Origin of the sequence: Pseudomonas sp. IT-P4 (assembly GCF_949767755.1) — a bacterium.
Classification (GTDB): Bacteria; Pseudomonadota; Gammaproteobacteria; order Pseudomonadales; family Pseudomonadaceae; genus Aquipseudomonas; species Aquipseudomonas monachiensis.
Genome location: NZ_CATKPX010000067.1, coordinates 112,291 through 327,855 on the forward strand (window position 1 = coordinate 112,291; position 215,565 = coordinate 327,855).

Below are 215,565 nucleotides of genomic sequence, written 5' to 3' on the forward strand. Positions count from 1 at the left end.
AATTTGATTTCCAGTGCCTGGGTGGCACTGCTGAGGGAGAAGGCTAATGGAAGTGCAGCGGCGAGCAAGGTGCGTTTGAAGTCCATGGGGGTGTCTCCAGTTTTATTGTTTTTTTTTATTCAAGGCACAGCGATGCAGCGGGAGCGCTTTTCTTTCGAGAAGGTCAGTCGTTGAACAGGGGTTCGGGTAAGCCTTTTACTCCGGGGGCTAGGGCGAACACGCCACCGGCCAGTGATTGCCGGTCATGGTCGTCGCCGGGGCGGATCGAGGTCACGAACAGTGTGTCCAGTCGAGGGCCACCGAAGGCGCACATGGTGGGTTTTTTCACCGGTACGGCGAGGGAACGGTCAAGTCGGCCATCGGGGGTAAAACGGTGGATCAAGCCAGCGTCGTTGGCGCAAATCCAGTAGCAGCCATCGGCGTCGACCGCTGCGCCGTCGGGGCGACCTTCATACTGGTTCATGTCCACGAACACGCGGCGATTCGAAGGCGTACCGGTGTCGATGTCATAGTCGAAGGCCCAGATCTGCTGGACCTGAGGGTGAGAGTCGGACAGGTACAGGGTGCGTCCGTCCGGGCTGAAGCCCAGGCCGTTGGGCACGATGAAACCGCTCAGTCGCGCGTCGAGTGGCCCGGGTTGCCCGGCGCTGTAGCGATACAACGCCCCCTCGGCAGCGTTGGCGCCCATGTTCAGCACCATGCTGCCGGCCCAAAAACGTCCCTGACGGTCACAGCGGCCGTCGTTCAAACGCATGTCGGTGCGGACATGCTCGATCTGGGCCAGCGGTTCACTGTCGAGGCTGCCGTCGTGGCGCGGATGCAGGCGGAAGAACCCGCTCTCCATGCCGGCGACCCAGCCGCCGTCCCGGTGACGGGCGATGCAAGCGAGCATCTGCGGGGTTTTCCAGGCATCCACTTGCCCGGTGTCGGCACTCCAGCGCTGTAAACCGCCAGCGGGAATATCGACCCAGTACAGCGCGTTTTCCTCAGGCACCCAGACCGGGCTTTCACCGACCGCGTTGCGGGCGTCGACAATCAGTTCAGCTTGCATGGCAACTCATTCCCTTGGTTTTTGTCGGGGGCAAGCAACGCGCGAAGGCTCAGTCACCGAAAGGCCCGGCTGCGCAGAAGGCGCCGCCCTGATAGAGCCGCGCCGGGTCATCGGCGGCGGGCATCGGCTGGGCTTCGACTTTTTCGCGGAACACTTCGGAGCTGTCCTGCGGGGCAAAACCCAGGGCCGTGGCATAACGGTTGTCCCACCAGATCTCCTTGTTGTCGGACATGCCATAGACCACGGTGTGGCCGACATTCGGGGTGTACAGGGCGCGCTCGAGCAGTTGGGTCAGGTCGCCGAAGCTCAGCCAGGTGCTCATCATCCGGCGGTTGTGCGGTTCCGGGAACGACGAGCCGATACGCACGCTGACGGTCTCGATGCCATAGCGGTCGAAGTAGAAGGTGGCCATGTCTTCGCCGTAGGACTTGGACAAGCCGTAGTAACTGTCCGGGCGGCGAGGGGAGTGGGCATCGATGACTTCGTCCTGGCTGTAGAAACCGATCACGTGGTTGGAGCTGGCGAAGATCACTCGTTTCACACCGTGGCGGCGCGCGGCTTCGTAAATGTGGAACACGCCGCAGATGTTGGCGCCGAGGATCTCTTCGAACGAGCGCTCGGTCGACACCCCGCCGAAGTGCAGGATCGCATCCACGCCTTCGACCAGTTGATGCACGGCTTGCTTGTCGGCCAGATCACACGGCACGACTTCTTCTCGGTCATCGATGGCTGGCGCAATGTCGGCGATGTCCGACAGGCGAATCACATTGGCGTAGGGGCGCAGGCTTTCGCGCAGGACTTTCCCTAGGCCACCGGCGGCGCCGGTCAGCAGCAGGCGATTGAAAGGGATGCGGGCGGTTGTGGTGGTCGTCATGGGAATCCTGGACAAACAGTTGTTGTTATTGGTTTGTTGTAGGTTGTCGTATGACTGTGCTGAGTATCATTAGGGTTTCCGGCTCTTGTCAACGCGACATTGGTTGAAAATGACGGAGGGTCGTTTCCTTTGGCTGAACCAAGCCGCACGCACTGAAATACCATCCACAGGGGGGGTTACAGCAGGCTGATCGGATAGCTGATGAAAATCCGGTTCTCATCGAATTCGTTGGTGCTGAAGCTCTTGCGAATCGTTGCGTTACGCCATTTCAAGTTGAGGTTTTTCAACGCACCACTCTGCACGGTGTAGGCCAGCTCCGATTCGCGGCCCCATTCCTCGCCGTCGGTAATTTTCCCGGTGTGCACGTTGTCACCGCTGATGTAGCGGTTCATCAGGGTCAGGCCGGGGACGCCGAGGGCTGCGAAGTTGTAGTCGTGGCGCACCTGCCAGGATTTCTCCCGGGCGTTGTCATAGCTGGAGTTGTAGCTGTCGTTGGCCAGGGTGCCGCCGCTGGTGCCGTTGACCCGCATCCAGACGTCATCGCCGGTGAGTTTTTGCAGGCCGACGTAGAAAGTGTTGCCGCCATATTTGGCCGAGAGCAGGGCGAACGCGGTCTTGTTGTCGAGGTCACCGGCCAGCGCGCTGCCGTCCTCCTTGCCGATGAAGTAGCCGAGGTTGGCGCCCAGGGTCCAGTCGCCCAGGGGCTGGCTGTGGGTCAGGTTGAAGTATTGCTGCTGGTAAATGTCACTGAGTTCCGAGTACCAGACACCGACCTGCGTGCGCTTTTCATTGAACGCATATTCACCGCCGCCGAAGTTGAAACGGTCCGAGGTGAACGCCGCTTTACCGTTCATGAACATGTCTTCCATGCTCGCGTCGTTACGCGGGCTGTTTTTCTGGAATTGACCGCCATAGAGCGTCAGGCCGCTGATTTCGCTGGAGGTCACCTGAGCGCCCTGGAAGGTCTGCGGCAGCGAGCGGCCATCGTCGGAACGCAGGATCGGCAGCACCGGCATCCATTCACCGACCTTCAATTCGGTTTTCGAGATCTTGCCTTTGAGCGCCACGCCGAGCCGGCCGAAATTGTCGGCGGGGCGGCCGTCGTCGTGGATCGGCAACAGTTGGGTGCCGCCGCTGCCTTTGCCGCCATCGAGCTTCTGCGAGTACAGGCCCAGCACATCGACACCGAAGCCCACAGGACCCTGGGTGAAACCGGAGCGGGCATCGAGAATGAAGTTCTGCGTCCACTCTTCAGCCTTGCCCTGGGGGTAGGCCGGGTTGGTGTAGTTGCGGTTGATGTAGGCGTTGCGCAGGTTCAACGTGGCCTTGGCGTCGTCGGTGAAACCTTCGGCCTGGCAGGTGATGGGCAGGACGAGGGCCAGGCCGCTGCAGCCGATCAGGCTGAGAGAATGGCGACGGGTGAGGGTAGGCCGTGAACTACGGATTGACGAATTGCGGGCGAGCTTGCTCACTGTGACGCTCCCTTTCTTTTTTGTTTTTATTGTTTGTCATACGTCGTCGTACAACATTGGCGGCGATTATTTACAGGCCGCTTCAGTGTTGTCAATCGGAAGTTATACGATGACCTGTCTGGCAGATGGGGAGTGAAATGTTTGGTTTGACTCTGTCGCCGCGAGCTAGAGCGGATGCTAGTCTTGCTCAACGTTGGGGTCGGGGATCCGCATGGGCAATCACAAGATCGAGATACGTCGCAGTAACGTCGAAAAAATCCTGCTGGGGGCGGAAAAAGTCTTCGCTGAAAAGGGCTTCGGCAGCACCGCCATGGCCGACATCGCCGCTGAAGTGCAACTGCCGCGTTCCAACCTGCACTACTACTTCAGCACCAAGACCGAGTTGTACAGCGCCGTGCTGTTCGACTTGCTGGAAGTCTGGAAGCAGGACGCGCTGTGCTTCGAGATGTTCGATGACCCGCGCGTGGTGCTCAGCAGCTACATCCGTGCCAAGATGAACCATTCCCGCAGCCGGCCGTACGGTTCGAAAGTCTGGGCCAACGAAATCATCCATGGCGCGCCGACCCTCGGCGAAGCGCTGGATGCGAGCCTGTACGACTGGGCCAAGATGAAGGAAGCGAAAATCCGCCAGTGGGTGGACGACAAACGCATCCTGCCGGTGGAGCCCTCGAGCCTGCTGTACATGATCTGGGCCTCGACCCAGCACTACGCCGACTTCGATCACCAGGTGAACATTCTCAACGATCATCAGCCACTGTCGGACATGCAGTTCGAAAAGGCGGTGCAGACGGTGACGAGCGTGATTTTGCGGGGGATCGGGTTGGAGCCTTGAGATCTTACAGGCAGAAAAGATCGCAGCCTTCGGCAGCTCCTACAAAGAAATGCGTCCCCTGTAGGAGCTGCCGAAGGCTGCGATCTTTTGATCTTATAATTCAAACCACGACGTGATACGGATTCCTCGGATCATGATTCCAGTCCAGGAACGGCTTGCCGGTCTCCACCGGCACCATCTCGATGCAGTCCTGCACCGGGCAGGTGATCTGGCACAGGTTGCAGCCCACGCACTCCTCATCGATCACTTGATACTTGTGAGTACCGTCCGCCTGCTTGAGGCTAGCCACGGCCTGGTGCGAAGTGTCTTCACACGCGATATGGCAACGACCGCAACCGATACAAGCCTCCTGATCGATTTTCGCGATCACCTGGTAGTTGATGTCCAGGTACTTCCAGTCCGTGGTGTTGCCCACCGCACGCCCGGAAAACTCCGAAATGCTGGCGTAGCCCTGACTGTCCATCCAGCGTGACAAGCCGTCCTTCATCTCCTCGACAATCCGGAAGCCATGCAACATCGCCGCCGTGCACACCTGCACCGAGCCGCTGCCCAGGGCGATGAATTCCGCGGCGTCGCGCCAGTTGCCGATGCCGCCGATGCCGCTGATCGGCAGCCCCTGGGTCTGCGGGTCGCGGGCGATTTCGGCGACCATGTTCAAGGCAATCGGCTTGACCGCCGAGCCGCAGTAACCGCCGTGGGTGCTTTGGCTGCCGACCATGGGGTTGGCGACCATGCGTTCGAGGTTGACGCTGGTGATCGAATTGATGGTGTTGATCAACGACACCGCATCGGCACCGCCTCGGTGGGCGGCACGGGCGGCGACGCGGATGTCGGTGATGTTCGGCGTGAGCTTGACGATCACCGGCAACGAGCAATACGTCTTGCACCAGCGGGTGACCTGTTCCACGTATTCCGGCACCTGGCCGACCGCTGCGCCCATGCCGCGCTCCGGCATGCCGTGGGGGCAACCGAAGTTCAGCTCGATGCCGTCGGCGCCGGTGGCTTCCACCAGTGGGAGGATGTGTTTCCAGGACTCTTCGACGCAAGGCACCATCAAGGACACAATCAGCGCGCGGTCCGGCCAGTCCTTTTTGACCTGGGTGATTTCCCGCAGGTTGATCTCCAGCGAGCGGTCAGTGATCAACTCGATGTTGTTAAAGCCCAGTACCTCCCGGTTAGCCCCGAAGTGCGCCGAGTAGCGCGACGACACGTTCACCGCCGCCGGGTCCTCACCCAGGGTTTTCCAGACCACGCCGCCCCAGCCGGCCTCGAAGGCGCGGACCACGTTGTAGGCCTTGTCGGTCGGCGGCGCGGAGGCCAGCCAGAATGGATTGGGTGCTTTGATGCCGGCGAAGACAATCGACAGATCGGCCATTTACGCAGCCTCCACGTTGAGCATCAGTTGAGCATTGATCGCCTCGGCGGCGCGCTTGCCATGCTGCACGGCTTGCACGGTGAGGTCTTGATCGAGGCTGGTGCAGTCACCGCCGGCATACACGCCGGGGATGCTGGTACGCAGGTTTTCATCGACTTCGATGCGCTCGCCCTGACGCTTGAGTTCCCGGGCCAGCGGATCGCTGAGGGCGCTGCCGTCGAAGGCCTGGCCGATGGCTTTGAAGATCGCGTTGGCGGCCAGTTCGAAGGTTTCACCGGTGGTTTGCAGGCGACCTTCCAGCAGATGAGTGCGGGCGAAACGCATGCCGCGCACGCGGCCCTGGTCATCGAGCAGCACTTCTTCGGGTTGTGCCCAGGTCATCAGCCGCACCTGATTGGCCTTGGCAATCTCCTGTTCGTGATGGGTGGCCCCCATGTCCTCGACGCCACGGCGATACACCAGATTCACATCGTGGGCACCGAGGCGGGCCATTTGCACCGCCATGTCGATGGCGGTGTTGCCCGCGCCTAGGACAATGCAGTGGTCGGCCAGGGGCAGTTGGCTCAGGTCATCGGCCTGGCGCAGTTCGCGAATGTAATCGGTGGCGGCGAGCAGGCCGGGCGCGTCTTCGTGGGCCAGGCCCAGCTGTTTGCTGGCATTGAGCCCGAGGCCGAGGAACACCGCGTCGAACTGTTGGTGCAGTTCGCTGAGGGTCAGGTTGTCCCCGAGTTTTTGCCCGTGGCGGATTTCGATCCCGCCAATCTGCAACAGGAACTCAAGTTCCTTTTGCGCGTAGTCATCCACCAGTTTGTATTTGGCGATCCCGTACTCGTTGAGGCCGCCAGCCTTTGCCCGCGCCTCGAAGATCACCACGTCATGCCCGTGCATGGCGCTGCGGTGGGCACAGGACAAACCGGCCGGACCGGCACCGACCACGGCGATGCGTTTGCCGGTGGCGGCAGCACGCTGGAACGGGTGCGTGCTGAAGTGGGCGTTGTCCACGGCGTAGCGTTGCAACAGGCCGATCATGACCGGCGCGCATTCGTGAGCGTTGTTGCGCACGCAGGCTTGCTGGCAAAGAATCTCCGTCGGACACACCCGGGCGCAACTGCCGCCGAGGATGTTGGCCGAGAGGATTTTCTGCGCGGCGCCTTGCACGTTGTCCTGCGCAATGTTGCGGATGAACGAGGGAATGTCGATCTCGCTCGGACAGGCATTCACGCAGGGCGCGTCGTAGCAATACAGGCAGCGCGAGGCTTCCAGGTGCGCCTGGCGCTCGTTGAGCGGCGGCGCCAGATCGGTGAAGTGGCCGGCGAGGGCGGCCGCATTCTCTTGGGGATGCGGGAGGTGGTCCAGGGTCTTGATCACGGTTTTGGCCTCACGGTTATTTGAGGTGCTGCCTCTGAATGGGCATTATTTGAATCTTGCTCAGTCCCCCCCGTAGGAGCTGCCGAAGGCTGCGATCTTTTGATTTTGCTTTTTTAGATCAAAGTCAAAAGATCGCAGCCTTCGGCAGCTCCTACAGAGGGATGGGTCGTTCTCAGCGTTTCACAGCAACCGGCTGATTCAACTCAGCCCGCTTGCTCAGCAAATCAAACACCGCCGGATACGCCGGCCGCTCGATATAGCGCCCGACGCCGCGTTCGGCCCGCAGGTCGCCGTCGGCCCAGACCACTCGGCCCTGGCTGATGGTGTGGCTGGGCACGCCGCGCACGGTCTTGCCTTCGAAGATGTTGAAGTCCACCTGCTGATGGTGGGTCTTGGCGGAAATGGTCCGCGTGCCTTGCGGGTCCCATAGCACCAGGTCGGCATCGGCACCCACGCGTATCGAGCCTTTGCGTGGGTAGAGGTTGAAGATCTTCGCTGTGTTGGTGGAGGTCAGCGCGACGAATTGCTGCATCGAAAAGCGTCCGCTGTTCACGCCTTCCTCCCACAACACGGCCATGCGGTCTTCGATGCCGGCGGTGCCGTTGGGGATCTTGCTGAAGTCGTCGCGGCCAGCGGCTTTTTGCTCGGCGCAGAAGCAGCAGTGATCGGTGGCGGTGGTGTGCAGGTTGCCCGACTGCAGGCCATGCCAGAGCGCCTCTTGATGGCCGCGAGGACGGAACGGCGGGCTCATCACGTAACCGGCGGCGGTTTGCCAGTCCGGATCGCGGTAGACGCTGTCGTCCAGCAGCAGGTGCCCGGCCAGCACTTCGCCGTAGACCGGCTGGCCCTTGCCCCGGGCGTAGGTGATTTCGTCCAGGGCTTCCTTGGTCGAGACGTGGACCAGGTACAGCGGCGTGCCCAGGGTTTCGGCGATGCGGATCGCCCGGCTCGCGGCTTCGCCTTCAACCTGGGAAGGACGCGACAGGGGATGCGCTTCCGGCCCGGTGATGCCCTGGGCCATCAGCTTGCGTTGCAGGTGATACACCAGTTCACCGTTTTCCGCGTGAACGGTCGGCACCGCGCCCAATTCCAGACAGCGTTCGAAACTCGCCACCAGGGTGTCATCGGCGGCCATGATCGCGTTCTTGTAGGCCATGAAATGCTTGAAGCTGTTGACGCCGTGCTGGCTGACCAGCTCGGCCATTTCCTCGCGGACCTGTTCGCTCCACCAGGTGATGGCGACGTGAAAGCCGTAGTCCGACGCCGACTTCTCGGCCCAGCCGCGCCACTGATGGAAGGCTTCGAGCAAGGATTGCTGCGGGTTGGGAATCACGAAGTCGATGATTGAGGTGGTACCGCCGGCCAGTCCCGCCGCCGTACCGCTGAAGAAGTCTTCGCTGGCCACTGTGCCCATGAAGGGCAGTTGCATGTGGGTGTGCGGGTCGATGCCGCCGGGCATCAGGTATTGGCCGCTGCCGTCGAGCACTTCGGCGCCTGCGGGTACATCGAGATTTTCGCCGATGGCCTTGATCACGCCGTCTGCGCAATACACATCGGCGCGATAACTTTCATCATGGGTAATAAGGGTGGCGCCACGGATCAACAGAGACATTCCGAGTTCCTCGCAGGCAATGACCGGCTTATGCCGGTTCTAGATGTTCTATTTTAAAAACAGCCCGGCCAGATTGATTCCTGTCAGTGCTGTCAGGATTAAACGCTAGCTGCAGTTTTCCGAATCGGCAAGAATATTTTTTATAAGCTTATTCTGTTACTAACTAATTGATATTTAATGATTAAATTTAAGAATCACCAAAATGGTGAGGCTGTTCACCATTTTGACGCACTTGACAGGATCGAAAAATAGTCAAGATTTCTTATGTGAAATCAGCTGTTTGAGTATGGTCTATGGTTGATGCGCAGCCATTGAAAAAAAGATCAATGCACCAGTTTGAGTCCTGACTGTTTCGACAACTTGCCTGGCATTCGGCCTGAGTGGCCTGACAAATAGTCGAGTCAGCGAATAAAACTGATAAACATCAGTGGGTTGCAATGTGTTTATGGAACTGCCCGATGCGTATTCGGGGTACACGGCACGTTTATTGATGTCGCCAGCCCCCGATGAGCAACAATAATCAAAAGAACAGTGGAGCGGCCATGCAACAGATCAGATCGCAAGTGACCGAGCGCGACGGCTTGTTCGAGCTCGAAGCCGGCAGCGATGTCCTCGACAGTCCCCGTTACAACCACGACATTGCACCGACCAAGGTGCGCGAACGCACCTGGAACAAATGGCACATCACCGCGCTGTGGGTCGGCATGGCGATCTGCGTGCCGACCTACACCCTCGGTGGCGTGCTGACCGCGTACTTCGGCCTGTCCGTCGGTGAAGCGCTGCTGGCGATTCTGTTTGCCAACATCATCGTGCTGATTCCCCTGACGCTTAACGCCTTTCCCGGCACCAAGTACGGCATTCCCTTTCCGGTGCTGCTGCGCTCGTCCTTCGGCGTGCTCGGTTCCAATATTCCGTGCCTGATTCGCGCCCTGGTGGCGTGCGGCTGGTTCGGCATCCAGACCATGTTCGGCGGGCTGGCGATTCACCTGTTCCTCGGCTCGGTGTTCGAGGGCTGGAAATCCCTGGGCGGCACCGGCGAGGTCATCGGCTTCATGGTGTTCTGGGCGCTGAACCTGTGGGTGGTGATTCGCGGCGCCGAGTCGATCAAATGGCTGGAAACCCTGTCGGCTCCGCTACTGGTGCTGGTGGGCGTAGGCCTGTTGGTCTGGGCCATGCCCAACGTGTCGATGACCGAATTGCTGGCAATTCCGGCCAAGCGTCCCGAAGGCGCCGGCGTGGCCAGCTACTTCGCCGCCGGGCTGACGGCGATGGTCGGCTTTTGGGCCACGCTGTCACTGAACATCCCGGACTTCAGTCGCTACGCGAAAAGCCAGAAGGACCAGATCGTCGGGCAGATCATCGGTTTGCCGCTGACCATGTTCCTGTTCGCGTCCCTCGGCGTGGTGATGACCGCCGCGTCGGTGAAACTGGTGGGGGTGACGGTGTCCGATCCGGTGACCTTGATCGGCCATATCCAGAGCCCCGTTTGGGTCGCACTGGCAATGGCGCTGATCATCATCGCCACGCTGTCGACCAATACCGCAGCCAACATCGTGTCGCCGACCAATGACTTCCAGAACATCGCGCCCAAGGCGATCAACCGCACCAAGGCAGTATTGCTCACCGGGTTTGTCGGGTTGGCATTGATGGCCCATGAGCTGCTGAAAAAACTGGGCCTGATTGTCTCGGACGTCAGTCTCGAAACCGTCTATTCCAACTGGTTGCTTGGCTATTCGAGCCTGCTGGGGCCGATCGCCGGGATCATGGTGGTGGACTATTTCCTGATCAAGAAACAGCAACTGGACCTTGCGGGCCTGTATCGCGATGACGTGTATCCGGCGTGGAACTGGAGCGGGTTCATCGCGTTTGGTGTGCCGGTGGTGCTGACGTTGTTGTCCCTGGGCAGCGATGCGTTCAGCTGGTTCTACAGCTATGGCTGGTTCACCGGCTCGGCGCTGGGTGGGGTTATTTATTACGGGTTGAGTGTGATGCGGCCCAGCCCATCCGTTGCGAAATCTGCGGTGTAGCTGATGGCCTCTTCGCGAGCAAGCCCGCTCCCACAGGGGAATGCATTCCAAATGTGGGAGCGGGCTTGCTCGCGAAGACGGCCGCACAAATACCAACAAATTGCCTGAAGAAACACACAAGAACAGCCTGAGGAGATCATCATGAACGCGGCCGTAGACGTTCTGCAGTCCAGCCATCAGCACATCAACCGCGACCGCCTGTGGCAATCGCTCATGGAACTGGCCAGGCTCGGCGCCACGGTCAAGGGCGGCGTGTGTCGCCTGGCCCTGACCGACCTCGACCGCCAGGCCCGGGACATCTTCGTCAAGTGGTGTGAGGAGGCCGGCTGCACCGTCAGCATCGACGCTGTCGGCAATATCTTCGCCCGTCGTCCCGGGCGCAATCCCGACCTGCCACCGGTGATGACCGGCAGCCACATCGACACCCAGCCCACCGGCGGCAAGTTCGATGGCTGCTTCGGGGTGCTGGCGGGCGTCGAAGTGCTGCGCACCCTCAATGATCTGAACATCGAAACCGAAGCGCCGCTGGAAGTGGTGGTCTGGACCAACGAGGAAGGCTCGCGCTTCGCCCCGTGCATGATGGGTTCCGGCGTGTTCGCGGAAAAATTCACCCTCGAGGAAACCCTGGCCAAGGTCGATGCCGAGGGCGTGACCGTGGGTGAGGCACTGAATGCCATTGGCTATGCCGGCCCACGCAACGTCAGCGGCCACAAAGTCGGTGCCTACTTTGAAGCTCACATCGAGCAAGGCCCGATCCTTGAAGACGAACACAAGACCATAGGCGTGGTCATGGGCGCCCTCGGGCAGAAATGGTTTGACCTCAAGTTGCGCGGTGTCGAAGCCCACGCCGGCCCGACCCCGATGCACCTGCGCAAGGACGCCCTGGTCGGCGCCGCGGTGATCGTCGGTGCGCTCAACCGCGCCGCCCTCAGCCACCAACCTCATGCCTGCGGCACCGTGGGTTGCCTGCAAGCTTATCCCGGCTCGCGCAACGTTATACCCGGCGAAGTGCGCATGACCCTGGACTTCCGGCACCTGGAACCGGCGCGCCTGGACTCGATGATCGCTGAAGTGCGCGAAGTCATCGAAACCACCTGCGAAGAACACGGCCTGACCTTCGAACTCACGCCAACGGCCGACTTCCCGCCGCTGTACTTCGACAAAGGCTGCGTCGAAGCCGTGCGCGGCGCCGCCCAAGGCCTGGGCCTGTCGCACATGGACATCGTCAGCGGCGCAGGCCACGACGCAATCTTCCTCGCCGAACTCGGCCCGGCCGGGATGATCTTCGTGCCCTGCGAAGGCGGCATCAGCCACAACGAAATCGAAAACGCCGCGCCGGATGACCTCGCGGCCGGTTGTGCGGTGTTGTTGCGGGCGATGCTGGCGGCTTCGGCGGCATTGGCTGCTTGATCAGCAAAAGATCGCAGCCTGCGGCAGCTCCTACAGGGGACGCATTCTCCGTAGGAGCTGCCGCAGGCTGCGATCTTTTGATCGTGATTCTTCTAACCCAAATGGCATCCCACAACGGATAATCCCCAATTCGCTTCACCAGCCCTGCGCGCAAGGGATTCATAACGATGTAGCGGGCAGCGTCTTTGATGTCTTCCTCTTTGCGCAGTGCCCGATCGTAGTAGCCGCGTTGCCACACTTGGCCTAAGTCTCCCAACATCAGATTGATCGACCGGCTGCTTCTGGATTTGATGCGACACATAAGCTCGGCCAATGTGCCTTGGTTCAGTTCGACCAACCAATGCAAATGGTCCGGCATCACTACCCAGGCCAAGGAATTTACGGTGGTGCTTTCATCGGCACTGCGCAGTTGACTGACAAGCTGACGTCCCAAATGAACGTCTGAGAACACTGGTCGACGTTGATGAGTGACTGCGGTCAGCAGATAGATACGCCCTGATTCGGAAACCCGAGCTTTACGCAGACGGCATCCTTTTGCAGCGATAGGCATTCCGTTGCCCTCTTTGAACGAGTGGATCATTGAACACTAGCCGAGAGTTTTCGCTCCATTTGCCCGAGGTTTTTCGGTTTGTTTCGAGTAACTTGAAAAGATCGCAGCCTGCGGCAGCTCCTACAGGGGATGCATTCTCCGTAGGAGCTGCCGCAGGCTGCGATCTTTTGATCTTCAACCCACCGCTACGACCTCAAGCTTTTCACTGACCGACAGATCCGCCAGGTGAATCGGTTTGCGCCGATGCCTGAGCATCCCGCCCTGGCGTTGATTCATCACCGCCGTTATCTCCGCGAGTATCGACAGCGCCACGTTTTCCGGTGCATCGCCACCCAGGTCGAGGCCCATCGGGTAATGCAGGGCGCACGTGCCCGGACCGATTTCAGCCAGCAAGCGCTCCGTGCGCTCCTTCGGACCGAGTTGGCCAAGGTAGGCGGGCGCGGCTTGCAACAGTTGTCCGAGCCAGTGCCGGTCCTGGCAATAGCTGTGGGTCATCACGGTCACGGCGGCGCCGTCGGTCAGGGGGCGCAGGTCGAACGGGTTGTCGAGGCTGGCGAAGATCACCGCATCGGCCTGGGGGAAGCGTTCGGGGCGAGCGAAGTGGCTGCGACTGTCGATCACCGAGACGTGCCAGTTCAGCAGTTTGGCCATGCGCACCAAGGGCTGCGCGTCGTGGCCGGCACCGAAGATCACCAAACGAGGTGGCGGGGCGATGTATTCGAAAAACACTTCGACTTCACCACGGGCGTCGGTGTAGAGGCGTATCGATGATTTTTTTTGCGCCAGTGTCTTGCGCAGGTCCTGGCGAATCGCGATTTTCAATGGCAGGTTGCGCAGGGTGCCATCGGTGTCGGACAGCAGACGGTCACCGACCCGCGCCGAGGCATTGCGAGACGTGGCGATCACCGTGGCCATGGCGGCCGGTTGTTGACTGTCACGTACACGGCGCAGCAGTTCGATTGCAGGTGAGGGCGACTTTGCGTGCAGGCGTTCAAGCATGACGAATACCGTGCCGTTGCAACCCAGGCCAAAGGTCAGGGCGCTTTGCTCATCGTCCTCATCCTCGGTGGCGCCGGTGCTGTAGCGGCGCACCACGGGTTCGCCGGAGTCGGTCAGCCACCAGGCTTTTTTCGCCAGGTCCTGCTCCAGGCAACCGCCGCTGACGGTGCCGACGGTGCGGCCGTGCAGGGGAATGAGCATTCGTGCGCCGGGGCGGCGATAGGCCGAGCCTTCGACCTTGACCACGGTGGCGAGGATGGTTTCTTCGCCGGCCTGGGCGCCGGTGTCGATGGCTTGTAGAAGATCATTGAGGCCGGACATGGCATCTCTTCCTGAAAATGAACGCGATCCTGTAGGAGCTGCCGAAGGCGGCGATCTTTTGACCTTGATCTTAAAAAAAGCAAAATCAAAAGATCGCAGCCTTCGGCAGCTCCTACAGGGGGATTTGTGTTGGTGGTGGGTCAGTCGTCCACGCTCATCAACTGCCGCACCCCATCCCACGCCTCGGCCCGCATCCGCTGCACATCCAGCCCCGGAATCACGCCGTTATCGACCACCACCCGGCCACCGACCAGGCTGTACTTCACCGCAATCGGTTCGCCCGCCACCACGGGCGCCACGGCAATGTCGTGGAAGCCGAAGAAGCGCGGATGGTCCAGACCGTAGATCACCAGGTCCGCCGCCTGACCGATTTCAAGGGTGCCGACCGCACCCAGCCCCAGCACCTGTGCACCACCCGCCGTGCCCCAGTGGATGACATCTTCGGCGGTGGTGGCCGAGGCGCCTTGCCCGGCCCGGTGAATCAGCCACGCGGTGTTCGCTTCACCGACCATGCTTCCGGATTCGTTGGACGCCACGCCATCCACGCCGAGGGAAATCGGCACCCCGGCTTCGAACATCTGCGGCACCGGTGCCACGCCGCTACCCAGGCGCGCATTGCTCACCGGGCAGTGGGAAATGCCGGTGCCGGTTTGCGCGAGCATGCGGATTTCACCGGGTTGCAGGTGCACCGCGTGGGCGAACCACACGTCCGGGCCGAGCCATTCGTGTTCGGCGACGAACTCCACCGGCAGGCAGTTATATTTCTCGCGGCAGAAATTCACGTAGTTCTGGGTTTCCGACAGGTGCGTGTGCAGGCGCAAGCCAAGGCCCCGGGCGGTGTGGGCCAGTTCCCGCAGCAGCGTCGGCGGCAGGGAAAAAGTCGGCGTGGTCGGTGCGACGACCACCCGGCGCAAGGCGTCCGGGGTGTCCTGGTGATAACGGGATTTCAGTCGTTCGATGTCACCGACCATCTGGTCCAGGGTTTCCGGTTGCAGCGCAGTCTTCGAGAAACCCGGATGGGCGCTGGACGACTCCAGCGCGCCGCCCCGGCACAGCACGAAACGCAGGCCGAATTCCCCGGCCATGTCGAACAGCAGGTCACCGGTCTCGGTGCTGCCGTTGGCATGGTAGAGGTAATGGTGATCGGCGCAGGTGGTCACCCCCGACAGTAGCAACTCGGCCATGCCCAGTTGTGCGGCGATCCGCGCCAATTGTGGGGTGAAGCGGTTGAGGCGCGGGTAGGGCACGCTGGCCAGCCAGCCTTGCAGGTCCTGGTTCAAGCCTTCGGGCACGGCTTTGAGCAGGTTCTGGAACAGGTGATGGTGGGTGTTGATCCAGCCCGGATACACCACCGAGTTGCGCGCATCGATCACCCGTTCACCGGGTTGCGCGTCAAGGCCGGCGGCCATTTCGGCGATGCGACCGTTGACGATGCGGATATCCACGGCGCCGGCCCGGGCCCGTGGGCCGCGCAGGCCGGTCATTACCGCCAGCGGGTTCTTGATCAGGATGTTTTGCAGTTCAGTCATGGTCGGCTCCGGTCAGAGGCTGTGGGTGGCGGATTTGCTGGCGGCGGCATCAGGCACGCTGACACCGTTGAGGGTGGCGTTGAGCAACACCGACACCAGGCAGGCGATGACCACGCTGCTGTGCAGGAACGGCTGCGACCACTCGGGCAGTTGCTTGAACAGGGCCGGGGCCAGCACCGGCACCAGGGCGGCGGCGATGGTGAAGCCGACGATCAGCACGTTGTAGCGATTGCGCTCGTAGTCGACCTTGGCCAGGGTCTGGATCCCCGCCGCCGCGACCACGCCGAACATGGCGATCCCGGCACCGCCGAGGGCTGCGGTCGGCATCGAGGCGATGATCGCGCCGGCCTTTGGCACCAGCGCCACCGAGCACATCAGCAGGCCGCTGACCGCGACGACCCAGCGACTGCGCACGCCGGTGAGGATCACCAGCCCGACGTTCTCCATGAAGGCAATGAACGGAAACGCCGCGAACATCCCGGCGATGGTGCTGGCCAGGCCATTGGCGCGCAGACCGTTGATCACCTGTTTTTCTTCCACCGGTTTGTCGACGATGTCGCCGATGGCCACGAACAGCCCCATGGACTCGACCATCTGCACGATCATCACCACCACCATGGTGGCGATGGGGATCAGGCTGAAGGTCGGCAAGCCGAAGTAGAAGGGGTACGGCACGGTGAGCCATGGCGACTCCTGCACACTGTGAAAACTGCCCATGCCCAGCCCGTAGGCCAGCGCCGCGCCCACCAGCATGCCCACCAGCACCGCCATATTGCGCAGCATCGGGCTGCCGTAGCGGTTGACCAGCAGGATGCTGAGCAATACCACTGCCGCAACAGCCAGGTACGCCGGTGCCCCGAAGTCGCTGGCATGCCGCCCGCCGCCGACCCACTCATAGGCAATCGGGAACAACTGCAAGCCGATCACGGTGACGATGCAACCGGTGACCACCGGTGGAAAGAAGCGCCGCAGTCGACCCACGAAGGGTGCCATCAGCATGGTGAAAATCCCCGCGCCGATCACCGCGCCGCAGACTCCGGCGAAACCGACTTGCGGGTTGGTGCCGATGGCGATCACCGGCCCCACGCTGCTGAACGCCACGCCCTGCAGGATCGGCAGGCGCACGCCGAATTTCCAGAAACCGACGGTTTGCAGCAGGGTGGCGATGCCCGAGCAGAACAGCGTGGTGCTGATCAGCACCACGGTATCGGCCTGGGACATCTTCAAGGCGCTGGCGACAATCAACGGCACGGCGATGGCGCCGATGTACGAGACGGCCATGTGTTGCAGGCCGAGGGTGAGCATTTGCCGTACCGGCAGAATCCGGTCGACGGGGTGGATGGTGGACGTTACAGGGGTATTGGCTGACGACATGGGGAATCACCTCTTGCTGTTTTTATGCTGTAGAGAGGGGTATTCGTTCTGATGCCGGAGAGTTCGGGTTCACAGTGATCCCGGTGGGAGCGGGCTCGCGAAAGCGGTGTGTCAGTCAACGAAGATGTTGAGTGTGACGACCTCTTCGCGAGCAAGCCCGCTCCCACAGGTTCTGTGTTGCCTTGACCGATTGGCATCAGTCATTCGTGTGCCCGGAACCGCCATCCACCGGCTCCGATGCCTTTTTTCAGCCTGCCAGGCAGGCGGCAAAGCCCTGGTTCAGGGCCGCGCGGTCCAGGTCGCGGCCGATGAACACAATCTTGCTGGAGCGCGGTTCGGTGCCCCATGAAGTGGAGGCCCGGAACTCGACGAGGCTGTGCACCCCTTGCAGCACATAGCGCTGGTCTTGATCGGCCACCGCCAGCACGCCCTTCATGCGGTACAGGTTGTCGGCCTGCTCGGTACGCAGTTTCGTGATCCAGCGATGGAAATCACCGAGGTTGACCGCGCCGTCCACGGCGATGCCCACCGACGACACGCTCGGGTCGTGCTCATGGTCGGGCTCGTCATGGTCGTGATGATGCTCATCGCCGTGGTGGTCGTGTTCGGCGCCGATTTCCATGAGTTTCTGCGTGGACTCGAAGGCACCGATACCAAGGATCTTCGACAGATCGATCTCGGCGTAGCTCGAGGTCACCAGGTCCGCCGTGGCATTCAGGCCCCGGATTTTGTCGCTCAGGGACGCCACTTCGGCGGCGCTGACCAGGTCGACCTTGTTGATGACGATGCGGTCGGCGCAGACGATCTGGTCCACCGCCTGGTTGTCCACGCCGTCGAGTTGCAGGTCTTCCAGGTGCTGGGCGATGTGCTTGGCATCGACCATGGTGACGATGGCGTCCAGTTCCACTTCATCGGCAATCGGGTCGTTGATGAAGAAGCTCTGGGCTACCGGGTAGGGGTCGGCCAGGCCACTGGTTTCGATCAGGATGTGGTCTAGCCGCACGGGCCGCGCCACCAGTTCGCGGACGATGCGCACCAGGTCCTCGCGGACCTCGGCGGTGCAGCACACGCAGCCGTTGACCATCTCGTAGATTTCTTCGGTTTCGGAGCTGAGCACCAGGTCGCCGTCGATGCCGACTTCGCCGAATTCGTTTTCGATCACGGCGATCTTGCGTCCGTGGTTTTCCTTGAGGATGTAGTTGAGCAGGGTGGTTTTGCCGGCGCCGAGGAAGCCTGTGAGGATGGTCACCGGGATTTTGGTGTTCGGGGTCGGGGCGTTGAATGGGGTGTTCATGTGATGCTCCTTGATAACGATCGGTCGGAGTGCTTTCAACTGTGGGAGCGAGCTTGCTCGCGATGAGGCCATATCAGCTGGCGTTGATGCGGACTGACCCACCGCTATCGCGAGCAAGCTCGCTCCCACAGGGGGTTGGGTGTTCTCTCCAGCGTCGCGCTGTCCCGGCGTCGAGGCCGAACAGGTCGAGGACACGGCCGAGGCTGTGGTCGACCATTTGCGCAAGGTCTTGCGGGCGGGCGTAAAAGGCCGGCACGGGCGGGGCGATGATCCCGCCCATCTCGGTGATTGCCGTCATGTTGCGCAGGTGGGCGAGGGTCAGCGGGGTTTCCCGGGCCATCAGCACCAGGGTGCGGCGTTCCTTGAGGGTGACGTCGGCGGCGCGGCCGATCAGGCCCGAAGAGGTGCCGGTGGCGATTTCCGCCAGGGTGCGCATGGAGCAGGGCGCCACCACCATGCCCAGGCAACGGAACGAACCGCTGGCGATCCCGGCGGCCACGTCGTCGGCACGGTGGTAATGGCTGGCCAGCGCGGTGACGTCGGCCAGTTTGTAGTCGGTTTCGTGGGCCATGGTCAGCAGTGCGGCGCGGCTGATGACCAGATGGGTTTCGATGTTCAACTCGGCGAGCAATTGCAGCAGGCGCACGCCGTAGATAAAGCCCGACGCACCGCTGATGCCGACCACCATGCGCTGGCGGTTCATGATTGCAGGCCTGCGAGCAGTTGGCGGGCACGCTCGACCACCTCCTGGTCCAGCTGCGCCTTGATCCCGTCGAAACCAGAGCCGCGAGTGGCGTCCAGGCCCATGCGCGAGGTGGTGCCGTTGACCGAGGACGACGGGTCCAGCGGGCTGCCGGGCAGGCCATCGATGACGAAGATGTCCTGATGCGGCTGGAAGTGCGTGGCCAGCGCCCACAGCACCTGGCTGTCGTCGCCGATGTCGATGTCGCTGTCCACCGCGATCACGGTCTTCAGGTACGGGTCCCAGCCGAGCAGGGCGAGCATGATCTGCCGCGCCTCGCCGTCGCGGCTCTGGTCCAGGGCGACGTAGCAGTGGAAATGGGTGCCGGAATTGGGGTAGTGCACGGCGGTGACGGCGGGGAAGCGAGCCTTGAGTTTCTCGCTCATTTCCGCTTCCCGGGGCAGCCGCGCCAGGGTCAGGTGTTCGGCGTAGCGCCCACCGACCACGTCCACCAGCCAGGCATCCTTGCGCCGCATCAGGGTGTCGATCCGCAGCACATTGTTGGTCGAACGATCCGAGGAATAGCCGCTGAACTCACCGAACGGGCCTTCTTCGGCATAGGCCGTCGGATCGATGGCGCCTTCCAGGACAAACTCCGCAAAGGCCGGCACGCCGATGCCGTAGCGCGGGGTTTTCACCAGCTCCAGCGGCGCGCCGAACAAGCCGCCGGCCACCGCGCGCTCATCGCTACCGAACGGCAAGCGTGCCGCCGCCGCCAGCATGAACAGCGGGTGCGCGCCGACCACCATGGCCACGCGCAATTCTTCGCCGCGCTCCCGGGCGGTTTGCAGCATGCGCCACAGGTGACCGCGTGAATGCAGGCTGGTGGCGAGGGTCTGCCGTGCATGGCGCATCGAGCGGTGATAGCTCATGTTGGCAATGCCGGTGACCGGGTCTTCGGCAATGATGATCGCGTTGGTGATATAGGGGCCGCGGTCACTGTCAAAGTGCTTGAGCATTGGCAGCAGCGCAAGGTCCACGGCTTCGCCTTCGAAGATTTCATCCAGCACCGGGCCGGTTTCCACGTAGCGCGGGGCGATGGGGTTGTTGGCGCGCTTCTGGAAAGTCTCGTGCAATTGCGCCGGGGCAACGCCGAACATCCGGGCGATGCGGGTGCGGGAGGCGAACAGGTTGGTGACCACCGGCGCGCCGAAGTTGCCGACTTTTTCGCAGATCAGCAGCGGATCGCGGCCCTGGGTGGCGAGGTTGTCGACCAGGGCGGTGACGTCCTGGTCGGCTGAAAGGGATTGCCGGACGGTGAGCACATCGTCCGGGTATTGCCGGCGATAGGCGTCTAGAAAATCGTGAAAATCCTGGGTATCGCCGAGCGTCGAGAGGGTCATGGTTTCACCTCGTGAAAAGCAATGCTGTGCGTTCAAGTAACTCTTGAAGCTAGCGAGAACCCTGTGGGAGCGAGCTTGCTCGCGATAGCGGAGGGTCAGTTGACGTCAGTGTTGAATGTGACGCCGTCATCGTCGGAACGCCGCCCGGAACAAGCTCGCTCCCACAGGTTCCGAGGCGCTAGAGGTAAGTCGTGGTCAGACGAATGTCCGCCTCGATCAGGTCCTTGGGCGGCGGTGTCGGTTCGATGCCGCACAACCGGGCGATGTTGTTGCCCAGGTAGTCCTCAAGGTGATCCTCATCGATGCCCAGGCCTTGCGGCGCAGGCGAGCACAACACTTCGAGTTCGCGTAGCCACATGCCCGGTTCATTCGGCGGCGAGTCAGTGCCGAACACGATCTTGTTACGCGGCAGGTCCTTGGCGAACTCGACGATCCGCGACTGGAAGCACCAACCGGATTCGCAATAGACGTTCGGCGTGTCCATCGCCATCCAGAACGCTTCGAACGAGTAGTTGCCGCCGGTCTGGATGCCGAAGTGGCCGATGATGAAATTGACCATCGGAAACTCGCGGATGATCGGGTAGAACATCGTCGGGATGGTGTACGGCCCGTCCCCGGTGTGGATCAGCACCACGATGTTGTACTTGGCGCAGACCTTCATCGCCGGACGCAACCAGTCCAGCGCCCGGTCCGGGCGATAGCCGTGCATGTTGGCGTGCAGCTTGAGCATCTTGAAGCCGTATTCCTTGATGTGGAATTCCAGCTCCGCCGCACCGTTTTCCGGTCCCCAGCGCGGGTTGAAGTTGAAGTTGCCGATGAAGCGGTCCGGGTATTTCACGCACAGTTCGGCGACGTAGGACATGTAGTCACGCACACCCTCACGACCCCGGCGGTTGCCGTCGCGATAACCAGTGTTGCCTGGTGGCGGCTGGATGAAGCCCATGTCGATGCGGCGCGGCTTGCCGTTGATCATGTACGGGCCGTCCATCAGCTTGAGCATGCGCTCGCCGGTGAAGGGTTCGCCGGTGTGGCGCCAGGCCTCGTCGACCAGGTTGGTAGGGTGCAGATGGGTATCGATAATCATCGGTTCAGCTCCTGGCCAGTTGCGTGGTGACGGGGCGCTTGAGCTGCGCCTCTGCTTCGCAAACGGAACGAGGTGGCGGGGTCGGTTCGAGGCCGATCATCCGTGCGGTGTTGTTGCCCAGGTACTCTTCGAGGGTGTCCTCGTCGAGGTTCAGGCCCTGCGGCGGTTCGTGGCACAACACTTCCAGCAGGCGCAGCCACATGCCGGGTTCGTTCGGCGGCGTATCGGTTCCGAACAGGATCTTGTGGGTCGGCAGGACCTTGGCGAACTCGACAATTCGCGACTGCAGGCACCAGCCCGATTCGCAGTAGACGTTGGGCAATTCCATCGCCCATTGCATCGGCTCGAACACGTAGACCCCGCCGGTCTGCACGCCGAAGTGGGCCATGATGAAATCGACGTTGGGGAATTCCTTGATCATCGGCACCCATTCCGACGGGATGCTGTAAGGCCCGTCGCCGGTGTGCAGCTTGACCGGGATGCCCAGCTCGGCGCATTTCTCGAAGGCCGGGCGCACCCAGTCCAGGGCGCGGTCCGGACGGTAGGCGTGCATGTTGGCCTGCATCTGGACCATCTTGAAGCCGTGTTCCTTGACATAGCGCTCGATGGCCTCGACGCCGTTCTCCACGCCGCAGCGCGGGTTGTAGACGAAGCAGCCGATGAAACGGTCCGGGTAGGTCTGGACCATTTTCAGCGTGTAGGCCATGTAGGCGTCGATGGACTCGCGGCCGGTCAGATCGCCGTCGGTCCAGGTGTAGATGGTGTTGCCCTGGGGTGGCTGGATGAAGGCTTTGTCGATGCGGCGAGGTTTGCCGTTGACCATGTACGGGCCATCCATCATCTCCAGCAGACGCTCGCCGGTGAACGGGTCACCGTCATGCCTCCAGGCGAGGTCCACCAGATCGGTGGGATAGCAGCTGATATCGATGATCATTGAAGTCGATCTCCTGATAGCGGGGAAGGGAACCTTGCGGTTCACAGCAGCCACGTCCCGGGTAATCGGCCATTTCTATGCGCAAAGCATCACGCATTCCCTCGCCTGGTCGCATCCGGCTCGGGACGCTGGCTGCTTGGGGGCAAGTATTGGAAGGGGGTGTCGGGTTCGTACAATATTAATTGGGCGAGGGGTTGATATGCGTTCGATATGGGGGAAGGAAAATCAAAGATCGCAGCCTTCGGCAGCTCCTACGGGAGACGAGTGCAGGAGCTGCCGAAGGCTGCGATCTTTTGACCCTAAAGCAATGTGTTTTCAGCCAACTGCTTGACCGCCTCAACCACCGGTGCCACCCGCTCGGCCTGCCCCGGCGGCCACACCGCATACAGGTTGTAATGCGCCGCAATCTGCGCCTCGTTCAGCACCACCAGCCGACCGCTGCGCAACGCATCCGCCGCCAGCAACCCACGCACCAATCCTGCACCGACGCCGGCCTCGGCAGCGGCAATCAGGTTCGCTGCGTTATCGAACACCACCCGCGCCGCAGGTTCGACGGGAGGCATGCCGGCCGCATCCAGCCACGGAATCCATGACCGTCGCGTATACCCCAGCAATGGCAGTTGAAGGATCTGCGCCGGACTCAACGGCAGCTCCAGACCATGACGTTTCAGCAGTTCCGGCGAAGCCACCGCCATCACCCGGTCCCCGCAAATCTGCGTCATCTCGCAGTCGTCCCAGTCGCCATAACCGTAGCGCAAGGCCAGGTCCACCCGTTCGAATGCACTGCGGTCCGAGCGTGGCATCGACAACAGCACCACCTCATGGTCGGGCAACAGGTCCAGCAGTTGCGGCAGGCGCGGATTGAGCCAGCTCTGGGCCAGTTCGCTGTCGATGTCGAGGGTCAGGCGCTGGGCCACGCTGCGGTTCTTCACCGAAGACAGCGCCCGGTCGATCTGCGCCAAGCCGTCGGACAACACACTGGCGAACAGTTGCCCGGCATCGGTCAGGTTGCTGCCGCCGCCTTCGCGCACGAACAGCGGCTGGCCGATGAAGTCTTCCAGCGAGCGGATCTGTTGGCTGATGGCGCTGTGGGTCAGGTCGAGTTTGCGCGCCGCGCTGGAGAAACTGCCGCTGCGCGCCGCCTGGATGAACGCGCTCATGGACTGCACCGACGGGTATCGCTTGTACATGCTGTTAGTCCTACTTACACAGGATGGCAGAAATCGTCGCTGGCCCGTTTTTCCCAAGGCTTCCAATAATCGATCACCAGGCCTGCACAAAGACGGGCCGCTCTCTTGGAGCCTGACAATGATCGAATTCACGGTAAACGGCGAACGACGCGAGCTGGCAGAGACATCGCCCTCCATGCCCTTGTTATGGGTGCTGCGTGACCACTTGAAACTCACCGGCACCAAGTTCGGTTGCGGCATGGGCCTGTGCGGTGCCTGCACCGTACACCTGGACGGCGTCGCGGTGCGCTCCTGCCAACTGCCGGTCGCCGCCGTGGCGGGGCACAGCATCACCACCATCGAAGGCTTGTCGCCGACTGAGCAGCATCCGCTGCAACTGGCCTGGGTTGCCGAAGATGTGCCGCAATGCGGTTACTGTCAATCGGGTCAGATCATGTCCGCCGCCGCGTTGCTCAACACTGGTGCCGTGGTGACCGACGATTCGATCCGCAATGCCATGTCCGGCAACCTGTGCCGCTGCGGCACTTACGGGCGGATCAACAAAGCGATCAAGCGCGCGGCCAACGCGCCGAAGGAGGCGTGATGACGATCTCCCCGATGGATGTTTCGCGACGGGTGTTTCTCAAGCAAACCGCGACTGTTGCTTCCGGCCTGGCCATTGCCTTTTACCTGCCTTCGAGCCTTGCCGCGACTGACCCGAAAGCCCCGGCACCTGCCGGTGAATTCGAACCCAACGCCTGGGTGCGTATCCTGCCCGACGGCACGGTAAAGCTGGTGGTGCATAAACACGATTCCGGCACTGGAACACACACGGCCCTGGCCGCCTGCGTGGCCGAGGAACTGGACGTCAATCCGATGACCGTGCAGGTGATCTCGCCGGAAGATCCGTTCTTCGAAACCTACATTCACCCGATCTGGAAAGTCTTCTCCACCGGCGGCAGCACCAGCGTCTCGCTGGAATACGACCGCCTGCGCATGGCCGGTGCCACGGCCCGGGCGTTGCTGGTCACGGCGGCTGCCAAACAGTGGAAAGTCAGCCCCGACAGTTGCATCACTGAAGAAGGCCGCGTGGTTCATGGGGCGAGCAAGCGCAGCCTCGGTTATGGCGAACTGGTGGGTGTCGCCGCGCATCTGCCGGCACCGGCCAAGGTCACACTCAAGGACCCGGCGCAGTTCAGGTACATCGGCAAGCTGCGGCACAAGCGCGATGCCCAGGCCAAGGTCTGCGGGCGCTTCAAATACAGCATTGACGTGGTGTTGCCGGAGATGCTGGTGGCGGTGATTCAACGCACTCCCGTGCTGGGGGCGACCGTTGTGTCGGTGGACAGCGCGGTTGCACTGCAGGTGCCGGGCGTGCGTAAGGTGATCAAGGTGCCGGGGCGTCCCGATGTCCTCGGCGGTAACGTCGAAGGCGTGGCGGTATTGGCGGATAGTTACTGGGCCGCGCATCAGGGGCGCGAATTGCTCAAGGTGCAGTGGAGCGACTCGCCGCTGGCGGGTTTCGACAGTGATGAACTGGCCAAGGCCCAGGTAGCGGCGCTGGCGGACAAAGGCGCGCAACGGGTGTCCGCGATGGCTGCGGGTGATGTGAACGCACAATGGCCGAATGCGGCAAAGCTGCTCGAAGCCGATTACCGCATGCCCTACAAGGTGCAGAACCCGCTTGAGCCAATCTGCATCACCGCGCAGGTCAAGGACAACGCCATCACCTATTGGGGCGGGGTGCAGGTGCCTTCGTCGGCGCTGGAAGCGGCGCAAGTCATATGCAAGTTCACCAAGGACAAAGTCACCATCAACGAACGGGTGTCCGGCGGCAGCTTCGGAGCGCGGGAGGCCAAGTATTGGTTGTTCGAAGTGGCCTACCTGGCGCAGCAAGCCAGGGTGCCGGTGAAACTGATGAACAGCCGCGAAGACGAAATGCGTTCATTGTTCATGCACCCGGCCACGCTGCACCGGGCCAAAGGTGCGCTGGATGCGCAGGGTCGCTTGACCGCGCTGCAGCTCGACGCGGTGTCGCCGGCCTCGCCGGAGCAGTGGGAGCCGGGCTATTTCGAGCGCCCCGACAAAATGGACTACAGCACCACCGAAGCCATCACCGCTTGGGATTTCGCCTATCGCCCGGCCAACCTCGACCTGACATGGGTCAGGCACGAGAGCCAGGTGCCCAGTGGCTGGTATCGCTCGGTGAGCTTCATCCCCAATGTGTTCGCCGTGGAAAGCTTCATGGATGAACTGGCCCATGGCGCCGGGCAAGACCCGTTGGCTTTTCGCCTGGCCAACATGCAGGACCGGCCACGGCATGTCGCTGTTTTGAAAAGCGCTGCCGAGCGTGCCGGCTGGGCGCAGCCGCTGCCCGAAGGCACGGCGCTGGGAATCGCCACGAATCAGGGTTACACCAGCTTCATTGCGGTGGTTGCGCGCCTGTCGAAAAAGGATGGCGTGATCAAGGTCGAGAAGCTCACCTGCGTGGTCGATTGCGGCCTGGCGGTGTCGCCCGGCGGCGTTGAAGAGCAGATCTACGGCGGCTTGATGTGGGGGCTCGGCCACGCGTTGTTCGATCGGATGGACATCAAGCAAGGCAGGGTGGTGCAGAGCAACTTCCATGATTACCGGGTGACGCGCATGTCGGACATGCCGGCGGTGGACATCCTGCTGGTCGACGGCGATCCGGCCAAGCCCGGTGGTGTCGGTGAGCTGGGCAGCCCGTCGGTGGCCCCGGCTATTGCCAATGCCCTGTTCAGCCTGACCGGCGTGCGCCAGCGCTCTACACCGCTGAACCTGGGATAACGGGCATGGACTTGCGCTTGCTGAGGTACTTCATGGCCCTGGCTGAAGAGCTGCATTTCGGCCGGGCCGCCACCCGCTTGCATATCTGCCAGCCACCCCTGAGCCAGCAGATCCGTCTGCTGGAGGAGGAATTGGGCACGCCATTGTTCGAGCGCAGCCATCACCGGGTCGAGTTGACCGCCGCCGGGCAGATGCTCAAGGAACAGGCGCCGCTGGTGTTCGAACAACTCAACCGCGCGCTGGACCTGACGCGCCAGACCGGCCGTGGCCAGTTGGGCGAACTGGAAATCGGCATGATCAGCTCAGTGATGGTCGGGGTGCTGCCACGGGCTTTGCACCTGTTTCGCGAGCGTTATCCGCAAGTAAACTGGCGCCTGCATGAGATGACTCCGGCGGCGCAGGTCAAGGCGCTCAAGGAAAAGCGCATCGACGCCTGTGTGTTCCGGGTCGGCTATGACGACCCGCAGTTGCGCAATGAACTGCTGATCTACGAGCCGATCCGGGTGGTTATGCCGGTCGATCATCCGTTGGCAAAGCGTGAAACCCTGGCGCCGTCGGATCTGGCTCAGGAGCCATTCGTCGCCCTGGAGTTGAAGCAATCGCGGTTCGCCGATTTTCTCTTCCAGTGCTGCATCCAGGCCGGGTTCACCCCGCAGATCCGCCAGCAGGTGATCGAGGTGCAAACCTTGCTCAGCCTGGTGCGGGCAGGTTTCGGCGTGGCGTTGCTGCCGGCATCCATCGAGCAATTGGCGCCGGCGGGCCTGGTGTTCCGGCGCCTGACCCCGGCGTTGCCGGAGGTGCCGCTGTACGCCACGTACCGCGCGGACGATGATTCGCCGGTGCTCAAGCTGTTTCTCGATACGTTGCGCGAACTGGTGTTGCAAAACTCCAACTGAACACTAATTCCTGTGGGAGCGGGCAAGCCCGCTCCCACAGGGTTCGTTGCACTAACCTTAAGCTCGAAGGTCGTACTCTTCACAGGGTCACCATACTTGTGGGGTCGCAATGAGCCAGGACGTCCTGACCACCGAAACCAATCGTCGCCAGTTGCAGCAGATCATCGCCGGGCTGTCCGACGGGGTGATCCTGCTCGATCCCGACCAGACCATTCGCTGGGCCAATGAGGCTGCCCTGGCCATGCACGGCGTCTCGCAGGTCAGCGATCTGGGGCCCGATGCCAAGGCCTACGCCAAGCGCTTCGTCCTGCGCTATCGCAACAATCACCTGGTGCCGGTCGACAGCTATCCAATCAACCGTGTGGCCCGTGGCGAGACGTTTAGTGACGTGCTGGTGGTGGTGGCATCGGCGGCCGATGAAGAAGAGCACAACTGGGTCCATCGCGTGCGCAGCCTGGTACTGGCCGACAGCCAGGGCGAACCAGAGTCGTTGGTGCTGATCATGGACGATGTCACCGAGTGGGCCAGCGCCGAGCAGCGCTTCGAGAAAACCTTCGCTGCCAACCCCGCGCCAGCGGTGATCTGTCGCCTCAGTGATCTGCGCTACATCAAGGTCAATCCCGGCTTCCTTGAAATGACCGGCTACTCCCGCGATCAGGTGATCGGCACATCCACCTACGAACTGGATGTACTGGAGCAAGCCGAAAACAAGGCATTGGCCAAGCAATGTTTGCGCGAAGGGGGGACCATCGCGCAGATGCAGGCCGAATTGCGGCTACCGGATGGCGGCAGCAAGCAGGTCATCGTCGCCGGCCAGCCGCTGGAACTCAACGATGAGGCCTGCATGCTGTTTTCCTTCGTCGACATGGAGCCTCGACACAAGGCCGAAGTGGCTCTGCGCCAAAGCGAAGAACGCTTTGCCAAGGCGTTTCGGCTGTCTCCGGTGCCAATACTGGTGTGTGGCGCGGGTGACCAGGTGGTGCTGGACGTCAACGAGGCGTTCCTCGATACGCTCGGTTATCCGGGTGAAGAGGTGCTGGGCGAGAACATCGCGCAGATCGATTTCATCGACGACAAGGGCGCACGCACTCGGTTGTTCGCCGCATTGGAGAAAACCGGCAGCCTGGATCGCATCGACGTGCGCCTGCGCAGGAAAGACGCCGGGCTGATCGATTGCGCGGTGTCGGCGGACACCGTGAACATTCAGGGCATCCCCTGTTATCTGCTGGTGCTGATGGACATCACCGAGCGCAAGCGCACCGAGCTGGAACTGGTGTCGGCCATCGAGGAGGTGATGAAGGACGCCTCATGGTTCAGCCGCACGCTGATTGAAAAACTGGCCAACGTGAAGCGCTTCAACTCACCGGAACTGCCCGGTGTGTCCTTCGCCGACCTGACCGCCCGGGAGCGCGATGTGCTGGGGCTGATCTGCGAAGGCCGGGCCGACAAGGAAATCGCCGCGCGCCTGAAGCTGGCGCCGAACACGGTGCGCAACCATGTGGCGACGGTGTATTCCAAGCTCGGTGTGCACAGCCGCAGCGAGGCGATTGTCTGGGCGAGGGAGCGGGGACTGTTCTCCAGTGAATGGCGACCCAGGGGGTAGCGTTAAGGTGCAAATGCACTAGAACGCAGGGTGCAAATTCATGTGTCGACCCGGTGTGGTGGTTTTTAGGCTGAGGAGGTGCGGCAGATGGCTTCAAGTCGTCGGCACCGCCTTGGTAAACCGCCAAAAGGAACAGCCTCATGAGCCAGTTACCCGATGCTTCAACCCGCCAGGCCTCGCTGCAATGATTACCCAGGCGCAACTGCGGATGCTGATCGAGCGCAGTTTTTCACCCCTGGCTTGCGAATGCAGTGTCACCGGCGACCATTCGCTGACCGTGAAGCTCTACCACCCGGTGTCGGGCCAGGTGGACCTGGTGGTCAGTGGCCTGCACATGAGCACGTTGCAGACGGCGCAGTCGGTCACTGTATTGATCGAAGAACTGCGTTACGAACTGGACAGTAATTCCTTGCAACGGCCTGATACGGCGATGTAAGAACTGTCAGCTTTTACGGGTGTTGGCCACGGGCTGCGCTATGAGTGATTCGCAGATATTTATTTTTTTTGACAGGTGTATGGACTTTGCGCGCCGGTTTTGTTGTCACAAAAAATGTGTCTATCACTTATCGCGGGTCAACCTATGAAAACTCTTGGGAAACGCGTTATCTCACCCTTGTCGCTGGCATTGTGCGTGGCGATCCTCGGCGGCTGCTCCAGTCCGCCACCCCCGCCTGTGGTCACTCCACCCCCTCCTGAACGCACCTGCCAGGCCATGGATAAAACCGATGTCCTGGGCGATGTACGGGCTGAAGACGGGCAGGTGACCCGAGTCACCACCACGACGCGTTGCGTCACGCAGTAAATCGGGTTTTTACGCTGTGGGAGCGAGCAGGCTCGCTCCCACAGGGATTTGTGCTGTTCAGACGATCAGGACAGGAAACCGCCATCCACATTCAGCGAAACGCCGGTGGTGTAGCTGGAAGCATCGCTGGCCAGGTACAACACTGCGCCGGCCATTTCGCTCGGGTCGGCCACGCGCTTGAGCGGGATCTGCTGCAGCGCGGTGTTCAGGATGGCTTCGTTTTTCACCAGTGCCGAGGCGAACTTGGTGTCGGTCAGGCCCGGCAGCAAGGCATTGCAGCGAATCCCGAACTGCGCGCATTCCTTGGCGAACACCTTGGTCATGTTGATCACCGCCGCCTTGGTCACCGAGTAGATGCCCTGGAAGATGCCCGGTGAAACGCCGTTGATCGAGGCCACGTTGATGATGCTGCCGCCGCCGTTTTCGCGCATCAACTTGCCGGCTTCGACGGACATGAAGAAGTAGCCGCGGATGTTCACGTCGACGGTTTTCTGGAAGGCGCCGAGGTCGGTGTCCAGCACGTTGCAGAACTGCGGGTTGGTCGCGGCGTTGTTGACCAGGATGTCCAGGCGGCCGAACTGTTCCTTGATGCCGGCGAAGACCTGGCTGATCTGTTCCATTTCGCCGATATGGCAGGCAACGGCGGTGGCCTTGCCGCCGGCGGCGATGATCGCGTCGGCGACGTGCTGGCAGCCTTCGAGCTTGCGGCTCGACACGATCACGTGGGCGCCTTGCTGGGCCAGCAGTTTGGCGATGGCTTCACCGATGCCACGGCTGGCGCCGGAGACGAAAGCGATCTTGCCATCGAGGTCGAACAACTGAGTCTTGGACATGGGATTCCCTTGTTATTAAGCCTTGTGATGAAGCTGATCAGAGGCTGGATTTCGAAATGACCTGCAAGCTCATCTGCTCCAGCAGCTTGTTCATGTGAATGAACTGCGCGAAGCGTTTGTCCTGGGTCTGGCCATGGTAGAAGCGGTAGTAGATCTGCTGCACGATGCCGGCCAGGCGGAACAGGCCGTAGGTGTAGTAGAAGTCGAAATTGTCGATGCGGATGCCCGAGCGCTCGGCATAGTAGTCGACGAATTCGCGGCGGGTCAGCATGCCCGGTGCATGGCTCGGCTGGCGGCGCATCATCTGCACCGGCGCCGGATCATCGGCTTCGATCCAGTAGGCGAGGGTATTGCCCAGGTCCATCAGTGGATCGCCCAGTGTGGTCAGTTCCCAATCGAGCACGCCGATGATCTGCATCGGGTTGTTCGGGTCGAGGATCACGTTGTCGAAGCGGTAGTCGTTGTGCACGATGCTGGAGGTCGGATGGTCGGCCGGCATCTTGTCGTTGAGCCAGGCCTTCACCGTGTCCCATTGTGGCGCATCGGGGGTCAGGGCCTTTTCGTAGCGATCGCTCCAGCCTTTGATTTGGCGCGCCACGTAACCTTCGGGTTTACCCAGGTCACCCAGGCCGTAGGCGTTGTAGTCGACGCGGTGCAGCTCTACGAACTTGTCGATGAAGCTCTTGCACAGGGCTTCGGTTTTCGCCGAGTCCAGGCCCAGTTCCGGCGGCAGGTCTGAGCGCAGGATGATGCCGTTGACCCGTTCCATGACATAGAACTCGGCACCGATCACCGATTCGTCGGTGCAGTGCACGTAGGCTTTCGGGCAGTACGGAAAACCGTCGCGCAGTTGATTGAGGATGCGGAATTCACGGCCCATGTCGTGGGCCGACTTGGCCTTGTGGCCGAAGGGCGGGCGACGCAGGACTAATTCCTGTTCGGGGTATTCCAGCAAGTAGGTGAGGTTTGAAGCGCCGCCCGGAAACTGGCTGATCCGTGGCAAGCCGCTGAGCCCCGGAATATGGGCCTTGAGATACGGATCGATCAGGCTGGCATCGAGCTCTTCGCCGGTGCGGATACGGGTGGACTGGTCGTTAAGCGCCATGCTTATCCCTTCTGCTTATTCTGGAGGCCTTGAACTATTGGCTAATCTAATGCGCACACTGCGCACCTACAACCGCGAACGGCTCTTATAGGTGAGCGTGTTGCCGGCCAATCATTGTTTTTGATACAGCTGTTTGACTCGCCCTCAATGGGCGAGCTGGCTCTCGGCCGACGGTAGTTCGATCGGTGTGAGCACCGGTTGGCCGGAGAAAAATGCCACGAGGTTCTTGCCCACCAGTTCGACTGTGCCCTGGGTGGCTTCCGGGGACAGCCCGGCGACATGGGGAGTGAGGATCACGTTGCTCAGGGTCTTGAGTGCATCCGGCACCTTCGGCTCGGCGTCGAACACATCCAGCGCGGCCCCGGCGATCCGGCGTTGCTCCAGGGCGGCGATCAGGTCGGCCGTGGCAATCACGCTGGCCCGGGCGATGTTGACGATAAACCCGTTGGGGCCCAACGCGTCCAGTACCTGGCGATTGATCAGTTGCCGGGTGCCCACGCCGCCGGGGGTGGCGACGATCAGGAAGTCCGAGGCCCGTGCCAGTTCGGTCGGGGTCGAGCAGAAGGTGTAGGACACATCGCTGCGACGCTGGCGATTGTGGTAGCAAATGTCCATGTCGAAACCGGCGCTGGCGCGTTTGGCAATCGCCATGCCGACCGCGCCGAGGCCGAGGATGCCCAGGCGTTTGCCGGCCAGGGAAGGGCGCATGATCTTCGGCCACTCACCGCGCCGTACGGCGGCGTCACAGCGAGGAATGTCGCGTACCAGCGACAGCAGCAGCGCCATGGCATGGTCGGCGACGGACGAGGCGTTGACCCCGGCGCCATTGGTGACGGTGATGCCCCGGTTCGCTGCGGCCTGCAGGTCGACGTGTTCATAGCCGGCGCCGATCACGCAGATGATCTTGAGGTTGGGCAGGGCGGCGATTTCATCGGCATATAGCCCCAGAGGGCCACGGGTGAGGACGGCGTCGATCTGCCCGGTGTGGCGGGCGATGGCTTCGGCGCGCTCGGTGGGCGTCGGGGCCAGGATCAGGTGAAAGCCCTGATGTTCAAGGATAGGCAGGTAATCATTGATGGTTTCAACCAGTACCAGAACGGTTACGGGCATGCTTGGCTCCCTGGGCATCGAAAAATCGGTTCGAACGTCACTTGAGATTGCTGATTTCAGGGTGGCTTGGCAACCACCAGCGATCGCGGCCCGTGGCAGCTCCTGCGCCGTTGAGGGCACTGCGCTGAGTGTAGGATCTGGCGAAGCCTGCGATCTTTTTATTGCGTGGGGGCGGGCGATTTACTTCGACGGCGTGAGGGCGGCCCGGGCAGCTTCGAGAATTTCATCCGACAGCGGATCGCCGCGGGTGGCCCGGGACAGCATCAGCGCGCCGAACATCAGCGAATACTGCACCAGCGCCTGCTGCCGTTTGCCGGCTTCGTCCTCTGCGTCCAGCAGCGAGCCGAGGGAATCAAGCAGGTTGTTCAGGCCTTGCAGATAGGTTTGGCGCAATCCGCTCTCGGCGGCCTCATGGCACATGTCCCCGGCAAACGCCACCACTGGGCAGCTGTCGCCCGGATTGTCCCGGCTTTCGTTGGACAGGTAGGTTTCGACCACGGCGCGGCGGGCGGCGTCCTTGCTGTCATGCTCGGCCACCCGTCCCAGCCAGCGTTGCGCGGCCTGATCGAAAGCCCGGCCACTGGCCTCTTGCGCCAGGGCTTCCCTGGATTCGAAGTGCCCGTAGAAACCGCCGTGGGTCAGGCCCGCGGCGGCCATCACATCGACCACACTGATCCCGTGCAAGCCGCGTTCACGAAACAGCCGTGTGGCGGCATTGACTATGGTCTCGCGGTTGAGGTCGGCTTGTTTGCGGGAAACTCGGGGCATGGGTCATTCTCGGTTTGCAGGTTGGACATCAGAGGGCGTATTGGGCAACTCCGTTGCCGAATGACCAATTCTCTTTTTTCACTTCCACCAGATTAATGAAAACGTCCTCCAGGCGCACCGCCAGCTCTGCGTTAAGGCTTTCGGCGATGGTTTTGTAGAGGTTTTTTTTCTGCTCCAGGGTTCGCCCTTCGTTGAGGGTGATCTGGATGACGACCAGGTTGTCGCTGCGGTTGATGCCCAGATACTCGGGATCAAAGATGAAATGCTGCTCGTCGTGTTCGGCCAGGATCTGGAAGTTGTCGTGTTCCGGTACGCCAATGGTCTGGCGCATGGCGGCATAGATCAGTTGCCCGATGCGTTTGGCGTGGGTGGGGTCCCGGTGTTTTTTGATGTCGACGCGAACCAGTGGCATGGGAAGACTCCGGAAGGAATGCTGGTCGGTTATAAATACATGATGGTAGACCTTTATCAAGCGCGCATTGCGTTTTGGCGATGACGCGCAGTTGCACCGCAGGTCCTTGTGGGAGCGAGCTTGCTCGCGATGGCTGCGGCACATGCAACCTATTCTCCGACTGATACACCGCTATCGTCGGAACGCCGCCCGGAGCAAGCTCGCTCCCACAGGGGATATCCCACAGAGGATTTTCGTCTATCTGGTACCACCGTTCCTCACCTAAGTCTTTGCTTCTGCTCACTAATCCCCCAGAATGCCGCCCCTGTTTCGGCCGGACGCCGCCTGTCGGGTATTCCGACGCGTCCTGGCCGGGTGGCAAGTGACCGGAATGTGGAGATCCCACCGGATGAATGATCAGGCCAATAGCGTTAACGAACGCTATGTAGAAGCGACACCCGCGACGCTTTCAAGCTGGAATCGCCAGGACACCACCTGGATGCTGGGCCTTTTTGGCACGGCGATTGGTGCCGGAACCCTGTTTTTGCCGATCAACGCAGGCCTGGGCGGCTTCTGGCCGCTGCTGATCCTGGCGTTGCTGGCGTTCCCGATGACGTTCTACGCGCACCGCGGGCTGACCCGGTTCGTGCTGTCCGGTCGCGAAGGCGCCGACATCACTGAGGTGGTGGAAGAGCATTTCGGCATCAAGGCCGGCGCGCTGATCACCTTGCTGTACTTCTTCGCGATTTTCCCGATCCTGCTGATCTATAGCGTGGCCCTGACCAACACGGTCGGCAGCTTCATGGAACATCAACTGCACATCATGCCGCCACCGCGCGCCGTGCTGTCGCTGGTGCTGATCCTCGGCCTGCTGGCGGTGGTGCGTTGTGGTGAGCAGTTGATCGTCAAGGCCATGAGCCTGATGGTCTATCCGTTCATCGTCGCGCTGCTGTTCCTGGCGGTGTACCTGGTTCCCCACTGGAACGGCGGCATACTCACCACCGCGAGCAGCGTGCCGGCGCCGTCGGCGCTGTTGCATACCCTGTGGCTGGCGATTCCGGTGATGGTGTTCTCGTTCAACCACTCGCCGATCATCTCGGCGTTCGCCGTGGACCAGAAGCGTCGCTACGGTGAACACGCCGAGGAGCGCAGCTCGCAGATCCTGTCCCGCGCCCATCTGCTGATGGTGGTGATGGTGCTGTTCTTCGTCTTCAGTTGCGTGCTGACCCTGTCGCCAGCGCAACTGGCTGAAGCCAAGGCGCAGAACCTGTCGATCCTGTCGTACCTGGCCAACCACTTCAGCAATCCGACCATCGCCTTCGCGGCGCCGTTGATTGCCTTCGTGGCCATTTCCAAGTCGTTCCTGGGGCATTACATCGGCGCCAGCGAAGGCCTCAAGGGCCTGATCGTCAAGAGCGGCAAGCGTCCGTCCGCCAAGGCCCTGGACCGTATGACTGCCGCGTTCATGCTGGTGGTGTGCTGGATCGTCGCTACGCTGAACCCGAGCATCCTCGGCATGATCGAAACCCTCGGCGGCCCGGTGATCGCGGCGATCCTGTTCCTGATGCCGATGTACGCCATCCGCAAGGTGCCGGCGATGGCACGCTATCGCGGTCAGGCATCCAACGTCTTCGTGACGGCGGTGGGCCTGGTGGCGATCACGGCGTTGATCTACTCGCTGACCGCATGATCGACCGGCCTGCTCGCGCAGTGCCGGATTGACAGCTACAGTGGCCGCTGCACGTGATACGTGCAGTGGTTTTTTTTCGCCTGGAGGCACTGGATTGTCGAACGCCCCAAAGGCTAATCCCACCGAGCAACCCAACCGCTGGCAGGACCTGTTGGCCGGTTTGTCGATTGCCGGCCTGTTGCTGCCCGAAGCGGTCGCCTATTCAAGCATCGCCGCACTGGCGCCTCAGGCCGGGGTGATCGCCTTGTTTGCCGGGCTGCTGTGTTATGGCCTGTTCGGCACCAGCCGCTTTGCGATTGTCTCGGCCACTTCATCCTCCGCCGCCGTACTGGCTGCGGCGACCGCCACCCTGGCCAATGGCGACCCCGGGCTTCGCTCGACCCTGGCCCTCGGCCTGGTGCTGGTGACCGGGGTGTTTTTTTTGCTGGCCGGGATGTTCAAGCTCGGCGGCGTGACCTCGTTCATTGCCAAGCCGGTACTGCGCGGCTTTGCCTTTGGCCTGGCGCTGACCATCATCCTCAAGCAGGTCGCCAGCGTGGTCGGCGTGCATTTGACCGATGCCAATCTGGTGGGGTTTCTGCCGCAGCTGCTGGAGCAATTGCCGCAATGGAACCGGACCGCAGCGGTGGTCGGTGCCGTGGCGTTGGCCCTGTTATGGCTGTTTGCGCGGTTTCGGCGTTTGCCGGGTGGTTTGTTGGTGGTGGTGATCGGCATTGCGGCAGGACAGTGGCTGGACCTGCCGGCCTATGGCGTGAAGCTGATCGGTGTGATCGACCTGAGCCTGGAGGTGCCGAAGCTGCCGGTGCTGCCGTTTGCCGACTGGCTGCGTCTGGGGGAATTGGCGTTCGCCATGGTGTTGATTCTGTATGCGGAATCCTATGGCTCGATCAGTGCTTATGCGCTCAAGCATGGCGACCGCGTCAACTCGAACCGCGACCTGCTGGCGCTGGGGGCTTCCAACCTGTTGTCCGGCCTGTTCCACGGCATGCCGGCGGGCGCGGGGTATTCGGCGACGTCGGCCAATGAGGCAGCCGGTGCCACTTCGCGCCTGGCCGGTATCGTGGCGGCGCTGGTGGTGCTGGTCATTGTCCTGACGGTGCTGCCTTACATCGCCCTGACCCCGGAACCGATCCTCGCCGCCATCGTCATTCATGCCCTGGGGCGGGGCTTGAGCCTGCAGCCGCTGGGACGCTATTTCATCTGGCGCCGAGACCGCTTGCTGGTGATCTGCGCCGTGGGGGCTGTGTTGCTGCTGGGGGTACTGGACGGTTTGCTGGTGGCGGTGGCGATCAGTGTGTTGCTGATGCTCAAGCAGATGTCGGCGGCGGATATCCAGATCCTGGGGCGCATCGATATCGGGCACGACTTTGTCGACCTGCAGCGCCATCCAACGGCGCAAACGGTGCCGGGCGTGTTGATTGTGCGGCCGGGTGAGGCGTTGTTTTTTGCCAACGTCGAGCGGATTCTTGGCGGTGCCTTGCACTTGATCCGGCATTCGCAAACGCCGGTTCATACGGTGATCCTCAGTCTTGAGGAATCGCCCGATCTGGATGGCACCAGCATTGAGGCGTTGCAGGAGTTTTTTGTGCGGGTGCATCAGGGGGGCAAACAGCTGATTCTGGCGCGCCTGAAAGACGACGCACAAGCGGCGTTGGCGGTGTTGCCGCAGGCGGAGGTTAGTGGGGTGGTGCTGAGTGGGTTGAGTGTGGATGGGGCGGTGCAACAGGCCCTCCAGTTGAATGCATGACCCTCTGTGTGGGCGGTGTTCAAATTGAAGGCATAAAAAAACGCCGCTCATCTCACGATGGGCGGCGTTTTTCATTGCGTTGCTACGTTAGGCTTGAACGACCGGGATGTTGGCGTTCGCAGCAGCTTCACGGAACTCGGCGATCTGGTCGAAGGACAGGTAGCGGTAGACATCGGCCGCCATGCTGTCGATCTTGCCGGCGTATTCCATGTACTCCTCGACGGTCGGCAGGCGACCCAGGATGGAAGCCACGGACGCCAGTTCAGCCGAAGCCAGGTAGACGTTCGCGCCGTCACCCAGACGGTTCGGGAAGTTACGGGTCGAAGTCGACACCACAGTCGAGTTCGGCTCTACACGTGCCTGGTTACCCATGCACAGTGAGCAGCCCGGCATTTCCATGCGCGCGCCAGCCTTGCCGTAGATGCCGTAGTAGCCTTCTTCGGTCAGTTGGTGAGCGTCCATCTTGGTCGGCGGCGACAGCCACAGACGGGTTGGCAGCTGACCCTTGACCTGTTCCAGCAGCTTACCGGCAGCGCGGAAGTGACCGATGTTGGTCATGCACGAACCGATGAACACTTCGTCGATCTTCTCGCCAGCAACGCTGGAGAGCAGGCGGGCGTCGTCCGGGTCGTTTGGCGCGCAGAGCACAGGCTCCTTGATGTCGGCCAGGTCGATCTCGATGATTTCAGCGTATTCGGCGTCTTTGTCCGCTTGCAGCAGCTCAGGGTTGGCCAGCCAGGCTTCCATCGCTTGAGCGCGACGTTCCAGAGTACGTGCATCGCCGTAGCCTTCGCCGATCATCCAGCGCAGCAGGGTGATGTTGGACTGCAGGTATTCGGCAATCGACTCTTTGGACAGCTGGATGGTGCAACCGGCAGCCGAACGTTCAGCCGAGGCGTCAGACAGTTCGAACGCTTGCTCGACGGTCAGCTTAGGCAGACCTTCGATCTCCAGGATGCGACCGGAGAACGCGTTCTTCTTGCCTTTCTTCTCTACGGTCAGCAGGCCAGCCTGGATCGCGTAGTAAGGAATGGCGTGAACCAGGTCACGCAGGGTGACGCCTGGTTGCAGTTCGCCTTTGAAGCGAACCAGGATCGACTCAGGCATGTCCAGCGGCATGACGCCGGTGGCAGCGGCGAACGCAACCAGGCCGGAACCGGCCGGGAACGAGATGCCGATCGGGAAACGGGTGTGGGAGTCACCACCGGTACCGACGGTGTCTGGCAGCAGCATGCGGTTCAGCCACGAGTGGATGATGCCGTCGCCCGGACGCAGGGAAACGCCGCCGCGGGTCATGATGAAGTCAGGCAGGGTGTGGTGGGTGGTCACGTCGATCGGCTTTGGATAAGCCGCGGTGTGGCAGAAGGACTGCATCACCAGGTCGGTCGAGAAGCCCAGGCACGCCAGGTCTTTGAGTTCGTCACGGGTCATTGGACCGGTGGTGTCCTGGGAACCGACGGTGGTCATCTTCGGTTCGCAGTAGGTGCCTGGACGCACACCAGCTACGCCGCACGCCTTGCCGACCATTTTCTGCGCCAGGGTGAAACCCTTGGTGCTTTCAGCCGGAGCTTCAGGCTTCTTGAACAGGGTCGAAGGTGGCAGACCCAGCTCGGTGCGAGCCTTCTCGGTCAGGCCACGGCCGATGATCAGCGGAATACGGCCGCCAGCACGAACTTCGTCCAACAGCACCGGAGTCTTCATTTCGAAGGTGGTCAGGACTTCGTCGGTGCCGTGCTTGCAGACTTTGCCAGCATGCGGGTACAGGTCGATCACGTCGCCCATGTGCATGTTGGAAACGTCGAATTCGATTGGCAGTGCGCCGGCATCTTCCATGGTGTTGTAGAAGATCGGAGCGATTTTGCTGCCGAAGCAGAAACCGCCGGCACGCTTGTTCGGTACGTAAGGAACGTCGTCGCCGAAGAACCACAGTACGGAGTTGGTCGCCGATTTACGCGAAGAACCGGTACCGACCACATCGCCGACGTAGGCGATAGGGAAGCCGGCGTTGCGCATTTCTTCGATCTGCTTCATCGGACCGGTGACGCCTTGTGCGTCAGGCACGATGCCGTCGCGAGCCATTTTCAGCATGGCCAGGGCGTGCAGCGGGATGTCTGGACGGGACCAGGCATCAGGCGCAGGGGACAGGTCGTCGGTGTTGGTTTCGCCGGTGACCTTGAACACGCGCAGGCTGATCTTGTCGGCCAGGGTCGGGCGCTTCACGAACCACTCGCCGTCAGCCCAGGATTGCAGCACGCCTTGGGCGTGAACGTTACCGTTCTTGGCTTTTTCAGCGACGTCGTGGAAGGCGTCGAACATCAGCAGGGTGTGCTTGAGTTCTTCGGCCGCTACTGGAGCCAGTTCGGCGTCGTCCAGCAGGTTAACCAGAGTCACGATGTTGTAGCCGCCCTGCATGGTGCCGAGCAGTTCAACAGCGCGCTTCTTGTCGATCAGGGGGGATTTGGCTTCGCCTTTGGCGATGGCGGACAGGAAGCCGGCCTTTACATAGGCAGCTTCGTCCACTCCAGGCGGAACGCGATTGGTGATCAGGTCAACGAGGAATGCTTCTTCGCCAGCCGGGGGATTTTTCAGCAGCTCGACCAGGCCTGCAGTTTGTTCGGCGTTTAGCGGCTGGGGAACGATACCCAGTGCTGCGCGCTCTTCGATATGTTTGCGGTAGGCTTCAAGCACAGTTATTACCCTCATCAGTGGTCCCAAATGGGTGTCCGGGACGCTCATCCCGAAATTGCCGTACTCATGCGCTGCATGGCGTTGTGAGCCACTTAGCCAGAATTACCGGCAATTCCTTACAGAAGCTGCTTTCAAAGTTTTACGCCTGCAGAACGGGAGCTGATGAGGGTTGGCGTTGGGCTTTTCCCCGCTGGAAAAACCCCTCGCCAACACCGCTCTGAAGGAACGACTGTGCTCGTGACGCTTTGAAAACAGCTTCTAACGGACATTGGCGCCTAAAAAGGCAGGCTGATTCTACGGCAAAAAAAAATTAAAGGTAAGTCAGTGTTTATTGGACTTTGGTGGAGGCGCTCAGCAGAGCCCGATTCTCCATGGGCCCTGAACTTTGAGGGGTGATCAATGGCCGACAAAGGGCTAACATGCGGGCCTGTTCTGCTTTCTCGCGTTTTTGCCTATCTATGCCCAATCAGACCATCAAGACCCCCTGCGTCGGCCTCTGCTCCACCGTTTACGGTGACCTGGTGTGCCGTGGCTGCAAGCGTTTCCACCACGAAGTGATCCACTGGAACGGTTACAACGAGGAAGAAAAGCGCGCGGTATGGCTGCGTCTTGAGCAGTTGCTGTCGCAGGTGATGGCCGCCAAGGTGGAAATTTTCGATCCGGCGCTGCTCAGAATGCAGCTGGAGCAACGCAAGATCCGCTTCGTGCCCCATCAGTCGGAATATTGCTGGGCCTATCAGTTGATTGCGCGAGGCGCGCGGGTGATCAATAACCTGGAAGCCTACGGGATGGTGCTGCTGCCGGAGTTTCGTGAGTGGAACCTGCCGGAATTGCGCGACGCCATTGATCGGGAATTTTTCCTGCTCTCCGAAGCCCATTACCAGCGCTACATTGCGCCGGGGTTCCTGAAAGATGCCTTTGGTGGGTAGCCCTTAAAAGCATCGCGAGCAAGCTCGCTCCCACAGGGGATCTGTATCGTTCACAAATCCTCTGTGGGAGCGAGCTTGCTCGCGATGGCGTCCGGCCAAACAGCAAAGATCTCAATGCTTGTCGGTAATCTCCTCAAGATGATCCGCCACTTCCATCGGCTTGAGCACCAGCACGTCGCTCTCGACCGAATCGAGCACCACTTCCGCCGTATTGCCGATCAGTGCCCCTGATAACCCGCTACGTGCCACGGTACCGATCACTGTCACCGCCGCCTGCAGCTTGTGCACCATGAACGGAATCAACACGTCCGCCGGGCCTTCCTCGATGTGCAGGTGATCATCGTCGATGTCGAATTCCGCCTGGAACGCCTTGCACTGTTCGCGATAGCGCGCCTGGATGGTTTCGCTGAGTTGAAACGTCGGGTCGGCCGCCGAAAGCATGGGCGACGGGTGGGCGCTGATCACGTGCAAGTGGGCCTTGGCCAGGGTGGCGATGTCATAGCCATGATCAATGATGGTGTCGTGCAAGTGGCGGTGTTCGAGGTCGGTGTTGCCGACGTCGACGGCTGCCAGAATCACTTTGTCTTTCCATGAACCGGCGGTTTTCACCAGCAGCACCGGAGTCGGGCAGGACCGCAACAGTTTCCAGTCCTCTGGGGTCAGCAGGGCTTTTTTCAACGGGCTGTCGGGGAAGTGCTGCTTGACCACCAGACCGCAGCCTTCGGCTTGCTGCACATCAATGATGGTTTCGTGCAGGCTCTCGTTCCAGGCCTGCTCGGTGGTGACGACGTAGCCGTCCTCCGTTAATGCGGCCTTGAGCACACCCAGCATGCCACTGTGATCATGCTTGCGGTCGCACACCAGCAGATGCAACTGTGCCTGGGTCACGCTGGCAATCAGTTTGGCCCGTTTGAGCGCCAGGCTTTCCGAGTGCTCGGGTTCGATGACCACCAGAATGCTGCGAATGGCTTGCATGTGCGGGATCTCCTGAAAATAAAAAAGCACGGCGTTGCACAACTATAGTTGCTGTCTGCGATTCGGGGACTTGATGCATATCAACGGTTGGCGACTGGTGGTCTGCGGGCAGGCCGGTATAATCGGCGCCCTTCGTTTTGAACCTATTTTTCCGTGAGCCCCATGATCCTTCCCGAAATTCACGAGTTCCTTGGCTGCCGCACCCCCGACGGCTGGATCCAGGCCGCGCTGGCCGATCAGGAAACCCTGCTGATCGACCACAAGAACTGCGAATTCAAGGCCGCCAGCACCGCGTTGAGCCTGATCGCCAAGTATCACTCCCACGTCGATCTGATCAACATGATGTCGCGCCTGGCCCGGGAAGAGCTGGTGCACCACGAACAGGTCATGCGCCTGATGAAACGGCGCAAGATCGAACTGCGCCAGTTGTCCGCGGGGCGCTATGCATCGGGGCTGCGCAAGGTGGTACGCAGTCACGAGCCGGTGAAACTGGTGGACACCCTGGTGGTGGGGGCGTTCATCGAGGCTCGCAGTTGCGAGCGTTTCGAAGCCCTGGTGCCGCATCTGGACGAAGAACTGGGCAAGTTCTACTTCGGTCTGCTCAAGAGCGAGGCCCGGCATTTCCAGGGTTACCTGAAACTGGCCTACCAGTACGGCGACGCCAAGGACATCGCCCAGGTGATCGACAAGGTTTGCGCCGCCGAGCAGGAACTGATCGAGTCGCCGGACGTGGAATTCCGTTTTCATAGTGGTGTGCCGGCGGCGGCCTGATTATTCGGTGTTGTTCTGGCGGACGCCTTCGCGAGCAAGTCGAAGGGGCCATCAGCAACGCAGACCCAAGCGTTCATGCCACTGCGCGATGGACTCTTCGGGGTACAGATCGAACTGTAGATCTCCAGGCTGCGCCTGGACCTCTACCCACGGCGCCTTCGAACCCAGCATCAGGTGCGTGTGTTCCGGCGGCACCGGCAACGGCGTATCGATGGCCGAGGCGAACGGGTGAATCAACTCCGGCCACTGCGGACTGAACAACCACAGGCCCGAGCCGCAGACCGAGCAGAAATGCCGCTCGGCGGTGCTGCTGTGGGCGCGCTTGTCGCCTTCTTCCTTGAGTCGCGCATGGTAAATCGCGATGTGTTTGCGTCCGCGAACCTTGAGGCTGGGGGCATCGCCACCGAGGTTGATCGCATAACCGCCGCCGCCCTGGGTCTTGCGGCAGATCGAGCAGTAGCAGCGCTGGTAAGGGTAGGGGTGGACGCTGGTCAAACTGAACGACACCGCGCCGCAATGGCAGGAACCTTCGAGTTGCATGGGAGCCTCCGGCTGTCTGGAACGTACCCCGGACAGCCTAGACCGTCAGGGCTACTCGACCGGCACCAGGATCGCGTCGCCGGTCGCCACCAGTTTCAGTTGATCACCGGTTTGCGCGAACACCTGCTTCTTGCCGGCCCAGCGGTTGAGGGTTCAACATGCGCCGGGTGCGGGTGGATGTCATGGTCCATAAGGGAAGGTGATGGGCAGGTGGGTTGGCGGTGAATGGGCTGGCCCTTTCGACTTGCTCGCGAAGAACAATAACGCGGTCCCGCTGGACAGCCACCGCCAGCCAATCCAGCATGTCCCCCTCGAAACCGGGACATGACCTGATGCGACGTTTACCTTCCCTGGCCGCCCTGCGAACCTTCGAATGCGCCGCCCGCCACGCCCATTTCGGTCGGGCGGCGGCTGAGTTGTGCGTCACCGACAGCGCGGTCAGCCACCAGATTCGCCAGCTCGAAGAGCAACTCGGCGTGCCGCTGTTCGTGCGCGAGGGTCGGCAGATTCGCCCGACCCTGGCTGCCGGGCGCCTGATGCAGAGCTTGCAGCAGGCTTTCGAACTGATCGGCGATGCCTGCGATGAACTGCGCGACCCTTCATCCCTGGCGGTATTGCGTCTGGCGGTCACCGCCGAGCTTGCGCAAAAGTGGCTGATGAGCCGGCTCACGGATTTCTACGCGCGCTACCCGCACATCACCTTGCATCTGTACGAACAGCCGATCGACGCCACGGCGCCCGGAGAAGATATCGACCTGGCGATCACCTACGGCACCGGCCCGGTGGACAGCTCCGCGTATTTCGTCCGGCCGCTGCCGGCGTTGCAGTTCTTCCCGGTGTGCAGTCCCGGCCTGTTCAACCAGGGCACGTTGAAAACCCCGAAGGACCTGGCTCGCCACTGTCTGCTGCACGACGACCAGGACGGCAAGACCTGGACCGCGTGGCTCACCAGCCATGCCGGTGATCAGCGCCCCGACCGGCAACTGTATTTCGCCCACGCCGGGCTGGCACTGGAGGCCGCGGCCCAAGGGCAGGGCGTGGCCATGGGCGACAACCTCACAGCCCAGGAAGATTTGCTCAGTGGGCGGCTGGTACGGCCGTTTACGTCGAGCATGACTGCGCTGGGGCAATACGCGCTGGTGTGCGAGCGGCTGCGGCTGGAGCGCCCGGCGGTGGCGCAGATGCTGGAGTGGTTCAACGATCAGTTGCTCGATTGATGAGTTAGATTCAAGTATTCCGAAATAATCATCGTTGGCGAGCCAGTCGCCAACGCCCTTAGCCTGTGGTCATTCCAATCCCCGTTGAAGAGGTTTGACCATGGCCCGCTTGCTCGACACCACTCCCAAACAGGACGGTTTCCGTCTGCCCGGCGAATTCGAAACCAAGTCCGGTTGCTGGCTCGGCTGGCCGGAGCGCACCGACGTCTGGCGCAACGGGGCCAAGCCTGCGCAGAAAGTCTGGGTGCAGATCGTCACCGCCATTTCCATGAGCGAACCGGTCACCGTGTGCGCCTCGGCGGCACAGTTCGCCACTGCGCGTCGCCAGCTGCCGTCGCAAGTGCGCGTGGTGGAAATGACCTGCAACGACACCTGGTTCCGCGACAGCGGCCCGTGCTTCGTGGTCAATGACCAGAGCGGCGAAGTGCGCGGCGTCGACTTCGAATTCAACGCCTATGGCGGCCTCGATGGCGGCCTGTACTACCCGTGGGACAAGGACGACCAGATCGCCGGCAAGATCCTCGAAATCGAACGCTTCGACCGCTACCGTGCGCCGTTGATCGCCGAACTTGGGGGTATCCAGAGCGACGGCCAGGGCAGCATCCTGACCACCGAACAATGCCTGCTCAACCGTAATCGCAACCAGCACCTGGGCAAGGACGAAGTCACCCGTCGCCTGACCGATTACCTCGGCGCCGAGCAGGTGATCTGGCTGCCACGGGGCTGCAAGTTCGACGAAACCGACGGCCATGTCGACGACCTCGCGTGCTTCGTGCGCCCCGGTGAAGTGGTGCTGCAATGGACCGACAACCGCGACGACCCGCAGTGGGAAATCTATCAGGAGGCCTACGACATCCTGCGCAGCACCCGCGACAGTCGCGGCCGCGAATTGATCGTGCACAAGCTGCCGCAGCCGGATGTGCTGGAGTGGACCGCCGAAGAAGCCGAAGGCCTGGACCAGCAGGACAGCACCCATACCCGCCAGGCCGGGACGAAGATCTGCGCGTCGTACATCAACTACTACGCCGGCAACAGTTCGATCGTGGTGCCGCTGTTCGGTGATCGCAACGACAAGGTGGCGCTGGCGACCCTGGCCGAGCTGTTCCCGAAACACAGCATCGTCGGCATCGAAAACTCCCGGGAAATCCTTCTCGGTGGCGGCAACGTCGCGTGCATCACCATGCCGCAGTACGCCGCCCCCCACTCCAACAAGAAAGGAGCGTGACCGTGGGCCTGCACAAACTGACTCAAGCAATACTGCTGGTGCTTGCACCCCTGTGTGTGCAGGCCGCCGACACCGCCAAACCGGTGGTCAACCTGTACATCTGGGGCGAGTACCTGGCCCCGGACACCTTGAAGAATTTTGAAGCGAAAACCGGCATCCATGTGGTGGTCGACCACTTCGACTCCCTGGAAACCGTCGAGACCAAGCTGCTGACCGGTCGTAGTGGCTACGACCTGGTGCTGACGGCGGGGCAGCATCTGTCCCGGGCCATCGAGAGTGGCGCGGTGCAGCCGGTCGACAAGCAGCAACTGCCGCATTTCGCCGGGGTCGGCGAGGAGTTCCGCCAGCACATGGCGGTGTTCGATCCGGGCAACCGCCATGCCGGGATCTACGCCTGGGGCACCACGGGCGTGGGTTATCAGGAGCAGGCGGTCAAACAGCGGCTGCCCGACGCGCCGACCGACAGTTGGGCGATGCTGTTCGACCCGGCCGTGGTATCGAAATTCGCCGATTGCGGGGTCAGCCTGCTCAACGACCCCAACGAAGTATTTGCGGCGGTCATGAAGTACATGGGCCTGGACATCAACCGCCAGAACCTCGATGACCTGAAGCTGGCCGAGCAGCAACTGGCGAAGATTCGGCCGTACATTCGCTATTTCGACAACGACCTGAACATCAGTGACCTGGCCAACGGCAACACCTGCGTGGCGATGTCGTGGAACGGCAACGTGGCCATCGCGGCGGGCCAGGCCGAGGCGGCGGGCAAGCCGTATTCGCTCAAGTACCGCATTCCGAAGGAGGGCACGTTGATCTGGTTCGATGCCATGGTCATTCCCAAGGATGCGCCGCACCCGAAGGCCGGCCTGGCATTGATGGACTACCTGATGACCCCGCAAGTGATCGCGCCGATCACCGACACTATCCATTACGCCAATGCGATCACGGCGGCGGACGCCCTGGTCGATCCGGCGATTCGCAACGATCCGGGGACGTATCCGCCGGCGGCGGTCAGGGCTTCGCTGTACAGCAAGAATGACAATGGCAAGGCGTTCAACCGGGCGTTGATCAGGGCGTTCAGTCGGTTGAAGTCGGGGTTGTGAGGTCAAGCCGACCCCTGTAGGAGCTGCCGAAGGCTGCGATCTTTTGATTTTGTTTTTCAGGATCAAGATCAAAAGATCGCAGCCTTCGGCAGCTCCTACAGGGACCGCGATGTGGTCTAACGGTTGGGCACCCGCCACAAATACCAGGAGGCCACCGTCCGGTAAGGGCTCCACGCCAACCCGATCTCGATCATCTGCTTGCGCGTCGGCTGCATCTCCAGGCCCTTGAGTCGTCGATAACCCTCGCGCACACCAAAATCATCGGCCGGCAGGATATCCGGCCGCTCCAGGCTGTAGATCAGCAGCATCTCGACGGTCCAGCGACCCACACCGCGCAGGGTGATCAAGCGCTCGATCAGCGCTTCATCGTCCATGGCCAGCGCCGTGGCGTAATCCGGCACCACGCCGTCCAGCGACGCCTGTGCGATGCCCTGGATAGTCGCGATCTTGCTCGCGGAAAACCCGCAACTGCGCAGTCGGTCGAAATCCGTGGCGACGATCTGTTCCGGCCTGGGAAACGAACCCGAACCGAACAGCGCCAGCAACCGGCCGACAATCGCATCCCCAGCCTTGGCATGCAGTTGCTGATAGGCAATCGCCCGCACCAGCGACTCATACGGATCATGTGCCGCATGCGGCTGGTGCAGGCACGGGCCGATGGCGTCGATGTGGCGGCGCCAGTCATCATCGATGGCCGCCAGGAACGCACTGGCCGCCTGATAGCCGTCGACCATGGGCTCAGGCTTTCCCGGACGGTTGCAGCAGGGCGTTCACTTCGCCGTAGGTCAAGGCCTTCAGGTCGTGGCTATCGAACTTGCCGGTTTGCAGAAAGCTTTTGGCGATACCGGCCATGGCACCGTAGAGGAATTCGGCAATGCCTGAACCCGCAGTCAGGCGGCGTACACCGAGTGCCTCAAGCGCTTCGGGGGACGGCAGGCCGGGGAACCCCAGCACATTCAGTGGCAGCGAGGTGCCTTGGCACAACGCCTTGATCTCGTACTCTGCAGTAACGCCGGCGGCAAACAGGCCATTGGCACCGGCGGCCTGATACAGCGCGGCGCGCCTGAGGGTTTCGGCGACGCGATCTTCGGCGGGCACCAGGCCCCGCAGGTAAACATCGGTGCGCGCATTGATAAACAGGTTCACGTTGCGCCGGTCGGCCACCTGGCGCGCGATTTCGATCTTGCGTACCAGCAACTCCGGCGGTGAGGAACCGTCTTCGATGTTGATCCCGACAGCGCCGGCGGCGATCACCGCATCAACCACCTGGGTCACCCGTTCCAGGTCATCGGAATAACCGGCCTCGATGTCCACGGTCAGCGGTACCGAAATGACCCGGGCAATCGACTCGACCGTCGAGACCAGGCGCTCAAGGGGCAGGGTGTTGCCGTCCGGATAACCATGCACCCAGGCCACTGCTGCGCTGCTGGTGGCTACGGCCTTGTTGCCCAGTTGTTCTACCAACCGAGCCCCGGCGGCATCCGCGACGTTGGTGAGGATCAGCAAACCCTCGTGATGCAGTTGGTGCAATTGATTGTCGAGCCTGTCCATCGGGTTTCCTTCCTTTTGAATAAGTCGTGGGGATCAGAACGCCAGTTGCTCCGTGAGCTGCACCGCCGCGTTCTCCAGCCTGAGCAGAAACGCCTTGCGCGGCTGGCCTCCAGCGTAGCCGGTCAACGAGCCGTCGGCGCCGATCACCCGGTGGCAGGGCACGACAATCGATAAGCGGTTGTGCCCGTTGGCCAGGCCCACCGCCCGGCTGGCACCTGGCTTGCCCAGGCTCGCCGCGATGGCGCCGTAGGTGGTGGTCCGGCCGTAGGGGATCTTCGCCAGTTCGGCCCAGACCCGGCGGGAGAACTCGCTGCCGGGCATGTGCAAGGCCACGCTGAACTCAGTGAGCGTGCCGGCGAAATACGCGGACAATTGTTCTTCGATCTGCTGCAAATGCGCGTTGTGCCCCGGTGCCACGGCATAACCGAAACGGTTTTGCAGCGCTTCGACCGCTGGGTTCAGCGAGGCCTGGCCGAGAAACTCCAGCAGCACCAGTCCACGCCGCTCGGCCATGGCGATCATCGGTCCCAGCGGCGTGGTCAGGCGCGTGAACAGCAGCGGCTCGCTGTTGGCCGCGCGGCCCGGGGTGATGTGAAACGATTTCTGGAAGGCATCGCGAAATCCGCTCAGGGACTCGTAGCCCGAATCGAACGCGACGTCGTCGATGGAGTCGCCCTGTCTGATCCCGCCCAACGCCATGCCCAGGCGTCGGGCGCGCAGCCAGGCGTGGAAGGTCATGCCGAAATGCTGCTTGAACCAACGGCGCAGTTTCAGCGGTTCGATGCCTTGGGCCAGTAGTTGGGCGTCGGTCCAGCGCTGCTCCGGGTCGGCGTCTAGCGATTTGAACAGTGTCTGCACCCAGTCCGGCGCGCTGGCGGCGGTGTCCAGCGGTTTGCAGCGCAGGCAGGCGCGATAGCCCGCCGCCAGGCATTGTTCGGCGTTGGCAAAGAACTCGACATTCTCAGGCTTCGGGCTGCGGGCGGTGCAGCCGGGGCGGCAGAAGATGCCTGTGGTCTTGACCGCCGTGAAGAACACCCCCTCGTAGGAGGTGTCTCGCTCGAGCATGGCGCGAACCATCTCGGCACGGGGTGGAAGCAGCGTTTTCTGTAGGTTCATGGGCGCAGCATAGATCGCGTCATGGGCGACCTCCACCGGAGAATCGACAGTGAATTTCGCTCCTTTGATCACTGCGAGTCAATGTGGGAGCGAGCAAGCTCGCTCCCACATGGGGAAAATATCGACTTCAGGCGCGTCTGGCCATCAGAAGCACCGAAGCCGCCGCCGACAGCAACCCCGCACAGCAACGGTTGAACATCCGCTTGCCCGACGGCCGGGCGAACCAACGGCGCATGTGCAGGCCCATGTAGGCGTAGGCGCCGATGGCGATCCATTCCAGCACCAGAAACAGCGCGCCCAACACCACGAATTGCGGCCCGATGGCGTGGGTCGAGTCGACGAATTGCGGCAGGAACGCGGTGAAGATCAGGATGGCCTTGGGGTTGCCGGCCGCCACCAGGAACTCCTGCCGGGCCAGCGCCAGCGTGCCCACGGGGGCTGAGGCCACGACGTTTTCCACGCCCGGATCGGCGCGCCACAATTGCCAGGCGAGGTAGAACAGGTAGGCCGCGCCGAGGATCTTGATCGCGTAGAACAGCAGCTCGGAGGTTTGCAATACCACCGCCAGCCCCGCCGAGGCCAGGGCAATCATCCCGGCGAACGCCAGTAGCCGGCCGATCCCCGCCACACACGCGGTGCGGTAGCCATAGCGGGTCGAATTACTGACCGACAGCAGGTTGTTGGGGCCGGGTGCCATGTTGAGGGCGAAGCAGGCCGGCAGGAACAGGGTGAGGGTGGCGAGGTCCATGGTGGGCTCCTGTAGCAAGAGCGCTATTTTTATCACGGCTCAGCGGTGGCCAGACCCATACAGTCATGGGCGCAAACCACCGTACACAGGGCTATCTGGCGAACTTTTTCGCCCCGGCGACGCAGAGGATCACGGCGACGGTGACACCCAGCATGCCGATGCTGACATGTTCATGCAGCAGGGTGGCGGCCAGCGTCAGCCCGAAAAACGGCTGGAGCAGCTGCAATTGCCCGACGGCGGCGATGCCCCCCTGGGCCAGGCCGCGATACCAGAACACGAAACCGATCAGCATGCTGAACAGCGAGACGTAAGCCAGGCTGAACCAGGCCGGCGTGCTGATGCCGCTGAACGAGGCCGGCATGCGCATCCAGCTGAGCACCGCCACGATCGGCAGCGACAGCACCAGCGCCCAGCTGATCACCTGCCAGCCACCGAGGGTGCGCGACAGCTTCGCGCCTTCGGCATAACCCAGGCCGCAGGCGAGGATGGCCAGCAGCATCAGGATGTCGCCCTGGGGGGAAGCGGTCAGCCCCTGGGACAGGGCAAACCCGACCACCAGCAGGCTGCCCAGCACCGAGAAAATCCAGAACGCCGCCCGTGGCCGCTCGCCGCCGCGCAGGACGCCGAACACCGCTGTCGCCAGGGGCAGCAGGCCGACGAAGACGATCGAGTGCGCGGACGTCACGTATTGCAGCGCCAGCGCGGTCAACAGGGGAAAGCCGATGACCACGCCCAGGGCAACGATGAGCAGCGGTATCAGTTGCTGGCGCGCCGGGCGTTTTTCCTTGAACAGCCACAGCAGGCACAGCGCCAGGACCGCTGCGATGGTCGCGCGTGCGACGGTCAGGAACACCGGGTCAAACTCCAGCACCGCCACCCGTGTCGCCGGCAGCGAGCCGCTGAAGATCACCACGCCGATCAGGCCGTTGATCCAGCCGCTGGTGCTGTTTTCCAGCGTCCGGTGTTGCAGGTTCGAAGTCCGTTCCATTTGGCTCACGCTCATTGTCTGATTGCACGAAACTCATCCTATGAGCGACTATCGATACAATCAAAAAATTGTCATGGATACATCTCGACATGCCTCGATCCCGCTACAAAACCCTGGTGGATGCCTTTGCCGCCGACATCCGCTCCGGGCGTCTGCCGCCCGGCACGCGCCTGCCGACTCACCGGCAACTGGCCACCGAGCACGGTCTGGCGCTGGTCACCGCCAGCCGGGTGTATGCCGAGCTGGATGGCATGGGCCTGGTCAGCGGCGAAACCGGGCGCGGTACCTTTGTCAGGGAAACCTCGCTGCCGCCGGGGCAGGGCATCTCGCAGCACGTGGTGGCGGCGGGGATGATCGACCTGAATTTCAACTACCCGTCATTGCCGGGCCAGGCCGACCTGTTGCGCACGGCCTTGCGTCAGCTGGCGTTGTCCGGGGACCTGGAATCGCTCCTGCGCTATCAGCCCCACGCGGGACGCCTGCATGAGCGGGCCTCGGTCGCGCGTCATCTGCTTGACCGCGGGCTGAGCGTGCCGGCCGAGCAGGTGTTGATCGTCAGCGGTGCCCAGCATGGCTTGGCGGTGGCGATGATGACGCTGCTCAAGCCCGGCGATGTAATTGCCGCCGATGCGTTGACCTATCCCGGTTTCAAGACCTTGGCCGAAACCCTGCATCTGGAAGTCTTGCCGATTCCGGTCACCGATACCGGGCCTGATTTGCCTGCCCTGGAAAAACTCTGCCGCAGCCGATCGGTACGGGCCGTGTACTCGATGCCGACCTTGCATAACCCGCTGGGCTGGGTGATGGATCTGGATCAGCGCGAGCAGTTGGTAGCGATTGCGCGTCGGCATGAGTTGACGATCATCGAGGACGCTGCCTACGCGTTCCTGGCCGAAGACGTACCGCCACCGCTGGCCGAGCTGGCACCGGAGAGAACGGTGTACGTGTCCGGCCTGTCGAAGAATGTCGCCACCGGGCTGCGCGTCGGTTTCATCGCCGCACCCGCGCAATGGGTCGCCGCCTTCGAGCGCACGATCATGGCGACCACCTGGAACACCCCGGGCGTGATGACCGCCATCGCCACGGCCTGGCTCGACGACGGCACCGTCAGCCAGTTGGAGGCGCAAAAACGCGCGGATGCCCGGGCCCGGCAAACCCTGGCCCGCGAGGTGCTGGCCGGGCTCAGGACCGTCAGCCACCCGAACTCTTATTTCATCTGGCTGCCGTTGGCGGAAGACGCCCGGGCCGACCAGATCGCCATGGCGCTGATGCGCGAGCAGGTGTCGGTGTCGCCGGCCGAGCCCTTTGCGATTTCGGCCTATGTACCGCACGCGATACGCCTGGCCCTGGGTTCGGTGGACATGGATTCGCTGCGTATTGCCTTGGGCAAGGTTGAAAAGATCGTTGGCTATTACTCATAGCGCTGCAGGGCAGTTTTCTTCAATACGCGAGCCGCTCGGCTCTTTACCTTGGGGGCCTTGTTCAATCCGATGGAAGAAGGTGTGCAATGAATCTGATGATGTCCATGGCGGCGTTTGCGCTGGTCGCTTCCATCACGCCGGGGCCGGTCAACATTGTGGCGTTGAGCTCCGGCGCACGCTTTGGTTTCCGGGCCAGCCAGCGTCACGTGGCCGGGGCGACGCTGGGGTTTGTCTTGCTGTTGGTGCTGATGGGGTTGGGCCTGCATGAGGTGTTGCAACGCTGGCCGGCACTGACCCAGGTGGTGCAATGGGCGGGGGTGGCCTTTCTGTTGTACATGGCCTACAAGCTGGCGGCCGACAATGGGCAGGTGCAGGCCAGTGAGTCGGCCCAGTCGCCATCGATGCTGTATGGCGCCATCATGCAATGGCTCAACCCGAAGGCCTGGCTGGCCTGCGTGGCCGGCATGGGCGCGTTCGTCGCCGATGGCGAGGCGCGCCTGGTCTGGCAGTTCGCCGCGATCTATCTGGTGATCTGTTATGTGTCGGTCGGTTGCTGGGCGTATGCCGGGACGTTTTTACGCGGCTTCCTGAACAACCCGGCGGGTATGCGCCTGTTCAATCGCGCCATGGCGTTGTTGCTGGTGGTGAGTGCGGTGTATCTGGTGTTGCCGTAACGGCAGTCACCACGGTTTTGTGGCGAAGTTACAGCTTTTGTGGCGAGGGAGCTTGCTCCCGCTGGGCTGCGAAGCGGCCCCGCTTTCCTTCAGACAAATCTTGCATGCCGGTTTTGCGACGGCTTTGCCGCCGAGCGGGAGCAAGCTCCCTCGCCGCAGGTTCAACCAAATCACAGGTTCTGTAAGGCCACAGACTCATACAACGCTTCACCCCCGATACTGCCCCGGCGTAGCCGCCAGATGCTGTTTGAAGGCCCGTTGAAAATGCGCCTGATCGGAGAACCCCGCTTCCAGCGCCACGTCCGCGATCAGTTTGCCGCTGCGCAATTGATCCTGGGCGTACTGGATGCGCCGGTTGACCAGGAACGCGTGGGGCGTCATGCCGTAATGCTGTTTGAAGGCGCGGATCAGGTAGGACGGTGACAGTTGCGCCGCCTCGCATATGTCTTCGAGCCTGAGGGTTTGCGTGCAGTGGTCGCGGATGTAATCGGCTGCGCGTTCCAGCTTGAAATTGGGTTCGCGCAGCGGCGGGTTGGCCGGGTTGAGTCGTAGCTGAACCTCGGTAAAGAACTCGACGGCCACGCTGTGTTTGCGCAGCACGTCCTGCTGGGGATCGACCAGCACCTCATGCAAGCCCGCGAGGCCGGCAAACAGTTGGGCGTCCCGGGTGTGGGTCAGCGAGAAGCGGCGAAACGCCGCGTCATCGCTGAAGCCGAGCTGATGCTGCAAATCGGTCAGCCATGGCGTATCGACGTACAGCATCAGGTACGACCAGGGTTGGTCTTCGATCGGGTTGCAGGCGTGGACGTCGCCGGGGTTTATCAGCACCACCGTGCCGACGCCGACCTCGAACGCCGACTGCTCATGCAGATAAGTACTGCGCCCGGCGGTGATCGCCCCGATGGAAAAGTGCTCGTGGGCGTGCCGGGTGTAGCAGACTTCGCGCCCGTCGGCGATGGAGCGGGCTTCGATGAAGGGCAGGGCATCATCACGCCAGAAGCGCGGGGCCTTGTCGGCGTTCTTGGCAACGGCGTGCTTCATGCTCACTCCTCGGCAGGTCAGCGCCCGAGTGTATTAGCTCTCGCCGTCAAAGGCTCGTTGCAGTGTGGCGATATCGAGTTTTTTCATCTGCATCATCGCCTGCATGGCCCGCTGGGATTTCTTCGTGTCGGGGTCCTTGATCATGTCCATCATCGCGACGGGGACGATCTGCCACGACAGCCCGAACTTGTCCTTGAGCCAACCGCATTGCTGGGCTTCGGGCGCGCCACCGGCCGACAGGTTGCCCCAGTAATGATCGACTTCATCCTGTGTCAGGCAATTGACCTGAAACGAAACCGCCTCGCTGAACTTGAACAAAGGCCCGCCGTTGAGGCCGGTGAAACTCTGCCCGTCGAGCTCGAAGCTGACGGTCATGACCGAACCCACGGGCCGGCCGTGGAACTCGAATCCGGCGTGGCCGTAATGGGTGATGGCAGTGATTTTCGAGTGGTCGAAGATCGAGCAATAGAATTTCGCCGCCTCTTCGGCCTGATCGTCGAACCACAGGCAGGGCGTGAGTTTTTGTACGCGTAGCATGGCGCCAGCTCCTCTGCAGGTAACGCATGTTCCGGACTTTCAGCGTAGTCAGCCTCTGGTCGTCTGGCCGTACCGTAGATCGAGAAAATTGCCGCAGGGTAGCGTGGCGGTAGTCAAAATGACTTTAAGTGGAGTCAAACAGACTATTTTTGCCGTGGGTCTTTATGACTCGTATATGCGCAAGTGCCTGGATTTAAAGGGGCAAAAAGCTGGCACGGGACTTGAAGAGGTAAAGGTGCAACTGAACGCCTTCAGGAGTACGCACAATGTTCAACTTCTTCAGCAACCCTCGGAACGTTCTTCAATGGTCGAGCCGTATGCTCGGCGCGTATCGCCTGAGCCAGTTCCCGGCTCGAGTGGTGGCTTGATGCGTCGGCTTGCCGTTGCACCAGTCTTCAGCCTGGGCTTTCGCCCCTTCTTTCTGGCGGGGGCCGGGTTCGCGGCCCTCGCCATCGCGATCTGGGCCTTGTGGCTGTACGGCCGCTTGCCCGCTGCGCAGCCGGTGGGCGGCATGCTCGCCTGGCATCGACATGAAATGCCTTTCGGATTTGCCACGGCCATCATTGCCGGGTTCCTGCTCACGGCGGTGCCCAACTGGACCGGCCGGCCAGGGCTCAAGGGTTGGCCGCTGATCGGCCTGGTGCTGGTGTGGCTGCTGGCACGGCTGGCCTGGTGCCTGCCGATACCTGCGCCCTGGCTGCTGGCCTTGCAGGTTCCGTTTCTGCCGTTGCTGGCGTGGGCGTTGGGGCGCGATCTGCTGGCGGCGGGCAAGCGCGAGAATTATCCGATTCTGTTGATGGTGACGCTGCTGGCCGGGTGTCAGGCGTTGACGTTGCTGGGGCTCGCCGTTGAAGACGCCAATCTGCAACGTCATGGCGTGCTGGCTGCCTTGTGGCTGGTGGGTGCGCTGATGAGCGTGATCGGCGGGCGGGTGATTCCGTTTTTTATCCAGCGCGGCTTGAACCGTCCCGCAACGCCTGCTGCCCATCCATTGCCGGGCAAGGTGTTGCTGATCAGCGCCATGCTGGCAGCGGTGTCCTTTGCCGTCGGTTTGAATGACGTCCCACGGGTGTGGCTGGCGCTGATGTTTGCGTTGATCAGCGGTTTGCATCTGCTGCGATTGTGGCGCTGGCATGATCGCGGCCTGTGGCGCGTACCGCTGCTGTGGTCGCTGTACCTGGCTTACGCCTGGCTAGCGGTGGCGACGCTGGCCATGGCGCTGTGGCACCTGGGTTGGATGCCGCAACAAAGCCTGGCCACCCATGCGCTGGCCGTCGGCGGCATCGGCGGGCTGGTTCTGGCGATGATCGCCCGGGTCAGCCTGGGGCATACCGGGCGCTTGTTGCAGCCGTCCAAAGCGATCGTCGCGGGGTTTTCCCTGTTGCTGCTGGCGGGTGTACTTCGGGTGTGGTTGGTGCCGTTTTCCAGTCATGGCCTGGCGCTGTCGGCGTTGCTGTGGTGTAGCGCTTTCGGTGTTTTTGTCTGGCGCTACACCGGCATTTTATTGGGGCCGAGGCTCTAGCCAAGACCTTCAGGGCCGCCTTTCGAGGCGGCTTTTTCATGACCGGTGGTCGATGCGCCACGGCCTGCCGGCAAATTTGCGCTTAGCTGAAGGGATAGCCTGAGGCGCGCGCAGGTTTTACAAGGCCGCAGCGACGCCCCTTCAGATCACCCTGAGTCTGAGGAACTGCGCCATGCTGACCCTGAACATCAATGGCCAGGATCAGGAGCTGGATGTCCCCGCCGACATGCCGCTGCTCTGGGTCTTGCGCGATGTTGCCCACCTCACCGGCACCAAGTTCGGCTGTGGCATTGCCCAATGCGGGGCTTGCACCGTACACGTCGATGGCGCGCCGCTGCGCTCGTGCATCACACCGGCCACGGCCGTGGCCCATGGGCAAAAAATTCTCACCATCGAAGGCCTTTCCGCGGACGGCTCGCACCCGGTGCAACAGGCCTGGGCGGAGCTTGACGTGGTTCAGTGTGGTTACTGCCAGTCCGGGCAGATCATGTCGGCGGCGGCATTGCTGGCGAAGATTCCGAAGCCAACCGACAACGACATCGATCAGGCGCTGTCCGGCAACATCTGCCGTTGCGGCACTTACCCGCGGATCCGCGCGGCGGTCAAACGCGCCGCCGAGCTGGGTTGAGGTGGCCATGAACATCATCAACGCATTATCCCGTCGTGGTTTTCTCAAGGGCAGTGCCGTGCTGGGCGGTGGACTGGTAGTCGCGTTTGCCATGCCCGGTGCGCACCGTTTCGCCATGGGCGCGGAGAACCAGGGCAACGTGTTTGCGCCCAACGCCTTCCTGCGCATTGGCAATGACAACAGTGTCACCGTGTTGCTCGGCCACTCGGAAATGGGCCAGGGCATCTGGACCGGTCTGACCATGCTGATCGCTGAAGAACTGGACGCCGACTGGACGAAAATCCGCGTCGAGCATTCCCCGGCCTCGGCCGCCGACTACGGCCTGCCAGGCTTTGGCGGGATGCAAATCACCGGCGGCTCGACGTCCACCTGGATGGAGTTCGACCGCTATCGCCAGGCCGGCGCGGCGGCGCGCTTGATGTTGATCGACGCGGCGGCCAAGCGTTTCAGCGTCGCGCCATCCGAGATTCATACCGAATCGGGGGTGGTTATTGCCGGTGAACACCGTGCCACCTATGGCGAATTGGCCGATGACGCCGGGCAGTTGCCACGGCCAGATCCGGCTTCGATCAAGCTCAAGGACGCGAAAGACTGGCGGCTGATCGGCAAGCCCACCAAGCGTCTGGACACACCGGAAAAAATCACTGGCCGTGCGAAATTCGGCATGGACGTGCAGTTTGACGGGCTGATGACTGCGATGGTCGCCCGCTCACCCACCTTCGGCGGCAGCGTCAAATCCTTTGAGGGCGCCGAAGCGCTGGCGATTCCGGGGGTGCACAAAGTGGTGCAAGTACCGACGGGTATTGCGGTGATTGCCGATCATTTCTGGGCGGCGAAGCTGGGGCGCGATGCGCTGAAAATCGAGTGGGATCCGGGACCGAACGCCGGGCTCAATAGCCAGGCGCTGCTGGAAAGCTTCCGCAAACTCGCCACCACCTCAGGCACCAACGCCGGTCAGGCGGGGGATACCCAGGCTGCGCTGGCGAAAGCGACCAGGAAGATTGACGTTGAATACAGTGTGCCGTATCTGGCCCACGCGCCGATGGAACCGCTGAACTGCACGGTGAGCATTACCCAGGACAAATGCGAAATCTGGACCGGCACCCAGTTCCAGACCCTGGACCAGATAGTCGCCGGGAAAATCACCGGTCTCAAACCGGAACAGGTGGTGATCCATACCGAGTTTCTCGGCGGCGGCTTCGGGCGCCGGGCCAATCCGACGTCGGACTTCGTCAGTGAAGCGGTGTATGTCGCCAAGGCCGCCGGTGCGCCGGTGAAAACCGTGTGGGCGCGGGAGGACGACATCCGGGGCGGCTATTACCGCTCGGCGTTCCTGCACCATGCGCTTATCGGGGTGGGCGCCGACGGTCTGCCACTGGCCTGGAAACATGTGATGGTCGGACAGTCGATCATGGCCGGGACCTCGCTTGAAGCGACCATGGTCAAGGACGGGATCGACAAGACCTCCGTCGAAGGCGTGGCCGACAGCCCTTACTTCGAAGGACTGGCCAATCACCAGATCGAACTGCACTCCCCGCAAACCGGCATCAGCGTGTTGTGGCTGCGTTCGGTGGGGCACACCCACACCGCGTTTGTCATGGAGTCGCTGATCGATGAGCTGGCCACGGCGGCCGGCAAGGATCCGGTGGAATATCGGCGCACCTTGCTCAAGGACCATCCGCGCCACCTCGGTGTGCTGAACCTTGCGGTGGAGAAGGCCAGCTGGACGGCGCCACTGCCGGACGGCCATGCCCTGGGTGTGGCGGTGCATGAGTCGTTCGGCAGCTACGTGGCCCAGGTGGCCGAGGTGTCCCAGGACAACCTCGCCATCCGCGTGCACCGGGTGGTCTGTGCGGTGGACTGCGGTATTGCAGTCAATCCGCAGAGCATCGCCGCGCAGATGGAGTCGTGCATTACCTTTGGCCTCAGCTTCGCCTTGCACAGCAAGCTGACGCTCAAGGACGGGCAGGTGGTGCAGTCCAACTATCACGACTATCAGGTGCTGCGGCTCAACGAAATGCCGGTGGTCGAAGTGCATATCGTGCCCAGCAGTGACAAACCCGGCGGTATCGGCGAGGCCGGTGTGCCACCCATGGCGCCGGCGGTGGCCAACGCGGTGTTTGCCTTGACCGGGCAGCGCCTGCGGGAGCTGCCCTTGCAGCTGTCGGGGGTGTGAAATGAAACGACATCACTGGTTGGTTGGGACGGTGATCCTGATCGTTCTCGTCGCCTACGCCTCCCACGTGTTCGCCGATGACCGCGAGGCCTTGCAGGCGTTCGATACTGTGCAGAAGGTCTTCCAGAGCCCCCGTTGCCAGAACTGCCACATTCCCGGGGAATCGCCGCTGCAATTCGATGCCGGCGTTCCCCATGCCATGAATGTCGTGCGGGGCATGGACGGCAAGGGCTCGGCCGGGTTGCCTTGTGCCACATGTCATGCCGAAAGCAATCCGCCGGCCAGTTACGGACCTCACGCGCCACCGGGTGCGCCGCACTGGAGTTTGCCTGCGGCCGCGCACCGCATGGCCTGGATCGGCCTGCCCGCCGACCGGCTGTGCGCGATGATCAAGGATCGCTCCAGCAACGGCGATCGGGATTTTGCCGCGCTGATCAAGCACGTCAGCGACGACAAGCTGGTGCTGTGGGGCTGGAACCCCGGCGGCAATCGCGCGCCGGTGCCGGTTCCTCACGATATTTTCGTCACCCGGTTCAAGCGCTGGGCCGATGCGGGAGGACCGTGTCCGGTGGCGGGTAGCTGACCAGCGGCACGCTTACAGGGAGTCAATGTGGGTATGGGCGACTCTAACGTACATACCCGCCAAGGGAGTGAACGATGTTGATCTCAGGCAAAACAGGCAAATCGGGCCGACCAGCCAACCCGCTGCTCACGCCACAGCAAGAGCGTGAACGCTTGCGCGAACTGGCTCGCCAGGCAGAACAAGAACTGGCAGGGGTGCAGATGGCGAGCATGGACGAGTTGACGCTGCTGTCCAATCGCCATGGTTTCATCGCTCTGGCCCAACTCGGGCTGGACGTCTGTCGACAGCTGGAGACCTCGGCGACGCTGCTGTACTTCAGCCTCGATGAATTCAAGCTCATCTGCTATCTGTATGGCCGGGACAAAGGTGACGACGCACTCAGGACGTTCGCCGATGTCCTGCGGATCGGCTTTCGTGAAAACGATGTGGTCGGCCGACTCGACGGCGACCGGTTCGTGGCGCTGCTGACCGGGTCCAGCGCCGTGGAGATTGCGGCGATCAAGCCACGGCTCGCTGAGATGCTCGATGAGCGCAACGCCACGGCGCATCGCAGCTATGACATTCGGTTCAGCGTTACCCAGGTCGAATATGACCCCATTGTTCATGACTCAATCGAGGAGCTGCTTGAGGAGGCCGAGCGGGTGATGAGCCGTTAGGGCGGTGTTGTATTAGCGGGCCTCTTCGCGAGCAGGCTCGCTCCCACACAGGCCAGTATTGTTCACTCAATCCCTGTGGGAGCGGGCTTGCCCGCGAAGAGGCCCGAACAGGCACCACAACTTTCACTTGGCAAACAACTGCCCAATGTCCTTGAACGCCTTGAACTCCAGCGCATTCCCGCAAGGATCAAACAGAAACATCGTCGCCTGTTCGCCCACCAGCCCCTGAAAACGAATCCCCGGTTCGATCACGAAGCGCGTCCCCTGTGACTTCAACCGCTCGGCCAGCACCTCCCACTCGGCCATCCCGAGCACCACGCCAAAATGCGGCACCGGTACATCGTGACCATCCACGGCATTGGTGTGCGCGGCTTCTTGCGCGGGGTTTTTCGGTGCCAGATGAATCACCAGTTGATGGCCGAAAAAATTGAAATCCACCCAATGCTCGCTTGAACGACCTTCTTCCAGGCCAAACACTGAACCATAGAATTGTCGGGCGGCCGCCAAGTCGTAGACCGGGATGGCCAAGTGAAAAGGGGACAGTTGCATCAGGCTTACCTCGGTGTGGCTGGGAATGTGTCGAGTTTAGTCCTGTGATTCTTGATTGAAAGACGATAATTTTTGCATCGAGCTCAAATTATTTCGATCAATCGAGGTCGCCATGCTGCGAGAACTGAAAACCTTTATCGCCGTGGCGCGTTACGGAACCTTCGCCGCCGCCGGCATGCACATCGGCCTGACACAGTCGGCGGTGAGCGCGCAGATTCGCAACCTGGAACAGGCTCTCGGCATCCATCTGTTCGACCGCACCGGCCGCCAGGCGCTGCTCAATGCGGCGGGGCAGCGAGCGTTGCCGATGGCCAGGGAAATGCTCGAGACCTTCAGCCGCATGGCCGTCAGTGACGATGTCAGCGAGTACCGTGGCGAACTGAAAATCGGCGCAGTGGCCACCGCCCAGACCGGGCTCCTGCCCCAGGCGCTGGTGCGCTTGCGCCAACAGGCGCCCTTGCTGGAGCCCAAGCTGGTGCCTGGCGTGTCACTGAACCTGCTGAGTCAGGTGGACACCGGAGAAGTGGACCTGGCGATCCTGATCAAGCCGCCGTTCGAGTTGCCCAAGGAGTTGTCCGCGCAGGTGATTCGCCGGGAGCCTTTCGTGCTGATCGTACCGGCGGGCCTGGACGGAGATGATCCGCTGCAACTGCTCGCCGAGCACCCTCATGTGCGCTACGACCGCAATTCATTCGGCGGGCGGCTGGTGACGCGGTTTCTGCGGGAGCGGCAGATCGAGGTAAAGGTGGCGCTGGAACTGGATGAACTGGAGGCCATCGTGAAAATGGTCGAGTGTGGCTTGGGGGTTTCCCTGTTGCCGGAGGCCGGGTTGTGGCTTGAGCATGGGGCGAAGGTCAGGGTGATCCGATTGGGCGAGCTGACCTTCTTTCGAGAGATTGTCTTGTTGCAGCGTTACAGCCAGCGTAATCAGCCGATTCAGCGGTTGTTTGCGAACTGCTTGCTCTGAAGGTCAAAAGATCGCAGCCTTCGGCAGCTCCTACAGAGATCTGTGTAGGAGCTGCCGAAGGCTGCGATCTTTTGATTGTGGTGCCCATAAAAAACCCGCCAAAACAGGCGGGTTTTTTATGGGCTGACCGAAGATTACTCTTCGATGCTGCCCATGGCCGTGGTGTTGAAACCACCGTCCACGTACATGATTTCACCGCTGATGCCGGACGCCAGGTCCGAGCACAGGAAGGCGCCGGCGTTGCCGACTTCTTCGATGGTGACGTTGCGGCGCAGTGGGGTTTGCGCTTCGTTGGCGGCCAGCATCTTGCGGAAGTTCTTGATGCCGGAAGCGGCGAGGGTGCGGATCGGACCTGCCGATACGCAGTTGACGCGAGTACCGTCCGGGCCCAGGGAGCCGGCCAGGTAGCGTACGCCAGCTTCCAGGGAAGCCTTGGCCATGCCCATGACGTTGTAGTTCGGCATGGTGCGCTCGGCGCCCAGGTACGACAGGGTCAGCAGGCTGCCGTTGCGGCCTTTCATCATTTCGCGGCCGGCCTTGGCCAGGGCCACGAAGCTGTAGGCGCTGATGTCGTGAGCGATGCGGAAACCTTCGCGGGTGGTGGCTTCGGTGAAGTCGCCGTCCAGTTGGTCGCCCGGGGCGAAGCCGACGGAGTGCACGATGCAGTCCAGGCCGTCCCACTTCTTGCTCAGTGCTTCGAAGACCTTGGCGATTTCTTCATCGCTGGCCACGTCGCACGGGAAGCACAGCTCAGGGTTCGAACCCCAGCCTTGTGCGAACTCTTCGACACGACCCTTGAGTTTGTCGTTCTGATAAGTGAAGGCAAGCTCAGCGCCCTCGCGATGCATGGCGGCAGCGATGCCGGATGCGATGGACAGCTTGCTGGCGACACCGACGATCAGTACGCGCTTACCGGCGAGAAAACCCATGTGTTGCTCCTCTTTCAGGTTATTGCGCAGTGGCCGGAGCCAAAAAAGCGGCTTCCAGCAACTGCTGTGTATACGGATGTTGGGGGGCGGCAAAAATGCTTTGCGCGTCTCCCTGTTCGACCACTTGGCCATGCTTGACCACCATCAACTGGTGGCTCAGCGCTTTCACCACAGCCAGGTCATGGCTGATAAACAGATACGTCAGGTTGTACTTGCTTTGCAGTGAACGCAAAAGCTCCACTACCTGGCGTTGTACCGTGCGGTCGAGGGCCGAAGTCGGCTCGTCCAGCAAAATCAACGCCGGTTTTAACACCAATGCCCGGGCAATGGCGATTCTCTGCCGTTGCCCGCCGGAAAATTCGTGGGGGTAGCGGTGCCGGGTTTCCGGATCCAGACCTACCTCCTTGAGTGCCGCAATAATCGCTTGTTCCTGTTGCGCCTCGGTGCCCATCTTGTGGATCCGCAGGCCCTCGCCAACGATCTGGCTCACGCACATCCGCGGGCTCAGGCTGCCGAACGGGTCCTGAAACACCACTTGCATCTCCCGCCGCAGCGGCCGTACCTGTTGCTGCGTCAGGCAGTCTAGCGGCTGGCCTTCAAAGCGGATGGCGCCTTTGCTGGCGATCAACCGCAAAATCGCCAGGCCCAGGGTCGATTTGCCGGAACCGCTTTCTCCCACGATCCCCAGGGTCTGCCCCTGGGGCAGGCTGAAATTGATGCCGTCGACCGCCTTGACGTAATCCACCGTGCGCTTGAACAGGCCTTTCTTGATCGGAAACCAGACTTTCAGGTCTTCGACCGCCAGCAAGGGCGGGCCGATCACGTTGCTTGCAGGCTTGCCGTCGGGCTCCGCTGCCAGCAGTTCCCGAGTGTACGGATGCTGCGGCGCGCGGAACAGTTCTTCGCACGATGCCTGTTCGACGATGCAACCTTGCTGCATGACACATACGCGATGCGCAATTCTTCGCACAAGGTTCAAATCATGGCTGATCAGTAGCAGCGCCATGCCCAAACGGGCCTGCAATTGCTTGAGCAATTCGAGGATTTTCAGCTGGACGGTCACGTCCAGCGCGGTGGTCGGCTCGTCGGCAATCAGCAGTTCCGGCTCGTTGGCCAGGGCCATGGCGATCATCACCCGTTGGCGCTGGCCGCCGGACAATTCGTGGGGCAGGGCCTTGAGGCGCTTGTGCGGCTCGGGGATGCCGACCATCTCCAGCAGTTCCAGGGTGCGCTTGGTCGCGACCTTGCCGGTCAGGCCCTTGTGGATGCCCAGCACCTCGTTGATCTGCTTCTCGATCGAGTGCAGCGGGTTGAGCGAGGTCATCGGCTCCTGGAAGATCATCGCAATCCGGTTGCCGCGAATGTGGCGGATGGTTTTTTCTTTCAGGTCCAGCAGGTTCTGCCCGGAATATTCGATGGTGCCGGACGGATGCCGGGCGAGCGGGTAGGGCAGCAGGCGCAGGATCGAGTGTGCGGTGACCGACTTGCCGGAACCGCTCTCGCCGACCAGGGCCAGGGTTTCGCCGCGCTTGATGTCGAAGCTGACGCCTTCGACCGCCCGTTGGCAGCGATTGCCGACGACGAATTCGACGGACAGGTCGCGCACTTCGATCAGATTGTCCTGATTCATTTCACTTCCTCGGGTCGAAGGCATCGCGAGCGGACTCGCCGATGAACACCAGCAGACTCAACATCAAGGCCAGCACAGCAAAGGCGCTGATACCCAGCCACGGCGCCTGCAGGTTGGATTTGCCCTGGGCCACCAGTTCACCCAAAGACGGGCTGCCCGCCGGCAAACCGAAGCCAAGGAAGTCCAGGGCGGTCAGTGTACCGATGGCGCCGGTGAGGATGAACGGCATGAAGGTCATGGTCGATACCATCGCGTTGGGCAAAATGTGGCGGAACATGATCGCGCCGTTTTGCATGCCCAGGGCGCGGGCGGCGCGCACGTATTCCAGGTTGCGCCCGCGCAGGAACTCGGCGCGCACCACGTCCACCAGGCTCATCCACGAGAACAGCAGCATGATCCCCAGCAACCACCAGAAGTTGGGCTGCACGAAACTGGCAAGGATGATCAGCAGGTACAGCACCGGTAGTCCGGACCAGATCTCCAGGAAGCGCTGTCCGGCCAGGTCCACCCAGCCCCCGTAGAAGCCCTGCAAGGCGCCGGCGATCACGCCGATGATCGAGCTGAACACGGTCAGGGTCAGGGCGAACAGCACCGAAATGCGGAAGCCGTAGATCACCCGGGCCAACACGTCGCGGCCCTGATCGTCGGTGCCCAGCAGATTGTCCGCCGAGGGCGGGGCCGGGGCCGGGACTTTCAGGTCGTAGTTGATGCTCTGGTAGCTGTAGGGGATCGGCGCCCACAGCACCCAGGCGTCCTTGGCCTTGAGCAGTTCGCGGATGTACGGGCTCTTGTAATTGGCCTCCAGCGGAAATTCGCCGCCGAAGGTGGTTTCCGGGTAGCGCTTGAGCGCCGGGAAGTACCAGTTGTTGTCGTAGTGCACCACCAGCGGCTTGTCGTTGGCGATCAACTCGGCGCCCAGGCTGGCGCCGAACAGGACCAGGAACAGCCACAGCGACCACCAGCCACGCTTGTTGGCCTTGAACAGTTCGAAGCGTCGGCGATTGAGAGGGGACAGGTTCATCTCAATGCTCCCGGCTTTCGAAGTCGATGCGCGGATCGACAAAGGTGTAGGTGAGGTCGCCGATCAGTTTTACCACCAGCCCGAGCAGGGTGAAGATGAACAGCGTGCCGAACACCACCGGGTAATCGCGGTTGATCGCTGCCTCGAAACTCATCAGGCCGAGGCCGTCGAGGGAGAAGATCACCTCCACCAGCAACGAACCGGTGAAAAATATGCCGATGAAGGCCGAGGGAAATCCGGCGATCACCAGCAGCATGGCATTGCGGAACACGTGGCCGTACAGCACGCGGTGGTTGGTCAGGCCTTTGGCCCGGGCGGTAATCACGTACTGCTTGTTGATTTCGTCGAGGAAGCTGTTCTTGGTCAGCAGGGTCATGGTCGCGAAGTTGCCGATCACCAGCGCGGTCACCGGCAGCGCCAGGTGCCAGAAGTAATCGAGGATCTTGCCGCCCATGCTCAGTTCATCGAAGTTGTTCGAGGTCAGCCCGCGCAAGGGGAACCAGTCCAGGTAACTGCCGCCGGCGAATACCACGATCAAAAGGATGGCGAACAGGAACGCCGGGATCGCGTAGCCGACGATGATCGCCGAACTGGTCCAGACGTCGAAGTGGCTGCCGTGTCGCGTGGCCTTGGCGATCCCCAGCGGGATCGACACCAGGTACATGATCAGCGTGCTCCACAGCCCGAGAGAGATCGACACCGGCATCTTTTCCTTGATCAGGTCGATGACCTTGGCGTCGCGGAAGAAGCTGTCGCCGAAATCCAGGGACGCATAGTTCTTGACCATGATCCACAAGCGTTCCGGCGCCGATTTGTCGAAGCCGTACATGTGCTCGATTTCCTTGATCAGCGCCGGGTCCAGGCCTTGGGCGCCGCGATAGGCCGAGCCTGCCACCGAGACTTCGGCACCCCCGCCGGCGATGCGGCTGGTGGCGCCTTCGAAGCCTTCGAGCTTGGCGATCATCTGCTCCACCGGCCCGCCCGGGGCGGCCTGAATGATCACGAAGTTGATCAGCAAAATGCCGAACAGGGTCGGAATGATCAGCAACAGTCGCCGAAAAATGTACGCCAGCATCTGATTACTCCGTGCCCGCAGGATCGGCCTGCAGTGTGGTTTCGACTTCTATTGCCGGCTTGATATCGGGCTTGACCCACCAGGTGGCCGTGCCGATGTCGTACTTGGGCGAGACCTTGGGATGGCCGATGTGGTTCCAGTACGCCACGCGCCAGGTCTTGATGTGCCAGTTGGGTATTACGTAATAGCCCCATTGCAGCACCCGGTCCAGCGCACGGGCGTGGGCCACCAGGCTGTTGCGCGAATCGGCGTTGATCAGTTGCTCGACCAGTTGATCGACCACCGGATCTTTCAGGCCCATGGAGTTGCGGCTGCCGGGCTTGTCGGCGGCGTCCGACATCCAGAATTCCCGCTGTTCGTTACCCGGCGAGTTGGACTGCGGGAAGCTGCCGACGATCATGTCGAAGTCCCGGGAGCGCACACGGTTGATGTATTGCGAGACGTCGACCCGGCGAATCACCAGGTCGATGCCCAGGTCGCTCAGGTTGCGCTTGAACGGCAGCAGCACCCGTTCGAATTCGGTCTGGGCCAACAGGAACTCGATGACCACGGGCTTGCCGGTGGCGTCGACCATCTTGTCATCGACGATGCGCCAGCCGGCCTCCTGCAACAGTTGATAGGCTTGCCGTTGCTGGGCGCGGATCATGCCGCTGCCGTCGGTGGTCGGGTTCTGGAACGCTTCGTTGAACACTTGCGGCGCCAGCTTGGCGCGCAACGGTTCGAGGATCGCCAGTTGATCGGCGTCAGGCAGTCCGGTGGCGGCCATTTCCGAGTTCTCGAAGTAACTGCGGGTGCGCGCGTAGGCACCGTTGAACAGTTGCTTGTTGGTCCATTCGAAATCCAGCAACAGTGACAGGGCCTGGCGCACACGCACATCCTGGAACACCGGGCGGCGCATGTTGAACACGAAGCCTTGCATGCCGGTGGGATTGCCGTTGGGAATCTGTTCCTTGACCAGTCGACCTTCGGTGACCGCCGCAACGTTGTAGGCATTGGCCCAGTTCTTCGCGGTCATTTCCAGCCAGTAGTCGAACTGTCCGGCCTTGAGTGCTTCCAGGGCCACGGTGTTGTCGCGGTAGTAATCGGTGGTCATCACGTCGAAGTTGTAGAAGCCCCGATTGACCGGCAGGTCCTTGCCCCAGTAGTCCTTGACCCGTTCGTAACGCACCGAGCGTCCGGCCTTCACTTCGCTGACCTTGTACGGGCCGCTGCCCAGCGGAATTTCCAGATTGCCCTTGTTGAAGTCGCGGTCGGCCCACCAGTGCTTGGGCAGCACCGGCAACTGGCCGAGGATCAGCGGCAGCTCGCGGTTGTTGGTGTGCTTGAACTTAAACAGTACGGTCAGCGGGTCTTCGGCGACCACTTCGGCCACGTCGTTGTAGTAGCCGCGGTACATCGGCGCGCCGTCCTTGGTCAGCATCTGGAAGCTGAACACCACGTCTTCGGCGCGAATCGGATGGCCGTCATGGAAGCGTGCCTCCGGGCGTAGGTAGAAGCGCACCCAGGCGTTGTCCGGAGCTTTCTCGATCAGGCGGGCGATCAAGCCGTACTCGGTGAACGGCTCGTCCAGGCCTTGTTTGGCCAGGGTGTCGTAGATGTTGCCGATATCGTCCGCGGGCACGCCTTTGCTGATGAAGGGGTTGAGACTGTCGAAGCCACCGAAACCGGCTTGACGGAAAATCCCGCCCTTGGGCGCGTCCGGATTCACGTAGTCGAAGTGTTTGAAATCGGCCGGGTATTTCGGCGGCTCGTTGTACAGGGTCACGGCATGTTGCGGGGCGGCGCAGGCCAGCCCGGCGAACAGCAGGCCGCTGGCCTGCAGGAGCAGGGCACGGATGGGTCTCATTGATCTTTCTCCGAAGATTTCAGCCACCACGCGTTCAGACCCAGGGTGTAGGGCGGCGTGGTGACGAAGGCGAGCCGGTTGCGGTACGCCAGACGGTGATAATTGAGGTACCAGTTGGGAACGATGTAGTGCTGCCACAGCAGCACGCGGTCGAGAGCCTTGCCGGCGGCGACTTGCTCATCGCGGGTCCGGGCGGCCAGCAACTGCTCGAGCAAGTGGTCGACCACCGGGTTGGATATGCCGGCGAAGTTCTTGCTGCCCTTGACCCCTGCCTGGCTGGAGTGAAAGTACTGCCATTGTTCCAGGCCGGGGCTGAGCGTCTGGTTGAGGGTCATCAGAATCATGTCGAAATCGAACTGGTCGAGGCGCTGCTTGTATTGCGCACGGTCGACTGTACGCAGCCGCGCATCGATACCGATACTGGCCAGGGTCTCGACGTAAGGCTGGAGGATGCGTTCCAGGTTCGGGTTGACCAGCAGCAGCTCCAGTCGCAACGGTTGTCCTGCGGCGTTTTGCAGGTGCTGGCCATTGAGCTTCCAGCCGGCTTCGGCGAGCAAGCCGAGGGCCTTGCGCAAGGTCTCCCGGGGGATGCTGCGGCCGTCGGTCTGCGGCAGGCTGAACGGTTCGGTAAAGAGCCTGGCCGGCAGTTGCTCGCGATAGGGCTTGAGTAACAGCCATTCATGCCCGACCGGCAAACCGCTGGCCGAGAACTCGCTATTGGGGTAGTAGCTCATGGCGCGTTGGTAGGCGCCGCCGAACAGGGTGCGGTTGGTCCACTCAAAGTTGAACATCAGCCCCAGGGCTTCGCGGACCTTGGCGTCCGAGAAAGCCGGACGGCGACTGTTCATGAACAAGCCTTGGGTCTGGGTCGGGATCTGATGGGGAATCTGTGCCTTGATCACCTCGCCGCGGCGTATGGCGGGGAAGTTGTAGCCGCTGCCCCAGTTCTTCGCCTGATGCTCGATATAGATATCGAATTCACCGGCCTTGAATGCCTCGAACGCGACGTCGCTGTCGCGGTAGAACTCGACCTCCATGCGGTCGAAGTTGTACTTGCCGCGATTGACCGGCAGGTCCTTGCCCCAGTAATCCTTCACCCGTTCAAAGACGATCTGCCGCCCTGGTATGACCGAGGTGATGCGATACGGCCCGCTGCCCAGCGGCGGCTCGAAGGTGGTGGCCTTGAAATCGCGGCCTTTCCAGTAATGCTGCGCCAGCACCGGCATTTCACCCAGGCGCAGGATCAGCAGCGGATTGCCGGCACGCTTGAACACGAAACGGATGCGCAGGGGGTTGAGGATGTCGACCCGCGACACTTCCTGAAGGCTGGTGCGGTACAGCGGATGGCCCTCCTTGAGCAGCACGCGATAGGAGAACGCGACGTCGTAGGCGGTGATCGGCGTGCCATCATGGAAGCGTGCTTCGGGACGCAGGTTGAACACCACCCAACTGCGGTTCTCGTTGTACTCCACCGACTGGGCGATCAGGCCATAGCTGGACGCGGGCTCGTCGCCCGACGGCGCGTATTGCCCGGTGCCGACCATCAGCGGTTCGTTGAGTTCGTTGATGCCGTATTGCAGGAAACTCGGTGTGGTGACCGGGCTGGTGCCCTTGAAGGTGTAGGGGTTGAGTGTATCGAAGGTGCCGAACGCCATGACCCGCAACGTACCGCCCTTGGGCGCTTGCGGGTTGACCCAGTCGAAGTGGGTAAATCGGGCCGGGTACTTGAGCGTGCCGAACTGCGCATAACCATGGCTTTCGCTGATCGTCGCGCTTGCGGTGGAGCTCAAGGCCAGGCTGATCAGGAAGAGGAGGGGACGCTTCAAATAGGGGGATCCGATCCAGGCGGCTTGGGCTTTGTGGACCGTACAGTAACAGCTTGTATGGACAGGAAAAAGACGGGGGCTTAATGCGCAGTATTGGCCAAGCAACAATCCCCACAGGTTTTTGTGCTGCCCACAAAACTGTGAAGGTATGAAAAAGCCCCTGGATTGAGGGGCTGTTTTTTTAATGCGGATTGGCCACCGTCAACATCTGACCAGGCTTGAGCGCCTGGCCGACACGCGGGTTCCAGCGCTTGAGGTGCTGCATCTCAACGTTGAAGCGCTTGGCCACGATGTACAACGAGTCGCCTTGCTGGACCTTGTACTTGGTCTGCTGCTTCTTGGTATTGGCTGCAACCACGGTGTTGACGCGCCCGGAGTTGCGCTTGCTGGTGTCCTGCATGACCAGGGTCTGGCCGGGCTTGAGGTTCTTGCCGGTCAGTTTGTTCCAGCGTTGCAGGTCCTTCACGTCGACGTTGTTGGCCTTGGCGATGGAGCCCAGGTTGTCACCCCGCTTGACCCGGTAGGAACGCTTGACGCTGGCGACCTGGGGGTCGTCGGCGCCTTCGAAGACCGGCTTGAGCGATTTCTTGCTGATCAGTTCTTCAGGGCGCATGGTCTGCAGGCTGCTGGTCAGCAGTTGCGCCTTGGAGGTCGGGACCAGCAGGTGTTGCGGGCCGTCGATGGTGGTGCGTTGCTTGAAGGCCGGGTTGAGCTGGAACAGTTCGTCTTCGTCGATGTTGGCAACTTCAGCAACCTTGGACAGGTCCATGCGCTGGTTGATTTCGACGACCTTGAAATAAGGTTCGTTGGCGATCGGGTTGAGGTTCACGCCATAGGCATCCGGCGCCATCACCACCTGCGACAGTGCCAGCAACTTGGGCACGTAGGCCTGGGTTTCGGCGGGCAGCGGCAGGTTCCAGTAGTCGGTTGGCAGGCCGAGGCGCTCGTTGCGCTCGATGGCCCGGCTGACGGTGCCTTCGCCGGCGTTGTAGGCCGCCAGGGCAAGCATCCAGTCGCCGTTGAACATGTCGTGCAGGCGGGTCAGGTAATCCAGCGCTGCGGTGGTCGACGCGGTGATATCGCGACGACCATCATAGAAACGGGTTTGACGCAGGTTGAAGTAACGCCCGGTGGATGGGATGAACTGCCAAAGACCCACCGCGTTGGCCCGGGAATAGGCCATCGGGTTGTAGGCACTTTCAATCACTGGCAGCAGGGCCAGTTCCAGCGGCATGTTGCGTTCTTCAAGGCGCTCGACGATGTAGTGAATGTAGAGGCTGCCACGCTCGCCAGCGTTTTCGAGGAAAGATGGATTGCTGGCGAACCACAGGCGCTGTTGCTCGATGCGCGGGTTGACGCCCAGTCCGTCCTGCAGCTGGAAGCCCTGGCGCATGCGCTCCCAGACGTCCTGGGGAATTTGCGGGCTGGGTTTTTCGCTGAGCCAGATCGGCTTCTGCTTGGCGCGCGCGGCGATGTTCTGCGCGTGCGCCGCATCGGTCTGCGGCGCATGGCTGGAACAGCCCGCCAGGGTGGCGGACACAGCCACCGCTATGGCTTGAGCCAAGCGGGTCAATGCGTCTGAACTGATGGCTTTGCGAATAGGTGACGACATTGGCTGGAAGTAAGTTCCGGGCAAAAATGTCGGGCGATTCTAGAAAGCGCACCCTGTGCGGTCAACCTTTCAGAATTGTTGCAATCTCGAGAAGCCCCTTTAGAACCTGTCTTTCCACGCTCGAAGCGCAGCAAAAACCATATCGGGCGCCGAGTTATCGGTGCCGGTCCGTTCGTCCGCTTTTTCTTTAACGGATGTTTCGCCAGAGCGCAAAAACGGGTTTGTGAGCTTTTCCAGTGCCAGTGTCGAGGGCAGCGTCATGATCCCGGATTCCCGTTGGCGGGTGACTTTGGCCAGGCGCTCGGCGGTGTCCGGGTTGTTCGGTTCGACGGCCGCTGCAAACTTCAGGTTGCCGAGGGTGTATTCGTGGGTGCAGTAGACCAGCGTGTCGTCAGGCAAGCCGGCAAGGCGTGTCAGCGAGCTGTACATTTGCTGTGGCGTGCCTTCGAACAAGCGTCCGCAGCCGGCGGCAAACAGTGTGTCGCCGCAGAACAGCAAGCCGTGATGGTAATAGGCGATGTGCCCCAGGGTGTGACCAGGGACCGCGAGGACGTCGAAGTCCCAGCCGAGCACGCTGACCTTGTCGTTGTCCTTGAGTGCAACGTCCCGCGCCGGGATCGTTTCGCTGGCCGGACCATAGACTTTCGCGTCCGTCGCTTTTTTCAGCTGTTCGACGCCGCCGACGTGGTCATGATGGTGATGAGTGGTCAAAATATCACTCAGTACCCAGCCCGGATTGGCCGCGAGCCAGGCTTGCACGGGGGCGGCATCACCCGGGTCGACGACCGCGCAGCGCTTGCTGCCGTGGTCTTGTAACAACCAGATGTAGTTGTCGGTGAAGGCGGGCAGGGCAGTGATCTGTATCATCGTCGGATTCGCCAAGCGGAAAACATTGGCGCATCTTAGAACTTCCTGGCGCGTTGGAGAATGCAATGACTGATAAAGCGTTCGCACAAGCCGATCCTGACTGGCTGGCGTTGATCAGCGCGGCCCGCGAGTGGCTGGCCGGTCCCCTCGGGCAATTTCTGCTGGACGAAGAGCGGCGGATGCTCGAAGACGAGCTCGGGCGGTTCTTTGGTGGCTATCTGGTGCATTACGGTCCCTCGGCCCAGACCCCGCCGTCGGCCCCGCAGGTGCAGCGCAATGTGCGCCTTGGCGCGCCGTTGCCGGGGGTCGAGATCGTTTGTGAGGAACAGGCCTGGCCATTGAGCGAGCATGCCGCCGATGTGGTGGTGCTGCAACATGGCCTGGATTTCTGCCTGTCGCCCCACGGCCTGCTGCGCGAGGCGGCCAGCAGCGTACGCCCTGGCGGGCATTTGCTGATCATTGGCATCAATCCCTGGAGCAGTTGGGGGCTGCGGCATGTGTTTGCCCAGGATGCGCTGCGCAAGGCGCGCTGCATTTCGCCGTCACGGGTCGCGGACTGGCTTAACCTGCTGGGCTTCGCACTGGAGAAACGTCGCTTCGGGTGCTATCGTCCGCCGCTTGCGTCGCCGGCGTGGCAGACCCGCCTGGCCGGTTGGGAGCGCAAGGCCGGTGACTGGCAACTGTCGGGCGGCGGCTTCTATTTATTGGTGGCGCGCAAGATCGTGGTGGGCCTGCGACCTGTCCGCCAGGAGCGGCGCGAACCGATGGGCAAGCTGATCCCGTTGCCGATGGCCAAGGTCAACCGGCGCAACATCGAACCGTAATACACACTTTTCATTTGCAGCCGGGCCTGTCCCGGCTTCGGGCGTCGTCGATCAGCGATCGGCGGGCCAGCGCATTTTCCTGGATAGATTGGCATGAGCGATAGCGTAGAACTGTTCACCGACGGCGCCTGCAAAGGCAACCCGGGCCCTGGCGGCTGGGGCGCACTGCTGGTGTGCAAGGGCGTCGAAAAGGAACTCTGGGGCGGCGAAGCCAACACCACCAACAACCGCATGGAACTGATGGGCGCGATTCGTGGCCTGGAAGAGCTCAAGCGTCCCTGCGAGGTGCTGCTGGTGACCGACTCCCAGTACGTGATGAAAGGCATCAACGAGTGGATGGACAACTGGAAGAAGCGCGGCTGGAAAACCGCGGCGAAGGAACCGGTGAAAAACGCTGACCTGTGGAAGCTGCTCGACGAGCAGGTCAACCGCCACAAGGTTACCTGGAAATGGGTGCGCGGACACATTGGCCATCACGGCAACGAACGGGCCGACCAGTTGGCCAACCGTGGCGTGGATGAAGTTCGTGGGTACAAGCAGGGCTGATCGCAATGTCTGCCGGAGCTGCCGTAGGAGCTGCCGAAGGCTGCGATCTTTTGACTTCGATTTTCAAGATCTAGAGCAAAAGATCGCAGCCTGCGGCAGCTCCTACAGGGACCGTGTTAATATCGCGGCTTTTGCCCGAATACCGATTGAGAGCTGAGCACTGATGGCCACCAGATCCGTTGTACTCGACACCGAAACCACCGGCATGCCGGTGACCGACGGCCACCGGATTATCGAAATCGGTTGTGTCGAGTTGATCGGCCGACGCCTGACGGGCCGGCACTTTCACGTGTACCTGCAACCGGATCGCGAAAGTGACGAAGGCGCCATCGGCGTCCACGGCATCACCAACGAGTTCCTCGTGGGCAAGCCGCGTTTTGCCGAGGTGGCCGAAGAGTTCTTCGAGTTCATCAAGGGCGCGCAGCTGATCATCCATAACGCGGCGTTCGACGTTGGCTTCATCAACAACGAATTCGCTCTGATGGGCCAGCAGGACCGCGCGGACATCACGCAGCACTGCTCGATCCTCGACACCCTGATGATGGCCCGGGAACGTCACCCGGGGCAGCGCAACAGCCTCGATGCCCTGTGCAAGCGCTATGGCGTCGACAACTCCGGCCGTGAACTGCACGGCGCCTTGCTCGACTCCGAGATTCTCGCCGACGTCTACCTGACCATGACCGGGGGGCAGACCAGTCTGTCCCTGGCCGGCAACGCCTCCGATGGCAATGGCTCCGGTGAAGGGGCGGACAACTCGGCTACCGAGATTCGCCGTTTGCCGGCGAACCGCCAGCCGACGCGCATCATCCGCGCCAGCGAAGACGACCTGGCCCGCCACGCGGCCCGCCTGGAAGTCATCGGCAAATCCGCGGGTGCCCCGGCGTTGTGGGTGCAACTGGCCGAGGCTGAAGCGCAGGCGTAATCCCACATTTTCAAACGCACACTCTTTGTGGCGAGGGAGCTTGCTCCCGCTCGGCGGCGAAGCCGACGTGAAACCTGCATGCAAAGTATGTCTGAAAGTACGCCGGGGGCCGCTTCGCGATCCAGCGGGAGCAAGCTCCCTCGCCACAGGGAAGCTCTCCGTTGCCACAGAATGGTGCGTGCGGTGACCGAACATGGGCATCACACTCGCCACATTCTCTGCAACACTCTACCCTGAGGTGATTGGCAGGCTCTGGTCTGCCGCCTCGGGACACAGAGCCTCATGTACAAAGACTTGAAATTCCCGGTGCTGATTGTCCATCGCGACATCAAGGCCGACAGCGTCGCCGGCGACCGCGTGCGGGGGATTGCCCGGGAGCTGGAGCAGGAAGGGTTCAGCGTCGTTTCGGCGGTGGACTACACCGAAGGACGTTTGGTGGCATCGACTTACCATGGCCTGTCCTGCATGTTGATTGCCTCCGAGGACGCCAGTACCCACTCCCATTTGTTACAAAACATGGCCGAACTGATCGGCCTGGCGCGGGTGCGTGCGCCGGATCTGCCGATCTTCGCCCTGGGCGAAAAGGTGACCCTGGAAAACGCGCCCGCCGATGCAATGGCCGAGCTCAATCAGTTGCGCGGCATTCTTTATCTGTTTGAGGACACCGTGCCCTTTCTCGCCCGGCAGGTGGCCCGCGCCGCGCGCAAATACCTCGATGGCTTGCTGCCGCCGTTTTTCAAGGCGCTGGTGCAACACACGGCCGATTCCAATTACTCCTGGCACACCCCCGGTCACGGCGGTGGCGTGGCGTATCACAAAAGTCCGGTCGGGCAGGCGTTTCACCAGTTTTTCGGGGAAAACACCCTGCGCTCGGATCTTTCGGTGTCCGTGCCGGAGCTCGGCTCCTTGCTCGATCACACGGGTCCCCTGGCTGAAGCCGAGGCCCGCGCGGCACGCAATTTTGGCGCCGATCACACCTTTTTCGTGATCAATGGCACCTCCACGGCCAACAAGATTGTCTGGCACTCGGTGGTCGCCCGCGATGACCTGGTGCTGGTGGATCGCAATTGCCACAAGTCGGTGCTGCACTCGATCATCATGACCGGCGCGATCCCGCTGTACCTGTGTCCGGAGCGTAATGAACTGGGGATCATCGGCCCGATTCCCCTGAGTGAGTTCAGTCGCGAATCGATCCAGGCCAAGATCGACGCCAGCCCGCTGACCAAGGGCCGTTCACCGAAGGTCAAGCTCGCGGTGGTGACCAATTCGACCTATGACGGCCTCTGCTACAACGCCGAGCTGATCAGGCAGCAACTGGGCAATAGCGTTGAGGTGTTGCACTTCGACGAGGCCTGGTACGCCTATGCGGCGTTTCATGAGTTCTTTGCCGGGCGCTACGGTATGGGCACCTCCCGTGATGAGGACAGCCCACTGGTGTTCACCACCCATTCGACCCACAAGTTGCTGGCGGCCTTCAGCCAGGCATCGATGATTCACGTGCGCGATGGCGGTGCGCGGCAACTGGACCGGGATCGCTTCAACGAAGCGTTCATGATGCACATCTCGACCTCGCCGCAGTACGGCATCATCGCCTCGCTGGATGTGGCGTCGGCGATGATGGAAGGGCCGGCCGGGCGTTCGCTGTTGCAGGAAATGTTCGACGAAGCCCTGAGTTTTCGCCGGGCGCTGGCCAATTTGCGCCAGCACATTGCCGCGGATGACTGGTGGTTCTCGATCTGGCAACCGCCGACGGCGCAAGGCATCGAGCGGGTCGTCACTGAGGACTGGTTGCTGCAACCCGATGCCGACTGGCACGGCTTTGGCGGCGTGACCGACGATTATGTGCTGCTCGACCCGATCAAGGTCACGCTGGTGATGCCGGGGTTGACCGCCGGTGGCGCCCTCAGCGAGCGCGGGATTCCGGCGGCGGTGGTCAGCAAGTTCCTTTGGGAGCGCGGCCTGGTGGTCGAGAAGACCGGGCTGTATTCGTTCCTGGTGTTGTTTTCGATGGGCATCACCAAGGGCAAGTGGAGTACGCTGCTCACCGAGCTGCTGGAGTTCAAGCGCAGCTACGACGCCAACGTCAGTCTGGCCAACTGCCTGCCCTGCGTGGCGCAAGAGAATGTCGCTCGCTATCAGGGCATGGGGCTGCGTGATCTGTGTGATCAGTTGCATGCCTGTTATCGCAGCAATGCCACCGCCAGGCACCTCAAGCGCATGTACACCGTACTGCCGGAAGTCGCGATGAAGCCGGCGGACGCCTATGATCAATTGGTGCGAGGTGAAGTCGAAGCCGTGTCGATCGATGCGCTGGACGGGCGGATCGCCGCGGTGATGCTGGTGCCGTACCCGCCCGGCATTCCGCTGATCATGCCGGGCGAGCGTTTTACCGAGTCGACCCGCTCGATCATCGATTACCTGGCGTTTGCCCGCACGTTTGATAGCAGTTTTCCGGGGTTCGTCGCTGATGTGCACGGATTGCAACATGAAGATCAGGGCAGTGGACGGTGCTATACCGTCGATTGCATCAAGGAATGAGGACCTTTCCCAGTATGCAACCGGTAATAAATCCGAATTATCCAGGGTTGTCGGTACGGGTTGCCGACGAAGGTTTTGCCGCCTATATCTGGGGCAGTGATTTCAGTTTTGAGGTCGCGGCCTACGGTGCGGCACAAATAGGAGCGCCGGTGGCCCAGTGGCAGGTCACCCCGATCACGCCTTATCGCAAGTGCTACGGCATCGATCCCGAGGAATTCAGCAGCTATCGCGATGCTGCCGATAGCGCGATTTTCATGGCGTATCTGGATGACCAGCCCGTGGGGCACCTGGTGGTCAGTACCAACTGGAACGGATTTGCCCATATCGACGAACTGGCGGTGCACGCACCGGCCCGGCGACATGGTGTGGCCAAGGCCCTGCTGGATGTGGCGCAATTCTGGAGCCGCAAGAAAAAACTCCCGGGCATCATGCTCGAAACCCAGAACAACAACCTGGGGGCCTGCAGGCTCTATGAGCGCTGCGGTTATGTGATCGGCGGGATCGACCACCTGCGCTATCGGGGCATCGATCCGAACACCGCCGAAGTGGCGCTGTTCTGGTATCGATTGTTCGAAAATCCGCTGGAAAACCCGTTCAGTTCGTCAGCATCGCCGCGGCTTGTTCCGTGACAATGGCCAACAGTGCCTGAACCGCCGGAGAGGGTTCGGCGTTTTTCAGGGTCAGGGCGTAGAGACTGACCGGGATCGCTGGTGCCAGCGGGCAGGCGTCCAGGCCCGAGGCTTTGGCGCCGAGGGCGGTGAAGGGGTCGACGATGGCCAGTCCTTCGCCGGCCTCGACCATACTGCGCATCATCTGATGCGTCTGGACCCGGGTCTGGATCACCGGGGCAGGCCGCAAGCCATGCAGTTTGTTTTCCAGCGCCGGGCTCAACGGGTCGTGCCCCTCCAGGCCAATCATCGATTGACCGGCCAGATCCTGCAGTGAAATGTATTTCTGTTTCGGTTGCAGCCAGCCATGGGGGGCGAGCAGCTGGAGTTTGCCCTGGGCAATCACCTGGCAATCGAGGTCGGCGTGATCGGGGTCATGCAGGCTCAGGCCCAGATCGCTTTCACGCAGCAGCAGGCTTCTGACGATGTCGCGGGTGGGCTGGCTCAGCAGAGTGCAAGGCGCGTCGGGCAGGCGTCGGCGCAGGGCTGCGATACTGTGTGGCAGCAATTGGTTGGCCAGGGGCGGGGTGCAGATGATGCGCAGCGGCGGCGCCAGGTATTGCCTGAGGCTGTTGGCCAGGCGCTGCACCGGTTCGAGCGCGTCGTAGACCCGGGCAATTTCCACCTGCAGTTCCCGTGCTTCGCGGGTGGCCTGCAATCGCCCGCGCACGCTGGCGAACAGCATGAAACCCAACTGATCCTCGGCGTCGCGCAGCAAGCGCTCGACTTCGGCCACTGGCAACTGCAGCCATTCGGCGGCGGTGCCCAGGTGACCGGTCTGCAAGAGCGCCTGGATCACTTCGATATGGCGTAAGCGCATGCGTGAAGTCCATGTTCAGCAGGTGGAGGAGTCAGTGGCTGAATCCTACCCCAAGTCCGCGCATATGACTTCTGCTCATAACGACGGGTTATGAAACGCTGACGGTTTGCGGTTCGCGGGTAATGGTCACGCCGGTTTGCACCAGCATGAATTCATTGTCGTCGACCTTGTTGACACGGTCGCCAATGGCCAGTTTGTAGGTGGTGACAGGGCCTGAACCATCTACCGCCGGGGTGGAGTCCTGGAACTCGTGCACCGAATAAATACGGCCTTGCGCGTCTCTTGCATGGAACTGACCGACGAGTACTGCTGCCATCTGCTTAGAACCTCTGGAGATAAATCACTCAATTTGCGGCACTGTAGACCGTGCTTGGGCGAGGTAAGTTTTCCTACGGGAAAAAAATAGTCAGGGACGGTATTTTCGCTCGCCCGCTGCTTGAATCGTCATCTATAACTACAAGCTCTTCCTATCGGACAGTCGAGAAACTCTTATGAGCAACGTCTATACGATCGCCGTCGTGGTCGGCAGCTTGAGAAAGGAATCGATCAACCGCAAGGTCGCACGGGCCCTGATAGAGCTGGCGCCGGCCAATCTCAAGCTCAACATCGTCGAAATTGGCGATCTGCCGCTCTATAACGAAGACATCGATGGCGCTTCACCGCCGGCAGCCTACAGCACTTTCCGACAACAGGTGAGCTCATCCGACGCGGTGTTGTTCGTGACCCCGGAATACAACCGTTCGGTGCCGGCGCCGCTGAAGAATGCGATTGACGTCGGTTCTCGCCCTTATGGCAAGAGTTCGTGGAGTGGCAAGCCCGGCGCCGTTATCAGTGTTTCGCCGGGGGCCGTCGGCGGGTTTGGTGCCAATCACAACCTGCGTCAATCCATGGTGTTTCTGAATGTGCCGATGATGCAGCAGCCGGAAGCCTATCTGGGTGGCGCCGGTTCGGCGTTCGATGAGGCGGGTAAGTTGTCCGAATCAGTCAAGCCGTTCTTGCAAAGTTTCATCAATGCCTATGGGCAATGGGTCGAGCAGCACAAGAAAGTCTGATGGTCATTGGCCGGCGCTTTGTCCTGCGAAGCGCCGGGTGGTTATCTCTTTAGGTCGGGTTGGGCCCTTCGCGAGCAAGCCCGCTCCCACAGGGATCTTCGGTGGATACAAGACTTGTGTTCGACTGGGGCCCAAATGTGGTCGCGGGCTTGCTCGCGAAGAGGCCGGATCAGGCAATGCAAGACTCAACCCTGTCCCGGCACATTCGGCCAAAGGTCCGCCACCAAAAACAGACGTTCAGCCTCTTCCCAGTCGCCGCTGGCATTCTCGGTCAGGCGCACCAGCAACTGTGCTGGCGCCAAGGGGTCCAGTTCATCCAGCCACGCCTGCATCTGTCCGGGGTTCCAGGTGTGCTCGGCCGAATAATGCGCTGGCGCCAGCCAGGCGTGGCGGGGCAGGGGTTGCCAGCGACCGGGCGGACTCTGGGCCAACAACGCCGGCCAATCCTTTTGATGCAACCAGCGACCGCGCAAATGCTGCGGATGGGCACCCGATGGCGGGGCGGCCTGACCGGGCCACGGATACAGCAAGTACCCGCCCAGCCACAAATGCGCACTGAAGGCCTGGATATCCAGCGCCGCCAGCACTTCACGGCTCTCGGGGCGCGCGGAAATCGGCAATTGATGCTGGCTCAGGTGGGCCAGTTTGCGGTCGAGCCGGTCGTGGCAGCCCGGGCCCAGCCATTGGGAGGTGTCGTGTCCGTCGCCGGATTGCGGGCCGAGGTAGAGCTTGATCGCAAGTTCCAGGTGGTGCACGCCGTCGCGGTCGCGCAGCAGCATGTCCAGTTCACCCAGGGTGTGCCCCTCGCGGCGAATCGGCAGGTTGGCGGCAATCAGTTCAATGCCTGGAGCATGCTCCACGGCGAATTGCCAGAGGCGTTCGTAGTACAGGCCCAGGCGTCGGGTTCGGGCCTGGGCGAGCCAGTGCAGCAGGCCATAACTGTCCCGGTCCAGCTGCCGCAGCCAATGTTCCAGCCGATCCGGAGCCTGCACCCAGTCGCTGCCGGCCAGCGGGTGGCGCTGCGGCCACGGGGTATCGTCCAGCATGGGCGGCGCGAGGATGACCCACGCCAGGTCACGCACTTCGGGATGGCGTAACTGATGGGGCAGGTGGAGCAAATCGGGAAATAGCATCATCTTGCGAGCATAGCCCGAAACCCGGGCACACCCTTGAAGCTGAAAGGATTTTGTCTACGGGCGGCTTTCGCCCATAATCGTGGTTTTCGCCGCCACGCAGATCCCCGCAGGAGCCCCATGGAGCAATTTCGCAATATCGGCATCATCGGTCGCCTGGGCAGTTCCCAGGTGCTGGATACCGTCCGCCGACTGAAACGGTTTCTGCTCGATCGTCATCTGCACGTGATCCTCGAAGACACCATCGCCGAAGTGCTGCCAGGGCACGGCTTGCAAACTTCGTCGCGCAAGATGCTCGGCGAAGTCTGCGACATGGTCATTGTGGTCGGTGGTGACGGCAGCCTGCTCGGTGCCGCCCGTGCGCTGGCCAAGCACAATATTCCGGTGCTCGGTATCAACCGCGGCAGCCTGGGCTTTCTCACCGACATCCGTCCCGATGAGCTGGAAACCAAGGTCGCCGAAGTGCTGGACGGCCACTATCTGGTGGAAAACCGCTTCCTGTTGCAGGCCGAAGTCCGGCGCCATGGCGAGGCCATCGGCCAGGGCGATGCACTCAATGATGTGGTGCTGCACCCCGGCAAATCCACGCGAATGATCGAGTTCGAGCTGTACATCGACGGACAGTTCGTCTGCAGCCAGAAGGCCGACGGCCTGATCGTTGCGACGCCGACCGGTTCCACCGCCTATGCGTTGTCCGCCGGCGGGCCGATCATGCATCCCAAGCTCGACGCTATTGTGATTGTGCCGATGTACCCCCATACCTTGTCGGGTAGACCGATCGTGGTCGATGGCAACAGTGAGCTGAAAATCGTCGTGTCCAAGGATATGCAGATTTACCCGCAAGTCTCGTGCGACGGGCAGAACCACTTCACCTGCGCGCCGGGCGACACCATCACCGTCAGCAAGAAAGCCCAGAAACTGCGGCTGATTCACCCGCTGGACCACAATTACTACGAAGTCTGCCGGACCAAGCTCGGCTGGGGCAGCAAGTTGGGGGGTGGAGGCGACTGATGCTCGATCCCGCGCGTAGCTACGACCTGATCGGTGACGTGCACGGTTGCGCCCTGACCCTGGAGCACTTGCTCGACCGACTCGGTTATCACAAACAGGGTGGCGTCTGGCGGCATGCCTCGCGCATGGCGGTGTTCGTCGGCGATATCATCGACCGCGGCCCGCGGATTCGCGAGGCACTGCACATCGTCCACGACATGGTCGAGGCCGGTCAGGCGCTGTGCATCATGGGCAACCACGAGTTCAATGCGCTGGGCTGGGCGACGCCGGCGTTGCCCGGCAGCGGCAAGCAGTTCGTGCGTGAGCACACGCCGCGCCATGCCCGCTTGCTGCACGAAACCCTGACCCAGTTCGAAAACCATCCGGGCGACTGGCACGACTTCCAGCAATGGTTCTACCAGTTGCCATTGTTCGTCGATGCCGGGCGTTTTCGCGTGGTCCACGCCTGCTGGGACGCCGGGTTGATCGAGCCGCTGCGGGCATTGTTCCCCAACGGTTGCGTCGACGAGCATTTTGTCCAGGCGTCGGCGGAGTCGGGCTCTTTTGCCTGCACCGTATTCGACCGGCTGTTGCGCGGTACGGACATGCGCTTGCCCCATGGCCTGACCATGACCAGCGGCGACGGCCTGGTGCGCTCGTTCTTCCGGACCAAGTTCTGGGAAGACGATCCGAAAACCTACGGCGATATCGTGTTCCAGCCGGATGCACTGCCCGAACCCGTGGCCCGGACGCCGTTGACGTCCACTGAAAAGAACAGTTTGCTGCGCTACGGCATCGATGAGCCGCTGTTGTTCGTCGGCCATTACTGGCGCAGCGGCAAGCCGGCACCGATCCGGCCGAACCTGGCCTGCCTGGATTACAGCGCGGTGCTGTACGGCAAACTGGTTGCCTACCGACTGGATCAGGAAACCCGCCTGGATCCGCAAAAATTCGTCTGGGTCGATGTCGAGCGGCCGGAGGTGCTGCAATGAGTGCTGTAGCGGTATTGCGTCTGCCCCTGGCGGTGGACTTGAGCGGGTTCGTCACCCTGCTCAAGCGCATGCAAGTGCCCCACCGGGTCAGCGAAGAAGCTGGCGAGCAGGTGCTGTGGGTGCCGGACAACATCAGCGAAGACGTGCGTGCGTTGTACGAACGTTTTCCGGCGGGCGATCCCGACCAGCAACTGGACATTCCGGTGGCGCAAACCGTCAAGCGCCCGGGCTTCGTCGAGCAGTTGAAATACGCCAGGGCCACCGCGCTGGTATTGCTGCTGAGCATGATCGTCGGCGCGGTGACCATGCTCGGCGACAACCTTGAAACGCTGCGCTGGCTGACCTTCCTCGAATTCCGCGTGGTCGGCGAGTACATCCATTTCACGCCACTGGCCGACAGCCTGGCGGCGGGGCAATGGTGGCGCCTGGTCACGCCGATGCTGATCCACTTCGGCATCCTGCACCTGGCGATGAACGGCATGTGGTACTGGGAACTGGGGCGGCGCATCGAGTCGCGCCAGGGCAGTATCAACCTGATCGGCCTGACCTTGTTGTTCAGCCTGGTGTCCAACTTCGCCCAGTATTTGTTCAGCGGCCCGACCCTGTTCGGCGGTTTGTCCGGCGTACTGTACGGCCTGCTCGGGCATTGCTGGATCTTCCAGCTGCTGGCGCCGAACCCGGCCTATCGCCTGCCGCGTGGCGTGCTGGTGATGATGCTGGTGTGGTTGCTGCTGTGCCTGTCCGGGCTGGTGTCGATGATCGGCTTCGGCGAAATCGCCAACGCGGCCCACGTCAGCGGGTTACTCATCGGATGCTTCACCGGTTTGTTGGGCGGTTTGTATAACCGCCGTAAACTGGCCGCCTAATTTAAGAACATGCAATAAAGAGACGGAGACCCAATGTCCTCTTTTAACGAAATGATCAACAACATCACTCCCGATATCTACGAGAGCCTGAAACTGGCCGTGGAAATCGGCAAATGGTCCGACGGTGGCAAGCTCACCGCCGAACAACGCGAGCTGTCGCTGCAGGCGATGATCGCCTGGGAAATCCAGAACCTGCCCGAGGACCAGCGCACCGGTTACATGGGCCCGCAGGAATGCAGCTCGAAGTCGATTCAAGTGCCCAATATCCTGTTCAAGTCGGATGCCATCCATTGATCGAGATTGGCCGCGGTGCAATCAGCAAAATGTCGGCGCGCCTGGACGGGCCGAACGTGCAATACGCTTTCCGTCTGGGCGAAACCGAGGTTCCGGTCAATCCGTTGATCGGCACCACGGTGCGCCTGGAATACCTGGGGGCGATCCACTGCACCCATTGCGGACGCAAGACCAAGACCAGTTTCAGCCAGGGTTACTGCTACCCGTGCATGACCAAGCTGGCCCAGTGCGACGTGTGCATCATGAGCCCGGAGCGCTGCCACTTCGAGGCCGGCACTTGCCGGGAACCTGAGTGGGGCGAGAAGTTCTGCATGACCGATCACGTGGTGTACCTGGCCAACTCGTCGGGGGTGAAAGTCGGGATTACCCGCGCCACCCAGTTGCCGACCCGCTGGCTCGACCAGGGTGCGAGCCAGGCCTTGCCGATCATGCGCGTCTCGACCCGCCAGCAGTCCGGCTTCGTCGAAGACCTGTTCCGCAGTCAGGTGGCCGACAAGACCAACTGGCGTGCTTTGCTCAAGGGCGATGCGGCGGCGGTGAACCTGGCCGAAGTCCGCGATCGACTGTTCGACAGCTGCGCTGAAGGCTTGCTCGGGTTGCAGCAGCGATTTGGCTTGCAGGCGATCCAGCCGGTGACCGACGTCGAACCGCTGGAAATCCGCTACCCGGTCGAGCAGTACCCGGCGAAGATCGTCAGCTTCAACCTGGACAAGAACCCGATTGCCGAAGGCACGCTGATGGGGGTCAAGGGCCAATACCTGATCTTCGATACCGGCGTGATCAACATTCGTAAATACACGGCTTACCAGCTCGCCGTGCATCAGTAAGGACTCCAGCATGCGCACCGAACAACCGAAGATGATCTACCTCAAGGACTATCAGGCGCCCGAGTACCTGATCGACGAAACACACCTGACCTTCGAGTTGTACGAGGACCACAGCCTGGTCCATGCGCAACTGGTGATGCGCCGCAACCCCGAGCGTGGTCCGGGCCTGCCGCCGCTGGTGCTGGACGGCCAGCAGCTGGAACTGCTGTCGGTCACCCTGGCCGACCAGGCGCTTTCAGAGGCGCAGTATCAGCTGACCGAGAATCACCTGACCCTGCACCCGACCAGCACCACTTTCACGGTCGACACCAGCGTCCGGATCCACCCGGAAACCAACACTGCGCTCGAAGGCCTGTACAAGTCCGGCACGATGTTCTGCACCCAGTGCGAGGCCGAAGGCTTTCGCAAGATCACCTATTACCTCGACCGCCCGGACGTGATGAGCACCTTCACCACCACGGTCGTCGCCGAACAACACAGCTATCCGGTGCTGCTGTCCAACGGCAACCCGATCGCTTCCGGTCCCGGTGAAGAAGGCCGGCACTGGGCAACCTGGGAAGACCCGTTCAAGAAGCCGGCGTACCTGTTCGCGCTGGTGGCCGGTGACCTGTGGTGCGTCGAAGACAGCTTCACCACCATGAGCGAGCGTAATGTGGCGCTGCGCATTTATGTCGAGCCGGAAAACATCGACAAGTGCCAGCACGCCATGAACAGCCTGAAGAAGTCCATGCGCTGGGACGAAGAGGTCTACGGTCGCGAGTACGACCTGGATATCTTCATGATCGTCGCCGTGAATGACTTCAACATGGGTGCCATGGAGAACAAGGGCCTCAACATCTTCAACTCCAGCGCCGTGCTGGCCAAGGCGGAAACCGCCACCGATGCCGCGCACCAGCGGGTCGAGGCGATCGTCGCCCACGAATACTTTCACAACTGGTCGGGCAACCGCGTGACCTGCCGCGACTGGTTCCAGTTGTCGCTCAAGGAAGGCTTCACGGTGTTCCGCGATGCCGGTTTCTCCTCGGACATGAACTCGGCCACGGTCAAGCGCATCCAGGACGTGGCGTACCTGCGCACCCACCAGTTCGCCGAAGACGCCGGCCCCATGGCCCACGCCGTGCGCCCGGACAGCTTTATCGAAATTTCCAACTTCTACACCCTGACCGTGTACGAAAAGGGCTCGGAAGTGGTCGGCATGATCCACACCTTGCTCGGCGCCGAAGGCTTTCGCAAAGGCAGCGACCTGTACTTCGAACGCCACGACGGCCAGGCCGTGACCTGCGATGACTTCATCAAGGCCATGGAAGATGCCAATAGCGTTGACCTGTCCCAGTTCAAGCGTTGGTACAGTCAGGCCGGTACACCGCGTCTGGCGGTAACCGAGTCCTACGACGCCGCCGCGAAAACCTACAGCCTGACGTTCCGCCAGAGCTGTCCGCAAACCCCGGACAAGGTTGAAAAACTGCCGTTCGTGATCCCGGTCGAACTGGGCCTGCTGGATTCCAAAGGCGCGGCTATTGCCCTGCGTCTGTCCGGTGAAGCTACCGCCCAAGGTACCTCGCGGGTCATTTCGGTGACTGAAGCCGAGCAGACCTTCACCTTCGTCGACATCGCCGGACAACCGCTACCGTCGTTGCTGCGCGGCTTCTCGGCACCGGTGAAGCTGAGCTTCCCGTACAACCGCGACCAGTTGATGTTCCTGATGCAGTACGACAGCGATGGCTTCAACCGCTGGGATGCTGGCCAGCAATTGTCGGTGCAGGTGCTGCAAGAGTTGATCGGCCAGCAGCAGAAGGGCGAAGCGCTGGTACTCGATCAGCGTCTGGTGTCGGCGCTGCGCACGGTGCTCTCGGACGAGTCGCTGGATCAGGCCATGGTCGCCGAAATGCTCTCGCTGCCAAGCGAAGCCTACTTGACCGAAATCAGCGAAGTGGCGGATGTCGAAGCGATTCACACCGCCCGCGAGTTTGCCCGCAAGCAATTGGCCGATGCGTTGTTCGAAGGCCTGTGGCTGCGTTACCAGGCCAACCGCGAGTTGTCGAAGCAGACGCCGTACGTGGCCGAAGCCGAGCACTTCGCTCGCCGCGCGTTGCAGAACATCGCATTGTCCTACCTGATGCTCAGCGGCAAGCCGGAAGTGCTGGCGGCAACCCTGGAGCAGTTCGATGCGTGCGACAACATGACCGAGCGCCTGACCGCGCTGGCCGTGCTGGTCAACTCACCCTTTGAAGCCGAGAAGGCCAAGGCGCTGGCCAGCTTCGCCGAGCACTTCAAGGACAACCCGCTGGTCATGGATCAGTGGTTCAGCGTGCAGGCCGGCAGTGTATTGCCGGGCGGTCTGGAGCGTGTGAAAGCGCTGATGCAGCACCCGGCGTTCAACATCAAGAACCCGAACAAGGTGCGGGCGCTGGTCGGTGCGTTTGCCGGGCAGAACCTGATCAACTTCCACGCGGCCGACGGTTCGGGGTATCGCTTCCTGGCGGATCTGGTGATCGAGTTGAATGGCTTTAATCCGCAGATTGCTTCTCGGCAGTTGGCGCCTTTGACTCGCTGGCGCAAGTACGACAGTGCTCGTCAGGCTTTGATGAAGGGGGAGCTGGAGCGGATTCGGGCTTCGGGGCAGTTGTCCAGTGATGTGTTTGAAGTGGTCAGCAAGAGTTTGGTCTGAGTCTGTTCGTGACCTTGGCGGCCTTCGGGCCGACCAGGGTCATGGGTTGATTGAGTACATATCCGTTTCTTCGGTAGCGGCGGCTGGCGGTTTCGCCCTTACGGCGAGTCCCTTTTGGCAAACGCCCCAAAAGGAACCAAAAGGTCTCGCCCCTTACGTACGGCCCCTCGCTGGGGCTCGGGGTTCCTTCGCTGCGGTATTCATCCGGGGGCATTGCCCTCCGGTCGGCTTCGCTTCGACCTACATGCAATGAGTTCGACTGCGTCGAACGGCGCTGTGCGCCAATCCCCGGATAAACACCTCCGCTCAGCCTTCCGAGGGGGCGGGTGGATCAAGATCAAAAGCTGCAGGCGAGCTAACGCTCGGCCTGATGAGTGGTGAAGAGCGGCGCGGTGTACGCGCTCTGCCTTTGCTCTTCTGTGGGAGCGAACCTGCTCGCGATGGCGGCCTGTCAGCCGACCAATTTCTTCCGAATGTACCCAGCCCAACTGCAGAAGCGAGCCTGCTCGCGAAGGCGGCCCGACAGTCGACCGAAACCTTGCAGATGTACTGAGTACCTGTGGGAGCGAGCTTGCTCGCGATGGCGGCCTGCCAGCCGACCGAGTCCCATCTGCTTGCACCGGGATTTTCAGAGATCCATAGCTGCTTTGGCTTTGGCTTTGGCTTTGGCTTTGGCTTTGGCTTTGGCTTTGGCTTTGGCTTTGGCTTTGGCTTTGGCTTTTGATCTTGATCTGGTTTTTGATCTTTTGCCCCTTCGGCAGGCCGAGCGTAGGTGTTCATCAGGGGGTAGGCGCGCAGCGCCGTTCGACGAAGTCGAACACATCGAGAGGAGGTCGTCGCGAAGCAGACCGGAGGCGATGCCCCCTGATGGACACCGTAGCGAGGGAACACCGAGCCTTGGCGAGGTGCCGTACGTCGGGGCAAAGCCTTTTGCTTACTTTTCGGCGTTTGGAAAAGTGAGTCGCTGTAAGAGCGAAACCGTCAGCAGCCGTTACCGCAGCAACGGATATGTACACCGATTGGATAAGTAGCCGTTACGACAGCAACGGATATGTACTCCGAACATCAAACACCAAACACCAAACACCAAAACCGCAATCACCCCACCTGATACCCAACCATTCAGAACAACCCCCCATCCCCCCCGGTTAACAAAACATAACGTGGCGTCGATTGTCAGACATGAAAAAACACCGATAGGATAAGCCAGCTTCCGAAGGGGCTCTGGATTGCGGGTTTCAGGACTATGCTCTGAAACAGCCGGTCCAGACACGCACCCTTGCGGCGCCCAGAAAGGTTGAACGACCTAACAATAATAATGGGAGAAGGTCTATGAGTGAGCCTGTCATGGGTGTGGGTATCTGCCGCCCGCCGGCACTACGCAAATTCGCGTTGCTGGCCACAGCGCTCTCGCTGTTGGGCTCTGCCATGCTGTCGGCGCCTGCGCTGGCCGCGGCGGCGCCAGCATCCGATGTTGTTTATTCCATTGAGTCCGCCAAGGCTGCCAAAAGCCTGATGCTCGATGTCGTCCACGCCGGCAAGCGCCTGGTGGCGGTCGGGGATCGTGGGCACATCCTGTATTCCGATGACCAGGGCGCTACCTGGACCCAGGCCAAGGTCCCGACCCGGGCCCTGCTGACGTCGGTGTTTTTCGTCGATGACAAGCACGGCTGGGCCGTCGGCCATGACGCGCAGATCCTCGCCAGCGAGGACGGCGGCGCGACCTGGACCAAGCAGTTCGAAGATCTGACACGCGAATCGCCGCTGCTCGATGTCTGGTTCAAGGACGTTGACAGTGGCTTTGCCGTGGGCGCCTACGGCTCTCTGATGGAAACCACCGACGGTGGCAAGCATTGGGAAGACGCCAGCGATCGCCTGGACAACGAAGACCAGTACCACCTGAATTCGATCGCTGCGGTCAAGGACGCCGGGCTGTTCATCGTCGGCGAGCAGGGCAGCATGTTCCGTTCCGCGGACTGGGGCCAGACCTGGGAGAAACTCGAAGGTCCGTACGAAGGCTCGCTGTTCGGCGTGATCGGCACGGCGCAGCCCAATACGCTGCTGGCCTACGGTCTGCGCGGTAACCTTTACCGTTCCACGGACTTTGGCAGCAACTGGGAGCAGGTCGAGCTCAAGGCTGAACGTGGCGACCTGGAGTTCGGGCTGTCCGGCGGTACGCTGCTCGACGACGGTTCCATCGTGATCGTCGGCAACGGCGGCTCGGTGATTCGCAGCAGCGACAATGGCGAAACCTTCAAGGTGGTCAACCGTCCGGACCGTATTTCGGTTTCGGCAGTGACGGCGGCAGGCAATGGCAATCTGGTTCTGGCCGGGCAGGGCGGCGTTCGCGTCACCTCGCCAAGCGGCACCGAGCTTGGCAAATAAAAAGCGGGCAAATGAGTCGAGCTAATAATAACAAGGCGGGCGTATGACCTCTTTAAGTACTCATCACCAGGACAAGGCGACGTTCCTCGAGCGCCTGATCTTCAACAACCGCCCGGCAGTGATCACGATCTGCCTGCTGGTCAGTATTTTCCTGTTCTGGCAGGCGACGCTGATCCGTCCGTCCACCAGCTTCGAAAAAATGATCCCGCTGGAGCATCCCTTCATCCAGAAGATGATGGAGCACCGCAACGATCTGGCGAACCTGGGCAACACCGTGCGGATCTCGGTGGAAGCCACCGATGGCGACATCTTCTCCAAGGAGTACATGGAGACCCTGCGTCAGATCAACGACGAAGTGTTCTACATCTCCGGTGTCGACCGTTCCGGCCTCAAGTCGCTGTGGAGCCCGAGCATTCGCTGGACCGAAGTGACTGAAGAGGGCTTCGCCGGCGGTGAAGTGATTCCGCAGAGCTACAACGGCTCCCAGGCCAGCCTCGACTTGCTGCGCAACAACGTGCTCAAGTCCGGTCAGGTCGGGCGGTTGGTGTCCAACGATTTCAAGTCGAGCATCGTCGACATTCCATTGCTGGAGTCCTACCCGGACCCGCAGGACCAGGGCAAGCTGCTGGCGCTGGACTATCGCCAGTTCTCCCACGAGCTTGAAGACAAGATCCGCACCAAGTTCGAAGCACAGAACCCGAACGTGAAGATCCACATTGTCGGTTTTGCCAAGAAAGTCGGTGACCTGATCGATGGCCTGGTGATGGTGGTGATGTTCTTCGGCATCGCCTTCGTCATCACCCTGATCCTCCTGCTGTGGTTCACCAACTGCCTGCGCAGTACCGTCGCCGTGTTGAGCACGACGCTGGTGGCAGTGGTCTGGCAACTGGGCTTGATGCACTTCTTCGGCTTCGGGCTCGACCCCTATTCGATGCTGGTGCCGTTCCTGATTTTCGCCATCGGTATTTCCCACGGCGTACAGAAGATCAACGGGATCGCCCTGCAATCGAGCGAGGCGGACAACGCCCTCACGGCGGCGCGCCGTACGTTCCGTCAATTGTTCCTGCCGGGGATGATCGCGATCCTCGCCGATGCCGTGGGTTTCATCACGCTGTTGATCATCGATATCGGTGTGATCCGTGAACTGGCCATCGGCGCATCCATCGGTGTGGCGGTGATCGTGTTCACCAACCTGATCCTGCTGCCGGTGGCGATTTCCTATGTCGGCATCAGCAAGCGTGCGGTCGAGCGCAGCAAGAAAGACGCGGTGCGCGAGCATCCGTTCTGGCGCCTGCTGTCGAACTTCGCCAGCGCCAAGGTTGCCCCGGTTTCCATTCTGCTGGCATTGATCGCCTTTGGCGGCGGCCTGTGGTACAGCCAGAACCTGAAAATCGGCGACCTCGACCAGGGTGCACCGGAACTGCGTCCGGACTCGCGCTACAACAAGGACAACAACTTCATCATCAACAACTACTCCACCAGCTCCGATGTGTTGGTGGTGATGGTCAAGACCAAGTCCGAAGGCTGCTCGCGCTATGAAGCCATGGCGCCGATCGACGAGCTGATGTGGAAGATGCAGAACACCGAGGGCGTGCAGTCGGCGATTTCCCTGGTGACCGTGTCCAAGCAAATGATCAAGGGCATGAACGAGGGCAACCTGAAATGGGAAACCCTGTCGCGCAATCCTGATGTGCTGAACAACTCCATTGCCCGCGCCGACGGCCTGTACAACAACAGCTGTTCCCTGGCGCCGGTGCTGGTGTTCCTCAACGATCACAAGGCCGAGACCCTGGATCGCGCGGTGCATGCGGTGCAGGAGTTCGCCAAGGAAAACAACAAGGAAGGCCTGGAGTTCATCCTCGCCGCCGGTAACGCCGGGATCGAGGCGGCCACCAACGAGGTGATCAAGAAGTCCGAGCTGACCATCCTGATCCTGGTGTACATCTGTGTGGCGGTCATGTGCATGATCACCTTCCGTTCGTGGGCGGCGACATTGTGCATCGTGCTGCCGCTGGTGCTGACCTCGGTACTCGGCAACGCCCTGATGGCCTTCATGGGCATCGGCGTGAAAGTCGCGACCCTGCCGGTCGTGGCGCTCGGGGTGGGGATTGGCGTGGACTACGGCATCTACATCTACAGTCGCCTGGAAAGCTTCCTGCGTGCCGGCCTGCCGCTGCAAGAGGCGTACTACCAGACGCTGAAGTCGACCGGTAAGGCGGTGCTGTTCACCGGCCTGTGCCTGGCCATCGGCGTGTGCACCTGGATCTTCTCGGCCATCAAGTTCCAGGCCGACATGGGCCTGATGCTGACCTTCATGCTGCTGTGGAACATGTTCGGTGCGTTGTGGCTGTTGCCGGCACTGGCGCGGTTCCTGATCAAGCCCGAGAAACTGGCGGGGCAGAAGGGCAATTCGTTGTTTGCCCACTGATCGATCGCTGAATCAAAAAAGCCGCAACCTCAGGTTGCGGCTTTTTTATTTGGGCGAAGATCAAAAGATCGCAGCCATTACGAAGGATCGCTACCCAAAACCACATTCAACGCACTGCGCGCATCATCGAGTTGCACCAGCGTCGCATGCCGCGCGCCTAGGGCATCACGATTCTCGATGGCGGTCAGGATCGCCTTGTGCCGGGGCAGCGCCAGTTCATGCAGGTTCGGTCGCTGGTTGGAATGCTTCAAGGCTTCGGCGATGGCCACCGAGAGCATGTTGCACAGGTTGGCCAGCAGGTCGTTGTGCGTGGCATCGGCGATGCGACTGTGGAAGTCCAGGTCCGGCTGCAACAGAGCCTCCGGCGTCGGCGCGGCTTCCATGCGCTGGTAGGCCTCACCGATGGAGGCAATGTCCGCTTCCGTGGCGAATTGTGCGGCGAGGGCGGCAGCGGCCGGTTCGATGATGCTGCGCACGCTGGTCAGCAGGTCGAAAAACTGATTCTGCGGACTGCTTTGCATCAACCAGTGCAGCACGTCCGGATCGAGCATGTGCCAGTCCTTGCGCGGCTTGACCACGGTGCCGACCCGCGGGCGGGAATACACCAGGCCCTTGGCGACCAGGACCCGGGTGGCCTCACGCAACACCGGTCGGCTGACCGCATATTCTTCGCACAACAGCGCTTCGGCGGGCAGCTTGTCGTCCGGCAGGAAACGTCCCGAGACGATCTGCATGCCCAGTTCCTGGACGATGCGCGAGTGCATGCTTTTGCGGTCGGAGGGTTTGCGGTAATCCATGGGAAACGGCGCGGTCCTGTGCGAATAGGTGTCGCGCATGATAGCAGGCGCGGACGGTAGGCGATCCAGCCCTTGAAAAGATCGCAGCCTTCGGCAGCTCCTACAGAGATCCGGTTCACCACAATGAATGTGTCTGACCTGAATCCCGTAGGAGCTGCCGGAGGCTGCGATCTTTTTTTTAGTGGGAATGACGCGGCACTTCAGCCCCGCGGCAACCGACCAGGAAGTCGAAGTCGCAGCCCTGGTCCGCTTGCAGCACGTGGTCGATGTAGAGCTGACGATAGCCACCGACGATCAGGTTCTGCGGCGGTTGCAGGTCAGCCATGCGCGCGGCCAGTTCGGCGTCCGGGATGTCCAGGTGCAAACGGCCGCTGGCGCAATCGAGTTCGATCCAGTCGCCTTCTTTCACGGCGGCCAGCGGTCCGCCGGCAGCGGCTTCCGGGGCGACGTGCAGGACAACAGTGCCGTACGCGGTGCCGCTCATGCGCGCGTCGGAAATACGTACCATGTCGGTCACGCCCTGGGCCAGCAGCTTGGCCGGCAGGCCCATGTTGCCGACCTCGGCCATGCCCGGATAACCCTTCGGCCCGCAGTTCTTCATCACCAGTATCGAGTTGGCATCCACGTCCAGTTCCGGATCGTTGATCCGCGCCTTGTACATGTCGAAGTTCTCGAATACCACTGCGCGGCCGCGATGCTGCATCAGTTCGGGCGTGGCGGCGGACGGCTTTAGCACGGCGCCCAGCGGTGCCAGGTTGCCGCGCAAGACACAGATGCCGCCGTCGGCGCGGATCGGGTTGTCGAGGGTGCGGATCACTTCGTCTTCGCCATAGATCGGCGCGTCCCTGGTGTTCTCGCCGATGGACTTGCCATTGACGGTCAAGGCATTCGGGTTCGGGATCAGGTTGGCTTCACCGAGGCGACGCAGCACGGCGGGCAAGCCACCGGCGTAATAGAATTCTTCCATCAGGAAACGCCCGGACGGTTGCAGGTCGGCGATGGTCGGCATGCCGCGACCGATACGGGTCCAGTCATCCAGATCCAGCTCCACGCCGATGCGCCCGGCAATGGCTTTCAGGTGGATCACTGCGTTGGTCGAACCGCCGATGGCGGCATTGACGCGAATGGCGTTTTCGAAGGCTTCCTTGGTGAGGATCTTCGATAGCTTCAAGTCTTCGCGCACCATCTCCACGGCACGCATGCCGGACATGTGCGCCAACACATAACGGCGCGCATCTACCGCTGGAATCGCCGCGTTGTGGGGCAGGGAGGTACCCAGTGCTTCGGCCATGCAGGCCATGGTCGAGGCCGTGCCCATGGTGTTGCAGGTGCCGGCCGAGCGGGACATGCCGCCCTCGGCCGCGAGGAAATCGTCGATGCTGATGGTGCCGGCCTTGACCTGTTCGCTGAGCTGCCAGACCACGGTGCCGGAGCCGATGTCCTTGCCCTTGTGCTTGCCGTTGAGCATTGGCCCGCCGGTGACAACGATGGCTGGCACGTCGCAACTGGCGGCGCCCATCAGCAAGGCCGGGGTGGTTTTGTCGCAGCCGGTCAGCAGCACCACGCCATCGATCGGGTTGCCGCGAATGGCTTCTTCGACATCCATGCTCGCCAGGTTGCGGGTGAGCATGGCGGTGGGGCGCAGGTTCGATTCGCCGTTGGAGAACACCGGAAACTCCACCGGGAAGCCGCCGGCCTCGATCACACCGCGTTTGACGTGCTCGGCAATCTGGCGGAAATGCGCGTTGCACGGGGTCAGTTCCGACCAGGTGTTGCAGATGCCGATGATCGGCTTGCCATGGAACTGATGGTCGGCGATGCCCTGATTCTTCATCCAGCTGCGGTACATGAAGCCGTTCTTGTCGGCGGTGCCAAACCATTGGGCGGAACGCAGGGTGGGTTTCTTATCAGACATGATCGGTTCTCTTATTGTATGACTATATTGTTCGAGCTGAGGTGTAACATAAGCGCAAATTCTGCGCTTTGGAAGTGTTGTTGCATAAATAGTATTACTATATAGTCCGCTCAAACGGAGGGATGGCCCTGGCGAATTGTTCGCGAGAGGCGTCCCCCGAGGTTCTATAACAACAACAATCGGAGACCGATCTCATGAGCCAGGAACTGCGGCTTATCCGTCGCATCACGCTGAAACTGATTCCTTTCCTGATCCTGCTGTACCTGATCGCCTATGTGGACCGCTCCGCGGTGGGCTTCGCCAAACTGCACATGGGCGCCGACATTGGCCTGGGTGATGCGGCCTACGGCCTTGGCGCAGGGTTGTTCTTCATTGGCTACTTCCTGCTGGAAATCCCCAGCAACCTGATGCTCGACCGCTTCGGCGCACGACGCTGGTTTGCGCGGATCATGGTCACCTGGGGCACCATCACCATCGGCATGGCCTTCGTCCAGGGGCCGAACAGCTTCTATGTGATGCGCTTTCTGCTCGGCGCCGCCGAGGCCGGGTTCTTCCCGGGCGTTCTGTACTACATCACCCAATGGTTCCCGGTTCGCCATCGCGGCAAGATCCTCGGGCTGTTCATCCTGTCGCAACCCATTGCCATGATGATCACCGGCCCCGTGTCTGGCGGCTTGCTGGGCATGGACGGCGTGCTCGGCCTGCACGGCTGGCAGTGGTTGTTCATCGTCATCGGCACCCCGGCGATCCTGCTGACCTGGCCGGTGTTGCGCTGGTTGCCCGACGGCCCGCAGCAAGTGAAGTGGATGGACCAGGCGGAAAAGGACTGGCTCACCGGCGAGCTGAAAAAGGACCTCGAAGCCTACGGCCAGACCCGCCACGGCAATCCCTTGCATGCGCTCAAGGACAAACGCGTCTTGCTGTTGGCGCTGTTCTACCTGCCGGTGACACTGAGCATTTACGGCCTCGGCTTGTGGCTGCCGACGTTGATCAAGCAGTTCGGCGGCAGCGATCTGGTGACCGGGTTCGTGTCTTCGGTGCCCTACATTTTCGGGATCGTCGGTCTGTTGATCATTCCGCGCAGCTCTGACCGTTTGAATGATCGTTACGGCCATCTGGCAGTGCTTTATGTATTGGGCGCCATCGGTTTGTTCCTGAGTGCCTGGCTGTCGGTGCCGGTGTTGCAGCTGGCCGCGCTGTGCCTGGTGGCGTTCGCACTGTTTTCCTGCACGGCGGTGTTCTGGACGTTGCCGGGCCGTTTCTTTGCCGGTGCCAGTGCGGCGGCGGGAATTGCGCTGATCAACTCGGTGGGCAACCTCGGCGGCTACATCGGTCCGTTCGTGATCGGCGCGCTCAAGGAATACACCGGCAACCTGGCGTCAGGCCTGTACTTCCTGTCGGGGGTGATGGTGTTCGGCCTGATTCTGACTGGCATCGTCTATCGCCTGCTGGAACGCAAGCACGTCCTGCCAGCCGATGAGTTTGCGGCCAGTGCACGTGGGGCTTCCCGAACCTGATTTTGAGGGTTCACACCGACCAAATGTGGGAGCGGGCTTGCTCGCGAAAGCGGAGTGTCAGTCACCGATGATGTCGGGTATGACGGCCTCTTCGCGAGCAAGCCCGCTCCCACATTGGTTCTGAGGTGTTTTGAAGAATTGTTAACAGGAGAAAAATTCATGCGTTTGGTTCAGTTCGAATTGAGTAACGGCGTACGCCGTGTCGGCGTGGTCGAGGCAGGCCTGGTCCGTGAAGTGCAGGACGCGCGCACCGTTCGCGATCTGGCATTGGCGGCGATCGAGGCGGGCGCAAGCCTTGAGCAACAGGTGCAAAGCCTGGGGCTGGGCATCAGCCACGACTATGCCGAACTGCTGACGCAACGGCGCATCCTGCCGCCGCTGGACCATGCGGACCCGGCGCACATGCTGGTCAGCGGTACGGGCCTGACCCATCTGGGCAGTGCGTCGGCCCGGGACAAGATGCATCAGCAGAGCGGCGACGAATCCGCGCTGACCGACACCATGCGCATCTTCAAGTGGGGCGTCGAGGGCGGTAAGCCAGCAGTGGATGAAGCCGGTGTGCAACCGGAGTGGTTCTACAAAGGCGATGGCAGCATCGTCGTCAGGCCCGGCCAGCCGTTTCCCTTGCCGCCGTTTGCCGAAGATGCCGGTGAAGAGCCGGAGATCGCCGGCCTGTACGTGATTGGTCAGGACGGCAAGCCGTATCGCCTGGGGTTTGCCGTGGGCAACGAGTTCTCCGATCACGTCATGGAGCGCAAGAACTACCTGTACCTGGCCCACTCGAAACTGCGCAGCTGCAGCTATGGCCCGGAACTGCGGGTCGGCGAACTGCCGCAGCATCTGGCGGGCACCAGCCGCATCCTGCGGGACGGCGAAGTGCTGTGGCAGAACGAGTTTCTCAGTGGCGAGGCGAACATGTGCCACAGCCTCGCCAACCTCGAATTCCATCATTTCAAATACAGCCAGTTCCTGCGACCGGGGGATGTGCACATTCACTTCTTCGGCACGGCGACCCTGTCCTTTGCCGACGGCGTTCGCACGCAACCGGGTGACGTGTTCGAGATCACCCAGGCCGAATTCGGCGCGCCATTGATCAATGGCATCGCTCCGGTCGCAGCGGCTTTTGAACCCGGCACCGTCGGCACACTTTGAGGAGTTACCCATGACCCGGATTCTTGGACACAACTACATCGGCGGCCAACGCAGCGCCGCCGGCAGCGTCAAATTGCAGAGTGTCGATGCCACCACCGGTGAGGCATTGCCCCATGATTTCTATCAGGCGACCCCGCAGGAAGTCGATGCGGCGGCCAGCGCGGCGGCGGCCGCGTATCCGGCGTATCGCAGCCTGAGCGCGGAGCGGCGGGCGCAGTTTCTCGAGGCCATCGCCGATGAACTGGATGCCCTCGGTGATGATTTTGTCGCAGTGGTCTGCCGCGAAACGGCGCTGCCGGCCGGCCGGATTCAAGGCGAGCGTGGACGCACCAGCGGGCAGATGCGTCTGTTTGCCAAAGTGCTGCGTCGCGGTGACTTCTACGGTGCACGGATCGACCGGGCATTGCCGGAGCGTCAACCGTTGCCGCGCCCGGACCTGCGTCAATACCGGATCGGTCTGGGACCTGTGGCCGTGTTCGGTGCCAGCAACTTTCCGCTGGCGTTCTCCACCGCCGGCGGCGATACCGCCTCGGCGCTGGCCGCCGGGTGCCCGGTGGTGTTCAAGGCCCACAGCGGTCACATGGCCACCGCTGAATGGGTGGCTGACGCGATCATCCGCGCCGCCGAGAAAACCGGGATGCCGGCCGGCGTGTTCAACATGATCCATGGCGGGGGCGTTGGCGCGGCACTGGTCAAGCATCCGGCGATTCAGGCGGTGGGCTTCACCGGTTCACTCAAGGGCGGTCGTGCCTTGTGCGACATGGCGGCGGCCCGTGCGCAACCGATACCGGTGTTCGCCGAAATGTCGAGCATCAACCCGGTGATCGTCTTGCCCCAGGCGTTGCAGGCGCGAGCCGATACCGTTGCTCGGGAACTCACGGCGTCGGTGGTCCAGGGCTGCGGCCAATTCTGCACCAATCCGGGCCTGGTGATCGGCATTCGCTCAGCGCCATTCAGTGCCTTTGTGCAGCAAGTGGCCGGGTTGATGGGTGACCAGCCGGCGCAAACCATGCTCAATGCCGGAACCCTGAGCAGCTATGACCAGGGCTTGCAAAAACTGCTCGCGCATCCGGGGATCGAGCACCTGGCCGGCAATCCGCAGCAGGGCAATCAGGCGCAACCGCAGCTGTTCAAGGCCGATGTCAGCCTGCTGCTCGATGGCGATGAAGTGTTGCAGGAGGAAGTGTTCGGCCCGACCACGGTGGTGGTTGAAGTGGCCGATCATACGCAGTTGATGGCGGCCTTGAACGGCCTGCACGGCCAGTTGACCGCTACCGTCATTGGCGAGCCGGAAGACTTCGAGCAGTTCGCCGGGCTGACGGCATTGCTGGAACAGAAGGTCGGACGCATCCTGCTCAATGGTTATCCGACGGGCGTGGAAGTCTGCGATTCGATGGTTCACGGCGGGCCTTACCCGGCAACGTCCGATGCGCGCGGTACGTCGGTGGGCACACTGGCCATCGATCGTTTCCTGCGCCCGGTGTGCTTCCAGAACTACCCGGACAGCTTGCTGCCGGATGCGCTGAAGAACGGCAATCCATTGCGCATCCAGCGACTGGTGGATGGGCAGTCGTCCCGCGAGGCACTTTAACTGCCAGTCACAATCCCTGTGGGAGCGAGCTCGCTCCTACAGGGGAGGTGGTGCATGAGCTATCATTGCGTCTTTCCCATTCAAAGACTGATTGCCATGACTCCCCCAACCGACACCTTGCTCAATGCCCTCGAACACTGCGGAATGGTGGAGATCGACGGGCTGCATGCCTTCGAATTCGCCCTCGACGAGGATGATAACCTACACATTGAATGCATGGATGGCCGTGCGGCCAAACACTGGGAGTTCACCCCGGCGCAGATCCAGGCCGCGACCTTCGATACCTCGCTGCAAAGCTGGTTGATCACCGGTGACTCGGGTGAACACCGTTTGGTGTGCCTGGGCGATGTCGTCAGCGGTGACAACGAAGATGACGACCAAGGCGATGCGTAACCTCTGGCCATTGTTGATGGCCGGCAGCATCGGCGCCATGGGCGTACAAACGGCGATGGCCGAGAGTGTCCAATTGCTGGTGGGTTCCTACACCGCCGGTCAAAGCCAGGGCATCTACCGCCTGGTGTTCGACAGCGGCACCGGGCAGATCGATGCCAGCCCACTGCAAGTGATCAAGAGCGAAAACCCGTCGTGGCTGACCCTGTCGAAGGATCGGCGACACCTGTTCGTGGTCAATGAAAACGGCCCGGGCCAGACCGATCCGGTAGGGCGCGTCAGCAGTTTTGCGATTGATCCCAAGACCCACGCGCTGAGCCTGATCAGCCAGGTGCAAAGCCTGGGCAGCGAGCCAACCCATTCCAGTCTCAGCATCGATGGCAGCCATCTGTTTGTCAGCAATTACTCGGTGGCCGAAGACCCGGGCGGCACCCTGGCGGTATTGCCAGTGACGGCCGACGGCAAGCTCAAACCGGTGGTGCAGATGAGCAGCCACCCGGCGAGCCGGGTCAATCCCGAGCGCCAGGCCTCGGCCCATGTGCATTCGACCATCCCGTCACCGGACGGCAAATACGTGTTCGCCAATGACCTGGGCGCCGACAAGGTGTTTGCCTACCGCTTCGACCCCAAGGCCAACCCGGAACTGCCGTTGACCCCGGCCACCCCGGCATTCGTGCAGCTGCCGCCGGGTAGCGGGCCGCGCCACCTGCTGTTCAGCGCCGATGGCAAACACGCCTGGCTGACCATGGAAATGAGCGCGCAAGTGGCGGTGTTCGACTACCACGACGGCCAACTCGAACAGACGCAAATGGTCGATCTGGCTGCCGGACAGCCAGTTTCAGACAAGGCTGCGGCGGCATTGCATGCCTCGGCTGATGGCAAGTTCCTCTACGTCAGCAACCGTGGTACCGCCAATCAACTGTTGGTGTTTGCCATCGATCCGGCGACCGGTCACCTCAGTGAACTGCAACGCCGGGCGGTGGAGGGCGATCATCCGCGGGAATTCAGCCTCGATCCGAGCGGCAAATTCCTGTTGATCGCCAATCAGAAGAGCAACCAGATTGTCGTCGTCGAACGCGACGCCAGGACCGGTCTGCTGGGCAAGACCGTGCAAAAACTGCCGATGGATGCCCCGAGTGACCTCAGGTTTCTACTGCGTCAATAAGCCGCAGGCCCCGGTTGATGGGGCCTGCCTGCTTTTATCAATGACGCTGATATCTGGTACTGCTACAAAGCATTTCAAGGCACGAACCCTCGAGGGTTAAGTTTGCTTCACGGCCCCACCGGGCAAGCAAGCCAACCGAATCCGAGGAATACCGCCATGAACTTCAACATCTTCTCTGTCATCGCCGCTTCCGCCATTTCCGCCACCGTTGCGTTGCCAGCCAGCGCCAACGTTGAAATCAGCGACAAAAAAGCCCACACCCAGAGCTACACCCAGAAATACCTGCAACAGAGCGCCAACTTCTACGCCGCGCTGGATCACAAAACCCAAGCCTGAACGTTCAGCCCTGCCTTTATGCAGGAGCGAAGTCACTGATGATCGAAGCGCCTGAAGTTGAATAGCAGGTGTTGAAAACGATCAGAGTGGTGTCGCTCCTGCATAACGCATGCTGCCCGCGAATCCCCTGATTAGTTCTATTGAAGGCTGAAATAGCCTGGCTTAATGATCAATGAAGCTGATGGTCACTATGGATAACCCTGAGTGGTTACCCAGGCTTTTTTGATCGATTCTGTAGGCATTGAAACATGCCTGCGGAGAACATCATGGCCAGCGCAATTCTCACTTCTGCCAAACACGGCGCCTATGTGGCGATCGGTCTTTACCTTGCCATGGTGCTGGTGGTCAGTCTTTCAGCGCAGTCGCAATCCACCTTCGAAACGCCGATCCAGGTCGCTCATCCCGGCATCCAGTTTGAACACCGTGGGCAAAACGCGAGCGTTGATCAGGCGGAACTCGCGGGAGTCGTCGGCGCATGAAAGGGCACAGACTCTGGGTCATCGCCTTCCTGGCGTTCATGACCAACGGATCCTCCCTGTTGGGGATCGGCCAGGGCTCGGCGGGCTCGGTGGCACGGGCCATCGAAGCCAATCACAACATTGCCCGCAACATCGAAAACGCCAGTGCCCAGGGCATGCTCGCCGGCAATCCACCGATCAGGAATGAAAGCGTGGTGTTCGGGCCGTTCCTGGTGGATTGCTCGGCGATCGGGATGTGTGAGGTGTTGGCCTGAAGCCTGCTGCGGATAAAGGGCTTTTGTGGCGAGGGAGCTTGCTCCCGCTCGGCTACGCAGTAGTCGCAAATCGCCTAACGCGGTCTGCCTGGAAAAACCAACCGTCTGACATTGGGGCCGCTTCGCAGCCCAGCGGGAGCAAGCTCCCTCGCCACAGTGTGCGGTGGCTTACTTGCGCATCACACCGGTAAACAAGTCTGACTCCAGAAACCGCTGCAACCAGTCCTGCAAACGCCGATAGGGCGTTTGCGCGAACCAGTCGCGGTCGACGTGGGCGAACTGGCGCACGAAGGGCATCAACGCCACATCGGCCAGGCTTGGATGGTTGGCGAGCAAGTAGTCGCGTTCCTCCAGCAACGTCTCCAGCCTTTGCAAAAACACCTCGCCCTCGCCGCGATAAACCTCCATCGGCTGCTCGGGATAACGCTCGGCGTACTTGTAACGATTCAAGTGCACCTTGAACACCTGATCGTTCTGTTCGATCAGGGGGGTGATTTGCGCCGCTGCGTCAGGATCGTCCTTGAGCAGCCAGTCCTGGGGATCGTTCTGTGCCAGGGCCCAGCGCATGATGTCGAGGCTTTCGTCGATCACCCGGCCATCGGCGCTCAGCACCGGCACCGTGCCTTTGCCCGACAGCGCGAGCATTTCGGCGGGCTTGGCCTTCAGGCTGACTTCGACGATGTCCACGGCCACGCCCGAGTAGCGCAGGGCCATGCGTGCGCGCATGGCGTACGGGCAGCGGCGGAAGGAATACAGGGTGTTCATTTCACCTCCAGGGTGCTCAGGCCGTTGCCCTGGCGCTGGACTTGAATCTGCACCGGAATCCGTTCATGCATTTCCTGTACGTGGGAAATCACCGCGACCTTGCGGCCCTGGGCCTGCAAGCCATCGAGGGCGTCCATGGCCAGTTGCAGGGATTCGGGATCGAGGCTGCCGAAGCCTTCGTCGATGAACAGCGACTCGATTTTCAGCGTGCTCGAGGCCATCGACGCCAGACCGAGGGCCAGTGCCAGCGAGACCAGGAAGGTCTCGCCACCGGACAGTGAATGCACCGAACGCAGTTCGTCGCCCATTTCGGTGTCCATCACCAGCAACCCGAGCATGCTGCCGCCGCGCTTGAGGCGGTAGCGGCGCACCAGTTGGCGCAATTGCACGTTGGCGTGGTGTACCAGCAGGTCAAGGTTGTAGGCCTGGGCGATCTTGCGGAAGGTGTCGCCGGTGGCGGAGCCGATCAACGCATTGAGGCGCGCCCAGCGTTGATACTCGTTGTAGGCGTCGGCAATCTGCTGCGCCAGGGCCTGATTGGCGTTCTGCCGGCGTTGGTCCTCGGCCTGCTCGGCGCGCAGTTCGGCGCAGTGTTGCTCGCTGGTGGCGGCGAGGTTTTGCAGGTCGATCAGCGCACTGGCCAACTGCTCGGCGTCGAGGTTGCCATTGTGTTGTGCCTGGTGATCGATCAAGCGCTTGTCGCGCTCCTGCACCAGGACGCGGGCCTGTTCGATGGCTTTTTCGCTGTGCTGCAAGCGCTGGCGCAGTTCGCTGACCTGAGTGTCGTCGACGCGCAGCAGGTCTTCGAGGCCGCCGTCATCCAGTTCGGGATGGCGGGCGCGCCAGTCACCGATCTTGCCGGCGAGCTCGCGTTCTTCGCCTTCCAGTGCGTGCAAGCGCTCCTGCTGGGCCTTGAGTTCGGCGGCGAGTTGCACTGATTGCGTGAGAACGCTTTGCAGCGTCTGCGCAGTGCTGGCTTCGGCGCTGCGGGCCTGTTCCACGGCCTGTTCCAGTTGCTGTTGCCAATGCTCGGCGCTGCTGTGTTCGCCGAGTAATTGCCCGAGCGTGTGCTGGCTCGCCTGTTGCTGCTCGGCCAGCCCGCTGAATTGCTGTTCGGCGGCCTGCAATTGCTGCATGCGGCTTTGCTGGCGATCCTGTTCCTTCTCCAGGTTTTGCTGGCGCTGTTGCTGCTCGGCCAGTTCTTCCTTTTGTTGCTCGAGTTGCGCCAGTCGCTCGGCGATCTGCCGGTCGAGCTGCATGAAGGTCGCGGCCGGTTCGTCGCGCAGCGCTTGCAGGGTCTCGGCCGGCAGCAGGCTGGCGAATGCCTTGAGTTCTTCGTCCAGGCGCTGGCGGTCGTTGTCCAGTTCGCGCTGTTGATTGCTCAGGTGCTGGGCCGCCTGCTGGTGCGCGGTTTCGGCGTGACGCAGTTGCTGGGTCAGGCGCGCGGCATCCTGTTGCAGGGTGAGCAGCGCGCTCTGCCGTTGCTCGTCCTGGCTGATGCTCTGGTTGAGCTGACTGTTTTGCTGAACGAGCCAGGCATCGCGTTTGGCGGCATCCTGGTTCAGCAGTTGGGTCGCCAACGGATGCGCTTCCAGGCTCGGGGCGAGGGCTTGCTGCTGGGTCGCCAGTTGCTCCTGCTGTTGCAGCAGTTCTTTTTGCTGGGCGATCAGCCCGCCGACTTCGGCGCGCAAGTCAGTGAGTTTTTCCTTGAGCAGGTCGACGGCCTTCTGCGCATTGGCCTGTTCGCTTTCATCAAAACGACCGAGGCTCTGCAGCAAGGCTTCCGGCTGATGATAGGGATGTTCGTTGCTGCCGCAGACCGGGCATGGCTGATCGTCCTGCAACTGCGCGCGCAGCTCTTCGACACTGGCACTGCGCGCCAGACGTTGGCGCTCCAGCAGCTCGCGCGTGACGTTGAGGGTCTGTTCGGCAACGCTCAGGTCAGCCTTGGCCTTGACCCCGTCCTGGGTCAGGCGTTCACGTTCCTGCTGTGCGCTGAGCTGGCGTTGTTGCAGCTCGGCACCGCGTTTGTCCAGGTCCTGCTGGCTGGCCCACAGGCGCGCAAGGTCTTCGACGGCGCGCAGTTGCTTGCGGTTGTCCTGCAACAGGCTGCCCAGAATGCCGATCTGCTCGGCGACGGCATCCGGTTCGGCGCCGGCCTCCTTGAACAGTACCTCCAGTTGTTGCTTCTGCGTGGTGAGCGCTTGTTCGGTGCTCGCGGCGTTTTGTTCGAGGCTGGCCAGTTCGGCATGGCCCTGATTCAACCGGTTGCCGATCAACATCAACTGTTGCAGGCGATCGCGGTAGGCATTCCAGGCATCGCTCAACGGAGCCAGATGGGTGCTTCGCTCCAGCTCGGTGGCGATGCGTTGCAAGTCCGCGGCGCCACGGGCTTGCTGATCGAGCAAGGTCTGAATCGTGCCCTGGCCCTGGGTGCAGGCCTGTTGCGCCTGTTGCCTGGCTTCGGCGCTGAGGGCGGTGTCCTTGGCCAGGCGGGCGAGGGTGCTTTGGGCTTCGAAGGCCTGACGCAGCAACGGTGTGCTGTCGGTTTGTCGTTGTTGGGTTTCGCTCAAGGCGATCCGCGCGCTGCCGAGCTGTTGCTCAAGCTGCGTCTGACGCTCGCCGAGTTCGCCATGCTGCTGCGTGTGCAAGGCAATTTGCGTCGCCAAGGGTGTCAGCAGCGCATCGACCTCGGCTTTACGGGCGAACTGGTGCCGTTGCGGGGCCAGCTGTTCGAGGCGGGTGAACCTCAAGCGCTCACTGGCCAAGGCCTCCCAGTGGGTCTGGGCCGATTGCAGTTGTTCGCTGGCGGCCAGATGTTCGTCCTGCAAGCGACGCAGGTCCTTGAGCCAGGTGTCCTGCAGTTCAAGTTGTTTGAGCTGCGCCTGTTGGGTCTTGAGTCGCTGCTGCGCTTCGTTGAAGCGCCCGTCCAGTTCCGCGCGTGCTTCGGGCGACAGTGGCGTCACACCGCTGGCCTGATCCTGCAGCAGCTTGTGCGCCTCGCGAGCCTCCTTGGCCTTGTCGAAGGCGCGACGGCCGAGACGGGTGTAGAGCGCCGTGTCGGTGAGTTTTTCCAGCAGTTCGCTGCGGTCGTTGTCGTCGGCCTTGAGGAAGGCGCTGAACTCGCTTTGCGCCAACATCACCGCGCGGGTGAACTGTTCGAAATTCAGGCCCAGCGCGGCTTCGAGCTGAGTCTTGTATTCGCCTTTCTGGCTGGCGAGCAATTGATCCTGATCGATGTCACGCAAGCTCTGGCGGCTGGCCTGCAGCTTGCCGGCGGCCTTGTCCCGGGCGCGATTGGCTTCCCAGCGGGCGCGGTAACGGCGGCCGTCGACACCGACGAAATCCACTTCCGCGTAGCCTTCGCCCGTGCCGCGACGCAGCAGGGTACGCGGATCGCCGGTAGCGATTTCGCCGTCGGCATCCGGCACCTTGGCGTCGCGGCCGGTGTTGTTCAGGCGCGGCACAGCGCCAAACAGCGCCAGGCACAGGGCATCGAGCAAGGTGCTTTTACCGGCGCCGGTGGGGCCGGTGATGGCGAATAGTCCAGCACTGGCCAGGGGTTCGGCGGTGAAGTCGATTTCAAACGGCCCGGCCAGGGAGGCAAGGTTTTTCAGGCGGATCGCGAGGATTTTCATGGCTGTTCGCTCTCCATCTGCACGTCCTGCAACAGCACGGCAAAGTCCTTGAGGGTCTGCTCGTCGACTTCGCTGCCGTAGTTGTCCTGCCAAGCGCGGCTGAACAGTTCCTGAGGCGTGAGCTGGTCCAGTTCGATCAGCGTGCTGCCTTCCTCGGCACCGTCACGGCCGCCGTTGCCGGCGTACTCGGCGGCGATGCGCACCAGGCGCACGGCCTTGCCTTGCAGGGCGGTTTCCACTTGATTGCGCAGGTCGGGCTGCGGCTCGTCGAGGCGCACCCGCACTTCCAGCCATGGCTGGCGCTGGATCTCGGCCAGCAGGTCGATGTTCGGCAGGTCCGCCAGTTGCAGCAGGATCTCGCTCAAAGGCGCCGGGCCGATGCGTTGCAGGTTGACCGCGCGGGGGATCAGTTTCGGCTCGACGCTGAGCAGGGTTTCGCCGTCGAGCTTGATGTCGAGAATCTGGTGCTGATAGCTGATCTCGGAGAACGACAGCGGAATCGGCGAGCCGCTATAGCGGATGCGCTCCTCGCCGTTGACTTTCTGCGGCTTGTGCAAGTGGCCGAGGGCCACGTAGCTGATGCTCGGCCCGAACAGGCTGGCGGGCAGGGCTTCGGCGTTGCCGATGATCAGGCTGCGCTCGGAGTCTTCCGACACCGAGCCGCCGGCCATGTGCGCGTGGCTGATGGCAATCAGTGCCTGGCCCGGCTGGCGCTTGGCGTTGGCCGCTTCGATCAGCCACTCGTGCACCTGGCCGATCCCGCGCAGGTAGTTGTCGCCCAAATGCGCGCCGGTGACTTCCGCCGGACGCAGGAATGGCAGCGCCAGGCACCAGCCGGCGACTTCACCACTGGCATCGGGCAACGGCAGCAACAGGCGCTCGGCGTCCAGTTGACCGTCGTCGAGCCACAGCACGCGGCCCAGCGCATGAGTGCGCAAGCGGCGCATCAAGGGGGCGGGCAGTTCAATCCGCGAGCCGGAATCGTGGTTGCCGGCAATCATCACGATGGTCAGCAACGGCTGCTGTTCGTGGGCGCTGACGATGAAGTCGTAGAGGCGTTCCTGGGCTTTGACCGGCGGATTGACCGTGTCGAAGATATCGCCGGCGATCAACAGCACATCCGGTTGATCCAGTTTCAGCTGGCGCAACAGCCACTCGAGAAAACAGCCGTGTTCGAAATCGCGATCCTGGCCGTGCAGGTTCTGCCCGAGGTGCCAGTCGGAGGTGTGAAACAAGCGCAAGGCGGACTCCGCTACAAAATAGGTAATGGCCGCGTGAAAAATGAAGGCGGCGAAAGGGGAGAGAGTTTACTGGTTTAAATGCCCGGTCGCGCGATGGAATGTTTTGTGGCGAGGGAGCTTGCTCCCGTTGGGGCGCGAAGCAGCCCCAAGTTTTTTCTGGCCCACCGAGTTGCCCGGATTTACGGCCGCTGCGCGACCGAGCGGGAGCAAGCTCCCTCGCCACAGGCAAGCCCCCTCGCCACGGGGGTCGGTGTTTATTTGGGATAAAGCGGCGGCAGCCCACTGTCACCAACCGGATCCTGCACCCGTTCAGCCATCGGGATCGCCTTGATCACCCGCCACAACTCGTCACCTTGCCAGTGTTGGCCGGTTTCGCTGTACAGCGCGCCGTTCAGGCCGTCGAGGGCGTCGGACAGTGGCACGAAGCGGGCGGCCATGTCGGCCAGGGTTTCCGGCTGTTGGCGGGCCCAGGCGTCGAGGGCCTGGCGGGTGGCGTGGGAATCGTTGGCCTGGCAGGCGCGCTTGAGGTCGTCTAGAACGGTGCGCGGGCTCGGGCCGGTTTGAGCGACACGCGCCACCGCCGGTTGCCAGCGGCCACGCCACCAGAGGCCGAAGCCGAGCAGGGTGGTGCAGGCCAGGATCAGGGTACTGAGCTTCCAGCGCCAGAGCGCTTCGCTGTCGGCGCCGGCATCGATCGGTGAGGCGTCGGCCGGGGTGTCGGCCATCAGACTCGGATTGGCCGCCACGTGCAGCGTGCGGGCGGGCAGGCTGCTGTGTTCCAGATGATCTTCGAAGGTGTTCCACCAGACCACGTCGACGGTGGGCAACTCGATGGCGCCGGTCCGTGTCGGCACCAGGGCCTCGCGGTCTTCACGGCTGCCGACCAGGCCACGTTCGCTGTTCTGGTTACCGAGCACCGGTTGATCCGGGTAGCGCCGCAGGCCGCCGACGTCGGTGCCGGGCAGCGGAGGCAGTTGGGTGCTGGACAAGCCTTCGGCCTTCACTGTCAGGCTGCGGGTCAGCGAATCGCCGACCTGGGTGTGATCCGGTTCCGGGCTCCAGCTTTCGCTCAGGGTCAGGCTACGCGCAGGCAGCCAGGGGGCATCGGCCGGATAGGTGATGGGTTTGGCCTTGACCGTCAACAGCAACTCGACCGAGGTGACGCGCATCAGCTTGCCGGCTTTGGGCCCTTGGGCTGCGTCCTGTACCGGTTGTGGGTCGACCAGCGCGGCGTTGAAGACCTGTGCCGGAATGATCAGTTCGCCACTGTGTTGCGGGTAGATCGCGTAGCGCATTTCGATCACGCCGTGGCGCAGGCCGTCGATGTCCTTTTCGTAGGTGCGCGATTCGCCCAGTTGTTCGATGCGTGCGTCAGGTATCTGCAAGGGCGGCAGGCTGCTGTCGTCGTACAGCGACACCGAATGGTAGATGCGCAGGGTCAGGACCGCCTGGGCCTGCACGTAGACGCTGGTTTGATCGAGGCTGGCGTCAATGAACACCGCGGCCCGCTTGTCCGGGTTGTCCTGTGTTTCGCTCTCGACCACCTGCAGGGTAATCGGCTGGCTCTGCAGTTCGCCCAGTTGCAGTGACGGAATCACTACGCTGCCGTTTTGCCGGGGCAGGAGGGTGACGATCCAGCGGGTGGTGGCCTGGTTTTCACCGCTCAGGGTGTTCAACTGGTTGACCTGGCGTGTGCCGCGCACTTCGAACAACGGCTCCAGCGCTGTCAGGTCAGGTTTGCCGAACTGGGTGACATCGCTGGATTCCAGGGTCAGTTCGACCGTCTCGCCCGAGCTCAGGCGACTGCGATCAACACTGGCGACCAGTTCTGCTGCCTGTGCCTGAGCCGTGCAGAACAACAGGCCATGCAGCAGCGCGAGCAATAAAACGGTGAAGCGGGTCATCGAGTTTCTTCCTGATCCTGATGTTGTTGCTGTTCGTACCAGAATTTGCGCCTGAGCAGTTCGCCGGGGTCATCCGGGATCTGCCGCAGCCACTGCTCCAGTGCCTGGCGCTGTTCACCTTCGATGCTGTCGGTGGCCGGGCGCAAGGGTGGTGTGGTGTGTTGTTCGTCACCCAGTTCGCTGCCCGGTACCTCGTTGGCCCCCGGCTTCGGCGGGGTGGTGGGCGGTTGTTCCTCACCCGGGCGGGGCGGTTGCCCCTCGGTTTTCGGTTCGTCGCTGCTCGAGGGCTGGGCAGCGGCACCGGGCGGTGGCTCCGTCGGTTCGGTTTCGGGCCGGGCGTTGCTGGCTGCGTCTGGCTCAGGAGGGGGTGGCGTGTTTTTCTCCTTGAGCAGACGTTCGACCAGCGCCTTGTTGGTCAGTGCCGGACGCAGATCCGGTTGACGCTCCAGTGCCTGTTCGTAAGCGTCCAGGGCTGCCTCCAGCTCACCGCTTTTGGCCAGGGCATTGCCTCGATTGTAGTGGGCATGGGCATCGTCGCCTTCGGCAAACCGCTCGGCGGCGCCCGCGTAGTCGCCGGCCTCATAGAGCGCCACGCCTTGCCACTGATGGTTTTCGAAGCGTCGGGAAGCCTGCGCAGGGCGCTTCTGCTTGAGTAAATGCAGGCCTTGTTGATCAGGGCGCAGCCAAAGGTCCGCGAGGTCGAAGGCGTAGCTCGGTTGAGGCAGCGCCAATAGCAGCGGCAGGCACAACAGCCAGCCCCGACGCCCCGCGCAGGCCGCGAGCAGCAACAGTGGCAGCAGCAACCAGTAACCCTGATCGGCCCAGGTGTCCAGGCGCAAGGTCTGACCGTCGTTGCGCAAGTGACGTGGACCGTCGAGCAGGCCAAGGGCGTGCAGGTCGCTATCGTCAAGACGCGCCTGGCGATAGCGGCCATCCAGGTCGTTGGTAAAGTTTTTCAAGCCGGGTTCGTCCAGGCGCGGCACGAGAATGGCGCCTTGTTCATCCTTGAGGAAGCTGCCGTCCTCCTGGGTGATCGGCGAGCCTTCGGCGGTGCCGATGCCGAGCATCAGCAATTGAGTCGATTTACCGCTCAGCGCGCGACGGATGCCCAGCCGCTCCTGGTCGGTCAGGGACGAGCCAATCAGCAGGATCCGCCCGTCGCCCAAAGCCGCCTGGTCGAGCAGCGCCAAGGCCTTGAGCACCGCCAGATCGGCGCGATGACCGGCCTCTGGCATCAACGACGGTTTCAGTGCATCCAGCAGATTGCGGCTGGTGGAAAGATCATCCGACAGCGGCACCAGGGTGTGGGCACTGCCGGCGTAGACGACGATGGCGGTTTGCGCGTCGCTGCGAATCTGCAGCAGATCAAGCAGCTTGCGTCGCGCCTGTTCCAGTCGGTTGGGCGTAACGTCGGTGGCGAGCATTTCCGGGGTCAGTTCGAGAATCACCACCAGCGGGTCGGCGGGCTTTTGACTGGTCTGCTCGACACGCTGCCAACTCGGTCCCAGCAGGGCGAGCACAGTCAACAGCCAGGCGAGACCGAGGGCGATCCAGGGCAGTTTACTGTCGCGACCACTGCCACCGCTGAGCAGCGCTGCGTGAAAGGCCGGCGGCAGGATCATCTGCCAGCGCCCGGCGCGCTTCTTGCGGTGCCAGAGTTGCCAGAGCAACCAGCCAAGCACCGGCAGCAACAACAGCCACCAGGGGCGGAACCAGTAGGGCCACAGCACGCTCATCGGCGCCTCCGCAGGCGCAGGCGTTTGAGCCGTTGGCGCCAGTCGGGCAGCAATTGGGTTTGCAAGAACAGATCCTTGGTAAACAGGCGTTGCAAGGGGTTGTCCGGCCAGAGTACGGGGGCCAGCAGCAGCATGCTCAACCAGAGCGCCAGGGCCAGTGGCCAGTGATACAAGGCTTGGGCCGGGCGGGCCTGGGTCGGTTGCTGGGCCACGGGCTCCAGTTGATCGAGGGTGTCCTTGATCGATTGCAATTCCTTGCCATCGTGGGCGCGGAAATACTGGCCGCCGGTGGCTTCGGCTATGGCTTTGAGGGACGGTTCGTCAAGGTCCAGGCTCGGATTGACGCCGAGAAAGCCGACTGTTCCACTTTGCTCCGGATTGGCACCGATGCCGATCGGGTAGATTTTCACCCCTTCCCTGGCCGCCAGTCGCGCAGCGGTAAGCGGGTCGATTTCACCGCCATTGTTGGCGCCGTCGGTGACCAGGATCAGCACGCGGCTAGTTGCCGGACGCGAGCGCAGGCGCTTGAGGGCCAGGCCGATGGCATCACCGATGGCGGTGTTTTTACCGGCAATGCCGATGCGCGCTTCGTCGAGCCAGACGCGTACGGTGTGGCGGTCGAAGGTCAGTGGGGCTTGAAGGTAGGCCTGGCTTGCGAACAGGATCAGGCCGACCCGGTCACCTTCGCGGCTTTCGAGAAAGTCGCCGAGCAGGTGCTGGACCAGCGCCAGTCGGCTCACTTCTTCGTCCTGCCACTGCATGTCAGGGAAGTCCATGGAGCCGGAAACGTCCACCGCCACCAGCAAGTCACGGCCACTGGCGGCAATCGGCAGGGGGTCGCCGAGCCATTGCGGGCGCGCCGCCGAGATCAGCAGCAACACCCACAGCAGTATGAAAGGTGCCTGCTGGCGCCATGCCGGCAGGTTGGCCCGGGCGCGACGCCCGGCAAGGCCTTCCAGGTCGCTGAGGTAGCTGACCTTGAGCGCCGGTTCGCCACTGTCGGCCACCGGCAATACGATGCGCATCAGCCACGGCAAGGGCAACAGGGCGAAGATCCACGGCCAGGCGAACTCAAACATGCTTGCGAATCCAGGTGTCGACAGCCTGGGTCAGGCCGGCGATGGCCTTGTCGTCGAGCTTGCACTCAGGTTTGTAGGCGCCTTCGACCAGCACCATCCAGCGGGTCAGCCCGGCTGCCGGGCAGCGGTTATCGAGGAACGCCAGCCACTTGCGGCCGTTGAGGGTGTGACTCTGGCTGTAGGGATAGTGGTTGCGGCACAGGCGCTTGAGCAAACCGTTGAGTTGCTGCAGCCAGGCGCCGGCCGGCGCACCGTCGTAGGGTTTGGGCATCATTGCCAATTCGGCCAGCGCGGCCAGGCGCACCGGATCCAGCGGCTGCTCGGCACGTACCACGGGACGTTTGCGTGGAATGAAGTGCCGCAGCTTCCACAGGCCTAAACCGATCAGTGGCACCAATAGAAGCAGTAACCACCAGCCCGGTGCCGGAGGCCAGAATTCCACCGGTGGCGGTGATATCAGTGGTTGCAGTTGATCAAGGCTGTTCATCGACCTTTCCCCGGTTTCTGTGGGTTCAGGTATTCGCGCAATTGCTCGACCATCTCGCTCTGGGTGCTCAAAGGCATCATCAGCACCCGCAGTTTTTGTGCGAGCAGTTCCCAGCGGGCGATGCGTGCTTCGGCCTGGGCCCGGTAAGCCTGGCGCAGGTCGAAATTCAGCGTATCGAGTTCCAATTGCGCGCCACGCTCGGCGAAACGTAAAAGGCCAGCGGCGGGCAGGGCATGATCCAGCGGATCGGACACCGGTAGCAGCAGCAGGTCGCAATGACGCGATAACAGGCTCAGCTGTTGCTCGGCGCTTTCCGATAGCGCGCGTTCATCGCAAATCACAATGACAAGGCTGCCAGGACGCGACACCTCCCGCGCCCGGCGCAAGGCAATGCCAAAGGCGTCACGGTCCGGCTCGCCTTCGGTGGTCAGCGACTGATTGACCCGCACCAGCCGGTTGAGCAACTGCAGCAGGCTTTGCTTGCTGCGCCGGGGCTTGATCTCGTAGTGCTCATTGTCGCCATACACCAGCCCGCCGACCCGGTCGTTGTGGCCCAGGGCCGCCCAGCCGATCAGGCTCGCGGCCTGGGCGGCGAGCACTGACTTGAACATCAGGCCCGAGCCGAAAAACAGCCGGCGGCTTTGTTCGACCATGATGAAAATCGGCCGCTCACGTTCTTCGTGGAACAGCTTGGTGTGCGGCTCCTGGGTGCGCGCAGTCACACGCCAGTCAATGGTGCGCACATCGTCACCGGCCTGATAGACCCGCACCTGATCGAAGTCGACGCCACGCCCGCGCAATTTGGAGTGGTGCAGGCCGATCAGCGGGCTGCGTTGGCTCGGCGTGGAAAACAGCTGCACTTCGCGCACGCGATGGCGCATCTCGATCAGGTCGGCGAGGCTGACACGGATGCCCGGCTCGGGCGGCAGGCTGGCGTTCATCGAGGTCAAGCGACGGCTACGACGTCGAGAATCCGCTGGACCACCCGGTCCTGATCGATGCCAGCGGCTTCGGCTTCAAAGGACAGAATGATGCGATGGCGCAGCACGTCGAACAGCACGGCCTGGATGTCTTCCGGGCTGACGAAGTCACGCCCGGCCAGCCAGGCGTGGGCGCGGGCGCAGCGGTCCAGGGCAATCGAACCGCGGGGGCTGGCGCCGTAGGCGATCCACTCGGCCATTTCCGGATCGAACTTGGCCGGGGTTCGGGTGGCCATGACCAGTTGTACCAGGTATTCCTCCACGGCATCGGCCATGTACAGACCGAGGATTTCCTTGCGCGCGACAAAAATCGTCTGTTGAGTCACCCGGCGCTCAGGCTTCGCTTCGCCGTTAAGCGCTTCGCCACGGGCCTGTTGCAGGATCTTGCGTTCAACCGTCGCGTCGGGGAAGCCGATCTTTACGTGCATCAGGAAGCGGTCGAGCTGGGCTTCCGGCAGCGGGTAGGTGCCTTCCTGCTCGATCGGGTTCTGCGTGGCCATCACCAGGAACAGCGGCGACAGCTCATAGGTGCTGCGCCCGACACTGACTTGCCGCTCGCCCATGGCTTCGAGCAAGGCCGACTGGACTTTGGCCGGGGCACGGTTGATTTCATCCGCCAGTACCAGGTTGTGGAAGATCGGACCTTGCTGGAACACGAAGCTGCCGGTTTCCGGGCGGTAGATTTCTGTACCGGTTATGTCGGCCGGCAACAGGTCGGGAGTGAACTGAATGCGGTGGAACTGGGCTTCGATGCCTTCGGCAAGTTCTTTGATGGCCTTGGTCTTGGCCAGGCCAGGAGCACCCTCGACCAGCATGTGGCCGTCGGCGAGCAGGGCGATGAGCAAGCGCTCGATGAGTTTTTCCTGGCCGAGAATCTGCGTTGAAAGAAAGGTTCGCAGCGCCAGCAGCGCTTCACGATGTTCCATCGATGACTGTTCCTGCAAAAGGGTGGCCGAGGACGTAGGAAATACGCCAGGGCTGGGGGCGTTACTTTAATCCATCGCGGGGGGCGCCGACTAACGGCATTTTGCGCAAAGTGCGGGAAATGGTTAGCAATAGTTGTAGGAATTTTCTTCGGGTCGCAGGTGGCGGTGCTCTCTCGGGCCTCTTCGCGAGCAAGCCCGCTCCCACAGAGAGCCGCGTCGTCACTGACGCATGCGATCAAATGTGGGAGCGGGCTTGCTCGCGAAGGCGTCAGTAAGTGCGCTGATATTTAGAGTTGGCTGATATAGGTGCCAGTGCCATCAAGAATATTCTTCAAGGTCAGCTCAACTTCAGCCAAATCCACCATGTCCGGGTCGAAGGTGATCTCCAGCACATCATCCCCATTCAGCGCATCGGCATCGGCGGCTGCAATTTCGATCTTCAGCAGGGAAGGGCTCAGGGTAACTTTCACGCCATCAAGGGTCGAAGGTTCGCCATCGAGGGTGATTTCCAGCTCGTCTTCATCCGGGTAGCGGCTCATCAGGAACATTTCGCCCTGTTCGCTGTGGCAGCACAGCATGGCCATGTTGTCTTCTTCGTCGTCGCAAGGGTTGACGATCAAGAGGGCGGTTTTCATTTTCATGGGAAATTCCTGGCTCGACGGGCGTGGTTAACGCAGCAAAAGGGCGATTCTGCCAGCCCGCGCACATTTCTGCTCGTCCGGGTGTCAGGGGGATGTGTCGTGACCGAGCAAAGTGTTGCTGGTCATTTCTGGTACGGATGTCCCGTAAAACCGGACGGAAATCCGCCATTTTTCTGTGCGAATGCTAGTGTTGTTCGAGGCGCATGCCTTGAGCTGCGTACCGTTGACCGAATATGTCGCAGCACCGCAAGCACGGGCCTTGCCGCACTGGTTAAGCTGCGCAACGGATGAGCACCCGTAAAGACATTGCGCTGCACGCAGCCCAGTCGTTTTTGCAGATGCCCATTCACGGAAGGTGAATGTGACCTGAGTGTCTCGTCCAGCTTCACCCACCTGTCACCCTGTTTCCTCTGCCCGAGAATCAGGAACGGGGTGACGGGTAGCCCCGAACAGGGGCTTTGCACGCGACGCTTCCATCAATAACAAGCCCAAGCGGAGTACCACAGATGGCGTTCTTCACCGCAGCCAGCAAAGCCGACTTCCAGCACCAACTGCAAGCGGCACTGGCGCAGCACATCAGTGAACAGGCACTGCCACAAGTGGCGCTGTTCGCTGAACAATTCTTCGGCATCATTTCCCTTGACGAGCTGACCCAGCGTCGGTTGTCCGACCTCGCTGGCTGCACCCTTTCTGCATGGCGCCTGCTTGAGCGCTTTGATCACGCGCAGCCACAAGTGCGCGTCTACAACCCCGATTACGAACGTCACGGCTGGCAGTCGACCCACACCGCGGTCGAAGTGCTGCACCACGACCTGCCTTTCCTGGTGGACTCGGTGCGTACCGAGTTGAACCGCCGCGGCTACAGCATCCATACCCTGCAAACCACCGTGCTGAGCGTGCGTCGTGGCAGCAAGGGCGAGTTGCTGGAAATCCTGCCTAAAGGCACCCAGGGCGACGATATTCAGCAAGAGTCGTTGATGTACCTGGAAATCGACCGCTGCGCCAACACCGCCGAGCTCAATGTGTTGAGCAAAGAGCTGGAGCAGGTGCTCGGTGAAGTCCGCGTGGCCGTCGGCGATTTCGAGCCGATGAAGGCCAAGGTCCAGGACATCCTGACCAAGCTGGACAACAGCCAGTTCGCCGTCGATGGCGACGAGAAGAATGAAATCAAGAGCTTCCTGGAATGGCTGGTGGGCAACCACTTCACCTTCCTCGGTTATGAAGAGTTCGTGGTCAGCGATGAAGCCGATGGCGGCCATATCGTCTACGACAAGGATTCCTTCCTCGGCCTGACCAAGCTGCTGCGTGCCGGCCTGACCTACGATGACCTGCGCATCGAAGACTACGCCGTGAACTACCTGCGCGAACCGACCCTGCTGTCGTTCGCCAAGGCCGCGCACCCAAGCCGCGTACACCGTCCGGCTTACCCGGACTACGTGTCGATCCGCGAGATCGACGCCAACGGCAAGGTCATCAAGGAATGCCGTTTCATGGGCCTGTACACCTCGTCGGTGTACGGCGAGAGCGTGCGGGTGATCCCGTACATCCGCCGCAAGGTCGAGGAAATCGAACACCGTTCCGGCTTCCAGGCCAAGGCTCACCTGGGCAAGGAACTGGCACAGGTGCTCGAAGTGCTGCCGCGCGACGATCTGTTCCAGACCCCGGTGGACGAACTGTTCAGCACCGTGATGTCGATCGTGCAGATCCAGGAACGCAACAAGATTCGCGTGTTCCTGCGCAAAGACCCGTACGGCCGTTTCTGCTACTGCCTGGCCTACGTGCCGCGTGACATCTATTCCACCGAAGTGCGCCAGAAGATCCAGCAAGTGCTGATGGATCGCCTGAAAGCCTCGGACTGCGAGTTCTGGACCTTCTTCTCCGAGTCCGTGCTGGCCCGCGTGCAGTTGATCCTGCGCGTCGACCCGAAAAACCGCCTCGACATCGACCCGCTGCTGCTGGAAAAAGAAGTGGTGCAGGCCTGCCGCAGCTGGCAGGACGACTATGCCGCCCTGACCGTTGAAAGCTTCGGTGAAGCCCACGGCACCAACGTGCTGGCCGATTTCCCGAAAGGCTTCCCGGCCGGTTACCGCGAGCGTTTCGCAGCCCACTCGGCTGTGGTCGACATGCAGCACTTGCTGAGCCTCAACGAAAAAAATCCGCTGGTGATGAGCTTCTATCAGCCGCTGGGCCAGGTCTCCGGCCAGCGCATGCTGCACTGCAAGCTGTACCACGCCGATACTCCGCTGGCGCTGTCCGACGTCCTGCCGATCCTGGAAAACCTCGGTCTGCGCGTGTTGGGTGAATTCCCGTACCGCCTGCGCCACAACAGTGGCCGCGAGTTCTGGATTCACGATTTCGCCTTCACCGCCGCCGAAGGCCTGGAACTCGACATCCAGCAACTCAACGACACTCTGCAGGACGCCTTCGTCCACATCGTGCGTGGCGAAGCCGAGAACGACGCTTTCAACCGTCTGGTACTGACCGCCGGCCTGCCATGGCGCGACGTTGCACTGCTGCGTGCCTACGCCCGCTACATGAAGCAGATCCGTCTGGGCTTCGACCTGGGCTACATCGCCAGCACCCTGAACAACCACACCGACATCGCTCGCGAGCTGACCCGGTTGTTCAAGACCCGTTTCTACCTGGCGCGCAAGCTGACCGGCGACGATCTGGATGACAAGCAGCAACGCCTGGAACACGCAATCCTCAGCGCCCTGGACGACGTCCAGGTACTGAACGAAGACCGCATCCTGCGTCGCTACCTGGACCTGATCAAGGCCACCCTGCGCACCAACTTCTACCAGACCGATGCCAACGGCCATAACAAGTCGTACTTCAGCTTCAAGTTCAACCCGCACTTGATCCCTGAACTGCCGAAGCCTGTACCGAAGTTCGAAATCTTCGTTTACTCGCCGCGCGTCGAAGGCGTGCACCTGCGCTTCGGCAACGTGGCCCGTGGTGGCCTGCGCTGGTCCGACCGTGAAGAAGACTTCCGTACCGAAGTCCTGGGCCTGGTAAAAGCCCAGCAAGTGAAGAACTCGGTGATCGTGCCGGTGGGTGCGAAGGGCGGCTTCCTGCCGCGTCGCCTGCCACTGGGCGGCAGCCGTGACGAGATCGCGGCCGAGGGCATCGCCTGCTACCGCATCTTCATTTCGGGCCTGTTGGACATCACCGACAACCTGAAGGACGGCGCGCTGGTTCCGCCGGCCAACGTCGTGCGTCATGACCACGATGACCCGTACCTGGTAGTGGCCGCGGACAAGGGCACTGCGACCTTCTCCGACATCGCCAACGGCATCGCCATCGACTACGGCTTCTGGCTCGGTGACGCGTTTGCGTCCGGTGGTTCGGCCGGTTACGACCACAAGAAGATGGGCATCACCGCCAAGGGCGCGTGGGTCGGCGTACAGCGTCACTTCCGCGAGCGCGGCATCAATGTCCAGGAAGACAACATCACTGTTGTGGGCGTCGGCGATATGGCCGGTGACGTGTTCGGCAACGGCTTGCTGATGTCCGACAAGCTGCAACTGGTCGCGGCCTTCAACCACCTGCACATCTTCATCGATCCGAACCCGGAGCCGGCGTCGAGCTTCGCCGAGCGTCAGCGCCTGTTCGACCTGCCGCGTTCGGCCTGGTCGGACTACGACACCAGCCTCATGTCCGAAGGTGGCGGCATCTTCTCCCGTAGCGCCAAGAGCATCGCGATTTCCCCGCAGATGCAAGAGCGCTTCGACATCCAGGCCGACAAGCTGACCCCGACCGAACTGCTGAACGCCTTGCTCAAGGCACCGGTGGATCTGCTGTGGAACGGCGGTATCGGTACTTACGTCAAAGCCAGCAGCGAAAGCCACGCCGATGTCGGCGACAAGGCCAACGATGCACTGCGCGTGAACGGCAACGAACTGCGCTGCAAAGTCGTGGGCGAGGGCGGTAACCTCGGCATGACCCAACTGGGTCGCGTCGAGTTCGGCCTCAATGGCGGCGGTTCCAACACCGACTTCATCGATAACGCCGGTGGCGTGGATTGCTCCGACCACGAAGTGAACATCAAGATCCTGCTGAACGAAGTGGTTCAGGCCGGCGACATGACCGACAAGCAGCGTAATGAGTTGCTGGCGAGCATGACCGACGAAGTCGGTGGTCTGGTGCTGGGTAACAACTACAAGCAGACTCAGGCCCTGTCCCTGGCAGCCCGTCGCGCCTTGCCGCGGATTGCCGAGTACAAGCGCCTGATGAATGACCTGGAAGGCCGTGGCAAGCTGGATCGCGCCATCGAGTTCCTGCCGGCCGAAGATGCAATCAACGAGCGCATCGCCGAAGGCCATGGCCTGACCCGTGCCGAGCTGTCGGTGCTGATCTCGTACAGCAAGATCGACCTCAAGGAGCAGTTGCTGGGCTCCCTGGTGCCGGACGACGACTACCTGACCCGCGACATGGAAACCGCTTTCCCGCCGACCCTGGTGAGCAAGTTCTCCTCGGCGATGCGTCGTCACCGCCTGAAGCGCGAAATCGTCAGCACCCAGATCGCCAACGATCTGGTCAACCACATGGGCATCACCTTCGTTCAACGACTCAAAGAGTCGACCGGCATGAGCCCGGCGAACGTGGCTGGCGCTTATGTGATCGTGCGTGACATTTTCCATCTCCCGCACTGGTTCCGTCAGATCGAAGCCCTGGACTACCAGGTCTCCGCCGACGTGCAACTGGAGCTGATGGACGAGCTGATGCGTCTGGGCCGTCGCGCTACGCGCTGGTTCCTGCGTGCCCGTCGCAACGAGCAGAACGCTGCCCGTGACGTCGCGCACTTCGGTCCGCATCTGAAGGAGTTGGGCCTCAAGCTCGACGAACTGCTGATCGGCCCGATCCGCGAAACCTGGCAGACGCGTTATCAGGCCTACGTCGAAGCCGGTGTGCCGGAGCTGTTGGCGCGCATGGTGGCTGGCACCTCGCACCTGTACACCCTGTTGCCGATCATCGAGGCCTCCGACGTGACCGGCCAGGACCCGGCGGACGTAGCCAAGGCGTACTTCGCCGTGGGCAGCGCGCTGGACATCACCTGGTACCTGGCGCAGATCAGCGCTCTGCCGGTTGAAAACAACTGGCAGGCCCTGGCCCGTGAAGCGTTCCGCGATGATGTCGACTGGCAGCAACGTGCGATCACCATCTCGGTCCTGCAACAGGGCGACGGCACCCAGGACGTGGAAGCACGGCTCTCCCTGTGGATGGCTCAGAACGAGAGCATGATCGAGCGCTGGCGTGCCATGCTGGTGGAAATCCGTGCCGCCAGCGGCACTGACTACGCCATGTACGCGGTGGCCAACCGCGAACTGCTGGACCTGGCATTGAGCGGTCAGGCGGTAGTGCCTGCCGCTGTCGCCGTCGAGCTGGAACCGGCTGCCTGATCAGGCGTTGAATGAAAAACCCCGCATTGAAAGATGCGGGGTTTTTTTTATTCAAGAGCTTGTGATTGGCTTAAATATAAATCGATGCGTCAAGGATAAGTGTCGCGAGCTTAGTTTAGAACGCATGCCTTTTCAGTATGGTTAAATTGAATTTCACAATATCGCCCACACGATCGTGGAAAAAGGAATGGCGTTCTGGATGTTCATGTATTGATTTTCTGATTATTCTCGCATTGCGTGCTTTCAAGTAGACCGTTGGCGTGTCAGTGCTCAAATCATCCAGTGTGATGATGTTGTGGTCGGCATCCAGCAAGTTGAATGATGTAGTATCCCCTCCGGCGGCTGGAAAAGCACCCAGACAGCCTTCGTCGTTCTTGCTGATATACATGTAGCTATAGGGGGTGCTGAGGATTTGCATGTTGTAATAGTCGTCATAACACCAGAAGTGCACAACTAATGGGTCTATATTTCCAAAAGAAAAACCAAGGTTTTCCATTCTTTTTGTTATAGGGCTGTACGCTTTCGTGATTTTTGGCGAATAGTCACTTTGAACCGTGAGAATGTTTTTTGGCACGTCTGCATCTTTGAGGAAGTTACTACGCAGAACTTCCTGGAGAAAAGTAATGGTGTCGCCGTTGCAGGATACGCGGGCTGTAAATGATCGCTCTTCGTTCTTGTTCATAAATAGTCCATTATTTAAGGTGTGGTGTTCCCCTGTACGGGTGCCCAGAATAATGCCAGTTGCATTTGTGGCGTGGTTGGTAATTGTTTCTTGTGGTTTCGCAGTAGAGTCCGGTTGTCCGGCTTGTGTGTTGTGCAATCTTTATTTAAATGGCTGATGTCCTAACTTTTTGGCGGTCAACAGTTTTGTTTGGTTTAAGAGTTTGCGGTTAATTACGTCGGGAAATTAAAAAGGCCCGAATTCGCGATTCGAGCCGTTTTATTTATAGCCGTACGTTCAGCCATCAGTCAACGGAGAAAAAATGATGGTGAGGGAGCAAGCGCCCTCACCACTGGAAATGATTAAACGATCGGAAAACTGTTGAAGTCCACGGCATTGGCCAGTTGGCTATCGATCAGGCTGATGAAGCCCTGGACTTCCGGGCAATTGAAATGCGATCGCATGGCCGCTTCGGATTGCCAGTGGGCGCTGACGGTCCAGCGATTGGTGTCCTCGGGGCAGCGGTCGACCATATAGGATTCGCAGCCGGGCAATTCACGCAGGGTTTCGACAATCTTCTGCAATTGCTTGCCCAGTTCATCCGAGCGGCCGGCGACGGCCTGCACCTGTACGGTATTGATCACTTCATGGGACATTGCTCACACTCCTGAATCAGGCCGGACGAATCCTGCTCATTGAGGGATAACGCCTATGCAGGATAGGCCGGGCCCCCGGGACCGCCAATAGCCAATCGCCGGATAAAACCGCAGGCCAATCCGTCAGGCCACCTGCTGCAGGATGTCGCGCAAACGGTCCAGGGCGATGTCGATGTCGAGGGTTTCGATGGCGCCAAAACCGAAGAAAAGCCCGGCCCTTGGGGCTTGCTGATAGAAAAAGCTGTCGATGGCATAGAGCCCGACTTCGACTTTTTTCGCCAGTTCGATCACCAATGCAATATCCATCGGCACTTTGCACATCACCACCATGTGGAATCCGGCGGTGGACGGCACCGCCTCCAGCCAGGGCGAAAGATCGCCCGCCATACGCGTCAGGATCCGCTCGCGGCGTCCGGCATAGACCGTATGGCAGCGCCGGATGTGCTTGAGCAGGCAGCCTTCGGCGATGAACTTGGCCAGCGCCCATTGCGGCAGGGTCGAGGTGTGCAGGTCGGTGAGCTGTTTGGCGCGCACCACCGCCTCGAGGATCGCTGGCGGCAGGATGGCATAACCGAGCCGCAGTTCCGGCAACAGGGTTTTGGAGAATGTCCCGACGTACGCGACGATCCCCCGTTCATCCATGCTCTGCAGGGAGTCGGTGGGGCGGCCTTCATAGCGGAACTCGCTGTCGTAGTCGTCCTCGATGATGATCGCGCCCAACTCATGGGCCTTGGCCAGCAGCGCTTCCCTGCGCGCCTGGCTCATGGGCATGCCCAGCGGGAACTGGTGCGACGGGGTGACATGGATCAGGCGCGTGCCGCGAGGAATCCGGTCCACCACAATGCCTTCGGCGTCCACCGGCACACCAATCACCGTAGCGCCGTGGGTGCCGAACAGCAGGCGCGCCGGCGGGTAGCCGGGGTCCTCCATGGCGACCAGGCTGCCCGGACTGATCAGCACCCGGGCAATCAGGTCCAGCGCCTGCTGCGCGCCGTTGCACACCACCACATCCTCATCCTGACAATTGACCCCGCGGGAGAACGCAATGTGCTGCGCAATGGCGTTACGCAGCGCTGGCAAGCCCTCGGGCAAGCTGTACAAGCCCTTGGAGCCGGCAATCTGGCGCAGTGCGTGAGCGGTGCAGCGCCGCCAGTCATCCTGGGGGAACTGGCCCTTGCTGGTGGCGCCACCAATGAAGTCGTAGCGCAGCGAGCCTTCCAGGGTCGGATGACGCAGAAACACCGGCAGGTTGCGCCAGGACTCGATCACCTCGAAGCCGCCAAGCTCGGTGTGGCTCCGTTTACGCTGCACTTTGGACGAGCGTGCGTTGACGTAGGTGCCTTTGCCGACCACCCCGGTGAGGAAGTTTTCGTAGGTCAGCTGGGCGTAGGTATCGGAAATGGTCTTGCGCGAAATACCCAGTTGTTCGGCCAGCAAACGGCTGGGCGGCAGTTGCGTCCCGGCAGTCAGGCGACCGGACTCGATGGCGCTGCGCAGTTGGTTGTACAGCTGGCCGGCCAGGTCCTTGCGGCCGTTGATGACAACATGTAGTTCCATACCGGCGAGGCTCCGGGGCTGTTGAGGCGCGTGTGCGTCGCGCAAGATTACCCCTATCCGCTTGTGGTACAGAAGTTGCGCAGTGGAAAAACCGTCGATTGGCCTGGCGGCGGTGGTCCCCGGGAAAATCGCCTGATTGGATCTGTCATGCCTGTGCGCCAGCGACTACCGTGAAGATCACTTCAGGGTTGCACGAGATCGCTCCATGACCCCCCGACTGGATTACTACAGTGCGTCCCCCAAGGCGATGAAAGCCATGATTGCCATGGAGGCCTTGAGCAGCAGCCTGAGCATTGAGCAGGCGCTGCTGCACCTGATCAAGATTCGTGCTTCGCAGCTCAATGGCTGTGCCTTTTGCACCGATATGCACTCGGTGGATGCACGGCGCCTGGGCGAAAGCGACCGGCGTCTGTATTCCCTTGTGGTCTGGCGCGACAGCAACTTTTTCAATCCCCGGGAAAGAGCCGCGCTCGCCTGGACCGAGGCGGTCACCTTGCTCTGCGAAAGCCATGTGCCGGACGATGTCTATGCCCAGACCCGGGAGCAGTTCAGTGAAAGCGAAATGGTCGACCTGACCATCGCCGTTACCACCATCAACAGCTGGAATCGCCTGGCCGTGAGCTTCCGGCAGACACCCAGCGCCTGAGTCATTGTCACAGCAGGTTCATGAAGGATCCGCAGGATGCAACTGTCAGTTTCAGATCGACAGGGAGTCCTCGATGTCATTCATGCAAACCAGCGCCCGCCAGGGAGCTGCCGAGTATCGCGTAGCCATTGATAAAAACGCGTCCTGGCGCCAACTGGCAGCGGGTATCGACCCGGAACTGGCGCTGTGTTTCACCGTCAGTGCCCGTTGCGGTTGCTTCATGCAGGCCGCCCGCAGTCTCAATATCAAGGCCACCCGCCTGCGCAGGCAACTGGTGCTGCTGGAATCGCAGCTGCAGTGTTCGCTGTTCAGCCATTCCGACAATGGTTTCAGCCTCAGCCGCGATGGCTTGCGCTTGCACGCACAATTGATCGCCCTGGCCCATGAGCGCGATTTGCCGGTGATCGAGCAGCCGTTGATTCGCCTGGCGGTGGCGGATTCGATACTGCATGACATTCTTGGTCGTGACCTGGTTGCACTGCTGCGGCGCAACGCCAGTGTGCGGCTGGACATCATGACCCTCGACAGCGAGTTGGCCTTGCAGGCGGTCAGCGCCGACGTGGTGGTGTGGCTGGGCGAGAGCGGATCGCCGTTACCGGGGCCGAGCTTTGCCATCACCGAACCCCGGCGCCTGGCAGAACTCGATTACCTGCCGCACATTGCCAAGCGCTATTGCCGGGTTGCATCCAGGCCGGAATGCCTGGATGACCTGACCGATTTTCTCCTGGTGCAATGGCGGCAGGACAGCCAGGTTCAAAGCTTCAGGCCATGGAATGCACTGGTGGATCAGCGCCTGGCCGGGTCGGTGCACTTGCAATCCTGGGAACTGATGCTGGAGATGATTCGTTGCAGTGCCTGCATCGGCCTGCTGCCGCACTACATGAGCCACTTCGACCGCGGGCTGATTGCCTTGCCGGGCCTGTTCGACCAGCCGATGCGGCGTCAGGTGTGGATGGCGGTCAACGCCCATTCCGGGGGCGACGCGCAGGTGCGGATGATCGTCGAATTGATCGAAAACACCTTCAACGAGCGCCGGGAGTGGTTCCAAAGCTGAGCGCTCCCACATTGGTTCTCGCCACAGCCGAAGGTAGCGTTATAGAGTGAACGGCCATGTCTGCTTCAAGGATGATTCACCCATGCCAACCACCGAACCTGTCATCACCCTCGAACGTTTCAACGAATCCCATATCGAAGGCATCACGGCGCTGTACAACGATCCGGCAATCGCCCGTCAAACCCTGCAGATGCCGTTTCAGTCCACCGAACTCTGGCGCAGTCGCCTGGCGCTGGATAACGAACGCCTGGTGAAAGTGGTGGCTTTGCATCAAGGGACGGTCATCGGCAACATTGGCCTGGAGCAGTTCTCACGCATTCGTCGCACCCATGCCGGCAGTTTCGGCATGGGTGTTGCGGTGGCGTGGCAGGGCAAGGGCGTAGGGTCGAAGCTGCTCGTGACAGCGCTGGATATCGCCGACAACTGGATGAATCTGCAGCGTGTCGAGCTGTCGGTGTATGCCGACAACGAAGCGGCCATTGCCCTGTACCGCAAGTTCGGCTTCGAAACCGAGGGTCTGTTCCGTGATTACGCCGTGCGCGACGGCGTATTGGTGGACACCTTGAGCATGGCGCGCCTGCGTCGCACGCCAAAGGCCGGTTGAGTCAGTTGCCCAGGGCAAACCCCAGACGTACCTCCTGGCTGTTAGTCGCACACCGGCTTCACGCTTCTGCCATGCTCAATATCCGTAGTACCGCTGCAACCAAAGGAACACCGCAATGGACGATGTACAGCAACTGGGTGAAATGCTGCGCCACTACGCAGAAAGCGAAGCGCACAAGAAACAACTGTTCGAGTCCCAGTCCGCGGATTGGGCTGCGCGTATTGGTGAGCTGTTCGATCAGATCGGGCAATGGCTGGAGCCGGTGCAGGCGCCGCACCTGCTGGAGGTGAGCCGCGAAGCCTATGTCGCCTCGGGCCCTAGCGTTCCTGTCGAGACATCGACATTCAAGACCGAGAAGCTGTCCATTGTGATTGCTGGCAGAGCAGTGGAGTTTGTCCCGGAAGTGATGGGGGCGGGCGGGCAGATTTCATTGGCGGTGATGGGTTTGACCGCTGCGCGTTTCGGCAGTGTCTCGCTGGTTTGCCAGCCACCTTCCAATAGCTGGCAATGGCGCAAGACCAACGGTTTGAAGGACCCGGATGTGTTTCCCTTCGATGCGAACTTTCTGGCGCAGCAGTTGCAGGGTTTGATTCCCCGGGATCGCGGTTGAGCCTTTGATCAACGACACATGACCCTGTAGCTGGCTTGTCTGCGATGGCGGAGAGTCAGGCGATATTGATGTTGAATGGACCGGCCTCATCGCGAGCAAGCTCGCTCCCACAGGGTTTGTGTCGTACCCAAATGTTGTGGTCGACACCGAACCTGTGGGAGCGGGCTTGCCCGCGAAGACGTCAGTGTTGCCGATAGAAAGCACTGATCAGACAGCGCTTTCAGCCCGGTTTCATTTCAACGCCGGATCCCCCATGTTCATTTTCTTCCAGCCCTGCAACAGCACTTGCGCCTTTGGCTCCTGGCCGTTGTCCAGGTAGTACTGGATCAACGACAAGCGGGCATTGCGGTTGGACGGTTGTTCTTTCAACAGCCGTTCCAGTTCTGCGCACGCCTGGTCAATCTTGCCGCTGTCATGCAGGGCCACCGCCAGCACATAGCCGAATTGTCCGCTCTGTGGTTCCAGTTGCGCGGCCTTGCGCAGGTACGGCATGGCCTGGGCGGCCTGGCCCGCACGAATCAGCGCCAGGCCCTGGGTGTGTTGCAGCAGGCCTGAGTCGGGGTGGTCCTTGAGGCTTTGCGCCAGCAGGGCATGGGCTTCCTGGCTGCGACCGTTGGCCTCCAGCCACTGCACCAGGGTGACCAGCGCCGGGTAGAAGTCCGGATCGCGCCGCAGGGCTGTACGCAGCAAAGCTTCGACTTCGGCGCTGCGGCCATCGGCCTGATAGAGCATGGCCAGGTTCAGGTTGGCCTCTGCACGCTCGGCCAGGTTCTTTTGCACCGCCTCGTATTCGGCAATGGCGGCATTCCAGCTGTCCTGGGCGCTGCCCAGGCCATTGCGTGCCACGCTGAGCAGGTCCCGGGCGACGGCGATGCGCACGGCCCGCACCGGGTCGCTCAACAACGGGGTCAGCAATGGCGCACGCTCTGCTGGCGGCAGGAACGCGCTGATCGCTCGCACCGCGCTCTCGCGGACTTGCGGTGCCGGATTACCCAGGTCCTTGGTGGCCAGTTTCAACGCCTGTTCGCTCGGGTACGCCGGCAGTTCGGCCAGCAGTGTCGCGCGCTGGATCGCCGGCAGGTTGCTGCGTTGCAATTGCTCGAACAAGGCCTCGGCAGCGCCGGCCTGACCGTTGCGAATCAGCCACAGGCTTTCGTCGTAGCGAGGGGCCTGTACCGCGCTGGCGTTGGCGGTGTTCCACAGCTTGAACTGCTCGGTGACCTTGTCGCCGGCCTTGCCTTGGTGGCAGGTCAGGCAGGCGTCAGGCGTCCCCAGTTTTTTCGCCCGTTCGGGGTTGGGAATGCTGAAGCTGTGGTCATGCCGCAAGTCGTTGCCCATGTAGAACTTGCCGGGCATGTGGCAATCCACGCACTGCGAACCCGGCTGGCCCATGGTGTGGCGAGTGTGTTCGATGGAATCGTAGTTTTTTGCTTGCAGGCCCTTGCCATCGACACCCTCCACAGTGGTGTTGCCGGCGGTGTTGTGGCATTGCAGGCACACACCGTTGCCAGGCGCTTTCAACTGCGTGCTGTGGGGGTTGTGGCAGTTGCTGCAACGCACGCCCTTATCGAACATTTTGCTCTGGGCAAAGGAGCCGTGTTCGAACACTTCATCCTTGATCTTGCCGTCCAGCGCGTACAACTCGCGGGTCAGGACGCTCGGCAGGTAGTCGTCCATCAACCGCTTGCCGACGGTGTAGCCATCGTCCAGGGGCGCGCGGCGCGAGTGGCAGCGGGCGCAGGTTTCGTTTTCGACGGTAGCGTTCTTGTCCTTGAGATCGACGGCAAACCCGGCATGGATCAGGTCGGTTTTCTTCGCGGTCCATTCCAGGTGACTGGACGCCGGGCCATGGCAAGCCTGGCAGCCGACGCCGAGGCTGTTCCAGTGGCTGTCGAAGGTGTTTGTCGCCGCATCGAAATTGCGCTTGTAACCGGTGGTGTGGCACTCGACGCACATGAAGTTGGCGTTCTGGCTCGGTTTGCTCCAGTGCAGCGGGTTCTTGAAGGTCACGCCCTGGCCCGGATAGAGGTGGAACCAGCGGTGCTTCTCGGTATCCCAGGCCACGGCGAGGGCCTGCAAGCGGCCTTCGCCGACCTCGATCAGGTATTGCTGCAAGGGGGCGATGCCAAAGGTGTAGGCCACCTTGAAATCGGCATTCTTGCCATCGATACCCGGCGTGTTGACCCAGAATTCGTCGCCTTTGCGCGAGAACACCGTGGTCTCCTTTTCGGCCTTGAAGGTGACGTTGTTGAAGTCGCCGAGCAGGGTGTCCGCGTTGGCTTGCTGCATCGCCAGTTGGTGATGGGAGCCTTGCCAATCCTTGACCTGCTCGCCGTGGCAGCCCTGGCATTGTTGCTCGTCGACCATTTTCGCGGGTGCGACGGCGACCGGTTGCGGTTTGGCCGGTTGCACGGCAGGGGCGCTGACCGGGACTGGCTTGAGCTGCGTCGGTGAGTTGTCCAGCAAAAACCAGCCAATACCCGCCACAGCCAGCAGCAGGATGCCGATGGTGACAGGGAACAGGTAACGGTTGATCAGGGTTGGTTGCGAATCAGGGTTTGGGGTTGCAGCTTTATTTTTATGGTTCGGCATTACGACTTCCATGGTCCAGGTGCGATTGCCGTCAGGGCGCGTTCAGGCTGGGTGCAGCTTTGCCGGATGGCCGGTGTGTGTCAAATGACATTGTTTCGAGGCTGATGGCCTCTTCGTCGGAGCGCCGCCCGGAGCAAGCCCGCTCCCACAGGGTTTGGTGTTGTTCACAGCAATTGAGTACGACACAACACCTTGTGGGAGCGGGCTTGCTCGCGAAGGCGGCCGCCAAGGCGCCACATCACTCCCCGACAAACCACCGGTAATACGGATTCCCGGAATCCCCGCGCATCACCTCGCGCATCTCCCGGGCCCAGGCGTCACGATTTCCGTTGTAGGCATGCAGGCTCGCCCGATAGAACTGCATCAGGCGTTGTTGCTGGGTGTTCATGCGCTCGATGAACCCGGCGTCGGCGTTCAACACGGCTGGCGGCTGGTGCAAGTCGAGCAGGGCGGGCAATACGCGGCTGATCTCTTTCGAGCGAACCCAGGGCGCATATTCAATCTTCGGCTGATCGTCCGTCACCGGTTGCGCATCGCCAGCGAAGCGTTCCAGCCCCGCGCGATCAGTCACCCAGGTGGCAAGCAACGCCGCGGCCGAGCCGACGCCGACATCCTGCAAGGCGCTGCGAACGCTGTCCTGCTGCAAGCGTGCGCTGATCTTCGCCGCATCCAGTTCAATCGGCTCCATCGAACCCACCAGCAGCATCTCGTGGAATTCGCTGGTCCACAGGGTCGCGTACGGGAACACGTCGAGGAAGCTGCGCACCAGTGAGCGCGAGTCGTCGATGTTCTGCGTTGGCAGCGGCAGCCATTGGGCAACCAGGCCTTGTTTGTGCAAACGGCTGGCGGCCAGTTGGTAGAAGTCCCGGGAGTACAGGTTGACCACGCCGGCAGCGGAAGGGGGTGGCGGCTCGAGGGTGATCAGGTCGTAGTGCTGCGGATTGCGCAGCAGTTCCTGGCGACCGTCACGCAAGCGCACATCGACCCCCGGATCGGCCGCGGCATCGAAATTGCCCTTGAACAAGGGGGCCGCCTTGACCACCGAAGGCAGCAGTTCGGCGACCACGCGATGTTCCAGGCCGGGGTAGCGGGTCAGGGCGCCCGCGGTGATGCCGGTACCGAAACCGATCACCAGTGCCGAGCGCGGCTCACCGTTGTGGATCAACAGGGGCAGCAGCGCCTGGATCCGCATGTAGCGCAGGGACGGCATGGCGTCGCCGGTATTGGACACGCCCTGGATGTACAAACGCTGGAACGCTCTTTCGCCCTTGCCCTGGGTGACCACGGCGACGGTGCCGCCACGGCCTTCTTCGTAGAACGTCAGCGTGCCATTGCGCGCCCCCGGCAGCAGGCTTGCGAGCTTGTTGACCGGCGTGAACACGGCAAGTGCCAGCGACACCAGGCCAATGGCAACCACCGCCTGACGCCTGCCTTTTTTCACGCCATGGCCCTTGCGCACGGCGAGGCAGGCGATAGCGGCGGCGACCATCGCCAGCAGTCCCAGGGTTCGCACCAGACCCAGCATCGGGATCAGGACAAAACCGCAGAGCATCACGCCGACAATCCCGCCAAGGGTATTGAGCGCGACGACTTCGCCGACATTACGCCCCACCTGTTCGCCGCCGACGCTCAAGCGCAGGGCCAACGGGAACGCCGCGCCCAGCAACAGGGTCGGTACAAACACGATGCTCAAGGCAGCCACGGCAAAGCGCGTGCTCATGCCCGCCAGTTCACTGCCGCCCAGTGACAATACCCAGCTTTCCGCCAGGGTTTGTGCAATCACCAGCCAACGTCCGAGCAACGCTACTTCCAGCAAGGCAATCGCGCCGGCTGCGGCAATCAGCAGACCGAACACCCCCCAAGGATCGCGCAGGCGATCGACCCGACGGGCCAGCAGCATGCTGCCCAGGAACAAGCCGGTGAGGTAGGTCGCCAGCACCACGGCAAAGGCATAGGTGCGGGTGCTCATGAATTGCACGATCGATTGCGACCACACCACTTCGTAGCCCAGGGCCACACCGCCGGCAATGGAATACAGCCACAGGGCCAGGCGGTCGGGGGCTTTTTCACTGTGATGTTTCACCGGGGCATCGACGGGGGCCACGCGCTGGCGCTGGAACCACAAAGCCCCCGCGGCGGCCAGCAGGTTCAGCATGGCGGCGGCCAGTGCACTGCCGCGCACGCCAAGGGTGGCAATCAGCACGAACGCGGCGAGCAGGGTACCGGCGATGGCCCCGGCGGTGTTCGCCGCATACAGTTGTCCGCCGGCCTTGCCCAGGTGTTGCGGTTCAGTGGCCAGGGAGCGAACCAGCACCGGCAGGGTGCCGCCCATCAGCAGCGCGGGAATGCCCACCAGCGCGAACGGCAGCACCCAGGCCAGCAAACCCAAGTGTGCTTCCAGCCAGGCAAACGGGCTGGCCGCCAGGCTCATGGCAAAGGTCGCAGAGACACCGAGCACGGCCACCAGTACTTCCAGCCCGGCGTAGAGCACAACCGGTTGCTGCATCCGGTCCGCCCAGCGGCCGAACAGCAAGCCACCCAGGGCCAGCCCGGCAAAAAAAGCGCTGATCCCGGTGGTGATGGCATAGACCTCGACACCCACCACCAGCGACAGTTGCTTGATCCACAGCACCTGATACACCAGCGCGGCGGCGCCGGAGACAAACAGCAACAGGGCGGGGATCAACAGCGCCGGGGAGGCGACTTGAGGGGCAGGTATGGCCGACGACTTGCTGGCGACACGTGAGGTCATTGCGGATTGCCTTGTTCCAATTCGAAATAGCCTGTGACTGCACCGGCCCTTCGCGAGCAGGCTCGCTTCCACATTTGCAATGCAGTCCCTGTGGGAGCGAGCCTGCTCGCGAATGAAGTCGATGCGGTCACAGATCGAAAATAAGTCCGCTCGCCAATGAAGGCGAGCGGCGGTCCAGCGGTCTTACTGTGCAGCTTTCATTTTTTCAGCGATCTTGGCGTCTACCGCCTTGCGGATCTGGTCGATACTGAAGCTGGCCGGTGCCTGGCTTGGCGGGTAGTCGATGAAGGTCTGCAGGAACGCAGCCGACTTCACGACTGCCACTTCGGTCAGGTAAACGTTCTTGGTGGTCCAGTCATAGTACTGATCGGAAACCACGTCGGCACGCTCATACGGGTCCATGCGCAGGTTGAAGATTTTCGGTACTCGCAGGCACACGAAAGGCTCACTCCAGACCTTGAAGCCGCCTGGGGCACGTTGTTCGCAGAACACCGCTTTCCAGTTGTCGTAGCGCATGGACACCAGCACGCCGTCGTCGTTGAAGTAGTAATACTCCCTGCGCTCGCCTTTAGGCTGTTGGCCAGTCAGGTACGGCAACTGGTTGTAGCCATCGAGGTGAACTTTGAAGTTGGTACCACCGGACGTCGGTGCCCAGCCTTTAAGCAGTTTGTTTTTCACATCCGCATCGCCAGCCGCGGCGAGCAATGTCGGGAACCAGTCCATACCGGAGAACATCTCGTTGGAGACTTCACCCGGTTTGATCTTGCCCGGCCAGCGGACCATCGCGGGAACGCGATAAGCGCCTTCCCAGTTGGAGTTCTTCTCGTTACGGAACGGCGTGGTCGCCGCGTCCGGCCAGGAGAACTGGTTCGGGCCATTGTCGGTGGTGTAGACGACGATGGTGTTGTCGGCGATTTTCAGGTCGTCGAGGGTTTTCAGCAGTTTGCCGACGTCGCCGTCATGCTCGATCATGCCGTCCGCATATTCGTTGCCGGCCATGCCGCTCTGGCCTTTCATCGAGTCACGCACATGGGTGAACAAGTGCATGCGTGTGGTGTTCATCCAGACGAAGAACGGTTTGTCCGCCTTGGCCTGTTTCTCGATGAACGCCTGGGCCGCTGCCGTGGTTTCGTCGTCGATGGTTTCCATGCGCTTGGCCGTCAGCGCGCCGGTGTCTTCAATCTTGCCATCGGCAAAGCTGTGGATCACGCCACGCGGGGTGAAGGCCTTGGTGAACTCAGGGTTATCCTTGGGCCAGTTCTCACGCTCGGGCTCTTCCTCGGCGTTGAGGTGGTACAGGTTGCCGAAGAACTCGTCGAAGCCGTGGGCGGTCGGCAAATACTCATCCCGGTCGCCCAGGTGGTTTTTACCGAACTGACCGGTGGCATAGCCCTGGGACTTGAGCGCCTGGGCAATGGTGATGTCGCGCTTTTGCAGTCCGACCGTGGCACCCGGCAAACCGACCTTCGACAGGCCGGTACGCAATACAGACTGGCCGGTGATGAACGAAGACCTGCCCGCCGTGCAACTGTTCTCCGCATAGTAGTCGGTGAACATCATGCCTTCTTTGGCAATCCGGTCGATGTTTGGGGTCTTGTAGCCGACCACGCCCATCGAATAGGCGCTGATATTGGTCTGGCCGATATCATCGCCGAAGATCACCAGAATGTTGGGCTTCTCAGCGGCCCCGACGGTTGCCGAAAAGGCCATGACCGTTGTCGCCACCAGGGCGAGTTTCGGTATCCACTTACGTATGCGAGTCATCTGACTGGCTCCTTATGCTTACTTGCGTCGCGTACTGCGACAAACGTTTATTGCGGTCCTGCGTTACGTCTTTTTATTGCGCTTGCTCGGGTGTGGCGGCATCGAACGGGTAGATCCGGGCCCATTCGGATGCCATGTCGACGACTGTCCAGCCACGTTTGTTCGCTTCGTCCAGGGCTTTGTCCAGGCGACCGATCTGTGACTGCCGGTCGTATGCCCATTCGCGCTTGGCGTCGGTGTGATGCACCAGGCCCATGAAGCGTTTGCCGGGACCGGCGGCGGTCCACTGAAGCATTTGCTGGTCGCCGTCGGAGTTGCCAAAGGCGAGGATTGGCCGACGACCGATCACCGCATCGATGCTGACCGGTTTGCCCGGACCATCGTCGTTGTGGGCCAGTTTCGGCGTGCGCAGGATCGAGGCCTTGCCATCCTTGTAGTCAAACGTTGTGACGAATGTAGTGCCGATGACCTGCTCGGGTGGAATGCCGTAGACCTTCTCGGCGAAGGCGCGCATGAATCCGGTGTCCCCGCCGGAGACGATGTAGGTCTTGAAGTCCTTGCCGCGCAGGTAGTCGAGCATTTCCAGCATCGGCTGGAAGACCATCTCGGTGTACAGCTTGCCGGTTTTCGGATGACGGGCCTGGGTCAGCCAGGTCTTGGCATCGTCATCGAAGGCTTCGGTGGTCATCCCGGTGTGGGTGGCTCCGAAAATTTTCATCATGCCTTCAAGGCCACTGGCGGCCAGGGCCTTGTGATCGTTTTCCAGCACGGCCTTGAACGGCTGGGTGGTTTTCCACTCAGGGTGTTGCGCCGCTGTACGCTTGACTTCCTCGAGGGCGAACAGCAACTCGAAGTACATCGGCTGCTCGCTCCACAAGGTGCCGTCGTTATCGAACACGGCAATGCGGTCCTCGGGCTTGACGAAGTCCTTGCTGCTTTGATCGGTGACTGTCTGCACGAATTCGATGATCTGCTTTTTCGACGGCCCGTCGTTCCACGAGGGTAGCGGCTCGGCCGCTTGCACCAGCAGCGGCAGGCTCAAGGCCAGGGTCAGCAGGAAACCGAAGGCGCGATGATGGCGTAGCGATGTCGAATTCGTCATGGAAAGTCCTTCTCGTAAACGGGGTTGAGCGGATGCAGTGCACAAGAGACTGATTCTCTGTTGCGTCCCGCCTGACTATGCAGCGTAGACAAGGATTCCCCGATTTGGCGCAAGGCTTGCTCTTTGTCCGGTTCGCGGCCATAACAGGCGCGCAGGAAGGTTTGCAGGCGCGGGCCGAGGCCGGTCAGTTTCAGGCCGTGGCGGCTGCGCCGGGTCCACAGGTACAGGGCGCTGAGTTGCGCCGGTTTGCCCTCGATTTGTGCCGGGATCTGCCGCCACGCGTAATCGGCGGACTCGAGCCAGGCGGTGTGGCGGGCGCGGCGTCGGGCTTGCCATTTGAGGTGTGCGCGGCGTACGAGCGGGCGACTGAACCAACCGAACGCCACCACCGCCAACACCAGTGCCAATAGCCCGAACCAGTGCCCGGAAAGGTGCAGGCGATCGTGCTGGCCGAGTTTTTTCAGGTCTTCGGTGATGGAAAATACCGACTTGTAGGCGCTGTTGGCCGCCGCGTCGAAGGTCACGGCAGGCACCGTGGCCGTGCGGGTTTGCTGACTGCCGGCATCCCACCATTTCAGTTCGACGGAGGGCAGGCTGTAGTGACCTTCGGTGTCGATTCGATAAGTCACGCTGTCGATGCGCTGGCCGCCATTGAAGTTGCCGCGACCGTCATCCAGATTGCGGATTTGCGGTGCTTTCGGGTAGCGGCTCAAGCCCTTGATGTTGTCCAGCGTCGGTGTCGGCAGTGACATGGCCAGGGCACCGTCGGCCTGCAAGGTCAGTTCCCGGGTGATGCTGTCGCCGACCTTGAGCGGCGTGGCCGAATGGATGGTCTTCTGGGTAAACCGCAGCCCTTGGGCCACCAGCACTGACTCGCCGGGCTGGAACCCCGGAGGTTGCGCGGCGTTGAAATGCAAAGGCAGGCTTTGGGCGCTGAGTGCGTGGCTGGCCTGACCCGGTGTGGCTTGTACCGTCAGTGCCGGAATGTCGAAGCCCTGGGCCAGGTTCGGGGTGATCAGGTAGCTGTAGCGCATGCCGCTGAAGGATTGACCGTCGAAGGTCTGGTTGATGTGCTCGGCATGGCCGTCCGGTGGCATCACCAAGGCGCCGGGCAGTTTCAGGTCGGGCAGGGTGGGGGCGCTGGTGAACCAGGAGTCGGTGAAGACATCGAGTTGCAACTTGACCAGGCTGCCGACCATGACGGGATCGGCGGGTTGCAGGCTGGCCTGGACTTTCAGTTGAGGGTCGGCGGCGAATGTGTTGAGGCTGATCAAGCCGATGAGCAGGGCGCCAAGTGTTGTGGTGATTGATCGGGCCCTTTCGCGAGCAAGCCCGCTCCCACACTGGATTTGTGTGCACCACCGCCCCCCTGTGGGAGCGGGCTTGTCTCCGGGCGGCGATCCGACGAAGGCCGCGACACGGTCTACCAGACTGTATGTCATGGCTTGACCCCCGCCTGATCCTGCAAGCTGAATTTCTGCTTGAGAAATTTCGCCGGCGATGTGGTGAGGTTCTGCAGCCATTGCTCATCCGAGGCCGCTTGCCGGGTTTCCACCTTTTTGCTTTGGCCTTTACCCGGCGCCTTGTCCATCTTGATTTCGTCGGGTTTGACCTCTGGCGTGTTTTTCTCGGCGCTTTCAGTGTCCTTTTCCAAGGCTATGGCCAGCGCCAGGTTGGCTGTGGCTTCCGGGAATTGCGGCTGCAATTTCAGCGCTTGGGTATAGGACGCAATGGCCTGATCGAACTTGAAGCGGCGCACGTAGATGTTGCCCAGGTAGAAATACGCCTGCGGTGTGTCGAGCCGCGCGAAGCTGGCCAGTGCCAGGTCGAAATCGGCCGCGTTATAGGCGGCCACGCCTTTCCAGTACGGATCGACGAACAGCGCCGCCGCCTGAGGATAGTGCTCATGTTCGAAGGCCCAGCGACCTTGCTGGTCGCGGGTGAAAAAGGCATCGGTCAGCGCGTTGGCCTGGGCCGGCGCCGGTTGCAGGCCCCAACCCACCGCCAGCAGTAGTGCGGCCATCCAGTTCAGGCTCCAGCCCCTGCGCACGCTGAAGAAGGCGATCAGCAACAGCGGCCAGCACAGCCAGTAACCGGCGTCTTTCCAGTGCAGTTCGCGCTGTTCGTCACTGGCTGCCTGGAAGTGTTGCTCGGCGTGCAGTTCGATCCAGTCCAGATCGTCATCGTTGAGGGTCAGGCTGCCCAGCGGTGCACCCAGCGTTGAGGCAAGCTGCTTGAGGGCGTCCTGATCGAAACTGCCGAGTTGCGGACGACCGTTACTGTCGGTGCGTGGCTGGCCGCTGGCATCGCGGATGATCCCGACGTCGCTGCTGCCAGCGGCCAATATCAGCACTTGCAGCGCACTGTCCGCCAGTTGCTTGTCCAGCCCGGCCAGTGCCGAGGTGTCGGCGCCATCGGTGATCAGCAGCAGGGTGCCGGGGGTTTTCTCGGCGGCGAGCAGGCGCTGGGCCTGATCGATGACCGCGCTGACATTTTTCCCCGGTTTGTTGATCAAGTCGGTGCTCAGGGCCTGAATGAACGTATCGAGCAGCGCCGGGTCGTCGGTGGCGGGCAACACCAGGTGGGCACTGCCGGCGTAGGCAATCAGCGCATTGCGCGAACCGGCGCGGCGCTGGATCAAGTCGTGGAGCTTGTGCTTGACCGCTTCCAGGCGACTGGGTGGAACATCGCTGGCGTCCATGGAGGGCGAGAGGTCGACGGCGATGATCAGCGGCGCACGGTTTTCCAGAAAGTCCGGCCGATCCTGTTCCCAGGTCGGCCCGGCGGCGGCGATGGCGCCCAGTACCAGCAGCGCACACACCAGATGCACCGGACGCAGGCGTTGCCGGTCCTGCGGGGTGATCAGCAGATGGGGCAGCAGGTGCGCGGCGATGTTGCTGCGCAAGCGCCGTTGCAGGTCCTGGTTGCGCCGCCACAGCATCGGCAGCAATGCACCGAACACCGCGAGCAACAGCCACAGGGGGCGCAGGAAATGGAAATCGCCGAGGTTGATGTCCATGTCAGGCCTCCTGCCGTTGACGGGCGAGCATCAGCCGTGGAAGCAACAGGGCGCCCAGGTGGTATAGCGCCAGCAGTGCGATGGCCGCGCCCAGCGGCCACCAGAACAGATCACGTTTTGGCTGATGGCTGAGGGTTTTCACCTGATGCGGGGTGAGTTTGTCGAGGGTGCTGTAGACCTGATCCAGGGCGTTGCGGTCTTCGGCGCGGAAGAAGCGTCCGCCCGTGGCCTGGGCAATGTCCTGCAAGCCTTGCAGGTTGACCTTGGCTTCGCCCTCGGCATTCGGGTCGCCGATGCCAATGGTGTGAATCACCACGCCTTTGGTCGCAGCCATGGCGGCCGCGTGATCAGGGGTGATGGCGCTGCTGGTGTCGTTGCCGTCGGTGAGCAGAATCAGCACTTTTTCCTGCTCGTGGGCCTGGTCCAGCAGTTTCAGGCTCAGGCCGATGGCGTCGCCGATGGCGGTGTTGGGGCCGGCCATGCCGATGCCGGTGTCGTCCAGCAGCAGTGACAGGCTGGCGTGGTCCAGGGTCAACGGCGCCTGTGGATAGGCACCGGTGCCGAATACGATCAGTCCGATTCGATCGTCTTTACGTTTGTCGATGAACCCGTGCACCACTTCCTTGACCGCGGCCAGGCGATTGATTTTCTGGCCATTGGCGTCGGTGAAATCGGTGGTTTCCATCGACTGGGAAATGTCGATGGCCAACATCAGGTCGCGCACCGGCTGCTGGCGTTCGATGGGTTTTTCCACCAACACCGGCCGACTCGCCGCCACCAGCAGCAGCGTCCAGACCAGCAGGTTCAGGAGTAACTGCCAGCGGTTGCTGCGGGTGCCGGCCTGGCTCGGTGCCTGGCCGACAGCACGGCTCATCGCCCCGAAAAACGGTACTCGTACGGCACTTCGCGCCTCACGGTAATCGGGCAGGTAGCGATAGGCGAGCCACGGCAGCGGCAGCAGGATCAACAGCCAGGGGTAATCAAGCTGCCACATGATGTCGCTCCACCCAGGTTTTGCAGGCACTGAACAGCTGCAGGCGCTGTTCAGTGGGCATGGCCCGCAATGTTGCGTCGGGGGCGTAGGCCAGCAGCGAGAGTTGTTGGCTGAAGTCGGCGGGTAGGGGCTGTTTACTGTGCCGCTGCAAAAACGCCTGCCAGTCTTCGTTCCCCAACGCCGCAGGAGACCCCTGTGGGAGCGAGCTTGCTCGCGAAGAGGCCATTGCATTCAATATTGATGTCGACTGACAGGACGCCTTCGCGAGCAAGCTCGCTCCCACAGGTTTCGCGTTCGGCATAGAGATCGCGACGCGCTTGAGCAACTCCGGAAGCTCGCGCAATGCACTCAGGTCATTGCTGCGCTGCTGCAGTTCCTCCAGGCGCATTAACGCCTCGCGCCGATAGCGATCGCGCCGCCATTGCCAGTAGCGCCGCGCACCAAGCACCACCAGCGTAACGATCAACAGCGCCAGCAACGCCCACCAACCCCAGGTTTGCGGTGCGTAACTGACCGGCGCCGGCAGTGCCATTTCCTTGAGTTGGTCGATGCTCGGGATGGCGGGGTTCATCGGCGCCCTCCGGTAAACTTGCCCAGCTCGGCTCGCAGTTGTTCGTGGGCTTGTGTAGCTGTGCTGAACATCATCAACGGCACCTGGCTGCGGCGCAGCAGGGTCGCGACGTCCTTGAGCCGCCCGCTGAGAAAGTCCCCGAGGGGTTGATGCACTTGTTGCCGATCCACCGCCAGCTCCACCTGTAATTGCCCCTGGGTGACCAGCACGCGGCCGTTTTTCGGCAGGTTCAGCGCCAGCGGGTCGTATACCTGCATGGCAATCACATCGTTGTGCGCAGCCAGTTGCCGCATCAGTTTTAAGGTGCGTTCGCCGGCTCCGGCGAAGTCGCTGACGATGCAGATCAGGTGATCGTGACCGGCCACGGCCAGGCAATGCTGCAGGACCTTGTCGAGCTGGTCTTCGCCTTCGGCGTCCGGGTTGGCGGCGTTGAGTGCCTGGTTTTGCTGGGCGATGCGGCTGCACAGCGCTTCGATCCGTTTGCGGCTGCGCAGCGGGGCGATGCTGTCGATGCGTTGATCGTTGAAGACCAGTCCACCGACGCGGTCGCCGGCGTTGAACACCATCCATGCCGCCAGGGCGCCGAGTTCGGCGGCGACGGCGGATTTGAAGCTGCGTTGCGAGCCAAAGAACATCGACATGCGCTGGTCTACGAGGATCAGGGCCGGGCGGTCACGCTCTTCGGTGAATGTCCGCACCACCGGTTTGCCGGTGCGCAGGGACGCGCGCCAGTCGAGGTGGCGCAAATCGTCCCCCGGCTGATAGCGGCGCAGTTCATCGAAGTTCAGGCCCCGGCCACGCAAACGCGAAGCGTGGTTACCGGCCAGGATGCTGCCCTGGGGCTGACGCGCCAGAAAACTCAGGTCACGGGCCTTGAACTCCAGGGCCATCAACTGTGCCAGAGAGACATACACCAGGCCGTCGGCGCTGTTCATGGACATCAGGCTGGAATCGCCACTTTATCGAGCAGGCGGTCGAGCACCTGATCGGCGCTCACGCCGTCGGCCACCGCGTCGTAGCTCAGTTGCAGACGATGGCGTAGCACCGGGTGCACCACGGCGCGGACGTTGTCCGGAGAAACGAAATCCTGGCCCTGCAACCAGGCGTCGGCCCGGGCACAGCGGTCCAGACCGATGCCGCCACGAGGGCTGGCGCCGATGCTGATCCAGCGCCCGAGGTCGGCGTCGTAATCGGCCGGGTGGCGAGTGGCATTGATCAGGTCGATCAGGTAGCGGTCGATGGCCGGGGAGACGTGCACGGCGCTGACTTCACGGCGCGCGGCGAACACCACGTCCTGGGACAGGGAGAAGCCCTGCACGGCAGCGGTCTTGGCGCCCAGGGCCTGTTCTTCTTCGCGCAGCAGGCGCAGCACCTGGCTTTCGTTTTCCGCGCTCGGGTAATCGAGCAGCACTTTCATCAGGAAGCGGTCCATCTGCGCTTCCGGCAGCGGATACGTGCCTTCCTGTTCGATCGGGTTCTGGGTGGCGACCACGATGAACAGGTCCGGCAGCACATGGCTGTTGCCGGCCACGGTGATCTGGCGTTCTTCCATGGCTTCGAGCAACGCCGCCTGGACCTTGGCCGGCGCACGGTTGATTTCATCGGCGAGTATCAGGTTGCCGAACAGGGGGCCTGGCTGGAAGCGGATTTCGTTCTTGCCTTCGACCTGATGCAGCACCTCGGCGCCGGTGATGTCCGATGGCAGCAAGTCCGGGGTGAACTGGATGCGGCTCATCTTCGCGTCCAGGTGTCTGGCCAGTGACTTGACCGTGCGGGTCTTGGCCAGGCCGGGCAGGCTTTCGAGGAGCAGGTGCCCGTTGGCCAGCAAGCCGACGAGCATCTGTCGGATCACCTGGTCCTGGCCGAGCACCGCTTCGGCGATACTGGCTTGCAGGGCATTGAGGTCGTTGAGTGCGCTCATGGGGTCTCCTAGAAAAACGCCAGGGTCATGTTGACGCTGAATCCATTGCCTTCAGGGCGGTTTTTGGTGTCGAACTCCGGCACCCAGCGCGCATTGAAGTTGGCCTGGGCGTCGGCGAATTTGCCGGTCCAGCCCACTGTCGGGCCCGCACCCACGGAACGTCCGCGGAAGCCGCTGTCGGCACCCGACCCCGAGTCATCGGTGATCTGCTGGATGTAACCGGCGGCGATACCGGCGTTCCAGCCGTTGCCAAAACCGTGGGTCCACAGCGCATCGAGGGTGTAGATATCGCCGTTGCGATAATCGGTGGCGTCGTTCTCGGTGTAGAACTCCAGGCCGCTCGACAGCGTGAATTCGCCGCCCTTGCCATCCAGATGCGTGAACGCCACGGTCGGCATGAAGGTGTAGTTGTTCTGCCCGGGGTTGGCCAGGCGGTCGTCGTTGTAGGCACCGGTGGGCACGTAGATCGGCAGCGAGAACGCGATGTGGTTGAGCTCGTCGAAGTGATAGCCGGCGGCAATCGGCGTCACCAGCATGTCGGCGAACTGGGTGCCTGAGTCGGAGGAGCCCAGCGTTCGGCCGCGGGGCCCGGTGATGTTGGCCGAGATGTCGGTGTACTGCACCGGAACGCCAACGGCCGATGCGTAGTTCCAGCGACCCTTGCCGGTGTCCCAGACATGGGTGAAGTTGGCCATGGTGTAGGACACCTTCATGTCCAGCCCGGTACTTGAGGCCCCCACCAAAGGCACCTGGGTGCTGCCCTTGAGGTCGCCGTCGTACCAGATGCTGGTCAGGGACATGACCCAACCCGGCTCCGGCGGCACGATCCCGGCATTGGAGAACACTTGCTGGCCGGTAATCGGTCGTCCGACACCACCTTCAGCCGCCAGTACCAACGGGCTGCCGCTGACCATGCACAGCGCCAACAACAGGGGGCGCACTACAAAAGGCCTGATCAAGACTGACTCCACTTATTGCTTTTATTGACGGTGTTCACTAGCGACATTTTCCATTCGATGTTGCTGACTTGCGGCTTAGGCAGATACCAGCGTCCATGGATAGGTTCTTTGTGGCCGGGACGGGTTAGCGCGGTGATTGCTCGGCGAACACATCGAGCGTGTTGCGCGTACGCAATGCGGATGCAATGGAGCGCGGAAAAGGAGGGCGTATCAATCGAGAGCCTTGCGGCGGGCGGCAGGTTGGACGGAGTGTTGGGGTGTGCCCGGGTATAAAGGCAAGGCGTGTGCAGACTCGCCAAAAGAAAGGCACGCATCTCCATATTTTTCGACATGATTCCCCCGATTCCCTGGTGGCTCATTGGATACTCGGCCTTGTTTTTGGCCGTTACTCCGTAATCCGTTTCTGAACGAGCCGTAGGACGCGTCAGATAGAGTTAAGCATCTAAACATGAGTTAGCCAGTCGAATGGGTTAATTCTTTCGTTTTGTGTGCAGGTTCTCGGTGTTTTTTGTGTACTAAGAAGTTGATACGAAACAAGGGGTTGCCGCTTTGAGGTGATAAGGAGGGGGAGGATGCAGGCTTGCGGGTGGGTGCGAATCCGGTGAGAGCGAGCAGGCTCGCTCCCACCGGGAGGTTCAGTTTTTCTTCGCCTGCTCCCAAACCCGCTCTTCCTGCTCGCGCAGTTCCGGTGTGAACTCGGCACCAAAATCTTCGGCTTCAAATACCTGGCGAATCTCGATCTCGGCCTCGGTGCCCGGCATCGGGTTGGGGCAGCGCTTGACCCATTCGATGGCTTCTTCTTTTGACTTCACTTTCCACAACCAGAAACCGGCGATCAGTTCCTTGGTTTCGATGAAGGGGCCGTCGATCACCGTGTGTTTGCCACCGGAAAACTTTACCCGTGCGCCTTTGCTGCTCGGGTGCAGGCCTTCGCCCGCTAGCATGATGCCGGCCTTGACCAGTTCTTCGTTGTAGTTGCCCATGGCCGTCAGCAGTTCCTGGCTGGGCATGACGCCGGCTTCGGAATCCTGGCTGGCCTTGATGATGATCATGAATCGCATGGTGTCGTCTCCGTTGCAGTTGAGTGGCTCGATTTATAGTCGAACGACGGTGGAGCAATTCGACAGAGTGTTAACAAAAGTTTTCGCCGATGACCTGTGCCTTTCGTCATGAGCCTCGGGAGGCGGCGGGCGAAGGCGTACTCTGTACTTTTGCCGGCTTGTTCGGTTAACACAGGGTTGTGGGTTGTATCCAGTTTTATGCCCTGTTACATGACAATTTATGTTTGGCCATAGGTCGCAGGACAATTTCATGGTTAACTTCGGCCTCGCCAAAATTCTCCACCACAACGTTCAGAAGGACTCCGTTCATGGCTCAAGTCACCCTTAAAGGCAATCCGGTTCAAGTCAACGGCCAACTGCCACAAGCCGGTTCCAAGGCGCCAGCCTTTTCCCTGGTTGCCGGCAATCTGTCCGACGTCACCCTGAAAGACTTTGCCGGCAAGCGCAAAGTGCTGAACATCTTCCCAAGCGTCGATACCCCGACCTGCGCCACTTCCGTGCGCCAGTTCAACGCCAAGGCCAGCGACGTGGCCAACACTGTCGTACTGTGCATCTCCGCTGACCTGCCGTTCGCCCAGGCCCGTTTCTGCGGCGCCGAAGGCCTGGAAAACGTACAGAACCTGTCGACCCTGCGCGGTGCCGAGTTCATCGAGAACTACGGCGTGGCCATCGCCGACGGCCCGCTCAAAGGCCTGACCGCCCGTGCCGTGGTGGTTCTGGACGAAAACGACAACGTGCTGCACAGCGAACTGGTTGGCGAAATCGCCGACGAGCCGAACTATGAAGCGGCACTTGCTGTTCTGAAATAAGCGTAGCTTTACACTTATTAACGGCCTGGCTCTGTCCAGGCCGTTTTCATTTGTGTTTCAGTGTCTTGGATAAATCTCCTGCTACGTAAGCCAAAGGTAAATTGCCGGTAAAGGCGCTTTGCTTAAGACACGCCAGTGCTTATCGTTCAGCCTCATGTAAAAAAGCCCACGCGCCCAATGGTTGATCACTCAATGCAATCCTCCGCTTCCCGTAGTCCTCGTCGCTGGCTGTTCGGCCTGCTTGTCTTGTTGGTCATCGCTGGCCTGTGCTGGAAATTCTGGCCCGGCAGCGCTGCACCCAAAGAGGCTGCGGGACAGAAAGCCGTCGCCGGGCATACCGGCAGGTCGGGCGGGATGCGCCCTGGATTCGGTGGCGCGTCCGGGCCGGTACCGGTGCGCGTGGCGCAAGCGGTCAAGGGTGATTTCCCGCTGTATTTCAAGGCGCTGGGCACAGTCACGGCGCTGAACACCATCAATGTGCGCAGCCGCGTCGGCGGTGAACTGGTCAAGATTTATTTCGAAGAAGGGCAGATGGTCAAGGCCGGCGACCTGCTGGCCGAAATCGACCCGCGCCCTTACCAGAATGCCTTGCTCCAGGCCGAAGGCACCTTGCTGCAGAATCAGGCGCAGCTGAAAAACGCCCTGGTCGACGTCGAGCGCTATCGCGGCCTGTACCGCGAAGACAGTATTGCCAAGCAGACCCTGGACACCGCCGAAGCGCTGGTCGGTCAGTTCCAGGGCACGGTCAAGACCAATCAGGCGGCGGTCAACGATGCCAAGCTCAACCTCGAATTCACCCGGATCCGCGCACCGATCACCGGTCGCGTTGGTCTGCGTCAACTGGACGTCGGCAACCTGGTCGCGGCCAACGACACCACCGCACTGGCGATCATCACCCAGACCCAGCCGATCAGCGTGGCCTTCACCCTCCCGGAAAACAGCCTGGACACCGTGCTGGCCCGTTATCGCAGCGGCGCCAAACTGTCGGCTGAAGCCTGGGATCGTGGCGATACCAAACTGCAGGCCACTGGCGTATTGCAGAGCCTGGACAACCAGATCGACGTCACCACCGGCACCCTGAAATTCAAGGCCCGTTTCGAGAACCGCGATCAGTCGCTGTTCCCCAACCAGTTCGTCAATGTACGCCTGCTGGCCGACACCCTCAAAGACGTAGTGCTGGCGCCTTCGGCCGCGATCCAGTTCGGCACCAACGGCACGTTCGCCTATGCCATGGACGGTGACAAGAAGGTCAAGATCCGTCAGTTGAAAGTCGGCGCCAGTGACGGCGTGAACACCGTGGTCACCGAAGGCCTGTCGGCGGGCGACCGGGTCGTATTGGAAGGCACCGACCGCCTGAAGGACGGCAGCGACGTGGAGGTGGTCAACGACAGCCAGGACGTGCCGACCACGCCAACCGAACACCTGCAAGGCAAGTCGGCGGTCAACGCGGCAACGCCCGCGACCACCGACAAGGCGAAAAAGGGCGGCGCATGAATCTCTCGCGGCTGTTCATCCTTCGCCCGGTAGCCACCACCCTGAGCATGCTGGCCATTATCCTGGCCGGCGTCATCGCCTATCGGCTGCTGCCGGTGTCGGCGCTGCCCCAGGTCGATTACCCGACCATTCGCGTCATGACCCTGTACCCCGGCGCCAGCCCGGATGTCATGACCAGCGCAGTGACCGCGCCACTTGAGCGTCAGTTCGGGCAGATGCCCGGCCTGACGCAAATGGCCTCCACCAGCTCCGGTGGCGCGTCGGTGCTGACCCTGCGGTTCAGCCTCGACATCAACATGGACGTGGCCGAGCAACAAGTGCAGGCGGCGATCAACGCCGCGACCAACCTGTTGCCCAAGGACCTGCCGGCGCCGCCGGTTTACAACAAGGTCAACCCGGCCGACACGCCGGTGCTGACCCTGGCCATCACCTCCAAGACCATGTTGCTGCCCAAGCTCAATGACCTGGTCGATACGCGCATGGCGCAGAAGATTGCCCAGATCAGCGGCGTCGGCATGGTCAGCATTGCCGGTGGACAGCGCCAGGCCGTGCGCATCAAGGTCAATCCGGAAGCCCTGGCCGCCAATGGTTTGAACCTGTCGGACGTGCGCACCCTGATAGGCGCCTCCAACGTCAACCAGCCCAAGGGCAACTTCGACGGCCCGACCCGAGTCTCGATGCTCGATGCAAACGATCAACTGACGTCGCCCAAGGACTACGCCAACCTGATCCTGGCCTACGCCAATGGCGCACCGTTGCGCCTCAAGGACGTGGCGGAAATCGTCGACGGCGCCGAGAACGAGCGCCTCGCTGCGTGGGCTAACGAGAACCAGGCCGTATTGCTGAACATCCAGCGTCAACCCGGTGCCAACGTGATCGAGGTAGTGGACCGGATCAAGGCCCTGCTGCCAAGCATCACCGACAACCTGCCGGCCGGCCTCGACGTGATAGTGCTGACCGACCGCACCCAGACCATCCGCGCCTCGGTCAAGGACGTGCAACACGAATTGCTGATCGCCATCGCCCTGGTGGTCATGGTCACCTTCCTGTTCCTGCGTCGCGCCAGCGCCACGATCATTCCGTCGGTGGCCGTGCCGCTGTCGCTGGTCGGTACGTTCGGCGTGATGTACCTGGCAGGCTTCTCGGTCAACAACCTGACCCTGATGGCCCTGACCATCGCCACCGGTTTCGTGGTGGACGATGCGATCGTCATGCTGGAGAACATTTCCCGATTCATCGAAGAGGGCGACAGCCCGCTGAACGCGGCGCTAAAGGGCGCCAAACAGATCGGTTTCACCCTGATCTCACTGACATTGTCACTGATCGCCGTGCTGATCCCGCTGCTGTTCATGGCGGACGTGGTCGGGCGCTTGTTCCGAGAGTTCGCCATCACCCTGGCGGTGGCGATCCTGATTTCCCTGGTGGTTTCCCTGACCCTGACGCCGATGATGTGCGCGCGGTTGCTCAAGCGTGAGCCCAAGGAAGCCGAGCAGGGCCGTTTCTACCGTGCCAGCGGCGCGTTCATCGACTGGATGATCGCCGCCTACGGACGCAAGTTGCAGTGGGTGCTCAAGCACCAGCCGCTGACCCTGATGGTGGCCATCGGCACTTTGGCGCTGACGGTATTCCTCTACATGGTGGTGCCCAAGGGCTTCTTCCCGGTGCAGGACACTGGCGTCATCCAGGGTATTTCCGAAGCACCGCAATCGATTTCCTTCGCCGCCATGAGCGAGCGCCAGCAGGAACTGGCCAAGGTGATCCTGGCCGACCCGGCGGTCGAGAGCCTCTCTTCCTACATTGGCGTTGATGGCGACAACTCGACCCTCAACAGCGGCCGGTTGCTGATCAACCTCAAATCGCATCGCGACCGCGACCTGAGCGCCACGCAAGTGATTGCCCGGCTGCAACCGGAACTGGACAAACTGGTCGGCATCCGCCTGTTCATGCAGCCGGTGCAGGACCTGACCATCGAAGACCGGGTCAGCCGCACGCAGTACCAGTTCAGCATGTCGTCGCCGGACTCTGAGTTGCTGAGCCTGTGGAGCGGGCGCCTGGTCGAGGCCCTGGCCGACCGACCGGAATTGACCGACGTTGCCAGCGATTTGCAGGACAAGGGCTTACAGGTCTATCTGGTGATCGACCGCGATGCGGCTTCGCGGGTCGGGGTGTCGGTGTCGAACATCACCGATGCGCTGTACGACGCCTTTGGTCAGCGGCAGATTTCCACGATCTACACCCAGGCCAGTCAGTACCGCGTGGTGCTGCAATCGCAGTCCGGGGAGAAGATCGGCCCGCAGGCGCTGGAGCAGATTCACGTCAAGACCACCGATGGCGGGCAGGTGCGCCTGTCCAGCCTGGCGCGCATCGAAGAGCGCCAGGCGCAACTGGCGATCACCCACATCGGCCAGTTCCCGGCGGTGATGATGTCTTTCAACCTGGCGCCCGGCGTGGCGCTGGGGCATGCGGTCGAGATCATCGAGCAGGTGCAGAAGGACATCGGCATGCCGATTGGCGTGCAGACCCAGTTCCAGGGCGCGGCCGAGGCGTTCCAGGCTTCGTTGTCGAGCACCTTGCTGCTGATTCTGGCGGCGGTGGTGACCATGTACATCGTGCTGGGCGTGCTCTACGAGAGCTACATCCACCCGATTACCATTCTCTCGACCCTGCCGTCGGCGGCGGTGGGCGCCTTGCTGGCGTTGATCCTGAGCGGCAACGACCTGGGCATGATCGCGATCATCGGCATCATTCTGCTGATCGGCATCGTGAAGAAGAACGCGATCATGATGATCGACTTCGCCCTCGACGCCGAGCGCAACCAGGGCATGGACCCGCAAACGGCGATCTATCAGGCGGCCTTGCTGCGTTTCCGGCCGATCCTGATGACCACCCTGGCCGCGCTGTTCGGTGCCGTACCGTTGATGCTGGCCACCGGTTCCGGCGCGGAACTGCGCCAGCCGCTGGGTCTGGTGATGGTCGGCGGCCTGTTGCTGAGTCAGATTCTGACCTTGTTCACCACGCCTGTGATCTACCTGTACTTCGATCGTCTCGGTCGTCGTTTTGGCAAGGCCGACGCTCAGGAGACGACGGTATGACGCCCCGCAGAACCTGTGGGAGCGGGCTTGCTCGCGAAGGCGTCCGGTCAGTCGACAGGAATGTTGAATGCAAGGCCCTCTTCGCGAGCAAGCCCGCTCCCACAGGGGGGCAGCAGGGCTCGTGGGTTGGTGCGGGGGGCAATCATCGATGAACCTTTCGGGACCTTTCATCAAGCGCCCGGTCGCGACCATGTTGCTGAGCCTGGCGATCATGCTGCTGGGCGGTGTGAGCTTCGGTTTGCTGCCCGTGTCGCCGCTGCCGCAAATGGACTTTCCGGTGATCGTGGTCCAGGCCAGCCTGCCTGGGGCCAGCCCCGAGGTGATGGCATCGACCGTGGCCACGCCTCTGGAGCGCTCCTTCGGCAGCATTGCCGGGGTCAACACCATGAGCAGCCGCTCCAGCCAGGGTTCGACCCGGGTGATCCTGCAATTCGACCTGGACCGCGACATCAATGGCGCGGCGCGGGAAGTGCAGGCGGCGATCAACGCCTCGCGCACACTGCTGCCGAGCGGGATGCGCAGCATGCCGACCTACAAGAAGGTCAACCCGTCCCAGGCGCCGATCATGGTGCTGTCGCTGACGTCGGATGTGCTGGAAAAAGGTCAGCTCTATGACCTGGCCTCGACGATCCTGTCCCAGAGCCTGTCCCAGGTGCAGGGCGTCGGCGAGGTGCAGATCGGTGGCAGCTCGCTGCCGGCGGTACGTATCGAACTCGAACCGCAGTCGTTGAACCAGTACGGCGTGGCGCTGGACGATGTGCGCAACACCATCGCCAACGCCAACGTGCGCCGACCCAAGGGCTCGGTGGAAGACGATCAACGGCTGTGGCAGGTCCAGGCCAACGACCAGCTGGAAAAAGCCAAGGACTACGAATCGCTGATCATCCACTACAACGGCGGCGCGGCCCTGCGCCTGAAGGATGTGGCCAAGGTCAGCGATGGCGTCGAGGACCGCTACAACAGCGGTTTCTTCAACGATGACGCGGCGGTGCTGCTGGTGATCAACCGGCAGGCCGGCGCCAACATCATCGAGACGGTCAACGAGATCAAGGCGCAGTTGCCGGCGTTGCAGGCGGTGCTGCCGGCCAGCGTCAAGCTGAACCTGGCCATGGACCGCTCGCCGGTGATCAAGGCCACGCTGCACGAGGCGGAAATGACCCTGCTGATCGCCGTGGCGCTGGTGATCCTGGTGGTGTTCCTGTTCCTCGGCAACTTCCGCGCTTCGCTGATCCCGACCCTGGCGGTGCCGGTGTCGCTGGTCGGCACCTTTGCCGTGATGTACCTCTACGGCTTTTCGTTGAACAACCTGTCGCTGATGGCGTTGATCCTGGCCACGGGGCTGGTGGTGGACGATGCCATCGTCGTGCTGGAGAACATTTCCCGGCACATCGACGAAGGCGTGCGGCCGATGCGCGCGGCGTACCTGGGTGCCCAGGAAGTCGGCTTTACCTTGCTGTCGATGAACGTGTCGCTGGTGGCGGTTTTCCTGTCGATCCTGTTCATGGGCGGGATCATTGAAAGCCTGTTCCGCGAATTCTCCATCACTCTGGCGGCGGCCATCGTGGTCTCGCTGGTGGTGTCGTTGACGCTGACCCCGATGCTCTGCGCCCGCTGGCTCAAGCCGCACACGCCGGGGCAGGAGAACCGCCTGCAACGCTGGAGTCGGCGGGCCAACGACTGGATGGTCGGCAAATACGCCACCAGCCTCGACTGGGTGCTGCGCCACAAGCGCCTGACCTTGCTCAGTCTGTTTGTGACAATCGGCGTGAACATTGCGCTGTATGTAGTTGTTCCTAAAACATTTATGCCGCAACAGGATACCGGCCAGCTGATCGGTTTCGTGCGCGGCGACGACGGCCTGTCGTTCAGTGTGATGCAGCCGAAGATGGAGATTTTCCGCCGGGCGGTGTTGAAGGATGAGGCAGTAGAAAGCGTCGCCGGGTTCATTGGCGGCAACAACGGCACCAACAACGCCTTCATGCTGGTGCGCCTCAAACCGATCAAGGAGCGCAGCATTTCCGCGCAGAAGGTCATCGAACGCCTGCGCAAGGAAATGCCCAAGGTTCCCGGGGCACAACTGATGCTCATGGCAGACCAGGACCTGCAATTCGGTGGCGGTCGCGAGCAGACCACCTCGCAGTACTCGTACATCCTGCAGAGCGGGGACCTGGGGGCATTGCGCGAGTGGTATCCGAAAGTCGTCACCGCGCTCAAGGCCTTGCCGGAGCTGACGGCGATCGATGCGCGCGAAGGCCGCGGCGCCCGGCAAGTGACCCTGATCGTCGACCGTGACCAGGCCAAGCGCCTGGGTGTCGACATGGACATGGTCACGGCGGTGCTGAATAACGCCTACAGCCAGCGGCAGATATCGACCATCTACGACAGCCTCAACCAGTATCAGGTGGTGATGGAGGTCAATCCGAAATACGCCCAGGACCCGATCACCCTCAAGCAGGTCCAGGTGATCACCGCTGACGGCGCGCGGATCCCGCTGTCGACCATCGCCCATTACGAAAACAGCCTGGAAAACGACCGGGTCAGCCACGAAGGCCAGTTCGCCTCGGAGAGCATTGCCTTCGACATGGCCGAAGGCGTGACCGTGGAGCAGGGCGGTGCCGCCATCGAGCGGGCGATTGCCAAGGTCGGCCTGCCCGAAGACGTGATCGCTAAAATGGCCGGCACAGCCGACGCTTTCGCGGCGACTCAAAAAAGTCAGCCGTGGATGATTTTGGGGGCGCTGGTGGCGGTGTATCTGGTCTTGGGTGTGTTGTATGAAAGCTACATACACCCGCTGACGATTCTCTCGACCCTGCCGTCGGCCGGGGTCGGTGCCTTGCTGTCGATCTACGCGCTGGGCGGCGAGTTCAGCCTTATTTCGTTGCTGGGGCTGTTTCTGCTGATCGGCGTGGTGAAGAAAAACGCGATCCTGATGATCGACCTGGCGTTGCAACTGGAACGAAGCCAGGGCATGGCACCGCTGGAGTCGATCCGCAGCGCCTGCCTGCAACGTTTGCGGCCAATCCTGATGACCACCCTGGCGGCGATCCTCGGTGCCTTGCCTTTGCTGATGAGCCGCGCCGAAGGGGCGGAAATGCGCCAGCCCCTGGGCCTGACCATCATCGGCGGGCTGATCTTCAGCCAGGTGCTGACGCTTTACACCACCCCGGTGGTTTACCTCTATCTCGACAGACTGCGCCATCGCTTCAATAAATGGCGCGGGGTGCGTACCGATGCTGCTCTGGAAACTCCGCTATGACTGACCGTTCGCTTTTCAACCTGGCTGCACCGCTGCTCACGGCCCGAGGCTCGCGCCTGTTGAGCCTGTCACTGTGCGTGGCGATGCTCAGTGCCTGCGCCGTCGGCCCGGATTACCAGCGCCCGCAAACAGCGGAGCCTGCGCAGTACAAGGCCGCAGAGGGCTGGCGGCAGGCCAACCCCAGCGATGCCCTGGCGCGCGGCGCGTGGTGGGAGTTGTATGGCGACCGGCAGCTCAACGAGCTGATCGAAAAACTCAACAGCGCCAACCAGACCGTCGCCCAGTCCGAAGCGCAGTACCGCCAGGCCCAGGCCTTGGTGCGTAGCGCCCGGGGGGCGTTTTTCCCGACGGTGGACCTGAACGTCAGCAAGAACCGTTCTAGCCAGGGTACCGGTAGCAGCAGCTCCAGCCTGAGCAGTTCGTCCAGCGGTATTCGCGACACGTACTCGGCCCAGGCGGGCGTCAGTTGGGAAGCGGATGTGTGGGGCAAGCTGCGCCGAGGCCTCGAAGCCGACACTGCGAATGCCCAGGCAAGCTTTGCCGACCTGGCGGCCATGCGCCTGAGTCAACAGTCGGAGCTGGTGCAGAATTACCTGCAACTGCGGGTGATCGATGGCCAGAAACGCTTGCTCCAGGACACGGTCGAGGCTTATCGGCGTTCGTTGAAGATGACCGAGAACCAGTACCGCGCCGGTGTTTCGGGCAAGGACGCGGTGGCCCAGGCCCAGACACAGCTCAAAGGCACCGAAGCCGATATGGTCGACCTGATCTGGCAGCGCGCCCAGTTCGAGAACGCCATTGCCGTGCTGATCGGCCTGCCGCCAGCGCAATTCAGCCTGGCGGAAAGCCAGGACATCCCGCAGTTGCCGCAAGTACCGCTGGCACTGCCTTCGCAGCTGCTGGAACGTCGCCCGGACATCGCGTCGGCCGAGCGCTCGGTGATGGCCGCCAACGCCAACATCGGCGTGGCCAAGGCCGCCTATTACCCCGACCTGACCCTGAGCATGAACGGCGGTTACAGCAGCAGCACTTATTCCAACTGGATCAGCCTGCCGAACCGCTTCTGGTCGGTCGGACCGCAATTGGCCATGACCCTGTTCGACGGCGGCCAGCGCTCGGCGGAAGTCGACCGCAGTGAAGCGGCCTATGACGAAACGGTGGCCAAGTACCGCCAGACCGTGCTCGACGGCTTTCGCGAAGTGGAAAACTTCCTGGTGCAGCTCAAGGTGCTGCAGGACGAAGCTGTCGTGCGCCAACAGGCACTGGATGCGGCCCGGGAATCGTTGCGCCTGACCCAGAACCAGTACAAGGCCGGCTTGATCGCGTATATCGATGTGGTGGTGACCCAGGCGGCGGCGCTGAACAATGAGCGCAGCAACCTCGATCTGCTGCAAAGCCGCTTGTTAGCCAGCGTGCAGTTGATTGCAGCGTTGGGAGGTGGCTGGGACGGGCAGCTTGAGGTGAGTGACAGACAATAACGGACAGGGACACTGTGGCGAGGGAGCTTGCTCCCGCTGGGCTGCGAAGCAGCCCCAAAACCTGCACCCCAAATTGTTCCTGAAAGGTCGCGGCCACCTGTTTTGCGACCGCTTCGCGCTCGAGCGGGACCAAGCTCCCTCGCCACAATGAGTGCATTCGCCATTGAGGCGATGCGCCTGGCACGCTAATCCCAGCCCTGAATCCGGGGCATGCAAGGCTTAATGTAAAACCTTAAAACAAGCGTTTCATCGGACTGATGGCCCTTTGCTCATTTTGTGAGTGCGTTCTCATTTGGAATCAGTACAATCGCCGCATTTTCCCCCCTGCGAGAATCAATACCAATAAGGGGGGCATTCGCGAGAAGTCTCCATGCTCATCGGCAGCTATTCCCCCACCCTGGTCATCATTTCGCTCTGTGTAGCGATTCTCGCCTCATACACGGCACTCGACCTGACCGGACGCATTGCCACCGCCAAAGGCCGCGCCGTGCATTTGTGGACCGCTGGCGGAGCCGTTGCCATGGGCATCGGCATCTGGTCGATGCACTTTATCGGCATGCTCGCGTTCAAGTTGCCGATCGACCTTGGGTACGACGGCGCCATCACTCTGTTGTCGCTGCTGATCGGCGTGCTCTCCAGCGGTTTCGCGCTGTGGCTGGTCAGCCAGCCGCAATTGCCGGCCTGGCAGCTGGCCTTTGGCGCATTGGTCATGGGGGCCGGCATCAGCGCGATGCACTACACCGGCATGGCCGCCATGCGCATGCAGCCGGGCATCGACTACGACCCGACGTTGTTCGGCGTCTCGCTGCTGATCGCGGTCGGTGCTTCGGGCGCGGCATTGTGGATCGCTTTTCATCTGCGCCAGCACACGCCTCACGTCCGTCTGATCCGTGGCGGTGCCGCCGTGGTCATGGGCATCGCCATCGTCGGCATGCACTACACCGGGATGGCCGCCGCACGCTTTGCCGACGGCAGTTTTTGTGGCGCGGCGGTCAATGGATTGAGCGGTAACGGCCTGGACAACCTGGTGCTGATCACCACGTTGGCGGTGCTGAGCATTGCCTTGCTGACCTCGATCCTCGATGCACGCCTGGAGGCGCGCACCGCGAGCCTGGCCCGATCGCTGACCGAGGCCAACCGTGAGCTGACCCAACTGGCCCTGCACGACACACTCACCGGGTTGCCGAACCGGACGCTGCTCGCCGATCGAATCGATCAGGCCATGTCCCGGGTCCAGGAGGACGGGGGGTGCTTTGCCCTGATGTTCATCGACCTGGATGGCTTCAAACCGGTCAACGATGCCTTCGGCCACCACATGGGCGATCTGCTGTTGCGCGAAGTGGCCGTGCGCCTGCGCGAAGAGTTGCGCAGCCAGGACACCCTGGCGCGGATCGGCGGCGATGAGTTCGTGTTGCTGGTGCAATTGAGCGAACAGAACGACGCCTTGAACCTGGCAGCCCGTCAGGTCGGGCTGATCGCGCGCGCGTTCCGGGTTGCCGAACATGATTTGCACATTTCCGCCAGCGTCGGCATCGCGCTTTACCCGGGTAACGGCCAGTCCGCCCATGAATTGCTGATGAATGCCGACGCGGCGATGTATCACGCCAAAGGCGCGGGTAAAAACGGCTACAGCTTTTTCGATGCCTCGATGAACAGCAACGCTCGCAAACAGCTGCAATTGCTGCAGGACCTGCGCAATGCCGTGGAACAGCAGGAATTCAGCCTGCATTACCAGCCCAAGTTCGATGCCGCCAATGGCCGGCCAGTGGGCGCCGAGGCCTTGTTGCGCTGGGAGCACCCGACGCAAGGGATGCTGTTGCCGGACAAATTCATTGAAATGGCGGAAAAAACCGGGCTGATCATTCCGATCGGCGAGTGGGTGCTCAACGAAGCGTGCCGCCAGATGCGCGAGTGGTACGTGCTGGGCTACACCGACTGGCGCATCGCGGTGAACCTGTCGGCCATTCAGTTTTGCCATGCCGGGCTGGTCCGGAGCGTCGCCAAGGCGCTGGCGACGCACCATCTGCCGGCTAACAGCCTGACCCTGGAAATCACCGAAACCACCGCCATGAGCGATGCCGACGCGAGCATGACGGTGCTGCAGGAGCTGTCGGAAATGGGCGTTGACCTGTCCATCGATGACTTTGGTACCGGCTATTCGAGCTTGATGTACCTCAAGCGCCTGCCAGCCAACGAACTGAAGATCGATCGTGGTTTCGTCCGGGACCTGGAGCACGACAGCGACGACGCTGCCATCGTTTCGGCCATCGTCGCCCTCGGCCAGGCGCTGGGGTTGCGCATCGTCGCCGAAGGCGTGGAAACCGGCGTGCAGCAGGACTTCCTGACTCAACTCGGCTGTGATTCGTTGCAGGGTTACCTGCTGGGGCATCCGCTGCCCGCCGCAGGATTCATGGTGGAAATCCATCGCGGGGAGCAATTGGTCGAGCAATTGAAAGCCAGTGCCGAGCGCGAGATGTCGATGACATGACAGCTGATGTGAAGCAATGCAAAAACCGCCAATGGCAGTTATTCTTGCCCCCGACCGCTTAAGCTTTGATTGGGGGGAAAGCTCGCATGGACAAAGTCATCGTCATCACCGGCGGTAGCCGCGGCATTGGTGCCGCCACCGCGCTGTTGGCCGCCGCGCAGGGCTATCGGATCTGCATCAATTATCAGGCGGACGAACAGGCCGCACTCGGCGTGCTGGAGCAAGTCCGCGCCCTCGGTGCGCAAGCCATTGCGGTACGGGCCGACGTCAGTATCGAAGACGAAGTCATCGCCCTGTTCAATCGGGTAGACAGTGAGCTGGGCCGGGTCACCGCGCTGGTGAACAACGCCGGCACCGTCGGGCAGAAGTCCCGGGTCGACGAAATGTCCGAGTTCCGCATTTTGAAAATCATGAAAACCAACGTCCTGGCGCCGATCCTCTGCGCCAAGCACGCGATCCTGCGCATGTCGCCCAGGCACGGCGGGCAGGGCGGGAGCATCGTCAACGTCTCGTCGGTCGCCTCGCGCTTGGGATCGCCCAACGAGTACGTGGATTACGCCGCATCCAAGGGCGCGCTGGACACCTTCACCATCGGCCTGTCCAAGGAAGTGGCGGGTGAGGGGATTCGGGTCAACGCCGTGCGTCCGGGGTACATCTATACCGATTTCCATGCCTTGAGCGGTGACCCGGATCGGGTCAGCAAGCTGGAGTCGGCGATCCCGATGGCCCGTGGCGGGCGCCCGGATGAAGTGGCGGAGGCGATTGTCTGGTTGCTGTCGGACAAGGCTTCTTATGCGACCGGGACTTTTGTTGATCTTGGTGGTGGGCGTTGATCTGAGGTTTGCGTTGTCAGTGCTCGCGAAGGCGATAGTGCAGGCAACATCCAACCATCAGAACGACCGCACAATCCGCCCCAACGTCTCCATCGCCTTCTCCGATTCCTCGGTCCACGGGCTGCCGTAGTTCAGCCGAATACAATTCCTGAAGCGCTGCGCCGGCGAAAAGATCGGCCCCGGTGCAATGCTGATGCCTTGGGCCAATGCCATCTGAAACAACTTCAACGAATCCATCTGCTCCGGCAATTCAAGCCACAAGAAGTACCCGCCCGCCGGTTGGCTCACCCGCGTCTGCGCCGGGAAATAGCGGGCGATGGCGGCGAGCATGGCGCTTTGCTGGTCTTCCAGGGCATGGCGCAATTTACGCAGGTGCCGGTCGTAGCCGCCGTGTTGCAGGTAATCGGCGATGGCGGCCTGGGCCGGCATCGAGGCGCACAGCGAGGTCATGAGTTTCAGCCGTTCGATTTTCTGCGCGTAACGCCCGGCGGCGACCCAGCCGATGCGGTAGCCGGGGGCCAGGCTCTTGGCGAACGAGCCACAGTGCATCACCAGGCCTTCGGTATCAAAGGCCTTCGCCGGTTTCGGTGCTTGCTGGCCGTAATACAGTTCGGCGTAGACATCGTCTTCGATCAGCGGCACCTGGTGGCGCCGTAACAATTCCACAAGCTGCTGTTTCCTGGCCTCGGGCACGGTCGCGCCCATGGGGTTCTGGAAACTGGTCATGCACCAGCAGGCCTTGATCGGATGGCGCTCCAGGGTTTGCTCGAGCACGCCGAGGTCGATGCCATCGCGCGGGTGTACGGGAATTTCCACCGCCTTTAGTTTCAGGCGTTCGAGCACTTGCAGGCAGGCGTAGAACGCCGGGGCCTCGATGGCCACCAGATCGCCAGGTTGGGTCACCGCTTGCAGGCACAGGTTGAGGGCTTCGAGGGCGCCGTTGGTGATCAGCAACTCTTCCATGGGCAACATCAGCCCGCCGACCATGTAGCGCAGGGCGATTTGCCGGCGCAGCTGCGGGTTGCCCGGCGACATGTCGGTGACCACCATGCGCGGGTCCATCTCGCGGCTGGCGCTGGCCAGGGAACGGGACAGGCGTTGCAGGGGAAACAGCGTCGGGCTGGGGAACGCCGAGCCGAAGGGCACAGTGTTCGGGTCCTTGATCGAGTCGAGCACCGAGAACACCAGTTCGCTGACGTCGACTTCCGTCGACTCGTTGACCTCATTGCTGATCACCGGCTCGGAAAACGGCCGGGGCGCATGGGCGTTGACGAAGTAGCCGGAGCGCGGGCGGGCGCGGATCAGGCCGCGACGTTCCAGCAGGTAATAGGCCTGGAACACCGTGGACGGGCTAACCCCGTAGGTCTGGCTGGCGTAACGCACTGACGGTACCCGCTGGCCGGGACCCAGGACGCCGTTGCGGATCAGTTCTGCGATGTCGTCGGCGAATTTTTCGTAGCGTTTCATCAAAAGCCCGGTTGGGTGTCATTTGGACAAAGGGACGGTCGTACCGCGAAGATCGCAGCCTTCGCCAGCTCCTGCAATGGATCGGCCTGCGTGCGTAGGAGCTGCCGAAGGCTGCGATCTTTAAAGCTCTGCATCTTAAAGGCTCAGCGATTCATCGGCGCAACAAACCGGCTCTTCGCCACGCTGTAGACGCCGGGCTCATCGCTGTCGACCACCTTGAAGCCGATGCTCTGCGAACTGCTGGCCGGACGCTCCGTGAGCATCGCCACCGACACCGCCACATCGACAATCTCCCCCGGCGCCAGGGTGAATTCGGTCCTGCCCTGCAACTGGAAATCATCGGCATCCACCAGGCTCAATTGATAGTCCTGACGCTGCTGGGTCTTGTTGATCACCTTCAGACTGTAGATGTTTTCGATCTGCCCCTGGCTGTTCTCGCGGAACAGGCCCCGGTCCTTGCTGACGTCGAGGGACACCATCGGCCGTTGCACCAATGCCATCACCAGGGCGGCAATCATCACCAGCAGCACGGCGGTGTAGCCGATCAGGCGCGGACGCAGCAGGTGTGTCTTGCCACCCTGCAATTGATGCTCGGACGTGTAGCTGATCAATCCTGGGGCGTAGCCCATTTTGTCCATGATCGAGTCGCAGGCGTCGATGCACGCGGCGCAACCGATGCATTCCATCTGCAAACCATCGCGAATGTCGATGCCGGTCGGGCAGACCTGTACGCACAGCTGGCAATCGATGCAATCGCCCAGACCGACCTCGGCGGGTTTCACCTCGCGCTTGCGCGGGCCACGGTTTTCGCCCCGGGCCATGTCGTAGGAAATGGTCAGGGTGTCCTTGTCGAACATCACGCTCTGGAACCGCGCGTAGGGGCACATGTGCATGCACACCGCTTCACGCAGCCAACCGGCGTTGATGTAGGTGGCGCCGGTAAAAAACAGCACCCAGAACAGACTGACGCCACTCATCTGGAAGCTCAACAGCTCTTCGGCCAACGGCCGGATCGGCGTGAAATAGCCGACGAAGGTCAGGCCGGTCAGCAGGCTGATGGCCAGCCACAAGGTGTGCTTGGCCGAGCGACGCATCAGTTTGTTCAGGCCCCACGGCGCGGCTTGCAACTTGATCCGCTGATTGCGTTCGCCTTCGGTGATCTTCTCGCACCACATGAAGATCCAGGTCCACGAGCTTTGCGGGCAGGTGTAGCCACACCAGACCCGGCCCGCGAACACGGTAATCGCAAACAGGCCGAACGCGGCAATGATCAACAGCGCCGAGAGCAGGATGAAATCCTGCGGCCAGAAGGTCGCGCCGAAGATATGGAACTTGCTTTCGGAAAGGTCCCAGAGCACCGCCTGGCGGCCGCCCCAGTTCAGCCACACGGTGCCGAAAAACAGCAAGAACAGAAAGCCGGCGCCGCTGATGCGCAGGTTGCGGAACAGCCCGGTGAAGCTGCGGGTGTGGATCAGGTTGTCGCTGGATTTGGCCTTCATCTTCAGACGCGAAGGCTCGAATGTTTCTACGGTTCGGACGGGGATTCTTTCGCTCATGGTCTTTCGCTCATCAGCCTCCATCAGGCATGAGCACTATGAGCGGCGATCTGTTTGCATAACAGACTCAGGTATTGCATTAAAAAGCAGATCAGATGGTCGTGTTTGCACGGCCTGCGACAACTTGAAGCAGCCGTCACTGGCGGGCCCGGGGGCCTTTGCAAAGTAGCAGCGGCAGGTGCGGATCAAACCCGATCAAATCACCGAACCACTGTCGGTGGCTTTCAAGTGCCGGCGTCCATCCACCGCGCCTGCGACGGTCAAGGCGTCAGCCTCGGCTTCAGTGATGTAGATGCGCTCGCCTTCGATGTCCACTGCCGACATGGCCTTGGCACCGTCGGTGACGATGGTCACGTCGGGACACAGACGAATGAGTTCGCCATTTTCAGTGGTGAAAAAGCAGGTCTGGTTCTCGATGCGCACAGTCATGACGGGATCCTTTTTTCAGTGGAATCTATAGTTTCAGGCCGCAACCACCGGTCATCGTTCTGTGCAACCGATTAGTGGTCGCTGCGGTCCACCCTCCATGGCCTCTCTCAAGGACAACCCCATGAACGCCTGGTGGCACGAAGTCTGGGTGACCCTGCAAGGCGAGTTCGCCGACATCGGCGATGCCTCGCAGCTGACGCGAGTGACCGTGCGCCTGTTGATGGCTGCGGTGCTGGGCGGGATTCTCGGGTTCGAGCGTGAACACCAGGGCAAGGCCGCCGGCGTGCGTACCCACATGCTGGTAGCGATGGGGGCGGCGCTATTCGTGTTGGTGCCGCAGATGTCCGGTTCGCAGGCCGATGCCATGAGCCGGGTAGTGCAGGGCGTGATTGCCGGGATCGGCTTCCTGGGGGCTGGCACCATCCTGAAAAACCACGACGGCGATGAGAGCCACGTCAAAGGCCTGACCACCGCCGCCGGCCTGTGGATGACGGCCGCCATCGGTGTCGCGGCCGGACTGGGCCGGGAGGCGACGGCGGTGCTCAGTACGCTGCTGGCGCTGGGGGTGTTCAGTGTGATGCCGGGGATTGTGAAGCTGATCGATAAGGATCACCCATGAGATCGTTCCCCCGGCCAGCATGGGGGAACGATCAACTGTCGTCATTCAGGGTTCACAATCACCGGTGGCATCGTCGTTGGCGGTTCTTCCCTTGGCGGCGGGTTCTTTTCGGGCGGATCCTGTTCGGGTACCGGCTGCGGATCGCTCGGCGGTATCACCGGGTTGTCGATGTTGGGGTCGGGGGTTTCAGCCGGGAAAGGATTGTTCATTGTTCAAGCCTCTGGTGGCACATGGCGTGAGTCGTGCTTAAGTAGGTGGACTGGTTGGTTGACCGCAGCGCGTAGGACTTGATTCCGGAAATTGTCGATGAAACTTTCCCGGCGGCTGTCGCTCGGAACCTAAGTGACTTCATCCCGGGGCGGATTGCCCGGCGGGGTGGCGACCAGACACAAGCGCGTCCATGGGGCGTAAGGAGAGAGGCTCGATGACGGCTGAAAAACCGACTGAGTTGAGCTACAACCCGCACATGCCGCTGTCGCAGGCGTTGTTGCTGCCGCGTATCGTCATTGAAAACATCATGCCGACCCTTGAAGGCGGGCAGTTCGCGGTCAAGTCCGTGGTGGGGCAGGACGTGGTGGTGACGGCCAAGGTCTTCGCCGACGGGCATGACAAGCTGGCGGTTCGCGTGCGCTGGCGGGCCGAAGATGGGGACGCCTGGCAAAGCGCGGCCATGAAGGACCTGGGCAATAACGGCTGGCAAGGGCAGTTCCGGGTCAACACCCAGGGCCGTTATCTGTTCTGTATCGAAGCCTGGATCGATCAATTCGCCAGTTTTTGTTATGAGCTGGAAAAGAAGCATGCGGCGGCGGTGCCCGTCAGCCTGGAACTGCAGGAAGGGCGGATTCATGTCCAGCAGGCCGCCGAACGCAGCGAAGGGCTACTCAGCGAGCAACTGGCGGCCTTGCACCATGAACTGTCAGGGCTGCTTGAAACCGAGCAGATTGCACTGTTTTTGCACCCGCGTAGCGCCGACCTCATGGCCCGCGTCGATCATCGCGCCTACTTGAGCCTGAGCCCGGAGTACCCGCTGGATGTGGAGCGAGAACTGGCGCAGTTTGCCAGTTGGTACGAGTTGTTCCCGCGTTCGATCACCGACAGCCCGGAGCGCCATGGCACCTTCAATGACGTGCATTCGCGGTTGGCGATGATTCAGGACATGGGTTTCGATGTGCTGTATTTCCCGCCGATCCATCCGATCGGGCGTAGTTACCGCAAGGGTCCGAACAACTCCCTGACGGCGGGCCCCGATGATCCGGGCAGCCCCTATGCGATTGGCAGCGAGGAGGGCGGGCACGAAGCGATTCACGCGCAATTGGGCACCCGCGAAGACTTCCGCCGACTGGTGGCGGCCGCCGCGGCCCATGGCCTGGAAATCGCCCTGGATTTTGCCATCCAGTGCTCCCAGGACCATCCGTGGCTCAAGCAACACCCGGGCTGGTTCAACTGGCGGCCGGACGGCACGATCAAGTACGCGGAAAACCCGCCGAAGAAATACCAGGACATCGTCAATGTCGACTTCTATGCCCCGGAGGCGATTCCGAGCTTGTGGGTGGAGCTGCGGGATATCGTGGTGGGCTGGGTCGAGGAGGGCGTGAAGATCTTCCGCGTCGATAACCCGCACACCAAGCCGTTGCCGTTCTGGCAGTGGCTGATCGCCGATGTACGGGCGCTGTACCCCGAGGTGATCTTCCTCGCCGAAGCCTTTACCACGCCGGCCATGATGGCGCGCCTGGGCAAGGTCGGTTACTCCCAGAGCTACACCTATTTCACCTGGCGCAACACCAAGGCTGAACTGGCGACCTATTTCACCGAACTCAACGAATCGCCGTGGCGCGAATGCTACCGGCCGAATTTTTTCGTCAATACGCCGGACATCAACCCGGCGTTCCTCCACGAATCCGGGCGCCCCGGGTTTCTCATCCGCGCCGTGCTGGCGACCATGGGCTCGGGCCTGTGGGGCATGTACTCGGGTTTCGAGTTGTGCGAGTCGGCACCGGTGCCAGGCAAGGAGGAGTACCTCGATTCCGAGAAGTACGAAATCCGCCCCAGGGACTTCAACGCGCCCGGCAACATCATTGCCGAGATCGCCCAGCTCAACCGCATCCGGCGGCAGAACCCGGCGTTGCACACGCACCTGGGCCTGAAGGTCTACAACGCCTGGAACGACAACATCCTGTACTTCGGCAAACGCAGCCTGGACGGCAGCAATTTCATTCTGGTGGCGGTCAGCCTCGATCCGCACAACGTGCAGGAGGCGAACTTCGAGTTGCCGTTGTGGGAAATGGGCTTGCCGGACTACGCCAGCACTCATGGCGAAGACCTGATGAATGGCCATCGCTGGACCTGGCATGGCAAACAGCAATTCATGCGGATCGACCCGGCGTACCAGCCGTTCGGGATTTGGAGAATTACCGCCTCTTGAGAACACCACAGGGGATACTCCGCCTGTGGCCAAGATGAATTCACCAGGAGTTTCACATGGCGAAGAAACCCAAGGCTGCCACGTTCATCAAGGACCCGCTCTGGTACAAGGACGCGGTGATCTATCAAGTCCACGTCAAATCGTATTTCGACTCCAACAACGACGGGATTGGCGACTTTCCCGGTTTAATTGCCAAGCTCGACTACATCGCCGACCTGGGCGTCAACACCATCTGGCTGTTGCCGTTCTATCCCTCGCCACGGCGCGACGACGGTTATGACATTGCCGAGTACCGTGGTGTACACAGCGACTACGGCACCATGGCCGATGCCAGGCGTTTTATTGCCGAGGCGCACAAGCGTGGCCTGCGGGTGATCACCGAGCTGGTCATCAACCACACCTCCGACCAGCACCCATGGTTCCAGCGGGCGCGCAAGGCCAAACCCGGATCGGCGGCGCGGGACTTCTATGTGTGGTCTGATGACGATCAGAAATACGATGGCACCCGCATCATTTTCCTCGACACCGAAAAATCCAACTGGACCTGGGACCCGGTCGCCGGCCAATACTTCTGGCACCGTTTCTACTCCCACCAGCCGGACCTGAATTTCGATAACCCGCAAGTGATGAAAGCGGTGCTGTCGGTGATGCGTTACTGGCTCGACATGGGCATCGACGGCTTGCGCCTGGACGCCATTCCCTACCTGATCGAGCGCGACGGTACCAATAACGAGAACCTGCCGGAAACCCACGACGTCCTGAAGAAGATCCGCGCGGAAATCGACGCCAATTACCCCGACCGCATGCTGCTGGCCGAGGCCAATCAGTGGCCGGAAGACACCCAGTTGTACTTCGGCGACACCGACAAGAAAGGCCTGAACGGCGACGAATGCCACATGGCCTTTCACTTCCCGTTGATGCCGCGCATGTACATGGCGCTGGCCCAGGAAGATCGCTTCCCGATTACCGACATTCTGCGCCAGACCCCGGATATACCCGCCAACTGCCAATGGGCAATCTTCCTGCGCAACCACGATGAGCTGACCCTGGAGATGGTCACCGACAAGGAACGCGACTATCTGTGGAATTACTACGCCGCCGACCGCCGGGCGCGGATCAACCTGGGGATTCGCCGTCGCCTGGCGCCGCTGATGGAGCGCGACCGCCGCCGGATCGAGCTGCTCAACAGCCTGCTGCTGTCCATGCCAGGCACGCCGACCCTGTATTACGGTGATGAGATTGGCATGGGCGACAACATCTACCTCGGCGACCGCGACGGTGTGCGCACGCCGATGCAATGGTCCATCGACCGCAACGGCGGTTTTTCCCGGGCCGACCCGGCGAGCCTGGTGCTGCCGCCGATCATGGACCCGCAATATGGCTACCTGTCGGTCAACGTCGAAACCCAGGCTGGCGACCCGCATTCGCTATTGAACTGGACCCGGCGCCTGCTCGCCGTGCGCAAGCAATCCAAGGCCTTCGGGCGCGGTACGTTGAAAATGCTGTCGCCGAGCAATCGGCGGATTCTGGCCTACACCCGCGAATTCACCGGGGTGGACGGCAAGCACGAAGTCATTCTGTGCGTGGCCAACGTGTCGCGCAGCGCCCAGGCCGCCGAGCTGGATCTGTCGGCCTATGTCGGCATGGTGCCGGTGGAAATGCTCGGGGGTAACGCGTTCCCGCCCATCGGCCAGCTGAATTTTCTCCTGACGCTGGCGCCTTACGGCTTCTACTGGTTTGGCCTCGCCGCGGAAAACCAGATGCCGAGCTGGCACGTGGAGCCCGCACAAAGCTTGCCGGACTTCACCACGCTGGTGCTGAAAAAGCGCATGGAGGAATTGCTGGAGGCGCCGTCACGCACCACGCTGGAGCACAGCATCCTGCCCAACTGGCTGCAGAACCGCCGTTGGTTCGCGGGCAAGGACGCCGCCATCGAACAGGTCGACCTGGCCTATGGCGTGCGGTTCGGCGATCCGCAGCATCCGGTGCTGTTCAGTGAGATCAATGTCACCAGCGCTGGCCAGAGCAGTCGCTACCAGTTGCCGTTCGGCTTTATCTCGGAAGATCAGGTCGGTACCCCGCTGCCGCAGCAATTGGCATTGTCGCGGGTACGGCGCGGACGCCAGGTCGGTCTTATCACCGATGCCTTCAGCCTGGAGACCTTTGTGCATGCCGTCTTGCAGGGCATTCAGGCCGGCACCGTATTGGCCTCCAGCGATGGCGACATTCGTTTCGAGTCCACCGCGGAGCTGGAAAAACTCGGCCTCAATGCCGAGTCGCCGGTACGTTACCTGTCCGCCGAGCAGTCCAACAGCTCGGTGGTGATCGGCAACAGCCTGGTGCTGAAGCTGATCCGCAAGGTCGCCTGCGGTGTGCACCCGGAACTGGAAATGAGCGCGTACCTGACCGCAGCCGGGTTCAGCAATATTTCGCCATTGCTTGGGGCCGTGGTGCGCCGGGACGGGGCGGGTGAAGACAATTTGCTGATGATCGCCCAAGGCTATCTGAGCAATCAGGGCGACGCCTGGGAATGGACCCAGAACAACCTCGAACGGGCGCTGCGCGATGAGCTGGCCGACGCTGTGTCCGAGCAGGAACAACATTACAACGCGCTCGGCGAACTGAAAGATTTCGCCGCTATGCTCGGTCAGCGCCTGGGGGAAATGCACCAGGTGCTGGCGGCGCCGAGTGCCAACCCGGACTTCATGCCCCAGGTCACCACGCAGAAAGAGGCGCTGGCTTCGACCAAGGATGTTGCAACGCAAATCGAGCACGCGCTGAGCTTGCTCAAGCAACATAAAAGTCAATTGAGCCCGGCGGACCAGACCCTGGTCGGCCGTTTACTGGACAACAAGAAGGCCATCCTCGGCCATGTACAAGCGATGGGTAAAAAGACCGTGGGCGGCTTGCGTATACGTGTGCACGGGGACCTGCATCTGGGCCAGGTGCTGGTGATCAAGGGCGATGCCTACCTGATCGACTTCGAAGGCGAACCGGCCCGGCCATTGCATGAACGACGGGGCAAACACAGCCCGTACAAGGATGTCAGCGGCGTGCTGCGCTCTTTCGACTATGCGGCGGCGATGGCGATCAATGTGCAGAGCGTCGACAACACCGCGGCAGCCGATGCCGCGCGCTTGCGGGTCACCGATCGCTACTTGAGCGAGGCGCGGCAAGCATTTGTCGACGCTTATCGGCTGGCGGCAGCTAGTCTTGCCCATGCATGGCAAGATCCCGAAGGCGAGGATGCCGCGCTGGCGTTGTTCGGCCTGGAGAAGGCGGCGTATGAAGTGGCTTATGAGGCGGAAAATCGCCCCGCCTGGTTGCCCGTGCCGTTGCACGGTTTATATGGATTATTGAGTGGGCTTAAACCCTTTTCCGATCTTGGTGGAGAGTAGTCATGAGTTTCTCGAACAAGGAACAGGGTCATCACAAAGAAGCGCTGCTGCCCAGGGCGCGGGATATCGATGCATTGGTGCGTGCCGAGCATATCGATCCTTTCGCCATTCTCGGCCCCCACGCCGATGGTGCCGGCGGACAATTCATTCGCGCGTATCTGCCGGGCGCCCTGAGTGTGCAGGTACTGGCCAGGGACTCCGGCGAGGATCTGGGTCACCTTGAGGCCACGCAGACACCGGGTTTGTTCGTCGGGCATTTCGATCGAGCGCAAGCGTACCTGCTGCGCACCCGTTGGGCCGGCGGCGAGCAAACCGCAGAAGATCCGTACAGCTTTGGCCCATTGCTGGGCGAAATGGATTTGTACCTGTTTGCCGAAGGCAATCACCGCGACCTCAGCGCGTGCCTGGGCGCGCAACTGAAAACCGTGGACGGCGTCGACGGCGTGCGTTTCGCGGTGTGGGCACCGAATGCCCGGCGGGTGTCGGTGGTCGGCGATTTCAACGTCTGGGACGGGCGCCGGCACCCGATGCGCCTGCGTCATCCCACCGGTGTCTGGGAATTGTTCATCCCGCGCCTGCAAGCCGGGGACACCTACAAATACGAGATTCTCGGCGCCCATGGCATTCTGCCGTTGAAGGCCGATCCCGTGGCGCTGGCCACCAGCCTGCCGCCGGACACCGCCTCGAAAGTCGCCTCACCCTTGAGCATCGACTGGCAGGACCAGGACTGGATGATGTCCCGGGGTGACCGCCAGCGGGTGACGGCACCGTTGTCGATCTACGAATTGCACGCCGGTTCGTGGCAATGCGAGCTGGATGACCTGGGTGAAGTGGCCCGCCAGTACACCTGGCCGGAACTGACCGAGCGACTGATTCCCTATGTCAAAGACCTGGGCTTCACCCACATCGAACTGATGCCGATCATGGAGCACCCGTTCGGCGGTTCGTGGGGTTATCAGTTGCTGTCGCAATTTGCGCCGAGTGCGCGCTATGGCACGCCGGACCAGTTCGCTGCGTTCATCAACGCCTGCCACCAGGCCGAACTCGGGGTGATTCTCGATTGGGTGCCGGCGCATTTTCCCACCGACACCCATGGCCTGGCCCAGTTCGATGGCACGGCGCTGTACGAGTATGGCAACCCGCAGGAAGGGTTCCACCAGGACTGGGACACACTGATCTACAATCTGGGTCGCACCGAAGTGCACGGCTACATGCTGGCGTCGGCGCTGCACTGGCTCAAGCATTTCCATGTCGACGGCCTGCGGGTCGATGCAGTGGCCTCGATGCTGTATCGCGACTACTCGCGCAAGGCCGGCGAGTGGGTGCCGAACCGCCATGGCGGACGGGAGAACCTGGAAGCCATCGACTTCCTGCGTCACCTCAATGACGTGGTGGCACTCGAAGCGCCCGGTGCGTTGGTGATCGCCGAGGAATCCACCGCATGGCCGGGTGTCAGCCAGGGCACGCAACAGGGCGGCCTGGGCTTCGCCTACAAATGGAACATGGGCTGGATGCACGATTCGCTGCATTACATCCAGCAGGACCCGGTGTACCGCGCCCATCACCACAACGAGCTGAGTTTCGGCCTGGTGTATGCGTGGTCCGAGCGCTTCATCCTGCCGATCTCCCACGATGAAGTGGTGCATGGCAAACACTCGCTGATCGACAAGATGCCCGGCGACCGCTGGCAGAAATTCGCCAACCTGCGGGCCTACCTGAGTTTCATGTGGGCGCATCCGGGCAAGAAGCTGTTGTTCATGGGCTGCGAATTCGGCCAGTGGCGCGAATGGAACCATGACCAGCAACTGGACTGGTACCTGCTGCAATACCCCGAGCACCAGGGTGTGCAGAAACTGGTGGCCGACCTCAACCGCTTGTACCGCGAAGCGCCGGCGCTGCATGAGCAGGACGATGTGCCGCAGGGTTTCCAGTGGCTGATCGGCGATGACGCGATCAACAGTGTTTATGCCTGGTTGCGCTGGAGCAAGGAGGGTGAGCCGGTGCTGGTGGTGGCCAACTTTACGCCGGTGCCGCGTGAGGCTTATCGCGTCGGGGTTCCGTTTGCCGGGCAGTGGAACGAGGTGCTCAACAGCGACTCCTCCATCTATGCCGGTTCCAATTACGGCAACAGTGGCGGGGCGGTGGCCGAGGAGACGCCGAGTCATGGGCAGGCGTTGTCGCTGGTGCTGAATTTGCCGCCGTTGGCGGTGTTGATGTTAAGGCCGCAGGGCTGATCCAGAGCCGCGTTGCTGCCTTTCGCGAGCAGGCTCGCTCCCACATTGGATGAATGTGGGAGCGAGCCTGATCGCGAAGGGGCCAGCCTGGTCAAAGCATCTTTTGAAGTATTTCCTCACCAGCGCAGCCGTACACCCAGGTTACCGTAGGTTTTCCGTTGTTGGTTGCTGTCGATATTGTTGGTGTAGTCGAGTCCGGCGTACACGCTGAACGAGTCTGCAACGCTCAGCACCATGCCGATGCCCAGGTCGGCGGACGAGGTTCGTTGCTGGGTTTCGACCTGATCGAGATGGTCAAAGGTGACCGTATCGGTACCTGTGAAGGTGTGCCAGATGTTGGCCCGCAGATAAGGTTCCAGCGGCCGGCCGCCGACCTCGTAGCGACCCTTCAGGCGTGCGCCGACGCGGCCGGTCCAGGCAGTGTCGGAATCGAACGAGACATGGGAAATACCGTCGTCCTGGCTGTCGAGTCTGACTTTCTGGTAAATCGCCTGTGCCTGGGGTTCGACCACCCAGTTACCGGCCACCGGGATCGGGTATCCGACTTCTGCCGATAACGTCGTCACGTGCCCTTCATTGTCGATCTTCAGTCCACTTTCGGAGCGGTTGTCGCCGTTGAGCCGGGTGTACATGGCCACGGTATCGAGATACGCGCCGGCGCGATCGGTCAGGGTCCAGTAAACGCCAAGACTGTCGCCTTCCAACTCGACGTTGCCGGAGCGCTTGCCCGCGAAGCCCTGATTGAAACCGTCGACATCGCCTTGCAGGCGGCTGTGGCCGATGAAGAAACCGCTGCGCTGTGTTTGCCCACCCGCCCACTCTGAGCTGAACAGATCATTGCCGACCTGAAAACCGTTGAGCGAGCCGTCCAGTCTTGGGGTGACGGTGCCGGCCCAGGTCTGCTCGAGGTTCTTGCCGTAGACCCGGCCCCAACCGGCGCTCAAGACACCGGTTTCACTCAGCAGGCTCTGATCGCCCTGACGGTCATGGAAGGTGCCCAACGCGGCAAGGCTCAACTGTGCTGCAGCTGGCGGCACCACCGACCAGGTAGGTACGGCCTCGCGATACAAGGGGATTGGTGCTGCGCCGGGTACGGCGGCCGGTAGCACCGGGGCTTCGACGATTGCAACGCCTTCAGCCGCGGTGGCCACAACCACCGGTGCGGCCACCGGCACTGCCACAATGGGCACCAGCGTCGGCGGCAGCGCGGGATCAGGGTTGGCGACGGCAACGACTGGCGGCGCCACCACCTGGGAGCGCAAATACCAACTGTTTTCGCTGCCCGGTGTGATACCGCCTTTGAACAGGCGGTAATCGAAGGCGCCAACCGACACCGGGGCTTTGAGGGCGAACGCGGTGCTGTCGCTGACCGCCGTGCCTTGGGCCTGTACCAGCTGGATTCCGTTTTCCCGGGTCAAGGCGCCCACGCCGCCAAGGTTGGTGACGCTGATCAGGGTGCTGCCGGTCAATGTCCCGTTGTTGACCACCAGCTTGTCACTGGGAGAACTGTCATCGCCCACGGCACTTTGCAACAACAGCTGGCCACCGTTACCCACGTAATTGCCTTCAACCGTCAGGCTGTCATTGGTGCGCGAGTTGCCACGAGTGAGGTCGATGATCCCGCTGTTGTTCAAGGTAACGAGCCGACCTGCGGTCAATGGCACGATGCTGCCTTGCGCCGACGTCAGGGTGCTGCTGCCATCGAGATTGAACACGCCCGTGCCGCTGGTGCTGTCCCCCAATTGAAAGGTGCCATCGAGATCAAAGCGCGAGCTGTTAGCGAGATTGACCGTTTCCCAGTTGATATACCGGGCGGCGCCTGACGAGGTGGTGTGATCGAAGGTCAGCAGGTCATTGCCGACGCCGCCATTGATGCTCGGGGTGAGGGCGAGGGTGCTTTCGCTGAGGTTGCGCAGGGTGGCGCTGTCGTTGCCGGCCTCCAGCAGGATTTGCGAGCGGATGATCCCGTCGCCGTCCCATACCAGGGTGTCATCGCCATTGCCGGCGCGGATCTCGCCGACGATTTCCCCGCCGGTGACCGTGATGCTGTCGTTGCCATTGCTGACACTGATGTTGCCACCGATCCTCCCCCTGGAAACGATGATGGTATCGGTGCCCAAACCGGTCACCAGGTTGCGAAGTATCTGCCCACCCGACATTTCGAAGAGATTGTTATCGAGCTTCATGTCAACCCGGCCGATGGAGCCACCGGTCATCCTGGCGACGTCGCCGTCCTCGAAAGCGCCGACGATGGTGCCGCCGGTCATCAGGAAGGTATCGCGACCATCCCCTTGGGCCAGTGACTGAACAGTTCCGCCAGACATGACGAAGTCATCGATGCCATTGCCTTGGCTGAGTGCCCCGGCTACGGTGCCCGAAGCAATGGTCACGGTGTCGGCGCCGGTACCGAAGGTCACGTTACCGTTGATCCTGCCGGTGCCGTTGGCAGGAAAGGTCAGGGTGTTGTTGCCCGACAGGTCGGTCAACGGTCCACTGGTGGCGCTGTCGCAGACGAAGTTGTCGTTACCGGCGGTGGGGATGAGTGTGCAGGCGGCGTCGGCAGCCTGGGGCCAGTTCGCGCATAACCAGATCGAGAACAGGCAGGCGCTGAAACGGTATTTGGGCAGATCTGTCGAAAACTCCATGGTTGCCTCCGCGATGGGATCAACGTCCGTTCCTTTGGCCGTCAGCAATGGCCAGGACCGACTGCCCTTACCGGCATCGGCAGGGCGTCACCAACGTAGCAGGCACCGCTTCAATGCGGCTACTGTCAGAAATAACAGGTGGGAGGCGTTATCACAGCGCCAGGCGCCTGATAGCCGTGATTCACAAGTGCACTTCCACCGCCAGCGGCAAATGATCGGACAGGTGCGTCCACGGCTTGTTTCCCAGTATTTGCGGCTGGTGGCTGCTGGCGTTGCGCAGGTAGACGCGATCGAGGCGCAGCAAGGGAAACCGCGCGGGGTAGGTTTTGGCCGGTCGGCCAAGGTGGCGTTCGAAGGCTTCGTGCAAGTAGTCGCGGCGGGCAAGGGTGGCATTGCCCTGCATCTGCCAGTCGTTGAAGTCGCCGGCAATGATCACCGGCGCATCATCCGGCAGGGATTCGAGGAGCTGACAGAGCAACTGCAACTGCAGTTGCCGATGGCTTTCCAGCAGGCTGAGGTGAACGCAAATGGCATGCACTTCGCGATGCCCCGGCACGTCCAGCACGCAGTGCAGCAAGCCACGGCGTTCCGGGCCGGTAATGGAAACATCCAGGTTTCGATACTCGCGGATCGGGTATTTCGACAGCAGGGCATTGCCATGGTGACCGTCGGGATAGACGGCGTTGCGCCCATAGGCAAAGTCGCTCCACATGCTGTCGGCGAGGAATTCATATTGCGAGGTTTGTGGCCAATCGTTGTAGCGGGAGGAATGGCGGTCGTGCTCGCCGACGACTTCTTGCAGAAACACCAGGTCTGCCGACGTACTGCGCACCGCTTCACGCAACTCAGGAAGGATGAAGCGCCGGTTGAGTGCAGTAAAACCCTTGTGGGTGTTGACCGTCAGCACGCGAAGCCGATGAATCGCCGGGGGCGTGTTCAAGGGTGTCGATTCGGCTGCCTGCCGTTTTGGATAACTGGCCACTTACACTCCTCTGACTCAAGGCTGCTTATGCATGCGACTGATGCAATGGCAGGCAGTTCAGTCCGATGGACTGCACCGGGTCGATAATCGATGAGTTCATACCAACACGATTTCATAAGGCAAACGGATACGCTCCAACAGCGGCCGGGGCAGCGACGGTGCAAGGCCGATGGCCGGTTCGCCGTCCAGTTGGCTGGCGTAGGCATGGGTGGCGTGGCTCTTGCGGGCGACGGTCCAGGTATCGAGGCGCACCTTGCGGGCGCGGTGCCAGGGGATCAGTTCCCGGTCTCGTGCCGGCCAGTGCCAGGCCCAGAACGGTACGTCGTTGTAGGTTGCCCCTGCGTTGGCTGCCGCCCTGGCGCTGGCGCGGCCAACGGTGTCGTGGTCGACGTTGCCGTCCTCGCGCCAGGTGCTGAACACCACATCACCGGGGCGCAGGTAGCGCGTGATGAATTGGGCGATCTGATCTTCGTGCTCCACCAGGGCGTTGTCGGTAAACCCGCCACGAATCCACTTCAGGCTGTGCATCGGCAACCCGAGCCGGCGGATGGCTTCGACGCTTTCCTGGGGACGAAACACGCTGAGGCGTTTTTCCGACCACTGCCGAGAGCCCGGATGGCTGGCGCTGCCGTCGGTGATCGAGATCAATTGCAGCGGGTGGCCGAGGTTGCTGAGCAACTGCAGCAGGCCGCCGCAGGTCACGACCTCATCGCCGGGGTGCGGGGCAATGAGCACCGCGCGTGCGCCGGTGGGTACCAGCGACTGGGTGCTGATGACCGGAATGCTGTCCAGTTGCGGGGCGCTGTTCCAGATCTGTGAAGGCAGGCTGGCATCGCTCAGGGAAACGGGTTTCATAGTCGATACGTCCTTGTTCTGCGTCGCCTTCAGTCGTGCATGGGACCAGCCCGGCAGACCCGTGAGGGCTCGTTGATAGCGGAGCGACAAGCCAAACCCTGGATTGCCGCGAATCGAGTATTGCTCATGTAACGCTATTCGTCGCGTCGCGAACCTGTCCGCAATGACTTTTCCGCTCTGCGGTGTTGCGGCCATAAACGCCTGTAGGCTTTTTTACTCTTCTTCCTCATGCTGCAACTCGAACAGCAGCAACGAGCGTCCGGTGACCGAGTACTCGTGGCCAAACTCGAAACGCTCCTGGCCGCGGATCGACGGCTGGTTGGTGTCGATCATGCATGTCCAGAAACCGCCGTCAGGCACTTCCGGCAGCCGGAAATTGACGATGTCGTGATGTGCGTTGACTACCAGCATCAACGTCGCGTCGACGCCTTTGCGGCGGATGCCGGTTTCCTGGGCGCGGCCATCGAGCAACATACCCAGGCATCGATTGTGCGCATCGTGCCAATGTTCGGTGGTCATTTGTGTGCCGTCCGGCGCCAGCCAGGTCACGTCCTTGACGCCGATATCCTCGTTGTAATTGCCCACCAGAAAACGTCCGCGCCGCAGAACCGGGTAGGTCAGGCGCAACTTGATCAGGCGTTTGACGAACTTGAGCAGGGCCTTGCCATCTTCGCTGAGGTCCCAGTTGACCCAGCCGATCTCACTGTCCTGGCAGTACGCGTTGTTGTTGCCGTCCTGGGTGCGGGCGAACTCGTCGCCGGCCACCAGCATCGGCGTGCCTTGGGCCAGCAGCAGGGTGGCGAAGAAATTGCGCATCTGCCGATGGCGCAGCGCGTTGATCTCGGGATCGTCGGTGGGGCCTTCGGCGCCGTGGTTCCACGATAGGTTGTTGTTGCTGCCATCCTGATTGTCTTCGTCGTTTGCCTCGTTGTGCTTGTCGTTGTACGACACCAGATCGTTGAGGGTGAAGCCGTCGTGGGCGGTGACGAAATTGACCGATGAGTATGGCCGCCGACCACGTTGATTGAACATATCGCCCGAAGCGGTCAGGCGGCTGGCAAAGTCAGCCAGTTGGCCGTCGTCGCCTTTCCAGAAGGCGCGCACGGTGTCGCGGAACTTGTCGTTCCACTCGACCCAGCCCGGCGGAAAGTTGCCGACCTGATAACCGCCGGGGCCGCAGTCCCAGGGTTCGGCGATCAGTTTGACCTGGCGCAGCACCGGGTCCTGGCGGCAGGCCACGAGGAAACTGTGGCGCTCGTCGAAACCGTCGTGGTAACGCCCCAGAATGGTCGCCAGGTCGAAGCGGAAGCCGTCCACGTGCATTTCCGTGGCCCAGTAGCGCAGGGAGTCGGTGACCATTTGCAGTACGCAGGGGTGGCTCAGGTCCAGGGTGTTGCCGGTGCCGGAATCGTTGATATAGAAGCGCTTGTCATCGGGCTTGAGGCGGTAGTAGGACGCGTTGTCGATGCCGCGCATGGACAGGGTCGGGCCTTGCTCGTTGCCCTCGGCGGTGTGGTTGTAGACCACGTCGAGGATCACCTCCAGATTGGCTTCGTGCAGGTGCGCGACCATTTCCTTGAATTCGGCGATCTTGCCGCTGGCCAGGTAACGCGGATCGGGGGCGAAGAACGCAATGCTGTTGTAGCCCCAGTAATTGGTCATTCCCTTGTGCAGCAGATGCTGGTCGTTGACGAAGGCGTGGATCGGCAGTAATTCCACAGTCGACACGCCGAGCTTGCGGATGTGCTCCACCACATCATCGACCATCAACCCGGCAAAGGTGCCGCGCAGGTTTTCGGGGACGGCGGGGTGGCGCATGCTGAAGCCGCGCACATGGGTTTCATAGATGATCGTCCTGTCCCACGGCACGCTGACCCGATGATCGTGGCCCCAGGTATGCGCCGGGTCGATGACCTTGCATTTGGGCACAAAGGGCGCGCTGTCCCGTTTATCGAAGCTGAGGTCAGCGTCGGGGTGGCCGATGGTGTAGCCGAACAGCGCTTCGGACCATTTCAGCTTGCCCACCAGTTGTTTGGCGTAGGGGTCGATCAGCAGTTTGTTGGGGTTGAAGCGATGGCCGTTGGCCGGGTCGTATGGACCGTAGACGCGATAGCCGTAGATCAGCCCCGGATGGGCGTCGGGAAGGTAGCCGTGGTAGATCTCGTCAGTGTATTCGGGCAGTTCGATGCGTTCGAGTTCCACCTCGCCGGCGTCGTCGAACAGGCACAGTTCAACCTTGGTGGCGTGGGCGGAAAACAGGGCGAAGTTGACTCCTAATCCATCCCAGGTGGCACCCAGTGGAAAGGGCAGGCCTTCGCGGATTCGTGTGGTTTCGGCACGAGTGGCTGGCGCGGCGGCTTTCTTCGGACTGGTCATAGGTATTCCTTAAAGCGGCGGCAACCTGTAGGAGCAAGCCCGCTCCCACAGGGACCTGTGAGTTGCCACAGATTGCAGTTACACCACCAATCACTGTGTGAGCGGCGGTGCGGCGGTCCGACTTGCCCGTGAAGGGGCCTCAAGGCCTATTCAAACCGCTGGCGGTTTTCGCGCAGCCCGGGGCTTTTTCTCAGCGGCCTTTTCCCCCGGCGGGATCACCTTCGAAGCCGCCGCCGGTTTGGCCTTGGTTTTTGCCGCGGCGACCTTGGCATCGCCAGCCTTGCCATTGGCCGTTTTGCTGACCGGGGTTTTCGCAGCAGCCTTGACCGGCTTTTTCGGGGCCAGGGCTTCGGCTTCCGCCAGTTTGCACGCCATTTCCCAGTGACGGGCCTCCTGGCCTTCGGGTTTTCCTTCGGATTCCCAGATCTGATAGGCAAATTCGCGGATGCGTTTATCGTCGGTACTCATCGTAATGCTCCTGAATTGAATTCAAGTGTGGGCAGTTTGAAAAATGAGATTGACCGGGAAATCCCCCAGCGCGGCGCTGATCAGCAGCTCCCTGTGTTCTGTGACTGTGATGCGGGAAAAAAGTCCCTGCAGATGTTCGTCCGGGACGGTGAACGGCAGTTTGACCCGGGTATCGCCCCACAGCGGCGCGTGGACCTGTGGTTCGGCACCGTTTTCCAGCAGATCGGCACAACGTATCGGCACAATCACAATGGCGCGTTTCCCCTCCCGTTCACGGACAAATCCCAGCACTCGATGGGCCTCGCTGCCCACCACTTCCAAAGCCTGGCAGGTACCACGCCGAAATAGCTCGGCATGCTCGGCGCGCAGGCTCAGGGTGCGCGCAATCAAGGCTTGTTTGATGCGCCCGTCACGCCAGTTTTGCATCAAGTCCGGCAGGTCCACCGCTTGCTGCAGCGCCTGCTGGCGGCTGGCGTAATCCACGGGACGACGGTTGTCCGGGTCGACCAGGCTGAAGTCCCAGAACTCGTTGCCCTGATACAAGTCCGGTACACCGGGCACGGTCATGCGCAGCAAGGTTTGCGCCAATCCGTTGAGTGCGCCGGGGGCGGCAATCGAGCGGGCAGCCTTGGCCAGGGCCGTACGCAACAACTCGCCTTCGGGGCTGAGCATCAGACGCTGGATGAAGTCTTCGCTCGCTTGCTCGTAAGGGTCATTGGGCGCGTTCCAGCTACTTTGCAGTTTGGCTTCGCGCAGGGCCTTGCGTTGCCACTGCCAGAGGCGTTTTGCGTAGTCCTCAAGGGCCGGCGCATGATCGATCTCCAACGCCAGCGGCCAGCTGCCGATGATCGCCTGGTAGAGAATCAGTTCATCCCCCGCCGATGGCATTTGATCGTCGTTGCGCAAGGGCCGGGCGAGGGCGCGCCACAGGCCGATCTGGTCGGCGTACCAACTGCTGCGCTCGCTCAGTACCGCCAGCCGCGCCCGTGAATCTTCACCGCGCTTGTGGTCGTGGGTGGCGCTGGCCAGCAGATTGTCCGGGAAGGTGTCGAGGCGTTCGATACAGGCCTGATGAAAGTCGGCGACAGGTGCGCTGAACTGTTCGGTGTTGAAGCCAACGTCATTGCGCGAGAGCAGGACCGCCGAACGATAGAACGCGGTGTCTTCCACCGCTTTCGCCGCCGCCGGTGAGGTCAGTTGCTGGAAACGTACGCAGGCGTGCTTCAAGCGTTTGCGCTCGCGACCGGCCGGGCGCGAACGCCAGGGTTCACCGCCGAGCCATCCGGCCAGGCAGTCGAGCACCGGCCAGTCCTCTTCACCCAGGGTTTGGCGGGCGCCGTCCATGGCCTGACGGAAAAACGCCTCGCCCTGGGCCGACCGGCCAAGGGGACTGATGTAGGTGCGGTACACCGGGAAATGCACGATCAACGCCTGCAAGGCCCGGCGAATGGCGCCGAGGGTCAGGTCGCGGGTCATGAGGTTGTCCCGGGCCACTTGCAACAAGGCCTGGGCAACGCTTTCGAAATCTCCGGCCAGGGAGCCGCTGAGGACTTGCTGGCGGGCCAGTTGAGCTTCCTGGCCGAAATCGGCGGACCGCTCGCTGTGACGATGCCAGAGTTCGGCCAGAGTCTGCGCGCCCCGTGGATCCTGTTGCAGTAGTGACAACTGGTTCATGAATTCGTAGCCGGTGGTGCCGTCCACCGACCAGTCGCGAGGCAGGGTTTCCCCTTCGCCGAGGATCTTTTCCACATAGATGGGCAGGTGCCGGCCCGCTGACAGGCTGTCGACCCGGCGGCGCAGCTTGCGGCAATAGCCTCGCGGGTCGGCGAGGCCGTCGATGTGGTCGATGCGCAACCCGTCGATCAGCCCTTCAGCCACCAGTTGGAAAATCTTCGCGTGGGTGGCTTCGAACACGGCGGGACGCTCGACCCGCAGTCCGCCGAGTTCATTGATATCGAAGAAGCGCCGCCAGTTGATGTCATCGGCGGCGGTGCGCCAACTGGCGAGGCGATAGCTCTGGCGTTCCAGCAGGTTGTGCAGGCGCCGGAAGCCTTCGCCGGTCAGTGAGTCGTAGTTGTTCAGGTGCTGCTCGATGGCGTGGGCCAGGGCCGGATCGTTGACCAGATCGCGAAGTTCCGCTTTCAGCGGCAGGGCCAGGCTGTGGGCGTCGGTCTGGTAGCTCAGGGTGCTGAAGCGATCGGCCAGGTTTTTCAGTTGTTCGGCCTGCTGTGTATCGAGCGGTGCATCGGTCCTGAGCAGTTCCCCGTAATCGCTGGGGCAAATCGGAAAGCGATGTTCGTAGTGCTCGACATGGAAGCTGCCGTGCCAGGCATCGAAGCGCAGGGGCAGGGTGCCGTCCTGCAACGCGACGCCGTAGTCGCTGCCCAGAAACGGCAGGAGCAACTGGCCTTCCATCAACGGGTCGGGTGAATGCCACTGGATGTCGAAAAATTCGCCGTAAGGGCTCAGGCGTCCCCACTCCAGCAAATCCAGCCACCAGGGATTGTCACCGCCGCCGACCGCCATGTGGTTGGAGACGACGTCGAGAATCAACCCCATGTTGTGCTCGTGCAGGGCGCTGACCAGGCTGCGCAGCGCCGCCTCTCCGCCCAGTTCCGGATTGACCCGGGTCGGGTCCACCACGTCATAACCATGCATCGACCCGGCGCGGGCGCGCAACAGCGGGGAGGCGTAGACATGGCTGATGCCAAGACGGGAGAAATACGGCACCAGTGGCACCGCATCTTCAAGCGTGAAGCCTTTGTGAAATTGCAGGCGCAAGGTGGCGCGCAGTAGACGACTCGGTACCTGGGTCATCGATCACGCTCGGCCGCCTGGAGCCGCGCACAGGCGAGCAACTCCAGGCGTCGTGCGGCATCCGCTCCGTCGAGCAGGGCTTCGCTGTAACCGGGTAAGCGCCGCGACCAGTTGGGGTGGGAGTCGATGGTGCCGGGCAGGTTGGCTTGCTGTTCGACACCAAGGGCGTCTTCCAGGGGCAGCAGCACCAAGGGGGCCCGGGTATGACCGAGGAAGCGCACGCTGGCATCGAGCACCTGGTCGGTTTCGTGGGACTCTTCACGGAAGTTCTGCGGGTCCTGGCTCAACGCCCGGCGCAGGCCTTCGCGCTCGCGTTCGCGGTGCTGGCGCCATTCGATTTCACCACTGGCATCGAGCAGGCCGAGCCGGGCGTTCCAGTCGATATCGCGGCCATGCCACCAGCCGTTGAGGGTCGGCAGGTCATGGGTGCTGGTGGTGGCCAGGGCGTTGTCCGGCCAGTCGAGGATCGGCTTGAAATGCGTGTTGTCCTGTTCGAACAGCAATACCCGCATGCCCAGCATCGAGCGGGCGATGAGTTTTTCCCGCAGGCCGTCCGGCACGGTGCCGAGGTCTTCGCCCAGGACGATGGCCTGGTGACGATGGGATTCCAGGGTCAGCAGGCGCAGCAGATCGTCCACCGGGTAATACAGGTAGGCGCCGTCCGCTGGCGGCGATCCATTGGGGATTACCCACAGACGCTGCAAGCCCATGACGTGATCGATGCGCAAGCCACCGGAGTGGGCGAAATTGGCCCGCAACATTTCGATGAAGGCCCGGAAACCATTGCGCACCAGGCCTTCAGGGGAGAATGCGGAAATCCCCCAGCCTTGGCCCGTGCGGTTGAGAATGTCCGGCGGCGCACCGACGGTGAGGGACGCGAGCAGTTCGTCCTGACGGCTCCAGGCCTGGCTGCCGCCACCATCGGCGCCAACGGCCAGGTCGGCGATCAGGCCGATACTCATGCCGCTGGCGCGGGCGGCGGTTTGCGCGCGCTCCAGGCAGCGCGTGATCAGCCACTGGCAGAAGGCGAAGAAGCCGATGCGCCCGGCATTCTCTTCGGCGAATGCCGCCAGTTCGGCGCTGCGCGGATTGCGCCAGGGTTCGGGCCACTGCCGCCAGTCGAGGTGTTCACCCCGGGCGGCGCGCGCCTCCTGGATCGCTTCGAAGCGACAGTGGTTTTCCAGCGCTTCGCCGGCGGCGTGACGAAAACTGCTGAAGTCTTCGTGCAAAGGATGTTCGCCCTGGACGAAACCTTCGTACAGCGACTGCAACAGCCGATGCTTGGCTTCGGCGGCGGCCGGCCAGTCAATCAGCGGTCGCTCTTCCAGCGCCTTGAGTTCAATGGCCAGCCCGGTTGCATCGATGGCGGTGCGCAGTGCGCGTTCGCCGAGAATGGTGCCCGGGGCGCAGTAAAGGCTGTTGAGAAATAAGCGGCTGGACGGCGAATAGGGGCTGTAGCGTTGGGTGTCACTGGAAAACATCGCATGCAGCGGGCTGATCGCCAGCGCCTCGGCGCCACGCTCGCCGGCCACCCGGGCGAGGTCCTCCAGCGCCTGGGTGTCACCAAACCCGCCATCGCCGGGGCGGCGCAATCCATACAATTGCACACTCAGGCCCCAGGCACGGGGGATGGGGTTGTCCACGGCATCGGCCACGCTGTAGCAACGGGCCGGGGCTACGGCCAGGGTGAAGCTTTGTCCGTCGATGCTGACCTGTTGATAGCCGACCGGTACCAGCCCCGGTAGCACCGCGTTGGCGTCCAGTTTCAGGTCGAGCCGCGAACCGTCTTCGAGGTGGATTTCGCAAGGGGTCCCGGGCTCGAAAAAGCGCGCCAGGTCCAGGCCCTTCCCGACATCGGCGGTGATCAATGGCGGCAAGTGATGGGTCTGTTGCACCTCTTGCAGTTCCAGCAGGCTGGCGTCGATTTCCTGGGCGCTGCCGGCCGGGTGGCCAAGGCCGGTCAGCACATTGCGCAACACGGACGGCGCGACTTTTTGCGGGCGGCCGTTGGCGTCGAGCCAATCGACTGCGAGACCGGCACGGCTGGCCAGGATTTCCAGTTGCGCATCACTCATGGACGCTCTCCAAACGGGGTAGCAAAGGGGGCTGCGGCGGCGAGGCTGACGAGCGCGCAATACGGGGCAAGGGTGTTTGGGGCCGGCAGGTCGGCGCCCTCTGGCGGGTATTCGAACAAGCGCGTGGCACCGGTCTGTGAGGTGTGGACTACGGGGCTGGCGCTGAGGTTCAGGTCAATGCGCAGCTGGCTGCCATCGCCCAGGCGCCAGGTTGCACTGACCGCGGCTTCACCCAGCACATCGGTGCCCAGTGCCCGGGCGCCCGGCAGGCGCGGGATGATGTGCCGGTGACGGATCTGCAACAGTCGTCGATACAGGTCGTGCATCTCGCAATGGCCGGTCGATGGCAGGACTGGGCGGGACGCTGCAAATGTCTGCGGATCGTTCGGGTCCGGAATGTGTTCGCGCAGGATCGGGTCGGCAAAGGCGCTGAGCGCCGCGAACTCATTGCGCCGGCCGTCGCGAACCTGCCTGGCCAATTCACCGTGATGGCTGGTGAAAAACAGGAAGGGTTGCTCGACGGCAAATTCGTCGCCCATGAACAGCAGCGGAATCATCGGCGACAACAGCAGCAACACCGTGGCGGCCCGCAGCGCTTGCGGGTGGGCGAGTTGATGCAGGCGCTCGCCGAAGGCCCGGTTGCCGATCTGGTCATGGTTCTGCAAAAACAGGATGAATGCACTGGGCGGAAGATGTCCGCTGGGTTCGCCCCGCGCCACACCATGGCGATTGAGATGGCCCTGGAACACGAAGCCCTGGCTCAGGCAGCGCGCCAGTTGTTCGGTGGGGTTTTGCGCGTAGTCGGCGTAATAGGCGTCGGTTTCGCCGGTCAGCAACACATGCAGGGCGTTGTGGCCGTCATCGTTCCACTGCGCGTCGTAACCCTGTTCGAGCAGGCTGGCCTGGTTATGTTCGTTCTCCACCATCAGCCACACATGCCGCGCCGGTCCCGTCTGCTGGCGCACCCGTCGTGCCAGTTCCTGGATGAAATCCGGGTCTTCGATGGCGTGCACCGCGTCCAGGCGCAAACCGTCGAAACGGTACTCCAGCAGCCACATCAAGGCGTTTTCGATGAAGAAGTCCCGTACTTCGCGACGGCGCAAGTCGATGGCCGCGCCCCACGGCGTGTGTTTGTCTTCGCGAAAAAAGCCCTTGGCATAACGATGCAGGTAATTGCCGTCCGGGCCGAAGTGGTTGTAGACCACGTCGAGGATCACCGCCAGGCCGTGGCCATGGGCGGTGTCGATCAAGTGCTTGAGCTGCTCGGGGGAGCCGTATGACGCCTGGGGCGCGTAGGGCAGGACGCCGTCATAACCCCAATTGCGTTCGCCGGGAAACTGCGCGACAGGCATCAGTTCGATCGCGGTGACGCCCAGTTCGACCAGCCGCGCCAGATGCTGCTCGACGGCGCTGAAGCCGCCGAGCGCACCGACATGCAGTTCGTAGATCACCGCTTCGTTCCACGGCCGTCCCAGCCAGGCGGCGTGTTGCCAGGCATAGGCCAGCGGATCGACCACCACGCTGTGCCGGTCGATGTCGCCGGCCTGGGCACGGGAGGCCGGGTCGGGCACTTCCAGTTCGCCGTCGATGCTGTAGCGGTAACGCGTGCCCGCCGCGCATCGGATGTTGCTCACGAACCAGCCGTCGGCCTGGGGCAGCAACGGCAAGGACTGTCCATTTTCCAGTTCGACACTGACGTAGTACGCATCTGGCGCCCACAACGCGAATCGCGTGTGCTCTGCGTCCAGCATGATTGCGCCGTGGGGCCAGGTCTCAAGGGTCCGTAACGGCATCTTCAAAGCCTCTTACTGTTTGTGCGATTTCCCCAATGCCTTGGCCACAAGCTGTTCGTAGAGCTCGGCGTAGGGTTCGACCGCCTTGCACCAGTTGAACGGCGCCGCCATGGCCCGGCAGCGCATGGCGTGCAGCAGGCCGGGAAAGGCGAACACCTTGAACGCGCGGCTCAGGGCTTCCTGATAGCTCTGCACCGTGGATTCATCGAACAGGAAACCGGTCACGCCGTTTTCGATGGTGTCGGCAAGACCGCCGGTGTTGCGTGCCACCGGCAACGAGCCGAAGCGCTGGGCGTACATCTGGCTCAGGCCGCATGGCTCGTATCGCGAAGGCATCAGCAGGAAGTCGCTGCCGGCAAACATGCGCCGGGCGTCGGTTTCGTTGAAGCCGATGCGCACGCCGATCTGCCCGGGGAAGCGCAGGGCCAGTTCACGCATGGCCTGTTCTTCTTCCGGCTCGCCGCGACCGATGATCGCGATCTGCCCGCCATTTTTGACGATGTACTCGGACACCGCCTCTGTCAGGTCCAGGCCTTTCTGATAAACCAGGCGCGAAACCACGGCGAACAGCGGTCCTTCGGAGTCTTTCAGGCCGAACAGTTCGCGGACATGGGCGGCGTTCACGGCCTTGCCATCCCAGTCGCCGATGTCGAACGGGCAGAACAGGTGCGGGTCGGTCGCCGAATCCCAGCTTTCATCGATGCCGTTGGGAATGCCACTGAGCAGGCCTTGCTGGGTCTTGGCGGCGAGGAAACCGTCCAGGCCGCAGCCGAAATCCGGGGTGGTGATTTCCTGGGCGTAGGTCGCGCTGACCGTGGTGATGTGGCTCGAATAGGCCATTCCGGCCTTGAGGAACGACATTTTGCCGTAGAACTCCATGCCTTCCTGTTGCAGCGCGTGTTGGGGAATGCCCAGTTCGGGGCACGAGCCCAGGCTGGTCACACCTTGATAGGCCAGGTTGTGGATGGTGAACAGCGTCGGTGTGCGCTGCCCACGCCAGTGCATGTAGGCAGGGGCCAGGCCGGCGGGCCAGTCGTGGGCGTGCACCAGGTCCGGGCACCAGTGGATCTGCGCGAGGTTGGCGGCAATATCAGCCGCCGCCAGGCCCAGGCGGGCGAAACGGATATGGTTATCCGGCCAGTCGCGGCCGTTGTTGGCGCCGTAGGGTGAACCTTCGCGCTCGTAGAGTTCGGGGCAGATCAACACGTAAATGACCAGGCCATCGGGCATGTCCATGCGCCCGATCTTGCACGGTGGCAACGCAGCATGGCCGCCAAGCTCACCGATGATATGAATGGGGTTCTCGCTGTGCAGCACTTGCGGGTAACCGGGGATCAACACCCGTACATCGTGCAGATGGGCCATGGCCCGCGGCAGTGCTGCGGAAACATCGCCCAGGCCACCGGTTTTCACCAGGTCGGCAATTTCCGAGGTGACGAACAGGACTTTCTTACGGTTCGGATTCTGGTTGGCTGCCGGGGTCAGCGTCCTGGTGCCTGGAACGCTGGCGGGTTGGGTGTTTGCGGCAGTTACGGCGCTCGATTCGCCGACCTGATGAGCACGCTCTCCCTGTATTTCCAAAGCCGTACTGATCATATGAATCTCCCGTGTTGTTGATCTAATTCTTAGGTCTGGCAAACGGTGTTTCATGGCCATTTCCCGTGGCCGGCGCAAACGCGCTGCGCATCAGTGAGCAAGCGCTGCCCAATGCGTCGAGTCGAAGCAAAAGGGTTGAATCAGCCGTTGCAAAGATTGCACCAGTCGCAACGCACCTTCTTGTCAGAGGACCGATCGGGATTGGAAAAAGTTTCGACTATTTTTCCATTTTGTGACCGGCCGGTTTCGCATTGAGAAAGTGAGTCTAGGCCAGAACTTAGAGCGGTAAAGGGCAGATGGCAAAATTGTTCGACAATCGGTTTGTAGCGGGACGGACGTGCCTGGTCGAGGTGCAAACGCCCCGACGAAGTGCATGTTTTTTTGCGTTCGGGCCTCAAAAAGTCACTGGGCAGTCACATAAATGTGCGACGTGATATATCAGGCGCGCACTATTGTGGTGCGTGTTTTTGAGTCCCGCATTTGGCCAAACCACTGCCTTACTGCCCACCTTGATGCCTTGTTATAGTTCGGGCCTCATTTTTGCCCGCAAAAGGATCATTTCCATGTCTCAGTACACTGCGTTCAACGTCGAACTGGTCGATAAAATCGCCCATGTGCAGATCAACCGCCCGGAGAAGATCAACTCGATGAACGCGGCGTTCTGGAGCGAGATCGTCGAGATCTTCCAGTGGATCGACGACACCGATGAAGTGCGGGTGGTGGTCCTCAGCGGAGCAGGCAAGCATTTCTCCTCGGGGATCGACCTGATGATGCTGGCCGGCGTGGCCAATGAACTGGGCAAGGACGTGGGACGCAACGCGCGCCTGTTGCGGCGCAAGATCCTCACCCTGCAAGCTTCGTTCAATGCCGTCGATAACTGCCGCAAACCGGTGCTTGCGGCTATTCAGGGTTACTGCCTGGGGGGCGCCATCGACCTGATCGCCGCGTGCGACATGCGTTATGCCGCCGAGGACGCACAGTTTTCGATCAAGGAAATCGACATCGGCATGGCCGCCGACGTTGGCACGCTGCAACGCTTGCCGCGAATCATCGGTGACGGCATGCTGCGCGAACTGGCTTACACTGGTCGCACTTTTGGCGCCGATGAAGCGCGGAGCATGGGCCTGGTCAATCGCGTCTACAGCGACAGCGCCAGCCTGCTCGACGGCGTCATGGGCATTGCCCGGGAAATCGCCGGCAAGTCACCGATCGCCGTCACCGGCACCAAGGAGATGATCAGCTACATGCGTGACCATCGCATCGATGACGGCCTCGAATACATCGCCACCTGGAACGCCGCCATGTTGCAATCCACCGATCTGCGCGTGGCCATGGCCGCCCATATGAGCAAACAGAAACCCGAATTTCTGGATTGATTAACCATGATTCCTCGCTGGACCACCGCAGTACTGGACACCGATCAACCCGGCGGCTGGGCCATCGCGCGCAGCCCCGAAGGCTTTCTGTTCGATGACAACGGCGCACTGTTCGCGCGCGAATGGCTGAAACGTCAGGACCTGTCGATTCTGGCCGAGCATGGCATCGGTCACCTCGATGGCGAGCCGGTCTATCTGCTGGAGTTGCGCAGCCACAGCGAAGTGCCGGGTTGCAACTGGAAAGGCCTGCGGGCGTTCATGCTCGAAGGCGATCACACGCTGTACAAGGTGCTCGGTTACGCCGCGCAGATCGGCACCTGGGCCCGGGAGCACCGCTTTTGCGGTAACTGCGGTCAGGCCATGACCCAGGTGCCGCGCGAGCGCGCGATGTATTGCCAGCCATGTGATCTGCGCAGCTACCCGCGGATTTCGCCGAGCATGATTGTCCTGGTGACTCGAGGCGATGAAGTGCTGTTGGCACGTTCACCGCGTTTTGTCAGCGGTGTCTACAGCACATTGGCGGGGTTCGCCGAACCGGGCGAATCGGCCGAGGACTGCCTGATTCGCGAGGTTCGCGAAGAGGTGAGCATCGAGGTCAGGAACATCCAGTACATGGGCAGCCAGTGCTGGCCGTTCCCGCACTCGATGATGCTTGGCTTTCACGCCGAATATGCCGGTGGCGAGATCGTCTGTCAGGAAGACGAGATCGAGGACGCCCAGTGGTTCAACGTGCACGAGCTGCCGCCGTTGCCGGCGTCACGCTCGATTGCCCGTTACCTGATCGACGTCTATGTGGCGCGGCGCTTAGGCCACGCTGAACCAGTGCTGCCAGGCTAGGCGCACGGTCAGGCCCAGCACTACGGTGATGAACACCGGGCGAATGAATTTCGCGCCGCCGCTGATGGCGGTGCGAGCGCCGAAGAAGGCGCCGACCATCAACGATGAGCCCATGCACAGGCCGATGACCCAATCCACCTGACCGGAAAAGATGAAGATCGATAGTGCCGCCGCGTTGCTGACGAAGTTCATGCTGCGCGCCACGCCGCTGGCCTTCACCAGGTCGATGGGGTAGAGCAGCAGGCTGCTCACGGTCCAGAACGCACCCGTGCCGGGACCGGCCACGCCGTCATAGAAGCCGAGGCTGAAGCCTTGGGTCGACTGCCACTTTTTCTTGATCGGTGCGTTGCTATCCAGCGGCGCTTTCGGCGTGCCGCCAAACAAGAGATAGACACCGCAAGCGAAAACGATCACCGGCAGCATTTTGTTCAGCCATTCCGCCGGCAGGTAATGGGCGACCACGGCACCGGTCAGCGCGCCGACCAGAGTGCCGACGATGGCGTGGACCCATTGCGCGGGGTGGAACAACTTGCGGCGGTAGAAGGTGAAACTGGCAATGGCCGAGCCGAAGGTCGAACTGAGTTTGTTGGTGCCCAGCACCAGGTGCGGCGGCAGGCCGGCGGTCAGCAAGGCAGGAGTGGTCAACAGCCCACCGCCACCGGCGATGGCGTCGATGAAACCGGCAACAAAAGCGACAAGGGCCAGGATGGCCAGGGTGGAGAGGTCAACGCTAAGTTCGAAAGGCATGGGATCGGCTTAATCGGCGGGTGCAGAAAGGGCTGCGGGGAAGGGGCGACATGTTACCCACACTAACAACACAACACCAATGTGGGAGCGGGCTTGCTCGCGAAGAGGCCGCCAGATCCAGCATAAATGTTGGCTGACACACCGCTTTCGCGAGCAAGCCCGCTCCCACAGGGTTTAGCGTGAAGCTGAATTACAAGCCCAGATCCGACAGCCCCGGATGATCGTCAGGCCGACGCCCCAGCGGCCAGTGGAACTTGCGTTCGCTTTCCTTGATCGGCATGTCGTTGATGCAGGCGAAGCGGCGGGCCATCAGGCCGTCCTCGTTGAACTCCCAGTTTTCGTTGCCGTAGGAGCGGAACCAGTTACCTGAGTCGTCGTGCCATTCATAGGCATAACGCACGGCAATGCGATTGTCGGTAAATGCCCAGAGCTCCTTGATCAGCCGGTAGTTCAGTTCCCTGGCCCATTTGCGGGTCAGGAAGCCCTTGGCCTCTTCGCGGTTGTGGGCGAACTCGGCGCGGTTGCGCCATTGGGTGTCCAGGGTGTAGGCCAGGGACACACGCTCGGGGTCGCGGGAGTTCCAGCCGTCTTCGGCCAGGCGAACTTTTTCAATCGCCGATTCACGGGTGAATGGGGGTAATGGCGGACGAACTTCGGCATTAGACATTTCAAGTCTCCGTATCAAGTTAAAGTTCAAACAATTGTCGAGCTTGATCAGGTTGCTACAGGTCCAATAACTTTCGCGCCATGCATTGCGCATTATCGGCGGCACTGTGATCACCCATTACAAGCGCCACGGTAATGGCACCGTCGATCAGGATCAGCAGCTGTCTGGCCAGCAGTTGCGGATCCTCGGCGCCATGTTCGGTACACAGCTCGCACAGGTAGTCGAGCAGCTTCTGTTTATGTTCTTTGGCGACCAGGCGCACCGGGTCTTGCGGGTCGCCGGTTTCGCCGCTGGTGTTGATGAAGGCGCAGCCGCGGAAACCTTCGCAGGCGAACCACGACTTGAGTACGGTAAACAGGTTGAGCAGTCGCTCGGCCGGGGTTTGTGCCTGGCCGACTGCGCCTCTGTACCAGTGCATCCAGCGCTGGTCGCGGCGTTGCAGGGCCGCCACAACCAGTTCGTCCTTGTTGGCGAAGTAGCGGTAGACGCTTTTTCTGGAGACGCCGGCGGTTTTCACCAGAAGATCCATGCCAGTGGCGGCTATGCCACTTTTGTAGATCAACTTTTCGGTGACATCCAGAATGATGTCGCGTGTGTCGTTGCTAGTGATTTCGTTCATGTGACAAACAGTAGAACGATCGTTCTCCATGGTCAATCGATATTTTTGTAGTGCCTGATAAATGGTCTTCGCGAGCAGGCTCGCTCCCACATGGGAATGCATTCAGCCAGTGAGAGCGAGCCTGCTCGCGAAGGGGACATTACAGACGGTAACAAGACCCGAACCTTTGCATGGTGTAAGCTCATGGGTTCTTCGGATTCGACCCATTGCGAGCCCTATGCCGTCGCTTTTCAAACGCTCCCTGCTGCCCAAGTTGCGCAGTTTTCCGCTGACGGCCGATGCCGTCAGCGTCCTCGCCGGCGCTGCCGAATTCCGTCGTTGCCTGCTGGAGAAAATTGCCAGCGCGACCCGGCGTATCTACATCGTTGCGCTGTACCTGCAACAGGATGAAGCCGGCCAGGAAATACTCGATGCCTTGCACGCGGCCAAACTGGCGCGTCCGGAACTGGACGTGGTGGTGGTCGTCGACTGGCTGCGCGCCCAGCGCGGCCTTATCGGTGCCGGCAAGCAGCCGGGAAACTCCGCCTGGTATCAGGAAGTGACCCGTACCCATGCCAGCGAAGTGCCGATCTACGGCGTCCCGGTACAAACCCGCGAGCTGTTCGGTGTGTTGCACCTTAAAGGCTTCGTGATCGATGACTGGGTGATCTACAGCGGCGCGAGCCTGAACAACGTCTATCTGCACAAGTTCGACAAGTACCGCTACGACCGCTATCACCTGTTGCACAATCGTGAACTGGCCGATTCGATGCAGCACCTGGTGCAGCACGGCCTGGTGGCGTCCAAGGCGGTGCACCGCCTAGACCTGCCGAACCTGCCGACCACCCGCAGCCTGCGCAATGACATTGGTGACCTGCGCAGCCGCCTCAAGCACGCGGCGTACGACACCACGCAGGGCACCACCGACAGGACCGGTTTGTCCGTCAGCCCGCTGCTTGGCGTCGGCAAGAACAATCCGTTGAACCGGGTGATCTGCGAACTGATCGCCAGCGCCCAGCAGCAACTGACCATTTGCACGCCGTACTTCAACCTGCCGCTGGCGATCATCCGCGAGATCAACCGCGCACTGGCCCGTGGGGTGAAGATCGACATTGTGGTCGGCGACAAGACGGCCAACGATTTCTACATTCCGCCGAGCGAACCCTTCCGGGTCATTTCGGCGCTGCCGTACCTGTACGAAATCAGCTTGCGCCGGTTTGCCAAGCGTCATCAACGCAACATAGACAGCGGGCAGTTGAACCTGCACCTGTGGCGAGATGGCGACAACACCTATCACCTCAAGGGCATGTGGATCGACCGGCGCTATACCTTGCTGACCGGCAACAACCTCAACCCGCGGGCGTTTCGACTCGATCTGGAAAACGCCTTGTTGATCGATGACCCCCATGGCGAACTGCTGGAACCGCGTGGCAAAGAGCTGGCGGAGATCTTCCAGCACACCCGGCGCATCGAGCACTTCCAGAACCTGGAAACCCTGGCCGAATACCCGGCGGGCGTGGCCAAGTTCCTCAAGCGCGTGAGTCGTGTGCGGATCGAGCGGTTGCTTTACCGCATCCTGTAAACCCGGTGGGTCTCAGAAAAGCGATCGCGAGCAAGCTCGCTCCCACAGGGTTATTCGATCAGCGTTCAGCGGGTGGTTTCGACTAATATGCCCCCACTCGAACAAGAACAGGGCTTGCGGCGATCCATGTCGGAAAAAGACACCATCTCCATTCAACTGGTGCGTGAAGCACTGTTGCAAAGCTGCGCGCCGGGCATCGCCACGGACGAGGTGTTGAGCAAAGTCGGCATCGACCCGCAACTGTTGGGCAGCACCGACGCCCGTGTTCCGGCCACCGCTTATGCGCGCCTGTGGCGGGTGCTGGCACGGCGCGGCGATGATGAGTTCTTTGGCATGGACTTGCGCAAACTGAAATCCGGCAGCTTCGCGTTCCTGTGTCGTGGTGCCATGCTCCAGCCCAACGTGGCGGCGGGAGTGGCCAGTGGCCTGGAGTTTCTGTCGTTGATCCTCGAGCACCTGCCGGCGCAGTTGGTGCGTCAGCAAAGCCTGGCGGAAATCGTCCTGCTGGAGGACGACAAGGACCCGCGCCGGGCCTTCACCTATTTCACTTACTGGATGATCGTGCATGGCGTTGCCTGCTGGCTGGCAGGGCGGCGGATTCCGATCCTGGCCATCGAACTGCGCTGTTCGAAACCGGATTTCTGCGATGACTATCAGGTGATGTTTTCCGAGAACCTGCGCTTCAACCGCCCACGCACGCGGATGATTTTCTCCGCCGATTGCCTGGACCTGCCCATCAAGCGCAGCCCTGAGGAACTCGAGCGATTCCTGGCCCGTGCGCCGGCGAACATTCTGGTGAAGTACCGCGATCCGCAGAGCCTGGCCAGTCGCATCAAACACGACCTGCGCCACCTGCCGGCCGAACACTGGCCGGAAACCGAAGCCCTGGCGCAACGCCTGTGCATGTCGGCCTCAACCTTGCGCCGCCGACTGGCCGAGGAAGGGCAAACCTACCAGGGCCTCAAGGACGGCGTGCGCAAGGAACTGGCGATCGTCTGGCTGGCGGAGCCGGCGATCAGCTTCAGCGAAATCGCCACGCGGCTGGGGTTCGCTGACGTCAGTTCGTTCTACAAGGCGTTTCGCAAGTGGTCGGGGTCGAATCCGGGGCATTACCGCAGCCTGATTCTCAATGATACCGAGTAAGTCAGCAGCGCAATGACCGTATATTCCCGAGCTGTTAACGGCTGCCGGTGGTAGGCCCTGGCAGATTGAGGGTGCCACTGTCGACGAAACGCATCGTGTTGAACACCCCACCCGAGAGCTTGCCTCGCAGCACGTAGGGCATGTTGTTCAGCGTTTTCATCTGGCTGATGCCATAGGTCTGGCGGATCACCGAAAACGCCGAAACACTGACCGGCACGGTGACGATGGTGTCGGAAAAACGTCCGATCGTACCCTGCACATCGGTGACGCCAGAGGCGAAGGGCTGGCCATTGATGTCCAGGTCCAGGGCAACGCCGCTGTAGGTGAGGGTGTAGTCATTGGGGTTCTGCACGCGGATTCTCACGGCAAAGCGCACTTCCATGCCTTCGCCTTGCAGGGGGTCGACACCCACGACGTTGATTTTCAACGGGTCTCGATTGGGCAAGGAGGAGCAGGCGCCCAGACAGAGCAGGAGGGAAATCAGGACCGCATGGAGGCTGCGCATGGACGTGCTCTCATCTGAAAAAGACTGAACCGCCAGCGGCTCAGCCCTTGAGCCCGACTAGTGGTTCGACTGTGCGACCATCGCAGGCTTTGCGGGTTCATCCCTGGCGGTCACATCGGGGTTCTGCATCACCTGAAGCACGGAGGCCTCCGGATCGAATTCGTCCTCTTCCAGTTCGATGAACTCTTCGGGCAGGAAGATATTAAGAACGATAGCGCACAGCGCGCCGACGGTGATGGGCGATTCGAAAATGTTGTGCAGGGCCTTGGGCAGTTCACGCAAGACTTCCGGCACGGCGGCCACGCCCAGGCCCATGCCGATGGAAATCGCCACGATCAGCATGTTGCGCCGATGCAGGCCGGCCTCGGCGAGAATCTTGATCCCGGCCACCGCGACGGTGCCGAACATCACCAGTTCGGCGCCGCCGAGCACCGGTTTCGGCATCAGTTGCAGTACCGCGCCGATCATCGGGAACAGGCCAAGCACCACCAGCAATCCGGCAATGAAAAACGCCACGTAACGGCTGGCCACACCGGTGAGCTGGATCACCCCGTTGTTCTGGGCGAAGGTCACCATCGGCATGCTGTTGAACACCGCGGCCATGGCCGAGTTGAGGCCATCGGCGAGCAGGCCGGACTTGATCCGGCGAATGTACACTGGGCCCTTGACCGGTTGCCGGGAGATCATCGAGTTGGCCGTGAGGTCGCCCGCGGCCTCCAGCGGCGACACCAGGAAGATCACCGCCACCGGAATGAACGCCACCCAATCGAAGGAGAACCCGTACTTGAAGGGTACCGGTACGCTCATCAGCGGCACTTCAGGCAGGCTGTTGAAATCCACCTGGCCCATGAGCCATGCCACCCCGTAGCCCAGGGTCAGGCCGATGACAATCGCCCCCAGGCGCAGAAACGGCACATCCACCCGGTTCAACACCACGATGGTGCCCAGCACCAGCGCCGCCAGGGCCAGGTGACTGGCCGCCCCAAGATCCGGGGCGCCGAAGCCGCCGGCGATGTCGGTCATCGCCACCTTGATCAGCGACAAACCCATCAGCGTGATGATGGTTCCGGTCACCACCGGGGTGATCAGCATGCGCAGTTTGCCGATGAACTGGCTTAACACCACCTCGATGAACGCGGCAAAGAAGCACACGCCGAAGATGGTCGAGAGAATCTCATCGGTGCCGCCACCCCGGGCCTTGACTATGAAGCCGGCGCTGAGAATCACACTGATGAACGAGAAACTGGTGCCTTGCAGGCACAACAGGCCCGAGCCCACCGGACCGAAGCGCCGCGCCTGCACGAAGGTGCCCAGGCCGGAGACGAACAGTGCCATGCTGATCAGGTAGGGAATTTCGCTTTGCAGGCCCAGGGCGCTGCCCATGATCAGCGTCGGGGTGATGATGCCGACGAAGCTCGCCAGGACGTGTTGCAGGGCGGCAAAGACGGTGGCGGTCAGATGCGGGCGGTCATCGAGGCCGTAGATCAGATCGCTGTGGCGTGGAGCGGGGGCTTTTTCGGAGGCGGTCATGGTGGTTTGCGTGCCAGAAGGCGGGCCGGGTCAGAAAATGGAGGCGCAGGATGCCAGAACCGCCCGGCCACGGCAAAAGAACCTCCAAAACAGCGACTTACAGTCGTGGGGCGAGCACTTCGCCCACACTGCGGCGTTTGGCGTGCAGTTGGCTGGCCTGGATCAACTGTTCGAGGTCTTCGGGCGTGACGTCATAGAACGCTTCCATGTCGGCCAACGCCAGTTTCAGGTCTTCGGCGGTGATGGCCTGACGGTCGACCGGCGGATGATCGGCAGGAATCCTGGCCACCGGTTCGCTGGCGCTCTTGGGGTAACGAACACGGGTCAGGTTGTTGTAGATCAGGGCGCAGAGCAGCATCGTCGCCGCGCTGAGCATCACCGGCCCAATGGCTTTCCAGTCCATGGCAATGGTTGCCGGATCGGCCAACACCAGGGTCAGGGCCAATGCACCGGCCGGTGGATGCAGGCACCGCAGCCAGCACATCAGGATCAACGCCATGCCCGCCGCCAGGCAAGCGCTACCCAAGGTTCGTCCCAACACATGGGCCACCAGCAGGGCAATCACCCCGGCGCTCAAGTAACCGCCGAGAATCGACCAGGGCTGGGCGAGCGCGCCCGAAGACACGGCAAACAACAGCACCGCCGAGGCCCCCAGCGGGCCGATCAGGTGCTGGGCCACCTCGATGCCGAACACCTGGCTACAGAGCCACACACTCATCAGTGTCCCCAAGGCCATGCCGATGGCGGCGCGGCTCCATTCGGTGGGGCGGGTGTTGATGGCGGCAGGCAACCAGCGAGCAAGCATTCCGAGAAAACTCCGGCAGAAAAAATCGAGGTAAAAAAAGGGCTTAACTGGGGAACCCAGAAAGCCCTTGAAGTCGTTCCAACTGTTGGGGGAGGAACGCGCACAGTGTGCCGTTCAATTAAGTTACTGACAAATTCATATTAATGAGCTTTGAGTGCATTAATTTTGTTGTGATTTTCTCCGTCGGCCGCTTATGTAGCACAGCAAACCACCCAGGGCCGCGAGTGCACTCAAGGCATAAAACATCGTCGGCGCGGGGGTGTGCATCAACATGAAGCCGCAAATCACCGGGCTCAGCGCGCCGCCAAGGGCAGCGAGGTTTTGTGCACCGTAGTAGCTGCCGCGCAGATCTTCCGGCGCCAGGGTGTCGACGAACAGAAACTCGGCCGGGTAAATGATGATTTCACCGAGGGTGAAGATGAACATCGCCACGCACCAGCTCACCAGACTGTCCGCCACGCTGAAGCCGATCAGCCCGAGGATGAACAGGCCGGTGCCGGCCACGATCCATTGGCGCAGTTGCTCACGCTTGAGAAAACGCCCGATCTGGTATTGCAGCAGGATCACGCTGATGGCGTTGCAGGCGAGCAGGGCAGCCATGATTTCCATGGTGTGTTGGGGGGCGCTGGTCACCAGCAGGTACTGCGACAGGTAAAAGGTAAACCGTCCGTGCACCACGGTGCTGAGCAGGCAACCGGCGGTGAACATGATCAGCGTGCGATCGTTTTTCAGGGTGATCAGGGTTTTGAGGAAACTCTGCGCCTGGCCGGTGACAGATGAACTCGCCGGGTCCTTTGCGATCCCGGTCATCAGGAAAATACTGAAAAAAGCGATGGCCGCCGCGATCAGGAAAGGTGCACTGGCAAAGGCCCCGGCAATCAGCACACCGAGCATCGGCCCGACGGCGTAGCCGATGTTGGTCAGCGTATAGCTCAAGGAAAACGCCTTGGCGCGCTGGCCCACCGGGAGGTTGTCGCTGAGGATCGCTTTTGAACCGATGAGGAACAGCGATGAAGCGGTTTCGGTGACGATCAGGGTGATCGTGGTCAGGTAAAGGTTTTCAGCAAAGGTCAGCAACACCAGGCCGACCGCGCTGGACGCCATCGAGAGAATCAGCAACCGGCGTTTTTCGAAGCGATCGATGATGTAGCCGCCATACAGGGAGAGCAGGGTGGCGATGAACACTGCAATGCCGAGCAGCAAGCCAACATCCTGCTGGTTGAGGCCCAGCTTGTCGCTGACGAACAGTGTGAGCAACGGGCTGGTGATGGCGCGGCTGACGACGATGGTCAGCGAGCAGATCAGCAGGCGGCGAATGAGGGGGGAGTAGCGGGTCACGGCGCGAATATCCTTATTCAAGCGGGTCGGCATCAGCCCGGTCGTGAGCGCTACTTTAGCAGTCGGCCCCCCTGTCGTTGCTACGGGATTTACTTAAGGTGCAGGAGTACGAAATCATTCTTGTCGAACCGCCCGCTCAGCATTGGCGGCAATGCACCAACGGCTGTGCTTTGCAGTGTCTGGTAGGTGTTGCGGTCCATCATCAGCCACGCCGGGCCCTTGAGGGCTAAAAGCTCCGGTGGGGAGTCAGTGAAAACCGGGTGCAGGTCCTGCGGGATGTTGACCATGAACTTGATGGCCTTCGCGTCTTTGCCCATCCCGTGCATGACCAACGGCGCCGGGTCTTTTTGCACGAGTTCAAAAGCTTCGCGACTGAAGGTCCGGGTGTCGTAGAGCTGTCGTTGAATGGGCTCGAACTGCAGGATGTAGGACGACCACAGTGCCAGGACCGCGCAGAGGGCCAGTATCTGAGCTCGCCAGCGGGACTGCCTGAGCGCTGCCAGGGCGATCGCTTGCAACACTCCGAGCAGGATGAACAGGGAAGTGAGGTGAGCCAACCCATCGGGGAATTTTTGCCGTACCACCAGCAATGCCGCGATCAGCAGCCCCGGGATCAGCAGCCACAGCCCCTGCATCAACCCCCGCAGCCAGGCAAACCATCGACCCTGCGTCGCGTAAAACGGATACGCCGCCACGATTGCCGCCATGGGCAACATCGGCAGCAGGTAGCGGGCCTTTTTCGCCTGGGGAATGGAAAGGCCGAGCATTACGATCAGTCCGGCCGCCACGCAGTACTGCATCAGGCGCAATGCCGGCCCGGTTTCCCTCGAACCGGTTAACGCAGCGGCCCCAAGCGTCAGCACGGCCAACGGCCAGGCCAGCGCGTAATTGCCCATCGAGCTGGTGAAGTAATACAACGCTCCGTTGGACCCTTCGCTACCGTCCATGCGTCCCAGGAACTGCATGCGAATCACTTCCTGCAGGAAGGCCGGGCCGCCGCTGACGCCTGCCAGCCACAACAGCAGCCCAATGCACACCGCCAGCAGTACCGATGCCAGCAATCCGAAGACCATCAGCCGTCGCCATTGGCGATCAAGCAGAAAACAGCTGCAGAGCATCCCCGCAGGAATGACCAGGCCGATGGGCCCACGAATCCAGAAGCCCAGCATCAGCAAGGCAAAGATCAGAACCCGGCGGCGCGGCGCCGCGAAATGATCGGAGGCATAGCCAAGGTAGAAAACGCTGAACGCGACGGCCGCCAGCATCAGGTCGAGGGAAACGGCATGGGTTTGCGTGATGAAGGTATTGGTCAACAGCATCAAGGCGATGCTCAACAGCGCCCAGCGCGTGGAGTAGGGTGCCAGCAGGCGGTACATCAAGCTGACGATGACCGCTGCGGCGATGGCACTCGGCAGCCATGCGGTCAGGCTGCTGACCTGGCCGAACGGCAGCGAAAGCAGCCAGATGAATACCGTTGAAAGTCCCGAATAGTCGGCGTAGGGCTGGCCATAGGTCGTCGGAAAAAACGACGGTCCATTGCGCAGCATCTCCTGGGCGAACAGCACGAAGCGCGAATCGAAACCGATGACCGCTTGCTGGTAAATCCCGGCGCAGAACAACAACAGCGCCAACAGACCCAGCGCGAGGGACTGTTGGCGGATGTGAGGGAGCATGGTGTTCAGGCAACCACTGACTCGGCAAACCATTGCTGGTACGGAATCGGCAATTTGCTCGACTCACCCCGGCCGATCGGAAAGTAGGTGAAACCGATGCGTGCCAGGCGGTCCGAGTCGTAAAGGTTGCGGCCGTCGAAGATCACCGGTGCGTTGAGCCGCTGCTGGATCAGCTGGAAGTCCGGCGCCTTGAACTGTTGCCATTCGGTGCAGATGATCAGTGCATCGGCACCGGACAGGACTGACTCGGGCGTGCCCATGAGCATCAGCTTCGATTCATCGGGATACAGCTTTTGGGTTTCCTGCATGGCTTCCGGGTCGAACGCACGGACATTCGCCCCGGCGGCCCACAAGGATTCGAGCAACACCCGGCTCGGCGCATCGCGCATGTCGTCGGTATTTGGCTTGAACGCCAGGCCCCACAAGGCAAACGTCTTGCCATGCAAGTCGCCCTTGTAGAACGCGTTGATGCGCTCGAACAGCTTGTATTTCTGTCGCTCGTTGATGGCTTCCACCGCTTGCAGCAGGTCGCTGGAGCAATGGGCCTGCTCGGCGCTGTGGATCAGGGCGCGCATGTCCTTGGGGAAACATGAGCCACCGTAGCCGCAACCGGGGTAGATGAAGTGATAGCCGATGCGGGAGTCGGCGCCGATGCCCAGGCGTACCGATTCGATGTCGGCACCCAGGTGTTCGGCCAGTTCTGCGATCTGGTTGATGAAGCTGATCTTGGTCGCCAGCATGCAGTTGGCGGCGTACTTGGTCAGCTCGGCGCTGCGCAGGTCCATGAACATGATGCGCTCATGGTTGCGGTTGAAGGGCGAGTACAGGTCACGCATCACGTCACGCACTTCTTCGCGTTCACAGCCGATGACGATACGGTCCGGGCGTCGGCAGTCGGCCACGGCCGAACCCTCTTTCAAGAATTCCGGATTGGAGACGATATCGAACTGCAATACGCGCCCGGCGCTGAGCAGGCATTTATCGATGTGTGCACGCAAGGCATCGCCGGTGCCGACCGGGACAGTGGATTTCTCCACCAGGATCGCCGGTTGCTCGCGATGACGGGCCACGGCGTCGCCCACCGACATCACGTAGCGCAAGTCCGCCGAGCCGTCGTCCCGGGACGGAGTACCGACTGCGATGAACAACACTTGTCCGTGCTGTACCGCGAACTTTTCGTCGCTGGTGAACTGCAACCGCCTGGCATCCAGACCTTCGCGTACCAGGCTGGCCAGCCCGGGTTCGAATATGCTTACGTGGCCCTGTTGGAGCAGTTCGACTTTATTCTCGTCAACGTCCATGCAAACCACATCGTGGCCGACTTCCGCCAATACTGCTGCCTGCACCAGGCCGACATATCCGCTACCAAATACACTGATTTTCATGGGGCACTCCTTGATTCGGGCGCACGAGCAGGTCGAGAGTTGATGGTAATGACGCCGAGGATGACCAAGGCCACGCCAAGGCTTTTTGCAAGGCTGAACGTTTCGTTGAACAGCGGCAGGCTGGCGGCTAGCAGGTACACCAATGCGTAGCTGATGCTCAGCAACGAGTAGGCACGACCCAGGGGCAGGTCCCGCAGGGCGGCGAGCCAGCAGAGCATCGACAGGGCGTAGGCGAAGATGGCCAGGAGCACTACGGCAACCGCTGTCAGGTCGACGGGGGCGCTGAGCCATTGTTCGGGTTGTGGCAGGTGGCTCATGCTCCAGCGCATGCCCAGTTGGGCGGCGCTGACCAGCAACACACTGCCCAGTGCGAAGGTGATGCCGCGACTCAGGTTCATGCGTGTTGCCCCAGCAATGCCACGCCGCCGATCACCAGCGCCACACCGAGCCAGTGGCGGCGGTCGATGGTTTCGTGGAACACGAAACGCGCCACCAGGGTGATCAGCACGAAGTTCAGGCTCAGCATCGGGTAGGCAATCCCGACTTCCAGGCGTTGCAGCACCAGCAGCCATACCAGCAGGCCCAGGCCCAATGAGGCCAGGGCCAGCCAAAGCCAGGGCGAACGCAGTTTGTCCGCCCACCCGGAAGGTTTGCCGCGCCAGCTTTCTACCGCATATTTCTGGGCGATCTGGCCCAGGCAGGTCAGCAGGCAGGCCACCAGCAGCAATAGCAGGCTCATGGTGCCGCCTGAGGAATAATCAAAATCACCAGATTGCCTTGTTCATACCGCTTGCCCTCTTTGGGCAACAGTTCAAGTTCGCGCAGCTCTTCTTCGCCCTTGACCCGCATGACCACACCCACCGAGCCTTGCTGGCGGGCATCGTGCATCCATTGTTGCACCTGATCGGAGTCGACGCGCTGTTCAAGCGAGTCAGGATAGGCAAGGCCATATTTCAATTCGCCTATCGTGTTGAAAAAAGCCACGTCCGGCCGTTTCACCCGCCAGGACAACGCCGACGCGGCACCCAGATCGTTGCTCAATAATTTGGCACTCTGGCCAAGTTCCTCGGCGTGATCGAGGATGAATTGGTCAGGGGTTTTATTGGCGACGACGGAGTTGGGCAGTCCGGCGGGCAGCACGGCGGCGAGCAACAGGCTGCCAAATGCCGGGGCCGCCCAGCACTGCAATGGGCGCAAGGCCTGCAGCAGGTTGGCCATGATCCAGCCGATCAAACCGATGAACACCAATACCAGGTTGTGCAGTTCATGATCGTAAATTGGTTTTTTCAGTTGCAGATAAACCAGGGTCAACAGGGTGGCCACACCCACAGCCAGATTCAGCAGGCCGTTGATGCCCAGGGCGCGACCTTGCTCCAGCTTCAATCGGTCAGCCAGAGCATGGCCGAGCAACAATGCCAGCGGCAGCAGGCACGGCAGGATGTAGGCCGGCAACTTGCCCTTGCTCAGGCTGAAGAAGAACAACGGCATCCACAGCCACAGCAGCAGGAACCCGATATTGGTTTGGCGCCGGGTCTGCCAGGCTTGCTTGAGCGCGGGGGGCAGCATGGCAACCCACGGCATGCTGAACGCCACCAGCAGCGGCAGGTAGTACCACCATGGCGCGTCATGCTGGGCATCGTCCCCGGCAAAACGGCGGATGTGCTCGTGCCAGAAGAAGAATCGCCAGTAGTCGGGCTCCTGGGCGTGTACAGCCAGTGCCCATGGCAGGCTGACGACAATGGCGACCACGATCGCCATAGGGCCATAGACCAACAGTTCACGCCAGCGTTTTTGCCAGATCATCCAGGGCAGGGCGATCAGCACCGGCAACAGCCAGGCCAGGAAGCCCTTGGTCATGAAGCCCATGCCGCAAGCGAGGCCCAACACCGCCCACGCGATCAGGCGTTGCCCACGGCTCTTGCTGTCGAGCGCGAACCATAGCGCCGCCAGGCTCAGGTTGACCCAAAAGGTGAATTGCGGATCGAGGTTGGCGTACCCCGCCATAGCCGCAATGATGGTGAAGCTCATGAAGATCACGGCGCAGGCGAGACTCTTGCGCGGCTCGTTCCACATCCGGCGGGCGACCAGATAGCACAGCAACACACCCAAAGCGGTGCTCAGTGCCGAGGCGAAGCGCACTCCGAACAGGTTCTGGCCGAACAGCGCCTGACCGATGGCAATCATCCAGTAGCCGGCCGCGGGTTTTTCGAAATAGCGCACGTCCATGAAATGCGGCGACACCCAGTTGCCGCTCAGGAGCATGCCCTGGCTGATCTGGGCGTAGCGGGTTTCATCGGGAATCCATAAACCGTGACTGCCCAGTGGCAGCAGGTACGCCAGAGCCATCATGGTCAGCAATAACGGCAAAGCCCAGCGTTTGCTCATGCGCCTTGCACTCCCAGCCAGCCTTCGCGACCTTCGAGCGCACCGCGTACCACGCGGCCGATCGGCAAACTGTCAGGGGCCTGGGGCAACAAGTCGCCCAAGGGGTGAAAACGAATGTCTCGCTGATGTGCATCGCTCAGCAGTTGACGGAAATCGTTGGCCATCAGAATCCCTTCTACCTCGGCATGGATAGTGTAGACATCGAGCTTTTCCGGGCTGAACCGGTCCAGGATGAACCTGTTGAAGTCCTTGGCGGCGACGGTCGGGCCGACCACTTCGTCGAAGGTCGGCAGGTTCACCGGGATTTGCGGTGTGCCCAGTCGACCATTGGCCAGTTGCGGCTGGAACAGGCTCTGGCCACGACAATCACTGTTGTAGCGAAAACCGAAACCCTGCTTGGCTTCGATCACACGCTCGTCGGCACGCCAGCCGGCGGACGCCGAGCAGGTGATCTTTTCCCCGAGAATGTCGCTGAGGGTGTCCACGCCACGGCGTATCTGCTCGACCAGTTGTGCGTCGCTCCAGCGCCCGGCATTGGCCTGCCAGCCATGGTGATCCCAGGCGTGCAAACCCACCTCATGCCCGGCATCCCGGGCCTGGCGCATCAAGTGCCCCAGGTCGCGGCCGATCGGTTTCCCGGGCCATGCGGTGCCGGCCAGCAGAATGTCCCAGCCATACAGGCCGGCAGCGTTGGAGCGGAGCATTTTCCAGAGAAACTGCGGACGAATGAGACGCCACAAGTGGCGCCCCATGTTGTCCGGCCCGACACTGAAGAAGAACGTCGCCTTGACCTGAGCTTCATCAAGGATTTCCAGCAACCGGGGAACCCCTTCACGGGTGCCCCGGTAGGTGTCGACATCGATCCGAAGGCCTGCCTGCATCAGCATGATTCTTCTGCAGGGCGCTCTGCGATTTCGAGCATGGCCTCGCGCAAGAAGAAGTCCAGGGTGTTGCCGATGGTTTCGCTCATCTCAACGGTTGGCGTCCAGTCCAGCAGGCGCTTGGCGTTGGCGATGCTTGGCTTGCGGTGCGACACGTCCTGGTAACCGGTGCCGTAGAACGCCTTGCTCTCGATGTCGCGGAAACCGGCGAACGGAGGGAAGTTGGCGCGCAACGGATGAGCTTCGAACTGACGCAGCAGCTCTTCGCCCAACTGACGGATGCTGGCCTCGTTGTCCGGGTTGCCGATGTTGATGATCTGGCCATTGCAGACATCGTTTTCGTTGTCGATGATCCGTGCCAGGGCTTCCACACCGTCGGCGATGTCGGTGAAGCAACGTTTCTGCTCGCCACCGTCGAACAGGCGAATCGGTGTACCTTCCACCAGGTTCAGGATCAGCTGGGTAATCGCCCGGGAACTGCCGATACGGGCCGAATCCAGGCGGTCCAGGCGTGGGCCCATCCAGTTGAACGGACGGAACAGGGTGAAGTTCAGGCCCTTCTGGCCGTAGGCCCAGATCACGCGGTCCAGCAGTTGCTTGGAGACCGAGTAGATCCAGCGTTGCTTGTTGATCGGGCCGACCACCAGGTTGGAGGTGTCTTCGTCGAAGTTGTTGTCCTGGCACATGCCATAGACTTCCGACGTCGACGGGAAGATCACGCGCTTGTTGTACTTGACGCAATAGCGAACCAGCTTCAGGTTCTCTTCGAAGTCCAGTTCGAATACACGCAGCGGGTTACGGGTGTATTCGATTGGCGTGGCGATGGCCACCAGTGGCAGCACCACGTCGCACTTCTTGATGTGGTATTCGATCCACTCGGAGTGAATGCTGATGTCGCCTTCGACGAAGTGGAAATGCGGGTGGCTGCGCAGACGGTCAATGGCGTCCGAGCCGATATCCAGGCCATAGACTTCGTAACGGTCGTCGCTCAGCAGGCGCTCGGACAAGTGATTGCCGATGAAACCATTGACGCCGAGGATCAGCACGCGGGTGCGGCGTGGCGCACGACCGGATTCGGCACCGCGCAACACGGAACCGTCCACCAGGCCCAGTTCGTTGGCCAGTTGCGGGCCGCTCAGGTACAGACCGTTGTCGTTGCGCTGGCCGGCGTTGATGATCAGCGAGTCTTGACCGCAGGCGATGCGCAGCGGGTCGACGCTGATGACGCGACCAGGCGCAAGGCCTTCGTTGCCCTTGGCGACTTCTGCGCTCCAGACAATCAGCTTGTGCTCGCCCACCGCACAGAAGGCGCCCGGGTATGGCTGGGTAACCGCGCGAACCAGATTGAAAAGCTCTTCGGCCGGCCTGGCCCAGACCAGTTTGCCGTCGGCCGGGGTGCGGCGGCCAAACACCGTGGCTTTGGATTCGTCTTGCGGTGTTTCAGTGGCCTTGCCTTGCAGCAGGGCCGGCAAGGTGTCGCGCAGCAGGTCTGCTGCCGCCGTGCGCAATTTGCCGTGCAGGCTCAGCGCCGTGTCGCTGCGTTCGATCGCGACTTTCTGTTGGGCGACGATGGCGCCCGCATCGGCACGCTTGACCATGCGGTGCAGGGTCACGCCGGTTTCGGTTTCGCCGTTGACCAGCACCCAGTTGGCCGGTGCGCGACCACGGTAGCGCGGCAGCAGCGAACCGTGCAGGTTGAACGCGCCTCTGCGCGCAGTGGCCAGCAGTGGTTCGCTCAGCAGGTTGCGGTAGTAGAAGGAGAAAATGTAGTCGGGGTCGAGCTTGGCGATACGCTCGATCCACAGCGGATGGTTGGCGTCTTCCGGTGCATGCACGACAATGCCGTGGCGGGCGCACAGTTGCGCGACGGAGCCGTAGAACGCGTTCTCCTTCGGATCGTCGGCGTGGGTGAACACCGCCGCAATCTCGAAACCGGAGCAGAGCAGGGATTCGATGCCGGCGCAGCCAATATCGTGATAGGCGAAGACAACAGCTTTTGCACTCATGAAGGAACCTGATCTGAAGAAGTGGAAGTAAGGCCGTCGACAGTTACAACGGAAGCGGGGGCGGCGGGCTGGCTGCGCAGCACCTTTTCAACGAAGAAGCGCGGACGCGCGCGTACGTCGCTGTACATGCGGCCCAGGTATTCACCCAGCAGGCCCATGCCGATGAATTGACCACCGGTGAAGACAAACAGTACGGCAAACAGTACGAAGGTACCGCCACCGGCCCAACCGGCGCCGAACACCAGGCGCAGCAGGATCAAGGCGATGGCGAACAGGATGCCCAGCGCCGCCATGCCCACGCCGACGATGCTCAGCAGTCGCAGCGGCGTGGTCGTCATGCAGGTGACCAGGTCGAACATGAGGTTGATCAGGCGCATGGGGCTGTACTTGGAGTCGCCATGTTCACGCTCGGCGTGGGTCACGGGGATTTCCGTGGTATGGCGGGCAAAGCTGTTGGCCAGGATCGGAATGAAGGTGCTGCGTTCACGGCAGGCGAGCATGGCGTCGACAATGGTGCGTCGGTAGGCCCGCAGCATGCAGCCGTAGTCACTCATGGCCACACCGGTGGAACGTTGCACGGCAAGGTTGATCAGCTTCGATGGCCAGCGGCGCAGGGCCGAGTCCTGGCGGTTGTTGCGCACCGTCGCGACGACGTCGTAGCCAAGTTCGGCCTGCTCAATCAGTCGCGGGATTTCTTCGGGCGGGTTTTGCAGGTCGGCATCGAGGGTGATGACGACATCGCCCTTGCACTGCTCGAAACCGGCCATGATCGCCGCATGCTGGCCGTAGTTACGGTTGAGGATCACCGCCACAACAGGGCTGCCTTCGCGGGAGGCGGCGTCTTCCAGAATCTGTGCGGAGTCGTCGCGGCTGCCGTCGTCGACCAGAACGATCTCGTAGGGATGGGTCAATTGCTGACACGCTGCTTCGGTGCGACGAAGCAACTCTGGCAGGCTTTCCTGTTCGTTGTAGACCGGAATGACGATCGAAACGAAGTTGATTGGGTAGGGTCTCAAAGGCTTCTGTCCATGCAGTTTTCAATGGCGCCGACGACGCGCTCGACATCATCGGAGGTCATGTCGGGGAACAACGGGATCGAACACAGCCGCGCCGAATTCCATTCGGTGTTGGGCAGGTACAGGTTGGGGTAACGTTGTCGATAGTAGGTGTGCAGGTGCGTTGCAATGAAGTGAATGCCGGTGCCGATATTCTGTTCCTGGAGGGCTTTCATGAACGCTTCTCGATCCAGTCCGCAACGCTCGGCGTCGATACGCAGGATGAACAGGTGCCAGGCGTGTTTTTGCGAATGGGCGGGAACGGCCAGGGGTTGCACGGGCAAGCCTTCCAGGCGCTGCAAGTAGGTCTGTGCCAGTGAAGTGCGCTTGGCATTTATCTCGTCCAGGCGTTCCAGTTGCACCAGCGCGATGGCCGCGTTGATGTCAGCCAGATTGTACTTGAAACCGGGCTCGACCACTTGGGCCTGAGGCTTGCGGCCGTGGGTCAGGCGGTCGTAGGCATCAACCCCCAGCCCGTGAAACCTGAGCATGCGTACCCGTGAGGCCAAGGCTTCATCGTCGCTGACGAACATGGCGCCTTCGGCGCAGGTCATGTTCTTGATCGCGTGGAACGAAAAGATTGCAGTGCCTTTGGAGCCGACGTGACGACCTTTGTAGAAAGTGCCTGCCGCGTGGGCGGCGTCTTCGATCACGGCTATGCCGTGTTTGTCGGCGAGGGCGTAGAGCGGATCGAGATCGAATGCCGCACCGGCGTAATGCACCGGGATGATGGCTTTGGTGCGCGGCGTGATCGCAGCTTCGATAGAGGCTACGTCGGTCATCAGCGTGTCGCGGTCGATATCGACGAACACTGGCGTGGCACCCAGCAGGGTGATCATGTTGGCGGTGGAAACCCAGGTCTGCGACGGCGTAATGACTTCATCGCCGGGACCGACACCCAATGCCAACAGGGTGATATGCATTCCGCCGGTGGCCGAGGAAAGTGCCACGGCATGTCGGCAACCGACGTAGTTGGCGAAGTGTTCTTCCAGCGCCTGGTTCTTCGGTCCGGTAGTGATCCATCCGGAGCGCAATACTTGCTCTACGGCAGCGATTTCTTCGTCGCCGATACTGGGACGGGAGAAAGGGAGAAACGCCTGACTCATAGGCACCTCAGGGGCTGTAAACGTAAATAGCCTTTGAGGCTAAAGGGATCCAGAAATCAGCTTAGACGCTAAATCAGAACCTGCATCAAATCAAATAGTTACCGGTTGGCGGTAAAAATCTGCATTGGTTGACTTTTTTCGCCACGGGCGGCAGGTTGGACGTCCATTCGGGTTGCGTCGAGTTTATAGAAGGTTATGCCCGATTTTGTGAAAGGAACATGAAAAAACGGTTGGGGAATCGTTTATCTGAAGGCTATTAAGCCGTTGTTCAGACTTCCGACATTTATGGTAGTTCCTAGGAAAAGTCCTACAGCGGTAATGTCTTTTACATCATCGTTATTTCACTTCTTAGTTGTTTCATTGAACTGTTTACATTCAAGGCCGTTTCGTTTGATTGACTTACCTGTTACTGATTCACGCCCGCTCCTCACCAATCCGCTGACCCTGTATCTGGCGCGATTGGCGCCGTCCAGCCAGTTGACCATGCGTTATGTGCTGCAGGATGCCGCCGACCGCCTGGGCTTCGAAGACCAGGATATCGAGGAAATCCCCTGGCACAACCTGCAGCCCGAGGACGTCATTGCGCTGGTGGCCACCTTGCGTTCGGATGGCTATGCACCGAACACGTCGTCGCTCTATGTCAACGCGGTGCGCGGGGTGATGAACGAAGCGTGGCGCATGAGCCTGATCTCTCAGGATCATCTGTTGAAGATGCGATCGGTGAAGGGCATGGCCGGTACACGGCTGTCCCAGGGGCGCAATCTCAGGCGCACGCTGATCCAGGAGCTGATGGCGGTTTGCGCCGCCGATCCGCGGCCGCAAGGCCTGCGGGACGCAGCAATCATCGGGATTCTGTACGGTTCGGGAATGCGCAAATCCGAATCGGTGAACCTGGAGCTGAACCAGGTCGATTTCACCGAGCGCAGCCTGCGGGTGACGGCCAAGGGCAACAAACAGTTGATCAAGTACGCCCCGGCCTGGGCCTTCGCCAAGCTTGAAGCCTGGCTTGAGCTACGTCGGTCGATGCTCAAGGACGGTGAGTCGGACGACCCGTTCCTGTTCAACCGCATCCGCCGTGGCAGTCACATCACCCGCGAACGCATCACCAAGCACGCGATTTACTACATCGCACGGCAACGGGGCGCACAGGTCGGGGTGAAAATCATGCCCCACGACTTCCGGCGTTCATTCATCACCCGGGTGATCGAAGAGCATGACTTGTCGATTGCGCAGAAGCTGGCGCACCACAGCAATATCCAGACCACGGCCAACTACGATGTGCGCGATGACAACGAGCGGCGTCGGGCGGTGGATCGATTCGACCTCTGAGCGATCACATCTCGCTCAGTACATGGGCATGGCCGATGGTCGAGACCTGCACCGAGCTGCCGGCGGGTGGTGCATACATGCCTGAACTGCGCACCAGCAGTGATCGGCCCGATTGCTCATTGCGGGTCAATGGCTGCAGTTCCACTGTCAGCGTGCAGGTGTTGCCGCTGAAGTCCCGATCGGTGACCACGGCCCGGCAACCGCTGGCTTCCGGGTCGCTGGGGAGGATGCTGGCCAATTGCAGTTGTTCGGGGCGCAACATGATCTGCGCCGAGTTGTTGTTGCGGTGATTGTTGACGGGAATCCGCCCGAGGTCGCAATGGGCCCAACCGGCCTCGATGCGTGCGGGCATCACCACGGCATCCCCCAGGAACAAGGCGGTCTGTTCGTCTTCGGGATAGCGGTAAAGGTCCAGCGGATGCCCTGACTGTACCAGTCGGCCATGACGCATCACCGCCAGCTGGTCGGCGAAGGACAGGGCTTCACTCTGGTCATGGGTGACCAGGATGGTGGTGACACCCGCGTCCTCCAGCAGCCGCGCAACCATCTTGCGCATCGCGGCGCGCAATCCGGTATCGAGCGCCGAGAACGGCTCGTCCAGCAGCATCAGTCGTGGCTGTTGCGCCAGGGCTCGGGCCAGGGCCACGCGCTGTTGCTGGCCACCGGACAATTCATGGGGCCAGCGCGCGGCCATCTTCGCGTCCAGGGCCACGCTGTCCATCAGTTCGGCGACGCGCTGCTGTTTTTCAGGGCCCTTGGTCGCCAGGCCGAAGCCAATGTTCGCGGCCACGGTCATGTGCGGGAACAATGCGCCGTCCTGTGGCACGTAGCCGATCAGGCGTTGATGGGCCGGCACTTCGTGGGTGCCGTCGACCAGGGTCTGGCCATTGAGCGAAAGATGCCCGGAATCGGGGAACTCGAAGCCGGCGATCATCCGCAGCAACGTGGTCTTGCCCGAGCCGGAAGGGCCAACGATGACCGTGCGACTGCCGCTGGGTACCGAGAGGCTGACGTTGTCGAGGGCGCAATGGGCGCCATAGGACTTGTAGAGGGCATTTAATTCAAGAGTGTTCATCGGCCAGCCGTTTTTTTCGATTGGTGATAAAGAAGTCCGGTCAACGGAAGTGACAGCACAACCATCAATAAGGCGTAGGGGGCAGCGGCTGCGTAATCGATTTCGCTGGTCAAGGCCCAGAACCCGGTCGCCAGGGTGCGCGTGCCGTTGGGTGCCAGCAGCAGGGTGGCGGTCAATTCGTTGGTGATCGCCAGGAACACCAGTGCCGCGCCGGCGGCTGCCCCCGGTGCGGCCAGGCGCAGGGTGATCAGCCACAGTGCCCGGGCCGGCGAGCGGCCAAGGCTGCGCGCCATGTTTTCCAGTTCCACCGGGGCCTGGGCAATGCCGGCGCGCAGGCTCACCAGGGCGCGGGGCAGGAACATCAACAGGTACGCCAGCAGTACGGTGAAGGTGGTCTGGTAGATCGGCCGGGCAAAATGGATCGTGACGGTTACCAGTGCCAGCGCCACGATAATTCCAGGCAAGGAACTGGTGATGTAGTTGCAGCTTTCCAGTACCCGTTGCATTCGACCGGGGTAGCGAATCGACAGCCAGGCTATCGGAATCGCCGCGCAGGTGGTCAGCGCCGCGCCCGCGATGCCAAGCAGCAGGGTTTGCTCCAGGGCGGGCAACAATTCGGCCATGTCCCAGACTTCCACGCCACCGGCGATGAGCCACTTGCCCAGGGTGATCAAGGGCACGCCCAGGGCCAGGGCGCAGGTCACGATTTGCAGCGTCAGCGAGAGCAGTGTGGATACCGGTTTCAGGTATACGACCCGTTGCTCCCGGGCGCTTCCCGAACCGACGCGAGCGTAGCGCGCGGAACCCCGGGCGGCGGATTCGGCCGTCAGCATTGCGAGGCAACACAGCGCCAGCACACTGGCCAGCATGTGCGCAGCCGCACCGTTGAAGGTCGATTTGAACTGATCGAAGATCGCGGTGGTAAAGGTGTCGAAGCGGATCATGGCGTACAGGCCATATTCAGCCAGCAGGTGCAGGCCGACCAACAAGGCGCCGCCGCAGATCGCCAGGCGCAATTGCGGCAACACCACGCGGAAAAACACTTTCCAGGGCTTGAGCCCCATGGACTCGGCGACGTCTTCGATGGCCGGATCGAGCCGGCGCAAAGTCGCCGCTACCGGCAAATACAGGAACGGGAAGTAGGCGATGACCGAGACCAGGACTCCGGCAAACAAGCCGTGAATCGGTGGCACCAGGCTGACCCAGGCGTAGCTGTGAACAAACGCAGGCACCGCCAGCGGCGCGGTGGCCAGCAACGACCACCAGCGTCGTCCCGGCAGATTCGTGCGTTCCGTGAGCCACGCCAGCGTCACTCCCAGCGCGACGCACAAGGGAATCGTCAGCAGCACCAGCAACACGGTGTTGACCAGCAGTTCACCGACCCGAGGACGGAACACCAGAGCCACAACGGTTGACCAGCCTGTCTGCAGGGACACGCCAATAACGTAGGCGATCGGTAGCAGTGCCAGAAATGAAACCAGCACCGACAAACCAATCACCCATACACCGCCACGTCCCGCAAAGACTCCACGGGAACGTCGACGCAAATTAGCGGGTGTCGCCTCAGCGACCCCCGCAGGCAGGGTTTCTGGCATCAATTTAGAGCAGTCCGGCCTGTGTCATCAGCTCCACGGCTTTTTTACTGTCGAGTTTCGAAGCATCGACAGTCGGCGCATCGAGTTGATTCAGAGGCACCAGTTTAGGGTTGGATGCAGCACCTTTGCCCACGGCGTATTCAAACGACTTGCCGTTCTTCAGGACAGCCTGGCCATCCTTGCCGGTAATGTATTTGAGAAACGCCTGGGCTTGTTCCTGGTGTTTGCTGGAAGCGAGGACGCCGCCGCCGGAGATGCTAACAAAAGCGCCAGGGTCTTTGTGCTTGAAATAGTGCAGGGCGGTGTTCTTGCTGTTTTCGCCGGTCTTGGACTGATCCACCAGGCTGTAATAGTGGTAGATCACGCCGCTGTCGATCTGCCCGGCATTAACCGCCTTGAGTACCGAACTGTTGCCGCGGTAGTTGGCGTAGTTGGTTTTCATCGCCTTGAGCCAATCCAGCGTGGCGGCTTCACCCTTTTGTTCGAGGATGGCCGCGACGATGGCCTGGAAGTCAGCGCCACCGGGCGATGCACCCCAGCGACCCTTCCAGCTCGGCGAAGCCAGGTCCATGATCGATTTCGGCAGGTCGGCTTCCGGCAGTTTGCTCGGGTTGTAGACGAACACTGTAGAGCGCGCGGCAATCCCGACCCATTTGCCGTGGGCTGGACGGTAGGCGGAGTCAACCTGTTCCAGCGTGGCCTTGTCGATGGGCGCAAATAGCCCGGCGTTGTCGACCAGGACCATGGCAGGGGAGTTTTCAGTCAGGAATACGTCCGCCGGAGAAGCCGCGCCTTCCTGCACGATCTGGTTGCCCATCTCGGTGTCATCGCCGTTGCGCAAGGTGACGGGGATACCGGTCTCCTGGGTAAAACCCTCGACCCAGGCCTTGGTCAGGCCTTCGTGTTGCGCGTTGTACACCACGATGCCGACAGAGTCAGCGGCATAGACCTGGCCAGCGCTCAGCAAAGCGGTGGCCAGCAGGGCTTTTTTCAAGAACGAAGGGATTTTTGGAATCATTCTGCGGGCTGCTCCTGGTGCATTTTTTTGAAAGTCATGCGCATTCAAACGCCAGTTAACCAATGCGAATCATTTGCATGTTTTTGAAGTGCGGGAAATGTAGAGATCCAAATGAGAAAAAAACGTCAAAAAAACCGCTAATACATGTAATTTTCATTCAGATTAGCAGCACTGTGCCCACTGTGGTTGGACTCGTCGATCAAACGATGCCGTCGATCAGAATATGACGTTGCCCCGGTTGCCTTTTTGTCGTGCGCCTCGGCGTATCTGACGGTGGCAGTTGCTGCGGGTCGCCTGTCGCGGGGAATGACAGCAGGAAAAGGAGAGACGGATCTACGGCGAACTTGTCGCCGTAGATTCAGGGGGGGGGGAGAAGGCATTCAGGGCGTGGGGCAATTCGCCTGCGGTCTGGTGGCTGCCTGGCTGATCAGCGCGGCCAGGCGCTTGACGTTGTTTTGCTGGGCAAGCACCAGGTCATCGATGCTCGCGCCCGATGGCGTTTGCAAGGTGCTGCGGCAAATCACCCGTGCCGTGTCGCCGGTGCTGTCACTGCGCAGGCGCCATTCCACGTCCATCAAGGCGTACTGGCCGGGCACCGAGTCAAAACGCTGCACATCGATCCGCACCGAATATCGGCCTTGTACAGGATTGTTGCTCAGTTGATCGACCAGCGCACTGCGCAATTCGTCCACGAGGGTGGCGCCCCACCATTGGTTTTCCAGGATTGCCAGGCCACTGTTGCCCTCGCGAATGACGATCTGCGCACGATCGACCTGGGGTGGCACGCTGAGCATCTCGATCTGGATCAGCCCGACGGTGGTCCTTGAGTGATTGCCCTCATGTGCCGGGGTCAAGGTATGGAAGTGAATCGGGCCACTGCGGCAGGCGGCGAGCAGTAACATCGCGGTGACCAGAGTGAACTTCAGCGGTAAAGCCATGGGTATTGCTCCTGTGTTCAATTGCGCGGTGGCCCTTGCAGGTCCATGGGCGCGGCATTGTTCGGACGGCCGCGAAGCAGCGATTCCGGATGCCGTCCCAGGTAATCCGAAAGATCACGCAAGGATCTCGACGTGCGTCCCAGCTCATCCAGGGTCTGCCCCAGTTTTTCCCGTTGCGGCGAATCCTCGGCCAAGGTCGAACTGGCCGATTGCAGGGTCGAATTGGCGGTTTCCAGGGTCTTGCTGACATCCGACAGGGTGGATTGCACGCCCGGCAGGATCTTGCCGTTGAATTGCATCATGCCTTTGCGCAATTCGACGAGGTTGCCATCGAGATTGCCGGCGATACGCTCGATCGGCAGCTTGTTGATCTTGTCGACCATGGATTCGAGTTTTTCCTGCAATTGCTCGAGGCTGCCGGGAAGGGTCGGAATCATGACCGGGCGCGCGTTTGCATCGAAGGTAACCTTGTCGGCCTTGGGGTAGAAGTCCAGGGCAATGTACAACTGGCCGGTCAGGAAGTTGCCGGTGCGGGCCTGGGCACGCAGGCCGTTTTCGATGAAGGTGCCGATCAGCCGTACGCCAGCGGCTTCGTTATCAGGATCATGATTGAGCGCCTTGAGCATCTTGATGTGGGCCTGGCCCAGGCGCTGCGGGTAGATCACGATGCCGACGTTGATCGGAAAGGAACGTTTTTTCTCGTCGTAATCCAGATTGACTGCCACTACCTTGCCGATTTCCACACCGAGGAATTCCACCGGGGCGTCGACCTTGAGCCCGCGCAGTGCCTGGTCGAAGCGCATGGCCAGGTACTGCGGCTTGCCGTTTGGCGGGGCGAGGGCGGCTTGTTGGTCCTCGAACAGTTCGTAGGCGTACTCCGCGGCAGCAGGCTTATCGTTGGGGCTGTAGTCGGGCGCGCGGAAGGCAATGCCGCCCACGAGCAAGGAAGACAAGGATTCGGTCTTGACTGCGAAACCGTTGGCGCCGACGTTCACGTCAATGCCGCTGGCGTTCCAGAAACGGGTGTTTTCGGTGACGTACTTGTCATGGGGGGCGTGAATGAACAGCTCTATGTTCACGCCCTTGCCATCCGGGTCCAGCGCGTAAGCCACCACCTGACCCACCGGGATCTTGCGGTAGTAGACCGGAGAGCCGATATCCAGCGACCCCAGGTCCTGGGTGAACAGGGTGAAACGCTTGCCCGGCTCGCCGTAGGTGATGGGTGGCGGGTTTTCCAGGCCCTTGAAGTTTTTTGCCCGGCCGTTGGCCTGGCCGATATCGGCACCGATGTAATCGCCCGACAACAGCGTATCGATGCCGGACACACCGCCCGCGCCAATGCGCGGCCGCACGACCCAGAACTGCGAATCTTCGCGGGTAAAGCTTTCGGCCTGCTTTTCCAGTTTGATGGTGGCGTTGACGCTCTTCTGGTCATTGGCCAGTTCCACATCGGAGACATGACCAATCACGACATTACGGTACTTGACCTCGGTCTTGTTCGCGGTCAGGCCGTCCCCGGTCTTGAACGTGACAACGATGGTCGGGCCTTGCTGCAAAATGCTGTGAACCACCAGCGAAATACCCACCAGCACCGCGACGATCGGGACGATCCAGACCAGCGAGACGCTGAAGCGGCGGGTCTTGATCGGAGCCTGCCCGGGGGCTTGCGGCCCGTCAGTGGCTTGTGACTTCATCCGTGACCTCCTCATTGTGTGGGTTTTCCCGTTCTTTATCCCAAATCAAGCGTGGATCGAAACTCATTGCCGACAACATGGTAAATACCACCACCAACCCAAAAAACAGAATGCCCGGGCGCGGTTCGATATCGGCCAGGGCCTGGAATTTAACAAGCGAGGCCACCAGGGCGACCACGATCACATCGAGCATCGACCAGTAACCGATGACCTCGACGAAGCGGTACAGCGTCGACCGCTCCTTGCGTGCCCACTCGCTGTCGCGCTGCACGGTAACCAGCAGCAATGTGATGGCGACGAACTTGATGCCCGGCACCGCGATACTGGCAATGAAAATGATCAGGGCGATGTCCCAGGCCCCGGCTTCCCAGAACTCCAGCACGCCGCTCATGATTGTGCTGTCGGCGCCGTTGCCGACCATCTTGGTGTTCATCACCGGCAACAGGTTGGCCGGGATGTAGAACACCAGGGCGGCGATCATGTAGGCCCAGGTGCGGGTCAGTGAATTGGTTTTGCGCCGGTGCAGCGGTGCACCGCATCGCTCGCATTCGTGGGGTTCGAAGGTCATGTTGCAGGCCAGGCCGCAGGTGTGGCACAGGCACAGGTTGAGCTCGTCGGCGTAAGGAGGCGTGCTCATACAAGGTCCCATAGTTCGCGAATATCGCGCCCGGCGATGCGGATCATCATCAGGCTCAGCGCAGCGAGGGCAAACAACCCGATGCCGGGCAGCACATCGAGCAGTCCGGCGAGCTTGATCACCGCGACCATGGCTCCCAGCAGACAGACTTCGAGCATGCTCCAGGGCCTCAGGGTTTCCAGCCAGCGCATGGAGAGTTTGAATCCGGGCGAGCGTCGCCCGCTGAGGGCGAAGCCCAGCACCCAGATCAGCAGCAGCAACTGGAAAATCGGCGCGATGATCATGGCGATTGCCGCCACCATGGCGATGAAGGTGATAGGCCCCATGCTCAGGGCCAGCACCGAGTCCCAGAGCGTTGCGCTGTTCTTCACGCCTTTGAGGCTGATGCTCATCACCGGATAGAAATTGGCGAATATCCAGAGCATCAACGCGGTGAAGGTCAACGCAAGACGTTGCTCCACCGTGAGGCCGTTATAGCGCTGAAGCACGCCGCCACAGCGCGTACACAGGGTTTTTTGATGTTTGGCGAGCGTTGCTTTTTGGTACACGCTGTCGCAGTGCTCGCAGATGATCAGCTGATCAGTAGTTGCCATGGGTCAAGCTCAACAGAAGGCAGGAAGTTCAGAGCACCCCCTCAATATAGAGGTGACTTGCAATTGAGCAAATCAAAAATCGCAACCTGAACACTATCTGCCGCCGGGGATGACTCGACCCACGAAATGACATGGGAAGCAAGCGACGAACGACTGAGAATTCCACTGCCTGTATTGCGCGTTATGAAAATAACCGTACTAGGCTGACTCGGGTGCCTTGAGTAGATACAGGAATCCAATTGCCTGGTCAGTTGAAAGCCTGGAACTCACCAGAGGGCATGGTTTGGGGTAACTCACCTGGGTCCGGTCACGGATTACTTGAAAACAAGTAGCCGACCACAAGGATCCGTCCCGATAAAGGAAGGTCGCCATGAAAAGACTCTCGCATCGCTCAAGGTTCTACATTGCAGGTTCATTACTGATAGCGCTTAACGGTATGGCCCAGGCTGCACAAACAGAAAAACCCAATATCCTGTTCATCGTGTCCGACGAT

174 protein-coding genes and 1 pseudogene (1 of these 175 only partly in view) are annotated in these 215,565 nt (G+C 61.5%); 68 read left to right on the top strand and 107 right to left on the bottom strand.

Going from position 1 to position 215,565, the window contains the following annotated elements; all coding sequences use genetic code 11:
- The 4 genes from ACM6IT_RS23695 to ACM6IT_RS23710 all read right to left on the bottom strand — a co-directional run.
- Positions 1–86, bottom strand: partial view of a TRAP transporter substrate-binding protein gene (locus ACM6IT_RS23695; RefSeq protein WP_056727766.1) — the beginning only. It extends 886 nt beyond the left edge of the window; 86 of the gene's 972 nt are visible here — the first part of the coding sequence; the start codon lies at positions 84–86; the stop codon falls past the left edge of the window.
- A gap of 77 nt (positions 87–163) precedes the next feature.
- A complete protein-coding gene (locus ACM6IT_RS23700) occupies positions 164–1,051 on the bottom strand; it encodes an SMP-30/gluconolactonase/LRE family protein (protein ID WP_414918795.1) in 888 nt (295 codons plus the stop codon).
- A gap of 49 nt (positions 1,052–1,100) precedes the next feature.
- A complete protein-coding gene (locus ACM6IT_RS23705) occupies positions 1,101–1,925 on the bottom strand; it encodes an NAD-dependent epimerase/dehydratase family protein (protein WP_409078772.1) in 825 nt (274 codons plus the stop codon).
- 176 nt (positions 1,926–2,101) lie between these two features.
- On the bottom strand, positions 2,102–3,397 hold the full coding sequence (locus tag ACM6IT_RS23710) for an OprD family porin (RefSeq protein WP_409078773.1): 1,296 nt from the start codon (positions 3,395–3,397) through the stop codon (positions 2,102–2,104).
- 211 nt (positions 3,398–3,608) lie between these two features.
- On the opposite strand from ACM6IT_RS23710, the gene ACM6IT_RS23715 reads away from it, so the two are divergent.
- On the top strand, positions 3,609–4,229 hold the full coding sequence (locus ACM6IT_RS23715) for a TetR/AcrR family transcriptional regulator (protein WP_008046717.1): 621 nt from the start codon (positions 3,609–3,611) through the stop codon (positions 4,227–4,229).
- A gap of 100 nt (positions 4,230–4,329) precedes the next feature.
- Here ACM6IT_RS23715 and preA read toward each other — a convergent pair whose 3' ends face one another.
- The 3 genes from preA to hydA form a co-directional block, all read right to left on the bottom strand.
- Positions 4,330–5,604, bottom strand: coding sequence for an NAD-dependent dihydropyrimidine dehydrogenase subunit PreA (gene preA, locus ACM6IT_RS23720; RefSeq protein WP_414918796.1), 1,275 nt, complete (start codon positions 5,602–5,604; stop codon positions 4,330–4,332).
- Complete coding sequence (locus ACM6IT_RS23725) at positions 5,605–6,972, bottom strand: NAD(P)-dependent oxidoreductase (RefSeq protein WP_414918797.1); 1,368 nt, start codon at positions 6,970–6,972, stop codon at positions 5,605–5,607.
- A gap of 172 nt (positions 6,973–7,144) precedes the next feature.
- Complete coding sequence (gene hydA / locus ACM6IT_RS23730; protein ID WP_414915108.1) at positions 7,145–8,584, bottom strand: dihydropyrimidinase; 1,440 nt, start codon at positions 8,582–8,584, stop codon at positions 7,145–7,147.
- A gap of 542 nt (positions 8,585–9,126) precedes the next feature.
- Between hydA and ACM6IT_RS23735 the strand changes: the two genes are divergently transcribed.
- A complete protein-coding gene (locus tag ACM6IT_RS23735; protein ID WP_409078775.1) occupies positions 9,127–10,611 on the top strand; it encodes an NCS1 family nucleobase:cation symporter-1 in 1,485 nt (494 codons plus the stop codon).
- A gap of 141 nt (positions 10,612–10,752) precedes the next feature.
- Positions 10,753–12,021, top strand: a complete 1,269-nt coding sequence (locus tag ACM6IT_RS23740; RefSeq protein ID WP_056727749.1) for a Zn-dependent hydrolase — start codon at positions 10,753–10,755, stop codon at positions 12,019–12,021.
- 94 nt (positions 12,022–12,115) lie between these two features.
- Here ACM6IT_RS23740 and ACM6IT_RS23745 read toward each other — a convergent pair.
- From ACM6IT_RS23745 to ACM6IT_RS23790, 10 genes and pseudogenes are all read right to left on the bottom strand, one after another.
- Positions 12,116–12,571: pseudogene (locus ACM6IT_RS23745) on the bottom strand (REP-associated tyrosine transposase); the annotation flags it as partial.
- Positions 12,572–12,745: 174 nt separating this feature from the next.
- Positions 12,746–13,891 (bottom strand): XdhC family protein, encoded by a 1,146-nt coding sequence (locus ACM6IT_RS23750; RefSeq protein WP_414918798.1) that lies wholly within the window; start codon positions 13,889–13,891, stop codon positions 12,746–12,748.
- Positions 13,892–14,031: 140 nt separating this feature from the next.
- Positions 14,032–15,420: an amidohydrolase family protein gene (locus ACM6IT_RS23755; RefSeq protein WP_414918799.1), complete on the bottom strand. Its 1,389-nt coding sequence runs from the start codon at positions 15,418–15,420 to the stop codon at positions 14,032–14,034.
- A 12-nt stretch (positions 15,421–15,432) separates the two neighbouring features.
- Positions 15,433–16,794 carry a nucleobase:cation symporter-2 family protein gene (locus tag ACM6IT_RS23760; protein WP_056727743.1) on the bottom strand — a complete coding sequence of 454 codons (1,362 nt, stop codon included), beginning with the start codon at positions 16,792–16,794 and terminating at the stop codon, positions 15,433–15,435.
- Positions 16,795–17,041: 247 nt separating this feature from the next.
- On the bottom strand, positions 17,042–18,088 hold the full coding sequence (locus tag ACM6IT_RS23765; protein WP_414918800.1) for a CobW family GTP-binding protein: 1,047 nt from the start codon (positions 18,086–18,088) through the stop codon (positions 17,042–17,044).
- 73 nt (positions 18,089–18,161) lie between these two features.
- A complete protein-coding gene (locus tag ACM6IT_RS23770) occupies positions 18,162–18,791 on the bottom strand; it encodes a UbiX family flavin prenyltransferase (protein WP_056727739.1) in 630 nt (209 codons plus the stop codon).
- Positions 18,788–20,173: a UbiD family decarboxylase gene (locus ACM6IT_RS23775; protein WP_414918801.1), complete on the bottom strand. Its 1,386-nt coding sequence runs from the start codon at positions 20,171–20,173 to the stop codon at positions 18,788–18,790. Before ACM6IT_RS23775 ends, ACM6IT_RS23770 begins: the two co-directional genes overlap by 4 nt.
- Positions 20,174–20,351: 178 nt before the next feature.
- Complete coding sequence (locus ACM6IT_RS23780; RefSeq protein ID WP_053158646.1) at positions 20,352–21,257, bottom strand: amidohydrolase family protein; 906 nt, start codon at positions 21,255–21,257, stop codon at positions 20,352–20,354.
- Between the two features lie 4 nt (positions 21,258–21,261).
- Entirely contained in the window at positions 21,262–22,191 is a 930-nt protein-coding gene (locus ACM6IT_RS23785; protein WP_056727736.1) for an amidohydrolase family protein, read from the bottom strand.
- A 299-nt stretch (positions 22,192–22,490) separates the two neighbouring features.
- Positions 22,491–23,381, bottom strand: coding sequence for a LysR substrate-binding domain-containing protein (locus ACM6IT_RS23790; protein ID WP_223542592.1), 891 nt, complete (start codon positions 23,379–23,381; stop codon positions 22,491–22,493).
- Between the two features lie 118 nt (positions 23,382–23,499).
- Here ACM6IT_RS23790 and ACM6IT_RS23795 point away from each other — a divergent pair, with 118 nt between their 5' ends.
- From ACM6IT_RS23795 to ACM6IT_RS23820, 6 genes are all read left to right on the top strand, one after another.
- Positions 23,500–23,964 carry a (2Fe-2S)-binding protein gene (locus ACM6IT_RS23795; protein WP_056727731.1) on the top strand — a complete coding sequence of 155 codons (465 nt, stop codon included), beginning with the start codon at positions 23,500–23,502 and terminating at the stop codon, positions 23,962–23,964.
- Complete coding sequence (locus ACM6IT_RS23800) at positions 23,964–26,168, top strand: molybdopterin cofactor-binding domain-containing protein (protein ID WP_414918802.1); 2,205 nt, start codon at positions 23,964–23,966, stop codon at positions 26,166–26,168. Before ACM6IT_RS23795 ends, ACM6IT_RS23800 begins: the two co-directional genes overlap by 1 nt.
- A gap of 5 nt (positions 26,169–26,173) precedes the next feature.
- On the top strand, positions 26,174–27,064 hold the full coding sequence (locus ACM6IT_RS23805; RefSeq protein ID WP_056727727.1) for a LysR substrate-binding domain-containing protein: 891 nt from the start codon (positions 26,174–26,176) through the stop codon (positions 27,062–27,064).
- Positions 27,065–27,173: 109 nt separating this feature from the next.
- Entirely contained in the window at positions 27,174–28,667 is a 1,494-nt protein-coding gene (locus ACM6IT_RS23810) for a helix-turn-helix transcriptional regulator (protein ID WP_414918803.1), read from the top strand.
- Positions 28,668–28,851: 184 nt separating this feature from the next.
- Positions 28,852–29,103 carry a DUF1652 domain-containing protein gene (locus tag ACM6IT_RS23815; protein WP_056727723.1) on the top strand — a complete coding sequence of 84 codons (252 nt, stop codon included), beginning with the start codon at positions 28,852–28,854 and terminating at the stop codon, positions 29,101–29,103.
- A 144-nt stretch (positions 29,104–29,247) separates the two neighbouring features.
- Positions 29,248–29,469: a hypothetical protein gene (locus ACM6IT_RS23820; protein ID WP_156385868.1), complete on the top strand. Its 222-nt coding sequence runs from the start codon at positions 29,248–29,250 to the stop codon at positions 29,467–29,469.
- Positions 29,470–29,534: 65 nt separating this feature from the next.
- Here the strand turns inward: ACM6IT_RS23820 and ACM6IT_RS23825 are convergent, their stop codons facing one another.
- The 5 genes from ACM6IT_RS23825 to ACM6IT_RS23845 all read right to left on the bottom strand — a co-directional run bounded on the left by ACM6IT_RS23825 (position 29,535) and on the right by ACM6IT_RS23845 (position 33,697).
- Positions 29,535–30,302, bottom strand: a complete 768-nt coding sequence (locus tag ACM6IT_RS23825) for an SDR family oxidoreductase (protein WP_095059930.1) — start codon at positions 30,300–30,302, stop codon at positions 29,535–29,537.
- Between the two features lie 37 nt (positions 30,303–30,339).
- Positions 30,340–31,407, bottom strand: coding sequence for a phosphotransferase family protein (locus tag ACM6IT_RS23830; protein ID WP_414918804.1), 1,068 nt, complete (start codon positions 31,405–31,407; stop codon positions 30,340–30,342).
- A gap of 144 nt (positions 31,408–31,551) precedes the next feature.
- Positions 31,552–32,517 carry a 2-hydroxyacid dehydrogenase gene (locus ACM6IT_RS23835; RefSeq protein ID WP_056727718.1) on the bottom strand — a complete coding sequence of 322 codons (966 nt, stop codon included), beginning with the start codon at positions 32,515–32,517 and terminating at the stop codon, positions 31,552–31,554.
- Between the two features lie 180 nt (positions 32,518–32,697).
- Complete coding sequence (locus tag ACM6IT_RS23840) at positions 32,698–33,285, bottom strand: TetR/AcrR family transcriptional regulator (protein ID WP_414918805.1); 588 nt, start codon at positions 33,283–33,285, stop codon at positions 32,698–32,700.
- 28 nt (positions 33,286–33,313) lie between these two features.
- Positions 33,314–33,697 carry a tautomerase family protein gene (locus ACM6IT_RS23845; protein ID WP_056727714.1) on the bottom strand — a complete coding sequence of 128 codons (384 nt, stop codon included), beginning with the start codon at positions 33,695–33,697 and terminating at the stop codon, positions 33,314–33,316.
- 388 nt (positions 33,698–34,085) lie between these two features.
- On the opposite strand from ACM6IT_RS23845, the gene ACM6IT_RS23850 reads away from it, so the two are divergent.
- Together ACM6IT_RS23850 and ACM6IT_RS23855 are read left to right on the top strand one after the other, a co-directional pair.
- Entirely contained in the window at positions 34,086–35,366 is a 1,281-nt protein-coding gene (locus ACM6IT_RS23850; protein WP_056727712.1) for a serine/threonine transporter, read from the top strand.
- A 94-nt stretch (positions 35,367–35,460) separates the two neighbouring features.
- The gene (locus tag ACM6IT_RS23855) at positions 35,461–37,113 is read left to right on the top strand and encodes a SulP family inorganic anion transporter (RefSeq protein ID WP_414918806.1); all 1,653 of its coding nucleotides are present in this window, start codon (positions 35,461–35,463) and stop codon (positions 37,111–37,113) included.
- A gap of 87 nt (positions 37,114–37,200) precedes the next feature.
- On the opposite strand, the gene acnB is transcribed toward ACM6IT_RS23855, so the two are convergent.
- The gene (gene acnB, locus ACM6IT_RS23860) at positions 37,201–39,801 is read right to left on the bottom strand and encodes a bifunctional aconitate hydratase 2/2-methylisocitrate dehydratase (protein WP_056727708.1); all 2,601 of its coding nucleotides are present in this window, start codon (positions 39,799–39,801) and stop codon (positions 37,201–37,203) included.
- 458 nt (positions 39,802–40,259) lie between these two features.
- Between acnB and ACM6IT_RS23865 the strand changes: the two genes are divergently transcribed.
- Positions 40,260–40,730: a DUF1289 domain-containing protein gene (locus ACM6IT_RS23865; RefSeq protein WP_056727706.1), complete on the top strand. Its 471-nt coding sequence runs from the start codon at positions 40,260–40,262 to the stop codon at positions 40,728–40,730.
- Between the two features lie 111 nt (positions 40,731–40,841).
- On the opposite strand, the gene ACM6IT_RS23870 is transcribed toward ACM6IT_RS23865, so the two are convergent.
- Positions 40,842–41,705 carry a universal stress protein gene (locus tag ACM6IT_RS23870; protein ID WP_056727703.1) on the bottom strand — a complete coding sequence of 288 codons (864 nt, stop codon included), beginning with the start codon at positions 41,703–41,705 and terminating at the stop codon, positions 40,842–40,844.
- Positions 41,706–41,867: 162 nt separating this feature from the next.
- Between ACM6IT_RS23870 and ACM6IT_RS23875 the strand changes: the two genes are divergently transcribed.
- Positions 41,868–42,476, top strand: coding sequence for a tRNA-(ms[2]io[6]A)-hydroxylase (locus tag ACM6IT_RS23875; protein WP_414918807.1), 609 nt, complete (start codon positions 41,868–41,870; stop codon positions 42,474–42,476).
- Between the two features lie 51 nt (positions 42,477–42,527).
- On the opposite strand, the gene ACM6IT_RS23880 is transcribed toward ACM6IT_RS23875, so the two are convergent.
- The gene (locus ACM6IT_RS23880) at positions 42,528–43,016 is read right to left on the bottom strand and encodes a GFA family protein (protein WP_414918808.1); all 489 of its coding nucleotides are present in this window, start codon (positions 43,014–43,016) and stop codon (positions 42,528–42,530) included.
- A 332-nt stretch (positions 43,017–43,348) separates the two neighbouring features.
- Here ACM6IT_RS23880 and ACM6IT_RS23885 point away from each other — a divergent pair, with 332 nt between their 5' ends.
- The 3 genes from ACM6IT_RS23885 (at position 43,349) to ACM6IT_RS23895 (ending at position 46,558) form a co-directional block, all read left to right on the top strand.
- A complete protein-coding gene (locus ACM6IT_RS23885) occupies positions 43,349–44,233 on the top strand; it encodes a LysR substrate-binding domain-containing protein (protein WP_223441856.1) in 885 nt (294 codons plus the stop codon).
- Positions 44,234–44,333: 100 nt separating this feature from the next.
- Positions 44,334–45,458: an agmatine deiminase gene (aguA, locus tag ACM6IT_RS23890; protein ID WP_056727694.1), complete on the top strand. Its 1,125-nt coding sequence runs from the start codon at positions 44,334–44,336 to the stop codon at positions 45,456–45,458.
- 2 nt (positions 45,459–45,460) lie between these two features.
- A complete protein-coding gene (locus ACM6IT_RS23895) occupies positions 45,461–46,558 on the top strand; it encodes an extracellular solute-binding protein (protein WP_414918809.1) in 1,098 nt (365 codons plus the stop codon).
- Positions 46,559–46,674: 116 nt separating this feature from the next.
- On the opposite strand, the gene ACM6IT_RS23900 is transcribed toward ACM6IT_RS23895, so the two are convergent.
- The 5 genes from ACM6IT_RS23900 to ACM6IT_RS23920 form a co-directional block, all read right to left on the bottom strand.
- The gene (locus ACM6IT_RS23900; RefSeq protein ID WP_409078782.1) at positions 46,675–47,292 is read right to left on the bottom strand and encodes a DNA-3-methyladenine glycosylase family protein; all 618 of its coding nucleotides are present in this window, start codon (positions 47,290–47,292) and stop codon (positions 46,675–46,677) included.
- Positions 47,293–47,296: 4 nt separating this feature from the next.
- Positions 47,297–48,109 (bottom strand): isocitrate lyase/PEP mutase family protein, encoded by an 813-nt coding sequence (locus ACM6IT_RS23905; RefSeq protein ID WP_056727689.1) that lies wholly within the window; start codon positions 48,107–48,109, stop codon positions 47,297–47,299.
- Positions 48,110–48,142: 33 nt separating this feature from the next.
- The gene (locus tag ACM6IT_RS23910; RefSeq protein WP_056728092.1) at positions 48,143–49,225 is read right to left on the bottom strand and encodes a bifunctional transcriptional activator/DNA repair enzyme AdaA; all 1,083 of its coding nucleotides are present in this window, start codon (positions 49,223–49,225) and stop codon (positions 48,143–48,145) included.
- 127 nt (positions 49,226–49,352) lie between these two features.
- Complete coding sequence (locus tag ACM6IT_RS23915; RefSeq protein WP_056727687.1) at positions 49,353–49,973, bottom strand: LysE family translocator; 621 nt, start codon at positions 49,971–49,973, stop codon at positions 49,353–49,355.
- Between the two features lie 91 nt (positions 49,974–50,064).
- Positions 50,065–50,961, bottom strand: coding sequence for a DMT family transporter (locus ACM6IT_RS23920; protein WP_414918810.1), 897 nt, complete (start codon positions 50,959–50,961; stop codon positions 50,065–50,067).
- A gap of 89 nt (positions 50,962–51,050) precedes the next feature.
- Between ACM6IT_RS23920 and ACM6IT_RS23925 the strand changes: the two genes are divergently transcribed.
- Positions 51,051–52,382: a PLP-dependent aminotransferase family protein gene (locus ACM6IT_RS23925; protein ID WP_414918811.1), complete on the top strand. Its 1,332-nt coding sequence runs from the start codon at positions 51,051–51,053 to the stop codon at positions 52,380–52,382.
- Between the two features lie 86 nt (positions 52,383–52,468).
- Positions 52,469–53,056, top strand: a complete 588-nt coding sequence (locus ACM6IT_RS23930) for a LysE family translocator (protein WP_409078785.1) — start codon at positions 52,469–52,471, stop codon at positions 53,054–53,056.
- 207 nt (positions 53,057–53,263) lie between these two features.
- Here ACM6IT_RS23930 and ACM6IT_RS23935 read toward each other — a convergent pair whose 3' ends face one another.
- Both ACM6IT_RS23935 and ACM6IT_RS23940 read right to left on the bottom strand, forming a co-directional pair.
- Positions 53,264–54,097: an AraC family transcriptional regulator gene (locus tag ACM6IT_RS23935; protein WP_414918812.1), complete on the bottom strand. Its 834-nt coding sequence runs from the start codon at positions 54,095–54,097 to the stop codon at positions 53,264–53,266.
- A gap of 33 nt (positions 54,098–54,130) precedes the next feature.
- Positions 54,131–54,634 (bottom strand): VOC family protein, encoded by a 504-nt coding sequence (locus tag ACM6IT_RS23940; RefSeq protein WP_056727670.1) that lies wholly within the window; start codon positions 54,632–54,634, stop codon positions 54,131–54,133.
- A gap of 367 nt (positions 54,635–55,001) precedes the next feature.
- Here ACM6IT_RS23940 and ACM6IT_RS23945 point away from each other — a divergent pair, with 367 nt between their 5' ends.
- The 5 genes from ACM6IT_RS23945 (at position 55,002) to ACM6IT_RS23965 (ending at position 60,199) form a co-directional block, all read left to right on the top strand.
- Complete coding sequence (locus ACM6IT_RS23945; protein WP_414918813.1) at positions 55,002–56,156, top strand: NnrS family protein; 1,155 nt, start codon at positions 55,002–55,004, stop codon at positions 56,154–56,156.
- Positions 56,157–56,328: 172 nt separating this feature from the next.
- The gene (locus tag ACM6IT_RS23950) at positions 56,329–56,784 is read left to right on the top strand and encodes a (2Fe-2S)-binding protein (RefSeq protein WP_056727666.1); all 456 of its coding nucleotides are present in this window, start codon (positions 56,329–56,331) and stop codon (positions 56,782–56,784) included.
- Positions 56,785–56,791: 7 nt separating this feature from the next.
- Entirely contained in the window at positions 56,792–58,960 is a 2,169-nt protein-coding gene (locus ACM6IT_RS23955) for a molybdopterin cofactor-binding domain-containing protein (protein ID WP_414918814.1), read from the top strand.
- 1 nt (position 58,961) lies between these two features.
- Positions 58,962–59,543 (top strand): hypothetical protein, encoded by a 582-nt coding sequence (locus tag ACM6IT_RS23960; protein WP_223542572.1) that lies wholly within the window; start codon positions 58,962–58,964, stop codon positions 59,541–59,543.
- A 74-nt stretch (positions 59,544–59,617) separates the two neighbouring features.
- The gene (locus ACM6IT_RS23965) at positions 59,618–60,199 is read left to right on the top strand and encodes a GGDEF domain-containing protein (protein ID WP_414918815.1); all 582 of its coding nucleotides are present in this window, start codon (positions 59,618–59,620) and stop codon (positions 60,197–60,199) included.
- Positions 60,200–60,322: 123 nt separating this feature from the next.
- Here the strand turns inward: ACM6IT_RS23965 and ACM6IT_RS23970 are convergent, their stop codons facing one another.
- The gene (locus tag ACM6IT_RS23970; RefSeq protein ID WP_414918816.1) at positions 60,323–60,748 is read right to left on the bottom strand and encodes a VOC family protein; all 426 of its coding nucleotides are present in this window, start codon (positions 60,746–60,748) and stop codon (positions 60,323–60,325) included.
- Between the two features lie 112 nt (positions 60,749–60,860).
- Between ACM6IT_RS23970 and ACM6IT_RS23975 the strand changes: the two genes are divergently transcribed.
- Positions 60,861–61,715 carry a LysR family transcriptional regulator gene (locus ACM6IT_RS23975; RefSeq protein ID WP_414918817.1) on the top strand — a complete coding sequence of 285 codons (855 nt, stop codon included), beginning with the start codon at positions 60,861–60,863 and terminating at the stop codon, positions 61,713–61,715.
- Between the two features lie 134 nt (positions 61,716–61,849).
- Here the strand turns inward: ACM6IT_RS23975 and fabI are convergent, their stop codons facing one another.
- From fabI to gloB, 8 genes are all read right to left on the bottom strand, one after another.
- Positions 61,850–62,644 (bottom strand): enoyl-ACP reductase FabI, encoded by a 795-nt coding sequence (fabI, locus tag ACM6IT_RS23980; protein ID WP_056727657.1) that lies wholly within the window; start codon positions 62,642–62,644, stop codon positions 61,850–61,852.
- Positions 62,645–62,663: 19 nt separating this feature from the next.
- Positions 62,664–64,274 carry an ABC transporter ATP-binding protein gene (locus tag ACM6IT_RS23985; protein WP_056727655.1) on the bottom strand — a complete coding sequence of 537 codons (1,611 nt, stop codon included), beginning with the start codon at positions 64,272–64,274 and terminating at the stop codon, positions 62,664–62,666.
- Between the two features lies 1 nt (position 64,275).
- A complete protein-coding gene (locus tag ACM6IT_RS23990; RefSeq protein ID WP_056727653.1) occupies positions 64,276–65,295 on the bottom strand; it encodes an ABC transporter permease in 1,020 nt (339 codons plus the stop codon).
- Between the two features lies 1 nt (position 65,296).
- Complete coding sequence (locus tag ACM6IT_RS23995) at positions 65,297–66,370, bottom strand: microcin C ABC transporter permease YejB (protein WP_007979116.1); 1,074 nt, start codon at positions 66,368–66,370, stop codon at positions 65,297–65,299.
- A gap of 4 nt (positions 66,371–66,374) precedes the next feature.
- A complete protein-coding gene (locus ACM6IT_RS24000; protein WP_056727651.1) occupies positions 66,375–68,216 on the bottom strand; it encodes an extracellular solute-binding protein in 1,842 nt (613 codons plus the stop codon).
- Positions 68,213–70,042, bottom strand: coding sequence for an extracellular solute-binding protein (locus ACM6IT_RS24005; RefSeq protein WP_414918818.1), 1,830 nt, complete (start codon positions 70,040–70,042; stop codon positions 68,213–68,215). Before ACM6IT_RS24005 ends, ACM6IT_RS24000 begins: the two co-directional genes overlap by 4 nt.
- 181 nt (positions 70,043–70,223) lie before the next feature.
- The gene (locus ACM6IT_RS24010; RefSeq protein WP_414918819.1) at positions 70,224–71,654 is read right to left on the bottom strand and encodes a transglycosylase SLT domain-containing protein; all 1,431 of its coding nucleotides are present in this window, start codon (positions 71,652–71,654) and stop codon (positions 70,224–70,226) included.
- 99 nt (positions 71,655–71,753) lie between these two features.
- Positions 71,754–72,521: a hydroxyacylglutathione hydrolase gene (gene gloB / locus ACM6IT_RS24015; protein WP_414918875.1), complete on the bottom strand. Its 768-nt coding sequence runs from the start codon at positions 72,519–72,521 to the stop codon at positions 71,754–71,756.
- A gap of 65 nt (positions 72,522–72,586) precedes the next feature.
- Here gloB and ACM6IT_RS24020 point away from each other — a divergent pair, with 65 nt between their 5' ends.
- The 5 genes from ACM6IT_RS24020 to ACM6IT_RS24040 all read left to right on the top strand — a co-directional run bounded on the left by ACM6IT_RS24020 (position 72,587) and on the right by ACM6IT_RS24040 (position 77,980).
- Positions 72,587–73,345, top strand: coding sequence for a class I SAM-dependent methyltransferase (locus ACM6IT_RS24020; RefSeq protein ID WP_007988453.1), 759 nt, complete (start codon positions 72,587–72,589; stop codon positions 73,343–73,345).
- A 93-nt stretch (positions 73,346–73,438) separates the two neighbouring features.
- Positions 73,439–73,891, top strand: a complete 453-nt coding sequence (rnhA, locus tag ACM6IT_RS24025) for a ribonuclease HI (protein WP_007979123.1) — start codon at positions 73,439–73,441, stop codon at positions 73,889–73,891.
- Between the two features lie 163 nt (positions 73,892–74,054).
- Positions 74,055–74,813 (top strand): DNA polymerase III subunit epsilon, encoded by a 759-nt coding sequence (gene dnaQ, locus ACM6IT_RS24030; protein ID WP_056727644.1) that lies wholly within the window; start codon positions 74,055–74,057, stop codon positions 74,811–74,813.
- A gap of 282 nt (positions 74,814–75,095) precedes the next feature.
- Positions 75,096–77,351 carry an Orn/Lys/Arg decarboxylase N-terminal domain-containing protein gene (locus ACM6IT_RS24035; protein ID WP_056727642.1) on the top strand — a complete coding sequence of 752 codons (2,256 nt, stop codon included), beginning with the start codon at positions 75,096–75,098 and terminating at the stop codon, positions 77,349–77,351.
- A gap of 14 nt (positions 77,352–77,365) precedes the next feature.
- Positions 77,366–77,980, top strand: coding sequence for a GNAT family N-acetyltransferase (locus ACM6IT_RS24040; protein WP_056727640.1), 615 nt, complete (start codon positions 77,366–77,368; stop codon positions 77,978–77,980).
- Here the strand turns inward: ACM6IT_RS24040 and ACM6IT_RS24045 are convergent.
- Both ACM6IT_RS24045 and ACM6IT_RS24050 read right to left on the bottom strand, forming a co-directional pair.
- Entirely contained in the window at positions 77,946–78,839 is an 894-nt protein-coding gene (locus ACM6IT_RS24045) for a LysR substrate-binding domain-containing protein (protein ID WP_223542568.1), read from the bottom strand. The genes ACM6IT_RS24040 and ACM6IT_RS24045 overlap by 35 nt on opposite strands.
- Positions 78,840–78,927: 88 nt before the next feature.
- The gene (locus ACM6IT_RS24050; protein ID WP_056727634.1) at positions 78,928–79,155 is read right to left on the bottom strand and encodes a hypothetical protein; all 228 of its coding nucleotides are present in this window, start codon (positions 79,153–79,155) and stop codon (positions 78,928–78,930) included.
- Between the two features lie 175 nt (positions 79,156–79,330).
- On the opposite strand from ACM6IT_RS24050, the gene ACM6IT_RS24055 reads away from it, so the two are divergent.
- A complete protein-coding gene (locus ACM6IT_RS24055; RefSeq protein ID WP_056727632.1) occupies positions 79,331–79,891 on the top strand; it encodes an NADPH-dependent FMN reductase in 561 nt (186 codons plus the stop codon).
- Positions 79,892–80,076: 185 nt separating this feature from the next.
- On the opposite strand, the gene ACM6IT_RS24060 is transcribed toward ACM6IT_RS24055, so the two are convergent.
- A complete protein-coding gene (locus ACM6IT_RS24060) occupies positions 80,077–81,027 on the bottom strand; it encodes a DUF1853 family protein (protein WP_056727630.1) in 951 nt (316 codons plus the stop codon).
- A gap of 117 nt (positions 81,028–81,144) precedes the next feature.
- Here ACM6IT_RS24060 and ACM6IT_RS24065 point away from each other — a divergent pair, with 117 nt between their 5' ends.
- The 9 genes from ACM6IT_RS24065 to ACM6IT_RS24105 all read left to right on the top strand — a co-directional run bounded on the left by ACM6IT_RS24065 (position 81,145) and on the right by ACM6IT_RS24105 (position 92,474).
- Positions 81,145–82,035 carry an NAD(+) kinase gene (locus ACM6IT_RS24065; RefSeq protein ID WP_008016128.1) on the top strand — a complete coding sequence of 297 codons (891 nt, stop codon included), beginning with the start codon at positions 81,145–81,147 and terminating at the stop codon, positions 82,033–82,035.
- A complete protein-coding gene (locus ACM6IT_RS24070; RefSeq protein ID WP_223542567.1) occupies positions 82,035–83,006 on the top strand; it encodes a metallophosphoesterase in 972 nt (323 codons plus the stop codon). Before ACM6IT_RS24065 ends, ACM6IT_RS24070 begins: the two co-directional genes overlap by 1 nt.
- Positions 83,003–83,872 (top strand): rhomboid family intramembrane serine protease, encoded by an 870-nt coding sequence (locus ACM6IT_RS24075; RefSeq protein ID WP_414918820.1) that lies wholly within the window; start codon positions 83,003–83,005, stop codon positions 83,870–83,872. Before ACM6IT_RS24070 ends, ACM6IT_RS24075 begins: the two co-directional genes overlap by 4 nt.
- A 33-nt stretch (positions 83,873–83,905) precedes the next feature.
- Positions 83,906–84,166: a YeaC family protein gene (locus tag ACM6IT_RS24080; RefSeq protein ID WP_056727623.1), complete on the top strand. Its 261-nt coding sequence runs from the start codon at positions 83,906–83,908 to the stop codon at positions 84,164–84,166.
- The gene (locus ACM6IT_RS24085) at positions 84,163–84,993 is read left to right on the top strand and encodes a DUF2797 domain-containing protein (RefSeq protein WP_223542566.1); all 831 of its coding nucleotides are present in this window, start codon (positions 84,163–84,165) and stop codon (positions 84,991–84,993) included. The genes ACM6IT_RS24080 and ACM6IT_RS24085 overlap by 4 nt, the downstream gene beginning before the upstream one ends.
- A 10-nt stretch (positions 84,994–85,003) precedes the next feature.
- Positions 85,004–87,661 (top strand): aminopeptidase N, encoded by a 2,658-nt coding sequence (pepN, locus tag ACM6IT_RS24090; RefSeq protein ID WP_414918821.1) that lies wholly within the window; start codon positions 85,004–85,006, stop codon positions 87,659–87,661.
- Between the two features lie 571 nt (positions 87,662–88,232).
- Positions 88,233–88,385, top strand: a complete 153-nt coding sequence (locus ACM6IT_RS24095) for a hypothetical protein (protein WP_414918822.1) — start codon at positions 88,233–88,235, stop codon at positions 88,383–88,385.
- A 608-nt stretch (positions 88,386–88,993) separates the two neighbouring features.
- Entirely contained in the window at positions 88,994–90,046 is a 1,053-nt protein-coding gene (locus ACM6IT_RS24100) for a WD40/YVTN/BNR-like repeat-containing protein (RefSeq protein ID WP_414915094.1), read from the top strand.
- Between the two features lie 43 nt (positions 90,047–90,089).
- Positions 90,090–92,474 (top strand): efflux RND transporter permease subunit, encoded by a 2,385-nt coding sequence (locus ACM6IT_RS24105; protein WP_056727616.1) that lies wholly within the window; start codon positions 90,090–90,092, stop codon positions 92,472–92,474.
- A 77-nt stretch (positions 92,475–92,551) separates the two neighbouring features.
- Here ACM6IT_RS24105 and ACM6IT_RS24110 read toward each other — a convergent pair whose 3' ends face one another.
- Both ACM6IT_RS24110 and ACM6IT_RS24115 read right to left on the bottom strand, forming a co-directional pair.
- Entirely contained in the window at positions 92,552–93,271 is a 720-nt protein-coding gene (locus ACM6IT_RS24110) for a FadR/GntR family transcriptional regulator (protein WP_156385876.1), read from the bottom strand.
- Positions 93,272–93,449: 178 nt separating this feature from the next.
- Positions 93,450–95,186, bottom strand: a complete 1,737-nt coding sequence (locus ACM6IT_RS24115) for an IlvD/Edd family dehydratase (RefSeq protein WP_414918823.1) — start codon at positions 95,184–95,186, stop codon at positions 93,450–93,452.
- 194 nt (positions 95,187–95,380) lie between these two features.
- Between ACM6IT_RS24115 and ACM6IT_RS24120 the strand changes: the two genes are divergently transcribed.
- The 8 genes from ACM6IT_RS24120 to ACM6IT_RS24155 all read left to right on the top strand — a co-directional run bounded on the left by ACM6IT_RS24120 (position 95,381) and on the right by ACM6IT_RS24155 (position 102,070).
- Positions 95,381–96,703, top strand: coding sequence for an MFS transporter (locus ACM6IT_RS24120; RefSeq protein ID WP_414918824.1), 1,323 nt, complete (start codon positions 95,381–95,383; stop codon positions 96,701–96,703).
- 159 nt (positions 96,704–96,862) lie between these two features.
- Positions 96,863–97,855 (top strand): AraD1 family protein, encoded by a 993-nt coding sequence (gene araD1, locus ACM6IT_RS24125; protein WP_223542562.1) that lies wholly within the window; start codon positions 96,863–96,865, stop codon positions 97,853–97,855.
- 10 nt (positions 97,856–97,865) lie between these two features.
- On the top strand, positions 97,866–99,446 hold the full coding sequence (locus ACM6IT_RS24130) for an aldehyde dehydrogenase (NADP(+)) (RefSeq protein WP_414918825.1): 1,581 nt from the start codon (positions 97,866–97,868) through the stop codon (positions 99,444–99,446).
- A gap of 54 nt (positions 99,447–99,500) precedes the next feature.
- On the top strand, positions 99,501–99,839 hold the full coding sequence (locus tag ACM6IT_RS24135; RefSeq protein ID WP_414918826.1) for a DUF5629 family protein: 339 nt from the start codon (positions 99,501–99,503) through the stop codon (positions 99,837–99,839).
- On the top strand, positions 99,832–101,001 hold the full coding sequence (locus ACM6IT_RS24140; protein ID WP_414918876.1) for a lactonase family protein: 1,170 nt from the start codon (positions 99,832–99,834) through the stop codon (positions 100,999–101,001). Before ACM6IT_RS24135 ends, ACM6IT_RS24140 begins: the two co-directional genes overlap by 8 nt.
- Positions 101,002–101,157: 156 nt before the next feature.
- Positions 101,158–101,337 carry a hypothetical protein gene (locus ACM6IT_RS24145; protein WP_007979950.1) on the top strand — a complete coding sequence of 60 codons (180 nt, stop codon included), beginning with the start codon at positions 101,158–101,160 and terminating at the stop codon, positions 101,335–101,337.
- A gap of 266 nt (positions 101,338–101,603) precedes the next feature.
- Positions 101,604–101,816 carry a hypothetical protein gene (locus ACM6IT_RS24150; protein WP_414918827.1) on the top strand — a complete coding sequence of 71 codons (213 nt, stop codon included), beginning with the start codon at positions 101,604–101,606 and terminating at the stop codon, positions 101,814–101,816.
- The gene (locus ACM6IT_RS24155) at positions 101,813–102,070 is read left to right on the top strand and encodes a hypothetical protein (protein ID WP_414918828.1); all 258 of its coding nucleotides are present in this window, start codon (positions 101,813–101,815) and stop codon (positions 102,068–102,070) included. Before ACM6IT_RS24150 ends, ACM6IT_RS24155 begins: the two co-directional genes overlap by 4 nt.
- A gap of 168 nt (positions 102,071–102,238) precedes the next feature.
- On the opposite strand, the gene ACM6IT_RS24160 is transcribed toward ACM6IT_RS24155, so the two are convergent.
- From ACM6IT_RS24160 to ACM6IT_RS24205, 10 genes are all read right to left on the bottom strand, one after another.
- Positions 102,239–102,835 (bottom strand): glutathione S-transferase, encoded by a 597-nt coding sequence (locus tag ACM6IT_RS24160; protein ID WP_414918829.1) that lies wholly within the window; start codon positions 102,833–102,835, stop codon positions 102,239–102,241.
- Positions 102,832–106,473, bottom strand: coding sequence for an AAA family ATPase (locus tag ACM6IT_RS24165; RefSeq protein ID WP_414918830.1), 3,642 nt, complete (start codon positions 106,471–106,473; stop codon positions 102,832–102,834). Before ACM6IT_RS24165 ends, ACM6IT_RS24160 begins: the two co-directional genes overlap by 4 nt.
- Positions 106,470–107,714: an exonuclease SbcCD subunit D C-terminal domain-containing protein gene (locus tag ACM6IT_RS24170; protein ID WP_414918831.1), complete on the bottom strand. Its 1,245-nt coding sequence runs from the start codon at positions 107,712–107,714 to the stop codon at positions 106,470–106,472. Before ACM6IT_RS24170 ends, ACM6IT_RS24165 begins: the two co-directional genes overlap by 4 nt.
- A gap of 254 nt (positions 107,715–107,968) precedes the next feature.
- Positions 107,969–109,618, bottom strand: a complete 1,650-nt coding sequence (locus ACM6IT_RS24175) for a BatD family protein (RefSeq protein WP_414918832.1) — start codon at positions 109,616–109,618, stop codon at positions 107,969–107,971.
- Positions 109,615–111,354 carry a tetratricopeptide repeat protein gene (locus ACM6IT_RS24180; RefSeq protein WP_414918833.1) on the bottom strand — a complete coding sequence of 580 codons (1,740 nt, stop codon included), beginning with the start codon at positions 111,352–111,354 and terminating at the stop codon, positions 109,615–109,617. The genes ACM6IT_RS24175 and ACM6IT_RS24180 overlap by 4 nt, the downstream gene beginning before the upstream one ends.
- The gene (locus ACM6IT_RS24185) at positions 111,351–112,433 is read right to left on the bottom strand and encodes a vWA domain-containing protein (RefSeq protein ID WP_414918834.1); all 1,083 of its coding nucleotides are present in this window, start codon (positions 112,431–112,433) and stop codon (positions 111,351–111,353) included. The genes ACM6IT_RS24180 and ACM6IT_RS24185 overlap by 4 nt, the downstream gene beginning before the upstream one ends.
- Positions 112,426–112,920: a DUF4381 domain-containing protein gene (locus tag ACM6IT_RS24190; protein ID WP_056727579.1), complete on the bottom strand. Its 495-nt coding sequence runs from the start codon at positions 112,918–112,920 to the stop codon at positions 112,426–112,428. Before ACM6IT_RS24190 ends, ACM6IT_RS24185 begins: the two co-directional genes overlap by 8 nt.
- Positions 112,917–113,861 carry a DUF58 domain-containing protein gene (locus ACM6IT_RS24195; protein WP_409079252.1) on the bottom strand — a complete coding sequence of 315 codons (945 nt, stop codon included), beginning with the start codon at positions 113,859–113,861 and terminating at the stop codon, positions 112,917–112,919. The genes ACM6IT_RS24190 and ACM6IT_RS24195 overlap by 4 nt, the downstream gene beginning before the upstream one ends.
- Before the next feature lie 5 nt (positions 113,862–113,866).
- Positions 113,867–114,826 (bottom strand): AAA family ATPase, encoded by a 960-nt coding sequence (locus ACM6IT_RS24200; RefSeq protein WP_008049510.1) that lies wholly within the window; start codon positions 114,824–114,826, stop codon positions 113,867–113,869.
- Positions 114,827–115,113: 287 nt separating this feature from the next.
- The gene (locus ACM6IT_RS24205; protein ID WP_414918835.1) at positions 115,114–115,467 is read right to left on the bottom strand and encodes a hypothetical protein; all 354 of its coding nucleotides are present in this window, start codon (positions 115,465–115,467) and stop codon (positions 115,114–115,116) included.
- 506 nt (positions 115,468–115,973) lie between these two features.
- Between ACM6IT_RS24205 and ACM6IT_RS24210 the strand changes: the two genes are divergently transcribed.
- Positions 115,974–120,869 (top strand): NAD-glutamate dehydrogenase, encoded by a 4,896-nt coding sequence (locus ACM6IT_RS24210; protein ID WP_414918836.1) that lies wholly within the window; start codon positions 115,974–115,976, stop codon positions 120,867–120,869.
- 115 nt (positions 120,870–120,984) lie between these two features.
- Here the strand turns inward: ACM6IT_RS24210 and ACM6IT_RS24215 are convergent, their stop codons facing one another.
- From ACM6IT_RS24215 to ACM6IT_RS24225, 3 genes are all read right to left on the bottom strand, one after another.
- Entirely contained in the window at positions 120,985–121,551 is a 567-nt protein-coding gene (locus tag ACM6IT_RS24215) for a hypothetical protein (RefSeq protein ID WP_414918837.1), read from the bottom strand.
- A gap of 341 nt (positions 121,552–121,892) precedes the next feature.
- A complete protein-coding gene (locus ACM6IT_RS24220) occupies positions 121,893–122,186 on the bottom strand; it encodes an antibiotic biosynthesis monooxygenase family protein (protein WP_414918838.1) in 294 nt (97 codons plus the stop codon).
- A 123-nt stretch (positions 122,187–122,309) separates the two neighbouring features.
- Complete coding sequence (locus ACM6IT_RS24225; protein WP_056727570.1) at positions 122,310–123,743, bottom strand: PLP-dependent aminotransferase family protein; 1,434 nt, start codon at positions 123,741–123,743, stop codon at positions 122,310–122,312.
- A 205-nt stretch (positions 123,744–123,948) separates the two neighbouring features.
- Between ACM6IT_RS24225 and ACM6IT_RS24230 the strand changes: the two genes are divergently transcribed.
- The 4 genes from ACM6IT_RS24230 to ACM6IT_RS24245 all read left to right on the top strand — a co-directional run bounded on the left by ACM6IT_RS24230 (position 123,949) and on the right by ACM6IT_RS24245 (position 126,657).
- Positions 123,949–124,389 carry a carboxymuconolactone decarboxylase family protein gene (locus ACM6IT_RS24230; RefSeq protein WP_056727569.1) on the top strand — a complete coding sequence of 147 codons (441 nt, stop codon included), beginning with the start codon at positions 123,949–123,951 and terminating at the stop codon, positions 124,387–124,389.
- Between the two features lie 73 nt (positions 124,390–124,462).
- Positions 124,463–125,443: a LysR substrate-binding domain-containing protein gene (locus ACM6IT_RS24235; protein ID WP_414918839.1), complete on the top strand. Its 981-nt coding sequence runs from the start codon at positions 124,463–124,465 to the stop codon at positions 125,441–125,443.
- Positions 125,444–125,525: 82 nt separating this feature from the next.
- A complete protein-coding gene (locus ACM6IT_RS24240) occupies positions 125,526–126,047 on the top strand; it encodes a GNAT family N-acetyltransferase (RefSeq protein ID WP_414918840.1) in 522 nt (173 codons plus the stop codon).
- Positions 126,048–126,162: 115 nt separating this feature from the next.
- Positions 126,163–126,657 (top strand): hypothetical protein, encoded by a 495-nt coding sequence (locus tag ACM6IT_RS24245; RefSeq protein WP_223541479.1) that lies wholly within the window; start codon positions 126,163–126,165, stop codon positions 126,655–126,657.
- 231 nt (positions 126,658–126,888) lie between these two features.
- On the opposite strand, the gene ACM6IT_RS24250 is transcribed toward ACM6IT_RS24245, so the two are convergent.
- The 12 genes from ACM6IT_RS24250 to ACM6IT_RS24305 form a co-directional block, all read right to left on the bottom strand.
- Entirely contained in the window at positions 126,889–129,249 is a 2,361-nt protein-coding gene (locus ACM6IT_RS24250) for a tetratricopeptide repeat protein (RefSeq protein WP_414918841.1), read from the bottom strand.
- A 238-nt stretch (positions 129,250–129,487) separates the two neighbouring features.
- A complete protein-coding gene (locus tag ACM6IT_RS24255) occupies positions 129,488–132,001 on the bottom strand; it encodes a fused MFS/spermidine synthase (RefSeq protein ID WP_414918842.1) in 2,514 nt (837 codons plus the stop codon).
- A 183-nt stretch (positions 132,002–132,184) separates the two neighbouring features.
- Positions 132,185–133,765, bottom strand: coding sequence for an arylsulfatase (locus ACM6IT_RS24260; RefSeq protein ID WP_414918843.1), 1,581 nt, complete (start codon positions 133,763–133,765; stop codon positions 132,185–132,187).
- Between the two features lie 73 nt (positions 133,766–133,838).
- Positions 133,839–134,867, bottom strand: a complete 1,029-nt coding sequence (locus ACM6IT_RS24265; protein WP_223541478.1) for an HAD family hydrolase — start codon at positions 134,865–134,867, stop codon at positions 133,839–133,841.
- On the bottom strand, positions 134,864–136,309 hold the full coding sequence (locus tag ACM6IT_RS24270) for a hypothetical protein (RefSeq protein ID WP_414918844.1): 1,446 nt from the start codon (positions 136,307–136,309) through the stop codon (positions 134,864–134,866). Before ACM6IT_RS24270 ends, ACM6IT_RS24265 begins: the two co-directional genes overlap by 4 nt.
- On the bottom strand, positions 136,306–137,886 hold the full coding sequence (locus tag ACM6IT_RS24275) for a VWA domain-containing protein (protein ID WP_414918845.1): 1,581 nt from the start codon (positions 137,884–137,886) through the stop codon (positions 136,306–136,308). Before ACM6IT_RS24275 ends, ACM6IT_RS24270 begins: the two co-directional genes overlap by 4 nt.
- A gap of 1 nt (position 137,887) precedes the next feature.
- Complete coding sequence (locus ACM6IT_RS24280; RefSeq protein WP_414918846.1) at positions 137,888–138,880, bottom strand: vWA domain-containing protein; 993 nt, start codon at positions 138,878–138,880, stop codon at positions 137,888–137,890.
- A complete protein-coding gene (locus ACM6IT_RS24285; protein WP_414918847.1) occupies positions 138,867–139,451 on the bottom strand; it encodes a DUF4381 domain-containing protein in 585 nt (194 codons plus the stop codon). The genes ACM6IT_RS24280 and ACM6IT_RS24285 overlap by 14 nt, the downstream gene beginning before the upstream one ends.
- Positions 139,448–140,392, bottom strand: a complete 945-nt coding sequence (locus ACM6IT_RS24290) for a DUF58 domain-containing protein (protein ID WP_414918848.1) — start codon at positions 140,390–140,392, stop codon at positions 139,448–139,450. Before ACM6IT_RS24290 ends, ACM6IT_RS24285 begins: the two co-directional genes overlap by 4 nt.
- Positions 140,392–141,372, bottom strand: coding sequence for an AAA family ATPase (locus tag ACM6IT_RS24295; protein WP_414918849.1), 981 nt, complete (start codon positions 141,370–141,372; stop codon positions 140,392–140,394). Before ACM6IT_RS24295 ends, ACM6IT_RS24290 begins: the two co-directional genes overlap by 1 nt.
- A gap of 8 nt (positions 141,373–141,380) precedes the next feature.
- Entirely contained in the window at positions 141,381–142,331 is a 951-nt protein-coding gene (locus tag ACM6IT_RS24300; RefSeq protein ID WP_414918850.1) for a transporter, read from the bottom strand.
- Between the two features lie 635 nt (positions 142,332–142,966).
- Positions 142,967–143,392 carry a YciI family protein gene (locus ACM6IT_RS24305; protein WP_056727543.1) on the bottom strand — a complete coding sequence of 142 codons (426 nt, stop codon included), beginning with the start codon at positions 143,390–143,392 and terminating at the stop codon, positions 142,967–142,969.
- Positions 143,393–143,700: 308 nt separating this feature from the next.
- Here ACM6IT_RS24305 and tpx point away from each other — a divergent pair, with 308 nt between their 5' ends.
- From tpx to ACM6IT_RS24340, 7 genes are all read left to right on the top strand, one after another.
- Positions 143,701–144,201 carry a thiol peroxidase gene (gene tpx / locus ACM6IT_RS24310; protein WP_056727540.1) on the top strand — a complete coding sequence of 167 codons (501 nt, stop codon included), beginning with the start codon at positions 143,701–143,703 and terminating at the stop codon, positions 144,199–144,201.
- A 177-nt stretch (positions 144,202–144,378) separates the two neighbouring features.
- On the top strand, positions 144,379–145,695 hold the full coding sequence (locus tag ACM6IT_RS24315; protein ID WP_414918851.1) for an MdtA/MuxA family multidrug efflux RND transporter periplasmic adaptor subunit: 1,317 nt from the start codon (positions 144,379–144,381) through the stop codon (positions 145,693–145,695).
- Positions 145,692–148,787 (top strand): MdtB/MuxB family multidrug efflux RND transporter permease subunit, encoded by a 3,096-nt coding sequence (locus tag ACM6IT_RS24320; protein ID WP_409079260.1) that lies wholly within the window; start codon positions 145,692–145,694, stop codon positions 148,785–148,787. The genes ACM6IT_RS24315 and ACM6IT_RS24320 overlap by 4 nt, the downstream gene beginning before the upstream one ends.
- A gap of 148 nt (positions 148,788–148,935) precedes the next feature.
- Positions 148,936–152,043 carry an efflux RND transporter permease subunit gene (locus ACM6IT_RS24325; RefSeq protein ID WP_056727534.1) on the top strand — a complete coding sequence of 1,036 codons (3,108 nt, stop codon included), beginning with the start codon at positions 148,936–148,938 and terminating at the stop codon, positions 152,041–152,043.
- Positions 152,040–153,521, top strand: coding sequence for an efflux transporter outer membrane subunit (locus ACM6IT_RS24330; protein WP_414918852.1), 1,482 nt, complete (start codon positions 152,040–152,042; stop codon positions 153,519–153,521). The genes ACM6IT_RS24325 and ACM6IT_RS24330 overlap by 4 nt, the downstream gene beginning before the upstream one ends.
- A 370-nt stretch (positions 153,522–153,891) precedes the next feature.
- Complete coding sequence (locus ACM6IT_RS24335) at positions 153,892–156,009, top strand: putative bifunctional diguanylate cyclase/phosphodiesterase (RefSeq protein WP_414918853.1); 2,118 nt, start codon at positions 153,892–153,894, stop codon at positions 156,007–156,009.
- Between the two features lie 86 nt (positions 156,010–156,095).
- The gene (locus ACM6IT_RS24340; RefSeq protein ID WP_056727529.1) at positions 156,096–156,842 is read left to right on the top strand and encodes an SDR family oxidoreductase; all 747 of its coding nucleotides are present in this window, start codon (positions 156,096–156,098) and stop codon (positions 156,840–156,842) included.
- A gap of 57 nt (positions 156,843–156,899) precedes the next feature.
- Here ACM6IT_RS24340 and mapR read toward each other — a convergent pair whose 3' ends face one another.
- From mapR to ACM6IT_RS24355, 3 genes are all read right to left on the bottom strand, one after another.
- Positions 156,900–158,309 (bottom strand): GntR family transcriptional regulator MpaR, encoded by a 1,410-nt coding sequence (gene mapR / locus ACM6IT_RS24345; protein ID WP_414918854.1) that lies wholly within the window; start codon positions 158,307–158,309, stop codon positions 156,900–156,902.
- 143 nt (positions 158,310–158,452) lie between these two features.
- Positions 158,453–159,865: a cytochrome c oxidase accessory protein CcoG gene (gene ccoG / locus ACM6IT_RS24350; RefSeq protein ID WP_414918855.1), complete on the bottom strand. Its 1,413-nt coding sequence runs from the start codon at positions 159,863–159,865 to the stop codon at positions 158,453–158,455.
- A gap of 195 nt (positions 159,866–160,060) precedes the next feature.
- Positions 160,061–160,294 (bottom strand): DUF3203 family protein, encoded by a 234-nt coding sequence (locus ACM6IT_RS24355; RefSeq protein ID WP_056727524.1) that lies wholly within the window; start codon positions 160,292–160,294, stop codon positions 160,061–160,063.
- Between the two features lie 121 nt (positions 160,295–160,415).
- Between ACM6IT_RS24355 and ACM6IT_RS24360 the strand changes: the two genes are divergently transcribed.
- Positions 160,416–160,913, top strand: coding sequence for an MgtC/SapB family protein (locus ACM6IT_RS24360; protein WP_409079262.1), 498 nt, complete (start codon positions 160,416–160,418; stop codon positions 160,911–160,913).
- A 41-nt stretch (positions 160,914–160,954) separates the two neighbouring features.
- Here the strand turns inward: ACM6IT_RS24360 and ACM6IT_RS24365 are convergent, their stop codons facing one another.
- Positions 160,955–161,122: a hypothetical protein gene (locus ACM6IT_RS24365; RefSeq protein ID WP_177336494.1), complete on the bottom strand. Its 168-nt coding sequence runs from the start codon at positions 161,120–161,122 to the stop codon at positions 160,955–160,957.
- A 215-nt stretch (positions 161,123–161,337) separates the two neighbouring features.
- Between ACM6IT_RS24365 and ACM6IT_RS24370 the strand changes: the two genes are divergently transcribed.
- From ACM6IT_RS24370 to glgB, 3 genes are read left to right on the top strand one after another with little or no spacing between them, the layout of a single operon-like run.
- Positions 161,338–163,335 (top strand): alpha-1,4-glucan--maltose-1-phosphate maltosyltransferase, encoded by a 1,998-nt coding sequence (locus ACM6IT_RS24370; protein WP_414918856.1) that lies wholly within the window; start codon positions 161,338–161,340, stop codon positions 163,333–163,335.
- Between the two features lie 56 nt (positions 163,336–163,391).
- Complete coding sequence (gene treS, locus ACM6IT_RS24375; protein WP_223541467.1) at positions 163,392–166,733, top strand: maltose alpha-D-glucosyltransferase; 3,342 nt, start codon at positions 163,392–163,394, stop codon at positions 166,731–166,733.
- Positions 166,734–166,735: 2 nt separating this feature from the next.
- The gene (gene glgB / locus ACM6IT_RS24380; RefSeq protein WP_056727516.1) at positions 166,736–168,967 is read left to right on the top strand and encodes a 1,4-alpha-glucan branching protein GlgB; all 2,232 of its coding nucleotides are present in this window, start codon (positions 166,736–166,738) and stop codon (positions 168,965–168,967) included.
- A 116-nt stretch (positions 168,968–169,083) separates the two neighbouring features.
- Here the strand turns inward: glgB and ACM6IT_RS24385 are convergent, their stop codons facing one another.
- From ACM6IT_RS24385 to glgA, 9 genes are all read right to left on the bottom strand, one after another.
- Positions 169,084–171,612, bottom strand: coding sequence for an autotransporter outer membrane beta-barrel domain-containing protein (locus ACM6IT_RS24385; protein ID WP_414918857.1), 2,529 nt, complete (start codon positions 171,610–171,612; stop codon positions 169,084–169,086).
- A 181-nt stretch (positions 171,613–171,793) separates the two neighbouring features.
- Positions 171,794–172,594: an endonuclease/exonuclease/phosphatase family protein gene (locus tag ACM6IT_RS24390; RefSeq protein WP_414918858.1), complete on the bottom strand. Its 801-nt coding sequence runs from the start codon at positions 172,592–172,594 to the stop codon at positions 171,794–171,796.
- A gap of 96 nt (positions 172,595–172,690) precedes the next feature.
- Positions 172,691–173,449 (bottom strand): PIG-L deacetylase family protein, encoded by a 759-nt coding sequence (locus tag ACM6IT_RS24395; protein WP_414918859.1) that lies wholly within the window; start codon positions 173,447–173,449, stop codon positions 172,691–172,693.
- A gap of 213 nt (positions 173,450–173,662) precedes the next feature.
- Positions 173,663–175,825 (bottom strand): glycogen debranching protein GlgX, encoded by a 2,163-nt coding sequence (gene glgX / locus ACM6IT_RS24400; RefSeq protein ID WP_414915071.1) that lies wholly within the window; start codon positions 175,823–175,825, stop codon positions 173,663–173,665.
- Between the two features lie 150 nt (positions 175,826–175,975).
- Positions 175,976–176,293: a DUF2934 domain-containing protein gene (locus ACM6IT_RS24405; protein ID WP_056727508.1), complete on the bottom strand. Its 318-nt coding sequence runs from the start codon at positions 176,291–176,293 to the stop codon at positions 175,976–175,978.
- Positions 176,294–176,314: 21 nt separating this feature from the next.
- Positions 176,315–179,110, bottom strand: a complete 2,796-nt coding sequence (locus tag ACM6IT_RS24410; protein ID WP_414918860.1) for a malto-oligosyltrehalose synthase — start codon at positions 179,108–179,110, stop codon at positions 176,315–176,317.
- Complete coding sequence (gene malQ / locus ACM6IT_RS24415; RefSeq protein WP_223541462.1) at positions 179,107–181,185, bottom strand: 4-alpha-glucanotransferase; 2,079 nt, start codon at positions 181,183–181,185, stop codon at positions 179,107–179,109. The genes ACM6IT_RS24410 and malQ overlap by 4 nt, the downstream gene beginning before the upstream one ends.
- Entirely contained in the window at positions 181,182–182,978 is a 1,797-nt protein-coding gene (treZ, locus tag ACM6IT_RS24420) for a malto-oligosyltrehalose trehalohydrolase (protein WP_414918861.1), read from the bottom strand. The genes malQ and treZ overlap by 4 nt, the downstream gene beginning before the upstream one ends.
- Before the next feature lie 12 nt (positions 182,979–182,990).
- A complete protein-coding gene (glgA, locus tag ACM6IT_RS24425) occupies positions 182,991–184,574 on the bottom strand; it encodes a glycogen synthase GlgA (RefSeq protein ID WP_056727502.1) in 1,584 nt (527 codons plus the stop codon).
- Positions 184,575–185,137: 563 nt separating this feature from the next.
- On the opposite strand from glgA, the gene ACM6IT_RS24430 reads away from it, so the two are divergent.
- Both ACM6IT_RS24430 and nudC read left to right on the top strand, forming a co-directional pair.
- A complete protein-coding gene (locus tag ACM6IT_RS24430) occupies positions 185,138–185,950 on the top strand; it encodes a crotonase/enoyl-CoA hydratase family protein (protein ID WP_056727499.1) in 813 nt (270 codons plus the stop codon).
- A gap of 6 nt (positions 185,951–185,956) precedes the next feature.
- On the top strand, positions 185,957–186,787 hold the full coding sequence (nudC, locus tag ACM6IT_RS24435; RefSeq protein WP_046037107.1) for an NAD(+) diphosphatase: 831 nt from the start codon (positions 185,957–185,959) through the stop codon (positions 186,785–186,787).
- Here the strand turns inward: nudC and ACM6IT_RS24440 are convergent.
- The 3 genes from ACM6IT_RS24440 to ACM6IT_RS24450 all read right to left on the bottom strand — a co-directional run bounded on the left by ACM6IT_RS24440 (position 186,755) and on the right by ACM6IT_RS24450 (position 188,820).
- The gene (locus tag ACM6IT_RS24440) at positions 186,755–187,534 is read right to left on the bottom strand and encodes a TSUP family transporter (protein WP_056727498.1); all 780 of its coding nucleotides are present in this window, start codon (positions 187,532–187,534) and stop codon (positions 186,755–186,757) included. The genes nudC and ACM6IT_RS24440 overlap by 33 nt on opposite strands.
- A 190-nt stretch (positions 187,535–187,724) precedes the next feature.
- On the bottom strand, positions 187,725–188,201 hold the full coding sequence (locus ACM6IT_RS24445) for a DUF1348 family protein (protein ID WP_056727496.1): 477 nt from the start codon (positions 188,199–188,201) through the stop codon (positions 187,725–187,727).
- 55 nt (positions 188,202–188,256) lie between these two features.
- The gene (locus tag ACM6IT_RS24450) at positions 188,257–188,820 is read right to left on the bottom strand and encodes a TetR/AcrR family transcriptional regulator (RefSeq protein WP_056727494.1); all 564 of its coding nucleotides are present in this window, start codon (positions 188,818–188,820) and stop codon (positions 188,257–188,259) included.
- Positions 188,821–189,037: 217 nt separating this feature from the next.
- Here ACM6IT_RS24450 and pssA point away from each other — a divergent pair, with 217 nt between their 5' ends.
- Together pssA and ACM6IT_RS24460 are read left to right on the top strand one after the other, a co-directional pair.
- Positions 189,038–190,381 (top strand): CDP-diacylglycerol--serine O-phosphatidyltransferase, encoded by a 1,344-nt coding sequence (gene pssA / locus ACM6IT_RS24455; RefSeq protein WP_414918862.1) that lies wholly within the window; start codon positions 189,038–189,040, stop codon positions 190,379–190,381.
- Positions 190,382–190,507: 126 nt separating this feature from the next.
- Positions 190,508–191,524 carry an AraC family transcriptional regulator gene (locus tag ACM6IT_RS24460; protein WP_414915114.1) on the top strand — a complete coding sequence of 339 codons (1,017 nt, stop codon included), beginning with the start codon at positions 190,508–190,510 and terminating at the stop codon, positions 191,522–191,524.
- A gap of 34 nt (positions 191,525–191,558) precedes the next feature.
- On the opposite strand, the gene ACM6IT_RS24465 is transcribed toward ACM6IT_RS24460, so the two are convergent.
- The 13 genes from ACM6IT_RS24465 to arnB form a co-directional block, all read right to left on the bottom strand.
- Positions 191,559–192,029 (bottom strand): LEA type 2 family protein, encoded by a 471-nt coding sequence (locus ACM6IT_RS24465; protein WP_056727489.1) that lies wholly within the window; start codon positions 192,027–192,029, stop codon positions 191,559–191,561.
- Between the two features lie 57 nt (positions 192,030–192,086).
- Positions 192,087–193,559: a nucleobase:cation symporter-2 family protein gene (locus ACM6IT_RS24470; protein ID WP_414918863.1), complete on the bottom strand. Its 1,473-nt coding sequence runs from the start codon at positions 193,557–193,559 to the stop codon at positions 192,087–192,089.
- Between the two features lie 97 nt (positions 193,560–193,656).
- Positions 193,657–194,364, bottom strand: coding sequence for an HPP family protein (locus ACM6IT_RS24475; protein WP_223541458.1), 708 nt, complete (start codon positions 194,362–194,364; stop codon positions 193,657–193,659).
- A gap of 159 nt (positions 194,365–194,523) precedes the next feature.
- Positions 194,524–195,735 carry an MFS transporter gene (locus tag ACM6IT_RS24480; RefSeq protein ID WP_414918864.1) on the bottom strand — a complete coding sequence of 404 codons (1,212 nt, stop codon included), beginning with the start codon at positions 195,733–195,735 and terminating at the stop codon, positions 194,524–194,526.
- A 56-nt stretch (positions 195,736–195,791) separates the two neighbouring features.
- A complete protein-coding gene (locus ACM6IT_RS24485) occupies positions 195,792–197,375 on the bottom strand; it encodes an ArnT family glycosyltransferase (protein ID WP_414918865.1) in 1,584 nt (527 codons plus the stop codon).
- A 5-nt stretch (positions 197,376–197,380) separates the two neighbouring features.
- The gene (locus tag ACM6IT_RS24490; protein ID WP_056727483.1) at positions 197,381–198,760 is read right to left on the bottom strand and encodes a UDP-glucose dehydrogenase family protein; all 1,380 of its coding nucleotides are present in this window, start codon (positions 198,758–198,760) and stop codon (positions 197,381–197,383) included.
- Positions 198,757–199,158 (bottom strand): 4-amino-4-deoxy-L-arabinose-phosphoundecaprenol flippase subunit ArnF, encoded by a 402-nt coding sequence (gene arnF, locus ACM6IT_RS24495; protein WP_056727481.1) that lies wholly within the window; start codon positions 199,156–199,158, stop codon positions 198,757–198,759. Before arnF ends, ACM6IT_RS24490 begins: the two co-directional genes overlap by 4 nt.
- Positions 199,155–199,499 (bottom strand): 4-amino-4-deoxy-L-arabinose-phosphoundecaprenol flippase subunit ArnE, encoded by a 345-nt coding sequence (gene arnE, locus ACM6IT_RS24500; protein WP_223541455.1) that lies wholly within the window; start codon positions 199,497–199,499, stop codon positions 199,155–199,157. Before arnE ends, arnF begins: the two co-directional genes overlap by 4 nt.
- Positions 199,496–201,145 carry a lipid IV(A) 4-amino-4-deoxy-L-arabinosyltransferase gene (gene arnT, locus ACM6IT_RS24505; RefSeq protein ID WP_414918866.1) on the bottom strand — a complete coding sequence of 550 codons (1,650 nt, stop codon included), beginning with the start codon at positions 201,143–201,145 and terminating at the stop codon, positions 199,496–199,498. Before arnT ends, arnE begins: the two co-directional genes overlap by 4 nt.
- On the bottom strand, positions 201,142–202,026 hold the full coding sequence (gene arnD / locus ACM6IT_RS24510) for a 4-deoxy-4-formamido-L-arabinose-phosphoundecaprenol deformylase (RefSeq protein WP_414918867.1): 885 nt from the start codon (positions 202,024–202,026) through the stop codon (positions 201,142–201,144). The genes arnT and arnD overlap by 4 nt, the downstream gene beginning before the upstream one ends.
- Complete coding sequence (gene arnA, locus ACM6IT_RS24515; RefSeq protein ID WP_414918868.1) at positions 202,026–204,032, bottom strand: bifunctional UDP-4-amino-4-deoxy-L-arabinose formyltransferase/UDP-glucuronic acid oxidase ArnA; 2,007 nt, start codon at positions 204,030–204,032, stop codon at positions 202,026–202,028. The genes arnD and arnA overlap by 1 nt, the downstream gene beginning before the upstream one ends.
- Positions 204,029–205,048, bottom strand: a complete 1,020-nt coding sequence (gene arnC, locus ACM6IT_RS24520; RefSeq protein WP_223541452.1) for an undecaprenyl-phosphate 4-deoxy-4-formamido-L-arabinose transferase — start codon at positions 205,046–205,048, stop codon at positions 204,029–204,031. Before arnC ends, arnA begins: the two co-directional genes overlap by 4 nt.
- Complete coding sequence (arnB, locus tag ACM6IT_RS24525; protein WP_414918869.1) at positions 205,045–206,193, bottom strand: UDP-4-amino-4-deoxy-L-arabinose aminotransferase; 1,149 nt, start codon at positions 206,191–206,193, stop codon at positions 205,045–205,047. Before arnB ends, arnC begins: the two co-directional genes overlap by 4 nt.
- A gap of 390 nt (positions 206,194–206,583) precedes the next feature.
- Between arnB and xerC the strand changes: the two genes are divergently transcribed.
- Complete coding sequence (gene xerC, locus ACM6IT_RS24530; RefSeq protein WP_056727471.1) at positions 206,584–207,522, top strand: tyrosine recombinase XerC; 939 nt, start codon at positions 206,584–206,586, stop codon at positions 207,520–207,522.
- A gap of 4 nt (positions 207,523–207,526) precedes the next feature.
- Here the strand turns inward: xerC and ACM6IT_RS24535 are convergent, their stop codons facing one another.
- The 7 genes from ACM6IT_RS24535 to ACM6IT_RS24565 all read right to left on the bottom strand — a co-directional run bounded on the left by ACM6IT_RS24535 (position 207,527) and on the right by ACM6IT_RS24565 (position 215,072).
- Entirely contained in the window at positions 207,527–208,597 is a 1,071-nt protein-coding gene (locus tag ACM6IT_RS24535; protein ID WP_056727470.1) for an ABC transporter ATP-binding protein, read from the bottom strand.
- A complete protein-coding gene (locus tag ACM6IT_RS24540; protein WP_414918870.1) occupies positions 208,594–210,192 on the bottom strand; it encodes an ABC transporter permease in 1,599 nt (532 codons plus the stop codon). The genes ACM6IT_RS24535 and ACM6IT_RS24540 overlap by 4 nt, the downstream gene beginning before the upstream one ends.
- Positions 210,193–210,196: 4 nt before the next feature.
- Positions 210,197–211,210: an iron ABC transporter substrate-binding protein gene (locus ACM6IT_RS24545; protein WP_056727467.1), complete on the bottom strand. Its 1,014-nt coding sequence runs from the start codon at positions 211,208–211,210 to the stop codon at positions 210,197–210,199.
- Positions 211,211–211,590: 380 nt separating this feature from the next.
- Positions 211,591–212,148, bottom strand: a complete 558-nt coding sequence (locus ACM6IT_RS24550; RefSeq protein ID WP_056727466.1) for a membrane integrity-associated transporter subunit PqiC — start codon at positions 212,146–212,148, stop codon at positions 211,591–211,593.
- Positions 212,149–212,165: 17 nt separating this feature from the next.
- A complete protein-coding gene (locus tag ACM6IT_RS24555; RefSeq protein WP_056727464.1) occupies positions 212,166–213,842 on the bottom strand; it encodes an intermembrane transport protein PqiB in 1,677 nt (558 codons plus the stop codon).
- Positions 213,823–214,479 (bottom strand): paraquat-inducible protein A, encoded by a 657-nt coding sequence (locus ACM6IT_RS24560; protein ID WP_414918871.1) that lies wholly within the window; start codon positions 214,477–214,479, stop codon positions 213,823–213,825. Before ACM6IT_RS24560 ends, ACM6IT_RS24555 begins: the two co-directional genes overlap by 20 nt.
- Positions 214,476–215,072: a paraquat-inducible protein A gene (locus ACM6IT_RS24565; RefSeq protein WP_056727460.1), complete on the bottom strand. Its 597-nt coding sequence runs from the start codon at positions 215,070–215,072 to the stop codon at positions 214,476–214,478. Before ACM6IT_RS24565 ends, ACM6IT_RS24560 begins: the two co-directional genes overlap by 4 nt.
- Positions 215,073–215,565 lie beyond the last annotated feature (493 nt).

Bases quoted from the DNA above. Each gene is read 5' to 3' on its own strand.
- araD1 (WP_223542562.1), top strand. From the start codon at position 96,863: ATGCGTTTGGTTCAGTTCGAATTGAGTAACGGCGTACGCCGTGTCGGC.
- ACM6IT_RS23880 (WP_414918808.1), bottom strand. From the start codon at position 43,016: ATGCAACTCGAAGGTTCCTGCCATTGCGGCGCGGTGTCGTTCAGTTTG.
- ACM6IT_RS23955 (WP_414918814.1), top strand. From the start codon at position 56,792: ATGAACATCATCAACGCATTATCCCGTCGTGGTTTTCTCAAGGGCAGT.
- ACM6IT_RS24150 (WP_414918827.1), top strand. From the start codon at position 101,604: ATGGCCAGCGCAATTCTCACTTCTGCCAAACACGGCGCCTATGTGGCG.
- ACM6IT_RS23840 (WP_414918805.1), bottom strand. From the start codon at position 33,285: ATGCCCCGAGTTTCCCGCAAACAAGCCGACCTCAACCGCGAGACCATA.
- ACM6IT_RS24465 (WP_056727489.1), bottom strand. From the start codon at position 192,029: ATGCGCAGCCTCCATGCGGTCCTGATTTCCCTCCTGCTCTGTCTGGGC.
- ACM6IT_RS23785 (WP_056727736.1), bottom strand. From the start codon at position 22,191: ATGATCATCGATATCAGCTGCTATCCCACCGATCTGGTGGACCTCGCC.
- ACM6IT_RS24205 (WP_414918835.1), bottom strand. From the start codon at position 115,467: ATGAAAATGAAAACCGCCCTCTTGATCGTCAACCCTTGCGACGACGAA.
- ACM6IT_RS24055 (WP_056727632.1), top strand. From the start codon at position 79,331: ATGAGCAACGTCTATACGATCGCCGTCGTGGTCGGCAGCTTGAGAAAG.
- arnB (WP_414918869.1), bottom strand. From the start codon at position 206,193: ATGAGTCAGGCGTTTCTCCCTTTCTCCCGTCCCAGTATCGGCGACGAA.
- ACM6IT_RS24440 (WP_056727498.1), bottom strand. From the start codon at position 187,534: ATGCCTTTCGAACTTAGCGTTGACCTCTCCACCCTGGCCATCCTGGCC.
- ACM6IT_RS23760 (WP_056727743.1), bottom strand. From the start codon at position 16,794: ATGTCGTCAGCCAATACCCCTGTAACGTCCACCATCCACCCCGTCGAC.
- ACM6IT_RS24210 (WP_414918836.1), top strand. From the start codon at position 115,974: ATGGCGTTCTTCACCGCAGCCAGCAAAGCCGACTTCCAGCACCAACTG.
- ACM6IT_RS24450 (WP_056727494.1), bottom strand. From the start codon at position 188,820: ATGAACGAAATCACTAGCAACGACACACGCGACATCATTCTGGATGTC.
- ACM6IT_RS23810 (WP_414918803.1), top strand. From the start codon at position 27,174: ATGAGCCAGGACGTCCTGACCACCGAAACCAATCGTCGCCAGTTGCAG.
- ACM6IT_RS23910 (WP_056728092.1), bottom strand. From the start codon at position 49,225: ATGAACCTACAGAAAACGCTGCTTCCACCCCGTGCCGAGATGGTTCGC.
- ACM6IT_RS24075 (WP_414918820.1), top strand. From the start codon at position 83,003: ATGAGTGCTGTAGCGGTATTGCGTCTGCCCCTGGCGGTGGACTTGAGC.
- ACM6IT_RS24275 (WP_414918845.1), bottom strand. From the start codon at position 137,886: ATGGACATCAACCTCGGCGATTTCCATTTCCTGCGCCCCCTGTGGCTG.
- pssA (WP_414918862.1), top strand. From the start codon at position 189,038: ATGCCGTCGCTTTTCAAACGCTCCCTGCTGCCCAAGTTGCGCAGTTTT.
- ACM6IT_RS23820 (WP_156385868.1), top strand. From the start codon at position 29,248: ATGAAAACTCTTGGGAAACGCGTTATCTCACCCTTGTCGCTGGCATTG.
- ACM6IT_RS24215 (WP_414918837.1), bottom strand. From the start codon at position 121,551: ATGAACAAGAACGAAGAGCGATCATTTACAGCCCGCGTATCCTGCAAC.
- ACM6IT_RS23830 (WP_414918804.1), bottom strand. From the start codon at position 31,407: ATGGCGCTTAACGACCAGTCCACCCGTATCCGCACCGGCGAAGAGCTC.
- ACM6IT_RS24480 (WP_414918864.1), bottom strand. From the start codon at position 195,735: ATGCCGACCCGCTTGAATAAGGATATTCGCGCCGTGACCCGCTACTCC.
- ACM6IT_RS24320 (WP_409079260.1), top strand. From the start codon at position 145,692: ATGAATCTCTCGCGGCTGTTCATCCTTCGCCCGGTAGCCACCACCCTG.
- ACM6IT_RS24010 (WP_414918819.1), bottom strand. From the start codon at position 71,654: ATGTCGTCACCTATTCGCAAAGCCATCAGTTCAGACGCATTGACCCGC.
- ACM6IT_RS24240 (WP_414918840.1), top strand. From the start codon at position 125,526: ATGCCAACCACCGAACCTGTCATCACCCTCGAACGTTTCAACGAATCC.
- malQ (WP_223541462.1), bottom strand. From the start codon at position 181,185: ATGAGTGATGCGCAACTGGAAATCCTGGCCAGCCGTGCCGGTCTCGCA.
- ACM6IT_RS23765 (WP_414918800.1), bottom strand. From the start codon at position 18,088: ATGAACACCCCATTCAACGCCCCGACCCCGAACACCAAAATCCCGGTG.
- ACM6IT_RS24035 (WP_056727642.1), top strand. From the start codon at position 75,096: ATGTACAAAGACTTGAAATTCCCGGTGCTGATTGTCCATCGCGACATC.
- ACM6IT_RS23965 (WP_414918815.1), top strand. From the start codon at position 59,618: ATGTTGATCTCAGGCAAAACAGGCAAATCGGGCCGACCAGCCAACCCG.
- ACM6IT_RS23885 (WP_223441856.1), top strand. From the start codon at position 43,349: ATGCGACGTTTACCTTCCCTGGCCGCCCTGCGAACCTTCGAATGCGCC.
- ACM6IT_RS24290 (WP_414918848.1), bottom strand. From the start codon at position 140,392: ATGTCCATGAACAGCGCCGACGGCCTGGTGTATGTCTCTCTGGCACAG.
- ACM6IT_RS24045 (WP_223542568.1), bottom strand. From the start codon at position 78,839: ATGCGCTTACGCCATATCGAAGTGATCCAGGCGCTCTTGCAGACCGGT.
- ccoG (WP_414918855.1), bottom strand. From the start codon at position 159,865: ATGAGCGAAAGAATCCCCGTCCGAACCGTAGAAACATTCGAGCCTTCG.
- ACM6IT_RS24485 (WP_414918865.1), bottom strand. From the start codon at position 197,375: ATGCTCCCTCACATCCGCCAACAGTCCCTCGCGCTGGGTCTGTTGGCG.
- ACM6IT_RS24235 (WP_414918839.1), top strand. From the start codon at position 124,463: ATGTCATTCATGCAAACCAGCGCCCGCCAGGGAGCTGCCGAGTATCGC.
- ACM6IT_RS24340 (WP_056727529.1), top strand. From the start codon at position 156,096: ATGGACAAAGTCATCGTCATCACCGGCGGTAGCCGCGGCATTGGTGCC.
- ACM6IT_RS23875 (WP_414918807.1), top strand. From the start codon at position 41,868: ATGATCCTTCCCGAAATTCACGAGTTCCTTGGCTGCCGCACCCCCGAC.
- ACM6IT_RS24280 (WP_414918846.1), bottom strand. From the start codon at position 138,880: ATGTGGCAGCTTGATTACCCCTGGCTGTTGATCCTGCTGCCGCTGCCG.
- ACM6IT_RS24330 (WP_414918852.1), top strand. From the start codon at position 152,040: ATGACTGACCGTTCGCTTTTCAACCTGGCTGCACCGCTGCTCACGGCC.
- ACM6IT_RS24105 (WP_056727616.1), top strand. From the start codon at position 90,090: ATGACCTCTTTAAGTACTCATCACCAGGACAAGGCGACGTTCCTCGAG.
- ACM6IT_RS23750 (WP_414918798.1), bottom strand. From the start codon at position 13,891: ATGTCCGGCCTCAATGATCTTCTACAAGCCATCGACACCGGCGCCCAG.
- ACM6IT_RS23825 (WP_095059930.1), bottom strand. From the start codon at position 30,302: ATGTCCAAGACTCAGTTGTTCGACCTCGATGGCAAGATCGCTTTCGTC.
- ACM6IT_RS24295 (WP_414918849.1), bottom strand. From the start codon at position 141,372: ATGAGCGCACTCAACGACCTCAATGCCCTGCAAGCCAGTATCGCCGAA.
- ACM6IT_RS24155 (WP_414918828.1), top strand. From the start codon at position 101,813: ATGAAAGGGCACAGACTCTGGGTCATCGCCTTCCTGGCGTTCATGACC.
- ACM6IT_RS23925 (WP_414918811.1), top strand. From the start codon at position 51,051: ATGCCTCGATCCCGCTACAAAACCCTGGTGGATGCCTTTGCCGCCGAC.
- glgX (WP_414915071.1), bottom strand. From the start codon at position 175,825: ATGACCAGTCCGAAGAAAGCCGCCGCGCCAGCCACTCGTGCCGAAACC.
- ACM6IT_RS23770 (WP_056727739.1), bottom strand. From the start codon at position 18,791: ATGAACCGCCAGCGCATGGTGGTCGGCATCAGCGGTGCGTCGGGCTTT.
- ACM6IT_RS23835 (WP_056727718.1), bottom strand. From the start codon at position 32,517: ATGCCCGTAACCGTTCTGGTACTGGTTGAAACCATCAATGATTACCTG.
- ACM6IT_RS24315 (WP_414918851.1), top strand. From the start codon at position 144,379: ATGGTTGATCACTCAATGCAATCCTCCGCTTCCCGTAGTCCTCGTCGC.
- ACM6IT_RS23735 (WP_409078775.1), top strand. From the start codon at position 9,127: ATGCAACAGATCAGATCGCAAGTGACCGAGCGCGACGGCTTGTTCGAG.
- ACM6IT_RS23960 (WP_223542572.1), top strand. From the start codon at position 58,962: ATGAAACGACATCACTGGTTGGTTGGGACGGTGATCCTGATCGTTCTC.
- ACM6IT_RS24385 (WP_414918857.1), bottom strand. From the start codon at position 171,612: ATGGAGTTTTCGACAGATCTGCCCAAATACCGTTTCAGCGCCTGCCTG.
- mapR (WP_414918854.1), bottom strand. From the start codon at position 158,309: ATGAAACGCTACGAAAAATTCGCCGACGACATCGCAGAACTGATCCGC.
- ACM6IT_RS24020 (WP_007988453.1), top strand. From the start codon at position 72,587: ATGACTGATAAAGCGTTCGCACAAGCCGATCCTGACTGGCTGGCGTTG.
- ACM6IT_RS24360 (WP_409079262.1), top strand. From the start codon at position 160,416: ATGAACGCCTGGTGGCACGAAGTCTGGGTGACCCTGCAAGGCGAGTTC.
- ACM6IT_RS24190 (WP_056727579.1), bottom strand. From the start codon at position 112,920: ATGAACAGCCTTGATCAACTGCAACCACTGATATCACCGCCACCGGTG.
- ACM6IT_RS24080 (WP_056727623.1), top strand. From the start codon at position 83,906: ATGTCCTCTTTTAACGAAATGATCAACAACATCACTCCCGATATCTAC.
- ACM6IT_RS23740 (WP_056727749.1), top strand. From the start codon at position 10,753: ATGAACGCGGCCGTAGACGTTCTGCAGTCCAGCCATCAGCACATCAAC.
- ACM6IT_RS23915 (WP_056727687.1), bottom strand. From the start codon at position 49,973: ATGGACCTCGCCACCCTCACCCTGTTCCTGCCGGCCTGCTTCGCCCTC.
- ACM6IT_RS23970 (WP_414918816.1), bottom strand. From the start codon at position 60,748: ATGCAACTGTCCCCTTTTCACTTGGCCATCCCGGTCTACGACTTGGCG.
- ACM6IT_RS23950 (WP_056727666.1), top strand. From the start codon at position 56,329: ATGCTGACCCTGAACATCAATGGCCAGGATCAGGAGCTGGATGTCCCC.
- arnE (WP_223541455.1), bottom strand. From the start codon at position 199,499: ATGAGCCTGCTATTGCTGCTGGTGGCCTGCCTGCTGACCTGCCTGGGC.
- ACM6IT_RS23850 (WP_056727712.1), top strand. From the start codon at position 34,086: ATGAATGATCAGGCCAATAGCGTTAACGAACGCTATGTAGAAGCGACA.
- ACM6IT_RS23945 (WP_414918813.1), top strand. From the start codon at position 55,002: ATGCGTCGGCTTGCCGTTGCACCAGTCTTCAGCCTGGGCTTTCGCCCC.
- ACM6IT_RS23775 (WP_414918801.1), bottom strand. From the start codon at position 20,173: ATGACCCTCTCGACGCTCGGCGATACCCAGGATTTTCACGATTTTCTA.
- ACM6IT_RS24325 (WP_056727534.1), top strand. From the start codon at position 148,936: ATGAACCTTTCGGGACCTTTCATCAAGCGCCCGGTCGCGACCATGTTG.
- ACM6IT_RS24370 (WP_414918856.1), top strand. From the start codon at position 161,338: ATGACGGCTGAAAAACCGACTGAGTTGAGCTACAACCCGCACATGCCG.
- ACM6IT_RS24050 (WP_056727634.1), bottom strand. From the start codon at position 79,155: ATGGCAGCAGTACTCGTCGGTCAGTTCCATGCAAGAGACGCGCAAGGC.
- ACM6IT_RS24305 (WP_056727543.1), bottom strand. From the start codon at position 143,392: ATGCGATTCATGATCATCATCAAGGCCAGCCAGGATTCCGAAGCCGGC.
- ACM6IT_RS24540 (WP_414918870.1), bottom strand. From the start codon at position 210,192: ATGCCAGAAACCCTGCCTGCGGGGGTCGCTGAGGCGACACCCGCTAAT.
- ACM6IT_RS23900 (WP_409078782.1), bottom strand. From the start codon at position 47,292: ATGGTCGACGGCTATCAGGCGGCCAGTGCGTTCCTGGCGGCCATCGAT.
- ACM6IT_RS24565 (WP_056727460.1), bottom strand. From the start codon at position 215,072: ATGGCAACTACTGATCAGCTGATCATCTGCGAGCACTGCGACAGCGTG.
- ACM6IT_RS24410 (WP_414918860.1), bottom strand. From the start codon at position 179,110: ATGACCCAGGTACCGAGTCGTCTACTGCGCGCCACCTTGCGCCTGCAA.
- ACM6IT_RS24220 (WP_414918838.1), bottom strand. From the start codon at position 122,186: ATGTCCCATGAAGTGATCAATACCGTACAGGTGCAGGCCGTCGCCGGC.
- ACM6IT_RS24200 (WP_008049510.1), bottom strand. From the start codon at position 114,826: ATGGAACATCGTGAAGCGCTGCTGGCGCTGCGAACCTTTCTTTCAACG.
- ACM6IT_RS23935 (WP_414918812.1), bottom strand. From the start codon at position 54,097: ATGAAGCACGCCGTTGCCAAGAACGCCGACAAGGCCCCGCGCTTCTGG.
- ACM6IT_RS23705 (WP_409078772.1), bottom strand. From the start codon at position 1,925: ATGACGACCACCACAACCGCCCGCATCCCTTTCAATCGCCTGCTGCTG.
- treZ (WP_414918861.1), bottom strand. From the start codon at position 182,978: ATGCCGTTACGGACCCTTGAGACCTGGCCCCACGGCGCAATCATGCTG.
- fabI (WP_056727657.1), bottom strand. From the start codon at position 62,644: ATGGGTTTTCTCGCCGGTAAGCGCGTACTGATCGTCGGTGTCGCCAGC.
- ACM6IT_RS24475 (WP_223541458.1), bottom strand. From the start codon at position 194,364: ATGCTTGCTCGCTGGTTGCCTGCCGCCATCAACACCCGCCCCACCGAA.
- ACM6IT_RS24460 (WP_414915114.1), top strand. From the start codon at position 190,508: ATGTCGGAAAAAGACACCATCTCCATTCAACTGGTGCGTGAAGCACTG.
- ACM6IT_RS24000 (WP_056727651.1), bottom strand. From the start codon at position 68,216: ATGAGACCCATCCGTGCCCTGCTCCTGCAGGCCAGCGGCCTGCTGTTC.
- preA (WP_414918796.1), bottom strand. From the start codon at position 5,604: ATGGCCGATCTGTCGATTGTCTTCGCCGGCATCAAAGCACCCAATCCA.
- ACM6IT_RS23905 (WP_056727689.1), bottom strand. From the start codon at position 48,109: ATGGACAGGCTCGACAATCAATTGCACCAACTGCATCACGAGGGTTTG.
- ACM6IT_RS24120 (WP_414918824.1), top strand. From the start codon at position 95,381: ATGAGCCAGGAACTGCGGCTTATCCGTCGCATCACGCTGAAACTGATT.
- ACM6IT_RS24060 (WP_056727630.1), bottom strand. From the start codon at position 81,027: ATGATGCTATTTCCCGATTTGCTCCACCTGCCCCATCAGTTACGCCAT.
- ACM6IT_RS24550 (WP_056727466.1), bottom strand. From the start codon at position 212,148: ATGGCTTTACCGCTGAAGTTCACTCTGGTCACCGCGATGTTACTGCTC.
- ACM6IT_RS24070 (WP_223542567.1), top strand. From the start codon at position 82,035: ATGCTCGATCCCGCGCGTAGCTACGACCTGATCGGTGACGTGCACGGT.
- ACM6IT_RS23795 (WP_056727731.1), top strand. From the start codon at position 23,500: ATGATCGAATTCACGGTAAACGGCGAACGACGCGAGCTGGCAGAGACA.
- ACM6IT_RS24555 (WP_056727464.1), bottom strand. From the start codon at position 213,842: ATGAAGTCACAAGCCACTGACGGGCCGCAAGCCCCCGGGCAGGCTCCG.
- ACM6IT_RS24365 (WP_177336494.1), bottom strand. From the start codon at position 161,122: ATGAACAATCCTTTCCCGGCTGAAACCCCCGACCCCAACATCGACAAC.
- ACM6IT_RS24445 (WP_056727496.1), bottom strand. From the start codon at position 188,201: ATGTCTAATGCCGAAGTTCGTCCGCCATTACCCCCATTCACCCGTGAA.
- ACM6IT_RS24405 (WP_056727508.1), bottom strand. From the start codon at position 176,293: ATGAGTACCGACGATAAACGCATCCGCGAATTTGCCTATCAGATCTGG.
- ACM6IT_RS23990 (WP_056727653.1), bottom strand. From the start codon at position 65,295: ATGAACCTGTCCCCTCTCAATCGCCGACGCTTCGAACTGTTCAAGGCC.
- ACM6IT_RS24245 (WP_223541479.1), top strand. From the start codon at position 126,163: ATGGACGATGTACAGCAACTGGGTGAAATGCTGCGCCACTACGCAGAA.
- rnhA (WP_007979123.1), top strand. From the start codon at position 73,439: ATGAGCGATAGCGTAGAACTGTTCACCGACGGCGCCTGCAAAGGCAAC.
- ACM6IT_RS24230 (WP_056727569.1), top strand. From the start codon at position 123,949: ATGACCCCCCGACTGGATTACTACAGTGCGTCCCCCAAGGCGATGAAA.
- ACM6IT_RS23780 (WP_053158646.1), bottom strand. From the start codon at position 21,257: ATGATTATCGATACCCATCTGCACCCTACCAACCTGGTCGACGAGGCC.
- nudC (WP_046037107.1), top strand. From the start codon at position 185,957: ATGATTCCTCGCTGGACCACCGCAGTACTGGACACCGATCAACCCGGC.
- ACM6IT_RS23940 (WP_056727670.1), bottom strand. From the start codon at position 54,634: ATGCTACGCGTACAAAAACTCACGCCCTGCCTGTGGTTCGACGATCAG.
- ACM6IT_RS24175 (WP_414918832.1), bottom strand. From the start codon at position 109,618: ATGACCCGCTTCACCGTTTTATTGCTCGCGCTGCTGCATGGCCTGTTG.
- ACM6IT_RS24165 (WP_414918830.1), bottom strand. From the start codon at position 106,473: ATGAAAATCCTCGCGATCCGCCTGAAAAACCTTGCCTCCCTGGCCGGG.
- ACM6IT_RS24140 (WP_414918876.1), top strand. From the start codon at position 99,832: ATGCGTAACCTCTGGCCATTGTTGATGGCCGGCAGCATCGGCGCCATG.
- pepN (WP_414918821.1), top strand. From the start codon at position 85,004: ATGCGCACCGAACAACCGAAGATGATCTACCTCAAGGACTATCAGGCG.
- ACM6IT_RS23700 (WP_414918795.1), bottom strand. From the start codon at position 1,051: ATGCAAGCTGAACTGATTGTCGACGCCCGCAACGCGGTCGGTGAAAGC.
- ACM6IT_RS24285 (WP_414918847.1), bottom strand. From the start codon at position 139,451: ATGAACCCCGCCATCCCGAGCATCGACCAACTCAAGGAAATGGCACTG.
- ACM6IT_RS24430 (WP_056727499.1), top strand. From the start codon at position 185,138: ATGTCTCAGTACACTGCGTTCAACGTCGAACTGGTCGATAAAATCGCC.
- ACM6IT_RS24395 (WP_414918859.1), bottom strand. From the start codon at position 173,449: ATGAAACCCGTTTCCCTGAGCGATGCCAGCCTGCCTTCACAGATCTGG.
- aguA (WP_056727694.1), top strand. From the start codon at position 44,334: ATGGCCCGCTTGCTCGACACCACTCCCAAACAGGACGGTTTCCGTCTG.
- ACM6IT_RS23930 (WP_409078785.1), top strand. From the start codon at position 52,469: ATGAATCTGATGATGTCCATGGCGGCGTTTGCGCTGGTCGCTTCCATC.
- ACM6IT_RS24260 (WP_414918843.1), bottom strand. From the start codon at position 133,765: ATGACTCGCATACGTAAGTGGATACCGAAACTCGCCCTGGTGGCGACA.
- dnaQ (WP_056727644.1), top strand. From the start codon at position 74,055: ATGGCCACCAGATCCGTTGTACTCGACACCGAAACCACCGGCATGCCG.
- ACM6IT_RS23995 (WP_007979116.1), bottom strand. From the start codon at position 66,370: ATGCTGGCGTACATTTTTCGGCGACTGTTGCTGATCATTCCGACCCTG.
- ACM6IT_RS24490 (WP_056727483.1), bottom strand. From the start codon at position 198,760: ATGAAAATCAGTGTATTTGGTAGCGGATATGTCGGCCTGGTGCAGGCA.
- arnF (WP_056727481.1), bottom strand. From the start codon at position 199,158: ATGAACCTGAGTCGCGGCATCACCTTCGCACTGGGCAGTGTGTTGCTG.
- ACM6IT_RS23870 (WP_056727703.1), bottom strand. From the start codon at position 41,705: ATGCAAGCCATTCGCAGCATTCTGGTGGTCATCGAACCCGAGCACTCG.
- ACM6IT_RS24270 (WP_414918844.1), bottom strand. From the start codon at position 136,309: ATGACATACAGTCTGGTAGACCGTGTCGCGGCCTTCGTCGGATCGCCG.
- ACM6IT_RS23815 (WP_056727723.1), top strand. From the start codon at position 28,852: ATGATTACCCAGGCGCAACTGCGGATGCTGATCGAGCGCAGTTTTTCA.
- ACM6IT_RS24100 (WP_414915094.1), top strand. From the start codon at position 88,994: ATGAGTGAGCCTGTCATGGGTGTGGGTATCTGCCGCCCGCCGGCACTA.
- ACM6IT_RS24135 (WP_414918826.1), top strand. From the start codon at position 99,501: ATGAGCTATCATTGCGTCTTTCCCATTCAAAGACTGATTGCCATGACT.
- tpx (WP_056727540.1), top strand. From the start codon at position 143,701: ATGGCTCAAGTCACCCTTAAAGGCAATCCGGTTCAAGTCAACGGCCAA.
- ACM6IT_RS24560 (WP_414918871.1), bottom strand. From the start codon at position 214,479: ATGAGCACGCCTCCTTACGCCGACGAGCTCAACCTGTGCCTGTGCCAC.
- arnA (WP_414918868.1), bottom strand. From the start codon at position 204,032: ATGAGTGCAAAAGCTGTTGTCTTCGCCTATCACGATATTGGCTGCGCC.
- ACM6IT_RS23790 (WP_223542592.1), bottom strand. From the start codon at position 23,381: ATGTACAAGCGATACCCGTCGGTGCAGTCCATGAGCGCGTTCATCCAG.
- ACM6IT_RS24255 (WP_414918842.1), bottom strand. From the start codon at position 132,001: ATGACCTCACGTGTCGCCAGCAAGTCGTCGGCCATACCTGCCCCTCAA.
- ACM6IT_RS24535 (WP_056727470.1), bottom strand. From the start codon at position 208,597: ATGAACACTCTTGAATTAAATGCCCTCTACAAGTCCTATGGCGCCCAT.
- ACM6IT_RS23985 (WP_056727655.1), bottom strand. From the start codon at position 64,274: ATGAATCAGGACAATCTGATCGAAGTGCGCGACCTGTCCGTCGAATTC.
- ACM6IT_RS24225 (WP_056727570.1), bottom strand. From the start codon at position 123,743: ATGGAACTACATGTTGTCATCAACGGCCGCAAGGACCTGGCCGGCCAG.
- ACM6IT_RS24250 (WP_414918841.1), bottom strand. From the start codon at position 129,249: ATGCCGAACCATAAAAATAAAGCTGCAACCCCAAACCCTGATTCGCAA.
- ACM6IT_RS24040 (WP_056727640.1), top strand. From the start codon at position 77,366: ATGCAACCGGTAATAAATCCGAATTATCCAGGGTTGTCGGTACGGGTT.
- ACM6IT_RS23800 (WP_414918802.1), top strand. From the start codon at position 23,964: ATGACGATCTCCCCGATGGATGTTTCGCGACGGGTGTTTCTCAAGCAA.
- arnD (WP_414918867.1), bottom strand. From the start codon at position 202,026: ATGCAGGCAGGCCTTCGGATCGATGTCGACACCTACCGGGGCACCCGT.
- ACM6IT_RS24545 (WP_056727467.1), bottom strand. From the start codon at position 211,210: ATGATTCCAAAAATCCCTTCGTTCTTGAAAAAAGCCCTGCTGGCCACC.
- ACM6IT_RS24145 (WP_007979950.1), top strand. From the start codon at position 101,158: ATGAACTTCAACATCTTCTCTGTCATCGCCGCTTCCGCCATTTCCGCC.
- ACM6IT_RS24355 (WP_056727524.1), bottom strand. From the start codon at position 160,294: ATGACTGTGCGCATCGAGAACCAGACCTGCTTTTTCACCACTGAAAAT.
- treS (WP_223541467.1), top strand. From the start codon at position 163,392: ATGGCGAAGAAACCCAAGGCTGCCACGTTCATCAAGGACCCGCTCTGG.
- ACM6IT_RS24110 (WP_156385876.1), bottom strand. From the start codon at position 93,271: ATGGATTACCGCAAACCCTCCGACCGCAAAAGCATGCACTCGCGCATC.
- ACM6IT_RS24180 (WP_414918833.1), bottom strand. From the start codon at position 111,354: ATGAGCGTGCTGTGGCCCTACTGGTTCCGCCCCTGGTGGCTGTTGTTG.
- ACM6IT_RS23920 (WP_414918810.1), bottom strand. From the start codon at position 50,961: ATGGAACGGACTTCGAACCTGCAACACCGGACGCTGGAAAACAGCACC.
- ACM6IT_RS24265 (WP_223541478.1), bottom strand. From the start codon at position 134,867: ATGACGAATTCGACATCGCTACGCCATCATCGCGCCTTCGGTTTCCTG.
- ACM6IT_RS24115 (WP_414918823.1), bottom strand. From the start codon at position 95,186: ATGTCTGATAAGAAACCCACCCTGCGTTCCGCCCAATGGTTTGGCACC.
- ACM6IT_RS24185 (WP_414918834.1), bottom strand. From the start codon at position 112,433: ATGTTTGAGTTCGCCTGGCCGTGGATCTTCGCCCTGTTGCCCTTGCCG.
- ACM6IT_RS24335 (WP_414918853.1), top strand. From the start codon at position 153,892: ATGCTCATCGGCAGCTATTCCCCCACCCTGGTCATCATTTCGCTCTGT.
- hydA (WP_414915108.1), bottom strand. From the start codon at position 8,584: ATGTCTCTGTTGATCCGTGGCGCCACCCTTATTACCCATGATGAAAGT.
- ACM6IT_RS24130 (WP_414918825.1), top strand. From the start codon at position 97,866: ATGACCCGGATTCTTGGACACAACTACATCGGCGGCCAACGCAGCGCC.
- ACM6IT_RS23715 (WP_008046717.1), top strand. From the start codon at position 3,609: ATGGGCAATCACAAGATCGAGATACGTCGCAGTAACGTCGAAAAAATC.
- ACM6IT_RS24065 (WP_008016128.1), top strand. From the start codon at position 81,145: ATGGAGCAATTTCGCAATATCGGCATCATCGGTCGCCTGGGCAGTTCC.
- ACM6IT_RS24160 (WP_414918829.1), bottom strand. From the start codon at position 102,835: ATGAACACCCTGTATTCCTTCCGCCGCTGCCCGTACGCCATGCGCGCA.
- ACM6IT_RS23845 (WP_056727714.1), bottom strand. From the start codon at position 33,697: ATGCCACTGGTTCGCGTCGACATCAAAAAACACCGGGACCCCACCCAC.
- arnT (WP_414918866.1), bottom strand. From the start codon at position 201,145: ATGAGCAAACGCTGGGCTTTGCCGTTATTGCTGACCATGATGGCTCTG.
- ACM6IT_RS23975 (WP_414918817.1), top strand. From the start codon at position 60,861: ATGCTGCGAGAACTGAAAACCTTTATCGCCGTGGCGCGTTACGGAACC.
- ACM6IT_RS23805 (WP_056727727.1), top strand. From the start codon at position 26,174: ATGGACTTGCGCTTGCTGAGGTACTTCATGGCCCTGGCTGAAGAGCTG.
- ACM6IT_RS23865 (WP_056727706.1), top strand. From the start codon at position 40,260: ATGCCCAATCAGACCATCAAGACCCCCTGCGTCGGCCTCTGCTCCACC.
- gloB (WP_414918875.1), bottom strand. From the start codon at position 72,521: ATGATACAGATCACTGCCCTGCCCGCCTTCACCGACAACTACATCTGG.
- ACM6IT_RS24470 (WP_414918863.1), bottom strand. From the start codon at position 193,559: ATGACCGCCTCCGAAAAAGCCCCCGCTCCACGCCACAGCGATCTGATC.
- ACM6IT_RS24195 (WP_409079252.1), bottom strand. From the start codon at position 113,861: ATGAACGCCAGCCTGCCGCCCGAGCCGGGCATCCGTGTCAGCCTCGCC.
- glgB (WP_056727516.1), top strand. From the start codon at position 166,736: ATGAGTTTCTCGAACAAGGAACAGGGTCATCACAAAGAAGCGCTGCTG.
- ACM6IT_RS23755 (WP_414918799.1), bottom strand. From the start codon at position 15,420: ATGACTGAACTGCAAAACATCCTGATCAAGAACCCGCTGGCGGTAATG.
- glgA (WP_056727502.1), bottom strand. From the start codon at position 184,574: ATGATCAGTACGGCTTTGGAAATACAGGGAGAGCGTGCTCATCAGGTC.